The 182,396-nt window shown below is 55.1% G+C and carries 165 protein-coding genes, 2 tRNA genes and 1 riboswitch; of the genes, 99 read left to right on the top strand and 68 right to left on the bottom strand.

Annotated elements, in window-relative coordinates:
- Positions 1–176: 176 nt before the first annotated feature.
- On the bottom strand, positions 177–1,208 hold the full coding sequence (gene rsmC / locus RT120_RS08560) for a 16S rRNA (guanine(1207)-N(2))-methyltransferase RsmC (protein ID WP_312981818.1): 1,032 nt from the start codon (positions 1,206–1,208) through the stop codon (positions 177–179).
- A gap of 126 nt (positions 1,209–1,334) precedes the next feature.
- Between rsmC and RT120_RS08555 the strand changes: the two genes are divergently transcribed.
- The 8 genes from RT120_RS08555 (at position 1,335) to RT120_RS08520 (ending at position 7,932) form a co-directional block, all read left to right on the top strand.
- Positions 1,335–1,748 (top strand): DNA polymerase III subunit psi, encoded by a 414-nt coding sequence (locus RT120_RS08555; protein ID WP_312981816.1) that lies wholly within the window; start codon positions 1,335–1,337, stop codon positions 1,746–1,748.
- On the top strand, positions 1,717–2,160 hold the full coding sequence (gene rimI, locus RT120_RS08550) for a ribosomal protein S18-alanine N-acetyltransferase (protein WP_312981815.1): 444 nt from the start codon (positions 1,717–1,719) through the stop codon (positions 2,158–2,160). The genes RT120_RS08555 and rimI overlap by 32 nt, the downstream gene beginning before the upstream one ends.
- 24 nt (positions 2,161–2,184) lie before the next feature.
- Positions 2,185–2,862, top strand: coding sequence for a pyrimidine 5'-nucleotidase (gene yjjG, locus RT120_RS08545; protein WP_312981813.1), 678 nt, complete (start codon positions 2,185–2,187; stop codon positions 2,860–2,862).
- 97 nt (positions 2,863–2,959) lie between these two features.
- Entirely contained in the window at positions 2,960–4,549 is a 1,590-nt protein-coding gene (prfC, locus tag RT120_RS08540; RefSeq protein ID WP_312981811.1) for a peptide chain release factor 3, read from the top strand.
- Between the two features lie 416 nt (positions 4,550–4,965).
- Positions 4,966–5,589 carry a molecular chaperone OsmY gene (osmY, locus tag RT120_RS08535; protein WP_312981809.1) on the top strand — a complete coding sequence of 208 codons (624 nt, stop codon included), beginning with the start codon at positions 4,966–4,968 and terminating at the stop codon, positions 5,587–5,589.
- 130 nt (positions 5,590–5,719) lie between these two features.
- Positions 5,720–5,881 (top strand): DUF1328 domain-containing protein, encoded by a 162-nt coding sequence (locus tag RT120_RS08530; protein ID WP_002437547.1) that lies wholly within the window; start codon positions 5,720–5,722, stop codon positions 5,879–5,881.
- Between the two features lie 201 nt (positions 5,882–6,082).
- Positions 6,083–7,159, top strand: a complete 1,077-nt coding sequence (locus tag RT120_RS08525; protein ID WP_312981808.1) for a patatin family protein — start codon at positions 6,083–6,085, stop codon at positions 7,157–7,159.
- On the top strand, positions 7,156–7,932 hold the full coding sequence (locus RT120_RS08520) for a TatD family hydrolase (RefSeq protein WP_312981806.1): 777 nt from the start codon (positions 7,156–7,158) through the stop codon (positions 7,930–7,932). The genes RT120_RS08525 and RT120_RS08520 overlap by 4 nt, the downstream gene beginning before the upstream one ends.
- Here RT120_RS08520 and RT120_RS08515 read toward each other — a convergent pair.
- Positions 7,927–8,790 carry a YjjW family glycine radical enzyme activase gene (locus RT120_RS08515; RefSeq protein WP_312981805.1) on the bottom strand — a complete coding sequence of 288 codons (864 nt, stop codon included), beginning with the start codon at positions 8,788–8,790 and terminating at the stop codon, positions 7,927–7,929. The genes RT120_RS08520 and RT120_RS08515 overlap by 6 nt on opposite strands.
- Complete coding sequence (locus RT120_RS08510; protein ID WP_312981803.1) at positions 8,762–10,312, bottom strand: YjjI family glycine radical enzyme; 1,551 nt, start codon at positions 10,310–10,312, stop codon at positions 8,762–8,764. Before RT120_RS08510 ends, RT120_RS08515 begins: the two co-directional genes overlap by 29 nt.
- A 265-nt stretch (positions 10,313–10,577) precedes the next feature.
- On the opposite strand from RT120_RS08510, the gene deoC reads away from it, so the two are divergent.
- The 5 genes from deoC to kch all read left to right on the top strand — a co-directional run bounded on the left by deoC (position 10,578) and on the right by kch (position 16,146).
- Positions 10,578–11,357, top strand: coding sequence for a deoxyribose-phosphate aldolase (gene deoC, locus RT120_RS08505; RefSeq protein ID WP_312981801.1), 780 nt, complete (start codon positions 10,578–10,580; stop codon positions 11,355–11,357).
- Positions 11,358–11,413: 56 nt separating this feature from the next.
- Positions 11,414–12,736 carry a thymidine phosphorylase gene (gene deoA, locus RT120_RS08500; RefSeq protein WP_312981800.1) on the top strand — a complete coding sequence of 441 codons (1,323 nt, stop codon included), beginning with the start codon at positions 11,414–11,416 and terminating at the stop codon, positions 12,734–12,736.
- A 99-nt stretch (positions 12,737–12,835) separates the two neighbouring features.
- Entirely contained in the window at positions 12,836–14,059 is a 1,224-nt protein-coding gene (deoB, locus tag RT120_RS08495) for a phosphopentomutase (RefSeq protein ID WP_312981798.1), read from the top strand.
- A gap of 53 nt (positions 14,060–14,112) precedes the next feature.
- On the top strand, positions 14,113–14,832 hold the full coding sequence (gene deoD, locus RT120_RS08490) for a purine-nucleoside phosphorylase (RefSeq protein WP_125293779.1): 720 nt from the start codon (positions 14,113–14,115) through the stop codon (positions 14,830–14,832).
- 129 nt (positions 14,833–14,961) lie between these two features.
- A complete protein-coding gene (kch, locus tag RT120_RS08485; protein WP_312981797.1) occupies positions 14,962–16,146 on the top strand; it encodes a voltage-gated potassium channel protein in 1,185 nt (394 codons plus the stop codon).
- Positions 16,147–16,173: 27 nt separating this feature from the next.
- On the opposite strand, the gene lplA is transcribed toward kch, so the two are convergent.
- Complete coding sequence (lplA, locus tag RT120_RS08480; RefSeq protein WP_312981795.1) at positions 16,174–17,190, bottom strand: lipoate--protein ligase LplA; 1,017 nt, start codon at positions 17,188–17,190, stop codon at positions 16,174–16,176.
- 24 nt (positions 17,191–17,214) lie between these two features.
- A complete protein-coding gene (locus tag RT120_RS08475; protein WP_312981794.1) occupies positions 17,215–17,856 on the bottom strand; it encodes a YtjB family periplasmic protein in 642 nt (213 codons plus the stop codon).
- A 104-nt stretch (positions 17,857–17,960) separates the two neighbouring features.
- Here RT120_RS08475 and serB point away from each other — a divergent pair, with 104 nt between their 5' ends.
- From serB to nadR, 3 genes are all read left to right on the top strand, one after another.
- Positions 17,961–18,932, top strand: a complete 972-nt coding sequence (gene serB, locus RT120_RS08470) for a phosphoserine phosphatase (RefSeq protein WP_312981792.1) — start codon at positions 17,961–17,963, stop codon at positions 18,930–18,932.
- Positions 18,933–18,944: 12 nt separating this feature from the next.
- On the top strand, positions 18,945–20,327 hold the full coding sequence (radA, locus tag RT120_RS08465) for a DNA repair protein RadA (protein WP_312981791.1): 1,383 nt from the start codon (positions 18,945–18,947) through the stop codon (positions 20,325–20,327).
- Between the two features lie 155 nt (positions 20,328–20,482).
- Positions 20,483–21,715 carry a multifunctional transcriptional regulator/nicotinamide-nucleotide adenylyltransferase/ribosylnicotinamide kinase NadR gene (gene nadR / locus RT120_RS08460; RefSeq protein WP_312981790.1) on the top strand — a complete coding sequence of 411 codons (1,233 nt, stop codon included), beginning with the start codon at positions 20,483–20,485 and terminating at the stop codon, positions 21,713–21,715.
- A gap of 143 nt (positions 21,716–21,858) precedes the next feature.
- Here nadR and ygjG read toward each other — a convergent pair whose 3' ends face one another.
- Together ygjG and RT120_RS08450 are read right to left on the bottom strand one after the other, a co-directional pair.
- Positions 21,859–23,256: a putrescine aminotransferase gene (gene ygjG, locus RT120_RS08455; protein ID WP_312981789.1), complete on the bottom strand. Its 1,398-nt coding sequence runs from the start codon at positions 23,254–23,256 to the stop codon at positions 21,859–21,861.
- Positions 23,192–23,542, bottom strand: coding sequence for a hypothetical protein (locus RT120_RS08450; RefSeq protein WP_312981787.1), 351 nt, complete (start codon positions 23,540–23,542; stop codon positions 23,192–23,194). Before RT120_RS08450 ends, ygjG begins: the two co-directional genes overlap by 65 nt.
- A gap of 164 nt (positions 23,543–23,706) precedes the next feature.
- Between RT120_RS08450 and RT120_RS08445 the strand changes: the two genes are divergently transcribed.
- Entirely contained in the window at positions 23,707–25,227 is a 1,521-nt protein-coding gene (locus RT120_RS08445; protein WP_312981786.1) for a methyl-accepting chemotaxis protein, read from the top strand.
- 115 nt (positions 25,228–25,342) lie between these two features.
- Complete coding sequence (locus RT120_RS08440) at positions 25,343–26,074, top strand: FadR/GntR family transcriptional regulator (RefSeq protein ID WP_312981784.1); 732 nt, start codon at positions 25,343–25,345, stop codon at positions 26,072–26,074.
- Between the two features lie 103 nt (positions 26,075–26,177).
- On the opposite strand, the gene RT120_RS08435 is transcribed toward RT120_RS08440, so the two are convergent.
- A complete protein-coding gene (locus RT120_RS08435) occupies positions 26,178–26,369 on the bottom strand; it encodes a hypothetical protein (RefSeq protein ID WP_312981782.1) in 192 nt (63 codons plus the stop codon).
- Positions 26,332–26,808 carry a hypothetical protein gene (locus tag RT120_RS08430; protein ID WP_312981781.1) on the bottom strand — a complete coding sequence of 159 codons (477 nt, stop codon included), beginning with the start codon at positions 26,806–26,808 and terminating at the stop codon, positions 26,332–26,334. The genes RT120_RS08435 and RT120_RS08430 overlap by 38 nt, the downstream gene beginning before the upstream one ends.
- 232 nt (positions 26,809–27,040) lie before the next feature.
- Between RT120_RS08430 and RT120_RS08425 the strand changes: the two genes are divergently transcribed.
- From RT120_RS08425 to RT120_RS08405, 5 genes are read left to right on the top strand one after another with little or no spacing between them, the layout of a single operon-like run.
- Complete coding sequence (locus RT120_RS08425) at positions 27,041–27,937, top strand: 2-dehydro-3-deoxygalactonokinase (protein WP_312981780.1); 897 nt, start codon at positions 27,041–27,043, stop codon at positions 27,935–27,937.
- Positions 27,937–28,584, top strand: coding sequence for a 2-dehydro-3-deoxy-6-phosphogalactonate aldolase (locus tag RT120_RS08420; protein ID WP_312981779.1), 648 nt, complete (start codon positions 27,937–27,939; stop codon positions 28,582–28,584). Before RT120_RS08425 ends, RT120_RS08420 begins: the two co-directional genes overlap by 1 nt.
- Positions 28,585–28,615: 31 nt before the next feature.
- Positions 28,616–29,992 carry an MFS transporter gene (locus RT120_RS08415; protein ID WP_312981778.1) on the top strand — a complete coding sequence of 459 codons (1,377 nt, stop codon included), beginning with the start codon at positions 28,616–28,618 and terminating at the stop codon, positions 29,990–29,992.
- On the top strand, positions 29,989–31,704 hold the full coding sequence (ilvD, locus tag RT120_RS08410; RefSeq protein ID WP_312981776.1) for a dihydroxy-acid dehydratase: 1,716 nt from the start codon (positions 29,989–29,991) through the stop codon (positions 31,702–31,704). Before RT120_RS08415 ends, ilvD begins: the two co-directional genes overlap by 4 nt.
- Positions 31,701–32,594 (top strand): dihydrodipicolinate synthase family protein, encoded by an 894-nt coding sequence (locus RT120_RS08405; RefSeq protein ID WP_312981775.1) that lies wholly within the window; start codon positions 31,701–31,703, stop codon positions 32,592–32,594. The genes ilvD and RT120_RS08405 overlap by 4 nt, the downstream gene beginning before the upstream one ends.
- Before the next feature lie 26 nt (positions 32,595–32,620).
- On the opposite strand, the gene RT120_RS08400 is transcribed toward RT120_RS08405, so the two are convergent.
- A complete protein-coding gene (locus tag RT120_RS08400; RefSeq protein WP_312981774.1) occupies positions 32,621–33,187 on the bottom strand; it encodes a PadR family transcriptional regulator in 567 nt (188 codons plus the stop codon).
- A 229-nt stretch (positions 33,188–33,416) separates the two neighbouring features.
- Here RT120_RS08400 and RT120_RS08395 point away from each other — a divergent pair, with 229 nt between their 5' ends.
- The 22 genes from RT120_RS08395 to grpO all read left to right on the top strand — a co-directional run bounded on the left by RT120_RS08395 (position 33,417) and on the right by grpO (position 56,632).
- Positions 33,417–34,169, top strand: coding sequence for a siderophore-interacting protein (locus RT120_RS08395; RefSeq protein ID WP_312981772.1), 753 nt, complete (start codon positions 33,417–33,419; stop codon positions 34,167–34,169).
- Positions 34,170–34,301: 132 nt separating this feature from the next.
- Positions 34,302–34,931: a response regulator transcription factor gene (locus tag RT120_RS08390; protein WP_312981770.1), complete on the top strand. Its 630-nt coding sequence runs from the start codon at positions 34,302–34,304 to the stop codon at positions 34,929–34,931.
- Positions 34,931–36,472, top strand: coding sequence for an MASE1 domain-containing protein (locus tag RT120_RS08385; RefSeq protein ID WP_312981768.1), 1,542 nt, complete (start codon positions 34,931–34,933; stop codon positions 36,470–36,472). The genes RT120_RS08390 and RT120_RS08385 overlap by 1 nt, the downstream gene beginning before the upstream one ends.
- 99 nt (positions 36,473–36,571) lie before the next feature.
- Positions 36,572–37,894: an MFS transporter family glucose-6-phosphate receptor UhpC gene (uhpC, locus tag RT120_RS08380; RefSeq protein WP_312981837.1), complete on the top strand. Its 1,323-nt coding sequence runs from the start codon at positions 36,572–36,574 to the stop codon at positions 37,892–37,894.
- 15 nt (positions 37,895–37,909) lie between these two features.
- Positions 37,910–38,941, top strand: coding sequence for an ABC transporter substrate-binding protein (locus tag RT120_RS08375; protein ID WP_125293760.1), 1,032 nt, complete (start codon positions 37,910–37,912; stop codon positions 38,939–38,941).
- A 53-nt stretch (positions 38,942–38,994) separates the two neighbouring features.
- Positions 38,995–41,073 carry an iron ABC transporter permease gene (locus RT120_RS08370; protein ID WP_312981766.1) on the top strand — a complete coding sequence of 693 codons (2,079 nt, stop codon included), beginning with the start codon at positions 38,995–38,997 and terminating at the stop codon, positions 41,071–41,073.
- A 15-nt stretch (positions 41,074–41,088) separates the two neighbouring features.
- Complete coding sequence (gene fbpC, locus RT120_RS08365) at positions 41,089–42,132, top strand: ferric ABC transporter ATP-binding protein (protein WP_312981764.1); 1,044 nt, start codon at positions 41,089–41,091, stop codon at positions 42,130–42,132.
- Between the two features lie 416 nt (positions 42,133–42,548).
- The gene (locus RT120_RS08360; RefSeq protein ID WP_312981762.1) at positions 42,549–43,667 is read left to right on the top strand and encodes a 1-propanol dehydrogenase PduQ; all 1,119 of its coding nucleotides are present in this window, start codon (positions 42,549–42,551) and stop codon (positions 43,665–43,667) included.
- 139 nt (positions 43,668–43,806) lie between these two features.
- Entirely contained in the window at positions 43,807–44,499 is a 693-nt protein-coding gene (locus RT120_RS08355) for a phosphate propanoyltransferase (protein WP_312981754.1), read from the top strand.
- The gene (gene eutJ, locus RT120_RS08350; RefSeq protein ID WP_312981750.1) at positions 44,492–45,316 is read left to right on the top strand and encodes an ethanolamine utilization protein EutJ; all 825 of its coding nucleotides are present in this window, start codon (positions 44,492–44,494) and stop codon (positions 45,314–45,316) included. The genes RT120_RS08355 and eutJ overlap by 8 nt, the downstream gene beginning before the upstream one ends.
- A 4-nt stretch (positions 45,317–45,320) precedes the next feature.
- Positions 45,321–46,037, top strand: coding sequence for a flavoprotein (locus RT120_RS08345; protein WP_312981744.1), 717 nt, complete (start codon positions 45,321–45,323; stop codon positions 46,035–46,037).
- An 11-nt stretch (positions 46,038–46,048) separates the two neighbouring features.
- Positions 46,049–46,321: a propanediol utilization microcompartment vertex protein GrpE gene (grpE, locus tag RT120_RS08340; protein ID WP_312981742.1), complete on the top strand. Its 273-nt coding sequence runs from the start codon at positions 46,049–46,051 to the stop codon at positions 46,319–46,321.
- 24 nt (positions 46,322–46,345) lie between these two features.
- Positions 46,346–46,843: a heme-binding protein gene (locus RT120_RS08335; protein WP_312981741.1), complete on the top strand. Its 498-nt coding sequence runs from the start codon at positions 46,346–46,348 to the stop codon at positions 46,841–46,843.
- A gap of 44 nt (positions 46,844–46,887) precedes the next feature.
- Entirely contained in the window at positions 46,888–48,084 is a 1,197-nt protein-coding gene (gene tdcD / locus RT120_RS08330; RefSeq protein WP_312981739.1) for a propionate kinase, read from the top strand.
- Positions 48,085–48,370: 286 nt separating this feature from the next.
- Positions 48,371–48,652 carry a propanediol utilization system shell hexameric protein GrpH gene (gene grpH, locus RT120_RS08325; RefSeq protein ID WP_002438304.1) on the top strand — a complete coding sequence of 94 codons (282 nt, stop codon included), beginning with the start codon at positions 48,371–48,373 and terminating at the stop codon, positions 48,650–48,652.
- A gap of 21 nt (positions 48,653–48,673) precedes the next feature.
- Entirely contained in the window at positions 48,674–49,459 is a 786-nt protein-coding gene (gene grpI, locus RT120_RS08320; RefSeq protein ID WP_312981738.1) for a propanediol utilization microcompartment protein GrpI, read from the top strand.
- Between the two features lie 61 nt (positions 49,460–49,520).
- On the top strand, positions 49,521–51,041 hold the full coding sequence (grpJ, locus tag RT120_RS08315; protein ID WP_312981737.1) for a propanediol utilization system aldehyde dehydrogenase GrpJ: 1,521 nt from the start codon (positions 49,521–49,523) through the stop codon (positions 51,039–51,041).
- A gap of 23 nt (positions 51,042–51,064) precedes the next feature.
- Positions 51,065–51,364 carry a propanediol utilization system shell hexameric protein GrpK gene (gene grpK, locus RT120_RS08310; protein ID WP_122927243.1) on the top strand — a complete coding sequence of 100 codons (300 nt, stop codon included), beginning with the start codon at positions 51,065–51,067 and terminating at the stop codon, positions 51,362–51,364.
- 10 nt (positions 51,365–51,374) lie between these two features.
- Complete coding sequence (locus RT120_RS08305) at positions 51,375–51,950, top strand: DJ-1/PfpI family protein (protein ID WP_312981735.1); 576 nt, start codon at positions 51,375–51,377, stop codon at positions 51,948–51,950.
- Between the two features lie 48 nt (positions 51,951–51,998).
- Positions 51,999–54,551, top strand: a complete 2,553-nt coding sequence (gene grpM, locus RT120_RS08300) for a glycyl radical diol dehydratase GrpM (protein WP_312981734.1) — start codon at positions 51,999–52,001, stop codon at positions 54,549–54,551.
- Between the two features lie 111 nt (positions 54,552–54,662).
- Positions 54,663–55,580 carry a glycyl radical diol dehydratase-activating enzyme GrpN gene (gene grpN, locus RT120_RS08295; RefSeq protein ID WP_312981733.1) on the top strand — a complete coding sequence of 306 codons (918 nt, stop codon included), beginning with the start codon at positions 54,663–54,665 and terminating at the stop codon, positions 55,578–55,580.
- 146 nt (positions 55,581–55,726) lie between these two features.
- The gene (gene grpO, locus RT120_RS08290) at positions 55,727–56,632 is read left to right on the top strand and encodes a propanediol utilization system permease GrpO (protein ID WP_312981731.1); all 906 of its coding nucleotides are present in this window, start codon (positions 55,727–55,729) and stop codon (positions 56,630–56,632) included.
- A 112-nt stretch (positions 56,633–56,744) separates the two neighbouring features.
- On the opposite strand, the gene RT120_RS08285 is transcribed toward grpO, so the two are convergent.
- The 4 genes from RT120_RS08285 to RT120_RS08270 all read right to left on the bottom strand — a co-directional run bounded on the left by RT120_RS08285 (position 56,745) and on the right by RT120_RS08270 (position 60,918).
- On the bottom strand, positions 56,745–57,290 hold the full coding sequence (locus RT120_RS08285) for a BMC domain-containing protein (RefSeq protein ID WP_312981729.1): 546 nt from the start codon (positions 57,288–57,290) through the stop codon (positions 56,745–56,747).
- Positions 57,291–57,335: 45 nt separating this feature from the next.
- Positions 57,336–58,487, bottom strand: a complete 1,152-nt coding sequence (gene grpR, locus RT120_RS08280) for a propanediol utilization system methionine adenosyltransferase GrpR (RefSeq protein ID WP_312981727.1) — start codon at positions 58,485–58,487, stop codon at positions 57,336–57,338.
- 119 nt (positions 58,488–58,606) lie between these two features.
- Complete coding sequence (locus tag RT120_RS08275) at positions 58,607–59,671, bottom strand: AraC family transcriptional regulator (RefSeq protein ID WP_312981726.1); 1,065 nt, start codon at positions 59,669–59,671, stop codon at positions 58,607–58,609.
- Positions 59,672–59,688: 17 nt separating this feature from the next.
- Positions 59,689–60,918, bottom strand: a complete 1,230-nt coding sequence (locus RT120_RS08270) for a PocR ligand-binding domain-containing protein (protein ID WP_312981725.1) — start codon at positions 60,916–60,918, stop codon at positions 59,689–59,691.
- A 409-nt stretch (positions 60,919–61,327) separates the two neighbouring features.
- Here RT120_RS08270 and RT120_RS08265 point away from each other — a divergent pair, with 409 nt between their 5' ends.
- Positions 61,328–61,540 carry a hypothetical protein gene (locus tag RT120_RS08265; RefSeq protein WP_312981724.1) on the top strand — a complete coding sequence of 71 codons (213 nt, stop codon included), beginning with the start codon at positions 61,328–61,330 and terminating at the stop codon, positions 61,538–61,540.
- Positions 61,541–61,552: 12 nt separating this feature from the next.
- Here RT120_RS08265 and RT120_RS08260 read toward each other — a convergent pair whose 3' ends face one another.
- Positions 61,553–61,852 (bottom strand): hypothetical protein, encoded by a 300-nt coding sequence (locus tag RT120_RS08260; RefSeq protein ID WP_312981722.1) that lies wholly within the window; start codon positions 61,850–61,852, stop codon positions 61,553–61,555.
- Between the two features lie 301 nt (positions 61,853–62,153).
- Between RT120_RS08260 and RT120_RS08255 the strand changes: the two genes are divergently transcribed.
- The 6 genes from RT120_RS08255 (at position 62,154) to RT120_RS08230 (ending at position 69,685) form a co-directional block, all read left to right on the top strand.
- Positions 62,154–62,465 (top strand): hypothetical protein, encoded by a 312-nt coding sequence (locus tag RT120_RS08255; protein ID WP_312981720.1) that lies wholly within the window; start codon positions 62,154–62,156, stop codon positions 62,463–62,465.
- Between the two features lie 169 nt (positions 62,466–62,634).
- Positions 62,635–63,624, top strand: a complete 990-nt coding sequence (locus RT120_RS08250; protein WP_312981718.1) for an AraC family transcriptional regulator — start codon at positions 62,635–62,637, stop codon at positions 63,622–63,624.
- 140 nt (positions 63,625–63,764) lie between these two features.
- Positions 63,765–65,855 carry a ferrioxamine B receptor FoxA gene (gene foxA, locus RT120_RS08245; RefSeq protein ID WP_312981716.1) on the top strand — a complete coding sequence of 697 codons (2,091 nt, stop codon included), beginning with the start codon at positions 63,765–63,767 and terminating at the stop codon, positions 65,853–65,855.
- Positions 65,856–66,058: 203 nt separating this feature from the next.
- Positions 66,059–67,117, top strand: a complete 1,059-nt coding sequence (locus RT120_RS08240; RefSeq protein ID WP_312981712.1) for a YncE family protein — start codon at positions 66,059–66,061, stop codon at positions 67,115–67,117.
- 10 nt (positions 67,118–67,127) lie between these two features.
- Positions 67,128–69,125, top strand: a complete 1,998-nt coding sequence (locus tag RT120_RS08235) for a TonB-dependent receptor domain-containing protein (protein ID WP_312981708.1) — start codon at positions 67,128–67,130, stop codon at positions 69,123–69,125.
- A gap of 260 nt (positions 69,126–69,385) precedes the next feature.
- Complete coding sequence (locus RT120_RS08230) at positions 69,386–69,685, top strand: DUF1889 family protein (protein ID WP_312981835.1); 300 nt, start codon at positions 69,386–69,388, stop codon at positions 69,683–69,685.
- A gap of 96 nt (positions 69,686–69,781) precedes the next feature.
- Here the strand turns inward: RT120_RS08230 and RT120_RS08225 are convergent.
- A tRNA-Ile gene (locus RT120_RS08225) sits at positions 69,782–69,857 on the bottom strand.
- A gap of 125 nt (positions 69,858–69,982) precedes the next feature.
- Here RT120_RS08225 and mug point away from each other — a divergent pair.
- Positions 69,983–70,489: a G/U mismatch-specific DNA glycosylase gene (gene mug, locus RT120_RS08220; protein ID WP_312981703.1), complete on the top strand. Its 507-nt coding sequence runs from the start codon at positions 69,983–69,985 to the stop codon at positions 70,487–70,489.
- 29 nt (positions 70,490–70,518) lie between these two features.
- Here mug and RT120_RS08215 read toward each other — a convergent pair whose 3' ends face one another.
- From RT120_RS08215 to rpsU, 4 genes are all read right to left on the bottom strand, one after another.
- The gene (locus RT120_RS08215) at positions 70,519–70,932 is read right to left on the bottom strand and encodes a hypothetical protein (protein WP_312981702.1); all 414 of its coding nucleotides are present in this window, start codon (positions 70,930–70,932) and stop codon (positions 70,519–70,521) included.
- Positions 70,933–71,135: 203 nt separating this feature from the next.
- Positions 71,136–72,980 (bottom strand): RNA polymerase sigma factor RpoD, encoded by a 1,845-nt coding sequence (gene rpoD / locus RT120_RS08210; protein ID WP_312981701.1) that lies wholly within the window; start codon positions 72,978–72,980, stop codon positions 71,136–71,138.
- Between the two features lie 153 nt (positions 72,981–73,133).
- Entirely contained in the window at positions 73,134–74,876 is a 1,743-nt protein-coding gene (gene dnaG / locus RT120_RS08205; protein ID WP_312981699.1) for a DNA primase, read from the bottom strand.
- 178 nt (positions 74,877–75,054) lie between these two features.
- Positions 75,055–75,270, bottom strand: a complete 216-nt coding sequence (gene rpsU / locus RT120_RS08200) for a 30S ribosomal protein S21 (RefSeq protein ID WP_001144069.1) — start codon at positions 75,268–75,270, stop codon at positions 75,055–75,057.
- A gap of 245 nt (positions 75,271–75,515) precedes the next feature.
- Between rpsU and tsaD the strand changes: the two genes are divergently transcribed.
- Positions 75,516–76,529: a tRNA (adenosine(37)-N6)-threonylcarbamoyltransferase complex transferase subunit TsaD gene (gene tsaD, locus RT120_RS08195; RefSeq protein WP_312981698.1), complete on the top strand. Its 1,014-nt coding sequence runs from the start codon at positions 75,516–75,518 to the stop codon at positions 76,527–76,529.
- A 16-nt stretch (positions 76,530–76,545) separates the two neighbouring features.
- Here tsaD and plsY read toward each other — a convergent pair whose 3' ends face one another.
- The gene (plsY, locus tag RT120_RS08190; RefSeq protein ID WP_312981697.1) at positions 76,546–77,163 is read right to left on the bottom strand and encodes a glycerol-3-phosphate 1-O-acyltransferase PlsY; all 618 of its coding nucleotides are present in this window, start codon (positions 77,161–77,163) and stop codon (positions 76,546–76,548) included.
- 106 nt (positions 77,164–77,269) lie between these two features.
- On the opposite strand from plsY, the gene folB reads away from it, so the two are divergent.
- Together folB and bacA are read left to right on the top strand one after the other, a co-directional pair.
- Positions 77,270–77,638: a bifunctional dihydroneopterin aldolase/7,8-dihydroneopterin epimerase gene (folB, locus tag RT120_RS08185; RefSeq protein WP_312981834.1), complete on the top strand. Its 369-nt coding sequence runs from the start codon at positions 77,270–77,272 to the stop codon at positions 77,636–77,638.
- 114 nt (positions 77,639–77,752) lie between these two features.
- Positions 77,753–78,571: an undecaprenyl-diphosphate phosphatase gene (gene bacA / locus RT120_RS08180; RefSeq protein ID WP_312981696.1), complete on the top strand. Its 819-nt coding sequence runs from the start codon at positions 77,753–77,755 to the stop codon at positions 78,569–78,571.
- A 16-nt stretch (positions 78,572–78,587) separates the two neighbouring features.
- Here bacA and RT120_RS08175 read toward each other — a convergent pair whose 3' ends face one another.
- Positions 78,588–79,823 carry a multifunctional CCA addition/repair protein gene (locus RT120_RS08175; protein ID WP_312981695.1) on the bottom strand — a complete coding sequence of 412 codons (1,236 nt, stop codon included), beginning with the start codon at positions 79,821–79,823 and terminating at the stop codon, positions 78,588–78,590.
- 494 nt (positions 79,824–80,317) lie between these two features.
- Between RT120_RS08175 and sinH the strand changes: the two genes are divergently transcribed.
- From sinH to RT120_RS08160, 3 genes are read left to right on the top strand one after another with little or no spacing between them, the layout of a single operon-like run.
- Positions 80,318–82,540, top strand: a complete 2,223-nt coding sequence (sinH, locus tag RT120_RS08170; RefSeq protein ID WP_312981829.1) for an intimin-like inverse autotransporter SinH — start codon at positions 80,318–80,320, stop codon at positions 82,538–82,540.
- Positions 82,541–82,580: 40 nt separating this feature from the next.
- Entirely contained in the window at positions 82,581–83,582 is a 1,002-nt protein-coding gene (locus tag RT120_RS08165) for a SinI family autotransporter-associated protein (RefSeq protein ID WP_312981694.1), read from the top strand.
- A 44-nt stretch (positions 83,583–83,626) separates the two neighbouring features.
- Positions 83,627–88,393, top strand: a complete 4,767-nt coding sequence (locus RT120_RS08160; RefSeq protein ID WP_312981693.1) for an adhesion domain-containing protein — start codon at positions 83,627–83,629, stop codon at positions 88,391–88,393.
- A 56-nt stretch (positions 88,394–88,449) separates the two neighbouring features.
- On the opposite strand, the gene RT120_RS08155 is transcribed toward RT120_RS08160, so the two are convergent.
- Positions 88,450–89,070, bottom strand: coding sequence for a TIGR04211 family SH3 domain-containing protein (locus RT120_RS08155; RefSeq protein ID WP_312981692.1), 621 nt, complete (start codon positions 89,068–89,070; stop codon positions 88,450–88,452).
- A gap of 245 nt (positions 89,071–89,315) precedes the next feature.
- Between RT120_RS08155 and RT120_RS08150 the strand changes: the two genes are divergently transcribed.
- From RT120_RS08150 to hldE, 3 genes are all read left to right on the top strand, one after another.
- Positions 89,316–90,617 carry an inorganic triphosphatase gene (locus RT120_RS08150; protein WP_312981690.1) on the top strand — a complete coding sequence of 434 codons (1,302 nt, stop codon included), beginning with the start codon at positions 89,316–89,318 and terminating at the stop codon, positions 90,615–90,617.
- A gap of 12 nt (positions 90,618–90,629) precedes the next feature.
- Complete coding sequence (gene glnE / locus RT120_RS08145) at positions 90,630–93,470, top strand: bifunctional [glutamate--ammonia ligase]-adenylyl-L-tyrosine phosphorylase/[glutamate--ammonia-ligase] adenylyltransferase (protein WP_312981689.1); 2,841 nt, start codon at positions 90,630–90,632, stop codon at positions 93,468–93,470.
- Between the two features lie 66 nt (positions 93,471–93,536).
- Positions 93,537–94,970 (top strand): bifunctional D-glycero-beta-D-manno-heptose-7-phosphate kinase/D-glycero-beta-D-manno-heptose 1-phosphate adenylyltransferase HldE, encoded by a 1,434-nt coding sequence (gene hldE, locus RT120_RS08140; RefSeq protein ID WP_312981688.1) that lies wholly within the window; start codon positions 93,537–93,539, stop codon positions 94,968–94,970.
- Between the two features lie 33 nt (positions 94,971–95,003).
- Here hldE and ubiK read toward each other — a convergent pair whose 3' ends face one another.
- Entirely contained in the window at positions 95,004–95,345 is a 342-nt protein-coding gene (gene ubiK, locus RT120_RS08135) for a ubiquinone biosynthesis accessory factor UbiK (RefSeq protein WP_312981687.1), read from the bottom strand.
- Between the two features lie 158 nt (positions 95,346–95,503).
- Positions 95,504–95,660, top strand: a riboswitch (FMN riboswitch).
- A 109-nt stretch (positions 95,661–95,769) separates the two neighbouring features.
- Here ubiK and ribB point away from each other — a divergent pair.
- Positions 95,770–96,423 carry a 3,4-dihydroxy-2-butanone-4-phosphate synthase gene (gene ribB, locus RT120_RS08130; protein ID WP_312981685.1) on the top strand — a complete coding sequence of 218 codons (654 nt, stop codon included), beginning with the start codon at positions 95,770–95,772 and terminating at the stop codon, positions 96,421–96,423.
- A gap of 63 nt (positions 96,424–96,486) precedes the next feature.
- Here ribB and zupT read toward each other — a convergent pair whose 3' ends face one another.
- Positions 96,487–97,260, bottom strand: coding sequence for a zinc transporter ZupT (gene zupT / locus RT120_RS08125; protein ID WP_312981683.1), 774 nt, complete (start codon positions 97,258–97,260; stop codon positions 96,487–96,489).
- 196 nt (positions 97,261–97,456) lie between these two features.
- On the opposite strand from zupT, the gene ygiD reads away from it, so the two are divergent.
- Positions 97,457–98,245: a 4,5-DOPA dioxygenase extradiol gene (ygiD, locus tag RT120_RS08120; RefSeq protein WP_312981681.1), complete on the top strand. Its 789-nt coding sequence runs from the start codon at positions 97,457–97,459 to the stop codon at positions 98,243–98,245.
- Positions 98,246–98,277: 32 nt separating this feature from the next.
- On the opposite strand, the gene RT120_RS08115 is transcribed toward ygiD, so the two are convergent.
- From RT120_RS08115 to tolC, 3 genes are all read right to left on the bottom strand, one after another.
- Positions 98,278–99,438, bottom strand: a complete 1,161-nt coding sequence (locus tag RT120_RS08115) for a glutathionylspermidine synthase family protein (protein WP_312981677.1) — start codon at positions 99,436–99,438, stop codon at positions 98,278–98,280.
- Positions 99,439–99,441: 3 nt separating this feature from the next.
- Positions 99,442–100,113 carry a DUF1190 family protein gene (locus tag RT120_RS08110; protein ID WP_312981669.1) on the bottom strand — a complete coding sequence of 224 codons (672 nt, stop codon included), beginning with the start codon at positions 100,111–100,113 and terminating at the stop codon, positions 99,442–99,444.
- 151 nt (positions 100,114–100,264) lie between these two features.
- Positions 100,265–101,755, bottom strand: a complete 1,491-nt coding sequence (gene tolC / locus RT120_RS08105) for an outer membrane channel protein TolC (protein WP_312981661.1) — start codon at positions 101,753–101,755, stop codon at positions 100,265–100,267.
- 212 nt (positions 101,756–101,967) lie between these two features.
- Here tolC and nudF point away from each other — a divergent pair, with 212 nt between their 5' ends.
- Genes nudF through parE form a run of 5 tightly spaced genes read left to right on the top strand, consistent with a single transcriptional unit; the run spans position 101,968 to position 106,388 of the window.
- On the top strand, positions 101,968–102,600 hold the full coding sequence (gene nudF / locus RT120_RS08100) for an ADP-ribose diphosphatase (RefSeq protein ID WP_312981659.1): 633 nt from the start codon (positions 101,968–101,970) through the stop codon (positions 102,598–102,600).
- Positions 102,601–102,602: 2 nt separating this feature from the next.
- The gene (locus tag RT120_RS08095) at positions 102,603–103,025 is read left to right on the top strand and encodes a DUF1249 family protein (RefSeq protein WP_125293715.1); all 423 of its coding nucleotides are present in this window, start codon (positions 102,603–102,605) and stop codon (positions 103,023–103,025) included.
- 24 nt (positions 103,026–103,049) lie between these two features.
- Positions 103,050–103,877, top strand: coding sequence for a 3',5'-cyclic-AMP phosphodiesterase (gene cpdA / locus RT120_RS08090; protein WP_312981657.1), 828 nt, complete (start codon positions 103,050–103,052; stop codon positions 103,875–103,877).
- The gene (gene yqiA, locus RT120_RS08085; RefSeq protein ID WP_312981655.1) at positions 103,877–104,452 is read left to right on the top strand and encodes an esterase YqiA; all 576 of its coding nucleotides are present in this window, start codon (positions 103,877–103,879) and stop codon (positions 104,450–104,452) included. Before cpdA ends, yqiA begins: the two co-directional genes overlap by 1 nt.
- Positions 104,453–104,495: 43 nt before the next feature.
- Positions 104,496–106,388: a DNA topoisomerase IV subunit B gene (parE, locus tag RT120_RS08080; protein WP_312981653.1), complete on the top strand. Its 1,893-nt coding sequence runs from the start codon at positions 104,496–104,498 to the stop codon at positions 106,386–106,388.
- 63 nt (positions 106,389–106,451) lie between these two features.
- Here the strand turns inward: parE and RT120_RS08075 are convergent, their stop codons facing one another.
- Positions 106,452–106,766, bottom strand: a complete 315-nt coding sequence (locus tag RT120_RS08075) for a putative quinol monooxygenase (RefSeq protein ID WP_183169578.1) — start codon at positions 106,764–106,766, stop codon at positions 106,452–106,454.
- Between the two features lie 108 nt (positions 106,767–106,874).
- A complete protein-coding gene (locus RT120_RS08070) occupies positions 106,875–107,456 on the bottom strand; it encodes an NAD(P)H-dependent oxidoreductase (protein ID WP_312981652.1) in 582 nt (193 codons plus the stop codon).
- 249 nt (positions 107,457–107,705) lie between these two features.
- Between RT120_RS08070 and parC the strand changes: the two genes are divergently transcribed.
- The 4 genes from parC (at position 107,706) to RT120_RS08050 (ending at position 114,735) form a co-directional block, all read left to right on the top strand.
- On the top strand, positions 107,706–109,976 hold the full coding sequence (gene parC, locus RT120_RS08065) for a DNA topoisomerase IV subunit A (RefSeq protein WP_312981651.1): 2,271 nt from the start codon (positions 107,706–107,708) through the stop codon (positions 109,974–109,976).
- A gap of 225 nt (positions 109,977–110,201) precedes the next feature.
- Entirely contained in the window at positions 110,202–110,939 is a 738-nt protein-coding gene (locus RT120_RS08060; RefSeq protein ID WP_312981649.1) for a 1-acylglycerol-3-phosphate O-acyltransferase, read from the top strand.
- A gap of 57 nt (positions 110,940–110,996) precedes the next feature.
- On the top strand, positions 110,997–112,409 hold the full coding sequence (ftsP, locus tag RT120_RS08055) for a cell division protein FtsP (RefSeq protein ID WP_312981648.1): 1,413 nt from the start codon (positions 110,997–110,999) through the stop codon (positions 112,407–112,409).
- A 127-nt stretch (positions 112,410–112,536) separates the two neighbouring features.
- Complete coding sequence (locus RT120_RS08050; protein WP_312981647.1) at positions 112,537–114,735, top strand: YgiQ family radical SAM protein; 2,199 nt, start codon at positions 112,537–112,539, stop codon at positions 114,733–114,735.
- Between the two features lie 44 nt (positions 114,736–114,779).
- Here the strand turns inward: RT120_RS08050 and RT120_RS08045 are convergent, their stop codons facing one another.
- The 3 genes from RT120_RS08045 to yqhD all read right to left on the bottom strand — a co-directional run bounded on the left by RT120_RS08045 (position 114,780) and on the right by yqhD (position 118,501).
- Positions 114,780–116,237 carry a DASS family sodium-coupled anion symporter gene (locus RT120_RS08045; RefSeq protein WP_409515034.1) on the bottom strand — a complete coding sequence of 486 codons (1,458 nt, stop codon included), beginning with the start codon at positions 116,235–116,237 and terminating at the stop codon, positions 114,780–114,782.
- Between the two features lie 170 nt (positions 116,238–116,407).
- Entirely contained in the window at positions 116,408–117,235 is an 828-nt protein-coding gene (gene dkgA / locus RT120_RS08040) for a 2,5-didehydrogluconate reductase DkgA (protein WP_312981645.1), read from the bottom strand.
- 102 nt (positions 117,236–117,337) lie between these two features.
- Entirely contained in the window at positions 117,338–118,501 is a 1,164-nt protein-coding gene (gene yqhD / locus RT120_RS08035) for an alcohol dehydrogenase (protein WP_312981643.1), read from the bottom strand.
- 187 nt (positions 118,502–118,688) lie between these two features.
- Here yqhD and RT120_RS08030 point away from each other — a divergent pair, with 187 nt between their 5' ends.
- Positions 118,689–119,588, top strand: coding sequence for an AraC family transcriptional regulator (locus tag RT120_RS08030; protein WP_312981642.1), 900 nt, complete (start codon positions 118,689–118,691; stop codon positions 119,586–119,588).
- A gap of 28 nt (positions 119,589–119,616) precedes the next feature.
- On the opposite strand, the gene RT120_RS08025 is transcribed toward RT120_RS08030, so the two are convergent.
- Both RT120_RS08025 and metC (RT120_RS08020) read right to left on the bottom strand, forming a co-directional pair.
- On the bottom strand, positions 119,617–120,270 hold the full coding sequence (locus RT120_RS08025) for a DedA family protein (protein ID WP_312981641.1): 654 nt from the start codon (positions 120,268–120,270) through the stop codon (positions 119,617–119,619).
- Between the two features lie 122 nt (positions 120,271–120,392).
- A complete protein-coding gene (metC, locus tag RT120_RS08020; protein ID WP_312981640.1) occupies positions 120,393–121,580 on the bottom strand; it encodes a cystathionine beta-lyase in 1,188 nt (395 codons plus the stop codon).
- A gap of 241 nt (positions 121,581–121,821) precedes the next feature.
- Between metC (RT120_RS08020) and exbB the strand changes: the two genes are divergently transcribed.
- Both exbB and exbD read left to right on the top strand, forming a co-directional pair.
- Positions 121,822–122,553 (top strand): tol-pal system-associated acyl-CoA thioesterase, encoded by a 732-nt coding sequence (gene exbB / locus RT120_RS08015; protein ID WP_312981638.1) that lies wholly within the window; start codon positions 121,822–121,824, stop codon positions 122,551–122,553.
- A gap of 6 nt (positions 122,554–122,559) precedes the next feature.
- Positions 122,560–122,985, top strand: a complete 426-nt coding sequence (gene exbD, locus RT120_RS08010) for a TonB system transport protein ExbD (protein ID WP_312981636.1) — start codon at positions 122,560–122,562, stop codon at positions 122,983–122,985.
- A 55-nt stretch (positions 122,986–123,040) separates the two neighbouring features.
- On the opposite strand, the gene RT120_RS08005 is transcribed toward exbD, so the two are convergent.
- The 3 genes from RT120_RS08005 to RT120_RS07995 all read right to left on the bottom strand — a co-directional run bounded on the left by RT120_RS08005 (position 123,041) and on the right by RT120_RS07995 (position 124,983).
- Positions 123,041–123,937: an SDR family oxidoreductase gene (locus tag RT120_RS08005; RefSeq protein WP_312981634.1), complete on the bottom strand. Its 897-nt coding sequence runs from the start codon at positions 123,935–123,937 to the stop codon at positions 123,041–123,043.
- A gap of 191 nt (positions 123,938–124,128) precedes the next feature.
- The gene (locus tag RT120_RS08000; RefSeq protein WP_312981633.1) at positions 124,129–124,575 is read right to left on the bottom strand and encodes a cytoplasmic protein; all 447 of its coding nucleotides are present in this window, start codon (positions 124,573–124,575) and stop codon (positions 124,129–124,131) included.
- Between the two features lie 3 nt (positions 124,576–124,578).
- Complete coding sequence (locus tag RT120_RS07995) at positions 124,579–124,983, bottom strand: hypothetical protein (RefSeq protein WP_312981631.1); 405 nt, start codon at positions 124,981–124,983, stop codon at positions 124,579–124,581.
- A gap of 103 nt (positions 124,984–125,086) precedes the next feature.
- Between RT120_RS07995 and RT120_RS07990 the strand changes: the two genes are divergently transcribed.
- The 4 genes from RT120_RS07990 to RT120_RS07975 all read left to right on the top strand — a co-directional run bounded on the left by RT120_RS07990 (position 125,087) and on the right by RT120_RS07975 (position 131,013).
- The gene (locus tag RT120_RS07990) at positions 125,087–125,584 is read left to right on the top strand and encodes an ESA_00282 family adhesion-associated protein (RefSeq protein WP_312981629.1); all 498 of its coding nucleotides are present in this window, start codon (positions 125,087–125,089) and stop codon (positions 125,582–125,584) included.
- A gap of 89 nt (positions 125,585–125,673) precedes the next feature.
- The gene (locus RT120_RS07985) at positions 125,674–126,171 is read left to right on the top strand and encodes a TIGR00645 family protein (protein ID WP_312981627.1); all 498 of its coding nucleotides are present in this window, start codon (positions 125,674–125,676) and stop codon (positions 126,169–126,171) included.
- 97 nt (positions 126,172–126,268) lie between these two features.
- Positions 126,269–127,156: a YghX family hydrolase gene (gene yghX, locus RT120_RS07980; protein WP_312981622.1), complete on the top strand. Its 888-nt coding sequence runs from the start codon at positions 126,269–126,271 to the stop codon at positions 127,154–127,156.
- Positions 127,157–127,641: 485 nt separating this feature from the next.
- The gene (locus RT120_RS07975; protein ID WP_312981620.1) at positions 127,642–131,013 is read left to right on the top strand and encodes an autotransporter domain-containing protein; all 3,372 of its coding nucleotides are present in this window, start codon (positions 127,642–127,644) and stop codon (positions 131,011–131,013) included.
- 50 nt (positions 131,014–131,063) lie between these two features.
- On the opposite strand, the gene yghU is transcribed toward RT120_RS07975, so the two are convergent.
- Positions 131,064–131,915: a glutathione-dependent disulfide-bond oxidoreductase gene (yghU, locus tag RT120_RS07970; RefSeq protein ID WP_312981619.1), complete on the bottom strand. Its 852-nt coding sequence runs from the start codon at positions 131,913–131,915 to the stop codon at positions 131,064–131,066.
- Between the two features lie 140 nt (positions 131,916–132,055).
- Here yghU and RT120_RS07965 point away from each other — a divergent pair, with 140 nt between their 5' ends.
- A complete protein-coding gene (locus RT120_RS07965; RefSeq protein ID WP_312981618.1) occupies positions 132,056–133,261 on the top strand; it encodes a serine hydrolase domain-containing protein in 1,206 nt (401 codons plus the stop codon).
- Here the strand turns inward: RT120_RS07965 and RT120_RS07960 are convergent.
- A complete protein-coding gene (locus RT120_RS07960) occupies positions 133,258–134,571 on the bottom strand; it encodes an FAD-binding oxidoreductase (RefSeq protein ID WP_312981617.1) in 1,314 nt (437 codons plus the stop codon). The genes RT120_RS07965 and RT120_RS07960 overlap by 4 nt on opposite strands.
- Before the next feature lie 111 nt (positions 134,572–134,682).
- Between RT120_RS07960 and RT120_RS07955 the strand changes: the two genes are divergently transcribed.
- On the top strand, positions 134,683–136,194 hold the full coding sequence (locus RT120_RS07955) for a cobyric acid synthase (protein ID WP_312981616.1): 1,512 nt from the start codon (positions 134,683–134,685) through the stop codon (positions 136,192–136,194).
- A complete protein-coding gene (gene cobU, locus RT120_RS07950; RefSeq protein ID WP_312981827.1) occupies positions 136,191–136,742 on the top strand; it encodes a bifunctional adenosylcobinamide kinase/adenosylcobinamide-phosphate guanylyltransferase in 552 nt (183 codons plus the stop codon). Before RT120_RS07955 ends, cobU begins: the two co-directional genes overlap by 4 nt.
- A 34-nt stretch (positions 136,743–136,776) precedes the next feature.
- Here cobU and RT120_RS07945 read toward each other — a convergent pair whose 3' ends face one another.
- Positions 136,777–139,518 carry an autotransporter domain-containing protein gene (locus RT120_RS07945; RefSeq protein ID WP_312981615.1) on the bottom strand — a complete coding sequence of 914 codons (2,742 nt, stop codon included), beginning with the start codon at positions 139,516–139,518 and terminating at the stop codon, positions 136,777–136,779.
- Positions 139,519–139,709: 191 nt separating this feature from the next.
- Between RT120_RS07945 and RT120_RS07940 the strand changes: the two genes are divergently transcribed.
- Positions 139,710–140,549: an alpha/beta hydrolase gene (locus RT120_RS07940; RefSeq protein ID WP_312981614.1), complete on the top strand. Its 840-nt coding sequence runs from the start codon at positions 139,710–139,712 to the stop codon at positions 140,547–140,549.
- 2 nt (positions 140,550–140,551) lie between these two features.
- On the opposite strand, the gene metC (RT120_RS07935) is transcribed toward RT120_RS07940, so the two are convergent.
- Both metC (RT120_RS07935) and RT120_RS07930 read right to left on the bottom strand, forming a co-directional pair.
- Positions 140,552–141,733 (bottom strand): cystathionine beta-lyase, encoded by a 1,182-nt coding sequence (metC, locus tag RT120_RS07935; protein ID WP_312981612.1) that lies wholly within the window; start codon positions 141,731–141,733, stop codon positions 140,552–140,554.
- Positions 141,734–141,754: 21 nt separating this feature from the next.
- Positions 141,755–143,041 (bottom strand): amino acid permease, encoded by a 1,287-nt coding sequence (locus RT120_RS07930; RefSeq protein ID WP_312981611.1) that lies wholly within the window; start codon positions 143,039–143,041, stop codon positions 141,755–141,757.
- Between the two features lie 250 nt (positions 143,042–143,291).
- On the opposite strand from RT120_RS07930, the gene RT120_RS07925 reads away from it, so the two are divergent.
- Positions 143,292–144,251, top strand: a complete 960-nt coding sequence (locus RT120_RS07925) for a LysR family transcriptional regulator (RefSeq protein WP_312981610.1) — start codon at positions 143,292–143,294, stop codon at positions 144,249–144,251.
- 41 nt (positions 144,252–144,292) lie between these two features.
- Here RT120_RS07925 and RT120_RS07920 read toward each other — a convergent pair whose 3' ends face one another.
- The 9 genes from RT120_RS07920 to RT120_RS07880 all read right to left on the bottom strand — a co-directional run bounded on the left by RT120_RS07920 (position 144,293) and on the right by RT120_RS07880 (position 150,893).
- Positions 144,293–144,904 (bottom strand): DUF2238 domain-containing protein, encoded by a 612-nt coding sequence (locus tag RT120_RS07920; RefSeq protein WP_312981609.1) that lies wholly within the window; start codon positions 144,902–144,904, stop codon positions 144,293–144,295.
- A gap of 108 nt (positions 144,905–145,012) precedes the next feature.
- Positions 145,013–145,810: a transporter substrate-binding domain-containing protein gene (locus RT120_RS07915; RefSeq protein ID WP_312981608.1), complete on the bottom strand. Its 798-nt coding sequence runs from the start codon at positions 145,808–145,810 to the stop codon at positions 145,013–145,015.
- Positions 145,811–145,850: 40 nt separating this feature from the next.
- Positions 145,851–146,576 carry an amino acid ABC transporter ATP-binding protein gene (locus tag RT120_RS07910; RefSeq protein ID WP_312981606.1) on the bottom strand — a complete coding sequence of 242 codons (726 nt, stop codon included), beginning with the start codon at positions 146,574–146,576 and terminating at the stop codon, positions 145,851–145,853.
- 18 nt (positions 146,577–146,594) lie between these two features.
- Positions 146,595–147,281: an amino acid ABC transporter permease gene (locus RT120_RS07905; RefSeq protein ID WP_312981603.1), complete on the bottom strand. Its 687-nt coding sequence runs from the start codon at positions 147,279–147,281 to the stop codon at positions 146,595–146,597.
- Between the two features lie 12 nt (positions 147,282–147,293).
- Positions 147,294–147,971, bottom strand: coding sequence for an amino acid ABC transporter permease (locus RT120_RS07900; protein WP_312981600.1), 678 nt, complete (start codon positions 147,969–147,971; stop codon positions 147,294–147,296).
- A gap of 14 nt (positions 147,972–147,985) precedes the next feature.
- Positions 147,986–148,894: an NAD(P)-dependent oxidoreductase gene (locus RT120_RS07895; RefSeq protein ID WP_312981598.1), complete on the bottom strand. Its 909-nt coding sequence runs from the start codon at positions 148,892–148,894 to the stop codon at positions 147,986–147,988.
- Positions 148,895–148,912: 18 nt separating this feature from the next.
- On the bottom strand, positions 148,913–149,359 hold the full coding sequence (rpiB, locus tag RT120_RS07890; RefSeq protein WP_312981596.1) for a ribose 5-phosphate isomerase B: 447 nt from the start codon (positions 149,357–149,359) through the stop codon (positions 148,913–148,915).
- Between the two features lie 22 nt (positions 149,360–149,381).
- Positions 149,382–150,125, bottom strand: coding sequence for a FadR/GntR family transcriptional regulator (locus RT120_RS07885; RefSeq protein WP_312981594.1), 744 nt, complete (start codon positions 150,123–150,125; stop codon positions 149,382–149,384).
- Positions 150,126–150,269: 144 nt separating this feature from the next.
- Entirely contained in the window at positions 150,270–150,893 is a 624-nt protein-coding gene (locus RT120_RS07880; RefSeq protein ID WP_312981591.1) for a DUF2238 domain-containing protein, read from the bottom strand.
- A 361-nt stretch (positions 150,894–151,254) separates the two neighbouring features.
- Here RT120_RS07880 and RT120_RS07875 point away from each other — a divergent pair, with 361 nt between their 5' ends.
- Positions 151,255–151,590, top strand: a complete 336-nt coding sequence (locus RT120_RS07875) for a SymE family type I addiction module toxin (RefSeq protein ID WP_312981588.1) — start codon at positions 151,255–151,257, stop codon at positions 151,588–151,590.
- 56 nt (positions 151,591–151,646) lie between these two features.
- Here the strand turns inward: RT120_RS07875 and RT120_RS07870 are convergent.
- Positions 151,647–151,722, bottom strand: a tRNA-Phe gene (locus RT120_RS07870).
- A gap of 104 nt (positions 151,723–151,826) precedes the next feature.
- Positions 151,827–152,537: a DUF554 domain-containing protein gene (locus RT120_RS07865; RefSeq protein WP_312981585.1), complete on the bottom strand. Its 711-nt coding sequence runs from the start codon at positions 152,535–152,537 to the stop codon at positions 151,827–151,829.
- A 542-nt stretch (positions 152,538–153,079) separates the two neighbouring features.
- On the opposite strand from RT120_RS07865, the gene RT120_RS07860 reads away from it, so the two are divergent.
- Positions 153,080–155,215 (top strand): ornithine decarboxylase, encoded by a 2,136-nt coding sequence (locus RT120_RS07860; RefSeq protein WP_312981582.1) that lies wholly within the window; start codon positions 153,080–153,082, stop codon positions 155,213–155,215.
- A 46-nt stretch (positions 155,216–155,261) separates the two neighbouring features.
- Here RT120_RS07860 and RT120_RS07855 read toward each other — a convergent pair whose 3' ends face one another.
- From RT120_RS07855 to mutY, 4 genes are all read right to left on the bottom strand, one after another.
- A complete protein-coding gene (locus RT120_RS07855) occupies positions 155,262–156,518 on the bottom strand; it encodes a nucleoside permease (protein WP_312981579.1) in 1,257 nt (418 codons plus the stop codon).
- 254 nt (positions 156,519–156,772) lie between these two features.
- Complete coding sequence (gene mltC / locus RT120_RS07850; protein WP_312981826.1) at positions 156,773–157,849, bottom strand: membrane-bound lytic murein transglycosylase MltC; 1,077 nt, start codon at positions 157,847–157,849, stop codon at positions 156,773–156,775.
- Positions 157,850–157,907: 58 nt separating this feature from the next.
- Positions 157,908–158,183, bottom strand: a complete 276-nt coding sequence (locus RT120_RS07845; protein WP_002436827.1) for an oxidative damage protection protein — start codon at positions 158,181–158,183, stop codon at positions 157,908–157,910.
- A 2-nt stretch (positions 158,184–158,185) separates the two neighbouring features.
- On the bottom strand, positions 158,186–159,268 hold the full coding sequence (mutY, locus tag RT120_RS07840) for an A/G-specific adenine glycosylase (protein WP_312981825.1): 1,083 nt from the start codon (positions 159,266–159,268) through the stop codon (positions 158,186–158,188).
- Positions 159,269–159,421: 153 nt separating this feature from the next.
- Here mutY and trmB point away from each other — a divergent pair, with 153 nt between their 5' ends.
- The 4 genes from trmB to mutT are packed head-to-tail and all read left to right on the top strand — an operon-like array spanning position 159,422 to position 161,650.
- Positions 159,422–160,141: a tRNA (guanosine(46)-N7)-methyltransferase TrmB gene (gene trmB / locus RT120_RS07835; protein ID WP_312981576.1), complete on the top strand. Its 720-nt coding sequence runs from the start codon at positions 159,422–159,424 to the stop codon at positions 160,139–160,141.
- On the top strand, positions 160,141–160,467 hold the full coding sequence (locus RT120_RS07830) for a YggL family protein (protein WP_312981573.1): 327 nt from the start codon (positions 160,141–160,143) through the stop codon (positions 160,465–160,467). Before trmB ends, RT120_RS07830 begins: the two co-directional genes overlap by 1 nt.
- 52 nt (positions 160,468–160,519) lie before the next feature.
- Positions 160,520–161,236, top strand: coding sequence for a DUF2884 domain-containing protein (locus RT120_RS07825; protein WP_312981562.1), 717 nt, complete (start codon positions 160,520–160,522; stop codon positions 161,234–161,236).
- Between the two features lie 12 nt (positions 161,237–161,248).
- Positions 161,249–161,650: an 8-oxo-dGTP diphosphatase MutT gene (mutT, locus tag RT120_RS07820; protein ID WP_312981550.1), complete on the top strand. Its 402-nt coding sequence runs from the start codon at positions 161,249–161,251 to the stop codon at positions 161,648–161,650.
- Between the two features lie 57 nt (positions 161,651–161,707).
- On the opposite strand, the gene yacG is transcribed toward mutT, so the two are convergent.
- The 3 genes from yacG to coaE are packed head-to-tail and all read right to left on the bottom strand — an operon-like array spanning position 161,708 to position 163,278.
- A complete protein-coding gene (yacG, locus tag RT120_RS07815; protein WP_312981548.1) occupies positions 161,708–161,905 on the bottom strand; it encodes a DNA gyrase inhibitor YacG in 198 nt (65 codons plus the stop codon).
- 9 nt (positions 161,906–161,914) lie between these two features.
- Complete coding sequence (gene zapD, locus RT120_RS07810; RefSeq protein WP_312981546.1) at positions 161,915–162,658, bottom strand: cell division protein ZapD; 744 nt, start codon at positions 162,656–162,658, stop codon at positions 161,915–161,917.
- Complete coding sequence (gene coaE / locus RT120_RS07805) at positions 162,658–163,278, bottom strand: dephospho-CoA kinase (protein ID WP_312981544.1); 621 nt, start codon at positions 163,276–163,278, stop codon at positions 162,658–162,660. The genes zapD and coaE overlap by 1 nt, the downstream gene beginning before the upstream one ends.
- 266 nt (positions 163,279–163,544) lie before the next feature.
- Between coaE and RT120_RS07800 the strand changes: the two genes are divergently transcribed.
- Positions 163,545–164,588 (top strand): GMP reductase, encoded by a 1,044-nt coding sequence (locus tag RT120_RS07800; RefSeq protein ID WP_312981543.1) that lies wholly within the window; start codon positions 163,545–163,547, stop codon positions 164,586–164,588.
- A 55-nt stretch (positions 164,589–164,643) separates the two neighbouring features.
- Here the strand turns inward: RT120_RS07800 and hofC are convergent, their stop codons facing one another.
- From hofC to nadC, 4 genes are all read right to left on the bottom strand, one after another.
- Positions 164,644–165,846, bottom strand: coding sequence for a protein transport protein HofC (hofC, locus tag RT120_RS07795; protein WP_312981542.1), 1,203 nt, complete (start codon positions 165,844–165,846; stop codon positions 164,644–164,646).
- Positions 165,839–167,209: a type II secretion system protein GspE gene (gene gspE / locus RT120_RS07790; RefSeq protein WP_312981541.1), complete on the bottom strand. Its 1,371-nt coding sequence runs from the start codon at positions 167,207–167,209 to the stop codon at positions 165,839–165,841. The genes hofC and gspE overlap by 8 nt, the downstream gene beginning before the upstream one ends.
- A gap of 9 nt (positions 167,210–167,218) precedes the next feature.
- A complete protein-coding gene (gene ppdD, locus RT120_RS07785) occupies positions 167,219–167,656 on the bottom strand; it encodes a prepilin peptidase-dependent pilin (protein WP_312981823.1) in 438 nt (145 codons plus the stop codon).
- A 178-nt stretch (positions 167,657–167,834) separates the two neighbouring features.
- Complete coding sequence (gene nadC / locus RT120_RS07780; RefSeq protein ID WP_312981821.1) at positions 167,835–168,725, bottom strand: carboxylating nicotinate-nucleotide diphosphorylase; 891 nt, start codon at positions 168,723–168,725, stop codon at positions 167,835–167,837.
- Between the two features lie 87 nt (positions 168,726–168,812).
- Between nadC and ampD the strand changes: the two genes are divergently transcribed.
- Both ampD and ampE read left to right on the top strand, forming a co-directional pair.
- A complete protein-coding gene (gene ampD, locus RT120_RS07775) occupies positions 168,813–169,376 on the top strand; it encodes a 1,6-anhydro-N-acetylmuramyl-L-alanine amidase AmpD (RefSeq protein ID WP_312981538.1) in 564 nt (187 codons plus the stop codon).
- Positions 169,373–170,227: a beta-lactamase regulator AmpE gene (ampE, locus tag RT120_RS07770; protein ID WP_312981536.1), complete on the top strand. Its 855-nt coding sequence runs from the start codon at positions 169,373–169,375 to the stop codon at positions 170,225–170,227. Before ampD ends, ampE begins: the two co-directional genes overlap by 4 nt.
- 18 nt (positions 170,228–170,245) lie before the next feature.
- Here ampE and RT120_RS07765 read toward each other — a convergent pair whose 3' ends face one another.
- The 3 genes from RT120_RS07765 to aroP form a co-directional block, all read right to left on the bottom strand.
- Positions 170,246–171,196, bottom strand: a complete 951-nt coding sequence (locus tag RT120_RS07765) for a family 43 glycosylhydrolase (RefSeq protein ID WP_312981820.1) — start codon at positions 171,194–171,196, stop codon at positions 170,246–170,248.
- Positions 171,193–172,599, bottom strand: a complete 1,407-nt coding sequence (locus RT120_RS07760) for an MFS transporter (RefSeq protein WP_312981534.1) — start codon at positions 172,597–172,599, stop codon at positions 171,193–171,195. The genes RT120_RS07765 and RT120_RS07760 overlap by 4 nt, the downstream gene beginning before the upstream one ends.
- Positions 172,600–172,767: 168 nt before the next feature.
- The gene (aroP, locus tag RT120_RS07755; RefSeq protein WP_312981532.1) at positions 172,768–174,135 is read right to left on the bottom strand and encodes an aromatic amino acid transporter AroP; all 1,368 of its coding nucleotides are present in this window, start codon (positions 174,133–174,135) and stop codon (positions 172,768–172,770) included.
- Between the two features lie 536 nt (positions 174,136–174,671).
- Between aroP and pdhR the strand changes: the two genes are divergently transcribed.
- From pdhR to RT120_RS07730, 5 genes are all read left to right on the top strand, one after another.
- Positions 174,672–175,436, top strand: coding sequence for a pyruvate dehydrogenase complex transcriptional repressor PdhR (gene pdhR, locus RT120_RS07750; RefSeq protein ID WP_125293654.1), 765 nt, complete (start codon positions 174,672–174,674; stop codon positions 175,434–175,436).
- Between the two features lie 178 nt (positions 175,437–175,614).
- Complete coding sequence (gene aceE, locus RT120_RS07745; protein ID WP_312981529.1) at positions 175,615–178,278, top strand: pyruvate dehydrogenase (acetyl-transferring), homodimeric type; 2,664 nt, start codon at positions 175,615–175,617, stop codon at positions 178,276–178,278.
- A 14-nt stretch (positions 178,279–178,292) separates the two neighbouring features.
- The gene (gene aceF / locus RT120_RS07740) at positions 178,293–180,191 is read left to right on the top strand and encodes a pyruvate dehydrogenase complex dihydrolipoyllysine-residue acetyltransferase (protein ID WP_312981527.1); all 1,899 of its coding nucleotides are present in this window, start codon (positions 178,293–178,295) and stop codon (positions 180,189–180,191) included.
- Positions 180,192–180,401: 210 nt separating this feature from the next.
- Positions 180,402–181,826: a dihydrolipoyl dehydrogenase gene (gene lpdA, locus RT120_RS07735; protein ID WP_125293651.1), complete on the top strand. Its 1,425-nt coding sequence runs from the start codon at positions 180,402–180,404 to the stop codon at positions 181,824–181,826.
- Positions 181,827–182,028: 202 nt separating this feature from the next.
- Positions 182,029–182,313: a hypothetical protein gene (locus RT120_RS07730; RefSeq protein WP_312981524.1), complete on the top strand. Its 285-nt coding sequence runs from the start codon at positions 182,029–182,031 to the stop codon at positions 182,311–182,313.
- Positions 182,314–182,396: the final 83 nt, after the last annotated feature.

The following is a 182,396-nucleotide window of genomic DNA, read 5'->3' as shown; positions in this document are numbered from 1 at the left end:
CGTTAAGACACTAACACCTGAAGCTAGCGCGTCTACCAATTCCGCCACCTTCGCGTACCAGCAATACCAGGAAGTATTGCAACCACGGAGGCGCATTCTAGATGTTTTCTGAGCGTCGTCAACAGTTAATTTGGTATCGCTTTCCTGATTGGCTTAAAAAGCGACACCCGTCAGGTTTAACGCTTCTTCGCGCCGCGGCCCATCACGGCGCGATAGACCTTAAAGCGCCCGGTTTGCGCCAGCACTTCATGGTTGCCGAAGGCTTCATCCAGCACATTTGGATAGGGCAGGAAGGCGTTAGCGACGATGCGCAGTTCGCCGCCGATATTAAGATGGCGCACCGCCCCACGGATCAGCTGTTGCGCCGCGTCCAGGCTAGTTTGCATCCCATCATGGAACGGCGGATTGGAGATAATCATATCGAAGCGGCCATTCACATCGGAATAGACGTTGCTGGCAAAGACCTGGCCTTCCAGCTCGTTAGCCGCCAGGGTTGCTTTTGCCGCTTCTACCGCCGAAGCGCCCACATCGGTCAGCGTTAAACGAACTTTCGGCGAATGGCTGGCCAGCATCACGGACAGCACGCCCGTGCCGCAGCCCACATCCAGCACTTTACCTTTGGTGTGTGGCGTAAAGGTGGATAACAGTAGTTGGCTGCCCACATCCAGCCCATCGCGGCTAAACACGCCCGGCAGTGTTTTGATGGTCCGCCCGTCAAACTGATAGTCGCCCCACCATGCGTCAGCGTCGAATTCCGGCTGTTTTTCTAGCTGGCCGTGGTACAGCCCGCAACGGCGTGCGCTGTCGATTTTATTCAGCGGACAAAAGGCCTCAAGGATTTGCTCGGCGCTGCGCACGCCGCTGCGGTTCTCGCCCACCACAAACACATCGCAGCCAATCGGCATCAGCGACAGCAGATTCATCAACTGGAACTGGGCTTCCGGCTTGTTCTTCGGCCAGTAGTAAATCAGGGTATCGCTGTCGGCGATAAAGTCGGCGTCCACGGTCAGGCCGTACTGCGCCCTGTCGCCCATCGTCTGAGAGAGCGTCTGCCAGTGGTGATAAAATTGCGTGAAAGCGCGACTGGCTGCGGTTTCAAACCGGGCGGGCAGGTCATCCTGAAGATCTCCGGCGAACAGCACGCGGCTTTCGGCAAAATCATCACTGTGGCGCAGCAAGACTTCGCTTGCCGGGGTAAAAGCAGACATGAAACTCTCCTGTATAAACGTAGGCGGCGATTATAACCCTGACCCGCTTGCGGCTGCACCTTTGTTGGCGCAGGCGGCGTGGATTTGCTATATTTGCGCCCTTCCGGCAATAAGGCAGGCTTTGCGATGACATCCCGACGCGACTGGCAATTACAGCAACTGGGCATCACCCAGTGGGTGCTGCGTCGCCCGACGGCGTTGCAGGGCGAAATCGCCATCTCGCTGCCCGCCCATATTCGCCTGGTAATGGTGGCAGACGCGCTGCCAGCGTTAACTGCGCCGCTCATCCGCGATCTGCTGCTCACGCTTGGCGTTAGCCCCGATCAGGTGCTGGCGCTGACACCTGACCGGGTGGAAATGCTGCCCGCAGACAGCCGCTGCGTAAGCCTGTGGTTAGGTGTGGAGCCGCTGCCCTCGCTGGACGGCACGGCATTACGCACCCAGACGCTGGATCAATTGCGCCAGGACCCCGCGGCGCGCGCCGCATTATGGCAACACATTTGCGAACATGAACACGATCTCTTTACTCACGAGCAGTGACCTCGACCGGGCATTTGCCATTGAACAGCGCGCCCACGCGTTCCCCTGGAGTCAAAAAACTTTTGCCAGCAACCAGGGCGAACGTTATCTCAATTTCCGGCTGGATGTGGCGAACGAGATGGCCGCTTTCGCCATCACTCAGGTGGTGCTGGATGAAGCGACGCTGTTCAATATTGCCGTCGATCCGGCATATCAGCGCCGGGGATTGGGTCGCCAGTTGTTGGAACATTTAATTAGCGAGTTAGAACAACGCGACGTGTTTACGCTCTGGCTGGAAGTCCGCGCTTCCAATACAGCCGCCATCGCGCTCTATGAGAGCCTCGGTTTTAACGAAGCGACAATACGCCGTAATTACTACCCCACTGCGGATGGCCATGAAGATGCCATTATCATGGCCCTGCCATTGGGTTGATAACACAACAAGATAGGTGAAGTGATGAACTGGGACTGGATACTGTTTGATGCTGACGAAACGCTGTTTACTTTTGACTCGTTCGGCGGTTTACAGCGGATGTTTCTCGACTACAGCGTGACCTTTACCGCTGAAGATTTCCAGGATTACCAGGCCATCAACAAGCCGTTGTGGGTCGATTACCAGAACGGTGCCATTACCGCGCTGCAACTGCAACATAACCGCTTTCAAAGCTGGTCAGAACGTTTAAATGTCGCCCCAGGCGCGCTGAATGACGCATTTCTGAACGCGATGGCGGAAATCTGCGTCCCGCTGCCGGGCGCGGTATCGCTGCTTAACGCGCTAAAAGGAAAAGTGAAACTGGGTATCATCACCAACGGTTTTACCGCGTTGCAGGAAATTCGTCTGGAGCGCACCGGTCTGCGTGACTACTTTGATTTATTAGTGATCTCCGAGCAGGTTGGCGTAGCCAAACCCGATGCGCGGATCTTCGATTATGCTTTTGAGAAAATGGGCAACCCGCCGCGCTCGCGCGTACTGATGGTGGGCGATACGCCGGAATCCGATATTCTGGGCGGCATCAATGCCGGGCTGGCGACCTGCTGGCTGAGCTCAAGCGGACGCACCTTGCCGCCCGAGATCAAGCCCACCTGGCAGGTTTCGTCGTTAAGTGAACTGGAGCAGCTGTTGTGTAAACACTAAACACTGATTGTCTGAGATTACCAGCCAGGTAAAATAGCCGCATTTTTCGATTTCCAGTCGCATGGCCTGCCCATGCCCTTATGAAGAAGATTTGATTATGACCTTGTCTCCTTATTTGCAAGAGGTGGCCAAGCGCCGCACTTTTGCCATCATCTCTCACCCGGATGCCGGTAAAACCACCATTACCGAAAAGGTGCTGTTGTTCGGACAGGCGATCCAGACCGCCGGTACGGTAAAAGGCCGTGGCTCCAACCAGCACGCCAAATCCGACTGGATGGAGATGGAAAAGCAGCGTGGTATTTCTATTACCACCTCCGTAATGCAGTTCCCGTATCACGATTGCCTGGTGAACCTGCTGGACACCCCGGGCCACGAAGACTTCTCTGAAGATACCTACCGTACCCTGACGGCGGTGGACTGCTGCCTGATGGTGATCGATGCCGCGAAGGGTGTTGAAGATCGTACCCGCAAGCTGATGGAAGTGACCCGTCTGCGCGACACGCCGATCCTGACGTTTATGAACAAACTGGACCGCGATATTCGCGATCCGATGGAACTGCTGGATGAAGTCGAGCACGAACTGAAAATCGCCTGCTCACCGATCACCTGGCCGATCGGCTGCGGAAAACTGTTTAAAGGCGTCTACCACCTTTATAAAGACGAAACCTACCTCTACCAGACCGGTAAAGGCCACACCATCCAGGAAGTGCGCATCGTTAAAGGGTTGAACAACCCGGAACTCGATGCGGCGGTGGGTGAGGATCTGGCGGCGCAGCTGCGCGACGAACTGGAACTGGTGCAGGGCGCTTCCCATGAATTCGATCGGGAACTGTTCCTGAGCGGCGAAATCACGCCGGTCTTCTTCGGTACTGCACTGGGCAACTTCGGCGTGGATCATATGCTGGATGGCCTGGTGGAATGGGCACCTGCCCCGATGCCGCGTAAAACCGACACCCGCGAAGTGGAAGCCTGGGAAGAGAAGTTCTCCGGCTTCGTATTTAAGATTCAGGCCAATATGGACCCGAAACACCGCGACCGCGTGGCGTTTATGCGTGTGGTGTCTGGCAAATACGAAAAGGGCATGAAACTGCGCCAGGTGCGTATCGGCAAAGACGTGGTGATTTCCGACGCGCTGACCTTTATGGCGGGCGACCGTTCACACGTAGAAGAAGCCTATCCTGGGGACATCATCGGTCTGCATAACCACGGCACTATCCAGATTGGCGATACCTTTACTCAGGGCGAAATGATGAAGTTCACCGGTATCCCGAACTTCGCGCCGGAACTGTTCCGCCGCATTCGTCTGCGCGATCCGCTTAAGCAAAAACAGCTGCTTAAAGGGCTGGTTCAGCTATCCGAAGAAGGGGCGGTACAGGTGTTCCGTCCTATCGCCAACAACGATCTGATCGTCGGCGCGGTAGGTGTACTACAGTTTGACGTAGTCGTGGCGCGCCTGAAAAGCGAGTACAACGTTGAAGCGATTTACGAATCAGTTAACGTAGCGACCGCGCGTTGGGTGGAAAGCGATGACGTGAAGAAGTTCGAGGAGTTCAAGCGTAAAAACGAAATTCAGCTGGCGCTGGACGGCGGCGATAATCTCACTTACATCGCACCAACCATGGTTAACCTCAATCTGACCCAGGAACGTTACCCTGACGTGACGTTCCGTAAAACCCGCGAGCATTAATCCTCTCCCAGGGCGCGGCACACGCCGCGTCCCGTCACTTTCCCTGTCTTTTTAGTCCCTTGCGGATTGTTCTTAATTTCCTTCGTTTGTTGCCGGTTTGCTCATTTTTCGCGCAGTCAACCAGGCGTTTTCAAGATTGTGATCTATATTTAACAAAGTGAAGAACAAATTGCCGGGTTAATGTGTCATCTAACTTAGGTTTTTTGACGGTTAATCCTGATATTGGTTTCGATCACGATATTAACAGCTAAGAATGTCAATGTGATGTAAAAAAGTAGTGAACAGGATTGTTTCTGCTGTAATCCATTGATTCTTGGTGATTTAGCAACTGCCGTGATGGCGTTGCTGCTTAAGGAGAGGCTACTCGGTAAGTAGCTCAAGGCTCAAATTCTGGGCAAACCTACAGGAATGAATCGATGAACAAGACTAAGATTTCAAAAACTCTGATGGCTGTTTTGTTGGGCTCTGCACTGGCTTCCGGTTCCGCGCTGGCTGAATCCGAAACCATGAACAAAGTCGAATCAACGGCGGATAGCGCAGGGCAAAAAATCGATAACTCTATGAATAAAGTCGGTAATTTCATGGATGACAGTGCTATCACAGCGAAAGTAAAAGCGGCTCTTGTGGACGATGAAAACATCAAGAGCACCGATATTTCGGTAGAAACCGATAAGAAAGTGGTCACTCTGAGCGGCTTCGTAGAAAGCCAGGCGCAGGCTGAACAGGCCGTGAAAATCGCCAAAGGCGTTGAAGGTGTCGACTCAGTAAGCGACAAGCTCCATGTGCGTGATGGCAAATCCGGCTCCAAAACCGACTCTGCAAAAGGTTATGCAGGTGATGCCGCTACCACCAGTGAAATCAAAGCCAAGTTCCTGGCCGATGACATCGTTCCTTCACGTAAAGTGAAGGTTGAGACCACCGATGGCGTGGTACAGCTTTCAGGTACGGTCGAGTCCAAAGCACAGTCCGAACGTGCTGAGAGCATCGCCAAAGCCATTGATGGTGTGAAAAGCGTTAAAAACGATTTGAAAGTTGAGTAATTCACACCACGAAACCCCCTCTCCTGGTGAGAACCGGGAGAGATGGTAAGCATCACCACCAGATAACACCGCCGGTAAGCCGGGCTTGCTCAGAAGCGGTAGCAATTAAACTATGGTAAAGGAGAGTCTTATGTTTCGTTGGGGCATTATTTTTCTCGTGATTGCGTTGATTGCCGCGGCGTTAGGCTTTGGTGGCCTGGCCGGCACAGCGGCTGGCGCAGCTAAAATTGTCTTCGTAGTCGGTATCATTCTGTTCCTGGTCAGCCTTTTCATGGGCCGCAGACGTCCATAGTGTGATACAACTGCAACAGGTAACCGGAAAGCCAGTCACTGCGACTGGCTTTCACGGTTTTACCGTTGCGCCCCACGCGGCAAGGTTGTTGCGGTAGCGCTTAGCGTGGTATCTTTTTTGTTTATGGCGAAAGAAAAACTAACATGTTGATTGCTGGCGGATTATTCCGTTTACCGGCACAACAACAATCAGGAAAGCAGGGTGGGACAACGTATACCCGTTACGCTCGGCAACATCGCGCCGCTTGCGTTAAAACCGTTTCGTCCCGGAAAGCTTGCCCTCGTTTGTGAAGGGGGTGGGCAGCGTGGGATCTTCACTGCCGGCGTGCTGGACGAATTCATGCGCGCAAATTTCAACCCGTTCGACACTTTCCTTGGCACTTCCGCCGGTGCGCAAAATCTCTCTGCCTACGTCTGTAACCAACCGGGCTACGCGCGTCGTGTGATCACCCGCTATACCACCAGCCGCGAATTTTTTAATCCGGTGCGTTTTGTGCGCGGTGGCAACCTTATCGATCTCGACTGGCTGACCGAAGCCACGGCAAGCAAAATGCCGTTGGCGATGGACAACGCCAGCCGACTGTTTGACGGCGGCAAAGCGTTTTATATGTGCGCCTGTCGTAGCGACGACTATTCGCCGGGTTATTTCTCGCCAACCAATACCACCTGGCTGGATATACTGCGCGCCTCCAGCGCCATTCCCGGCTTCTACCGGACCGGCGTAGAGCTGGACGGCATCAGTTATCAGGATGGCGGCATCAGCGACGCGGTCCCGGTACGTGAAGCGGCGCGGCTGGGTGCCAACACCCTGGTGGTGATCCGCACCGTGCCGTCGCAGATGTATTACACGCCGCAGTGGTTCAAGCGCATGGAGCGCTGGATGACCGACAGCAGCCTGCAACCGCTGTTGAACCTGGTACAGCATCACGAAAAAACCTACCGGGAAATCCAGCAATTTATTGAAAAGCCGCCAGGTAAACTGCGCATTTTCGAAATCTACCCGCCGAAGCCGCTACAGAGTATGGCGCTGGGCAGCCGCGTCCCGACATTGCTGGAAGACTACAAAATTGGCCGTTTATGTGGACGCTATTTCCTGGCGACGGTAGGCAAACTGTTAGTGCCGACCCCGCCGGTCATGCGCCATGTGCCGCGTATCGTTACCCCTGCGCCAGTGGTGGTGGTACCGCCAGCCACCGTCGCCAACGACGCCGTTGCCGCCACGCTGGTCAACGCGCCACAGGCCAACGATCCGGCGTTTGAAAATGAGGATCTGGCGTGACCCGCCGTTTTATCGATACCCATTGCCACTTTGATTTCCCACCGTTTACCGGCGATGAAAACTCAGCCCTGGCGCGCGCCGCGCAGGCAGGCGTAGAAAAAATCGTCCTGCCTGCTATTGATGAAACGCGTTTCGATACCGTTCTCGATCTTGCGCATCAGCATCCGGCAATCTTTGCCGCGCTGGGCCTGCATCCGATTGTGATTGAAAACCACACCGAAGCGGCGCTTGAAAAGCTTGACCGTCGGCTGGCGCAGCGCCCGGAGAAACTGGTGGCGGTGGGGGAGATCGGGCTGGATCTGTATCGCGACAATCCGCAGTTCGAACGCCAGGAATGGTATCTCGACAGACAGCTCCAGCTTGCCAAACGCTACGATCTGCCGGTGATCCTCCATTCGCGCCGCACCCATGACAAACTGGCGATGCACCTTATGCGCCACGATCTGCCGCGTACCGGCGTAGTGCACGGTTATGCCGGCAGCCTGCAACAGGCGGAGCGCTTTATTGGTCTCGGTTATAAAATCGGCGTGGGGGGCACCATTACCTATCCGCGCGCCAGTAAAACCCGGGATGTAATAGCGCAACTGCCGCTGGACGCATTACTGCTGGAAACCGATGCCCCGGATATGCCGCTTAACGGCTGGCAGGGCCAACCCAATCGCCCTGAGCGCATCGCGCTGGTGTTTGAAACGCTATGTGAACTGCGCAGTGAAGCACCGGATGAGATTGCCGCCGCCATCCTGGCAAATACCCATCAGGTGTTTGATCTATAGATAGAGTGCGGGCAAAACGATATCGCGAATGCCGCGCTGGCGTAGCGCGCTGGCTAACTGCTCCACGTCCTGTCTGGTGGCTGTCCGCCACTCCCGCGCCATACCGTAGGTTCCATGATGATGAAACGCGTTAATCCGCAGCGTAATCGGCCCCAGTTCCCGCAGAAAAGCGCTTAATGGGTCGATATGATGAAGATAATCGCTGTGCTCTGGGATCAGTAACAGCCGCAGTTCCGCCAGCTTTTCCTGTTCAGCCAGAAAGCGGATACTCTCAATGATCCGTAGGTTACTGCGCCCGGTGAGGAACTGATGTCGCTCGGGGTGCCAGGCCTTGAGATCCAGCATCGCGCCGTCCATGACCGGCAATAGCTTTTCCCATCCCGACTGGCCCAGCTCGCCGTTACTGTCTACCAGGCAACTCAGATGGTGCAGCGCGGCGCGGCCTTTAATCGCCGCAAACAGATCGCGCACAAACGGCAGTTGGGTCGTCGCTTCGCCGCCACTCACGGTAATGCCTTCGATAAACGGCGCTGCGCGTTCCACCTGCGTTAAGACCTCGTCCACGCTTAGCGTTTGCGCCATTGGGCTGGCCTGCGACGGGCAGCCCTTCAGGCAGGTATCGCACTGGGCGCAGCGCGTTTCATCCCAGATAACCTGCCCGTCGCGCAGCGTTAACGCCTGCTCCGGGCAGCCGGGAACACACTCGCCGCAGTGGTCGCACAGCGCGATGGTGTATGGGTTATGGCAGCTTTTGCAACGCAGATTACAGCCCTGTAGAAAAAGAGCCAGGCGGCTGCCCGGCCCATCCACGCAGGAGAACGGCAGGAGCTTATTGATCGAAGCGCATCTGCTGTTCATTGCTTACCACGCGCGGTTTACGTTGCAGGATCCCGGTATTGCGGGCGGCTTCTTCACCCAGCCAGGTGGTATTGGTGCGTGACCCTTCCGCGCGGAATTTCTCCAGATCCGATAACCGCACCATATAACCGGTTACCCGAACCAGATCGTTGCCGCTGACGTTAGCGGTAAATTCGCGCATCCCGGCGTTAAACGCGCCCAGACAGAGCTGTACCACCGCCTGCGGATTGCGCTTCACCGTTTCGTCGAGCGTTAAAATATCGCTGATGCCTGACGGGTAGTAGCGATGATGTGGCGCAACGGCCAGCAGATGGGTGACCGGATCGGGCTCATCGCCGTAAGGCAGACGCGCGCCCGGCGTGGTGCCCGCGTCGCTGCTGATACCGGACTGGGCATGCAGCAGGGCGCGTTGATTCCAGCCAAAGTCCACCGGGGTGTTTTCCACATAATCGGCCAGCGCGGCGCTGATGCGGTAACCCAGTTCGTTGGCCTCGGCGTCTTTCCCGTAGCGGCCCGCGATCCCGGATTTATCGCACAGTACGTTCACCGCCTCGGCCAGCGCGTAGATACCAAACATCGGCGCAAAGCGTTGCGGATCGATCAAGCCTTCGCGCACCAGGAAACTTTCTGTGAAGAAATTCGACTCCTGATACAGAAATGCGCAGCGCGCGTTGATGATAGCCCGTTGTTGTTCACAATAATAAGGGAGCGCGCGCGCAAAGAAGTCGTCGACGCTATGGCTGCGCGCCGCCACTTCGCTGAGATTAATACGCACCAGCGTACTGCCGCCGCCGCCCATTGGCAGCGAGTTATAGCAGCTGACGATGCCGTAATTCCCCGGTGTGAAAATTTTATCATGCACCGGGCCGTTGGCGATGTGGGGTTTAGAACATTCACAAATGTTATTAGCGACGGTGAGTAGCAAATCGTCCGGCGTAATCTGCGGGTCATAAATAAAGGTCAGATTAGGCGCAACCTGCTTGAGTTCTGCGTCGGCACGTAAGATTGCGCGCGCCACCATCGAATCCTGCGGGCCAATATTGGTATGCATAAACGCATCCGGCAGGACGCGATCGAGGTAGCGCCAGAAACGTTTTATGCGCAGATCGATTTCATCTTGTGTTAGAATTCTAACATAAGGCGACAGCAATGCATCCAGATGCCCCAGGAACACCGGCATCGACGTTACCGACGGAACGTGATGGTAAAGGATGGTGAGCATCGACAGCGCATCGTCGAAATCTTCGGCGGGCGGCAGCTCCAGCCATTCGCTGCCCTGAGCGAGAAATTTAGCGTAATCAGGCAGCACATAGCGAGGCTTATATGGAGCGTGGCCTTCGAACATATCGCAAATAACGCCGTCCGCCAGCGCCTGGCGCGCGGTATCCGGCAAAGCCGGATAGGGCAGCGCATTCTCGGCTTCCAGCGCCAGAAAATGGCGTTTCTGAGCCGGTGAAAGCCCCGCCGACGTAACGATATTTTGGCAGCGTTCCAGCAAGCCGGCTTCGTGAAGTTCAGACATGATGTGTCCCTTACATGTTGTCAGTGGTGCCAATGTAAAACGATTCACGCGATGCGCTTTTGATCCTGTCACCCACATTGCGTACTGAACGGCCAGTCTGCCCTAAAAATTTTGAGTTACATCACATATGCAGTGTATGACGAGTCGTATCGATTTCCATAACTGTGATGTCTGTCTAAGAGTAAGCGTGAGCAGATGTTAGAATACTAACATTCCGCGCGGTGATTAATGAACCGGCGAACCCGGCTTCCATCTGGAGAAACACATGACCGATTTAACCAAAAGCAGCCTTCGCGCATTGCAATTAATGGATTTAACCACCCTGAACGATGACGACACCAACGAGAAAGTCATCGCGCTGTGCCATCAGGCCAAAACCCCGGTGGGCAATACGGCGGCGATCTGCATTTATCCGCGCTTTATCCCGATTGCCCGTAAGACACTGAAAGAACAGGGCACCCCGGATATCCGTATTGCGACGGTGACTAACTTCCCGCATGGCAATGACGATATCGAGATCGCGCTGGCGGAAACCCGTGCGGCTATCGCGTACGGCGCAGATGAGGTAGACGTAGTATTCCCGTACCGCGCGCTGATCGCGGGTAACGAGCAGGTTGGCTTTGAACTGGTGAAAGCCTGTAAAGATGCCTGCGCCGCAGCCAATGTGCTGCTGAAAGTGATCATCGAAACCGGCGAACTGAAAGAAGAAGCGCTGATTCGTAAGGCCTCTGAAATCGCCATCAAAGCGGGTGCGGATTTCATCAAAACCTCTACCGGTAAAGTGCCGGTAAACGCCACGCCGGAAAGCGCGCGCATCATGCTGGAAGTGATCCGCGATATGGGCGTGCAGAAAACTGTGGGCTTCAAGCCTGCCGGCGGCGTACGTAGCGCCGAAGACGCGCAGAAATTCCTGGCGATTGCCGATGACCTGTTCGGCGCTGACTGGGCCGATTCCCGTCACTATCGCTTCGGCGCATCCAGCCTGTTAGCCAGCCTACTGAAAGCGCTCGGCCACGGCGACGGCAAAAGCGCCAGCAGCTACTGATTCCTTTCCTGCGGCGGGCAACCGCCGCCTAAAATCTGCTATCTCTGGGGGTTACCTTGTTCCTCGCTCAAGAAATTATCCGCAAAAAACGTGATGGTCACGCGCTCAGCGACGAAGAAATTCGTTTTTTCATCAACGGCATTCGCGATAACACTGTCTCAGAAGGGCAAATTGCCGCGCTGGCAATGACCATCTTTTTCCATGATATGACGATGCCAGAACGGGTTTCGCTGACCATGGCGATGCGCGATTCCGGCAGCGTACTGGACTGGAAAAGCCTGAACCTCAACGGCCCGATTGTGGATAAACACTCCACCGGTGGCGTGGGCGATGTCACCTCCCTGATGCTTGGCCCAATGGTGGCGGCGTGCGGCGGCTACGTGCCGATGATCTCCGGTCGTGGCCTCGGCCATACCGGCGGCACGCTGGATAAACTGGAAGCCATTCCGGGTTTTGATATTTTCCCTGATGACGCGCGCTTTCGCGCCATCATTAAAGACGTCGGTGTAGCGATTATCGGCCAGACCAGCTCGCTGGCCCCGGCGGATAAACGCTTCTACGCGACCCGCGATATCACCGCGACCGTGGATTCTATCCCGCTGATCACCGCCTCGATCCTCGCCAAAAAACTGGCAGAAGGGCTGGATGCGCTGGTGATGGACGTAAAAGTAGGCAGCGGCGCGTTTATGCCGACGTATGAACTTTCCGAAGCGCTGGCGGAAGCGATCGTCGGCGTGTCCAACGGCGCAGGGGTGCGTACCACCGCGCTGCTGACCGATATGAACCAGGTGCTGGCCTCAAGCGCGGGTAACGCCGTAGAAGTACGCGAAGCCGTACAGTTCCTGACGGGCGATTACCGTAACCCGCGTCTGCTTGATGTGACCATGGCGCTGTGTGTGGAAATGCTGATCTCCGGCCGCCTGGCCCGCGATGAAGCCGACGCCCGTCAACAGCTACAGGCAGTACTGGATAACGGCAAAGCCGCAGAGGTGTTTGGCCGCATGGTCAGCGCCCAGAAAGGCCCGGCGGATTTCGTTGAAAATTATGATAAATACCTACCTGCCGCGACCCTGAGCAAAGCGGTGTACGCCGATCGCAGCGGCGTGGTCTCTGCGATGGATACCCGCGCATTAGGTATGGCGGTGGTATCGATGGGCGGTGGACGTCGTCAGGCTTCCGATCCGATTGACTATAGCGTGGGCTTTACCGATATGGCGCGTCTGGGTGACAGCGTTGACAGCCAACGCCCGCTGGCGATTATCCACGCCAAAAATGAAGCCTCGTGGCAGGAAGCAGCTAACGCTGTTAAAGCGGCGATTGTTTTAAGCGACACCGCGGCTGAAGCCACGCCGGTAGTTTATCGCAGAATCAGCCAGTAACCGTCTTCGCTTCCTGGGCGAGCCGCATTTAGGTATACTGATCTGATCGCATTTTTTTAACGCCACAAGGCGTTAGATAGCGCAACGTACGGAGAAAATATGAAACGTGCATTCATTATGGTACTGGATTCATTCGGTATTGGCGCGACTGAAGATGCAGAGCGTTTTGGCGACGTGGGTTCTGATACCCTCGGTCACATTGCTGAAGCCTGCGCAAAAGGTGACGCGGATCATGGCCGTAAAGGCCCGCTGAACCTACCGAATTTGACCCGTCTTGGTCTGGTGAAAGCCCACGAAGGCTCCACCGGTAAAATTGCCGCCGGTATGGACGGCAATGCCGAAGTCATTGGCGCTTACGCCTGGGCGCACGAACTGTCGTCCGGTAAAGATACTCCGTCAGGCCACTGGGAAATCGCCGGTGTGCCGGTTCTGTTCGACTGGGGTTACTTCAGCGATCACACCAACAGCTTCCCGCAGGAATTGCTGGGTAAGCTGGTGGAGCGCGCAAACCTGCCGGGCTATCTCGGTAACTGCCACTCATCCGGCACCGTGATCCTGGATGAGCTGGGCGAAGAGCACATGAAAACCGGCAAGCCGATTTTCTACACCTCTGCCGACTCGGTATTCCAGATTGCTTGCCACGAAGAAACCTTTGGGCTGGATCGTCTGTATGAGCTGTGTGAAATCGCCCGTGAAGAGCTGACCGAAGGCGGTTACAACATTGGCCGTGTGATCGCGCGTCCGTTCATCGGCGACAAAGCGGGGAACTTCCAGCGCACCGGCAACCGCCACGACCTGGCCGTTGAACCGCCAGCGCCGACCGTGCTCCAGAAGCTGGTGGACGAGAAGGGCGGCAACGTGGTGTCGGTGGGTAAAATCGCCGATATCTATGCCAACTGCGGCATCACCAAAAAAGTGAAAGCCACGGGTCTGGATGCGCTGTTTGACGCCACGGTAAAAGAAATGAAAGCCGCAGGCGACAACACTATCGTGTTCACCAACTTCGTGGACTTTGACTCCTCCTGGGGGCACCGTCGCGATGTGGCGGGCTACGCGGGCGGCCTGGAACTGTTTGACCGCCGTCTGCCGGAGCTGATGGAGCTGGTCGGCGAGGATGACATCCTGATCCTGACCGCCGACCACGGCTGCGACCCGACCTGGAAAGGCACCGATCACACCCGCGAGCATATCCCGGTGCTGATCTACGGCCCGAAAGTCAAACCGGGCTCGCTGGGCCACCGCGAGACCTTCGCGGATATCGGCCAGACCGTCGCCAAATACTTCGGCACGTCCGACATGGACTACGGCAAAAACATGTTGTGATTGACGGGGCGGCCTGTCCGCCCTGATTAACCATTTTAAAAAGGGATACATTCATGGCTACGCCACACATTAATGCAGAGATGGGTGATTTCGCTGACGTTGTTCTGATGCCTGGCGACCCGCTGCGTGCGAAACATATTGCTGAAACCTTCCTGGAAGACGTGCGTGAAGTTAACAACGTGCGCGGGATGCTGGGTTTCACCGGCACCTACAAAGGCCGCAAAATCTCTGTGATGGGCCACGGCATGGGCATTCCGTCCTGCTCCATCTACACCAAAGAGCTGATCACCGATTTCGGCGTGAAGAAAATCATTCGCGTGGGCTCCTGCGGCGCGGTACGTGCTGACGTGAAACTGCGTGACGTGGTGATCGGTATGGGTGCCTGTACCGATTCCAAAGTAAACCGTCTGCGTTTTAAAGATCACGATTTCGCGGCGATTGCCGACTACGGCATGGTGCGCGACGCGGTTGACGCGGCGAAAGCGCTGGGCGTAGAAGCGCGTGTGGGCAACATCTTCTCGGCGGACCTGTTCTACTCGCCGGACCCGCAGATGTTCGACGTGATGGAAAAATACGGCATCCTGGGCGTGGAAATGGAAGCGGCGGGCATCTACGGCGTCGCGGCGGAATTTGGCGCGAAAGCCCTGACCATCTGCACCGTATCTGACCACATTCGTACCCACGAGCAGACTACCGCAGCAGAACGCCAGACCACCTTTAACGATATGATTAAAATCGCGCTGGAATCCGTGCTGTTAGGCGACAAAGCGTAATTTTTGCCTCTTAATGCCAGCCATCCCCGGCTGGCATTTTTGTTTCTCGCGCCCGGCTGTTTCAAACCTCTCGCCGCACGGCTATCATTCATGCATTCACACCACGGATACATGGAATAACCATTTGTTGTGAAAAAAATAATCCACCGCTGCCTGGCCCTGTTTACACCCCACGGACTGCTCGCCATTCTGGTGGCGGCCTGCGGTTATTTGTTCCTGCACCCGGTCCTGATGAGAACCGTGGATGTGCTGCCCCAGATGCACAGTTTCAGCACCTGGAAAGAGGCGCTGTCGGTGCTGGGCTTGCTTGATATTCCGCAGTTTGTGCTGGGGCTGGGGCTGATTCTGATGGCCTTCGGGCTGCTGCTGCGCGCCCGCACCGCCTGGGTGTTCTCGCTGCTGTTGCTGCTGGTCACCAGCGCGTTTAACTTTCTATCCCCACAGGGAAACCCGGCGCTCAGCCTCGGCGCGCTGGCGCTGATGCTGCTGTTGATGGGCTTCTGGCGGCAGTTCGATCGCGCCAGCCTGGCGGCGGGCGGGTTGTTCGCGCTGGTGAGCTTTGTCTCGCTGCTGATGTATGCGGTGATGGGGGCGCTGTATCTGGGCGAGGAGTTTGCGCCCGCGATCGTGGATATGCCGACGGCGTTTTACTTCGCAATCGTCGGTATGTCGACGGTGGGGTTTGGCGACATTGTCCCGGTCACCTCCACGGCGCGGCTATTTACCGTCTCGGTGATCGTCATGGGCATCACCGTCTTTGCGACGTCAATCAGCGCCATTATCGGGCCGGTGATTGGCGGTAATTTAAAACGAATCGTCACAGGGCGGATTTCACACGTGATGCGTAAAAACCACTTTATTATTGCCGGCGCATCGCCGCTGGCGCTCAGCGTTTACCACGGCCTAAAAGCGCGCGGCGAAGCGGTCACCGTGATTGTTCCGCCGCATGTCGCCCACGAATATCCGCCGGATGCCGACCTGATTTCCGGCGATCCGTCTAACGCCGATGAACTGGTTAAAGCCGGGGCGGCGAAATCAAAATACATTCTGGCGCTACGCGACGACGACGCTGAAAATGCGTTTATCGTACTGGCCGCCAAAGACGTGGCGGGGGCGGGCACCAAAACCATTTCCGTGGTCAACGCCAGTAAAAACCTGCAAAAAATCAAACGTGTTCAGCCGGATATGGTGTTTTCACTGCAAACCCTGGGCAGCGAGTTGCTGGTGCGCACTCTGAACGGCGAACCTATCGACAACAAGCTGATCACCGCGCTGTTCTTTGGCGATATTACCGAGAGTAAAGAAGACGAGTGACAACGCCCGGCAGGGCGTTGTCGGTGATTAGCGCACCACGTCCGCCATCCATTGCGCCACGTCGCGTAACGCTTTTTCCTGTTCGGGGAAGTCAATAATCAGCGTTTCGCACGCCTGTTTTAACGCGCTGGCCTGATACACGCAGCCCTGAAGCCGTTTGGCGAGCGCTTCCAGCGGAGCCGGATTCAGGCTGTCGGTAAATACCTGGGTGCGGGTGATATAGCCTCTCTCGACGTCAAAATGCAGCTCCACGCCGCCCCAGCCAAAGCGTTCGTCCAGGGTGTGGGTAAATGCTGGTGCCTGGCCGAAGTTCCATTCCCAACTGCTCTGACGGGCAAAGGTCTCCGCAAAGCCGGGCAGATCGGGCGCCGCGTCCGGGGAAATCACCTCCGGCGCAACCCGCTCGCCATAATAGGCAAAGAACGCTTCACTGACGGCGTCGCAGATTTGCTGGTGAGTGATCCCCGGCAATAAATCATTCAGGTTCGTCACGCGTCCGCGCACCGAGGTAATGCCTTTGGCCTTCAGCTTCTTCTCATCGGGGTTCAGGTAGTTCGCCAGACGGCTGAGATCGGCATTCAGAAGCAGCGTGCCGTGGTGGAACCCGCGATCTTTGGTTTCCCGGTAGGCGGAGCCCGACACTTTACGCGGGCCGTCCGGCGTGGCGACTTCCAGATCGTTACGCCCGGAGGCCGAAGCCTGTACGCCCAGCGTGTTTAACGCCGCCAGCACGATACCAGTGGAGATGCTTTTATCGTATTCCGGCTTACCCGCCATAAAGGTAAAACAGCTATTGCCCAAATCGTGGAACACCGCGCCGCCGCCGCTGCTGCGTCGGGCTAAACGGATGTTGTCCTGTTCCATGCGCCGGGTGTTGCACTCTTTCCACGGATTCTGGGCGCGGCCAATTACCACGGTATCGGCATTGCGCCACAGGAACAGCACCCGCTGGGTGGCGGGCATCTGGCGGAAAATACACTCTTCCACCGCCAGGTTAAACCAGGGGTCATACGAGTCTGAAATCAGTAGCCGTAGCGTACTCATAAACGATATCCCTTCATCGGTAAGTTATTCTTTTTTGCTCACGTCTTCTTCCGGTACATCTTTACTGGCCGTTAGTAAGAAGGGCGATTGCTGCCAGCGCGTGCGTTTACCCTGCAACAGGGTGCGCGTCAGCACAATGCCGATCGCCAGCGCTAACAGCAGCATCAGGCGTAAAATATTGGTGGTGTTATCCACCTGTTTGGCTTCGGTGGGCAGCGAATGGGTGTCGAGCGTAATGCGCAGATAGCCGAGCGGGCCGCTTTTATCTTCAATGGGCTCAACGATTTGCTGGCTGAAGTAGCTCCCCGCGCGTTTGCCGTCCAGCGCCAGCCGGTCGCGCACTTCAATGCTTTCCCCGGCGCGCGCCACCATCTCGCCTTTATCGTCATACACGCTGGCGTCGAGAATGCGGCTCTCATCGGTCAGTTGCCTCAGGATCGCGCCGACGCGTTTTTCGTCCGGGTTCTCGCTTTTCATGAGCGGCAGCAGGGTATAGTTCACCTGACGCGCCAGCGTCCTGGCCAGCTCTTCAAGCTGGATATTGCGCGACTGTTGATGGCTCTGGCTAAACCAGCTTGCCCCCTGCATCAGCGCCACCAGCAGCGCGAGACAGATAAGCACAATAACCGCGCGGTGCAGTCTAAATTTGAAGCGGGTACGGGCCATAATCCACCTGCTGAAAAAATGAATCTTAATGTTGCCAGAAGCGCTGGACTCAAGGTAGCCTCATGCGTTGTTTTCTCCAGTCCTTACCGATTTCAGGAGCGTTAATGCCTAACAGTCTGACCTGGTGCGACCTGCCGAACGATGTTTCTCTCTGGCCGGGGTTACCGCTTTCATTAAGTGGCGATGAAGTGATGCCGCTGGATTATCACGCCGGACGCAGCGGTTGGCTTCTGTATGGCAGAGATCTGGATAAAAGCCGTTTAACCGAATACCAGCGCAAGCTGGGCGCGGCGATGGTGATCGTCACCGCCTGGTGCGTTGAAGATTATCAGGTGATCCGCCTGGCGGGATCGTTAACCCCGCGCGCCACGCGTCTGGCGCATGATAATGGCCTGGACGTTGCGCCGCTCGGCAAGATCCCCCATTTAAAAACCCCTGGCCTGCTGGTCATGGACATGGATTCGACCGCCATCCAGATCGAGTGCATTGATGAGATCGCCAAACTGGCGGGTACCGGTGAGCTGGTGTCGGAAGTGACCGAACGCGCCATGCGCGGCGAGCTGGACTTTACCGCCAGCCTGCGGTTACGCGTCGGCACCCTCGAAGGCGCAGATGCGGAAATCCTGCGCCAGGTGCGCGATGTACTGCCGCTGATGCCGGGCCTGACCTCACTGGTGCTGAAACTGCAATCCCTGAACTGGAAAGTGGCGATTGCCTCCGGCGGGTTCACCTTCTTCGCTGACTATTTGCGCGAAAAATTGCACTTAACCGCCACGGTGGCCAACGAACTTGAGATCCGTGATGGTAAACTAACCGGTCAGGTGATCGGCCAGATCGTCGACGCGCAGTTCAAAGCGCAGACCCTGAAAAACCTGGCGGAAAAATACGAAGTGCCGATTGCCCAGTGCGTGGCGATCGGCGACGGCGCTAACGATCTGCCGATGATCCAGGCGGCCGGGTTGGGCATTGCGTACCATGCCAAACCCAAAGTGAATGAAAAAACCGAAGTGACCATCCGCCATGCGGACCTGATGGGCGTATTCTGTATTCTGTCAGGCAGTCTGAACAAGAAATAAACGAGGTAAAAGGTGGCTAAAGCGCCAAAACGCGCGTTTGTGTGTAATGAGTGTGGTGCGGATTATCCGCGCTGGCAGGGGCAATGCAGCGCCTGCCACGCCTGGAATACCATCACCGAAGTGCGTCTGGCGGCGTCGCCCACGGTTGCGCGTAATGAACGGCTTTCCGGCTATGCGGGCAGCGCGGGCGTGTCTAAAGTCCAGAAGCTTTCCGAGATTAGCCTGGAAGCGCTGCCGCGCTTTTCCACCGGCTTCAAAGAGTTTGACCGGGTGCTGGGCGGTGGCGTCGTACCGGGCAGTGCGATTCTGATCGGCGGTAACCCCGGTGCGGGCAAATCCACCCTGCTGCTGCAAACCCTGTGTAAACTCGCCCAGAACATGAAAACGCTGTACGTCACCGGCGAGGAGTCGCTCCAGCAGGTGGCGATGCGGGCGCACCGTCTCGGGTTACCGACCGCCAACCTGAATATGCTCTCAGAAACCAGCATTGAGCAGATCTGCCTGATTGCCGAGCAGGAACAGCCGCGCCTGATGGTGATCGACTCCATCCAGGTGATGCATATGGCGGATATCCAGTCGTCGCCGGGCAGCGTGGCGCAGGTGCGTGAAACCGCCGCCTATCTGACGCGTTTCGCTAAAACCCGCGACGTGGCGATTATTATGGTCGGCCATGTGACCAAAGACGGTTCGCTGGCCGGCCCGAAAGTGCTGGAACATTGCATCGACTGCTCGGTACTGCTCGACGGCGATGCCGACTCACGGTTCCGCACCCTGCGCAGCCATAAAAACCGCTTCGGCGCGGTAAACGAGCTGGGTGTATTCGCCATGACCGAGCAGGGCCTGCGCGAAGTCAGCAACCCGTCCGCTATCTTCCTGAGCCGGGGCGATGAAGTCACCTCCGGCAGTTCGGTCATGGTGGTATGGGAAGGCACGCGCCCGCTGCTGGTAGAAATCCAGGCGCTGGTGGATCAGTCGATGATGGCTAACCCACGCCGCGTGGCGGTGGGCCTTGAGCAAAACCGCCTGGCGATTTTACTGGCGGTACTGCATCGCCACGGCGGGTTGCAGATGTCCGATCAGGACGTGTTCGTGAACGTGGTCGGCGGCGTGAAAGTCACCGAAACCAGTGCCGACCTGGCGCTGCTGCTGGCGATGGTGTCGAGTTTACGCGACCGCCCGCTGCCGCAGGATTTAGTGGTGTTCGGCGAAGTCGGCCTGGCGGGAGAAATCCGTCCGGTGCCCAGCGGCCAGGAGCGCATCTCCGAGGCGGCGAAACACGGCTTCCGTCGCGCTATCGTTCCGGCTGCCAATGTTCCGAAAAAACCGCCGGAAGGCATGCAGGTGTTTGGTGTCAAAAAACTCGCCGACGCGCTGGATATCTTCAACGACCTGTAGTTTTCCCACTGTAAATCAGGCGGTGCGTGCGCCGCCTGGAAATATTTGCCATTCACCTCAGCCGTTTACTCAAGTATCCTCCTGGCATTGATTCGTTTGCCGCTAGACTTAACAGGGCTGAACGATCGCGGCACACGTAAGGGAGGCAGCGCACTTTGTCATCATTCGACTATATAAAAACCGCCATTCGCCAGAAGGGCTGCACCCTGCAACAGGTCGCGGACGCCAGCGGGATGACCAAAGGCTATCTCAGCCAACTGCTGAACGCCAAAATCAAAAGCCCCAGCGCACAGAAACTGGAAGCCTTGCACCGCTTTCTCGGTCTGGAATTCCCCCGCCGCCAGAAAAGCGTCGGGGTGGTGTTCGGTAAGTTTTACCCGCTGCATACCGGCCATATTTATCTGATCCAGCGCGCCTGTAGCCAGGTGGATGAGTTGCATATCATCATGGGCTACGATGAAACCCGCGACCGGGCGCTGTTTGAAGACAGCGCCATGTCCCAGCAGCCGACGGTGCCGGATCGGCTGCGCTGGCTGTTACAGACCTTCAAATATCAGAAAAACATCCGCATCCATGCGTTTAACGAAGAGGGCATGGAGCCTTACCCGCACGGCTGGGACGTCTGGAGCGACGGGATTTCCGCGTTTATGGCGGAAAAAGGCATCGAGCCGGACTGGATTTATACCTCTGAAGAGGCCGATGCCTCGCAGTATCTCCAGCATCTGGGCATCGAAACGGTGCTGATTGACCCGAAACGCACCTTTATGAACATCAGCGGTGGGCAGATCCGCGAAAACCCGTTCCGCTACTGGGAATACATTCCTACCGAAGTGAAGCCGTTTTTCGTGCGCACCGTGGCGATTTTAGGCGGCGAATCAAGCGGGAAATCAATGCTGGTCAACAAGCTCGCCAACATCTTCAATACCACCAGCGCCTGGGAATATGGCCGCGATTACGTGTTTTCACATTTGGGTGGCGATGAGATGGCGTTGCAGTATTCCGACTACGATAAAATCGCCCTGGGACATGCCCAGTACATTGATTTTGCGGTGAAATACGCCAATAAAGTGACGTTTATCGACACCGATTTCGTCACTACCCAGGCGTTTTGCAAAAAGTATGAAGGCCGCGAGCATCCGTTCGTGCAGGCGCTGATCGACGAATACCGCTTCGACCTGGTAATTTTGCTGGAGAACAACACCCCGTGGGTGGCCGATGGGCTGCGTAGTCTCGGCAGTTCGGTTGATCGCCATACCTTCCAGGCGCTGCTGGTGGAGATGCTCAACGAGAACAACATCAGCTATGTGCACGTTCAGGAACCGGATTACGACACCCGTTTTCTGCGCTGCGTCGAACTGGTGAAGGATTTGATGGGCGAGGCGGGGTAAGGGAATCAGGGAAACTGTCTCACTGCGGTTTCCCTGAATCAACGTAAGTGACTGGGGTAAGCGAGCGTAGCCAACGCATCTGTAGCTCGAAGTATGACGGGAATCAGGGAAACCGTCTCACTGCGGTTTCCCTGAATCACCGATTAGTGGGTTGCTACGGCTGCCGGCGCAGCCAGCGTCTGTCGCAGCGCCGTCAGCGCGCGGCGGGCCGCCGCAAGCACCTGTTCGCACTGCTCAATGGTCAGTGTCAAAGGCGGTTCAACCCGTACCGTTTTGGCGTTGATCAAGGTGCCTGCCACCAGTACCTGCTGGCGGAACATCTCGCTGGAGAACTGGTAGCCGATTTCGTTATCCACGAACTCAATCGCCATCAGCATCCCCTGGCCGCGCGCCTCAATCACCAGGTCCGGATACTGCTGCGCCAGCTCTTTAAAGCCATCCAGCAGCAGATTGCCTTTCTGCTGCGCCTGTGCCGGAAGGTTTTCCTCCAGCAGCACATGGATGGTTGCCAGCGCCGCCGCGCAGGACAGCGGGTTGCCGCCAAACGTGGTGGTATGCAGAAACGGGTTATCAAACAGCACCGAGAACACCTCTTCCGTGGCCACAGTGGCGCCAATCGGCATCACGCCACCGCCCAACGCTTTAGCAAGACACAAAATGTCCGGCTGCACGTTTTCGTGCTCGCAGGCGAACATTTTGCCGGTGCGCCCCATGCCGGTTTGCACTTCATCAAAAATCAACAGCGCGCCAAACTCATCGCACAGCTTACGCACCGCGGGCAGATAGCCTGGCGGCGGCAGGATCACGCCGCCTTCGCCCTGAATCGGCTCAAGGATCACCGCCGCCACATCGTCACCGGTTTTTTTGCAATCCGTGAACAGTGCGCGCATGGCTTCGATATTCCCGAACGCCACGTGGCGGAACCCCGGCAGCAGCGGCATAAACGGCTTACGGAAATCCGCTTTGGCAGTGGCAGACAGTGAGCCCAGCGATTTACCGTGGAACGCGCCGCTGGTGGCGACGAAAGTCAATTTCCCGCGCGGGGACTGATAGGCTTTAGCAAGTTTCAACGCCGCTTCCACCGATTCGGTACCGCTGTTGCTGAAGAAGCTGTATTTAAGTTTGCCAGGCGTCAGGGTGGCTAAGGTTTTCGCCAGCATCGCCCGTAGCGGGTCGAGGAGTTCCTGGCTGTGCAGAGGTTGTTTTTCGAGTTGATGCTGTACGGCGGAAACCACTTTTGGATTACGGTGCCCCACGTTAAAAATGCCGAAACCACCCAGGCAATCGAGAAACTCGTGTCCCTGAGTGTCGACAAGCGTATTCAACCCTCCCGCTTGCCATTCTACGGCTCCGTAATCCCCGCCGGCGGTAACAGACTTTCTGTACTCTAAAAAACCTGGATTAACATGCTGCTGGAAATAGTCGATCACCTCTTTGTTCAGTGTTTTCATCTCCTCATGAGTCAACGTTCGCTTCTCAATGAGATTCAATGCGTGCGCCGTGCAGGCGAGTGCCGAGGCGCTGTTCGGTAACCTGTTCAAAATGTGCTCCTGGGAATGGCGTATCACGCGATACACAGATTAAGTATTGCAGCATTTGCGCCACTTCGTCATAGAGGCTGATAAACGGAATAAACGCCAGGGAGAACGCCTGCCGCTTACGATTAAATCTCATCGCAAACGGGGTTATGGCGGTTTGTGCTATCCACAGCGGCAGCGGGAGAAGAAACGAACAGCGGACATGCACAATGATGGTGCGGATTGTTGCAAATTTGTGCAATGGCTCCCAAATTGACTTTTTTACCCCGTAATCAATCGGGATATTCAAATAGTTGATCGGGTTGATTATTTTGCATTAGCACTACTTCTTTGGGGTTATCCTGAGATTTGCGATCTGTATCATATTTAACTCTTAAAGTTATTATTTTTAGCGCCGACATAACATGGCAAAGAAATAGTTAACAAGAAGATAACCTGCAAAATGGAGCAGCCATGTCATCGCATCCCCGCGTTACCCAGCGCGAAAAAGTGCTGGATGAAAACACCACGTTAATGTCCACCACCGATCTGCAAAGCTTCATTACCCACGCCAATGATACTTTCGTTCAGGTGAGCGGTTATTCACTTCAGGAACTCACCGGCCAGCCGCATAACCTGGTGCGCCATCCGGATATGCCAAAGGCGGCGTTTGCCGATATGTGGTACACCCTGAAACAGGGCGAGCCCTGGACCGGTATTGTCAAAAACCGCTGTAAAAACGGCGACCATTACTGGGTGCGTGCCAACGCGGTGCCGATGGTGCGCAACGGTAAAACCACTGGCTATATGTCAATCCGCACCCGCGCCACGCCACAGGAAATTGCCGCCGTGGAGCCGCTGTATCAGGCGTTGCGTGAAGGCAAAGCGAAGCGCCGCATTTATAAAGGGCTGGTGCTACGCAAACATGTTCTCGGCAAACTGCCCGCCATGCCGCTGCGCTGGCGTATCCGCAGCATTATGAGCATTGCCGCGCTGATGTGGCTGGCGCTGAGCGCATATGCCATGCCGGGATGGCTGATGGCTATTGCACCGGTAGTGATTATGGCGCTTAGCTGCATGGCGCTGGAATGGCAGGTATCTCGTCCGATTGAGAACGTTGCGCGTCAGGCGCTGAAAGTGGCGACGGGGGAGCATAACAGCATTGAGCACATGAACCGCACCGACGAAGTGGGGCTGACGCTGCGGGCCATCGGCCAACTGGGCCTGATGTGCCGCTGGCTGATTAATGACGTCACCAGTCAGGTGGAAAACGTGCGCAGCGGCAGCGAAACGTTAGCGCGTGGTAATGAAGACCTCAATGAACGCACCCGCCAGACGGTGGTGAACGTCCAGCAGACCGTCACCACCATGAACCAGATGGCGACCTCGGTGCAGAACAACTCCCAGACTGCCGTAGACGCCAATAAGCTGTCCAGCGAGGCCAGCGATGCGGCGCGTCAGGGCGGGCAGGCGATGGAAACCGTGGTGAATACCATGGACGATATTGCCGACAGCACTCAGCGTATCGGGTCGATCACCTCGTTGATTAACGATATCGCGTTCCAGACTAACATCCTGGCGCTGAATGCCGCTGTAGAAGCCGCACGTGCGGGCGAGCAGGGCAAAGGCTTCGCGGTCGTGGCCGGAGAAGTGCGCCATCTGGCAAGCCGCAGCGCCAGCGCCGCCAACGATATCCGAAAACTGATCGACGCCAGCGCCAGCAAAGTGCAGTCCGGCGCGGTGCAGGTTCATGAAGCGGGGCGCACCATGCAAAACATCGTTGACCAGGTGCAGAACGTGACCCAGCTTATCAGCCAAATCAGCAGCGCCACCTCCGAGCAGGCGCAGGGGCTGTCGGAACTGACGCGCGCGGTGGCGGAACTGGATGACATCACCAAAAAGAACGCGGTACTGGTCGAAGAAAGCGCGCACGTCTCATCGATGGTCAAGCATCGCGCGGCGCGGCTGGAGGATGCGGTTACGGTCCTCCAGTAACTTTCATAACAGATGCCCTGTTCGCAGGGCATCATCCCCCACAGACCCGCGAAAATTCCATCTCATATCAACCTGATATAAACTACCCCCTTATTGTCTCTCCAACCGGATCCCCATGAAAAGCGTGACCGCGTCTGTAGCTGAAACACTGACCCAGGACCTCGCCCTGCGCATCATGCGCGGCGAACTGCAACCGGGCATGTCTATTCCCGGCGAAAACGAGCTGGCGGTGCAGTACAACGTCTCGCGTACCTCGGTGCGCAACGCGCTTCAGGTGTTAGGCGCGAAAGGGATGCTGACCATCCAGGCCAAGCGCCGCAGCACCGTGGCACCCCGCGAACAGTGGAGTTTCCTTGATGCCGATGTGCTGAGCTGGCTGGAGGAGATCGGCATTGATGACACGCTGATCGAACAACTGATGATCACGCGGTTAATCTTCGAGCCCAACGCGGCGGCAATGGCGGCGATCAATGCTAACGGGCGCGATCTGGCCGATCTGGAAGACGCCTGGGAAATCATGTCCCAGGGCCAGCAGCAGGATTCCGCCGACCTGTTTAAGCAGGGCGATCTGGCGTTTCATACCGCGATCCTTAAAGCAGGGCATAATCCGTTTCTGTTCTCGGTGGGCAACGCCCTGTCTGCCGCCATGCTGTTTTCCTTTAAGCGCACCCTGGAGCCGGACGTGACGCTGACGCTGGAAGCGGTCAATGCTCACCGTGAATTGATGGAGTGCATACGCCTGAAACAGCCGGAGCAGGCGCGCCAGCAGATGCGCCATATTTTGCTCAGCGCGGCGAAGAAACACCTCGGGGATCCGCTGCCGGACCGCCTTCAGCATTTTTTATAAGCCCGTTGATTTCGTCCTCTTTAAATGAAAAAGCCCTTTTTGGGGCTTTTTAGCAATAACCTTTACCCTCAACGGTAAACGCTGTTGTTCGCCTCAGGCGGAATCATCCGTCCTGTTTTGGCGTCGGTGCCGTAGGGTTGTTTTGCCAGGATGAGGTTGCTTCAGCGTCTTCACCCGCAACCACAACATGCGTCCTGCCTTCTTCAATAGCGCGAAAAAGTTCTTCTGCCCGGGCAGCCTGGCGAGCGCGATATTGTTCAAGCCAGTCCCCAGAATTTGGGTGTTCGTAAGACATTTGCCCTCCCGTTAGGCTCCAGCCCAACTTCAATAGTTAATCCTTTATGTTTCTTTTTAATTATAAATCGGCAGTAAATATTTAATAATTTAATATCTGCTGGAACGAAGGTATAAAATCCAACGTTGAAGCGAGTATAGTGGTCAATAATTGCTCTTTCAACACATTTAAGAACCCGGGTACCCGCACCTGGTGGTAATTCTTCTGACCGTCGAAAAGGGGTTTTATTTATTCTGTTAGCTTTAGTATCAAAGGCAACGTCATAATGATGCCCATAAAGTGGAAAAATAAATCCCTCGGGGAAAACAGCTGCGCAATCAAAGGGGTTGATCTTTGTTATTTGCGTAAAACGCACCTCATAATCAACACCTGACACCGTAAACCGCGCTACCTGTTGCCGCGGAAGTCCATATTCAGCACATTCATCGAAATAAGTCATGATTATTCATCATTCCTCCCTTTTCGATATATTAATGCTTCCCCTAACAGACTAAAAAAATAACCGTAAAATTTGTTCTCATTTTACGAGATATCTTCCGTAACTGAATTCACTTTTTAAAAATCGATCTTTTATAACCCTTAACGCCAGCTTTAGATCCCGATCACAGATCGCTGTCGCGCTTTTGATCTACATTTCTTGTCATACAAGAATTATGATTTTGGATTACAAGATGAGCAAGAACTGGCTGGCGGTTGACTGGGGTACGACAAATTTCCGTGCCTGGCTGATGCACAATGCGGAAGTGGTTTTCGTCATCAATGCACCCTGCGGCTTATTGCAGGTTGAAAACGGGCAGTTTGAAGCGGCGTTGCAAACTCCTATCGCGCCGTGGACTGCTGAATACGGCGCGCTACCGGTATTGATGGCGGGCATGGTCGGGTCGCAGCAGGGGTGGGTCAATGTGCCCTATTGCGAAGGGCGCGCGGATGCACAGCAACTGGCGAAGGGTGCCCATACGCTGCGCACTCATTGGGGCAGCCAGGGTTGGATATTACCTGGCGTGGCCGGACACAGCGCCGTGGGTTTGCCGGAGGTGATGCGCGGGGAAGAGATTCAGCTTATCGGCCTGATGGCGCTCGCTCCGGCGGAAAATCACCTTGTCATTTTGCCGGGCACGCACAGCAAGCACGCCACGGTTGAACACAACGCCATTCACCACTTTTCCACCTTTATGACCGGCGAGCTGTTTCAGTTGTTGATGGCTCACTCCCTGCTGGGCCGCGATTTACCGCCTCAGCAACCTGATAGCCGCGCCTTCGCGCTTGGCGTACAGCACAGCGGTTTAAACGCTCCGCTGAGCCAGTTGCTCTTTTCAGTACGCACCCTGCGCCTGCGTGGCGATATTGCACTCACCGGCGTCGGCGACTATCTGTCCGGACTGTTAATCGGCCAGGAATTGCGCCAGTGCCCCTCAACCCCTCATTGGATCATCGGCAGCGATGCATTGAACGCCCGCTATCAGCAGGCCGCGTCACAGCTGGGGTTAGTGACGGAAGCGCTGTCCGGCGAGCGCTGTTTTATCGCCGGGATGAACCAGATTCGTCTTCATCTACAAGGAATGCACTGATGGATTACCGCACGTTTTCAGAACACTGGCAGCAAACCAACCTGCCGCTAATCGCGATTTTACGTGGACTGACGCCTGAAGAAGCGCCCGCAGTTGCACAAGGTTTGCTGGCGGAAGGTTTTACCTGGCTTGAGGTCCCGCTCAACAGCCCGGATGCGCTGACCTCAATCACGCTGCTGCGCGAACTCGTGGGTAGCCGGGGGTACGTCGGCGCGGGCACGGTATTAACCGCCGAGCAGGTGGATGCGGTAGCGGACGCGGGTGGGCAGATCATCATTTCGCCCAACATGAGCGTGGAGGTGATTCGCCGCAGCCGCGAGCGCGGGTTAATCAGCATGCCCGGCGTGATCACGCCTTCGGAAGCCTTTACCGCGCTCCAGGCGGGTGCCAGCGCGCTCAAACTGTTCCCGGCGGAAACCGTAGAACCTGGCACCCTGAGCGCCTGGCGCGCGGTGTTACCCGCCGAGGTGGTGTGCCTGCCAGTGGGCGGCATTCAGCCTGACGCCGCGCAAATGCGCACCTGGCGTAACGCTGGCGCGCAAGGATTTGGTCTGGGCGGCGGGCTGTACCGCCGCGCGGACGATGCTCAGAAAGTACAACAAAAAGCCCGCGAATATCGCGAGGCGTGGCGCAACAGCCACAGATAACAACACACCCTACAACATTACTGAGGTCCGTATGATTACAGACGCCACACACAGCGAAAGCTGCAAAAACGAGGTCTACCGTAAAGTCACCCGGCGGCTGATCCCCTTTTTGATCTTATGTTATTTCTTCGCCTATCTGGACAGGGTGAACGTCGGTTTTGCCAAGCTCCATATGCAGGATGCGCTTAACCTGAGCGATACGGTTTACGGCATCGGTGCCGGAATTTTCTTTATCGGCTATTTCATTTTCGAACTGCCCAGCAACCTGCTGATGCAGCGCTTCGGGCCGCGCTTTTGGATCGCCCGCATTATGGTGAGCTGGGCGGTGCTGTCGTGCCTGACCATGTTTGTCACCACCCCGACTCAGTTTTACATCGTGCGCTTTTTGCTGGGCGTGGCGGAGGCGGGCTTCTTCCCGGGCATCGTGTTCTATCTCACCCTGTGGTTTCCGTCATGGCGTTCGGCGCGCACCCTCGGCCTGTTTATTCTGGTGACACCGCTTTCCACGATTATCGGCAGCCCGCTTTCCGGGTTGATCCTGAAAATGTTTGAAGGCGTGGGCCACCTGCATAACTGGCAGTGGCTGTTCCTGGTCGAGGCCATTCCGTCATTCCTGCTGGCGTTTGTGGTGCTTCGCTACCTCGATAACAACGTGGAATCGGCCCACTGGCTAACAGCAGAAGAGAAGGGGGTTATCGCGCGCGATCTGGAGCAGGATCGGCTCAACAAGATCGCCGCCAACGCCGGGAAAGCGCCCACCAGCCTGAGCGCCATGTTCCGCAATAAATTCGTCTGGCTGCTGGCGCTGATCTTCTTCAGCTTCAACATCGGCTATTACGGGATCAACTTCTGGCTGCCGTCGATCATTAAATCCTCCGGCGTAAAAGATGACTTCGCCATCGGCCTGCTGGCCGCACTACCGTATATCTTCGGGGCGGCGTTTATGGTCTGGAACAGCCGCCATTCGGATCTCACTCAGGAACGCCGCTGGCATATCGCCATTCCGGCATTGATCGGCGCGGTGGGGCTGACGCTCAGCGCCTCCAGCAGCGGTTCCACCTTCTGGATGATGGCGTGGATCTGCCTGGCGATGTCCGGCACCCTGGCGCTAATTCCTACCTATATGAGCCTGCCCGGCACGCTGCTTTCCGGCACCGCCGCCGCCGCGGGTATTGCCCTGGTGAACTCCATCGGCAACCTGGCGGGCTTCTTTGGCCCCACCGTGTTGGGCTATCTCAAAGACACCACCGGCAGCGCCAACGCCGGGCTGTATATCCTGGCAGGCTTCCTGGTGCTGTGCGCGCCACTGATGTTCCTGCTGCCCGCCAGGCTGGTAAACCCTAAAGCAAAAGCCGAAACCCCGGCGCAGTTTACAGAATCAGATTCGATTAAGAGAGGTCATATATGAGCAGTTGTGGCGCGGGATGCGGTGGCGGTTGTAGCAGCCACTTTAACCCGGTTCTCAGTGGTGATGACGGCGCGCTGAAGCGCGCCCTGTATAAATCGATGGGCCATACCGATGAGCAATTGCGTCGGCCCGTGATCGCCGTGGTCAACAGCTACACCAACGCCACGGCAGGCCACGCCAACCTTAATGAGCTGACGGCGGAAGTGCTGAAGGGCATCGATGAAGCTGGCGGCGTCGGCATGGTGTTCGGCACCATCGCGCCCTGCGACGGCATTGCCGAAGGGCATCTCGGGATGCGCTACATCCTGGCGGCCCGGGAAGTGATCGTCAGTTCTATCGAAGTGATGATGCGCGCCCACCGTTTCGACGGCATGGTATTGCTCGGCTCGTGCGACAAAATCGTTCCGGCGATGCTGATGGCCGCTGCGCGTCTCGATGTCCCAGCCATTCTGGTCAACGGCGGGCCGATGTATCCGGCGGAATATAAAGGCAAACACTGGGACGGCAATATCGTCACCGAGGCCATCGGCTGGAAGCGGCGCGGCGAAATCGATGAGGCGGAATTCCGCCATATCGAGGATATCGCCGAGCCGGGTCCGGGCTCCTGCACCATGTACGGCACCGCCAACACCATGTGCTGTATTTCTGAAGTGCTGGGCATGAGCCTGCCAGGCAGCAGTACCTTGCCTGCTATTTCCCGCGAGCGGCGCGACTGCGCTTATGCCACCGGGCTAAGAGCGGTGGATTTGGTGAAAAACGGTGTTAATGCTCGCCAGATCATCACCCGGGAATCGATCCATAACGCCATGGTGTACCTGCTGGCGACGGGCGGTTCGACGAATGCGATCCTGCATCTACAGGCGATCTATTACGAAGCCGAACTTGGCGAACTGCCCCTCGCCGCGTTTGACAAGCTGAGCTACAACGTGCCGCTGGTGGCCTCGCTCTATCCGGCGTCTGAGCACGATATGATCGATTTTTGGGAAGCGGGCGGCGTGGCGGCAGTAGAAAAAGAGATCGCCTCGCTGCTGCATACCGATTGCCTGACGGTGAACGGCCAGACCAAAGGCGAGTGGCTGGCGCAGGTGCCGCGCTCACGCCGCCCGGAGGTGATCCACACGCTGGCGATCCCGGTGCGTAATGAAGCGGGCGTGGCGGTGCTGCACGGCAATCTGTCGCCGCTGGGCTGCGTAGTGAAACCGGCGGCGGTGCCGGAACATCTGATGGTGTTTTCCGGGCCTGCGGTGGTGTTCAATAGTGAAGACGAATCGGTCGAGGCGATCCTCTCCGGCGATATTCAACCGGGCAGCGTACTGGTACTGCGCTACGAAGGGCCGAAAGGCGGACCGGGGATGCCGGAAATGTATAAGCCAATGAAATGCCTGGAAGGGATGGGCTTGTCTGACAGCTGCGCGTTAATCACCGATGGCCGTTTCTCCGGCTCCAATCGGGGGCTGTTCGTCGGCCATATTTCGCCAGAAGCCAGCGACGGCGGCGTGCTGGCGCTAGTGGAGCAGGGCGACATCATCACCATCAATATTCCCGAACGAACCCTGACTTTACAGGCTGATGAGGCCGAGCTGGCGGCGCGTCAGGCCCGCTGGCAACCGGTTGAGAAACAGGTGCCGCGCGGCTTTTTGCGATTATATCGCCGCTGGGCCGCCCCTGCTGCACAGGGCGCGGTACTGGCCGACCGGGAGGAGAATTTATGAGCCTTGTTGCCGCGATTAAAGGCGTTAACCCGATTGCCGCCGTGCCGTTTCGCCGCGACGGCGAGCTGGATGAAACCAGCTTCAGCAACATGCTGGCGCATCTGGCGGGGACCGGCATCGACGGCCTCACGCTGTTCGGCATCGCCAGTGAGTTTCCAAAACTGTCGGATGACGAGCGCGAGCGGCTGGCGACGCGGTTTATCAGCGATCTCGCCGGTAGCGGGGTGTTTCGCGCCATGTCAGTTACCGATCATTCGACGGAACTGGCGGTGAAGCGCGCACGCCGCTATCAGCAAATGGGGGCCGATGCGCTGATGCTGCTGCCGCCGTTTTTCCTGAAACCCAGCCCGCAAGCGGTGGCGAGCCATATCGCCCAGGTGCTGGAGGCGGTCACGATCCCGGTGATGGTGCAGTACGCTCCCGGCGAAACCGGCCTGCCGATACCGCCGGAAGAACTGGCTCAGGTGGCGCAGCGTTATCCACACGCGGTGTTCAAAATCGAATGCAATCCGCCGGTGGAGTACACCCGTGAGTTTTTGCAGCAGGCGCCCGGCGCCCATGTGCTGAACGGCTACGCCGGGCTGTACATGCTGCAAATGATGGACGCGGGCGGCAAGGGCGTGATGCCGGGCTGCTCGTTCAGCGAAGTCTATGTGCAAATCTACCGCGCCTGGCGTGAAGGGCGTATCGCGCAGGCAGAGGAACTGCATCGGCGTTTGCTGCCCTGGATCACTCGCTGGATGAGCCACTGCGAATACATCATTCAGGTGGAGAAAACCATTCTTCACCAGCGGGGCATTATCGCCAGTGACTACTGCCGTCACCCCGGCTGGGCGCTAACGCCTGAAGATCGTCAGGATATCGAGACGTTTTTGGCGATGTTTTTATAACCATTGAAGGCCGCCGTCCGGCGGCCTTACATCTGGGCAATCTCCAGCGCGGCTCTGTCGATCACGCCGACAATTCGCTTCAGCGTCTGGGCGTCGATCTCCGACTGATTAACCCGCAAATCCAGCACCGCTTTCATATTATCCAGCGCGCGTTTTAAATCCGGATTTTTACGCAGCTCGTGCCCAATAGCGCGCGCCGTCATGCGGGCGCGGATATGTTCAAGGTGCTCACGGTTGTCGTTAAGCCAGGCTTCGCCATCCGGCGTAATAGCGATTTTTTTACGGCCCGCATCGTCATCGCTGAATGCGATAAACGCATGTTCTTCGAGGAAATCCAGGGTCGGGTAGATCACGCCAGGGCTGGGCGTGTAGTGGCCACCGGTCAGGGCTTCGATCTCTTTAATCAATTCATAACCGTGGCTCGCGCCGCGCGTCAAAATATCTAACAGCACCACGCGCAGTTCGCCATGTCCAAAAAAGCGCGCGCGGCGCTTACGCCCTTCGCCGCCGTGGCCGCGTTTCTCGCAAGGCTCATGATGGCGTTCGTCGTCGTGAGCGTGACAGTGATGGGTATGCCGGTGTTGAGGTCTCATGGCTAGCTCCTTAATTAGATATATCTAATTTATATCTAAAAAGAAGAGATAACACAACAATGAAGACGAGGAAAATAATTAACTTTATGTTTTATAATGTTATTTAATGGTGGTTTAACGATCCGTGCCCAATGACTTATCCACTCTAAAAAAAGCTTGCCAGCCGCTAAGATAACAATCATTATCATTTGAAATTCGATATATCTAAACTTAGCGATCTGGACTGACTATGACAACTTCTTACCCTCAGCGCGTGCGCAACGAGCTGCATTTTCGCGAAATTACCGTTTTAAGCAGCAGCTATGTCAGCGGTTTTCAGCGTATCGTCTTCGGCGGCGAAGCGCTGGCGGGCTTTACCTCACAGGGCTTTGACGATCACATCAAACTGTTTTTCCCCGAGCCGGGCCAGCCGTTTACTCCGCCGGAAATCACGGAGTCCGGGATTGTCTGGCCCGGCGATGCCCGTCCGCAATCCCGCGATTACACGCCGCTGTTTGATGAGCACACTCAGCAACTGACGATTGATTTCTGGGTGCATGACGGCGGTGTGGCTAGCGCCTGGGCCGTGGCGGCGCGTCCTGGCGATACGCTGTGCATCGGCGGGCCGCGCGGTTCGCTGGTGGTGCCGCTGGAATATTCATGGCAGCTCTACGTGTGCGATGAATCAGGCTTGCCGGCGCTGCGTCGTCGCCTCGAAGCGCTGCGTGACGCGGGCGTACAGGTGCAATGCCGGGCGATCGTCAGCATCACCGATGACGTCTGCAAAGGCTATCTGGCCCATTTGCCCGAGGCCAATATCGACTGGGTAATCGGCCATGACGTGGCGGCGCTGGAACAGCATCTTCAGGCCATCACCTGGCCGACGGAAGATTATTTCGTCTGGATCACTGGCGAAGGCAAACTGGCGAAAAGCCTGGCGGATCGCTTTACCCGCCAGCTCGACCAACAATTAGTGCGCGCCGTCGCGTACTGGCACGCCTGATCGTCTGCGTTAACGCACGGCAAGCTGGACCATAGCTTGCCGTTTTGTTACATCCGTTACATATTACCAACATGAATATTGCCACCTGAACCTGATGGCGCATTATGGCGCGGTTCAGTAAGGGGAACCGTCATGATTGGTGTGGTATTAGTGGATGACCATGTGGTCGTTCGGTCCGGTTTCGTCCAGCTACTCAGCCTGGAAGAAGACATTACGGTGCTGGGCCAGTACAGCAGCGCTGCCGAGGCATGGCCTGCGCTTTCGCGCCAGCCGGTGGATGTGGCGGTACTGGATGTGGCCATGCCCGATGAAAACGGATTAAGTTTGCTTAAGCGTCTGCGCGCCCGCCAGCCGGGTTTCCGCGCCATTATCCTTAGCATCTACGACACCCCGGCATTTGTGCAAAGCGCGCTGGACGCGGGCGCGTGCGGCTATTTGACCAAACGCTGCGGCCCGGAAGAGCTGGTGCATGCGGTACGTTCAGTGGGGCTGGGCGGGCACTACCTGTGCGCCGATGCGTTAAAAGCGCTGCGCGGCGGTGCGGAACCGGCCCGCGTATTGCAGGTGTTAACGCCCCGCGAGCGCGAAGTTTTCGATCTGCTGGTGCGCGGCGAGAGCGTTAAATCCATCGCGCTACAGCTCGATCTCAGCCATAAAACGGTCCACGTCCACCGGGCCAACGTGTTGGGCAAATTGCAGTGCGCCACGACCATTGAACTGGTGCATTTCGCCCTGGAACACCAGTTGCTGACGGGGCATTGATGCGCCGCTCCCTCCGCCAGGTTGTGCTGTCGCTGTTTATCATGCTCGCCTGGGGCCCAGGCTGGCTGATGCTCTGGACCATCAGCTTTTATCTCACCCGCAACGGCCAACAGGCGGCGTTGCTGCTGCCTCACGGCGTCCAGTTGGCGCTGCTGATTTTGCTGGCGCGCCGCTACTGGCCTGCGCTGTTTATCCCGCAAATCGGCCTGTCGTTGTGGCTGTGGCACGAGCAGTTAATCAACGGTGGCGCGATGGCGTTCGCGCCGTTTATCACCGCCGTTCCGGCATTGCTGACCCAGCATTTCTGGCACCGCTTCCCGCTTTACTGGCAGCGCCTGTCGTTATTGTTGAGCGCGGTGGCGGGTGCGGCGTTGCTCAATACCCTGCTATTGACGCCGTTTATCGAAAGCCGCGCCACGCTGATTTTACTGGCGTCGTTCACCGGCGGCGTGCTGCTGACACCGTTTGTCTATTTGATATTCGACTATCTCCGCCAGCAGCATCGCTACCAACTGCTGGGGCTGGAAACCCGCAACCCACCGCTGCGCGCCTCGCTACTGCTCTGGTGCAGCCTGTTTTTTATCATCGGTATCGGCACGCAAATGGTGCTGTCGCCGGAAATCGAACGGCTGCTGCTGATTGTGGTGTTTTTACCCAACGTGGTGATGGCCTGGAAATTTGGCTGGCAGGGCGGGGTGCTGGCGGCGCTGATCGGCAGCATGATGATCACCACCGCGCGCCAGGTGGGCAGCGGTTTCAGCGATTTGATGGAGCTGGAAATTTTCCTTTCCACCCAGGCGCTGCTGGGTATCGGCCTCGGCATCGCCATCAGCCGTCAGGAACAGCTCGCCAGCAATCTCGATCACTACCGCCAGCGGTTGGAAGTGGAGCTGGACGCGCGGCGGGCGCTGACCGAAAAACTGATCCATGCCGAAGAAGATACCCGCAAGCAGCTGGCCCGCGAGCTGCACGATGAGATCGGCCAAAACATCACGGCAATCCAAATCCAGTCGCAACTGGTGAAGCGGGTGAGCGATAACCGCACCGCGCTGATGGCAGGGGAACAAATCAGCGAGCTGGCCCAGCGCATTCATCACTCCACGCGCCAGCTGTTGCGCCAGCTGCGCCCGCCGGTGCTCGATCAAATGGCGCTGGATGAAGCCCTGCACCATCTGGTGCGTGAATTTGCGTTCCCCGAGCGCGGCATTCGCTGCCGTTTCCACTATCAACTCGCCGCGCCGCCGGACAACGAAACCGTGGTGTTTACCCTGTATCGCCTGTTGCAGGAACTGCTGAACAACGTGGCGAAACACGCCCAGGCCACGGAAGTTGACATCACCCTCAGCCAGTCGCCCGGCTTCGTGCATCTGGTGGTGAGCGATAACGGCGTCGGCGTCCCACCTGGCCGCGCGCCGGGGTTTGGCATTCAGGGCATGAGCGAACGGGTGCAGGCGCTGGGCGGCGAACTGCTGCTGGAAAGCCAGTCAGGCGTACGGGTAACTGTTAACTTGCCCACACTTTTGCCACAAAACCCGCTCTAACCAGGAAAAAGTCTTAGTCACCCTGGAACGACTCTCATCCCTTTTAGCGGGCCATTTCCTACATTCAACGGGTCGGAGACAGCCATGGACCACCTGACTATGTCCAACGCAGAAACTGCAAAACGCTATCGCGCCGTCAGGCCGCGGCTGCTGTTGGTGATGATTGTCGGCTATGCGGCGTTTTACCTGACGCGCAAAAGCCTGAATTTCATCCTGCCCGCGCTCCAGCTCGATTTAGGGCTGAGCAAAAGCGATATCGGCCTGTTGGGTTCGCTGTTTTATCTCTCCTACGGGCTGTCTAAATTCGCGGCGGGGTTGTGGCATGACGCCCACGGTCAGCGCGCGTTTATGGGCATCGGCCTGTTCGCCACCGGCCTGTTGAACGTGCTGTTCGCGTTTGGCGACAGCCTGACGCTGTTGCTGATTATCTGGACGTTGAACGGCTTTTTTCAGGGCTGGGGCTGGCCGCCTTGCGCAAGATTATTAACTCACTGGTATTCGCGTAATGAGCGCGGCTTCTGGTGGGGATGCTGGAACACCTCTATCAATATCGGCGGGGCGATTATCCCGCTGATCAGCGCGCTGGCCGCGCACTGGTGGGGGTGGCAGGCCGCGATGCTGACACCGGGGATCATCAGCATGGCGTTAGGCGTTTGGCTGTACCGACAATTGCCCGGCACGCCAAACGAAGAGGGGTTGCCCGGCGTGGGGGAATGGCGTCACGACCCGCTGGAACTGCGCCAGCAAGAGCGCAGTCCACCGATGTCGTTGTGGGCCATGTTACGCACCACCATGCTGCAAAACCCGATGATCTGGCTATTGGCCGGGTCGTATGTGCTGGTGTACCTGATTCGTATCGCGCTGAACGACTGGGGCAACATCTGGCTTTCTGAAACCCACGGCGTCAATTTACTCAGCGCCAACGCCACGGTGATGCTGTTTGAAGTGGGCGGGTTGCTGGGGGCGCTGTTTGCCGGATGGGGATCGGATTTGCTGTTCAGCGGGCAACGCGCGCCGATGATTTTGCTGTTTACCCTCGGGTTGATGGTCTCGGTCACCGCGCTGTGGCTCGCGCCGGTACATCACTATGCGTTACTGGCGATGTGTTTTTTCGCCATCGGTTTTTTTGTTTTCGGCCCGCAGATGCTGATTGGTCTTGCGGCCGTGGAATGCGGTCATAAAGGGGCCGCGGGCTCGATTACCGGTTTTCTCGGCCTATTTGCCTACTTAGGGGCGGCGCTGGCCGGTTGGCCGCTGTCGAAACTCACCGAAGTGTACGGCTGGTCCGGCATGTTTGTGCTGTTGTCGGTGGCCGCCGTGTTGATTGGTTTATTGCTGATGCCGCTACTGATGGCGGGCATCAACGCACAGGACCGCCAGTACCACGCCACGGACCCGGCGAGCTTACCTCCAGACACCTGACAGAAGGATAACAACATGAAATTGACAGCCCTCTCTGCTCTGATTGCCGCAGGCGTGACGCTGGCGACATTCAGCCACGCGGCGGATGCTAAAGGACGTTTAGTGGTGTATTGCAGCGCCACCAATGAAATGTGTGAAGTGGAAACCAAAGCGTTCGGCGAGAAATATGACGTGAAAACGTCGTTTATCCGCAACGGCTCGGGCAGTACGCTGGCGAAAGTGGATGCCGAGAAGAAGAACCCGCAGGCGGATGTGTGGTACGGCGGCACCCTGGATCCGCAATCTCAGGCGGGTGAAATGGGCCTGCTGGAAGCCTACAAGTCGCCGAACCTGGAGCAGATCATGGAGAAATTCCGCGATCCCGCCAAAGTGAAAGGCAACCTGTCGTCGGCGGTTTACGTGGGCATACTCGGCTTTGGGGTCAACACCCAGCGCCTGAAAGAGAAAAACCTGCCGGTGCCGAAGTGCTGGAAAGATCTGACCAAACCAGAATACAAAGGCGAAATCCAGATTGCCGATCCGCAAAGCTCCGGCACGGCGTACACCGCTCTTGCTACCTTTGTCCAGCTATGGGGCGAAGATCAGGCGTTTGATTACCTGAAGCAGCTCAACGGCAACATCTCCCAGTACACCAAATCCGGCATTGCCCCGGCGCGTAACGCCGCCCGCGGTGAAACCGCCATCGGCATCGGCTTCCTGCATGACTATTCGCTGGAAAAAGAGCAGGGCGCACCGCTGGAACTGATTTCCCCGTGCGAAGGTACCGGCTATGAAATCGGCGGCGTCAGCATCCTGAAAGGCGCGCGTAACATCGACAACGCCAAACTGTTCGTGGACTGGGTATTGTCGAAAGAAGCCCAGGAGCTGGCGTGGAAAAAAGGCAAGTCTTACCAAATCCTGACCAACACCACGGCGGAAACCTCGCCGCTGTCCCTGAAGCTCGACGATCTGAAACTGATCAACTACGACATGGACAAATACGGCTCCACGGATACGCGCAAAGCGCTGATCAACAAGTGGGTCAACGACGTGAAGATGGGCAAGTAACCGTACGCGGGTGAGCTCCTCACCCGCCTTTTCCCCCTGCCGACGAGGCGTGTATGTCTGAAACATTACTTTTGCGTCCCGCGCAGAAGCGGGAGGCTATTTTCGCCTGGGTGCTGCTGGGGCTGCTGGCGTTCGCGCTGCTGCCGAGCTGGAGCCTGGACTATGGCCTGATGGAATCCACCGCTGACGAGATCCTGGATGCCTATGGCTGGTCACACTGGAACGTCAGTGTGCTGTGGTATTTATTGCCGTGTGTGCTGTTGTTGCGGCCTTTGCATGAATCGCGCCGCGAACAGCGCTCGCGCCACTGGTTTGATGCGCTATGGGCGCTGGGCTGCATGGCGTTTGTGGTGATCAGCGCCACGCTGGTCGGGCGCGGCATGGGCTACGCCACCATCGTGCTGTTTATCGCCTTAGGCGCTATCGCCACGCTGGCGCTGACCCGACTGGAATTCCTCGGCGGCGACCAGTTTGTTATCGGCTCGCTGATTGCCATTATCGCGCTGATCGGCGTGTTCATCGTCTGGCCGAGCATTGCGATCTTTATCCCGATGTTCACCAACGACGTGGGTGAGTTCGCTCCGCTGGCGTTTATGGCGGTGCTGGGGCAGGCGCATATCCTGCAAGTTATCGCCAACTCGATCATGCTCTCTATGGCGGTGGGCGTGGGCTGTACTTTCTTCGGGCTGGTGCTGGCGATTTACACCACCCGCATCGCCAAACGCAGCGCCATTATCGGGCGCATCTTCTCCATTCTGCCCATCGTCACGCCGCCGTTCGTGGTGGGGCTGGGCGTGACGCTGATGATGGGCCGTTCGGGCTACGTCACCGAATTAATGGTCGACTGGTTCGGGCTGACCAACACCAACTGGCTGTACGGCTTCACCGGGATTTGGCTGGCGCAGGTGCTGGCGTTCACCCCGATGGCGTTTATGATCCTCGACGGCGCGATTAAAACCATTCATCCATCGCTGGAAGAGGCGTCCTACACGCTGCGCGCCAACCGCTGGCAGACCTTTATGTCGGTATTCATACCGCTGCTGAAACCGGCCATGGCCAACGCCTTTCTGATCGTGGTGGTGCAATCGCTGGCGGACTTCAGTAACCCGCTGGTGCTCGGCGGCAACTTCGACGTGCTGGCGACGCAAATTTACTTCTACATTACCGGCTCGCAGCTCGACTATCAGGCGGCCAGTACTCTCGGCGTGTTCCTGCTGCTGTTCTCCCTGCTGGTGTTCTGCATCCAGTACATGTGGATTGGCAAGCGTTCTTACGTCACCGTCTCCGGTAAATCCTATCGCGGCGACGTACAGCCGCTGCCGGTGGCGCTGGTGTGGAGCGTGATCGGCCTGTTGGCGGTGTGGATCGCCTTCAACGCTCTGCTGTACGGCAGCATTTTCTACGGCAGCTTCACCGTTAACTGGGGCGTGGATTACACCCTGACGCTGGACAACTTTATCAAACTGTTCGGCCAGGGCATGGACGACGGCGCATGGCCTTCGCTGCTCGACACGCTGCTTTACGCCGGGATCGCTGCGCCGATCACCGCCATCTTCGGTTTGCTGATCGCCTGGATCGTGGTGCGCCAACAGTTCAAAGGCAAAAAGACCATCGAGTTCACCACCATGCTGTGCTTCGCGGTGCCGGGCACCGTGGCGGGGGTTTCCTACATCCTGGCGTTTAACAGCGCCCCGGTGTACCTGACCGGCACGGCGGCGATTGTGATTATTTCCATGGTGATGCGTAACGTGCCGGTGGGGATCCGCGCCGGGATTGCGGGCCTGGGGCAGATCGACAAATCGCTGGATGAAGCCTCGCTGAGCCTGCGCGCAGGGTCGCTGCGTACCATCGTCAACATCCTGCTGCCGCTGCTGCGCCCGGCGATCCTGTCGGCGCTGATTTACAGCTTTGTGCGCGCCATTACCACCGTCAGCGCCATCGTGTTCCTGGTCACGCCGGACACCCGCGTGGCGACGGCCTATATCCTGAACCGCGTGGAAGACGGCGAATACGGCGTGGCGATTGCCTACGGTTCGATTTTGATTGTGGTGATGCTGGCCATCATCTTCCTTTTTGACTGGCTGATTGGCGAAGCGCGTATTTCGCGTTCCAAAGCCAAAAACCAGGCGTAATCACGGAGCTTAACCATGACGCATCATTTTGTTGAATTACGTAATGTCACCAAACGGTTTGGCAATAACACCGTGATCGACAACATCAACCTGGCGATCCCGCGCGGCGAGATGGTCACGCTGCTGGGCCCGTCGGGCTGCGGCAAAACCACGGTGCTGCGCCTGGTGGCCGGGCTGGAAAAGCCCAGCGAAGGGCAGATCTTTATCGACGGCGAGGACGTGACCCATCGTTCCATTCAGCAGCGCGATATCTGTATGGTGTTTCAGTCGTATGCGCTGTTCCCGCATATGTCGCTGGGCGAAAACGTCGGCTATGGCCTGAAAATGCTCGGCGTGGCGCGCGCCGAGATCAAACAGCGCGTGAAAGAGGCGCTGGCGATGGTCGATCTCGATGGGTTTGAAGATCGCTATGTGGATCAGATCTCCGGTGGCCAGCAGCAGCGCGTGGCGCTAGCCCGCGCCCTGATCCTCAAGCCGAAAGTGCTCCTGTTCGACGAACCGCTGAGTAACCTCGACGCCAACCTGCGCCGCAGCATGCGCGATAAAATCCGCGAGCTGCAAAAGCAGTTCAATATCACCTCGCTGTACGTGACCCACGACCAGAGCGAAGCCTTTGCGGTGTCGGATACGGTACTGGTGATGAACAAAGGCCACATCATGCAGATCGGTTCGCCGCAGTCGCTGTATCGCCAGCCCGCCTCGCGCTTTATGGCGAGCTTTATGGGCGATGCCAACCTGTTCCCGGCCCAGTTCGGCGCGGACTATGTTGATATTTACGGCTACCGCCTGCCACGCCCGGAGAACATTGCGCCGATGGGCGAGGGCACCGTGGGTGTGCGTCCGGAGGCGATTACCCTCGGCACGCACGGCGAAGAGAGCCAGCGCTGCGTGATTCGCCACGTTGCCTATATGGGGCCGCAGTATGAAGTGATTGTCGACTGGCACGGGCAGCAGATCCTGTTGCAGGTTAACGCCACGCGTTTACAGCCGGATGTGGGCGAGCACTACTATCTGCAAATCCATCCTTACGGCATGTTTGCCCTGGCGGAGAGTCACTGAAGCCTGGAACGCATGCCTGAAGCAGTGCAGCGGCAAAAAAATACCCCGCTATGATGGCGGGGTTAAACGAGGCCTGTTGCGTCCTTTAACAGACGTCTTAATACCGGTTACTCTATTCCAGAATGCCGGTAATAATGAGAGATAACGGGGTCTTTGTGCGGATTCGGAATTTATTGGGAATAAGAAAAACGCATGAATAAGACGCCGATTCTATTCATACTCTGGCGATAAATATCGCGTTTTAGCGTATCAGATTTTAGGTATTTATTTAGAAAAGGACTTTTTTGCCCAAGGCGAAACAATACCGCAAAATAATCCTTCACCTGCACAAACATCCTCAGTCTCTTCAAAATCGCGCCATGTTAGGTTAACGACATCGTATTTGGTCGTTTATACCCGTATTAAGGTAGTTGCACATGGCCCGCTATTATTTTTCCTGTCCTGAAGTTTATTTTGGCGAAGAGGCAATGACCTCTCTGAGCCAGTTTAATGATAAACGCGTCGGCATCGTGACCGATGATTTTATGGTGTCATCGGGTAAAACCCGTTATTTGATCAACCACATGCCTCAGGCATCAGTGTGTATTTTCGGCGAGGTCAAACCCGACCCGGATATCGATATTTTGACCGCCGGCGCGGCGCGCTTTAAAGCGTTTAAACCCGATGTGATTATCGCTCTCGGCGGCGGCTCGTCGCTGGACGCGGCGAAGGGGATTAAGGTCACGCTGGAGGAGTATTTTGCCGATCATCCCATTGATTTGATCGCCATTCCCACCACCAGCGGATCCGGATCGGAAGTGACCGCCTATGCGATCATTTCCGATCCGCAAAATGGCCGCAAATACCCGCTGATCTCCGAACACCTGGTGCCGGATATCGCCATTCTCGATCCTAATCTGGTGTTAACCGTGCCGCGCCATGTGGCGGTAGATACCGGACTGGACGTGCTGACCCATGCCATTGAAGCCTTTGTCTCCACCGGCGCCAACGACTTCAGCGACGCGCTGGCGGAAAAAGCCATTGCGCTGACCTGGCGCTATCTGCCGCAGGTGTTTAACGACGAAAAAGACATTGCGGCGCGCACCCATATGCATAACGCCTCCTGTATGGCGGGCATGGCGTTTAACTCCGCCGGGCTGGGGTTGGTTCACGGCATGGCCCACGCTATCGGCGGGATGCTGCATATTCCGCACGGCAAAATCAACGCCATGCTGCTGCCGATGGTTATCGACTTCAACAGCAAACAGGCGAGCGCGGAAACCCGCGACCGCTATCACCGCTGCGCGCAGATTATGGGCATTGACCATGCAATACCGGAGCAGGCCATTGCGTTAATGACCCAGGCGATCCGCCAGATCAACCGCTATTTTGGCATCCCCGCTACGCTCAGCGAACTGGGCACTGACCGGGCGAAAATTACCGCGTTGCGTACCGCGCTGGTGAACTCGGCGTTGGCCGACGGCTGCACCGCATCGAATCCGCGCCGGGCAACGGCGCAGGACGTTGAGGCGCTTATCGATCAGATCGCGGGCTAACAGGACAAGTTTGTCCGGCCTGTAAGAAGCGGTCAAAAAAGTCCTGCTGATAAACAAAAACCGGGCGTCATTACTCCTTATTCTGATCAACAGACGCCCCGTACCCATGAAATAACCCAATAACCAGGTCGTTCCCGTTATGAATTACACCGAACAACAAGCTGAATGGATCACCCAACAAATCCTACAGGAACTCGCCGCCAGGAAAAGCCCGGCAGTCTCAGCGCTTGCCGCCGCGCCCGTCGCGCTGGATATCCCGGTGGGCGTGTCCAACCGCCATGTACATCTGTGCCGTGAAGATATGGACATCCTGTTCGGCTACGGCTCCACGCTGACCCGCTTTAAAGCGGTTAAACAGCCTGGTCAGTATGCAGCGGAAGAAATGGTGACGCTGCGCGGGCCGAAAGGCGAACTCAGCAAAGTACGCGTGTTGGGGCCGCTGCGCAGTACCACGCAGGTGGAAATTTCCGTCGCCGATGGTTTCGCACTGGGTGCCAAAGCGCCGGTACGTATGTCGGGGGATCTGCTGGATTCGCCGGGCATTGAAATCATCGGCCCGAAAGGACGGGTAGTGAAACACAACGGCACGATCGTCGCCTGGCGTCATATCCATATTTCGCCCGAGGAAGCTGAACTGCACGGCCTGCGCGACGGGATGGAAATTGATGTGCAAACCAATGGCCCGCGCGGCGGCGTGCTCAGTCACGTGGTGGTGCGCGTCACGGCGGATGCGGTGCTGGAACTGCATATCGATGTGGAAGAGGCCAACGGTTTCGGCCTGCGCAACGGCGACACCGTACGCGGCATCAAACAGGACGCGCGTCATGGCTGACACCCCCGAAAACCGCCGTTTGCACGAACTGGCTGCGCTGATTGACAGCGGAGAATGCCGGCCCTGCACCGGTGCGTTGAAAGTGGGTGTGGATCTCGGCACCGCCAATATCGCAATTGTGGTGGTAGATGAAGATAACCAGCCGGTAGCGGGGGTCACGTATCCCTCCAGCGTAGTGAAAGACGGCGTGGTGGTGGATTACCTGACCGCCAGCCGGGTTGTAACGCGTCTTAAGCATATTCTTGAAGAGAAACTGGGCCGCACCCTGGAACGCGCGGCCACCGCCATCCCGCCGGGGATCTCCGAAGGCAATACTAAAGTGATCGTCAACGTGGTGGAGTCGGCGGGTTTTACCGTGACCAACGTGCTCGATGAACCGGTCGCTGCCGCCAGCGCGCTGAATATTAAAAACGGCGCGGTGGTGGACGTAGGGGGCGGTACGACCGGCATGAGCATTTTGAAAAGCGGCAAAGTGACCTTCAGCGCCGATGAACCCACCGGCGGCAGCCATATGACGCTGGTGATTGCTGGCGCGCTGGGTTTGCCCTATGGCGAAGCAGAAGAGATGAAAAAGAACCCTGAGCAGGAAGCGCAGGTCTTTGCCCTGGTGCTGCCCGTGGCCCAAAAGATGGCCAGTCTGGTGTCGGGGTGGCTCGCCACGCAGCGGGTAAAAAATATCTACCTGGTAGGCGGCGCGAGCAGCTTTAGCCAGTTTGCCGCCGCGTTCAGCAAAGAAACCGGCAAAAACGTGGTTCCTTCGGTGGAGCCGCTGTTAGTGACGCCGTTAGGCATCGCCATGAATGCAGGGAAGGGATAACCAGATGGACAGCCAGACTTTATCGCAACTGCTTGACCGCGTGATTGCAGAATTACTGGCGCAATCCGCCGCGCATAAAAGTGTCTGCGTGGTGGTAACGGGCGACGATATCTCTTCGCTGCCGGAAACGCTGAACTGCCTCGCGGCGCTTGAGCAGGCGGGCTATCAGCTGTGGGTGAGTTTTTCCCATAGCGCCAGCCAGTCAGCGCTCAAATCCGCCTGTATGGATGCGCTGCGCCAGTGTGGCTCCCACGCCGGGTTCGATATGTCGCCGTCCCTCTATGAGGCGCTCTATTTGCCTGCGCTCTCGGTTAACAGTATGAGCAAAATTGCGCTGGGGATCCGCGATAACCTGGCCTGCGAAGCGGTATTTCAGGCGTTGCATCATCGCAAACAGGTGATCGCCACCTTGCACCCGCAATGCATCGACAGCGCGTTGCCGCTGCCGCTACTGGCCCGGCTGGAAGGGTATGCGCAGACGCTGGAAAGCTATGGCGTGACGATCTCCGGTAAAAAAATGGCCCACGCCAGCCTTGGGTTGCCTGGCCAGCCACCGCACTCCGCCAGCCTGCCGAGTGCCGGTAAAAAACGCTTAATCACTTTGCGCGATGTTCGCCTGCTTGCGCCTGGCGAAGGGCTGCGCGTAGAGAGCAACACCCTGATCACGCCTGCCGCCAGAGATGAAATCAAGCGGCGCAATCTCACCGTTATCCACGGATAGCCGGAGGAAATATGTATCTCGCGAAAGTCACTGGCGCACTGGTTTCCACCACCAAACACGCCTCGCTGAATGGCTCGAAACTGCTGATGGTGGCGCGGCTGGATGAAAACTATCAGCCGACCGGCCATGCCCAGGTGGCGGTCGATACCGTCGGTGCGGGCAATGGCGAGATTGTTATCGTCACCACCGGCAGTTCGGCGCGCATGAGCAACAGCAAAGAGCACTCGGTGATTGATGCCGCCGTGGTGGGCATCGTCGATTCGCTCGAACTTAACGGCAAATAGCGGCCCGAGCGCTGAGGAATATTTATGTCTGCGAATGAAGCTTCACTCGACGGCTGGATCAACGAGGCTATCGCCACGCAGTTGCCGGAGCGGCGGATGTCGCTAAGCCTGGATGACAGCGAGCTGCTGGCGAAGCTGGCTCGGGAAGTGGCTCAGGCCTGCGATGTGCCCATTGTCTTTAGCCTGGTGGATGCCTGTGGCCAGCAGCGGTTTTTCTTCAGCATGGATAACGCACTGCTGGTCAGCCATACCCTGGCACCGCAAAAGGCCTGGACCGCGGTGGCGCTAAAAATGGCGACCCATGAACTGGCGGCGCTGGTGCAGCCCGGCGGCGATTTATACGGCCTTGAGAAAGAAAAAGATATCTGCTGCTTCGGCGGTGGGTTTCCCTGCTGGTCGGGCGGGCGTTTGCTCGGCGGCATAGGCATCAGCGGCGGCAGCGTTGAGGAAGATATGCTCATCGCCCGCCAGGCGCTGGCGCGCTTTAGCGCGCTGCGTTATCCCCTCGCAACAACACGTTAAAACAACACGTTAATTTTTCATCGCAGTCCATTTCAGGGGTCATCATGTCCTTAGCTTGTGTATTAGTCATTAACTGTGGTTCCTCATCAATGAAGTTTTCGGTCATTCCTCAGGATGCCGACCAGCCGTTGCTGTCGGGGCTGGCGGAACGGCTGGGCATTGATAACGCCGTCATGACGTTTAAAGACCGCGACGGCAATAAATCCACCGTTGCGCTGGACGACGCCAGCCATCAGCATGCGCTCAAAGTGTTATTCGCGAAGCTCGGCGAGCAACAACTGCTGGAAACCATCAGCGCTATCGGGCATCGCGTGGCGCACGGCGGCAGCGATTTCAAACATTCGGTGCTGGTCACTGATGACGTCATGGAAAAAATCCGCGCACTGTCGGTGCTGGCCCCGCTGCATAACCCTGCCAATCTCATCGGCATTGAAGCGGCCCGGGCTCTGTTGCCTGCGCTGCCGCAGATTGCGGTGTTCGATACCGCGTTCCACCAGACGCTATCCCCGGCGGCTTACACCTATGCGATCCCGCTCGAATATCAACAGGAGTACCAGGTTCGTCGTTACGGTTTCCACGGGACGTCTCACCGCTATATCGCCGCCGAGGCGTTGGACGTGCTGGATCTCGACCCGGCGGATCACGGCATCGTGATTGCCCACCTGGGAAACGGTTCTTCACTGTGCGCGGTGCAAAACGGCGCGAGCGTTGACACGTCGATGGGCATGACGCCGCTGGAAGGGCTGGTGATGGGCACACGCTGCGGCGATCTCGACTTTGGTGCCGCTGCCTACCTGGCGAAATGCACCGGGCAAACCCTCGACGGACTGTACAAAATGGTTAATAACCAGTCCGGCTTAATGGGGATCTCAGGTTTATCCAGCGATTGCCGCTCCCTCCAGCAGGCGCGGGATGAAGGCCACGAGCGGGCAACGCTAGCCATTGATGTGATGGTGCATCGCCTCGCCCGGCATATCGGCGGCCATGTCACTTCCCTCAAACGCTTCGACGCGCTGATTTTCACCGGCGGCATTGGCGAAAATTCGGCGCTAATTCGCGAACTCACGGTGCAACGTCTTCAGGCATTGGGGTTAGCGCTGGACGAAGAGCGTAACCCGCAGCTGTTCGGTGGGCGTAGCGGACTCATTTCTCAAGCAGGCACCACAAAGGTTGCGGTCATCCCCACCAATGAAGAAAAAATGATTGCGATGGATGCCGCAGAAATTGCCCGCACGGCGTAATGAATGGGTAAAAATGCGATCGCTTTAACAGTAATTATTATTGTTATTCAGTTCGGGATTATTTTGCGCAAGGTAATCCAAACGCGGGTCTTTTATTGCCGATCTCAGGTGGATTTTATTGTCGATTGCGGGAATGCAAAAACAAGATAGTCCCGCTGACGCGCAAAACATTTTGTCTGAATAACCTTAGCATCATGATGAGTCAATAATTAACGCACATGGGTAAATCCGTGGATTGCTATTCCTCTGTGCACGTTTTCTTTCTATCGGAAATATCGAGGTTGTTATGCAACAAGAAGCATTAGGAATGGTTGAAACGAAAGGCCTGGTTTCTGCAATTGAAGCCGCAGACACCATGGTGAAATCCGCCAACGTGACCCTGGTGGGTTATGAAAAAATCGGTTCCGGCCTGGTGACTGTAATGGTTCGCGGCGACGTGGGCGCAGTAAAAGCCGCGACTGACGCGGGTTCTGCCGCTGCGGGTAAAGTGGGCGAGCTGGTCTCCGTACACGTTATTCCGCGCCCGCATATTGAGGTGGAAAAAATTCTGCCAAAGGCCGTCGGTTAATAACAATAAAGGATACTGATCATGAGAGATAATCTTGTTGAGCAGATTATATCTGACGTAATGAATAAACAAACCGGCGCACAACCGAAAGCCAAAACCGCCGCGAATTTTGCTGGTTGTGGTATTACGGAATTTGTCGGCACTGCGTTGGGTCATACTATCGGCCTGGTGATTGCCAATGTCGATAATCAATTGCATGAAGTCATGAATATCGACAAGAAATATCGCTCTATCGGTATTCTGGGCGCGCGCACCGGCGCAGGCCCGCAAATTTTTGCGGCTGATGAAGCAATCAAAGCAACCAACAGCGAAATTATTTCAATTGAGCTGGCCCGCGATACTGAAGGCGGTGGCGGACACGGTTGCTTAATTATTTTTGGCGCGTCTGATGTGTCTGACGTCAGACGTGCGGTTGAAGTCGCGCTGTCTGAAATTGAACGCACTATGGGCGACGTATACGGCTCACCGGCCGGTCACCTCGAATTCCAGTACACCGCACGCGCCAGCTACGCGCTGAACAAAGCGCTGGGTGCGCCGGTTGGCAAATCCTTCGGGATGACCTGCGCGTCGCCTGCGGCGATTGGTCTGGTGATTGCCGACGCAGCGGCAAAATCCGCCGTGATTGACCCGGTTGGCTATGCCAGCCCGTCGAAAGGCACCAGTTTCAGTAACGAAGTGATCTTTACCTTTTCCGGTGATTCCGGTGCGGTACGCCAGGCGGTGATTGCCGCGCGTGAAGTGGGCCTGCAACTGCTCTCCACGTTAGATCCGGCGGAAATTAAATCCACCACGACGCCGTATATCTAAGCATCGGGTGACGACGCGCGCGACGCGGTCGGTATCAGGAAGAGTAGTAAGGAATTTAAAGATGAATGATATTGAAATCGCTCAGGCTGTCTCGACCATTCTGAGCAAATTCACCAAAGCAACACCGGATGCGGCTCCGGCAGCGGCTCCCGCCACGTCAGAAGCGGCGCGGGTCGAAGGCCTGGATGAAATCGTCGCTAAGGCGCTGGCGCAGCAGTCCTCCGGGCGCGCCGCCTGTGCATCGTCCCAGGTCGCGAACGCCGGAACCGGCGCATTCGAGACCATGGATGAGGCGATTTCCGCCGCTGTCCTGGCGCAGGTGCAGTATCGCCACTGTTCTATGCAGGACCGCGCCTCGTTTATCAATGGCATCCGCGACGTTTTCCTGCAGGAAGATGTGCTGTGCGCCATTTCCCGTATGGCGGTGGAAGAGACCGGCATGGGGAATTACGAAGACAAACTGATCAAAAACCGCGTCGCAGCGCTGAAAACGCCAGGTCTTGAAGATCTGGCCACCAGCGCGATTACCGGAGACGGGGGGTTAACGCTGATCGAGTACTCCGCGTTCGGGGTGATTGGGTCGATTACACCCACCACCAACCCAACCGAAACCATCATTAACAACAGCATCGGCATGCTGGCGGCAGGCAACACCGTGGTGTTTAGCCCACATCCGCGTTCGCGCAAAGTCTCTCTTTACACGGTCGAGCTGATTAATAACAAACTGGCTCAGTTGGGCGCGCCAGCGAACATGGTGGTGACGGTGACTAAACCGTCCATCGATAACACCAATGCCCTGATCAACGACCCGCGCATCAACATGCTGGTGGCGACCGGCGGGCCGGCTATCGTGAAAACCGTGATGTCATCCGGTAAGAAAGCGATTGGCGCAGGCGCAGGCAACCCGCCAGCGGTGGTGGATGAAACAGCGGATATCGAAAAAGCGGCCCGCGACATTATTAAAGGCTGCAGCTTCGACAATAACCTGCCGTGCGTGGCGGAAAAAGAAGTGATCGTGGTGAACCAGGTCGCGGACTATCTGATCCACTGCATGAAGAAAAGTGGTGCCTACCTGCTGTGCGACAAGAAGCTGATTCAGCAGTTGCAGACGTTGGTGCTGAACGAAAAAGGCACCGGGCCGAACACCGCGTTTGTCGGCAAAGATGCGCGCTATATCCTGCAACAGTTGGGGATTACGGTTGGCGACGATATTAAAGTCATCTTAATCGAGACCGAGAAAACTCATCCGTTCGTGGTGCATGAACTGATGATGCCGGTCCTGCCAGTGGTGCGCGTCGACAACGTTGATGAAGCCATCGAACTGGCGGTGAAAGTGGAGCACGGCAATCGCCATACCGCGATTATGCACTCCACCAACGTCGAGAAGCTGACCAAAATGGCGCGCCTGATCCAGACCACCATCTTTGTAAAAAACGGTCCCTCCTATGCGGGACTTGGGGTGGGTGGTGAAGGGCATGCCACCTTTACGATTGCCGGGCCGACCGGTGAAGGGCTTACGTCAGCGCGCGCGTTTGCACGCCATCGTCGCTGCGTAATGGTTGAAGCGCTGAATATTCGCTAACCATCGCGAAGGGTAACTCAAAGATGAAAAAACGAATCATAAACGCGCCGACCCCGGATATTCTTGCCATGTTGAAACGGCGTATGCCAGGGGAGTTTCGTTCGCGTCTGGATTTGATTCGCATCGACGCCATTGGTTTGTTAATGCTGCCGGTCCCGGATCTCTATTTTTATGCCGACGTGGCCAGCAAAAGCGCCAATGTGGTGGTATCGGAAATCTTTGGCAGTTGCCCTCAGCACATCACCACCCTGGCCATTTTCGGCGAAGTCGCGGCGGTGCATGAAGCCATGCGAATAATTGAGGAAGACGACAACCAGTTTTGAGAGTTCGCTTATGAAGAAGGTATTACTTATCGCAGGCGATTTCTCTGAAGACTATGAAGTCATGGTGCCATGGCAGGCATTAAGCATGTTAGGTTTCAGAGTGGATGTAGTATGTCCGGGAAAACGAACCGGCGAGTTTATTAAAACCGCGATTCATGATTTTGAAGGTGATCAGACTTACACCGAAAAATCCGGACACCTTTTTAGATTAACCGCATCATTTGATGAAATAAGGTTACAGGAATATTGCGGCATTTATATTTCAGGCGGGCGTTCATCGGAATATCTGCGATTAAATAAATCGGTACTGAATATTGTGCATTACGCGATGAACTTTGCATTACCCGTTGCTGCAATTTGTCATGGTCCACAAATTCTGGCCGCTGCGGGGGTATTAAAAGGCAGAAAACTGACGGGGTATTTTACGGTAAAACCGGAAGTGGAAATGGCGGGCGGCCTGTGGGTCACTGCCGCAGATGATGAAGCCGTCGTGGATGGCAATTTAATCACTGCGACCACCTGGATGGGGCATCCGGCAATATTACGTCACTTTATTACTCAAATGGGCACCAGCATTATTCATTAATACCCCGGCATCGCCGCAAGGTTAACAAAATATATTCGGGAGTTTTATATGTTAGAGAAAGGCTTTTCTAATCCGACTGACCGTGTTGTAAGACTGAAAAATATGATCCTGACGGCGAAGCCGTATGTGGAATCAGAGCGCGCAGTACTGGCAACCGAAGCATATAAAGAAACAGAGCAACTGCCGGCGATTATGCGCCGCGCAAAAGTGGTTGAAAAAATCTTCAATGAATTACCGGTGACAATTCGCCCGGACGAATTAATTGTTGGCGCAGTGACTATTAATCCTCGCTCGACCGAAATCTGCCCTGAATTCTCTTATGACTGGGTGGAAAAAGAGTTTGAGACCATGGAGCACCGTGTCGCCGACCCGTTTATCATCCCGAAAAAGACCGCTCAGGATCTGCACGAAGCATTCAAATACTGGCCGGGCAAAACCACCAGTTCTCTGGCGGCGTCTTATATGTCTGAAGGCACCAAAGAGAGTATGGCGAGCGGCGTCTTCACCGTTGGCAACTACTTCTATGGCGGCGTCGGCCACGTTAGCGTCGACTACGGCAAGGTGCTGAAAATCGGTTTCCGCGGCATCATTAACGAAGTCACCCGCGCGCTGGAAGCGTTAGATCGCACTGAGCCAGGCTATATCAAAAAAGAGCAGTTCTATCACTCAGTGCTGATCAGCTATAACGCGGCGATCCGTTTTGCCCATCGTTACGCTGAAGAAGCGTCCCGTCTGGCGCAGCAGGAGAGCAACCCAACCCGTAAACGCGAACTGGAGCAAATCGCCCAGAACTGTACTCGCGTACCGGAATACGGTGCGACCACATTCTGGGAAGCGTGCCAGACCTTCTGGTTCATCCAGAGCATGCTGCAAATTGAATCCAGCGGCCACTCTATCTCTCCGGGCCGTTTCGACCAGTACATGTATCCGTACCTGGAGGCAGACAAATCTATCTCTCGCGAATTCGCGCAGGAGCTGGTGGATTGCTGCTGGATCAAGCTTAACGACATCAACAAAACCCGTGACGAAGTCTCTGCCCAGGCGTTTGCCGGTTATGCGGTATTCCAGAACCTGTGCTGCGGCGGACAAACTGAAGATGGACGCGACGCCACCAACGACCTGAGCTACATGTGCATGGAAGCAACGGCGCACGTGCGTCTGCCGCAGCCGTCCTTCTCCATCCGCGTATGGCAGGGAACTCCAGATGCATTCCTGTATCGCGCTTGCGAACTGGTGCGTATGGGCCTGGGCGTTCCGGCGATGTACAACGATGAAGTGATTATCCCGGCACTGCAAAACCGTGGCGTTTCGCTGCGTGACGCGCGTGATTATTGCATTATCGGTTGCGTAGAGCCGCAAGCGCCGCACCGTACCGAAGGCTGGCATGACGCCGCGTTCTTTAACGTCGCTAAAGTGCTGGAAATTACCCTGAACAATGGTCGCGTCGGCAACAAACAGCTGGGCCCGGTAACGGGTGAATTGACCCAGTACACCAGCATGGATAATTTCTACACCGCGTTCCAGAAACAGATGGCGCACTTTGTTCATCAGCTGGTTGAAGCCTGTAACAGCGTGGATATCGCCCACGGCGAACGCTGCCCGCTGCCGTTCCTGTCTGCACTGGTCGACGACTGCATCGGTCGCGGTAAATCCCTTCAGGAAGGCGGCGCGATTTACAACTTTACGGGCCCGCAGGCGTTTGGCGTGGCTGATACCGGCGACTCCGTCTACGCGATTCAGAAACAGGTGTTCGAAGACCGTAAACTGTCTCTGAGCGAGCTGAAAAGTGCGCTGGATGCCAACTTTGGTTACCCGGTCGGCGCGAATCCGCATACCCCGGCGGCAAAATCCTCGCTCAACGAGCAGGATATTTACGATGTGGTAAAACGCATTATCGAGCAGCACGGTGCGCTGGACCCGGCGGCGATTAAAAACGAAGTGTATCGTCAGCTGACTTCCGGCAACGCGGCACCGGTGCAATCGGGCACTATGTCCCGTCACGAAGAGATCCGCCGTATCCTGGAAAATACGCCGTGCTTCGGTAACGACATCGACGACGTGGATTTAGTTGCACGTAAATGTGCGCTGATCTACTGCCAGGAAGTCGAGAAATACACCAACCCGCGCGGCGGTCAGTTCCAGGCCGGTATTTATCCGGTGTCTGCTAACGTGCTGTTTGGTAAAGACGTTGCCGCACTGCCGGATGGCCGTCTGGCGAAAGAGCCGCTGGCAGATGGCGTGTCTCCGCGTCAGGGTAAAGATACCCTTGGGCCAACCGCCGCAGCCAACTCGGTTGCCAAGCTGGACCACTTTATCGCGTCTAACGGTACGCTCTACAACCAGAAATTCTTGCCGTCTTCACTGGCTGGCGAGAACGGTCTGCGTAACTTTAGCGGCCTGGTGCGTAACTACTTTGATAAGAAAGGGATGCACGTCCAGTTTAACGTTATCGACCGCAACACCCTGATCGAAGCGCAGAAAAACCCTGAGCAGCATCAGGATCTGGTAGTACGCGTGGCGGGCTATAGTGCCCAGTGGGTGGTTCTGGCGAAAGAAGTTCAGGACGACATCATCAGCCGTACCGAACAGCAACTGTCGTAAATAATCAGCGGGCTATGTAGCAATACATAGCCCGTTATTATCCGCTTCACAACGTCTGGTTTTTATTTTTACCTGAAAGGGTAATTCATCTGGCAAATATAGAGTGATGTTATGAATAAAGTTGAGTACGAAACCGAAGGCGTCATATTTAATATTCAACGCTATTCTTTGCACGATGGCCCAGGCATTCGCACTATTCCTTTTTTTAAGGGGTGCCCGCTATCCTGCAAATGGTGTAGTAATCCTGAATCACAACGTCCACAGCCAGAGTTATTATTTAAAAAGAATGATTGTATCCGCTGTGGAAAATGTATTGATGTTTGCCCGCAACAGGCGCTTTCCACCACCAATGCCTGGTTTATCGACCGCGACCGCTGTATTCAGTGCGGCAAATGTACTGAAGTCTGTCCGACCCGCGCACTGGAAATGAAAGGCAAACGTATGTCCGTAACAGCGGTGATGCGTGAGCTGGAAAAAGAAGAGAATTTATACCGTCGCTCAGGCGGCGGGATTACCCTGTCTGGCGGCGAACCGCTGGCGCAGCCGGAATTCGCGCGCGAGTTGCTTAAAGCCTGTAAAGCCAAAGGCTGGCACACCGCCATCGAAACTACCGGGTTTACCACCAAAGCGGTGATTGATGAGGTGTTTCCCTATGTCGACCTGGCGCTAACCGATATCAAAGCCATCGATCCGGAGATCCATGAGCGCAACACCGGTGTGAATAACAGCGTGATTTTAGAGAACCTGCTGCGCATCTCTTTTTTAACCAAAGTGGTGGTGCGTATTCCGGTGATCCCCGGCGTGAATGACAATCCGCAAGAAATTCATAATATCGCTGAGTTTGCCCGACTAATGCAAAATGTCGATACCATTCATTTATTGCCATATCACAGCTTTGGTGAAAATAAATATAATTTGCTGGGCCGTCAGTATCCGATGGGCAATGCAAAAAGTATTGAAGAAGCTAAAATGACCACCTTAAAAGCAACGGTTGAGTCATTAGGCTTTAACTGCCATATCGGTGGTTAATAAATGTATCAATAAGAGCGCGGCAATACACTGCTGCGCTCTTTTGTTTTTTACGCACGAATATTATTTTAATTATAAAAATACCTGGAGCCAGTCTGCGTTTTTCTCTTGTCATTTAATTTAATCCAATTACAGAGGTAAGCTAGATGAATAGCTTAGATATTTTAGTTGCCTTCGGCGGCGGCATATTTGGCGCAGCTATCGGCGCGCTGGCGGCGTTTGAATTCGTAGGACTTCTGGTGATCGCCATGGCGGTGGTGCAAATTATTACCGGCGCGCCATCAGACTTTATTACCTTTCCGTTCGGGCTGTTTGGTCCGCATACCGGCGGCTTTGCTGCGGGCGTTGCGGCGACGGCGTATGCAGCGAAGAAAGGGAAGTTAGGCTCCGGACGTGATATCACCGCCGGATTGAGTGGGCTGGCAGCCTATGACGTATTGTTGATAGGCGGCATTTTCGGTGCGGGCGGTTACATCATCGCCTGGGGGCTGAATCAGATCCCGGCGTTTCCGTCCGGTAATGCCTGGACCGATACCGTGGCGCTGACCGTCGTGATTTCTGGGGTAATCACCCGTCTGGTTTTTGGTAAAACCGGCCTGTTTGGCAAGCCGGAACAGGGGATCCGCCACTGCTATCCGCCGCAGGATAAGTGCTGGATGCCTTACCATAGCCGTATTCCGCAGCTTTCCGTGCTGGGCCTGGGCATTGGCCTGATGGCTGGGTTTTTAGGGCTTAAATTCGGCGGCAACGGTGCGTTGCTGGCGTTCGGTATCTCTGCGTTCTCGTTGATTTTCTTACATTTCAATACCCAAGTGCCGGTGTCACACCATATCGCGCTGCCTGCTGCGCTGGTGGCGGTACTGTCGGGGAGCCTGATCTGGGCTGCCATCGTCGGTATTATTTGCGCCCTGTTGGGTGAACTAATGTCGCGTATTTTCCTGATCCACGGCGACACCCATATTGACCCGCCGGCAATGGCCATTGCGATAATGACGACAGCGATCAACGTGTTGGCGACTATTGGGTTATTTACCCTGGTTCCACTGTTTTAATCCCTCGTTGTAATAAGCCAGCAGGTTATGCCTGCTGGCTTTTTGTTATATTTCAGACATAAAAAAAGCCGCGATAAATTGGATTTATCGCGGCGGTGTCGTAGCGGTTTAGTTATCTTTTCTTGCCACCGGGACGGGGGCTTTTCTTTGTTACTTCCTGCGGCGCGTCAGGTTTTGCCGGTTCAATGTTTTCCGCACTGGGATTAGGTTGTTGTTCATGCTCTGTGGACTGGGGGGCGTCATCGACGACATCCATACAGGATGCGTGGGTTGACGTGTCAAGGTTCACCACCGGAATGGTCTGTGAAGGCGCTTCTTCAGACTGTGGCTCCGGGGACGCAGTTGGCGCTTCAGATTCAGGTTGCGCGATGCCAACCGTCTCGCTGGAGTGAATGATATGCTCAATATGCTGTGCGGTACGGGCGATCACTTTATGTGCGTACACACGACCAACACGGCTCGCTGCACTAATGGCCGCCGCTACCGCCGCGTTAACCGCGCCCACTTCGCCTTCCAGTTTCACGGTCACCATGCCACCGCCTTTGGTTAATTCATAACCCACCAGACTGACGTTGGCGGATTTCATGGCGGCATCGGCGGCTTCCACCGCCGCAGCCATTCCGACGGTTTCGATTAAGCCTAAACTTTGCCCGGACATACACTTCTCCTGTAGATAAATTCTAATATGCTGCGCGTCGTCGGCTTAACGCCCAACGTCTTCGCGTAATAGCGCCGCTTTGTCCGTGGCTTCCCACGGAAAGCTGTCGCGACCAAAGTGGCCATAGCAGGCCGTTTGACGATAGCGGGGGACCAGCAGGTCGAGCAGGGTAATAATGCCGAACACGCTAAGGTCGAAATGGCGGTTTACGCCTTGCTGCAACGCCTCAGTGGGCACGGTTTGCGTGCCAAAGGTGTTGATCCTGACGGAAACAGGGCGGGGAAGGCCGATGGCCCATCCCAACTGAACTTCACAGCGTGAGGCAAGCCCGGCGGCGACGATGTTTTTCGCCACATAGCGAGCGGCATAGGCGGCGGACCGGTCAACCTTTGAGGGGTCTTTACCGGAAAACGCGCCGCCGCCGTGGCATGCCGCGCCGCCATAGGTATCGACGATAATTTTGCGGCCGGTTAGCCCACAGTCGCCCACTGGCCCGCCAATCACAAAGCTACCCGCCGGATTCACCAGAAAGCGGGTTTGCGGCGTGAGCCAGCGCGACGGCATCACCGGTTTGACGATCTCTTCAATGACCGCTTCACGTAATACTTTCAGAGAGATGTCAGGGCTGTGCTGGGTAGAGACCACAACGGTATCCACCGAATGAACACGGTTATCCTGATAGCGCAGGGTGACCTGGCTTTTGGCATCAGGGAGTAAAAACGGCAGCCGTTGAGATTTGCGCAGTTGCGCCTGGCGCGCCATCAGTCGATGGGCGTAAACCAGCGTGGCGGGCATCAGCTCCGGCGTTTCGTCGCAGGCATAGCCGAAAGTAATACCCTGATCGCCTGCGCCCAACTCTTCCTGCGAATGGCCGCGAATGCCGTCGGCAATATTGGCGGATTGCTTGCCGAGAATATTCAATACGCCGCAGGTGTTGCCATCAAAGCCGAGCCGGGAATGGTCATAGCCAATCTCTTTAATGGTGCTACGCACAATCTGCTCAATATCCACGGCGGCATGGGTAGAAATTTCTCCAGCGACAATGGCGACGCCGGTTTTCACCAGGCATTCGCAGGCCACCTTGCCCCACGGGTCTTGCAGGAGGATCGCATCCAGAATGGCATCGGAGATTTGATCTGCCATTTTATCGGGATGCCCTTCGGCAACGGATTCGGAGGTAAACAGGTAATCGTTCAAAGCGAGGCCACTTGTCTGGAAGGTTTATTCCTATCTTAGGGGGCAACCAGACAAGTGGGCGTAAACTATCTTGCGGGTATATTGGACTATTTTGTTTTCATTACCGTGCCAGCGCAAAATCACGCCATCGCCGCGTAATCCCCCGGCGCCACGATTTTCCGGTAGTCCGACGGAGCCATTCCGGTTTCTTTTTTGAAGATTCGGCAGAAATAGTTGGAATCCTGATAGGCCAGTTCCAGCGCAATGGTATTCACTTTTAAGTCGCTGAACTGCAATAGCGATTTGGCGATAGTGATTTTGCGCGTGGCGATATAATTCGAAAACCCGATGCCGGTTATTTTCTTAAAGGCGCGGCTCAGATAGCAGGAACTCACAAACGATTTTGCCGCCACGTCATCAAGGGTCAGGTTTCTGAGAACATTCTTCTCGATATGGAATTTCGCCCGTTCAATGAAGTCGATATTGCCGGTATAGCTCTTAAAGGCGTAATCAAACAGCTCTTCGCTGATGGTCAGCAGGCTGATCATGATGCGAAAATAACGGCTCTGCATGACGCCATATTGACTGATATCTTTAATCAGCGCGGCGACTTTACGGTTAGTCGGCGTTAACTTTTCCCCTTTGGCGGTCATATACTGGCTAACGATTTCCAGAAAGTCAGTCACGTCTTTGCGCTTATCTTCTTCCATCATATCCACCGGACAGGCGCCGTTTATGATGTCAAAAATAAAGCTGTGCCACTGGGCGTAATCGCAGTTGTCTATCATGGCGAACACTTTCTGTTTCAGCGCACGGGATTTTTCGTTATCCCCTTCATCAAACGCCAGCGTTCTTTTAATGGTGTCGGTCAGGATGCTTTTTTTCACTGGCTTCAGCAGGTAATCGTCCACTTTGAGATTATACATGCTGCGCACGATATCAAAATCATCATTGGCCGTGGTGACAATGACTTTGGTATCGGTGTTGTTTTTCTTAAGATATTCAATAACCTGATTGCCGTTCGGCAATGGAATATTGATATCCACGAAGATCATGTCGATTTGGCTCAGTTGATCGATCAACTGAATCGCTTTTTTGCCGGTGGAGGCTTCGTGTATCACGGCGTTTTCCACGCACTGGGAAATAATCCGCCGCAGGGATTCTAATTCGATAGGCTCATCTTCAACGATAACAATGTTAAACATATGTCCTCTTCCTGATATCAGGCTTCCAGCATTGGGAACCGAAGTTTAATGGTTGTACCCATCCTGGGTTTGTTAGGGCTCATGATTTCCAGGCCGTAGCTCTCGCCGAATAACAGCTTCAATCTATTTTTTATGTTGTTAATGCCAATACTGCCTTTCTGCAAATTTTGATCGCCCGATAAAATATGGCTGATCGCGTCTGGTGCAATGCCGTCGCCATTGTCGGTGACTTCAATAATTACGTCCTGGCCGTCGTCCGTGGCGCGGATTAACAGATGGCTGCTACTGTCACGTGGTTCCACCACATAGTTAAAGAAGTTTTCCACCAGGGGTTGCAGGATCAAGAACGGGCAGACCACGTCCAGATATTTTTCGGGGATATCGCACAAATAATCGAAGCGATCGCTCATGCGCACTTTCTGAATCGACATATAGCTGTTGACGTAATTCATTTCGTTACGCAGCGTAATCAGACCGTGATTATTTTTACGAAGCAGATAGCGCATCATGTCAGAAAAATCATGCACCATGGTTTCGGTGCGCTGCGCGTCCTCCAGAAAGGCTAAACGACCAATGGTATTTAATACGTTAAATAAAAAGTGCGGGTTAATCTGGTACGATAGCGCTTTAAATTCTGCTTCATGTAATGAACGCTCAATTTCTACACGTTTTCTTAATTCATTGGTGAGCTCGAGATCTTTTTTGCGTAATTCTCGTTGGATATTATTGGCGTGCGCCTGCTCAACCAGATAAGAAGAAACATGTAATAACGTTGAAGCCGTGGACTCAAAACGCTCATAGGGCATACGGCGGGTGTTCTGATGCAAATTAATTAACCACGGATTTTCTTCCCAAACTTCATTGTTATTCAGAATATAGGGAATGCTGCGCTCTTTCTCTTCTTCAACTTTTACCTGGCCGGAAATAAACGCGCCAAGATAATGGTCGTTAATCATGATCGGTACGGCAAATTCTACAAAGCCGCAGTAGCAGCGATACACTACGGGTTCACGGGCATGCATTGCAGCGCGCCCGCCTGCGTTGTCGCTTTCGTAGCAGTGGTGCGCCAGCGTTGGGTTGAGGCGCGAACGCGCGCAGAAGTCTGAGAAACCGCTGGGCTTAGTCACCGGGACGCCGTTTTCATCCACCACCACCAGTGCGATCATCATCGATTTAGAGAAGTTGTCCTGCAGGGTCTGAAGGCGTTTTACATCCAAAAACTCGTGTAATTTGTATTTATTCATCATCCTTTCAGCCTGCATCTTTAAAGCATTAGCGCATATTTAAAAATAAACGATCTGGCGCAAAAAAATATTGAAATGGGTCACGGCAATAAAAATAGCCTTTAAAAACCATGTTAATGGCGTATCTCTGATGTTGTTTGAATGTAACGAAAAAAGGTAATTATTTGTCGATTAGATTAATCTTAATAACAATCAAAAAAGTTTAGGTTAGGGATTATTATAAAGCGAATCACTAACGCAACAGAATAAAGGCTTGCAATTTTTTGTTTAGGATTAATTTCATATAGAAGGTGCAAGGCAATATATTAGCAGGCAGGAATAAGACGGCAATATTTTATCAGGGCGTAAATGGGAATACAGCTCGCAATATTGAGATAATAACGTTAAAAAAGGCGCTTCACGCGCCCAGTTAATGTGTATTCAACTTCCTTGTACTACCCGGGTGCGCCTGCGCGGCGGCAATACGGCGCGACGTGGCCCACCGGGCCAGAATTTCCACGGCGGCAGCGAAGCCCTGGCGGCGTGCAACCCCGCCAGAAGACGAACCGTTCCCGATGATGTCCTGGCATGTGAGCTGGCGGCGTTGATAAAAACCACGGTGCCGATGATCAATGCAAGTCCCTGAGATTTCATCGCGTTACTCGTCGTTGCGAAACGCTGTCAGAATTTGACGAGCAAAGCAGATAACAGCATAAACGACAGCCATCAGCAGCGCGGAAAAGAGTAATGCGGCACAGGCTGTTTCTGGAAACTCACTGGCTGAAAGCGCAGCCAGAATAAGCTCACTATTTCCAGGTGTAATGATGACCATATAAAGCAAAAATAATGCGCCGATCATGAGCGGATGGCGTGCGACAGCGGCCAGCAGTATACCGATGCGTTTGCCCAGCACGCGAGAAATCAAAGCGGGTTTGCCGCTTTGTTTAGGATGAAACATGGAACCTCTCCAAAACAACACAGAGCTACGGATAAATCCGCAATAAAAACAGATTATAATGGCGGCAAGAATGCGCTACCCAACGCCAATAAAATACGCTGAATCTGGAAATATTCGAGTAAATACTACCAAAGAATAAATCGTGTAAAAAAGGGGTAGTGCAGTCTTCAAATCCTGGAGACGTTGCGCCTATAAAGGCAGCAGTAACGATGATATTACCCCTACAGATTCAAGAAATTTGACCGATGATCGTATGGCGTTCCCGCATGGCGTGAATGACACACTACATCAGGAGAAAATAATGGAATCATTTGAAGGTAAAGCCGTTTTTTATGAAAAAAGCGATGAGGGAAAATTTACCGATCTGGTTATCAGGCAAGAGAGCCTTTCATTCGATTTGGTACATTACGGCGAAAAATACACGGTATCGCTGAATAGAAAATCAGGCAGTTTGTATAAAGGCAAAGCGATTCACCACATTTCTCGCGAAGACATCCCCTTAACGGCGCGTGTGGTTGAAGATCCCGAAACAGGGTTGATGATTATTTCCGGCACCGAGTGGGGAGAAGGGGGCGCGAACTGGATGTGGTTTGCGGAAATTTCGCCGGTTTAAAGCTGCAAACGGCCTTTATCGCGCTGCAAAAAACACGCATAAGCTGCCTGGCGATGGCAGCTTATACTGGCTCCTTCTCAATCTGCTACTGAGAATAATTATCACTTAAATTGCCGCGCGTTGCCGGGAATGATAAGGTTCCTGTTCCACTGTTACTGTAGATCCAGCCATGAACGACGCAACGCTACCCCGGCAATATTTACTTCAGCCACCCCAGAAGAAAGTGTTTTTTGTCAGCGACTTTCAGGGGTTTGGCGAGCGCTATGGCATTGATTACCGCTTCCCGCTGCTGGCTTCTTCCCATCAGGCTGACGCGCCGGTTTTGCAGGGCGATGTGGAAGAGATTGCGCTCGCGCCAGGTATTTCCCTTACGCATTCTGATGTGCAAGTGCTTCAGCCTTATGAAACCTTTTCTCGCTACAGTAGCCCGCTGTATACGCTGGTGGTGCTGGAGGGTTGCGTCGTTTTAATCCTTAACGGTAAAGAGTATGTGGTGCGCGCCGGGATGGCGTTCAGCTCCAGCCTGTATGAGCATCAGACAATGAATGCGCGGCATACGGCGGAAAGCAAGCTGAAAACCCTGTCGCTGGGTGTTTACCCGGGCGATGCCTGGCGCAACGGTATGCTGGATTCATTATTGCGCGAATGGGAAATGCGCGGGCCCTCAACGTTTGTCTGGCAGGTGCCGGGTTTCCTGCTTTCCGGGCTCGCGCATATTCGCCAGAGCCGGGTTTACGGCGTAGCGCGGCAATTAATGCTGGAGGGTTTAATGCTCCAGTTACTGGGGCAGGGACTGAGCGCACGCCAGGAAAGCGCGCAAACCTGCGGCGCACCGGTTCGTTGTGAACAACACCGTCTGGAGCGGGTGCGGCAACGGCTTGAGAGCGCACCGGAGCGCGATTACTCGCTGGCGGAGCTGGCTGCGCAAGCGGCGATGAGCCCCAGCAGCTTACGCAGTAAATTCCGCCAGGCTTATGGCTGTACGGTGTTTGATTATTTGCGCGATTGTCGTCTGGAGCTGGCGCGACGCTATCTGCTGGAAGGCCACAGCGTCCAGCACGCTGCCTGGGTATCGGGCTATCAGCACGCCACCAATTTCTCCACCGCTTTTCGCCGCCGCTATGGCGTTTCGCCGGGCCATATCCGCCCCGGTAGCTAACCCATTTCCCCCATCTTTGCGAACACAACCTATGCAGTTTGGCAGCGCGCATACGCAATCTGGCGGCGCGCATAGCTGTTTACGTCTTAAAAAAGGTAATAATTCTTATTAACAATTAGAAATGCTTTCTGGAGATATTCATGTTCGCTAAATCGCGGCTGGCGTTGCTGGTGGGATGGGTTTCTGGCAGTCTCGCTTTACCTTTAATGGCACAGGATACGCAAAAAACCGATACCGTAGTGGTCACTTCACAATTGCTGAGCGGTGCCACCAAGTTGGCCACGCCGGATATTGAAACGCCACAGGCGGTGTCCATCGTCACGCGCGGGCAGTTTGAAGAGCAAGGCGCGACCAGCGTGCGACAGGCGGTGAGTTACACGCCGGGCGTCTACAGCAACCAGATCGGTGCATCGAATCGCTTTGACTATATCGTGCTGCGCGGTTTCTCTGACGGTAGCCTCGACAACGTCTATCTTGATGGCCTGAAGATGATGGGTGATACCAACTCGCACAGCTCGCTGGTGGTCGACCCGTGGTTCCTGGAAAATATTGAAGTGGTGCGCGGCCCGGCATCAGTGCTGTACGGGCGTTCATCGCCGGGCGGCATTGTGGCGCTGACTTCGCGTAAACCCTCGTTCGATCCGGGTGGGGAAGTTAAACTTTTTGCGGGTAATAACCAGCAGCGCGGGGCGATGTTTGATGTCACCGGCCCGCTGGATGATAACGATCGGGTGGCGGTACGCCTGAGCGGCATGACCCGATATGCCGATTCCCAGTTCGATCCGCTGAAAGAAGAGCGTTATGCGCTGATGCCCAGCCTGACCTGGCGCATCACGGACAATACGCGCCTCGATCTGATGGCCTATTTACATCGCGATCCAGAAGGCGGCAGCCACTCTGGTTTGCCTTATGATGGGACCGTGGTTCCGCATGACGGCAACAAAATTTCCAACACCTTCTTTGAAGGCGAGGACGATTACGATAAATACGACCGCCGGGAGAATATGGTTGGCTACAACATCGAACATACGTTCGATAGCGGTTGGTCGGTGCGCCAGAAGCTGCGTTATCTGCATACCAAAGTGGAGCTAAATCAGGTTTATGCGGCGGACTGGTTCAACGAAACCGAACTGAATCGCGGCTATTCCGGTTCGGACGAGAAGATGAATGCCATCACGATGGATAACCAGATCGACGGCAGCTTCGATACCGGGGCGATTAACCACCGCGTATTGATCGGCATGGATTATCAGGATCGCAGCAACCACACCACCGGATACTATGGCGCGTTCCCGCCGATTAATGCATTCCACCCGGTTTACGGCGCGCAGCCGGATTACATCACTCTGTACAGCAAAGAGAAGCACAAGCTGCGCCAGACGGGTTACTACCTACAGGATCAGATGTCGCTTGACCGCTGGCGCCTGACGCTCGGTGGCCGCTACGACCAGGTGAGCGTGTCGAATATTGATAATTACAACAGTACCCGCAGCGATCTGGATAAAAACAACGTCAGCAGCCGCGCGGCGTTGTTGTATCTGTTCGACAGCGGCGTGGCACCTTATGTGAGCTACTCCACCGCCTTTACGCCGACCAGCTTTGCTGATGAGAGCGGCAATATCCTGGAGCCGATAAAAGGCAAACAGTGGGAAGCGGGCGTGAAGTATGAGCCAGAAGGGTGGAATAGCCAGTTTAGCGCGTCGGTGTTCCGCATCAATCAGGAAAACATTGCCACCAAAGAGGAGCCAACCGACCCGTACCGCTCTATCGGCGAAATTGAATCTGAGGGCGTGGAGCTGGAAGCGGTAGGGCAGTTAACCGACAGCCTGCGTATGCAGGCGGCGTATACCTACACAGATATCCGTTACAAAAAGAGTAGCCCGGAAGAGCAGGGCAAACGCGCCGTTTACGCGCCGCGCAACATGGCCAGCGCCTGGCTGAGTTATGACGTGCAAACCGGCCCGCTGGACGGATTAACCGTCGGCTCCGGCGTGCGTTATGTTAACGGCGTGACCAGCGATCGCCAGAATACCCATACGCTGCCGTCCTATACCCTGGTGGATATGATGGTGGGTTACGACCTGTCAAAACTGGGCGTAAAAGGCCTAAGCGCCCAACTTAACGTCAATAACCTGACGGACAAGAGCTACGTAGCGGCCTGTAACTCGCTCTCGTATTGCTACTTTGGTGCAGAGCGCAGCATTGTAGGCAGCGTGTCCTGGAAATTTTGATACGGCACTGAACGTATTTGCTTAGAAAATGAGCCAGCTGTGGTAACGCGGCTGGCTCAGCCTGTAATAAACCCGCATAAACACTCCGCCTTAACGTAAATGAATCAAAGACCTGCATAAACGCCCTACCATAATTGATATTGCAAATGATATTGATTTTCATTAGCATTAAAAAAGTAAATTAATGTAAGGGAATAATTACAATGGTCAATAATCAGTTCAAATTATCGGCAATATTTGCTTTATCCGTTGCGCTTACCTTTGGATCAATCTCCGTCCTGGCGAAAGAATTTACCGATAACGCGTTTGTTTCCTCGTCTTTAGGGCATGGCGTTTATGAACTTTCTCAGGACACGTTGCAGCAGGCGATTTTCGCTGCGTCTGCGCCTTCGTTTGATAAAGACAAAACCAGCGGCCTTGTGTTTAAGCTCGATCCGCAAACGCTGGCGATCGGCGAGAAAATCGCTACTACGCGCCGTACGTTCGCGACCGCTATCGATCAGCAAAACCATATTTTGTACTTAGGGAATGCGCTTGAAGGCTCTTTGACGCTGCTGGATACCCGCACCGGTAAAGAGCTTAAAATCATCCCGTTAAGCGATGACGCCGATGCCAATAAAAAGGCGCATGTGCGCGAAGTGGTTTTGGATGCCAAACATCAGCGTCTGTATGTTTCCGGCATTGGCGAGAAGGGTAAGGGCCTGCTTTGGGTGGTGGATACCGGTAAACAGCAACTGATAAACACGCTTGAGAAGTTAGAGCCTGTCGGTTTTGCTGTGGATACGGCGGGCGATCGGGTTTACGTCGTCACCGGCGGTGGCGAACTGGTTACCCTGGATGCTAAAACCTCGCAGCCTCTCTCCAGCGTCAAAGTCGATCCCGCAGATCCCCATCACTACTTCCTCAATATCGCGCTGAATACCAAAGCAGGGCTGGGTTATATCGCCGATACCAATACGCAGGATGTGCTGGTGGTGAAACTGGCAAACGGCGAACTGGTTCACCGCATTCCAACCCCCAATTCTATTGCAGTGCTGTATAACGCCGCGCGTGATGAAATTTATGTGACGCACCGTAATGCGCGCCAGATCGGCGTGATCGACGCCAGCAGTTACGCGATCAAGCACACCATTAAAACCGCCGCGATGCCTAACAGTTTGCTGCTGTCGCAAGATGCCAGAACGCTTTACGTCAGCGTTAAGCAAGATGAAAAAGCAAAAACCGCTGATTACGTTCTGAAAATCGACCTGAATATGCTCTAAGGTAACCCGAATGATCCTTCAAACACGCCTGGCCGTGGCGATTTCGCTCGCCCTGACAACGATGCCAGCTGCACTCTATGCAGCTGAAGAGAGTAATGAAGATGTTATGGTGGTAACGGCTTCTGGCTTCTCACAGGAAAAACGAGAAGCGCCCGCCACCATTTCGGTCATTGACCAGAAGGAGCTACATGTTCGATCAAACCAGAACATCACCGAAGCCTTCCAGGATATTCCTGGCGTTCTGGTAGGCAACGGCCACGGCAGTTTAGCCACCGGTAATGTGCAGATGCGCGGCCTGGATTCCGATTACACGTCGTACCTGGTCGATGGTGTGAAGCAGAACACCGCGGAATCACGTCCCTATGGTCATCACATCGGAACGGAAGCCTACTTTATGCCACCGATGGCCGCGATTGAGCGCATTGAAGTCATTCGCGGGCCGATGTCATCACTCTATGGTTCGGATGCGATGGGCGGCGTGGTTAACGTGATCACCAGAAAGCCCTATGCACAGGGGAGCTGGACCGGCGCGCTGGAGGATAATTACTTCCTTCAGGAGCAAAGCGAGTATGGCAATACCAATCAAATGAATGCGTTTGTCATGGGGCCGCTGATCCCCGGTAAGCTGGGGATCAGCGTGGGAGCTGACTGGCTCGATCGCCGTGATGACGACAGCCCGACAAAGCAGCGTTTTGTTAAGCATGATTCGAAGAACGTCAACGCGACGCTGGGCCTGGCGGCGACCGATACCCAGCTATGGGATCTCAATATCGTTGGCGGGACACAGGAGAAGAGCCATAACAAGAGCAACCCGTGGTACTGGGATTTTAACCGCCAGGCTTTTACGCTTTCACAGCACGCCTGGTATGGCGACGATTTGCTGGAAGCGAAGAACTATATCAGCTATGAGAAAGCCGATACCCAATACCGTTCTGGCGGTCTCTCTCCTCAGTACATCAAGCAAAACAATTTTACGGCTAACACCCAGAATACCTTCAGCCTGGACGATCATAAGCTGACGCTGGGCGCAAATTTCATCCGCGAAGAGCTCAACGATACCTTCGATATTGAGCATAAAGAGGCACCCGGCGTTACGCCGGTCAGCAAGATCTCGCGTGATGGCTGGGCGGTATTTGCTGAAGATGCGTGGATGATCGTTCCTGATTTTACCCTGACGACGTCAGCACGCCTCGATCACGATAGCTACTTCGGTTATCACGTGACGCCAAAAATTTATGGTAACTGGACGATTGATGAAGCCTGGGCGCTGAAAGGCGGCGTCTCATCGGGGTACAGAAAACCGGAACTGCGGCAGACCAGCGAAGGTTTCACCAGCGTGTACGGCTCCAGCCCGCCGTATCCCGGTATCGTCATTGGCAACGCCGATCTTAAACCTGAAAAGAGCATTAACACCGAGTTGGGCCTTTACTGGCAGGGAGAGGGCCTGGCGCTGGATAGCACCGTGTTCTACACCCAGTTCAAAGACAAGATTAGCGATTACAACATCTGCACCGAAACCGCCACCCAGCCGTGTATCTATAATGGCTATTCGGCGGAAACTGTGGATAAGTACTTTAATGTTAGCGATGCCGATGTGTACGGACTTGAGCTAAACGGCGACTGGCAGATCACTGCGACGCTGAAGGCCAACGCCAACTATACCTGGACGCGCAGCGAGCAAAACAGCGGCCCGCAAAAGGGTTATGCACTTAACGACTTCCCGAAACATATGGCGAATGTCTCGCTGAACTGGTCGGCGGCCAACGATTTGGTGCTGTGGACCAAAGCGAATTATCGCAGCGATTCACCGGATGTCGGGAAATCCACCGCTACCGAGAGCTACATTATGGTAGACCTGGGCGCGCGTTATCAGCTCAATAAAAATACCCAAGTGATGGCAGGCGTTTATAACGTGTTTGATGTGGATCCGCTTTATACCACCCGCTACAACGAAACGTCGATGGTTGAAGGGCGTCGCTATAACCTGGGGGCGCGGGTGGAGTTTTAATTTTAGCGATCAGGTTAAAAAACAGTTACAACAAGGGGTTAGATGAGAAATCGTCTATCCCCTTTTTTATCCTCAGCATGAAATGATGATGCAATATCTCAAATCGGGAGCTGACGAGTGGGTTTGCGCAGGGGGGATTTGCTATGGTGAAAGGGGCTTGAGCTTTTGGCCAATCAGGGGCACTCCCTTTGATGTTGCCGTTTGTTTTTGTTCGTCTTAAAGGCTCATTTATTACATTGGTTAATTTTAAGGATAAGAGTATGCCAGCAGTAATCGATAAAGCATTGGACTTCATTAACGGTATGAATACTTCTGTCTCAGTTCCACATCCTATGGATGAAAGCACAACCAAGGGATTACTGAAGTACTTAAACGAATTGGGTGTTCCGGCCAGCGCGGCTGATGTTACGGCACGCGGGTTCCAGGAGGGGTGGAATACTGGTTTCACAGAGAAAGTAGCCGGATGGGCTGAAAAAATTGCCACTGGTAACCGGGTGATTATCAAAGATCCTGAATACTTTTCTTCATATATGCGGGAACAGCTCCGGGAGCTGGTGTGAGTAAGTGATTGGCATATTAATCTGTCAAGACTGGGTTTCTGACATATTGTTAAAATAACAAAGGGCTTACGGTTTATCGTAAGCCCTTGTTTTATCTGGTGGCCCCTGTTGGGTTTGAACCAACGACCAAGCGATTATGAGTCGCCTGCTCTAACCACTGAGCTAAGGGGCCGTGGCGCTGGATTATAATGGATGTGCTGCGCTCAATCCAGCCATTACCGCGCGGCTGCTGCTTTTATCAGCATTTTAAAAACGGTCTTTTATACTTTACGAATCCGAAGGTTATCAGGGGTTATCATGATCAACGACATATTAGCGCCGGGGTTAAGAGTCGTGTTTTGCGGGATTAACCCGGGCAAATCCTCCGCTCATACCGGATTCCATTTTGCTCATCCGGGAAACCGCTTCTGGAAAGTCATTCATCAGGCCGGGTTTACCGATAAGCAGTTGCTTCCTGAAGAAGAACAGCAGTTGCTCGATACCCGTTGCGGTATCACCATGCTGGTGGAACGCCCAACGGTGCAGGCGAGTGAAGTGGGGCTGCATGAACTGCGTACCGGCGGACGCGAGCTTATCCGCAAAATTAACGATTATCAGCCAGCTGCGCTGGCGGTATTAGGTAAAAAGGCCTTTGAGCAGGCATTCAGCCAGCGTGGCGTAAAATGGGGCAAGCAGTCGATAACCATTGGCGAGACAGAGGTGTGGGTGTTGCCCAATCCCAGCGGATTGAATCGCGCATCGCTTGAAAAGCTGGTGGAAGCTTACCGGGAACTGGACGAAGCATTAATGACCCGGGGCTTATAGACCGGCAGTCCAGGCTGCCGGCCTGAAAATCAATTTCCCAGCCGTGCTGCCTGCTCAATCATCGCCTGGCCTAATGCACTTTCGATGCGGTAGCACAACGTCGCTGTTCGGGACGCGTAAACGTTCATCACCAGCTGATTCGTTTGTGGGTTAAGATCTTCTTTAACAGAAAGGAACTGGCTGGTTTTACTTGTTAATTCGCTCATTTCCTGGCTGTATTTATTCCAGCTGCGCGGATTATAGGTTTGCAGCGCCGCCAGGGATTTCGTACAGGTTTCATTGGCGGTCAGGTTGGTGCCGTTTTCCGGGGCAGGCGACGGCTGCGGCTCGATAATATCAGTCTGAATCGGAGCGGGCGTAACCAGCGATTTGGGTGCGGTTTGGGTTGTGGTAGCGCAGCCAGCCAGCATCAGGCTGAATATCAAAAGGCCGGTTTTTTTCATTTAAAGGTGATTCCTAAAGTGATGAATCTTAACTGTATGGAGAAAAAATATATCCGGCTACGTTACATTACGTCATATTCATCTGACAACTGGTTTTCCTTCAAAAAGCGGTCTCTGGTCAATGATTTCCTTGCAGCGTGAAGGCAAAAAAAAAGCCGCACCGAAGTGCAGCTTTTGACGAAAATACTGGAAGCGCAGAACGATTAATCGTCCAGGAAGCTACGCAACACTTCAGAACGGCTCGGGTGGCGCAGTTTACGCAGCGCCTTCGCTTCGATCTGACGAATACGTTCGCGGGTAACGTCGAACTGTTTACCCACTTCTTCCAGCGTATGGTCGGTGTTCATATCGATACCAAAACGCATACGCAACACTTTCGCTTCACGGGCGGTCAGGCCAGCCAGCACGTCGTGCGTGGCGGCGCGGAGGCTTTCGGTGGTGGCAGAATCCAGCGGCAACTCGAGGGTGGTATCCTCGATGAAATCCCCTAAATGCGAATCTTCATCGTCGCCAATCGGCGTTTCCATGGAAATTGGCTCTTTAGCGATTTTCAGCACTTTACGGATTTTGTCTTCCGGCATCAGCATGCGCTCGGCCAGCTCTTCCGGCGTTGGTTCGCGGCCCATCTCCTGCAGCATCTGGCGAGAAATACGGTTGAGCTTGTTGATGGTCTCAATCATATGCACCGGAATACGGATGGTGCGAGCCTGATCCGCGATAGAGCGGGTAATTGCCTGACGGATCCACCAGGTGGCGTAGGTCGAGAACTTATAACCGCGGCGGTATTCGAACTTATCTACCGCTTTCATCAGGCCAATGTTGCCTTCCTGAATCAGGTCGAGGAACTGCAGACCACGGTTGGTGTATTTCTTGGCGATAGAAATCACCAGACGCAAGTTCGCTTCAACCATCTCTTTCTTCGCACGGCGGGCTTTTGCTTCACCGATGGACATACGACGGTTGATATCTTTAACCTGCTCAATGGTCAGGCCGGTTTCTTCTTCGATCTGCTGCAATTTTTGCAGGCTGCGATGCACATCTTCAGCCACGTCTTTCAGCTTTTCGGACCACGGTTTATTCATGGCCAGCGCTGCATTGAACCAGGTTTCGCTGGTTTCATTGCCGGTAAACAGCGTGATGAAGTTTTTCTTCGGCATTTTGCACTGTTCAACGCACATCTTCATGATGATACGTTCCTGGGTACGCACGCGGTCCATCATGATACGCATGCTGTTGACCAGGTAATCAAACTGCTTCGGCACCAGGCGGAACTGTTTGAACACTTCAGACAGCTTCAGGATCTCTTCCTGAGCGGCTTTGTCGCTGCGGCCTTTCGCCTTGATAACTACGCGAGCGGCTTCGTACTGGGTGCGAAGTTCGCTGAACTTCTCACGGGCCAGTTCTGGATCGATGCTGTTGTCATCATCGCTGCTGTCGTCGTCTTCGTCTTCATCTTCGTCTTCGTCATCTGCCAGCTCTTCGGTGGACAGTTCGGAACCCACATGCGTTGCGGTTGGCGCGAGATCTTCTTCCGCGTTCGGGTCGACAAAGCCGGTGATCAGGTCGGACAGGCGCGCTTCGCCCGCTTCAACGCGATCATATTGTTCCAACAGATAGGTGATAGCTTCCGGGTACTCGGCAACAGAACACTGAACCTGGTTGATCCCGTCCTCGATGCGTTTCGCGATGTCGATTTCGCCTTCGCGGGTCAACAGTTCAACGGTACCCATTTCACGCATGTACATACGAACCGGGTCAGTGGTACGCCCGATTTCAGACTCAACGCTGGACAACACCTGAGCAGCAGCTTCTTCTGCATCTTCATCAGTGTTGTTTGAGTTTTCAGCAAGCAACAGATCATCGGCGTCCGGTGCTTCTTCCATCACCTGGATGCCCATGTCATTAATCATTTGGATGATGTCTTCGATCTGATCGGAGTCGACGATATCTTCCGGCAGATGGTCATTGACCTCGGCATAGGTCAGATAGCCTTGCTCCTTACCACGAGTGACGAGAAGCTTCAGCTGTGACTGCGGGTTTTGCTCCATAAGACGGTATCCACACTTATTTCATGAGGGTTGTGTCGGCAGGCGTGACCGCCAACAATAACGAGCGAGGGCTGATTTATTTTCATGCCGCAGCGCCTCTTTGCGGCCTTCGGGGGTTCACCCGAACGATAATCGGCAGTTAAGCCGCGGAATTCATTTTTTTGCCAGTTCCTGGTTCAGTCTCCAGAGCTCCCGGCGTTCTTCGCTGCTTAAACCGTGCGTGCGCTCGCGAGCGATGAGCTCTTCCTGGCGCTGTTCAAGCATCGAATCAAACATATGGTTGAGTGAGTCGGTGAACGTTTTTTCTGCAATGTCCTTATCTGCTATATCGTCCCACATCGACAGTTTTTCAAGGGTGGCGGCCTCTTTAGTGCCGCGATACTGCTCTAAAAGCTGGCCGGTGGTCAGGCCTGGCTGAGACAAACAAGTGTTGACCAGTTCTGCAAATAAACCAAGTCCAGGCAGTTTGTCTTTGTCCAGCGCATCCAGCGGCGGCACCTGCGGCGCCAGTTCTGGATTCTGCAACAGCAGTCCTATCAGTATACGCATGGTTGTGCGTTTTAGCGTCGGCGCGGTACGTACCGCAGCGTCGGCCTGCTTCGGCATCAGGCGCTCCAGCGCGCTGTCATCGAGGATACCGAGCTTTTTTCCTAATTCCTGGCGCAGATAGATTCGCAGCGTCTCACCCGGCACCTGAGTGATCAGCGGCAGCGCCAGGGTGCTTAGCTGCGCACGGCCATCCGGCGTACTCAAATCGACCTGCGGCATCAGGCTGTTAAACAAGAAGGTCGAGAGCGGCTGGGCCTGCTCCATACGCGCTTCAAACGCGTCTTTGCCTTCTTTACGCACCAGCGTATCCGGGTCTTCGCCGTCGGGCAGAAACATAAAGCGCAGCTGCCGACCGTCGGTCATATAAGGCAGCGCCGTTTCCAGTGCGCGCCATGCCGCATCCCGGCCAGCACGGTCGCCGTCATAACAACAAATCACATTGTTGGTGACCCGAAACAGCAGCTGAATATGGTCAGCCGTGGTTGAGGTCCCTAATGACGCTACCGCGTAGTTGATGTCGTATTGCGCCAGCGCAACCACATCCATATAGCCTTCGACCACCAGCAGGCGAGCCGGTTCAGGGCTGCTCTGCTGCGCTTCATAAAGGCCATACAGCTGGCGGCCCTTATGGAAAATATCGGTTTCCGGCGAGTTTAAATATTTAGGCTGGCCGTCGCCCAATACGCGACCGCCAAAACCAATCACCCGGCCCCGTTTATCGCGGATCGGGAACATCACCCGTTCGCGGAAACGGTCGTAACTGCGCCCGCGATCGTTGGTGACCAACATGCCAGCATCAATCAGCGACTGACGATTTTCATCGTTGCCGCCGAAGCGCTTGAGCACATTGTCCCAACCGGCAGGCGCATAACCGATAGCGAAGCGCGAAATAACGTCGGCGCTTAAACCGCGTCGGGAAAGATATTCACGCGCGTCGCTGGCATTCGGTTGCGTCAGGGATTGTTGATAAAACGCACTCAGGCCATCCAACAACTGGTACAAATTCTGCCGCTGGTGGCGTTCTATCTGGCTCGGCCCGGAACCCGCCTCATAAGGCACGTCCAGGTTATGCATGGCCGCCAGTTCTTCAACGGTTTCAACGAACTCGAGCTTGTCGTAATTCATCAAAAAGTCGATGGCGTTACCGTGCGCACCGCAGCCAAAGCAATGGTAGAACTGCTTTTCGCCGTTTACGGTAAATGAAGGTGTTTTCTCATTATGGAACGGACAGCACGCGTGATAATTTTTGCCCTGTTTCTTGAGCTTTACCCGAGCGTCAACGAGGTCGACAATATCGGTGCGAGCCAGCAGGTCATTAATAAAGACACGTGGGATTCGTCCAGCCATAAGCCCCATTTACCCGTTAACTTTCTGCTAAATATTCAATGCGATCGCGTTCTGGCGATGCGGGGCAAAAAGCGTAGGGATGTCAGTTCATAAACGAAAATAAGCCGCGCATTCCTTTCGGAAGCACGGCCTTTACAACTACAACTCGGTCTGAAAGGAGGGGAATCCCCCCCAGAGATTAGTACAGACGAGTACGGCGTGCGTTTTCGCGAGCCAGTTTCTTCGCGTGACGTTTCACAGCAGAAGCTTTGGCGCGTTTACGTTCGGTAGTCGGTTTTTCATAGAACTCACGACGACGAACTTCCGCCAGAACACCTGCTTTTTCACAGGAACGTTTGAAGCGACGCAGTGCTACGTCGAACGGCTCGTTTTCACGTACTTTAATTACCGGCATGTGCCTCTCACCTTTGATTAAATCGGTTTGCTGCTGGCATCAACGCCAGCTTAATTCAAAATGGTGCGGAATTTTACTGCAACTGCTGATGCTTTGTAAAGCAACAGGAGGAACAAAAACCGCTTTTCGGTGGCATTCTTACAGGGGCGGGGATTATACACTATCCCGCGGGCCGATGAGCAATGTTTTACAATGACGACCTCAGCGCATACACTGCGGCGCAGGCAAAAGAGGTAAAAATAAGCATGCGTGTACTGGGTATTGAAACATCCTGCGATGAAACCGGCATCGCCATTTATGACGATGAAAAAGGGCTGTTGGCTAACGAACTGTATAGCCAGGTGAAACTGCACGCAGATTACGGCGGCGTGGTACCGGAACTGGCGTCCCGCGACCATGTGCGTAAAACCGTGCCCTTGATTCAGGAAGCGATGAAAAACGCCGGACTTACCGCCAGCGATATCGATGCGGTGGCCTATACCGCAGGTCCTGGTCTGGTGGGCGCATTGCTGGTCGGTGCGACCGTCGGACGCGCGCTGGCGTTTGCCTGGGGTGTTCCTGCGGTGCCGGTGCACCACATGGAGGGGCATCTGCTGGCGCCGATGCTGGAAGACAATCCCCCGGAATTTCCGTTCGTCGCGCTGCTGGTGTCCGGCGGCCATACCCAGCTGATTTCCGTTACCGGGATCGGTGAATATCAACTGCTGGGCGAGTCCATTGATGACGCCGCAGGTGAAGCCTTTGATAAGACAGCAAAACTGCTGGGCCTGGATTATCCCGGCGGCCCGATGCTGTCGAAACTGGCCGCTAACGGCAATCCCGATCGCTTTACTTTCCCGCGCCCAATGACCGATCGCCCTGGGCTGGACTTCAGCTTCTCGGGGCTTAAAACGTTTGCCGCCAATACTATTCGTGATAACGCGCCCGATCCGCAAACCCATGCGGACATCGCCCGCGCGTTTGAAGATGCGGTGGTGGATACGCTGATGATCAAATGCCGCCGCGCGCTTGAGCAAACCGGCTTTAAGCGGCTGGTAATGGCGGGGGGCGTCAGCGCTAACCGCACCCTGCGCGCCAGGCTGGCTGAGATGATGAAAAAACGCGGCGGTGAAGTGTTCTACGCCCGCCCGGAGTTTTGCACCGATAACGGCGCCATGATCGCCTATGCGGGCATGGTGCGTTTAAAAGCGGGTGGCAACGCGGATTTAAGCGTGTCGGTACGACCGCGCTGGCCGCTGGCGGAATTGCCTGCCGCGTAAATGAAAAAAGAAGAGCTTACTGCTCTTCTTTTTTTTGCTTTCTTTTCAGCTTTTGCCAGATTTTGGTTTCCTGGCCGCGCCACAGCCGCTGAATATTGTCGTGATGACGCAGTAAAATCAGGCAGGAGAGCATAGAAACCGGGAAGGTGAACTGGGGTTTAAACCACCAGACATAAAACGGCGCAATCAGCGCGCTGACAATGGCGCCTAAAGAAGAGTAACCGCTGAGTAACACACTGAGCAGCCAGGTACCTGCCATCACACCGGTGAGATCCCAGCCGATAGGCGCAATCGCGCCAAACGCCGTGGCGACGCCTTTGCCACCGCGAAAACCAAAAAACACCGGCCAGATGTGGCCCAGACAGGCGGCGATAGCGACTAACCCTAACCAGAACGGGGAAAGACCGAGCGCATAAGCTCCCCAGACGGGCAGCATGCCTTTCAGCACGTCAAAAATCAGTACCGCTACGGCTGCTCCCTTGCCACCTATGCGTAATACGTTGGTCGCGCCGGGATTCCCGGAGCCGCTATCGCGCGGATCGGGCAAACCTGCGATACGGCAGACCAAAATGGCGCTGGAAATTGAGCCGCAAAGGTACGCAAGGAGGATCATTCCAGGCGCGATTGCACTCATAACGCTGTTCCGTTTTGAAAATGTCGTTTTATTCTCTGCATCTGTGGATAATACGCATAATTTGCCGGAAGTGGTATCCGGGCGCGCTAAAAACAGGCAGGTCATGATGGATATAGTATTTATAGAGCAACTTTCGATAATCACCACTATTGGTGTTTACGACTGGGAGCAAACTATCGAACAGAAGTTAATGTTCGATATCGAAATGGCCTGGGACAATCGTCCGGCGGGCAAAAGCGACGACGTGGCGGATTGTCTGAGCTATGCCGATGTGAGCGAGGCGATCATCAACCACGTTCAGGGCGGTAAATTTGCGTTAGTGGAACGTGTGGCGGAAGACGTCGCCGAACTGTTGCTCACCCGCTTCAACACGCCGTGGGTGAAGATCAAAATCAGTAAACCTGGCGCGGTCGCGCAGGCGGCTAACGTGGGCGTAATCATTCAGCGTGGCGTTAATCCTAATCAAATCATTTAAGTTAATAATTATTAAACCTAACGCGGCTATATTGGTCTTATAGCTCGAGCATTTACGGCAAGCGCACTGCGCCCGCCGTTTTTTTTGATTTTTTTTGGGGTACGAGGACATTTCATGGGCGATCTGCATTCGCTAGTAATCGCGGCGATTCTCGGCGTAGTTGAAGGTTTAACCGAGTTTCTGCCGGTTTCCAGCACCGGGCATATGATTATCGTGGGCCACCTGCTGGGCTTTGAAGGGGAAACGGCCAAGACGTTTGAAGTGGTGATTCAGTTGGGTTCGATCCTGGCAGTGGTCGTGATGTTCTGGCGCCGCCTGTTCAGTTTGATCGGCATTCATTTTGGCCGCTCACCGCATGAGGGCGTGGGCAGCCGCCGCCTGTCATTGGTCCACATTTTGCTGGGCATGGTGCCAGCCGTGGTGCTGGGCCTGGTGTTCCATGACCTGATTAAATCGCTGTTTAACCCGATTAACGTGATGTATGCGCTGGTCGTCGGCGGGATGCTGCTGATCGTGGCGGAGGTCTTTAAACCTAAAGAGCCACGTGCGCTGGGGCTGGATGATATGACTTACCGCCAGGCGTTCACTATCGGCTGCTTCCAGTGCCTGGCGCTGTGGCCGGGCTTTTCGCGTTCTGGTGCGACCATTTCCGGCGGGATGCTGGTGGGCGTCAGCCGTTACGCCGCATCAGAGTTTTCGTTCCTGTTGGCGGTGCCGATGATGATGGGCGCGACGGCGCTCGATCTGTATAAAAGCTTCCACTTCCTGACGGCGGCAGATATTCCCATGTTCGCTGTGGGTTTTGTCACCGCGTTTCTGGTGGCGCTGGTGGCGATCAAAACCTTCCTGCACATCATCAAACGGATTTCGTTTATCCCGTTCGCGATTTACCGCTTTATCGTGGCGGCGGCGGTCTACGTGGTCTTTATGTGATGAATTGCCCCTGGCTTCAGGGCTGGGGGCAACGCTCGGCTTTCCATTGCGCGACCACTCTCACGCGCCGTTTGGTTAACTCTTCCCGTACCTCAATGCCTTTAAATCCATCCGCGACCACCTCTTTCGGCGAGACCGCTTTCGCCACTTCCCAGGCTTCACGCAACAGCCGTCCTTGCGGATAATCGCAGCCCTCAAAGCCCTGGCGTCCGCGCACATCCGCTTCGCTGGTTAACGCAATTTGTTCTACCCGCTGGGGCTTGCGCCAGGCGTCGATAGAGTCGAACAGCTTCACAATGGTTTTTGGCTGCAAAATCGGCAGGGTATGGATGAGATCGTGGAATTCCGCCACCAGTTTGGCAAGGTCGCGGATGTCGTTCGGCACCCGTAACCGCTGGCAGATATTTTCGACCAGCGGAACGCCAGCCGGGCCATGTCCGTGATGGCGCGGCCAGAGTCGCGGCGGCGTTAGACCTTTGCCGACATCGTGCGTCAGGGTGGCAAAGCGCACGTCCACCTCCGGGCTCAGCATCGCCGCCATCGACAGCGTCATCAGCACGTGTACGCCGGTATCGATTTCCGGATGCCATTTTTCCGGCGCAGGCACGCCGAACAGCGCATCCAGCTCCGGGAACAATACCTTCAGCGCCCCGCAATCGCGCAGCACTTTGAAAAAGATATGTGGATTATGGGAGCGCAGCGCGTTTTCGGTCTCTTTCCAGACCCGCTCCGGGGTGAGATGGGCCAGTTCGCCTGCCTCGGTCATCTCACGCATCAGCGTCTGTGTTTCTTCGGCGATGGTGAAATTCAGATGGGCAAAGCGGGCAGCGAAACGCGCCACCCGTAAAACACGCAGCGGATCTTCATTGAATGCGCCGGAAACATGGCGCAGCAGGCGCTTTTTGATATCCGCGCGTCCGTTATACGGGTCGATAAACTCGCCGTTTTCGTCCAGCGCAATGGCGTTAATCGTCAAATCGCGGCGCAGTAAATCTTGCTCCAGGGTGACGTCGGGCGCGGCGTAGCAAACAAAGCCGGTATAGCCGTAGCCGTTTTTCCGTTCGGTACGCGCCAGTGCATATTCTTCACGCGTTTGCGGGTGCAGAAACACCGGGAAATCGCGCCCAACCTGTTGATAGCCCAGCTCAAGCATCTGCGCAGGCGTTGCGCCTACCACAACCCAGTCTCTGTCTTTAACCGGTAGCCCTAACAACCCATCACGCACTGCACCACCGACCAAATAGCTCTTCACCCACACCTCTCTTGTTCACGTTAGCGTTGAGATAATACGTAAGTGTAGAGGAGAAGGCCAAGGTGAAAAGCATGGCAGCCTCGTCTGCGGAAAACGCGGCAGGACTAGCTAAAGAATGTATTCGTTATTTTATATATAAATTTTCAATGATTAACTTCGGTTACATTCATTTAAATTAACTAAAATCATATTTAATGGCACTTAATTGCGATTGATCCAAAAATGGACATAATGATACTGAGTTTCAGAGTGAAGGGAATTGTGTCTGTATATCACAAACTGTAAAAACAACTTTTCAGGAATTCATAACGCAAATGGAACTGTTGTATTTGGCACAGTGATATCGACATCGGGTGGAGAATGCTACGTATGCGGTTTTATTTGAACTATGGATTCCATGGAGTTCATTGGTTTTCAGATAATAACTATTGTGCATTCCTTTTTAGCAATTGATGCGCAACCGTTCGGGTATTTTTCGGATAAAAAGTAGAAAAATGAATTGCGGTAATTGGACTGTCCTAATAATTATTTGTCTCTGGATAAATTGTGCGTATTCGCAAGCGAATCCGGCGTCAAAAATTATCTCAGACGAATCCGCTATGAATTCTTTACCTGAGCTGGGTGGTGGAAATACGGAACAACAGTCGCAAAAGAGTGATTCGCAGAATACGTCAATACAGAAAAAGGCATCAGATTATTTTGTTAATTCCGCTACTCAGGGATTTGAGAACCTGACGCCAGATGCGCTGGAATCACAAGCGCGCGGGTATGTGCATAACCAGATAATATCATCAGCCCAGTCCTATATTGAAAGCGCAATGTCGCCGTGGGGGAATATCCGCGCCAGCCTGGCAGTAAGTGATGAAGGCGATCTGGAAGGCAGCTCTTTGGACTATTTTATCCCCTGGTACGATAACAATAAGTCGCTATTTTTTAGTCAGTTTTCAGCAATGCGCAAAGAAGAGCGCACCATTGGCAATGCGGGAATAGGCATTCGCCAGAACGTAGGGGATTGGTTACTGGGTGGCAACGTATTCTATGACTATGATTTTAGCCGCCGTCATCAACGTCTGGGCTTTGGTGGTGAAGCATGGACAAACTATCTGAAATTGTCAGGAAATTATTACCACCCGCTGTCAGACTGGCAGGATTCAGAAGATTTTGATTTTTATGAAGAAAGGCCAGCCCGTGGATGGGATGTCCGTATGGAAGGGTGGTTGCCTGCCTGGCCGCAGTTTGGGGGTAAGCTGATATATGAACGCTATTACGGTGACGAAGTTGCGTTATTTGGCAAAGACAATTTACAGAAAGATCCTCATGCCACAACGGTTGGATTAACGTACACGCCCGTTCCTCTTCTGACGTTAGGGGCCGACTATAAAGCCGATGGCGGCGATAATTCTGAGTTGAGTATTAATGCTGCCATTAATTATCGCTTTGGCACTGCCTTAAAGGATCAGCTCAATTCGGATAATGTTGAGGCGATGCATTCAATAATTGCTAGCCGCCATGATTTTGTCGAGCGTAATAATTTTATCGTACTTGAATATCGCGAGAAAGATCCGCTGGAAGTCAGTTTATGGTTAAAAGCGGATGCGGCAAATGAGCATCCGGAATGCGTTATTAAAGATACACCCGAGGCGGCAATAGGCCTTGAGAAATGCCGCTGGACGATTAATGCGCTCATTAAACATCATTACAAAATTATTGCAGCATCATGGCAATCAAAAAATAACGCCAATCAAACGTTAGTTATGCCGGTTATTAAAGCTCATACCCTGGCCGAGGGGAATAACAATCGCTGGAATCTTGTTTTGCCTGCCTGGCATAACGCGCCGACAGATGCTGAACGTAACGCGCTAAACACATGGCGGGTACGTATTGCGCTGGAAGATGAAAAGGGCAATCGTCAGAACTCCGGTGTGGTGGAAATCAGCATTAAGCAAAACCGCCATATTGAGCTGATTGCGGATAACAGCACGGATACCGATCGTACCGACCACAGCCATGAAGCCAGCGTACAGGCTGACGGCAAACAAGGCATCACCCTGGCGCTGCTGCTGACGGATGCTTTTGGCGATACCACGGATAACAAAGGCAATACGCTGAAAGATGAAGTCATGGCTCCAGAGCTTTATGACAGCAACGATCAAAAAGTGACGCTACGCGATACGCCATGCGCCACGGAGTCTCCCTGCGTGTTTATTGCGGCGCGAGATAAAGAAGCGGGTACGGTCACATTGTCCAGTACGTTGCCGGGGACATTTCACTGGAAAGCGAAAACCGATGCCTACGGCGACAGCAATTTTATTGATGTCTCATTCATTGGCGATCCGTTAGGGCCGGTTAACCCGCTGATTTATCAGGTTGATGAGAGCAATCCATTGAATCTTATCGGTAAAAAAGACCGCCTTCTCGCGATGGATAAGCGCTATCGGTTTGTACTGTGGCGCGACAAAAACAACGACGGCGTTTTTCAACGTGCAGAGCAACTCAGCGAAGAAGAAATGGCGTCGTATGACTACCGCTGGGTATTTACCGGACAGAACGCACAGGGACATACCGGAGCACAAACCCATACCGAGAATCAGGACCTGATTATCCCCGCGACCAACCGGGAAGCGGCGGAGAAATTCGGCGCGATTGAACAGGGTGGTATTCAGGGATACGGATTACGTGTCGCTTACAGGTTTAAAGAAAGTCAGGGCGGAAACTGATCTTATCAGCCGCTAAAAGAATCATTCCAGGAGAACAGATATGCAGACTAAATTAACGCGACCACTGACTAAAGTCGCGATGGCGCTGGCAATTGCTGGCTATTGCACGCTTCCTTCAGCAATGGCTGCGCCACGAAGTGCCGCACTCAATCAGAACGCTCTGCAAAGCGCGACGCCGTTGCAAAGTGCGTCAGGCTGGCAGGTAAGCGGCTCAACGGGCACGATTATCGGTACCCTACCAAAAATCAAGCTGCCCGGTGCAGCGGCCACCGATGATGGTCAACATGTCAAAGTTGAAATCGATCGTTCCGGGCGTACCGGTGGGACAACGGCTTCTACGGATGGTGAAAAACAGCTCCATGTCGGGGATAAAATTACCGTCACTTGGGACATCAACGATATAGAAGGCGATACGGATACCACCGGCCTGACAAAGAAAACCATCAAGTGGATGTGTTATTCCGATCAAAGTAAGACCAACGGACGCGTATTGCAGGGCGATGGCACGGACGGCTCAGCCTCGTACTCTATCGGTGATGGCGATGCGGATTGCTACATCGGTCTGCAAATTACGCCTACTACGGAAACCGGCGATCCACGCGTGGGGACATTAGTCGACCTGGCCGATCTCTCCAGCGCGACGGGCGGCGGTTCCGACAGTGATGATATTCCTGAAGGCCCGGTCGTTGACGCTAACGTTAACGTCACCATTTACGACGCCGCTGACACCACGGTCAACCTGTTGAAAGACGCCACCGTTAAACTGCATACCGGACATACCTATAAGGTCAAACTGTGGAAAGACACCAACGCCAACAACAAATATGACGATGGCGTTGATACCGATCTTACCAGCAAATATGACTATATGTGGGTGTTCTCGGGCCAGAGCGCGACAGCCGCCACCTCCGGTGACTCCTCGGTACAGAACCAGGATCTGGTTATTCCTGCAACCAACACGGAAGCGAAGAGCGTCCTTAGCAGCGCAGGCGCCGACGGTGTTCAGGGCAACAGCCTGTCCATCAAATATAAACGTAAATAATCTTCATCAGCGCCATTCCCGCAAGGGAATGGCGTCTCTGGCGAGTGAATTTTGCGAAGCCCACCGTTTGGCAAAATTTATTTTTATCGATATGTCGCAGTCACAATAAAACAGCCGAGTTTTTTATGTTTCAACACACAACATTAAAAAAGAACCTTCACTTTTTAATGCTGGCAATCATGACTTGCCTGACACTTTTTTCTGCACGCGCGAGCTCGGAAGAGGGAACCTGGCAGCGGCTTCGCGCTGAAACTGGCACCATTGACGGGACGCGTCCGAGTGCCGATGGCGCGATCCTTCCTGTCTACCAGGGGAGTATTCAACTCGACCCCGCAAAAAACTACGCTGTACCCTATACCGCCAAACCCGGGAGTTTCACCACTGATGCGACTGCCAATCGTTTAATTGTTGTCAATCCACGTGATACGGAAGGCGATTTGTTTTCCGCGCCGCCAAAAGTGCAGTGGCAGGATCAGCAGGTTCCGGGCACCAAAGTAGTATGGGCAGATGCCGCATCGCCTGATATCCCGCTTGCCCCCCAGCCCATAAACAACCAAACCTTTTGTGCTCAGAATCTTGCCGGACGTCATTTAGTGGTTTGGTCTCAGACAGACTCCACTTCAACGATCCCCTCGCTGTTTCTTTTTACCCTGACCGGTTCGCCGATAAGCGGATTACTGGAACTGCAAGAGAAAAAGGTGGCTGTTGATGTCGCGACGGCGACCGGCGACCCGCTGAGCTTGTCCGCCAGCCATTTTGACAGTGTTCTGAATGCCGCCAGGGTCAAAGCGGGAGAAACCATCACCTTAACCATCAACACCAAAGACTGTGCGGGCGAGCCGTTGGGTAACGCACCGTTCACGATTACCCGTAGCGATGCGTTTAACCGTCAGGGTGAAGTCAACAATGCCGCGCCAGTTCGCGTCGGAAATATGGAGTTAACAACCGCAGAGACGGTATTTCGTGGCGTAACGGATGAGAACGGTACGGCAACGGTAACGGTGTCTCAGGATAAGGGACCGGGCGTCAAAACTACGCTTAAAGTGGCCTCTGAGCACGTGCCGACTCAGGCAGAAAATATTGATGTCATTTTTACCACGCTGACCAGCCCGGATAGCGCAAAAGCCGCCATGTGGGGCCATATGGCGGAAAATACCCTTGTGAAGGGATACACGTTTACTCGCCCCCGGCTTGCTGCGGAAACCAGTGGCGCTAACAGTACCGTGACCGATGCTAACGAGGTCTGGGCGCTATTTGATTGGTCAGGCGCTGATGAGCACTGTAAACAGAAGCTGCCTGACGTACGGCAACTCAGCGGCCTGGCGCTTGCGCAGATGGGCTCAACGGTCCAGAACACCCTGGGTTGGCCACTTGGCAATAATGATTACTGGTCCGACTCTGAAGGCGGCGCAGGGCTGCACCTGGCCATAGATATGCGTAACCACGATGTCCGTGTGGGTAGCGATGCGGGCAATATGTTGGCTAGCTGCGTTGATAGACAGGCACCAGCCATTGCGCCCAACATCACCCTGGCGCTGGATAAATTTAATGATGATCTGAACGCCGGGGTGGCACCGACCGACGAATCTATGGTGTTGAAAGTCAGTATCACCGACAGTGAGACTGGCGAAAAGCTGCCTTATTTTTACTACACCCTGACGTCTGGCCAACCGCATAACCGTAAAAATGAAACCAGTGACGACTGGCAAAACAACCCGGTACTCATGGCGGGTGAGCATCTGAAGCAGAAAGAGGCTCACTATTATCAGGGCGTCACCAATGCAAACGGCGAGGCCACCATCACACTGACGCAACCGAAAGGTGCCGGCGTACGGACAACGATTACCGCCCGCTTGCGAGAGGGGTATACCGCGACAGACACAAAGGATGTGATTTTTACTGTCGGTACCAGCCCGGACAGCGATAAGGCCAGGATGTGGGGCCATATGAAGGGTGGCGTCATGGTTGATAACCAGCTGCTTTCGCGTCCTTTGCTGGCGGATGAGACAGAAAAAGAAACCGGCTCGATGCCAGAAAACAATGAAGTTTGGGCCACCTACAATACGCTCAGCGCGGGGACTGATCAGTGCGGGCACGGGCAGGTGGCTCCCGCTGCGCTCCTTAGTCGCCTCTACCTGGCGAATCCTGATAACCAGATGGCGTTAACGCAGGGTTGGCCAACTGGCAAAAATCTCTATCTCGCCATTGATAGCAATAATGGGAGCGCGCAGAGCGTTAATCTGGCGACGGGAATAAGCCAGACGTTTACCCCTCCGATGCCGAGCTATTTAACCTGTAACGCAACGGGGTTGGTAACGCAGCTTCAGGTACTGACTGGCGACGATGCCGCCCTGCGTAAAGCAAAGGCTAAAGTTGGCGAAACCATTAAACTCACCGTAAAAACGGTGAATGCCTTTAACGGCAAGCCCATACCTAATAGCGCATTTACTGTGACCCCGGCACATGGCCTAAACCGTCAGGGTTTGGCGGAGTACACGGACAACACCCAGGGCGACTTGATGATTAATGGACAGCACCTGAGCTTTTTGAACCCGTCATCGAAAACCTATCGGGGCACCACGGATAGCTCAGGGGTAGCGCAGTTGGACATTACCCAGCCAAATGGGGCCGGGGTTGATACGCCGCTGGCAATCGCGCTTGTGGACTCAACTATCGCCAATGCCATTAAATATGATGTGATATTTACCGTGCTGACCAGCCCTGACAGCGATAAGGCCAACATGTGGGGGCATATGAGCGATACGCTCACGGCATACGGTAACGTCTTCGAACGCCCGAAACTGAAAAGTGAAGTCACGTCGGCCACGACCTTCATGAACGAAAATAACGAACTCTGGACGCAGCCCACCAGAGCCAGCGTCAACAACCCTGATGCGGGTGGATGCGCGGCCGGTCATCTGCCACGCAGCGACCAACTCCTCTCGCTGTACAATGCTTATGGCCGTAACGTTATTCCCTCTGCCGAAGGGTGGCCGATAAACGGGTATTACTGGTCCTCGACCTCCTCCGATCCTTCCGGCAACGACTGGTATGTGCAATCTCTGGCGAATGGCAGCCAGATCCAAGCGTCCAGCTATACCGCTCAATATGTTACCTGCCTTAAAGAGGCGATTCCTGAAGTCGCGCAGATCGAACTTGAGCCTGTGAATAGCGAGCAATGGTCACAAACGCTTAACGCTGCGAAAGTCAAAAAAGGTGACACGCTGAAGCTTAAAGTGACCACCAAAGACAGCGCGGGCAATCCTTTCCCGAACGCACCGGTGGTGGTGTCGCGCGGTAATGATTTTGATCGCCAGGGCAATGAAATTTTTGGCTCTTACGCCCGCCCAGTTGACGTTAACGGGATGTCGCTTGCAAACGCAAATTCAGTCGCAAACCTGGTCACTGGTGAGGACGGGACGCTTGAACTTACGGTGACACGCCCGGATACGCAGGGAAGCAGAACCGCGATCCATGTCAAATCGAGCTACGACAACACCATCTCCGCCAGCCTTGATACGATCTTTACTGTAGTGACCAGCCCTGATTCGCCCAAAGCGCTCTGGTGGGGGCATATGGCGGAAACCGTCACAACAGAGGGATACGTATTCCAGCGGCCACGTTTGTACAGTGAATTATCCCAACCCAGCCAATACACATGGCAAACGGAGAACAATGAAAAATGGGCTCTGTTCACCTACAGCCAGGCGCAGGATAGCAGCCATGAGGGGTGCGGTACGAACTACATTCCTGAAGTGGCCATGCTGCAAGCGCTGTACAACGCCAACCCGCGAAACGCAATGCCATTCAGCCAGGGATGGCCGGTATATATAGGTTACTGGAGCAGTACGGTGGACAGCTCCTCGGTTTACAACCAGAGCTATAAAGCCATGTTGCTCGATGTTGGCATCACCTACAGTAGCGTGCCCACACAGCGTAATTACCTGACCTGCACCAACCAGGAACGCACCAAAGCTAGCCAGATCGTCCTCTCTTCTGAACAATATGTCGCTGAACTGGGCGCAGCCAAAGTGCATGCCGGACAGAAAATCGTGATCAAGGTCCAGACCCAAGATGTGCAGGGAAATAGCGCGCCGGGGACGTCGTTCATCCTAACGCGTGGTCCAGGCAAGAGCCGGGATAACGTCGTCTATCATTATACGCTGGAGATAGGGTACGCAGGTGGGTATCCGCAGTCGCTTGATAGCGGAGAAAAATTTTTTGGTGTGACTGATTCCAATGGCCAGGCGTTGATCGAAGTTGAGCAGGATAACTCACCGGGCTTAAAAACGCCGTTGACCGCGGCATTGTCTGACGACCCAACCATAGCTCAAACGATGCCGGTAATTTTCACCACACTCAGCAGTCCGGATACGCCAAAAGCCCGATTGTGGGGGCATATGACAGAAACAGTTAAGACTGCTGACGGTCTGGCGTTCCATCGTCCGCTGCTGGCAGCAGAAATCTCCAGCACGACACCGAGCTTTAACTATCGGGGCGAAGACTGGGCTAGCTTGACGTCACAGGAAGCCAAAGCGTTAACCCTTCAGGGTTGCACAGCCGCTTATCAACCAGTCATGAGCGAACTGCTCAAGCTATATCAGGAAAATAGCGGCGGAAAGCTTGAGGAAAACAATGGGTGGCCGGTGAGATTCACAAGAGGCAATGGCAACTGGTGGGCATCGGATAAAGCGCCAGCGAATGGGTTTGATCAGTACATTAACCTGAGTTCAGGTTTGGTAGCCTCAACCAGTTCAATCGTCCGTGAAGGCTTGATCTGTTTATCAGCGCCACATCCCCGCGCAAAATAGCAATGAAAAAAAACAACCGCAGCCCGACGTGGCTGCGGTTGGGATACGTATCAGGATTAATTCATCCAGCGGTCTTTCTTCTTGCGGCGCGGGATCATATGCGGAAGCAGCAGGCCCAGCAGCAGGCCGACGCCTAACACGCCGCCGCCGTACATAAACCACTGCATAATAATGGTGCGCTGCTTGTCGTCGAGTTGCAGATTAGCGGCGTTGACTTTTTTGCTCGCCACAATCAGCTCGTTTTTCAGCTTCTGATTTTCTTCTTTCAGACCATTAATGGTGCTGTCGCTGGCAGAGACCTTCTTCTGCATGTCCGACGTGCGCTCGTTCCAGGTCGCATCAATGTTGTTCAGCTTGTCGGTCAGCGTCTTGACCTGATTTTCCAGTTCCGGCACGCGGGTGCGCAGGCTCGGTTCGGTATTCAGTTCTTTAAGGGGGATCCATGCGGTACGCCCGTTGCTGTCACGTACCTGACCATAATTCGTTGACTCATTAGTCTGTAACAAGGTGACGGCTTCACCCGCGTTCAATGAACCCACCAGACGATAGTTGTCGCCGGGGCCACTGCGAACCCAGGTGGTCAATTCATCGGAGACGTAGCGTTTCTCTTCGCTATGGGCCACAGTTGAAACGCTAAGCGCGAATAAAGTCAGGCAAATCAGGCGTAATTTAGGCATCAGGTCTTCATTAATCGTTATTCGTGGGAGGATAGTAGTGCAACAGTTTGACGATGCGAAGCGCAAACCTGAATGAGAATCATCCTGGTACATCAGTGACTGGCGCACTGCCAAAGGGTTTGTCGCTCGTCTAAAACGCCTTCGGCGTGGCATTTTAGCGGAAAATACTATCTACTGACAAAAAACAGGCCCGTAAGTTCGCCGGACATTCACGCCGGTGTGACGCAACCGTAAGTAAAAAGGCTATGGCACAAGAAATCGAACTCAAATTTATTGTAATTCCCGACGCCCTTGAGGCCGTGCGCAACGTTCTCAACGGACTTTCCGGCGAGCATCACGCTCCCCGTCAGCTACTCAACGTGTATTACGAAACGCCCGACAACCAGCTGCGCCGCCACGATATGGGGCTGCGTATTCGTGGCGTGGATGGTCGCTATGAAATGACCATTAAAACCGCGGGTCGCGTGACCGGCGGCGTACACCAGCGCCCGGAATATAATGTCGCTCTGGACAGTGCCGAGCTGGATTTAGCGCGTTTCCCGGCAGATATCTGGCCCGAAGGGCTGACGGCTGATGCGCTGCAAAGCCAGGTAACACCGCTGTTTAGCACCGATTTCCATCGTGAGAAGTGGGTAGTTACTCATGGGGAAAGCCGTATTGAGCTTGCGCTCGATCGGGGTGAAGTCAAAGCGGGAGAGCACAACGAGCCGCTGTGCGAGCTGGAAATAGAACTGCTCGACGGGCAGCTTGCCGATCTCTTAAAGCTGGCGCGTCAGCTGGTGGCGGTTCCCGGTCTGCGCCAGGGTAACCTGAGCAAGGCCGCGCGCGGTTATCATCTGTCACAGGGCAATGTCGTACGGGCTATCCGTCCGCTGACGGTAATTAAAATGCCGCCGAAAGCCACTGTTGAAGAGGGGCTGCAAACGGCACTTGAGGCTGCGCTGTCCCACTGGCAATACCATGAAGAGCTGTGGGTACGCGGAAATGCGCTGGCGAAAGCGCAAGTCCAGCAGGCAATCGGCTTGATTCGCCATATTCTGGCGCTGTTCGGCGGCGTTATCCCTCGCAAAGCGAGTACTCGCTTACGTGATTTACTGACCCAGTGCGAAGTATCGCTGGTCTCGGAAGCCTCGGCGGAAACCCTGGTGTTTAGTGGCGAAATCAGCACCGCTAAGCTGGCGTTGACCGAGTGGCTGTTAACCCAAGGCTGGCAGCCGTTTGTTGATGAGAAAGACCGCCGCAAGCTGGACGACTCCTTTAAGCGCTACGCCGATATTCACCTGTCACGCCACGCCGCCGAACTGAAACAGGCGTTTTTGCAATCCTGCGGTGAGCGCTACCGCGATCAGCTGCCGCGTTTATACCGCGAGCTGGACGCTATCCGCACTCTGGCGGGCGTTTACGATACCGAAGTGGCTTTGGACTGGATCGATACCTGGGACGCGCTGCGCCATGCCATCGAAAACGGCTTACGCGGCGATATCGAATCCCTGCGCCATGAAGCCATCGCGCAATCGCCGTTCTGGCTGCACAGCGGAAAAAAATAAAAGGACCCCACCATGACGCCGCTCTCACCCTTACTGCAGCAACACGCTGAAAAAGTGCTGGCTAATCTGCCTGAGCCGTTGTCGGGCCCTGTGCTGGACGACGATGCGCAGGCGATGCTGGCCTTCAGCGATTTCGTGCGCGACGGCCTGGCCGCGCACCCGGAATGGCTGGACGAGCTACTCGGCAGGCCGCCGGAAGCCAACGAAGAACGCCATTACGCGGTCTGGCTTCAGGAGGCATTGCAGGCGGTGAGCGATGAGGCGCAACTTATGCGCGCGCTGCGTCTGTTCCGGCGGCGGATCATGGTGCGTATCGCCTGGGCGCAAACCCTGAATCGGGTCACCACGCAAAGTACCCTGTCGCAACTCAGCGTGCTGGCCGAGACACTGATCGTCGCCGCGCGCGACTGGCTGTGGGCGTCCTGCTGCCGTGAGTGGGGCACGCCGTGCAATGCCCAGGGCGAGCCGCAGCCGTTGATGATCCTCGGGATGGGGAAACTCGGCGGTGGCGAACTCAACTTTTCTTCTGATATCGACCTGATCTTCGCCTGGCCGGAAAACGGCGTCACCCAGGGCGGACGGCGCGAGCTGGACAACGCGCAGTTTTTTACCCGCATGGGCCAGCGGCTGATCAAAGTGCTCGACCAGCCGACCCAGGACGGTTTCGTTTACCGGGTGGATATGCGTTTGCGCCCGTTCGGCGACAGCGGCCCGCTGGTGCTGAGCTTCGCGGCGCTGGAAGATTATTACCAGGAACAGGGGCGCGACTGGGAGCGCTATGCCATGGTAAAAGCGCGCATTATGGGCGACAACAACGACCGCTGGAGCCAGGAACTGCGCGCCATGCTGCGCCCGTTCGTGTTCCGCCGCTATATCGATTTCAGCGTGATCCAGTCGCTGCGTAATATGAAAGGGATGATCGCCCGTGAAGTGCGGCGGCGCGGCCTGACCGATAACATCAAACTGGGCGCGGGCGGCATTCGGGAAACCGAGTTTATCGTCCAGGTATTCCAGTTGATCCGCGGCGGACGCGAGCCGTCGCTGCAATCGCGCGCGCTGTTGCCAACGCTGGAAGCCATCGACACGCTCCATCTGCTGCCGCAGGGCGATGCGGAACACTTACGCGATGCCTACCTGTTTCTACGCCGTCTCGAAAACCTGCTGCAAAGCATTAACGACGAACAAACCCAGACGCTGCCGGGGGACGAACTAAACCGCGCGCGGCTGGCCTGGGCGATGAGCGAGCCCGACTGGACGGCGCTACAGGCCACCTTAGCCAGCCATATGACGGCGGTACGGCGCATATTCAACGAGCTTATCGGCGATGACGAACCCGATGCCAGTGAAGACAAACTGGCTGAAGGCTGGCGCGAATTGTGGCAAGACGCCCATGATGCTGACGTTTCCAGTCCGGTGTTAAGTCACCTGGATAGCGACAGCCAGCGTCAGGTCGCGGCGCTGGCGGCTGAATTCCGCAAAGAGGCGGATAAACGCACCATCGGCCCGCGTGGAAGGCACGTGCTGGATCTGCTGATGCCGCGCCTGTTAAGCGAAGTGTGCGCCATGCCGATGCCTGCCGTTCCGCTGGGGCGCATCACGCCGCTGCTGTTGGGTATCGTGACCCGTACCACGTATCTGGAACTGCTCACCGAATTCCCCGGCGCGCTGAAGCATCTTATCCGGCTATGCGCCGCCTCGCCGATGATTGCCGGGCAACTGGCGCGTTATCCGCTGCTGCTTGATGAACTGCTTGATCCGAACACCTTGTACCAACCTACGGCCACCAACGCCTATCGCGATGAACTGCGTCAGTATTTACTGCGCGTCCCGGAAGATGATGAAGAGCAACAGCTTGAAGCGATGCGCCAGTTCAAACAGGCGCAACTGCTGCGCGTGGCGGCGGCTGATATCGCAGAAACCTTGCCGGTAATGAAAGTGAGCGATCACTTAACCTGGCTGGCGGAAGCGATGATCGACGCCGTGGTGCAGCAGGCCTGGGCGCTTATGGTCTCGCGCTATGGCGCGCCCACGCATCTTCAGGGCCGTGATGGGCGCGGTTTCGCCGTGGTGGGCTATGGCAAATTAGGCGGCTGGGAGCTGGGATACAGTTCCGATCTCGACCTGGTGTTTTTACACGATTGCCCGGCGGACGTGATGACTGACGGCGAGCGGGAGATCGATGGCCGCCAGTTCTATCTGCGGCTGGCCCAGCGCATCATGCACCTGTTCAGCACCCGCACCTCGTCGGGCATTTTGTATGAAGTGGATGCCCGTCTGCGCCCGTCCGGCGCGGCTGGAATGCTGGTGACCACTGTCGACGCCTTTGCCGATTATCAGCAAAACGAGGCGTGGACCTGGGAGCATCAGGCGCTGGTGCGCGCCCGCGTGGTCTATGGCGATCCGAAACTGTGCCAGGATTTTGACGCCATCCGCCGGGAGATTTTGTGTAAAGCCCGTGACGGTGCCGCGCTGCAAACCGAAGTGCGCGAGATGCGCGAGAAGATGCGCGCCCATCTTGGTAACAAACATAAAGCTCGCTTCGATATTAAAGCCGATGAAGGCGGAATTACCGATATTGAGTTTATTACCCAGTATCTGGTGCTGCGTTTCTCTCACGATGCGCCGAAGCTGACGCGCTGGTCTGATAACGTGCGCATCCTCGAGTTGCTGGCCCAGAACGACATCATGCCGGAAGAGGAAGCACGCGCGTTGACCCATGCTTACGTCACGCTGCGCGATGAATTGCACCATCTGGCGCTCCAGGAACTGCCCGGCCATGTAGAGCCTGATGCCTTCCAGGCGGAGCGGCAGCAGGTGACCCAAAGCTGGGCGGCATGGCTGGGTAAGGCATAAAAATGTGTGCGCAGGGAATTGTGATATTATCCCGCGCAAATTTGGTATCTCTCAGGAGAGTCTGGAATGAAAGTAACGCTGCCCGAGTTTGAACGCGCAGGCGTCATGGTGGTGGGCGATGTCATGCTCGATCGCTACTGGTATGGCCCCACCAGCCGTATTTCCCCGGAAGCCCCGGTCCCGGTGGTGAAAGTCGATAATATCGAAGAACGGCCCGGCGGCGCGGCAAACGTGGCGATGAACATCGCCTCGCTGGGCGCGCACTCCCGTCTGGTCGGCCTGACCGGCATTGACGATGCGGCGCGGGCGCTGAGCCAGGCGCTGGCTAACGTCAACGTGAAATGTGATTTTGTGTCGGTGCCGACTCACCCGACCATCACCAAATTGCGGGTACTTTCCCGTAACCAGCAGCTGATCCGCCTCGATTTTGAAGAGGGTTTTGAGGGCGTTGACCCGGAGCCGCTGCACGAGCGCATCAACCAGGCGCTGGGCAATATCGGCGCGCTGGTGCTGTCTGACTACGCCAAAGGCGCGCTGGCCAGCGTCCAGCAGATGATCCAACTGGCGCGCAAAGCGGGCGTTCCGGTGCTGATCGACCCGAAAGGCACCGATTTCGAACGTTATCGCGGTGCGACGCTGCTGACGCCGAACCTGTCGGAATTCGAAGCCGTGGTCGGCAAATGCAAAACTGACGCGGAAATCGTTGAGCGCGGCATGAAGCTGGTGGCCGATTATGACCTCAGCGCGCTGCTGATCACCCGCTCCGAGCAGGGCATGAGCCTGCTGCAACCGGGTAAAGATCCGCTGCATCTGCCGACCCAGGCTCAGGAAGTGTATGACGTGACCGGTGCGGGCGATACCGTGATTGGCGTGCTGGCGGCCACCCTTGCGGCGGGCAACTCGCTGGAAGAAGCCTGTTTCTTCGCTAACGCGGCGGCGGGTGTGGTAGTAGGCAAACTCGGGACCTCTACCGTGTCGCCAATTGAGCTGGAAAATGCGGTACGCGGTCGCGCCGATTCTGGTTTTGGCGTGATGGACGAAGAAGCGCTGAAACTGGCGGTAGCCGCGGCGCGTAAGCGTGGTGAGAAAGTGGTGATGACCAACGGCGTGTTTGACATCCTGCACGCCGGGCATGTGTCCTATCTGGCTAACGCCCGCAAACTGGGCGACCGGCTGATTGTGGCGGTGAACAGCGATGCGTCCACCAAACGCCTTAAGGGGGAGACCCGTCCGGTTAACCCGCTGGAACAGCGCATGATCGTGCTGGGCGCGCTGGAAGCCGTAGACTGGGTGGTATCGTTTGAAGAAGATACCCCGCAGCGCCTGATCGCAGGAATTCTGCCAGACCTGCTGGTCAAAGGTGGCGATTACAAACCAGAGGATATCGCGGGTAGCGAAGAGGTTTGGGCCAACGGCGGCGAGGTGCTGGTATTGAACTTCGAAGACGGGTGTTCAACCACCAACATCATCAAAAAGATCCAGAAAGACAGCGGTAAATAAAATAAATTGGGCCTTCAGTGAAGGCCCAATTTTTTACAGCGGTTTTTCGTCGTCAACCGGCGGGACTGCCGGCGCAGGCTGGATCACATCCACCGGCGGGATAGCCGGTGCTGGCGCAGCGGGTTGTGCAGACGTATTACTGCTTTCCAGCGCGCTGATACGCTGCTCCAGCGCCGCCAGCTTCTCGCGGGTGCGCAGCAAGACCTGCGTCTGTACATCAAATTCTTCGCGGCTGACAAGGTCGAGACGCGTCAACTGCGACTGTAAAACCTGGCGGATTTTCTTTTCAACATCATCCCCGAATTCACGAATGCCTTTTGGCATGGATTCATGAACCTGGCGGGCAATCTGCTCAATTTTTTTCGGGTCAATCATGGCGGTTTCCCAGTGCGTGAGTTACATAACCTCTTATTGTAATGCCTGTTTCCGGGAGGAGAAACCGGAAATGTATGAATCTAAGTAATAGCACAAACCGATTTATTTAGGTGGCTGAATACATTGCCGACAATAATCATTGGCGTTATAGTAATCCCGCTTATTCTCAGGGCGGGGCGAAATTCCCCACCGGCGGTAAATCAGCTTACGCTGAAAGCCCGCGAGCGCTTCAGATGTTTTTAAAAACGCTGAAGGTCAGCAGATCCGGTGTAATTCCGGGGCCGACGGTTAAAGTCCGGATGGGAGAGAGTAACGATCAAGTTGGGCATACGGCCCACTCACGTTATTTTTTTGCCGTTTTGCGACGGCACTCCTAAGACCGCCCTGATTCTGGTAACCATAATTTTAATGAGGTTTTTTTACCATGAATCAGACGCTTCTTTCCTCTTTCGGTACCGCATTTGAACGCGTTGAACTCGCTCTGACCGCTTTGCGCGAAGGCCGTGGCGTGATGGTGCTCGATGATGAAGACCGTGAAAACGAAGGCGATATGATTTTCGCCGCCGAAACCATGACCGTTGAACAAATGGCGCTGACTATTCGCCACGGCAGCGGCATTGTGTGCCTGTGCATCACTGAAGATCGCCGTCAGCAGCTCGATCTGCCGATGATGGTCGAAAACAACACCAGCGCTTACGGTACAGGTTTTACCGTTACCATTGAAGCCGCGCACGGTGTGAGCACCGGGGTCTCCGCTGCGGACCGCGTGACCACCATCCGCGCCGCTATCGCCGATGACGCTAAGCCTTCCGATCTGAACCGTCCGGGCCACGTGTTCCCGCTGCGCGCCCAGAACGGCGGCGTGTTAACCCGTGGTGGTCACACTGAAGCCACTATCGATTTGGTGACGCTGGCGGGTTTCAAACCGGCGGGTGTACTGTGCGAACTGACCAACGACGACGGCTCAATGGCGCGCGCGCCGGAGTGCATCGACTTCGCCGTGAAGCATCAGATGGCAGTCGTGACCATTGAAGATCTGGTGGCTTACCGTCAGAAGCACGAGCGTAAAGCCAGCTAATCTTGTCAGATAATAAAAAGCCCGGTGACATCAACCGGGCTTTTTTACATCCAGAGAAAACGATCAGCCAATTCCGCTGGTTTGCAGCAGCGTCAGGCTTAAACCCATCACCGACATCCCGCACAGCACGCCGTAGCTGGGGTTGTTATTCGGATCGATCTCTTTCGCCAGCGGCATCAACTCATCCACCGAAAGCGCCACCATAATTCCCGCCACCGCTGCCATAATCGACGCCATCAGCACTGGCGACACCAGTGAACCGAGGATCAGCCAGGCCAGCACGCCGCCTAAAATTTCCGCCATCCCGGAAATACCCGCCCAGAATATCGCTTTGTATTTGGAGCCTGTCGCGGCGTATACCGGCCCGGCAACCGCCAGTCCTTCAGGAATATTGTGCAAGGCGACGGCAAGGGCAATACCAAACCCTAATTCGAGGTTGTTGCTGGCCGTCACGAAGGTGGCGATACCTTCAGGGAAGTTATGCAGGCTGATGCCGAGCGTCAGCAACAGCGCAGTACGTTTAAGGTTACGCGGCGCGCGCTGGAGATCGTTATCCAGCAGATCCTGAGCATGGGCGTGCGGCAAAATCCGGTCCAGGGCGTAGTAACCCAGCAGGCCGACAATAAACATGCCGTAGCCCAGCATCGGCGACATCCCTTCTTCGCGCAGCGCGGCAGGCAGCATTTCCATCAGGGAAATCAGCAGCATAATGCCTGCGGCAAAACCCAGCGAAAACGCCAGCAGCCGGTTCGACGGCTTCTGGCCGATAACGCCCAGCAGCGCGCCGATAAACGTGGCTCCGCCAGCCAGTAAAGTCAATATAAGAGGGACCGACATCAACAGCTCCTTGGGTTTATGATGCTCAAAGCTTAAAGAACCCGCCGATGAAAATCGACGCGTGGTCAGCGGATTTACATCACACTTACATTCAAATTTCCTGATGATCTCCATCATGGTTATCTGAGTTCTTCTTTTCCCGAATCGGCGTAAGGTTACTCCATCAACATTACCCCGAAGACCAAAGGATAACACCATGAACGTTTCGCGTATGCCTGCACTGTTTCTCGGCCACGGTAGCCCGATGAACGTGCTGGAAGACAACCAGTATACTCAGGCCTGGCGGCTTTTGGGCACAACGTTGCCGCGTCCAAAAGCGATCGTCGTGGTGTCTGCCCACTGGTTCACCCGAGGGACCGGCGTGACGGCCATGGAACAGCCCAAAACCATCCATGATTTTGGTGGATTCCCGCAGGCGCTGTATGACACTCACTACCCGGCGCCGGGTTCACCGGAACTGGCGCAGAGACTGGTCGATCTGCTCGCACCGGTGCCTGTCGCGCTCGACAGGGAGGCCTGGGGGTTTGACCACGGCTCATGGGGCGTGCTGATTAAGATGTACCCGGATGCCGACATTCCAATGGTGCAATTGAGTATAGACAGCACTAAACCTGCCGCCTGGCATTTCGAAATGGGCCGAAAACTCGCGGCGCTGCGTGATGAAGGCATTATGCTGGTGGCGAGCGGCAACGTCGTTCACAACTTGCGTACCGCCCGCTGGCATGGTGAAAATACGCCATATCCGTGGGCGACCGCGTTTAACGATGTGGTAAAAGCGAATCTCACCTGGCAAGGGCCGATAGAGCAGCATCCGCTGGTGAACTTTCTCCAGCAGGAAGGAGGCAACCTGTCCAACCCGACGCCGGAGCATTTTTTACCGTTGCTGTATGTGCTGGGCGCGTGGGATGGCAGCGAGCCGGTCACGGTGCCGGTGGACGGTATCGAGATGGGATCGTTGAGTATGCTGTCAGTGCAGGTCGGTTAAAAAAAGGCGCGATGTCATTCGCGCCCTTGGTATTACTCGATAAAGATATGCGGATAAAAGCGCGAGAGATCCTGTGTGATTAATGCCCGATCTTCACGGATGCCGATCCCGGCAGGTTGATCGTTGATGAGCCAACTGCCGATCAGCGTATAGCTGTCACCAAACTTCGGCAGCGGATAAAATTGCTGCACGATCATGCCTTCCTCGCCATACGGCCCCTCGACTTTTTCCAGCGTTTGACCGTTTTCAATAATGGTGATGTTGGCACCCTCGCGGGAGAAAATCGGTTTCACGACGTATTTGTCCATTGGCGGGTGATCGTCTTCGGCGAAATAAGCGGGCAGCAGGTTAGGGTGGTCAGGGAACATTTTCCACAGCATCGGCAGCAGCGCTTTGTTGGAGAGAATGCTTTTCCAGGCTGGTTCCAGCCAGCGTACGCCCGCGTCTTCCACCTTGGTGGAGAAGATCTCGCGCAGCATGTATTCCCACGGGTACAGCTTGAACAAGTTACTGATCACCTGATCCTGCGGATCGGTAAACTGGCCTTTCTCGCCCAGACCGATGTCGTCAATATATAAGAACTCACTCGCCACGCCTGCTTCTGCGGCGCAGTCCTGCAAATATTGCACCGTACCGCGATCTTCTACCGTGTCACGGCAGCAGGCGAAATGTACCAGGTTGAAGCCGTGCTGCTCTTTCAGCTCCGCGAAACGCGCGATCACCTTTTCTTGCAGACTGTTGAACTGATCGCTGTTGGCCGGGAGCTTGCCTGCATTGATTTGATCTTCCAGCCAGATCCACTGGAAAAACGCCGCTTCATACAGCGAGGTGGGCGTATCGGCATTGTTCTCTAACAGCTTTGGATCGCCGACACCATCCCAGGCCAGATCGAGACGCGAGTAGAGCGACGGCTGCTGGCTGCGCCAGGACTGACGCACAAATTCCCAGGTGTGTTTCGGGATGCGGAATTTGGTCAGCAGGGCATCGCTGGCAACAACTTTCTCCACCACCTGCAAACACATCTGGTGAAGTTCGGCGGTAACGGCTTCCAGGCGTTCCACCTGGCCGAGCGTCAGCTGGTAATAAGCGTCCTCACACCAGTACGGCTCGCCGTACATGGTGTGGAAGTTGAAACCGTATTCGGTGGCTTTTTCGCGCCAGTCCGGGCGCTCGCTAATGGCAATCCGCTCCATCGATCAACCACCCATTGAACGGCTGGAGGTGCCGGTTGCCGAGCTACGCTGCATCGTGGACTGTTTCGCCACTGACTCGCCAAAGCCGCCACGGGTCACGGTGGTGGTGGTCGCCGGTTTCGGTGTCATCGCCGTTTTTGGAACCGTCATGGTACGGCCCGGCTGCGCTGCGCCATAGCTCTTGCCGCTGGCATCGTTGTACTGACCGTACGCCGGGCTTGCCGGGTTGCGCGAGCTGAACAGCGGCTGCTGCGCGAAGCCCGCGCCGCCGCCCATCATGCGGCCCATCATGTAGCCCGCCATTAACGGCATCCAGAAACTGCCGCCGCTGTGGGCCTGCGCCTGGTTTTCACCCGCAACGCCCGCCTGAGCAGGGGCCTGTTGGCACTGGTTTTCACCGAATTCCGCCACGCAGTCTTCGCGGGTGGCGTATTTTGGCGCGGTGCGCTCGGCTTCTTTCAGGGCATTATTGTAAGCCGTAGTACATTCGGCGCTTTTGCCCGGATTAGCGGCCGAACAGTCGTCGGCGTTCTGATAAAGCGAGACAGTCTCATCGCTCTTTTCACAACCCGCGAGCATAAACACGGCAGAGACCGCCAATGCAACCGGAGTTAAGTGGCGCGCGCTAAAGCTTTTGCGAAACGTCGCATGATTGATGGATTTTGTCCGTTTCATTTTATCTTCCTGAACCCAGTGATAATGCAAAGAATTAACTTCAAAGGATAGAGGATGAACGGTCGAAATTAAAGCGGCGGGCGCGCCGGGCGCGGATCTTTACGTTGCCTTACGAAGTTTCGGGGGGTGATTCACACCCCCCGTCGCAGGCTTAATTGCGGAACGGATTTTTACTGTTGCTCTGCGTTGCGGAGGCAGGTTGCAACGCGCTCGCTGGCTGAGCGGCTGGCTGGGTCTGCGCGCTGGTGGTGGCGTAGCCATCCGCAGCGGCATCCTGTCGGGAGTTTTCCGGTGCCACGATTTCAGGCGTGGTAGAAACCGGTTTGCCCAGGTTGCTGTTGAGGATCTGCAGATCCTGCTCGTTCAACGTTCCCAGCGCGGATTTAATATTCAGCTGGTTAATCAGGTAGTTGTAACGGGCACTGGAGAGCTGCTGCTTCGCGTTGTACAGCGTAGTGGTGGCATCCAGCACATCGACGATGGTACGGGTACCCACTTCGTAACCGGCTTCTGTCGCATCTAATGAACTCTGGGCAGAAACCACCGCCTGTTTATAGGCGTTGATGCTGCTGATAGAGGCATTGATGTTATTGAAAGACGAACGCACGGTTTGCACCACGTTGCGGTGTGCGCTTTCAAGCTGCTCGCTGGCACCCACAAAGTTGTACTGCGCTTGTTTAACCTGGGACGTCACCGCGCCGCCGCTGTAGATCGGCAGGGAGAAATTGATGCCCACTTTATTCTGACCAACGTTGCTGTCGTTATACTGGGCGGTATTGGTCGCGGAACCGCTGTAAGAGCTGTCGGAAATGCCGGTCGATGCAGTCAAACCCACTGTCGGCATATGGCCAGTTTCCGCCAGGCGGATTTGCTCGCGGGCCAAATCCTGACTCAGGCGCGCCTGCAACAGCGCCAGGTTGCGGTTTTCCGCTTCTTTCAACAGATTGTTGACTGAATCCGGTTTCGCGGTTTTGAACGCGTCCACGTTCAGCGAAGCCAACTGCGGATAATAGTTGCCGGTCACCTGGCGCAGCTGTTCCAGCGCGTTATCCAGGTTGTTACGGGCGGTGACTTCGTTCGCCAACACGTTATCGTACTGAGAACGGGCGTTCTGCACGTCGGTGATCGCCACCAGGCCCACGTTAAAACGCTGGGTGGTCTGGTCTAACTGGCGATAAATCGCCTGTTTCTGCGCTTCGGTAAAGGAGAGCGCATCGATCGCGCTGAGCACGTTAAAATACGCGGTCGCGGTGTTCAGGATCAGGGTTTGCTGATCGGTCTGGAAAGTGACGTCCTGAATCCCGGCGCTTTTTTCCTGAAGCGTTAGCTGACGCCATTTCGACATATCGAAAATGGTCTGGGTCAACGACAGCGATGCGCTGGTGGTGTTGGAGTTAACGCCATTCGCATCGCGGTAACCGTTACTGTAAGAGTAGTCTGCGCCAAGGCCGAGCTGCGGTAATAAAGGACTGCGAGCTTCGTTGATTTTTTCGAATGCGGCATCACGATCGGCGGCGGATCTACGCAGGTCCGGGTTGCTCAAACGTGCTTGCTGATAAACCTGTAACAGGTTTTCTGCCTGGCTCATGGCGCTGAATCCGGTAAGGCTCAGGCCGATAAGAATGGGGAGCAGTTTCTTCATTTGCATTCCTTGTTGTGAAGCAGAATTTGTTTATTAGCGCTGACAGAAGTCGAAAATTGTCGCCGATTTTAGCAGAATCCGCGATATGTGAAGATTGGCCTTCTGTGCCTTATGCCATTAAATTTCATCAATCTACCATATTGGCGTTATAACGACAGGTAAACTGAGTTGAATACGTTCACCACCATCCTCATTTATAACAGGCTTTGATCATGAGTAAACCAGACGATCGTGCAGTGACTTTTACAAAAAACGATGTAGAAATTATTGCACGGGAAAAACTGTACCGCGGCTTTTTTTCGTTAGATCTGTATCGTTTTCGACACCGCCTTTTTAATGGTGAAATGAGCGGCGAAGTGCGGCGTGAAATTTTTGAGCGCGGTCATGCTTCAGTCCTGCTACCCTTTGACCCTGTGCGCGATGAAGTGGTGCTGATCGAGCAGATCCGTATCGCCGCGTATGACACCAGCGACACCCCATGGTTGCTGGAGCTGGTCGCCGGGATGATTGAACCTGGCGAAAGCGTGGAGGAAGTGGCGCGTCGCGAAGCCATGGAAGAAGCAGGATTGGTGGTGGGACGCACGAAGCCAGTATTGAACTATCTCGCAAGCCCTGGCGGCACCAGCGAGCGGTTATCGATTCTGGTGGGTGAAGTGGATGCCACGCAGGCCGAAGGTATACACGGCCTGGTGGAAGAAAACGAAGATATTCGTGTTCATGTGGTAAGCCGGGAACAGGCATACCAGTGGGTTAAAGAGGGGAAAATCGATAACGCAGCCTCAGTCATCGCACTGCTCTGGCTGCAACTGCACTATCAAGAAATACGTCAAGAGTGGAACACCTGAATATGAAGCGCTATACCCCCGACTTTCCAGAAATGATGCGCCTTTGCGAAACAAATTTTGCAATTTTGCGCCGCTTACTGCCGCGAACGGATGCAGTGGGCGAAACAGTGAGCTATCAAGTCGGCAGCGCGCAATACCGATTAACGATTCTCGAATCCACCCGCTACACTACGCTCGTGGAAATCAAACAGACCGTGCCCGCTATTAGCTACTGGAGCCTGCCGTCAATGTCGGTGCGGCTCTATCATGACGCGATGGTGGCGGAAGTGTGTTCAAGCCAGCAGATCTTTCGCTTCAAAGCACGTTATGATTACCCGAATAAAAAGTTGCATCAACGCGATGAAAAGCATCAGATTAACCAGTTTCTTGCTGATTGGTTGCGCTACTGCCTGGCGCATGGAGCGATGGCGGTTCCGGTTTGTTAGCGTCGTGAAACCTAAGGACACCCTTTGGAACGTTTGTTGAATCTTCCTGTTGCGGATGGGGCGAGCGTCAGGATTTTACAAATTACCGATACCCACCTGTTCGCGCAAAAAAGCGAAACGCTGTTGGGCGTCAATACCTGGAGTAGTTATCAGGCTGTGCTGGAGGCTATCACGGCACAGCAGCGCCCGTGCGACCTGATCGTTGCGACCGGCGATTTAGCGCAGGATCATACGCCGGAGGCTTATCAGCACTTCGCGCAGGGTATCGCCGTCTTTTCTGCGCCCTGCGTCTGGCTGCCAGGCAACCATGATTTCCAGCCCGCCATGTTCAGCGCGCTTCAGGATGCGGGCATCTCCCCGGCGAAGCAGGTGCTGTGCGGCGACAACTGGCAGATCCTGCTGTTGGACAGCCAGGTGTTCGGCGTTCCGCACGGTGAGTTAAGCGAATATCAACTGGATTGGCTGGAAACGAAGCTGGCGGAAAACGCCGAGCGGTTCACCTTGTTACTGCTTCATCACCATCCGTTACCGGCAGGATGCAGTTGGCTGGATCAACACAGCTTGCGTAACGCGGGTGAGCTGGACGCGGTGCTACGCCGTTTTCCGAATGTGCGCCACCTGCTGTGCGGGCATATCCACCAGGAACAGGATCTCGACTGGAATGGCCGCCGTCTGCTGGCGACACCGTCCACCTGCGTCCAGTTCAAACCCCATTGCGCGAACTTTACCCTGGATACCATCGCCCCCGGTTGGCGCTGGCTGGAGCTGTATGCCGACGGTACGCTGACCACCCAGGTCGAACGCCTTGAGGGGACGCAGTTCAATCCTGATACCGCGTCTGAAGGCTACTGATGTCCACGCTTCTCTACCTGCACGGGTTCAACAGTTCGCCACGCTCTGCGAAAGCAACCCTGTTTAAAGCCTGGCTTGAACACCACCACCCGGCGATTAAGATGATCGTGCCGCAACTGCCGCCGTTTCCCTCCGATGCGGCGGAACTGCTGGAGTCGCTGGTGCTGGAGCACGGCGGCGAAGAACTGGCGGTGGTGGGCTCGTCTCTCGGTGGGTATTACGCCACCTGGCTCTCCCAATGCTTTATGCTGCCAGCGGTGGTGGTTAACCCGGCGGTGCGCCCCTTCGAACTGCTGGTCGACTATTTAGGCCAAAACGAGAACCCCTACACCGGGCAGCAATATGTGCTAGAGTCACGCCATATTTACGATCTCAAAGTCATGCAAATCGACCCGCTGGAAGCGCCGGATTTGATCTGGCTGCTCCAGCAGACCGGGGACGAGGTGCTTGATTATCGCCAGGCAGTGGCTTACTACGCTTCCTGCCGGCAGACCGTGATTGACGGGGGTAATCATGCCTTTGTGGGCTTTGAAGATTATTTCTCACAGATTGTCGATTTTCTGGGTATTGAGTAATTCTGCCCGGATTCGATGCCGTTTCTCTCTGAACGAATAAACCATGACGCAATCCTATAACGCTGATGCCATTGAGGTACTCACCGGGCTTGAGCCGGTTCGCCGCCGTCCGGGGATGTATACCGATACCACTCGTCCCAACCACCTTGGGCAGGAAGTTATTGATAACAGCGTGGACGAAGCGCTGGCGGGCCATGCCAAACGCGTAGACGTGATCCTCCACGAAGATCAGTCGCTTGAGGTGATTGACGACGGGCGCGGTATGCCTGTCGATATCCATCCGGAAGAGGGTGTACCTGCCGTTGAGCTGATCCTGTGCCGTCTGCACGCCGGGGGTAAGTTCTCTAATAAAAACTACCAGTTCTCAGGCGGCCTGCACGGCGTGGGGATCTCGGTGGTCAACGCCCTGTCGAAGCGGGTTGAAGTGAACGTTCGTCGTGACGGGCAGATTTACAACATCGCGTTCGCTAACGGCGATAAAGTGAAAGATCTGGACGTGGTCGGCACCTGCGGTAAACGCAATACCGGTACCAGCGTTCATTTCTGGCCGGATGAATCCTTCTTCGATTCCCCGCGTTTTTCAGTTTCGCGCTTAAGCCATTTGCTGAAAGCCAAAGCGGTGCTGTGCCCCGGCGTGGAAATCACCTTTAAAGACAAGGTGAACAACACCGAACAGCGCTGGTGCTATCTCGACGGGCTGAATGATTACCTGAGCGAAGCGGTCAACGGGCTGCCGACGCTGCCGGAAAAACCGTTTATCGGTAATTTCTCCAGCGATACGGAAGCGGTTGACTGGGCGCTGCTGTGGCTGCCGGAAGGCGGCGAATTGCTGACCGAAAGCTACGTTAACCTGATCCCCACCATGCAGGGCGGGACTCACGTTAACGGCCTGCGTCAGGGCCTGCTGGACGCGATGCGCGAATTCTGCGAGTACCGCAATATCCTGCCGCGCGGCGTCAAACTGTCGGCGGAAGATATCTGGGAACGCTGCGCCTATGTGCTGTCGGTGAAAATGCAGGACCCGCAGTTTGCGGGGCAGACCAAAGAGCGACTCTCGTCGCGCCAGTGCGCGGCGTTTGTTTCAGGCGTGGTTAAAGACGCCTTCAGCCTGTGGCTGAACCAGAACGTTCAGGCCGCAGAAATGCTGGCGGAACTGGCAATCTCCAGCGCTCAGCGCCGGATGCGCGCCGCCAAAAAAGTGGTGCGTAAAAAACTCACCAGTGGACCGGCGCTGCCGGGCAAACTGGCAGACTGCACCGCACAGGATTTAGCCCGTACCGAGCTGTTCCTCGTAGAAGGGGATTCGGCGGGCGGTTCCGCCAAACAGGCGCGTGACCGTGAATATCAGGCGATCATGCCGCTGAAGGGTAAGATCCTTAATACCTGGGAAGTGTCGTCAGATGAAGTGCTGGCGTCTCAGGAAGTGCACGATATTTCGGTGGCGATCGGCATCGATCCCGACAGCGAAGATCTCAGCCAGTTGCGCTACGGTAAGATTTGCATTCTGGCGGATGCCGACTCGGACGGTCTACATATCGCTACGCTGCTGTGCGCGCTGTTTGTGAAGCACTTCCGCACCCTGGTGAAAAACGGCCACGTCTACGTTGCGCTGCCGCCGCTGTACCGCATCGATTTGGGTAAAGAGGTTTACTACGCGCTGACGGAAGAAGAAAAAGCCGGCGTGCTGGATCAGTTGAAGCGCAAGAAGGGCAAACCGAACGTGCAGCGCTTTAAAGGGCTGGGCGAAATGAACCCGCTGCAACTGCGTGAAACCACGCTGGACCCGAACACCCGCCGTCTGGTGCAGTTGACCATCAGCGACGATGACGATGCGCGCACCACGGCGATGATGGATATGCTACTGGCGAAAAAGCGTTCGGAAGATCGTCGCAACTGGTTGCAGGAGAAGGGCGATCTCGCCGATCTGGACGTGTAACCGGCGCGAAAACGTAAAAAAGGCGATGAATCTTCATCGCCTTTTTTGATCCTGAAGGCGCGGTTAAACGCCCTGTTCCAGAATACGGATATGGGTTTCCAGCACGTCGCCTTTCACCGCTTCGCTCCACGCTTTCATGTGCGGTGTCTGAAGATGGGCCTCAAGGTGCGGCACGCTTTCCCACTGTTCCAGCATCACGATGGAATCTGGCGCGGTGGACTGGAAGCTTACCTGGGCATTCACATCCACCAGCGGCGCATAGCCGTGGCAACCTTCTTCGGCCAGCACAGCAGGAATAATTTTGGCGAACTGATCCAGTACCGCCTGGCGATGATGTGCGCCCGGACGCGTGCGGATCTCTGCAATAACTGTCAGCATGAAAAACTCCTTGTGATAAATCCGTAAAACAGGAGTCGCAGGCGCGCGCTATTAACACGGCGCACAAACCGCGACTCTTTTAATCAGGATAGAGTAACAGGCATTCAGTTAAGCAAAAATCGCCGCCAGATGCTCGCGATATTCTTGAATATAACGCGGCACGTCAGGCATTTTGATCACGTCATTGGTGATAAAGGTCGGCAGCGGGTCCATGCCCAGGAACTGATTGGCCTTATGGAACGGCAGATACACGCCATCGACACCCACGCCGTGGAAGAACTGATCTTCGTCGGTGAACGCATCAAGCGGGGCGTTCCACGTCAGAGAGAGCATATATTTGGTGCCCTGGATCAGACCGCCGGAGCCGTATTTTTTGCTGGCGTCAGAGCGGGTACGGCCATCGCTGGCGTACAGGGTGCCGTGACCTTCAGTGAACACATCGTCGATATATTTTTTCACCGTCCAGGGCGCGCCCATCCACCAGCCTGGCATCTGATAAATCACCACGTCGGCCCAGACGTATTTCTGCACTTCCGCCTGGATATCGTAATCGCTGTCGGCGCGGGTCACCTGAACATCGTGTCCGAGGTCGCGCAAAAAGCTTTGTGCGACGTCGGTCAGGGTGTCGTTAAGCTGGCCTTTAGAGTGCGCAAATTCTTTAGCGCCGTTGATGATAAGCACGTTGCTCATTATTTATCCTCGAATAATTACATTTGGCATGAATCATAGCGGATTGGGCGAGACGGTAAAATTAGCAAAAAGAGCAAAGACTTTTGCCAGATGAGCAATAATCAACGTGTACAGCGGTAGTCTGATTACTGTTGTTAAATACAGGAAAGATGCCATCCCACGCTGGGACTCGCTCCTCAGATAAGGTACTATCTGCGGCAATATTGCCGCTACTTCACCCTGCGGCCCCTGTTCGAGGTATAACGATTAATGAGTGACATTACTCAGGATGGTGCAGAGCGTCTTGCGCTGCATGAGTTCACGGAAAACGCCTATCTGAACTACTCCATGTACGTCATCATGGACAGGGCGTTACCCTTTATCGGCGACGGTTTAAAACCCGTGCAGCGCCGCATCGTGTATGCGATGTCCGAGCTGGGCCTCAGCGCCAGCGCCAAGTTTAAAAAGTCGGCCCGTACCGTGGGCGACGTGTTGGGTAAATACCATCCGCACGGCGACAGCGCCTGCTATGAGGCGATGGTGTTAATGGCCCAGCCGTTCTCCTATCGTTATCCGCTGGTGGATGGCCAGGGGAACTGGGGGGCACCGGACGATCCGAAATCTTTCGCGGCGATGCGTTATACCGAATCGCGCCTGTCAAAATATGCCGAGCTGTTGCTCAGCGAACTCGGCCAGGGCACGGTAGATTTTGTGCCTAACTTTGACGGCACCCTGGACGAGCCGAAAACGCTGCCAGCGCGGGTGCCGAATATTCTGTTAAACGGCACCACCGGTATCGCGGTCGGGATGGCGACGGATATCCCGCCGCACAACCTGCGCGAAGTGGTGAAAGCCACCATCAGCCTGATCGATAACCCGAAAACTACCCTGGACGATGTGCTGGATATCGTGCAGGGCCCGGATTACCCGACCGAAGCGGAAATCATCACTCCACGCGCCGAGATCCGCAAAATCTACCAGAGCGGGCGCGGTTCCGTGCGTATGCGCGCGGTGTGGAAGAAAGAGGACGGCGCGGTGGTGATCACAGCGCTGCCGCACCAGGTTTCCGGCGCCCGCGTGCTGGAGCAAATCGCCGCTCAGATGCGCAATAAAAAGCTGCCGATGGTGGACGATTTACGCGACGAGTCGGACCATGAAAACCCGACGCGTCTGGTGATTGTGCCGCGCTCCAACCGCGTGGATATGGAGCAGGTGATGAACCACCTGTTCGCCACCACCGACTTGGAAAAGAGCTACCGCGTTAACCTGAACATGATCGGCCTGGATAACCGTCCGGCGGTGAAAAACCTGCTGGAGATCCTGACCGAATGGCTGGCTTACCGTCGCGATACCGTGCGCCGCCGTCTGAACTATCGTCTGGAAAAAGTGCTCAAGCGCCTGCATATCCTGCAAGGCTTGCTGGTGGCGTTCCTCAATATCGACGAAGTGATTCATATCATCCGCACTGAAGATGAGCCGAAGCCGGTACTGATGGCCCGTTTCGAACTGAGCGAAACCCAGGCTGAAGCCATCCTTGAGCTGAAACTGCGCCACCTGGCGAAGCTCGAAGAAGTTAAAATTCGCGGTGAGCAGGACGCGCTGGAAAAAGAACGCGATCAGATCCAGTCGATTCTGGCCTCTGAACGCAAAATGAATACCCTGCTGAAGAAAGAACTACAGGCCGACGCCGACGCCTTTGGCGACGATCGCCGCTCGCCGCTGCATGAGCGTAGCGAAGCAAAAGCCATGAGCGAGCACGACATGCTGCCGTCTGAGCCGATCACCATCGTGCTGTCGCAGATGGGCTGGGTGCGCAGCGCCAAAGGCCACGACATTGACGCGCAGGGTCTGAGCTACAAAGCGGGGGATAGCTGGCTGGCGTCTGCGAAAGGTAAGAGTAACCAGCCGGTGGTGTTTATCGATTCCACCGGGCGCAGCTACGCCATTGACCCCATCACGCTGCCGTCGGCGCGCGGGCAGGGCGAACCGATCACCGGTAAGCTGACGCTGCCGCCAGGCGCGGTAGTTGAGCAGATGCTGATGGCTAATGAAGATCAGAAGCTTTTGATGGCTTCGGATTCCGGCTACGGTTTCGTCTGCACCTTCAACGATTTGATTGCCCGCAACCGGGCAGGCAAAGCGGTGATCTCGCTGCCGGAAAACGCCCATGCGCTGCCGCCGCTCGAGATCGTCAGTGACCAGGATATGCTGCTGGCGATCACCGCCGCCGGCCGTATGCTGATGTTCCCGGTGTCCGATTTACCGCAGCTGTCCAAAGGCAAGGGGAACAAAATCATCTCCATTCCGGCGGCGGATGCGGCGAAGGGCGACGACAAGCTGGCGCACCTGCTGCTGCTGCCGCCGCAAAGCACGCTGACCTTCCTCGTTGGTAAACGCAAAATCAAAATGCGCCCGGAAGAGCTGCAAAAAGTGAACGGTGAACGCGGGCGTCGCGGCACCTTAATGCGCGGCCTGCAACGCATTGACCGTATCGAGGTGGATTCGCCGTTGCGTCCTGTCGCGGGAAATAGCGAAGAGTAAATTTGCCGACCGTCGCGGCAGCGGGAGCACGTCTCTCGCTGCCGTTTTCCCGCAGTGCGTCAGCGATAACTTTTTTATAACTCAGCCATTGTGTGTTGATGCGTCGCGCATAAGAATACGCGTTTGGGAAATCATCCGTATTGTGCCGTGGTCATCCTCGACCGGAGCGGTGTTTTTGCGACAAAGCCAGTATACTTGTCTGCGACAAGGGCTTCAGAGGTAGTTATGTTACTTATTCTTCGTATTATTTTTGTCGTGATTTACTGTATTTTGGTTTGCATTCTGGGTTGTATCTGGTGCTTGTTCAGCCCGCGTAACCCGCGCCACGTCGCTACCTTTGGCCATATGTTTGGCCGCCTCTCTACCGTTTTTGGATTAAAAGTCGAAAAGCGCTACCCGCAAGGTGTTGAGCAGTTCGGCAATGCCATTTTCATCGCCAACCACCAGAACAACTACGACATGGTGACGGCTGCAAACGTCGTGATCCCGCCAACGGTGACGGTGGGTAAGAAAAGCCTGCTGTGGATCCCGTTCTTCGGGCAGCTTTACTGGCTGACTGGCAACCTGCTGATCGACCGCGACAACCGCGCCAAAGCGCACGGCACCATCGCGCAGGTTGTAAACCAGTTTAAAAAGCGCCGCATCTCTATCTGGATGTTCCCGGAAGGCACCCGCAGCCGTGGCCGTGGTTTAATGCCGTTCAAAACCGGCGCGTTCCATGCGGCACTGGCAGCAGGCGTGCCAATCATTCCGGTTTGCGTGTCTAACACCCACGGCAAAATCAAACTTAACCGCTGGAAAAACGGCCTGGTGATTGTTGAAGTGATGCCGCCGATTGATACCTCTGCCTGGCAAAAGGATCAGGTGCGTGCGCTGGCGACCCATTGCCGTGAAGTGATGGAAGCCAAAATCAAAGAGCTGGACCAGGAAGTGGCCGAGCGCGAAGCATCAGGCAATATTTAAGTTTTACATCAAGAGGATACCTTCCTCGCGATTTTGACAGTTTACACGGAGCAAAGTATGTCACTCAGTCGGCGTCAGTTTATTCAGGCATCGGGAATGGTTCTCTGTGCAGGCGCAGCGCCACTGACGGCACACGCGGCAGGGCAGCAGCAACCGCTGCCGATCCCGCCGCTCCTCGAATCACGTCGCGGCCAGCCGCTGTTCCTTACCCTGCAACGCACCCACTGGTCGTTCACGCCCGGCACCCGCGCGCAGGTATGGGGCGTGAATGGTCGCTATCTCGGGCCGACCATCCGCGTCTGGAACGGCGATGACGTGAAGCTGATTTACAGCAACCGGCTGGCTGAAAACGTGGCGATGACGGTGAGCGGTTTGCAGGTTCCCGGCCCGCTGATTGGCGGCGCATCGCGCATGATGTCCGCCAGCGCCGACTGGGCACCGGTGCTGCCGATTCGCCAGCCAGCGGCCACGCTCTGGTATCACGCTAATACTCCCAATCGCAGCGCCGAGCAGGTTTATAACGGCCTGGCGGGAATGTGGCTGGTGGAGGATGAAGTTAGCAAAGCGCTGCCGATACCCAACCATTACGGCGTGGACGATTTCCCGGTGATCATTCAGGACAAGCGGCTGGATAACTTCGGCACGCCGGAGTACAGCGAGCCGGGCAGCGGCGGGTTTGTTGGCGATACGCTACTGGTTAACGGCGCGCAAAGCCCGTATGTGGATGTGTCCCGCGGCTGGGTGCGCCTGCGGCTGCTGAATGCCTCCAACGCCCGCCGCTATCTGTTGCAGATGAGCGACGGACGCCCGCTGCACGTGATTTCCAGCGATCAGGGCTTTCTGCCCGCGCCGGTTTCCGTGAAGCAGCTTTCCCTCGCGCCGGGTGAACGCCGCGAAATCCTGGTGGATATGACCAATGGTGATGAAGTTTCCGTCACCTGCGGTGAAGCGGCGAGCATTATGGATCGCCTGCGCGGCTTCTTTGAGCCTTCGAGCATTTTGATCTCCACGCTGGTGCTGACGCTGCGTCCCACTGGCCTGTTACCGCTGGTGACCGATACCCTGCCGATGCGTTTATTGCCGAATAACATTCTGGACGGCAGCCCGGTACGCAGCCGCGATATCACCCTGGGCGACGATCCGGGCATTAACGGCCAACTGTGGGATATCAAGCGTCTGGATGTCACCACCCAGCAGGGCACCTGGGAGCGCTGGACGGTGCGTTCTGATTCGCCGCAGTCGTTCCACATTGAGGGTGTCCAGTTCCTGGTGCGCCATGTCAACGGCGCTGCGCCGTTCCCGGAAGATCGCGGCTGGAAAGACACCGTATGGGTCGACGGGCAGGTCGAACTGCTGGTTTATTTCTCGCAACCGTCCTGGGAACACTTCCCGTTCCTGTACGGTAGCCAGACCCTGGAGATGGCGGATCGCGGTTCAATCGGCCAGATTCTGGTGAACCCGGCGCCGTAAACTTTTCGTTCCCTTTTCCACGGCGGAAAAGGGACGTAAACGTTTTGTTATTACCTCTTCTTTTCTGGCGGCGATACAACGTATAATCGCCGCCCTTTGTCTATTTTTTTACCACCCCGGAAGCATTATGAGCGCTATAAGTCTGATCCAACCCGATCGCGACCTTTTTTCCTGGCCCCAGTATTGGGCTGCCTGTTTCGGCCCCGCGCCGTTCTTGCCGATGTCCCGTGAGGAAATGGATCAACTTGGCTGGGATAGCTGCGACATCATTTTGGTTACCGGGGATGCCTACGTCGACCACCCGAGCTTTGGGATGGCGATTTGCGGGCGCATGCTGGAAGCCCAGGGCTTCCGCGTCGGCATCATCGCCCAGCCGGACTGGAACACCAAAGACGACTTTATGCGTCTGGGCAAACCGAACCTGTTCTTCGGCGTGACCGCAGGCAACATGGACTCGATGATCAACCGTTACACCGCCGACCGTAAACTGCGCCATGATGATGCCTATACGCCGGATAACGTGGCGGGTAAACGTCCTGACCGCGCGACCCTTGTCTACACCCAACGCTGTAAAGAAGCGTGGAAAGACGTGCCGGTGATCCTCGGCGGCATCGAAGCCAGCCTGCGCCGTACCGCGCATTATGATTACTGGTCTGATACCGTGCGCCGTTCAGTGCTGGTGGATTCCAAAGCCGATATGCTGATTTTCGGCAACGGCGAGCGCCCGCTGGTGGAAGTGGCACACCGCCTGGCACAGGGTGAACCGGTGGGCCAGATCCGCGATGTACGTAACACGGCGATTATGGTGAAAGAGGCGCTGCCGGGCTGGAGCGGGGTGGATTCCCGTATCATTGATATGCCAGGCAAAATCGACCCGATCCCGCATCCTTACGGCGACGATCTGCCGTGTGCGGATAACAAACCTGTCGAACCGAAGAAAGCCGAAGCGAAAGCCGTGGTGGTTCAGCCGCCGCGTCCCAAGCCGTGGGAAAAGACCTATGTGCTGCTGCCGTCGTTTGAAAAAGTCAAAGGCGACAAAGTGCTCTACGCACATGCATCGCGTATTTTGCACCACGAAACTAACCCAGGCTGCGCGCGTGCATTGATGCAAAAACACGGCGAGCGTTACATCTGGGTCAACCCGCCGGCGATACCTTTGTCGACTGAAGAGATGGACAGCGTATTTGCGCTGCCGTACAAACGCGTGCCACACCCCGCGTACGGCAATAGCCGTATTCCGGCGTATGAGATGATCCGTTTCTCGATCAATATCATGCGCGGCTGCTTTGGCGGCTGCTCATTCTGCTCAATTACCGAGCACGAAGGCCGCATTATTCAGAGCCGTTCTGAAGATTCTATCGTTAATGAAATCGAAGCGATTCGCGACACGGTTCCCGGCTTTACTGGCGTGATCTCGGATTTGGGTGGACCAACCGCCAATATGTACATGCTGCGCTGCAAGTCGCCGCGCGCTGAGCAAACCTGCCGTCGCCTGTCGTGCGTTTATCCGGACATTTGCCAGCACATGGATACCAACCACCAGCCGACCATCGATCTGTATCGCCGTGCGCGCGATCTGAAAGGCATCAAGAAGATCCTGATCGCCTCCGGTGTGCGTTACGACATCGCTGTGGAAGACCCGCGTTACATCAAAGAACTGGCGACGCACCACGTTGGCGGCTATCTGAAGATTGCGCCGGAGCACACTGAGGAAGGCCCGCTGTCGAAAATGATGAAGCCGGGCATGGGCAGCTACGATCGTTTTAAAGAGCTGTTCGATACCTATTCTAAGCAAGCCGGTAAAGAGCAGTATCTGATCCCCTACTTTATCTCCGCCCACCCCGGTACGCGCGATGAAGACATGGTGAACCTGGCGCTGTGGCTGAAACAGCGCCGTTTCCGTCTGGATCAGGTGCAGAACTTCTATCCGTCACCGCTCGCTAACTCGACCACCATGTATTACACCGGCAAAAACCCGCTGAGTAAGATTGGTTACAAGAGTGAAGATGTGGTGGTGCCGAAAGGGGATAAACAACGCCGCCTGCATAAAGCGCTGCTGCGTTATCACGACCCTGCCAACTGGCCGCTGATCCGTCAGGCGCTGGAGGCGATGGGTAAAAAGCACCTGATTGGCTCACGCCGCGATTGCCTGGTGCCTGCGCCGACGCTGGATGAGATGCGCGAAGCGCGCCGTCAGAATCGCCATACGCGTCCGGCATTAACCAAACATACGCCGGTGGAACATCAGCGTCAGACGCCCGCTGCGGGCCCACGTCGCAGTGGGAAAACGCCCGGGAAAGCGCCGCTAAAAGCGCGTCAGCGCTAATGAAAAAGGGGGAATGATTTCCCCCTTTTTTGTGCCGCAATGGCTCAATACAGCCCCAACACCTTCCACCACGCCAGGCCAACGCTCATAAAAATGGCCTGGTTCACCAGGCTGACCACAAACCCGGTGCGCCACCACACGCCTGTCGGCACATAGCCTGCGCCGAACAGGATCGGGCCGCGCGCGTGGGTGTACTGGGTTAATGAGCAATACAGACTGCTGCTGAACGCCAGCATAAAGGCCAGCGGGACGATCGGCAGGCCGATATGGCTACCAACGCCCAGGAACACGGCATACAGCGCGGCGATTTGCGCGTTGCCGCTGGCGAAGAAGTAGTGGGTATAGAAATAGGCGGCGTTAAGCAGTAAAAGCACCACCACCCAACTGGTTCCCTGCAACGAGCTTGCCAGGCTTTCGCCAATCACGTTGCCAAACCAACTGGTAAAGCCGAGTTTCTTAAGCTGGTTAGCCATCATCAGCAGGGCCGCAAACCAAATCAGCGTATCCCATGCGCCTTTCTCGCTTTTGACGTCTTCCCAGGATAACACGCCGCTTAACAGCAGCACCGACAGCCCAACAAAAGAGGCGGTAGTGGGGTCAACGCCCAGGGTATCGCCGAAAATCCACAGCACCAACAGCAGCACGATGGTGCCAAGCATCAGCCATTCACCTTTGGCGATCGGCCCCATTTTCTCCAGTTCGCTCATCGCCAGTTTTGGCGCATCGGGCGTGTGCGTGATGGTCGGGCGTACCAGCACATATACCAGCAGCGGCACCACGATCAGCGATACCAGGCAGGGCAGCAGGGCAGCCAAAAACCAGCCGCCCCAGGTGATGGTCACGCCCGCATTGGCCGCCAGTTTCACCGCCAGCAGGTTGCCGGTGTAACCGGTCATAAACAGCGCGGCGGTGACGTCATTGACGTTACCAATGCAGGCAATCAGGAAGGTGCCAATTTTGCTGCGCGACTCATCTTCCGGTCGGGAATCGAAGCTGCGGGAAAGCGCATCGGCAATAGGGTAGATCACGCCGCCGCAGCGCGCGGTGTTGCTGGGCATCGCTGGCGAAAGAATCAAATCGGCACATGCCAGGCCCCACGCCAGCCCAAGCGTGCGTTTACCCAGTAAGCGGATCATCTGGAGCGCAATACGCCGCCCAAGGCCGGTTTTGATAAACCCGCGGGCAATCATAAACGCCACGACGATCAGCCAGATCAGCGAGCTGTTAAGTTCACTCAACGCCGTGGTGATGGCATCGCTGGCTTTTACATCGCCCGCCGCACGGACCAGGGCAAACACAGTAATGCCGATAATCCCTACCGCGCCAATAGGCAGCACGTTCGCCACGATGCAGACGATGGTCGTGACGAAGATAACCGCGCTGTGCCAGGCGGGGAGGGTTAATCCGCTGGGCGGTGTTAATTGCCATAACAGCGCCGCCGGTATCAGAATCAAAATCAGTTTGAGCCAGTTAACGGCTCTTGAAGGAGACGTGCCCACGATGAAATCCTTATCAAAAAATTATTGGAAAAAACGAATCATTCATGTTGCGAATAATTCATTGATAGATAAGGATTTTATCGGTGTGGCGAAAGGGGCTTACTGTTTAAGCGCAGAAATGAGGATTAAAAAATTCTGAAAAAAACCGGCGCCGGGCGCCGGGTTGATAAAGATTATCCGCCGAACTGGTCCGGGTCCGGCCCCAGCCGTTTACCCTGATCGAGTTTAGCGATATCGCCGAGTTCGTCTTTATCAAGACGGAAGTCCCAGACGTCAAAGTTTTCTACGATACGTGAAAGCGTGACCGATTTCGGGATCACCACCAGGCCGGAATCCAGATGCCAGCGGATCACGATTTGTGCCGGAGTTTTGCCATATTTATCCGCCAGCTCGCGGATCACTTTCTGGTCAAATACCCCTTCGCCGCCCTGAGCGAGCGGGCTCCAGGATTCAGTCTGGATCTTGTGCGTGGCGTTCCAGGCATGGAGTTGGCGCTGTTGCAGCAGAGGATGCAACTCGATCTGGTTGATCACCGGCGTGACGCCCGTTTCATCAATCAGCCGTTGCAGGTGGTTAATCTGGAAGTTGCACACCCCGATACTTTTGGCGAGCCCCTGCTTTTGCAGCTCAATCATCCCTTTCCAGGCATCAACAAAGTGATCGATGGCCGGGACCGGCCAGTGCATCAAATAGAGATCGACATGATCGAGCTTAAGCTTCTCAAGACTCTCTTCCAGAGCCTGCTGGGGGCGCTGCTGATCGTCATTCCAGAGTTTAGTGGTGATAAACAATTCATCACGCGGGATGCCCGCGCTTTGAAGAGCTTGCCCCACGCCCTGTTCGTTTTTGTATGCCGCAGCGGTATCAATGGAGCGATACCCCACCTCAAGCGCTTTATGAATGGCGGGAACCACTTCGTCATTCCCTGCCTTCCATACGCCAAGGCCAAGCTGTGGCATAACATTACCGTCCTGAAGCTTAATTACGGTCGGATTTGCCATAAATTCCTCCTTTTGGAATACCCCGCAAGGTGCTGCGGGGTAAGTCGAGTGACTTAATTCTGGACGAAAAAGCCGAAAACGAAAGGTCGGGCGGTAAAAAGCTTAGCGTGCGGCTTCGTAAATTTTACGGCTCACATCCAGGGTAATGTCTTTGTGTTCGCCGAGTTTGGTCATGCCATGTTCTTCCAGTTTCGCCAGCAAACCGGGGATGGAGCTGCCGTCGAGACCGTAGCCGGAAAGGGTGGTCGGCACGCCCATTTGCTCGAAGAAATGGCGGGTTGCGGCGATGGCGGCATCAATACGCGCGTCTTCGCTGCCTTCGGTGATATTCCAGACGCGCTCCGCGTACTGAAGCAGCTTGGCGCGTTTTTCATTGCGCTTGATGTTCAGCAGCGATGGCAGCACTACCGCCAGGGTCTGCGCATGGTCGAGGCCGTGCATCGCAGTCAGTTCGTGGCCCAGCATATGGGTCGCCCAGTCCTGCGGCACGCCTGCGCCGATCAGACCGTTCAGCGCCATGGTCGCTGCCCACATCACATTGGCGCGCACGTCATAGTTTTCCGGTTCTGACAGCGCTTTCGGGCCATCTTCCACCAGCGTCAGCAAAATGCCTTCTGCGAAACGGTCCTGCACTTTGGCGTTAACCGGGTAAGTGATGTACTGCTCAACGGTATGAACGAAGGCATCCACTACGCCGTTCGCTACCTGGCGCGGCGGCAGGGTGTAGGTATAAACCGGATCGAGAACCGCGAAAACCGGCTGTACGAACGGGGAATGGAACGCCTGTTTGTCACCGGTAGTACGGCGGGAAATCACCGCGCCTTTGTTGGATTCAGAACCGGTTGCCGGCAGGGTTAATACCGAGCCCATCGGGATGGCGCGGGTGATTTTGCTACCGGAGGTTTGCAGGATTTCCCACGGGTCGACGCCGTCCGGGTAGTGCGCGGCGGCGGCGATAAATTTAGTGCCATCCAGTACGGAACCGCCGCCGACGGCCAGCAGGAACGTCACATTCTCTTTACGGGCTACTTCAACCGCTTTCATCAGCGTTTCGTAGGACGGGTTCGGCTCAATGCCGCCGAACTCCAGCACGTCCAGGCCTTTCAGTGCGTCATACACCTGGTCCAGCACGCCGGTTTTCTTGACGCTGCCGCCGCCGTAAGTGATCAATACGCGGCTGCCTTCCGGGATTTGCGCCCGCAACTGGGCGATAGAATTTTTACCAAACAGGATTCGGGTAGGGGTATGCAGATCGAAATTATTCATGGGAACTCCCGTTAAGTGGGTGAACAGAGGGCCACAGCGTGGCGATGGGATATATTGTGGGCGCGGCTGTCGGTATGCTCAATGCTCATTTCTGCCGGTGTCTTGCCTGTTTCTCCAGGACGCTGGAGGATCCGCAATTTTTTGCGCACAATGTGAAGCGTGAATAATGGCCACAGCGTAGCGAATCATGAACCGTCAGCAAATCTGCCAGCATCTGGCAAAAAAAGTTAACATCCTGAAAAATAATGAAGATGAAATTAGCGCCTTGCTGCCGGAGATCCGCTTGCTGTACGGCACCCAGCCGCACCCGCGCACGCCGGTAATGTACCAGCCTGGCATCATATTTCTCTTTTCCGGCAATAAGACCGGTTATCTTAACGATAGGGTGTTTCGCTACGATGCGAACGAATACCTGCTACTGACCGTGCCGCTGCCGTTTGAATGCGAAACCTTCGCCACGCCGGAAACGCCGCTGGCGGGCATCCGCATCAACGTGGATGTGCAACAACTGCAAACCCTGCTGATGGATATCGGCGAAGACGACGCGTTTCGCCCGGCGCAGTGCGCCAGCGGCATCAACTCCGCCGTGCTGTCTGATGAGATCCTCTGCGCCATTGAGCGGCTGATTGACGTACTGGATAAGCCGCTGGACGCGCGGATCCTCGGCAAATCAATTATTCGCGAGATCCTGTACCACGTACTGATGGGGCCGCGCGGCGGGGCGCTGCTGGCGCTGGTCAGCCGCCAGACGCATTTCAGCCTGATAAGCCGCGTGTTGAAACGCATTGAAAACCAGTACACCGAAAACCTGACCGTGGACCAGCTGGCGCTGGACGCCAATATGAGCGTGTCGGCGTTTCACCATAACTTCAAATCGGTGACCAGCACATCGCCGTTGCAGTACATCAAAACCTTCCGCCTGCATAAGGCCAGAATGTTGATTGTTCATGACGGGATGAAAGCCAGCGCGGCGGCGATGCGTGTCGGTTATGAGAGCGCATCGCAGTTTAGCCGGGAGTTTAAACGCTATTTCGGCGTGACGCCGGGAGAGGACGCGGCGCGGATGCGCACCTTGCAGGGAATGTAGTCACCCCGCCTTGCAGCGAGGTGACGTATCAGGCGAATTTCTTCTTCAGCACTACCGTCAGCGCGCCGATAAAGCCCGCCACCAGCAGCACGATAGGCAGCACCATCAGGAAAGTCATCACCTGGTCTTCATGGCGCTTCACGAACGGGATCATGCTGAGCGCATAGCCGAAGCTGGTCACCACACCGACCCACAAAAACGCGCTGAGCCAGTTAAAGAACTGGAAGCGGCGGTTAGACAGGCCGGAAATGCCCGCCATGGTCGGCAGCAGGGTGCGGATAAACGCGAGGAAGCGCCCCGCCAGCAGCGCCAGCAGGCCGTGCTGATCGAACATGCAGGTGGCGCGCTGGTGATATTTTTGCGGCAACTGCTTCAGCCAGCCTTTTACCGTTCGGGTATTGCCGAGCCAGCGGCCCTGCACGTAGCTCAGCCAACAGCCGAGGCTGGCTGCGGACGTCAAAATCACCATCGTCGGGACAAAATCCATCACGCCTTTCGCCACCAGCGCCCCTGCCAGCAGTAATAAACTATCGCCGGGTAAAAATGAGGCGGGTAACAGCCCATTTTCCAGAAACAGCGTGGCGAACATCACGCCGTAAACAATGCCGACCACATGCGGATCTGCCAGCGCGGCGAAATCATGCTGCCAGAGCGCGGAAACAATATTCTGAATAACAACCATGGGTAATCCTGACGAACAGCGTGTATAGGGTTATTGTAATCGCAAAACGCCCCGAGCGGTTTGATCCGGGGCCCAATAAATACAGACTATTCTGTCCTTATCGCTGTCCAGCGCTGGCAACTTCAGGCTATGCGCCCGAAACCGGCTTCCAGATCGGCAATCAAATCTTCGACATTCTCAAGGCCGATATGAACGCGAACCAGCGTACCGTCGAAATCGACACGGCTGTCCGGGCGGATGGCGGCGATCTCTTCAGGTTGGTTGGCAAGAATAAGCGATTCGAAGCCGCCCCAGGAATAGGCCATCCCGAAATAATTAAAATTATCGAGATACGCCGCAAACTCAGTCTCGTTAAGGCGTTTTTTCAGGATAAAAGAGAATAAACCGCTGCTGCCGAGAAAATCGCGTTTCCAGAACTCATGGCCTTTACTGCCGGGCAATGCCGGGTGATTCACGCGCGCCACCTGCGGATGCGCCGCCAGCCATTCAGCGACTTTTAAGCTGCTTTCATGGTGCTGACGCAAACGTACCGCCAGGGTACGCAAACCACGGCTGGTCATATAAGCGGTATCGGCATCCAGCATCTGGCCCATCAAATAGGCGTTTTCGCGCAGTTGCGCCCAGCAGCGTTCATTGGCGACCGCCGTGCCCACCATGCCGTCAGAATGGCCGATCAGGTATTTGGTGCCCGCCTGAATAGAAATATCAATGCCGAAATCCAGCGCTTTAAACAGCACGCCCGCCGCCCAGGTGTTGTCGATCATAATGATCGCCTCAGGCGCGACGCGGCGTACCGCAGCGACAATCGCCGGAACATCGTGCACTTCCATGGTGATAGAACCGGGTGACTCCAGAAACACGACTTTGGTGTTCGACTGGATATGCTCTGCGATACCCGCGCCGATCAGCGGGTCGAACCAACTGGTGGTCACGCCAAGTTTGGCGAGAATTTTGGTACAGAAATCCTGCGTCGGTTCATAGGCGGAGTGGGTCACCAGCACATGATCGCCTTGTTCGACAAACGCCAGAATGGTATTCGCCACCGCCGCTGCGCCGCAGGGGAACAGGGCACAACCCGCGCCGCCTTCCAGTTCGCACATCGCTTCCTGAAGCGAGAAGTGGGTTAGCGTGCCACGCCGCCCGTAAAACAGCTCGCCGGACGCACGCCCGGCAGTCGCCGCTTTTTTGGCAGCCACGCTGTCAAACACCAGTGATGACGCGCGTTGGATCACGCTATTCACTGAGCCCTGGGTATAACGTTTGCTGCGTCCGGCATTCACCAGCGCGGTTTCGATGTGCGGTTTTGTCATCTCGGCGAAATCCTGTTTATACGTCTGGATGTCCATACGTTACCACGGTTAAGGGTCAGGTCTTCTTCAACGAAGGTTAAAAAGTTAAAAAATAGTCGGCTGACTCGATTTACTGCGTAAGCGCAAGGAAAATTGCGGCTTTTTCCGACACTATGCAAATACTAATGAGAACTACTATCAATTCGGCGATGTTTTGATATTATTAGCGACAGTTTTGTGATTTTTGTCCTGGAGATACAGAGTGGGTAATGAGTTGATGCAGACGGATCTCTCCGTCTGGGGTATGTATCAGCACGCTGATATCGTGGTGAAGATGGTGATGATTGGCCTGATTCTGGCCTCCATCGTGACCTGGGCGATTTTCTTTAGCAAAAGCGCTGAACTGCTGAGCCAGAAGCGCCGTCTTAAGCGCGAGCAGCAGCTGTTGGCTAAAGCCCGTTCCCTGAACGACGCCAGCGAAATTTCCGCCTCCTTCCACGGCAAAAGTCTCAGCACCGCGTTGATTAACGAAGCCCAGGATGAGCTTGAGCTCTCCGAAGGCAGCGAGGACAACGAAGGGATTAAAGAGCGTACCGGTTTCCGCCTTGAGCGCCGTGTTGCGGCGATTGGCCGCCATATGGGCCGCGGCAACGGTTATCTCGCCACTATCGGCGCGATCTCCCCGTTCGTGGGCCTGTTCGGCACCGTGTGGGGCATCATGAACAGCTTTATCGGTATCGCCCAGACCCAAACCACTAACCTCGCGGTTGTCGCGCCAGGCATCGCAGAAGCGCTGCTGGCGACGGCGATTGGCCTGGTGGCGGCGATCCCGGCGGTCGTTATTTACAACATTTTTGCGCGGATGATCGGCAGCTATAAAGCGACGCTGGGCGATGTCGCTGCGCAGGTTCTGTTGCTGCAAAGCCGCGATCTGGATTTGAATGCTTCTTCTGCGCGCCCGGTGCGTACCGCTCAGAAATTACGTGTAGGTTAATGCCCTATGGCAATGCGTCTTAACGAGAATCTCGACGACAACGGCGAAATGCATGAAATCAACGTGACGCCGTTTATCGACGTGATGTTGGTTCTGCTGATTATCTTTATGGTGGCCGCGCCGCTGGCGACGGTTGACGTCAAAGTGAACTTGCCGGCCTCTACCAGCCAGCCGCAGCCGCGCCCGGAAAAACCGATTTACGTATCGGTGAAAGCGGACAAATCGATGTTCCTCGGTAATGAGCCGATTACTGAGGAAACGATGATCGCGCAGCTGGACACGCTGACGGAAGGCAAGAAAGACACCACGGTGTTCTTCCGCGCGGACAAAACCGTTGATTACGAAACCATGATGAACGTGATGGATACCCTGCATCAGGCGGGCTATCTGAAGATTGGTTTAGTCGGCCAGGAAACCGCGAAAGCGAAGTAATTTCCGGGCGTTAAAAAAGGCGTGGTGAAGACCACGCCTTTTTTGTTGCCTGGATTTAGCCTAAATGCTCGCCCCCGGTCACGCCATGCACTTCCGCCGTGACATAGCTCGATTCCTGGCTCGCCAGATAAACATAAATTGGTGCCAGTTCGGCAGGTTGGCCTGCGCGTTTCATCGGCGTTTGTTTACCGAATTCCGGCAGTTTTTCCTGCGGCTGCCCGCCGCAAATCTGTAACGCCGTCCAGATGGGACCTGGCGCCACGCAATTCACGCGGATCCCTTTCTCGGCAATTTGCTTCGCCAGACCGCGCGTGAAGTTGAGTATTGCGGCCTTGGTAGAAGCATAGTCCAGCAAATGCGGGCTCGGCTGATACGCCTGAATCGACGACGTTGTGATAATGCTGGCACCGGGTTTCAGGTGCGGTAGCGCCTGCTGGGTGATCCAGAACAGCGCGAACACGTTGACCGCATAGGTTTTAGTGAACTGTTCACTGGTGATCTCCGCGATATCCTGCACGGCGACCTGTTTACCGGCCACCAGCGCCAGAATATCCAGCCCGCCGAGTTCCTGCACCGCCTGGTCCACCAGGCTGCGGGCAAATTGCTCATCGCTCAAATCCCCGGGGATCAGCACGGCTTTACGCCCGGCTTCTTCGATAAGCTTTTTCACCGCTTCGGCATCTTCCTGCTCAGCAGGCAGATAGTTCAATACCACATCAGCGCCTTCACGCGCGTAAGCGATGGCCGCCGCGCGCCCGATGCCCGAGTCGCCGCCGGTAACCAGCGCTTTACGATCCTTAAGGCGGCCCGAACCGACATAGCTTTGCTCGCCGCAGTCGGGGACCGGATCCATCTTCGCCTGGATACCCGGAACAGGCTGCAACTGCTTCGGGTATTCTCCGGTGTAGTACTGGGTGGTTGGGTCCTGAACCTGGGATTGATCGTTAGCCATAAGGGATCTCCATCAGTTAAAAATTCCCTTTAAGGATAGTGCCCGGGCGTGAGTTTTCAGGCGGATTCAGGATATTCCTGAATAAAAATCCTTTCTAATGCGCTTTTTACGGCTTCGTTTGAAAGCCATGCGCGAAGCGCTTATGGTTAAAATTCAGTGGATTATCTTGATATAAGAAACGGGCGGGCCGGTTAGCTGTCGGCGGGAGGAGGAGAGACTGTCGTGTCGGGGTTGGCAGGCGTGAGCGTTTCAGGAGGCAGTGTCGCCACGGTTATCGTTTTGTACTGTTTCTCAGCCAGCTTGCGGCTCATCAGCAGCGTGGCGGCTTCTTGCGCTTTTACCTGCTGGTACTGGGCTTCTATCTGCGCTTCCAGCTCGTTTTTCAGCGTTGGATTTTTAGTCATTATGGCGCAAAGCACGGCCCCGTAGATCTCTTCTTTAACCTTAAGCGCGTAAATTTCCCGGCGGTTTTGCCACTTCAACTGCACCAGCGCAGCGGGAATAGCCACTTCCTGGGTGTAATACGCAATATCGTCATTGCGAATATCAATCAACGCCTGTCTGTTCTGACTTAATATAAATTTTTGTTCTTCCTGCTTATCCAAAGTAAAATATTTTTCGGTTTCCTGTTTTTCCATTGTTTATTTATCTCCTAATTGATAAAAAACAGGCTCCGTTGATTCGCGGGTAATAAGATTAAGCCAAATTTTTTTACCCTGATCGTTTATCAACGTTGTTTGCTCATGAATTAATTGGCTGATCTCTTCGGGGCTTATTTTCTGTTGTTCGAGAAGCGTATTAAGCACTTGCGCATAACTATCAATTTTAACCGCACAGAACAGGCGCTCTTTTATGTGGCGGTCGCGCTCCTCAAGTAAAGCATGACTCCGTTGCCCCGCCAGTGAAGTCCGGCTTAAAATATCTTTCTCATGCTCTCTGATATCGGGTATTCCTTGAGTGAAATTTTCATCTGCGCTGTCGGGCTGCGGTGGGTTAGCAGGCGTAGAAATAACGTAACGCGCCGCCACGAGATAATCGGGCAACATGATATAATTTCCTTATACTTCAGTTTGTTACGGTTATGGCTTTGATGTATTGCGTTGACGATACCATGTGCTAATTTTAAAATCAAAAAAATGGGTTCGGTGCATGAACACAGTTGTTTATTTAATTCTTACCGTATTACTGCTGATGGTCGGCATATTGATATTAATGCGCCAGGACGGTGACAATAAATCGCCAGTGGTTGAACCTGATGCGCGCGGGCCCGCCACCAAAGAGCAGGGCGAAGATCATTTTTCCGCGCTGCTTAACTCCATTACGCCGGTGTGGTATTGGCGCGTAAATCATGAATACATGGACTTTATCAATGCCACCGTAAAGCGGATGCGTTTTGACGAACTGAACGCCACGCCGGGTTTATTTGAGGCGCAACGGCGCTGTAGCGATCTCAATTCCGCCGTTTATAAATATTACGAGAATATAAAAAAACGCTGCCTTAACGGGGAATTAGTGCTGCTGTCTGACATTGAAGTGCTCAATATGCGCCACTGTTTCCATGAGTTCAGCCTGGAGGCCTATCCGGCGCTGGTGGCGCTGGTCTGGCCGGAGTTTGCGCGCCCGGAAATCGACCCTGCCGATGTTTAACAACTTGCTTGCAATCAGCATCTGGCTGTTGCAAGCGGTTAACATTTCTGCGTTATACTGATTTCCCTTTCGTCATTTTGCAGGACCTTATGGAACGCTTTTTTGAGAACGCCATGTATGCCTCTCGCTGGCTGCTGGCGCCCGTCTACTTTGGTTTGTCTTTGGGGCTGCTGGCCCTGACGTTAAAATTTTTCCAGGAGATGTACCACGTTCTTCCGAACATTTATCAGATAGCAGAAGCCGATCTGATCCTGGTGCTGCTGTCGCTGGTGGATATGACGCTGGTCGGCGGTTTACTGGTAATGGTGATGTTTTCCGGCTACGAAAATTTTGTTTCTCAGCTCGATATCGACGAGCATAAAGAGAAGCTCAACTGGCTGGGGAAAATGGATGCCAGCTCGCTGAAAAACAAAGTCGCCGCGTCGATTGTCGCTATCTCGTCTATCCACCTGCTGCGGGTGTTTATGGATGCGCGTAACGTGCCGGATAATAAGCTCATGTGGTACGTGATCATCCATCTGACGTTTGTTCTCTCCGCGTTTGTGATGGGGTATCTCGATAAGCTTACCCGCCACGACCACAAATAATCCTTCGCCACGGCCAGCCCGTGGCGAAATTCTGTGCAAACCCGCCGTGTTGTGCTTCGCTTAAATGACGTTTGTCTGCGACACGCCGGAGCCCGTTATGACGCGTTTAACCGCCAAAGACTTCCCACAGCAACTGCTCGACTACTACGACTATTACGCCCACGGCAAAATCACCAAACGCGAATTCCTGCACCTGGCGGCTAAATACACCGTCGGCGGAATGACCGCGCTGGCGCTGTTCGATCTGCTCAAACCCAACTATGCGCTGGCGGAACAGGTACTGTTTACCGACCCGGATATCCTGCCGGAGTACATCACCTATCCTTCGCCAAACGGCCACGGCGAAGTGCGCGGCTATCTGGTCAAACCCGCGAAAGCCACCGGCAAAGTGCCTGCTGTGGTAGTGGTGCATGAGAATCGTGGCTTAAACCCCTATATTGAAGACGTGGCGCGGCGGGTAGCGAAAGCCGGGTATATCGCGCTGGCGCCGGACGGGTTGAGTTCTGTCGGCGGCTATCCAGGTAATGATGATGAAGGGCGCGAACTTCAGCAAAAGGTTGACCCGACAAAGCTAATGAATGATTTCTTCGCTGCCATTGAGTTTTTAATGCATCACAAAGACGCCACCGGCAAAGTGGGTATGACGGGCTTCTGTTACGGCGGCGGGGTATCTAACGCGGCGGCGGTCGCGTACCCGGAGCTGGCGGCCGCAGTGCCGTTTTATGGCCGCCAGCCGCCTGCGGAAGACGCAATAAAAGTGAACGCGCCGTTGCTGCTGCATTTTGCGGAACTGGATACGCGCATTAACGAGGGCTGGCCAGCCTGGGAAGCCGCGCTTAAAAAAGCCGGGAAAACCTACGAGGCGCATATCTATCCCGGCGTGAACCACGGCTTTCATAACGATTCCACTCCCCGCTATGACAAAGCCGCCGCCGAACTTGCCTGGCAGCGCACGCTGGCGTGGTTTGAAAAATACCTGCACTAATTGGTACCGGGCATCCGGAAGTCATTATCCGGGTGCCAAATCGCCAGTCTCATCACAATTTACTGCCTGCGAATTTGCACCTGGGGTTAGGGATAATTAATCTGCCAGGGCAAAGGGACTTTTATTAAATTCATCTGTTCGCCGTAAAAAAACGCTATTCATAAAGAGGTAGAAAATATATTCGCTCATTAAAGATATAGTAATTACAACATACTTAATTTTCTAATTTGTGGAAGCTTTTTTTAATTACAATGGGTTAGGTGGTTTTTCCTGATGCAGTGACCCGGCGGGCTCTGTTGTTCTCAAGAATTGTTTTACTTTGCCGTTAATCATGTATAAGGGACGGGTGATATTAAAACCGTCAATGGATAAGAATATATTTTGTATTCAAGCGCAAAACACCCGTGCTCCTGTTTTTAAAGTAAATTGCGATGCGGAATGGCTGCATCTCATCCTTAATATTGTCAGGTAAGGACAAGGAAATAATGAAGAAAGTTGCACTTGCTGCTGCTATTTCGTTGGCGCTGGGGCTCTCCAGCCTGCAAGCAAACGCTTTAGAAAGCCATCTGGTTTATAACCCTCAGGGCGTCGCGGTCTTTGAAGCGCGTTTCTTTGATACCACTGACGGGCCGTTCATGCCGGGCGACGACGACGACGAGGATAATGTGGATGAGAACGGTAATGTTTTACCGATGGTCTCCACCTGGAACATGAATTCGCTGCAAAAAGCGAAAATCCTTAATGCGCTCGACTACTGGGCCGCAATAATCACCCCGCAGGCTGGACAGCCACCCGCCATCGTCAATGTAGGAACCTTTGAGAGGGTGAATGCCGCTGGAGTGAGCGAAATGGTCTCGGAGACAACACCGTTAAGCCTGACAAAACTTCAGGCATTATTAACCGGGCAGCCCACCGGTGAAATGGTCTATGGCTCCCACGCCCAGTTCGTTCTGGGGAAAATGGCTTTTGATAATCTGCCGTATGTGCCTTCCCAGTTGCCCCGCTCATCTGACGTCGATCTGACCGGCATCGCCCTTCATGAACTGGCCCATGGTCTCGGTATTGACAGCAAAACTGACGACGCAGGCGAAGATTCTTACCAGCCTTATTTCCTTGATTCGTTTGGCACCTGGTCCGAGCATCTGCGTGACGACAACGGGAACCCGGCCCGGCCGGGACAGATAATACTGTGTACAGGATGTGATAACGAATACGCTGCTGATGCTTTTGATGTGCGTCTCGATCAGGGTTACTTCACCGGCGACCACGTGAACGAGGTGCTGGCTGGCGCGATGCGCGGCCTGCCGGTCAAAACGCTGGGTGTGGATGGCTCTGTTGATGACGACTACATGAGCCACTCAGAACTCAAAAACAGCCTGATGAGCCACCAGGACTACCGCAACTACACCACCTTTATGGAAGCGGAACTGGCGATGCTTCAGGACATGGGATACCCGATCGATCGCCGCAATTTCTTTGGTTTCTCGGTGTATGGCGACGGACAGACGCTGGTGAACCAGAACGGTTACTCGCTGCGCAATGCCGAAGGTACCGGCTACATTGCAGGCGCTTATAACACCGCACCGTTAGGGCTGGGCCTGCATATCTACGGCAGCAATAACCAGATTTCCCAGGCAGCAGACCTGCTGACGGCGGGCGCAGGCGGCGCGGGGGTACGTGTGGATGGTGAAGGCAACACCCTGACGGTATTGCCGGGCACCCGTATTTATGCCGATGGTCTGAACGGCCAGGGCGTGATGTTTACCTACGGGAAAGACCATAATTTTATCCAGCGTGGCGATATTCAGGCGCTGGGCGAAAACGGCGTCGCCGCCCGGTTTGACTTCGGCAATAACCTGCTTGGCAATATTGCCGAATACCGGGGCTCTTATATCCGCACAGTCCAGATAAATTACGATGATGGTACTTCTGAGATCGTTGATGAACCGCTCCCGGAACTCGAAGGCGCGCTGGTAGACAACGTTGACATCACCGGGCGTCTCGCCGGTAATCTGGCGGCGATATCTATCTCCCCCAACGCGCTGGTCAACAACATCAATGTCATGAACGGCGCGCAGCTACAGGGCGATATTCTCTCGGGATACGACCAGCAGGACGACGACGGCAATCAGCGCCTGACGCAATTGACCTTCGGCCTGTTAGCTGACGATCGGGGCCGTGCCACCGACCAGGCCGATGACAATTTCCAGATGCGTTACGATGACGACATCTCGGGCATCAACAACCTGGCGTTAAACGCGGCGGGCGGCATCACGTCGCTTAACGGCAACTACAGCGTCTACAGCGTAGACGTGTTTGAGGACGCCACCTTAGCCGGTAACGGCCAGTACACCCTGAATACCGACGGAGTGTTTAATAACGACGGTATCGTCTCGCCGGGTAACTCCATCGGGCAAATCGTCATCAACGGCGATTTCCAGCAGGGGCCAACCGGACAATTGCTGATGGAAGTGGACGGTGCAGGCAATCACGATACGTTAATCGTGAACGGTAATGCCGCGCTGGACGGGCAATTGACCCTGGCACCACAGCCGGACTGGTATGCCGCCGACTGGCAGCTCAGTTCGACACAACTGCTGCAATCCGCCTCTTACAGCGGGGACTTCAGCGATGTGAACAGCCTGCTGTTCTCGCCAACCCTGGCGCTGGAAGCCACGCCACAGGGCGACGGCGTTTACCAACTGGCTATCCGCCGCGCGGACAACGCTTATAGCCAGTACGGACAGGATGATAACGCCCGCCGCGTCGGTGATGCCCTGGGGCAAATCGTGACGAATGCAGGCACCGGTATGCAGCCGATGTTCACCGCGCTGGACTTCTCCTCTGAAGACGGCAGCGATATCACCAGGGCGTTAAGCCAGCTATCTCCGGCTGGCTACAGCGCCATGTTCGCCAGCTCGCTGAAACGCGAACACCAGATTGCCGATATGATTGGCGCGCGCCAGTTCGCGACGGCTCCGTCGCACCTGGCGGAAGATGAATGGCGCAGCTTCGCCGTACCGTTTGGCGGCGGCGCGTGGCAGAACCGTCAGGATAACCATGTCGGTTATGACGCCACCAGTTACGGCATTCTGTTCGGCGCAGAGAAGCAAAGCGCGGCGGCACCGAACTGGATTGTGGGTTTCCACGGTGCGGTGAGCGGCCAGACGGTAAAAGTGAAAGCGCCTGAAAACGGCACCGGCAAAACCACAGCGTTTGATGTGGGGATGCAGGCGCGCTACGCCGTCGATCCGCAGGCGGGCGTCTGGCTGTTCGGTAATGGCCGCGTGGGCGTGGAAGACGGGAAAATGGATCGCAGCGTCAGCTTCCTGGATTACTCGTCGCGCAACCACGCTGACTGGACCGGCTATAACGGTTCACTGGCGGCAGGCGGCGGTTACAACTGGGCACTTAGCGATACGCTGTCTGCCGGTCCGCTGGCGGCGCTGAACTACACCGTGCTGTCCCGTGAAGGCTTCACCGAAAGCGGCAGCGAAGGCAGCCGTATCCATCTGGATTCGAAAACCTTCCATTCGCTGCAATCGCGTATCGGGGTAGGGGCGAACTGGGATATGCCGCTGTCGGCGGGAAGCGCGGTAAAAGCCAACCTGCAACTGACCTGGGATCATGAGCTGCTGGATACCGACCTGGTGCAGGATGCCAGCTTCGCAGGCTACCAAAGCGTCGGCTTCACCACCAAAAATCAGGTGGTCGGGCGTGATGGTATGGGTGTTCAGGCGGGCATGAGCTATGCGATCAATAAAGACGTCGAGATCGGCGCCAGCGTCAACAGCGACCTGTTCCGTACCGGCTATGACTCAGTAGCTGGAAACCTGTCAGCGACCTGGCGTTTCTGATCGATAACTGAGTGAGTAAGGCGCCTGCCGGACGCAGGCGCCTTTTTTACTTACTTGCCTTCCAGCGCGTCGAAATCCGATGCGTCATGGCGTTCCGGCAATTGCTCCGACGCATCGCCCCAGGTGCGGTTGACCTTACGGCCCCGCTGTACCGCCGGGCGGGCATTCACTTCCTGCACCCAGCGCTGGAAGTTTTTATACGAAGCGACATCGAGGAATTCCGCCGCGTCATACATGCCGCCCAGCCCCAGCGCGCCGTACCATGGCCAGATGGCGATATCGGCGATGGTGTATTCATCCCCCGCGATATAGCGATGGTCGGCCAACTGGCGATCCAGCACATCAAGCTGACGCTTGGTTTCCATGGCGAAACGGTTGATGGCGTATTCGATTTTCTCCGGCGCGTAATGAAAGAAGTGCCCGAAGCCGCCGCCGAGATACGGGGCAGAGCCTTGCAGCCAGAACAGCCAGTTCAGGGTTTCGGTGCGCCCGGCGTGGTCTTTCGGCAGGAAATGGCCGAATTTCTCTGCCAGGTAAAGCAGGATTGCGCCGGATTCAAACACGCGCACCGGCGGGTTAACGCTGTGATCCATCAGCGCGGGGATTTTTGAGTTCGGGTTGACGTCCACGAAGCCGCTGGAGAACTGGTCGCCTTCGCCGATGCGGATCAGGTGTGCGTCATACTCCGCGCCGCTTTCGCCCAGCGCCAACAGCTCTTCCAGCAGGATAGTGACCTTCTGGCCGTTGGGCGTGCCCAGCGAATAAAGCTGAAGCGGATGTTTACCAACCGGAAGGGTACGTTCGTGAGTCGGGCCAGCGATGGGGCGATTGATGCTGCCCCAGGTACCGCCTTGTTTTTGCCAGGTCCAGACTTTTGGGGGTTGCCAGGATTGCTCGGACATCGTTTTCTCCGCCTTTACTCTGAAATGTTTAGCGAAGATAGCCGACCTGGCGGCCAATGTGTAGCAAGCCGTGCGCTTAAACGGCGGGAGTATGATACATTTCCCGCGCTTATAAATGACCACAACACATAACAACGGGTATGCAGTACATTACTAAACGATTTCGCTGGCTTCTGCTCGTTGTCCCGTTACTCAGCGGCTGCGGCACGCTTTCGCAGATGTCATCCCCGGCAGGTACTCAGGAACTGCTGACCCATGAATCGCTGGATGGCGACGTGGATAGCGTGGTACGCCATTATATGGCGCAAAAAGCGGTTTCCGGGATGACGGTGGCGGTGATCCATAACCACGGCGAGCCGCAGTATTACAGCTGGGGCGTCACTGATGAGACCCATCGCTATCCGGTAAAGCCAGATACCCTGTTTGCCCTCGGCTCGCTCAGTAAAGGGGTGACGGCGGAAGTGGTGACGTGCCTGGTGAATGAAGGGCGGCTCAGTTGGGACGACAAACTGGCGACGCTGTTGCCGCCGGGCACGCCGCTCAGCGCGGATGCGCAAAATATTACCCTGCTGGAACTGGTCACCCATACTTCCGGGTTGCCGCGCCAGAATATGGATCTGCCGATGCTGAAAAAATTCATCGGTTATTTAGGCAGTGGCGAAAACTTTTATGGCGAGCTGGATAGCGATGACGTTGTGCGTTATTTAGCGGGCTGGCAGGCACCGCAAAGCAAAGTGCCGGAATATTCCAACCTCGGCTACGCGTTAATCGGCTATATCCTGAAATATAAAACCGGCGACGATATTCAGACGCTGGCGTCGCGCTATATTTTTCAGCCATTAAATATGGCCAACACCAGCTTTACCCCGGAACAATTAAAAGGCTTCCCGCAGCGCGCGCTGGGCCATGCCGGGGATCAGCCGAAATTTATTCGGCGCGGTCAGTTAACCCCGGACTGGCACTTTGATAACAATATGGTGGCAGCGGCGAGCTTATACAGCAATGCTGAAGACCTGATCGCCTATGCCCGCTACCACGTGTCGAAAACCGATAACAGCGTGCTGGATGTGGTCTTCGCCGAAGTCAGCAATATCTATTTCCAGCGCCCTGAAGGATCGCAGGAAATCGCCTGGGCCACCGACTTTATTGGCCGGGAAAAAATTACCTATCAGGTGGGCTATATCGGCGGCTACTCCAGCTTTATCGGCTTCGATAAAGAAAAAGGCAATGCGGTAGTGGTACTGCAAAATGCCTTTAACTGGAGCAACTATATTGGCATGACGCTGTTGCTGGATATGGCGAAAAACGATCGCCAGATCTCCAGCAACCGTTTCGCGAATAATTAAGCTTCTTTACGCCCCAGCCAGCGCTCTTTCAGCAGCGCCCCGGCAATCCCGATATCCAGAATGGGCGACGGCGGCAGGAAATTAGCCTCGCCCAGCGACCGCATATCGGCAATCAGCGGGTTGTCCTGTTTGAGCATCACATCCGCCAGCAGGCTACCCGCCACCGTCTGTTTAGAGACCCCTGCGCCATTGCAGCCGCCTGCGGTACAAACAAACGGATTCAGCGCCCCCCACACCGGCGCGCCGTTGCGCGTGACGCTGATGGTGCCGGACCAGGTATGCTCCAGATTCACCTCGCGCAGCGTCGGGTAAACCTTATTAAACAAGCGGCGGTGCAGTTGAGTGGCGTGCCAGGTTTGCTCCACGCTGACCTGGCCTTTCAGGGCAGGCGTCACGTGCTGGCGGATCAGGAAGCGGCGATCGGCGGTGAAGCGGAACGTCGCCCCCGCGATAGCATTCACTGGCGTCAGCCCCCAGCTTTGCATCGGCGGCAGCGTCGCCAGCTGTTCATCGGTCAACGGCTCGGTGATGCTGGCGAAGGTCGCCATCGACGCCTGGCGAGTCATGCCGGGTAATAGCGCGGAAGAGAGCGCGTTGGTCGCCAGCATCACTTTCGGAGTTTTAATGACACCATGCGGGGTGACAACTTCCGCCACGTTGGTGTAGCGAATGCCCAACACCGGTGTGTTATCGAAACTCTGCACGTTATCCGGCAGGCAGTGGGTCAGCCCGGAAATGAGCTGTGCCGGGTTCACCAGTACGCAGCTCGGGGTATAAATCCCTTTGCTGTAAAACCGGGTGCCGAGTTTTTCATACAGCGCATCGCTTTCTAACGCCTGATACGGCTCCTGCATTAAATCGAGATGGCTGGCGTACTCGTTTAAAATACGATCGTTGCCGCGCTCCACCTGGCAGTGGTATTTCCCGGCATTTTCCCAGTCGCAGGCAATACCGTGATGATCAATCAGACGTTCTAATTGACGAATACCTTCCTGGAGCAGTTTACGATAAGCGTTGGCTTTTTTTAATTCGGCGGTGGAACTGCCGATATTATGCGGCAGGCCGATCACGAAACCGGAATTGCGCGCCGATGAGCTTTCCCGCGCGCTATGGGCATCGACGATGACAATATTCAGGCTGGGGTTAATTTCCGCCAGGCGGCGGGCGAACGCCACCCCTGCGAACCCCGCGCCGACGACAACCCAGTCGGCGGTCATCTCGCCATTTAGCGTAGGATGCGGGGCGAAATGTTGCTCGCCTTCCGGCCAGCCCACCTGGTTGTGATTAAACGGTATTGATGCGTAGCGCACGGCCCTGAGTCCTTTTAGGAAAGAAACCAATTTTATAAAGTAAAGATTGCTATTCACGCCAGTGATAATCTGAGGGTTATTGATTTCAGACAAGTACAATCAGGAGAGGGCATGAGCCTGTCGATTATGTTGCAGGGAACCGCCTCGGACGTTGGGAAAAGTACCCTGGTGGCCGGGCTGTGCCGCATTTTTTCCCAGGAGGGTTATCGCACCGCGCCGTTTAAATCGCAAAATATGGCGCTGAACTCCGGCATCACGCCCGATGGCAAAGAGATGGGTCGTGCTCAGGTGTTCCAGGCTGAAGCCGCGGGGATCGCCCCCGATGTACGCATGAACCCAATCCTGCTGAAGCCTACCAGCGATCGCAAAGCGCAAATTGTGTTAATGGGCAAAGTCGCCAGCGACATGGACGCCGTGAGCTATCACGACTACAAACCGACACTGCGCGAGACGGTGCGCGAGGTCTACCACAGCCTTGCCGCTGAGCATGACGTGATGGTGCTGGAAGGGGCGGGCAGCCCGGCGGAAATCAATCTGCGCGACCGCGATATCGTCAATATGGGTATGGCGGAACTGGCGCAATGCCCGGTGGTGTTGGTGGCGGATATCGACCGGGGCGGGGTGTTTGCCGCTATTTACGGCACCCTGGCGCTGCTTCAGGAACACGAGCGCTGGCGGGTAAAGGGCGTGATCATCAATAAATTTCGCGGCGATGTGGCGCTGCTGACTTCCGGGCTGGAACAAATCGAAGCCCTGACCGGCGTGCCGGTGATTGGCGTGATGCCGTGGCTGGACGTCAGCCTGGAAGATGAAGACGGCGTGGCGCTCCAGCGCGGTAAATATCGTGATGTCACCGAACGCCCGCTGGAGATCGCCGTGATCCAGCTACCGCATATTTCCAACTTTACCGATTTTAATCCGCTGGCGGCCCAGCCCGATGTGCGGGTGCGCTATGTCACCTCTGCCCATCAACTGACTGACGCCGATCTGCTGTTGCTTCCCGGCAGTAAAAATACCCTTGGCGATTTACAGTGGCTGCGGGAAAGCGGGCTGGCAGATGCGCTGCTGGCGCGGCATCGGGCGGGCACGCCGGTCATGGGCATCTGCGGCGGTTACCAGATGCTTGGCAGGACGATTATTGATGAAGTCGAATCGGGGCTTGGCGAGCGTGAAGGGCTGGGCTTGCTGGACGTGGCCACGCAGTTCGCCCCGGAAAAGGTCACTACGTTGGTAAGCGGCGCGATGGCGGATACCTTCAGCGGCGTGTTACAACGGTGCGGTCAACTGCCGGTAACCGGCTATGAGATCCATATGGGCGAAACCACGCGCGGCGAGGGCGTCCAGCCGATGTTAACCTTCAACGATCGCGTTGACGGGGCCGTTAGCCGGGATGGGCTGGTGGCGGGGTGCTATCTGCACGGGCTGTTTGATAACGGCGGCTTTACCCGCGCGCTGCTGGACACCCTGCGCCAGCGTAAAGGGCTGGCACCCTGGGACGGCGACGTGCTGGACTACGCGGCTCATAAAGCCCGGCAGTTCGATTTGCTGGCGCAACAGATGCGTGAACATATTGATATTGCGCGTGTTTACCAGATTATGCGCGAGCACAAGGAGCCTTGCTGATGATCCTGATTACCGGTGGAGCGCGCAGCGGCAAAAGCCGCCACGGCGAGCGGCTCGTGCAGGGGATGGCGGATCGCGTGCTGTATATCGCCACTTCGATGATTTTCGATGACGAGATGGCTGAGCGGATTAAACATCACCAGCTCAGCCGTCCGGCCCACTGGCGCACCGTAGAAGCGTGGCGCGATCTCCCCGCCGTCATCACCCCGGACAACGACCCGCAGGAAGCTATCTTGCTGGAGTGCATCACCACGCTCATCAGCAACCTGCTGTTTGATGTTGTCGGCGATACGCCGGAAGAACGCTGGGATTACGTGGCGATTGAGGCGCATATCGACGCGCAGATTGCACGGTTGCTGGCGGCCTGCGCGGCGTGCCCGTCTCCGGTGGTGTTAGTCACCAATGAAGTGGGCATGGGGATCGTGCCGGAAAACCGTTTAGCGCGTCATTTCCGCGATATTGCCGGGCGCGTCAATCAGCGGCTGGCGGAGCAGGCGGAACAGGTGTGGCTGGTGGTGTCGGGAATTGGCGTGAAGATTAAAGGATAAGGCGATGGGCTTTGGGCCCATCGCCGGGTCTGACTTAGAACGTTTTGCGTAAGCGCAGGCTGAAGTTGTGCGCCTGATAATCTTCACCCGCTTGCAGATCGTAACGCGCATCCAGGCTCAGCGAGTTCACATCATACAGGGTGCTACCAATAGCCACGCCGGCCATATCTTCAACCGGTGCCGCACCTTTAGTGATAAAGCTGGTTTCACCAATGCTGTCTGCGGCGTAGGTCGCGGTATTGCTCATCTGCTTGTTATCGTACTGGTGGATCCAGGACAGTTGAACAAACGGCGTCAGGTTACCCAGACCGGTTTCAAACGTCTTGTCCAGACGCGCGCCGATATCGCTCACCACGGACTGGTTGTGGGACGAATCCACGTCCAGCGCCATGCCGTTGCCGCCGGTTTCCGAATAGCCATCAATATGCTGATAGCTGTAAGAGAGGCCCGCCAGCGGCGTCAGCGTGACGTCTGCGCCCAGCGCGAACGGATAACCAAACTCACCCTGTACCGTCACAGACTGGCCGTTGAACTTGCCGCGCGCGTGGCCGGAGAAGCCGGTGAAATCAACGTGGCGCGAGGTGTCGTAGTTCTGGCGGTTAACCCCTGCGGACAGGTTCATAAACCACGGTGCGCCGGTGTAACTGGCGTAGCCGATCAGGCCGTAGTTATCTGCCGTTGAGGTGTTGCCGTTCAGGTTGTCTTTACCGTGAACCGAGGTGTTGCTGTAGTTCACTGCCGCACCCAGACGCCATGCGTCATTCAGCGCACGGTCGGCACCGATCAGCAGGCCGCCGAATTTCGCGCTGTAGCCGCTGATTTGGTCAGTGCTGTCACGACGCGCATAGCCGCCGAACGGCTGCGCCCACATCAGCCAGTCGCTGTAAGCATCACCGGTAGAGACGCCGCTCATGCCCGCGGTTTGCGGGTTGCGCAGGTTATCCATATGGTTGCCAATCACCGAGTAGGCCGAGGCCGTGGCGGTTTGCGTCGCCTGGCCGGCGCTGATGCTCTGGCCCGGAGACAGGCGCTCGCCCACGCGGTTAGCTTCCTGGGTGTTATCAATCGCCAGCGAGGCGTTGTACAGTTCCAGCAGCTGCGGAGAAATACCGGAATAGCTGCTCAGGCCGCTCAGCGCGGAGGTCGCGTTTTGCGTGGTGGCGTAGCCAGGCTGCGGCTGTGCCGGGGTTTCCGGTTCGGCTGGCGTGACTGGCGTTTGTGGGATAACCGGGACTTCTGGGGTGACGGGTACTTCAGGCGTCACCGGAACTTCAGGCGTCACCGGAACTTCCGGGATAACCGGTACTTCAGGCTCAACCGGCGCGTCTGTCAGGCTGACAACCAGCGCGCTGCGCGAACCGTCGAGCAGGGTTTTACCCGAGACGGCGCCTTCGTAACCCGATACTTTATATTTCAGCTGGTTGGCGTTGTACTGGGTGCCGCTGGCATCCGCATCAATTACCACATAGCGCTGTCCACGCGCAAAGGCATAGCTATTTTCTTTTTGCACCAGGTTAACGCGCGAACCCGCGTCAACAATTGCCGAGCCGGTCACGTTCAGACGGCCATAGCCGCTGTCCTGGCTATCGCCGTTAGCGATGGCGCTGTCGGCTACGCCGATAATCAGCGTGGCATCGCGCTTCTGGTGATAGTTGCCGTTGATGGCGATTGGGTTATTGATCTGAATTTTCGCCGCGTTGTTAAACACGGTGCCGCCGGTGATCACATTGTCGTTCAGCAGAACCGATCCGACATTAAAGTTGATGTCGCCGCCCGCGCTCAGCGTGCCGACGGTATCTTCAATGATTGGTGCTGGACCTATAGCGAATACGCTAAAGATAGGCATCTGGGCTGCGCCAGTGAACTTACCCTGCGTGCCGCTACCGCCAGTGATATTCAGCGGCGCATTACCACGCACATAAATATCACCGATGATCTCGCCTTCGTTGTGAAGATGATTAATGATGCCTGAAGAATCGATGGCAACACGGGCGCTGCTGATCTTGCCATAGTTATTCAGGGCAGAAATCGTTCCGGAGTTAAGGATTGCCGTCGAATCATTGCCATCAAAGTAGTTATAGCTATTGATTGAACCGGTATTATTAAGGGTGTTAATTACCCCTTCATTAATAATTGTACTGTTAGCAACCGGTAATTCTGACGAGATGAAACCAATAGGATTGCTATTCATCGTGCCGTCATTTTGCAGCAGATCGATAACGCCACTATTTTGAAGTGCGATATTGCTGCTGACCCATGCATTCTCAGTGTTGGTGAGTGTGCCTACATTTCCTTTGTTATAGATGGCAGCATTATTAACAACGACAGGGTTGCTCATATTCCAGGAAGCCTGGCTGTTAATCGAACCGCTGTTAATGAGGTTATCGGTCTGGCTGTCCGCACCTAGATAGATACCGCTAAAGGCCGTGGAACTGTTGTTATTCTGTGCGCTAATGTAATTCTTGTTTTCCAGGGTGCCGATATATCCTTCGTTCTGGATACCGTGACCGTTTATGCCATAAATTCTGCCTTGGTTAGTAAACAGATCCACACTACCCTGCGAGCCCACAAGGACCGCTGAACCTGACGACGGTTCGATCCAGCCTTGCTCAGTCACGGTAAAATCAGGGTATGTGGTATTAATCGTGACGTTTCCGTAATACTGCTCGTCAATAATATTTCCCAGGTCGGCGTATGCGGCAGGCGCAAAAAAACCTGGCGCAGTCGTCAATGCCACCAGCATAGCGCCACGCTGGCTAAAATGATTTTTTTTCATAATGTCCGTTGCGATGTCTAATTGTTATCGATAAAAGCAGGTTTAAATAATTCAGGAGTTATCCGATGTTATTTATCGGCAGAATATCGATTTACATGACAAGATCAATCACAATTTCTTAACTGTCCCACCGTGAAATCATGACTTAACTTAAATTTTGAAATGATATTTCACTTAGTCAGGATGCCGCTATGCCGCTGCGTTTGTTAACGCCACGTTATTATTTATTGATAAGCCTGATGTTTTTATTGGCTGGCTGTGTAAACAGCGGCAGCCGTGACCGTGCGGCGTTGCTCGCAAAAAAATCTGGTCTGAACACCAGGGATTTACAAACCACAAGCTTCAAACTGCGATCCTGGCAGCGAATTAGCGACCCTACGCAGCCGGTGCAGGTGTATATCGAAGGCGATGGTTTCGCCTGGGTGAGCCGTTCACGTCCGTCCGATGACCCCACGCCACGCCAGCCCACCGGATTAATGCTGGCGGCGGCGGATACTTCAGCCAACGTACTGTATCTGGCACGACCCTGTCAGTTTATCGGTCCGCCCCTTCCGGCAAACTGTCGCGCGACGTGGTGGACCGATAACCGCTTTTCGCCGCAGGTGGTGCAGGCGATGAACGAGGCGCTAAGCCAGGCGCTGCGCCCCTGGCCGGACGTGCGCATTGAGCTGGTAGGTTACTCCGGCGGGGGCGCTATCGCGGCGCTGATTGCCGCCCGGCGTGATGACGTCATTTCGCTGCGCACCGTGGCGGGCAACCTGGATGTGGCTTACGTTAACGCCGCGCATAACGTCTCTGCGATGCCCGACGCGCTTAGCGCCCTGGACGTGGCGCGGCAATTGGCGAATCTGCCGCAGATCCATTTTACCGGCAGCGATGACACCACCGTCCCGCCTGAGGCGGCGAGGCGTTTTCAGCAGGCGGCAGGGGGGCGTTGCGTACATATTGAAGACGTGAAGGGGATGGCGCACGGTTCAGACTGGGCGGCAGTCTGGCCGTCGCTTTTGCAGCAACAGCCAGACTGCCGTTGATATCAGACGAACATTTTTAATCGCTCCAGCCCGGCGGCGAGGTCGGCTTTTAAATCGTCCATATCTTCCAGGCCGATTTGCAGACGCAGCGCTCTACCGCCGGGCTGCCATGTGGTCACCGTGCGGTATTCCGCGCAGTTAAACGGAATAATCAGGCTCTCGAAACCGCCCCAGGAGTAGCCCATCGCGAAGATCGACATGTTATCCAGCATGTGATCGACGCTGGCTTTGCTGTATTCCGGTTGCAGGATGACTGAGAACAGCCCGGACGAGCCGGTAAAATCGCGCTTCCAGATCTCATGGCCTGGGCAGTCCGGGAATGCCGGATGCAGTACTTTCAGCACTTCCGGGCGGGATTGTAGCCACTGCGCCATCTCCAGCCCGCGTTTTTCCGCCTCTTTCAGCCGCAGATACATCGTGCGCATCCCGCGTAGCGCCAGGAAACAGTCTTCCGCGCCGGGCAGCATCGCCATCAAATCGTAGGTTTTCCGCAGTTCCGGCCACCAGGCCTTGTTAGCGGAGACCATGCCCATCAGCAGATCGGAATGACCGCCGAGGTATTTGGTCCCGGCTTCTACCGATAAATCACAGCCGTGCTCGTGGGCGCGGAAAAATACCGGCGTCGCCCAGGTATTATCGATAATGGTGGCGATACCGTGCGCGTTGGCCTGCGCCGTCATGGCGGGCACGTCCTGGATCTCAAAGCTCTGCGAACCGGGGGACTCCAGGAATAGTGTGGTGGTATTCGGGCGGAACAGCGCCTCAATCCCCGCGCCGATCAGCGGGTCATAATACTCGGTTTCAATGCCCATTTTCGCCAGCAAACCGGCGCAGAACAGGCGTGTGGGTTTGTAAACACAGTCCGGCATCAGCAGGTGATCGCCCGCTTTGAGGGTGGTGAGCAGCGCCAGGGCGATAGCGCCGAGGCCGGAAGGGGAGAGCACGGTGCCTGCCGCGCCCGCCAGCTCGCTCCACGCGTTCTCCAGATTGGCGATGGTGGGCGTACCCATCGTGCCGTAATTAAACTCAGCGCGATTGTTTTCAATATCGCTGACGGTGGGGAAAATCACCGTCGAGCCGCGATACACCGGGCTGTTCACGAAACCTTTTTGCTGCGCCGGGTTTCTGCCAATTTGCGTCATCCGTGTGCCGATACTGAAATTTGAAGGGGATTCTTTACTCATCAGGTACCTCTTTAACCAGCGTTATTCGAAAAACTTAAAGAATGGGGACAGACATAGCAAGATGCCAAAAAAGGTGATGAACCAAACGCCCGGACCTTTAAACTGATGCAGCGTTTTGACTTTATAAACTAAATAACAGGGAATTAAGCAGGAGACTAACCCGAATAATGGACTGCCGAGCTGCATAAAAAACAGAATCGAAAAGCGAGTAGAAATCCACGCCCACAGCCCGAGCACCACGCCAGCGTGAATCGCCAGGTTCAGCGTTTTGTGGTTAATTTTTTCTTCCGGGATAAAGCGGCTGATAATATTCACCACTATCCCTTTAATTGCCTCCTGAAACCCCAGGTAAATGCCGAGGAATGCCGTTAATATCGCAAAGATATTTAATAATGCGCTCATCACTTTCACGACAGAGCCGGGGATGACCTGGGCAGCAATCGCCAGCGCGGAGATATTCTGCTCAAATGCAGAGACGGCCTGGTCATGGCTAATGGCGAAAGTAAACGAGAACGCGAAGAATAAAACCGCCACCGCCAGGATGACATACGCCACCCGATTAGCGCGGATCGCGCGGTACGTGGCGATGCGGCGGTCCGGCTCAACTTTGCGATAAGCGATATTCATCGGGCTGAGGATCTGGACAAACAGAATTGAAAACAGGGTAAACGGCAGCGTTAAAAACACATCGCGCAAAAAGGAACCCAACGGTGGAAACGCGCTGATATTATTGAAATTCCAGTGTGGAACCATCACCAGGCCCAGCGCCACGATAATGCCGAACTTCACGCAGACCATCGGCCCGGAGACCTTAAACAGCAACCGTTCGCCCTGTGACGCGATACTGACCAGCGCCACCAGAATCACCAGCCCGTACCAGACAGAATCCGACAGTAATCCGTCTGTAACTCCAAACGTCTGTATATAGGAGGCGCTATCGAAGGTGACCGCCAGCGAGTAGGAAAACATGCCGTGCAGCAGCATTAAAAAATAGGCGATGCCCAGCCAGAACCCCCAGTTTTTACCTAAATACTGGGTAATAACGTTAGAGTAATCTTCGCAGTTTTCACTTTCCGAGAGGGTTTTTAAATATAAGCTTTGCAATAAATAGATGGCGGGATAAGCAATAATTACCGAGGCGATAAATACCCAGATCCCTTTTATGCCGATTTGCACCGGCATAAAGACAATGCCGGAACCGATCGCCATGCCAATACATAATACGACCCATCCGGCATCATATTTGGTAAAAGGAATCGATTGATGAAGCTTTTCAGAGCGGGGTACGGAGTGAGAAATGTCATTCATAATAGTTTCCTGTCGCAATTTATTAAAATAATGGTGACGCATGACTGCAACGGCGGTGATAGTTATTATTGAGTTCATTCATTTTCTGACTGCAATATCATGGTACGTAACGATTAGCGAAACGGAAAGGCGTCGGCAGTGCTAAGTATCAACAAGACTTGTGCGTAAAACGCAAAAGTTGATGGGTATCGCTGTTTGAGTAACAGCACGATATGCTGTGGAACAGGCATTGCCAGGGCGAGGGAGAGAGATGAGTAAGATTTTTATGCCATTTAAAGCAAAAATTGATAACCATGCGATATTTCGCCAGTTGGAAATCTTTATTAAGGTGGTTGAATGCAACAGTTTCTCCGTCGCCGCGCAAAAACTGAGCCTGACGCCATCCTCTGTGAGCCGTAGTATTTCGCAACTGGAAGAAAGTCTTGGCGTCGTGCTGCTAAAAAGAACCACCCGCACTTTTATCCTCACCGAGCCGGGTAAATATTTGTTGATCCGCGCGCAACGGCTGTTGGGCGATCTTGATGATTCCCTGATTAATACCTCCAGCTTTCATCAGCATCCGCAGGGCCAGCTCAGGATCACCTGTTCCATCGCGTTTGGCGTATCACATCTGATGCGCCTTTACAGCGAGTACCGGGAGTCGTACCCGGATGTACGGCTGTCGGTCGATCTCAACGATCAGAACGTCAATCTCAACGAAGAGAATTTCGATATTGCTTTGCGCATTACCGCACGGCCGCCGAATAATTTCGCCCTGCGGGAAATATGCAAAATCAACTGGGTGTACTGCGGCAGCAAAACCTATTTCGAACGGCGCGGTATCCCGCAATCGCTGGCCGATCTCGAACAGCATGACTGCTTAATTAACCCGAATGTCTCGGATAACTGGTATTACATCGACGAGCATCACCAGCCCAGGGCGTTAAAGGTCAATAACATTATTGAGGTGAACAGCACGCTGGGGCTACTGAATGCTGCATTGCATCATCAGGGGATTGTCAGCCTGCCGACCTATTTGCTGGGTGATTATATTGCCCGTGGCGAACTGGTCCCGGTGCTGCTGGACCATGAAGTCAAAGAGCATGAATACAACCTGTATGCGCTGTACCATCCCGGCTATCACCAGGACCCCAAGATACGGAGCTTCATCGACTTTATGGTGGAAAAGATCACCGCCACGCCGGAGTGGGATCAATGGCTGGAGGCGTAAACTGCGCCAGTAAAATAAAACCCGCCAGGCGGCGGGTCGCACTACAGCTTTTCAATTTGCCGCGAATGCCACGGACCAAGAATAAACACGGTGATCATCGAACCCAGCAGGGCACACAGCATATCGGATTGGGTATCCCACGGATCGCCCTGCGTGCCTAAAAACTCATCTGCGCCCTGGCCGAGGATCAGCGCCACCCACCATTCTATCAACTCATAGAACGCGCTGATTGCCAGCGCAATGCAGCACACCAGGAAACCCAGCATTTTGCGCCCGTTGATAAAGCCGCCGCGAATCAACACTTCCCGCGCCGCCAGCGCCGGGACTAAGCCCTGAAACAGATGTCCGAGTTTGTCGTAGGGGTTGCGGCTGAGATTAAACCATTCCTGGACCTCAAACCCGAGAGGGACTTTGGCATACGAGTACATCCCGCCGACGATCAAAATAATCGCGTGGAAGAAAATCAGTACATAAAGCAGAGGCGTCAGCGGGTAGCGCCGGGCGGTTGCCCACAGCATCGGCACCACGATCAGAACCGGGAGGACTTCCATCATCCAGGTGAGTGTGCTGGCGGTAGCGATGCCAGTGACGATAAGCAATACGGCCAGGAGCAGCACGCCGACGGGTAGATAAACAGGACGGGCAGAGTTCATTAGCGATCCTTCACTCAGGGAAAGGGCATACTATCCGACTGAAAGCGAAGAAAAACAACGCAGAAAATAGCAGGGGAAAAGGCGCGACATTGATGTCGCGCCTGTAACTCAGGGGCGGTTAAGGATCTCAGCGGGAATAGGCTCGCCATGATATTTCTGGTAAATGGCGTTCAATTTTCCATTTTTGAGGTTTGCGGCAATCCATTCGTCGAGTTTTGCTTTCAGCTCTGGCTCGTTCTTTTTCACGCCAATGGCTAAATCAAACACGGTCAGCGTCATTTTCGGTTCAAACGCCAGTTTAGGGTTTTGCTTTTTAATCTGATTAACCAGCGTGGCTGATGTCGCGACGGCGTATGCCTGCCCGCTCACGGCAGCCGTTACCATGGTGGCATCGTCATCGTATCGTTGAATGGTTACGCCATTTTTCGCGGCGTCTTTGGTCAACATCGAATCCTGGGTTGTGCCCCGTGTTACCGTAATGGCATGGCCTTTCAGGTCGGCCCAGTCGCTGATTTTGGTTGCCGCCGGCGCGCCAATTACCGAGCGTAAGCCTGCATAGGCGCGGCTAAAATCAATCACCTCCGCCCGCTGCGGCGTGACAGAAAGGGTTGATATCACGATATCCGCCTTGCCCGTTTGCAGGTTAGGAATACGCGTCGCGCCGGTGGTTTCAATGAACTTCAGTTTCAGCCCCCAGTCTTTAGCCAACAGCTCGGCGGTTTCAACGTCGGAGCCAACCGGTTTCATCGACGCATCCAGCATCCCGGAAGGGGGAATGGAGAGATCGGTTGCAACGCGTATCTCGCCCCGTTTTTGGATCTCCTCTAAAGCATTGGCCGAGGCAGGGAGCGTAACGACGGCGGACAACAGTGTGGCGAGCATTAAGATGTGTTTTGCAGGGCTCATTATTATTCTCCTTCTTGGGGATGTCGTAGGGTTGAGTGACTCACAAATCGTTGGAAATAAATTCCTGTAACGCCGCTGTGGCAGGCGTTTTCAGGATCTCGACCGTGCCGCTTTCATGGACGGTTCCCTGGTGCATAAAAATAATTTTATCGGCGACCTTACGGGCGAAATTCATTTCGTGGGTCACCATAATCATGGTCATGCCGCTTCCCGCCAGGCGCTCAATCACGCGCAGCACTTCGCCGGTGAGTTTGGGATCTAATGCCGATGTCACTTCATCAAACAGCATCACTTTCGGTTTCATCGCCAGCGAACGCGCGATGGCCGCGCGCTGCTGCTGCCCGCCGGAAAGCTGCTCTGGATAGCTGTCGGCTTTATCCGCCAGGCCGACTTGTTCCAGCACCGACAGCGCCAGCCGTCTGGCTTCTGCCTTCGCCATTTTTTTGACCGATACCGGGCCGAGCGTGATGTTTTGCTCAATCGTCAGATGGGGAAACAGGTTGTAACTCTGGAACACAATCCCGACGTCCTGGCGCAGTTTGCGCAGGTCGACGTGAGGATCTTCAACTTTGTGGCCGCAGACCTCAATGCTGCCGCTATTAATGGTTTCCAGCCGATCAATACAGCGCAGCGCCGTACTTTTGCCTGAACCGCTGGCGCCAATCAGTGCCACGACCTGTCCCTGATTCACTGAAAAAGAGACGTCTTTCAGTACCGGGTTATTGCCAAAGCTTTTTTGTACATTTCTCAGGGTAATGATGGACATAGTATTAACCTTCAGCACTTAATTGATTCGTGGGCTAACTGTTTCCAGAGCCTTAGCTTTCTTCTCTGGCGCGCCCCGCTCAAGCCGGCGGCTTAACACGGACACGGGAAAACAGAGGCAAAAATAGATCGTTGCAACAGTGAGATAGATAATGAATGGCTCAAAGATGGAGTTGTTGATCAACTGTCCGGCGCGCGCCAGCTCGACAAACCCCACCACAGACGCCAGCGACGTGTTTTTGATGATCTGAACTGAAAACCCTACCGTAGGCGGCGTAGCAAGTTTGATGGCCTGCGGGAGGATGACTTTAAACATGCGCTGCACACGGGACAGCGCCAGGCACTCAGCCGCTTCCCACTGCGCGCGGGGAACCGCCTGAATACAACCCCGCCAGATCTCACCGAGATAGGCGCTGGCGTAAATCGTCAGCGACACGCCTGCGGCCAGCAGCGGGGAGATCGAATAGCCCAACTGCGGCAATCCGAAATAGACCATAAACATGATAATCAGCAGCGGCGTGCCCTGAATTAACTGCACCCAGGACGCCACCACAACACGGACTATCCGCACCGGCGCAATGCGGCCCAGCGCAATCAGGAAGCCCACCAGGCCGCCGCCGCCGAAGGCCATCAGCGACAGGATTGCGGTCCAGAGGGTGCCTTCCAGCAGAAACTGAATATGCGCGAAGTTAAGGGAAATATTCATCGTCATTACTCCCTAAATCATGGTGCCAAGCCGGCGACGGCGAGGGAAAATGGCCAGGCCAAACAACCAGAACACCAGGCGCATCAACAGCGAGATGGCGATGTAAATGCCCGCCACAATCACAAACGTTTCAAACGGGCGGTAGGTTTCTGACTGAATAAAGTTGGCGGTCGCGGTCAGTTCTTCGGTGGAGATCTGCGAGGTCACCGAGGAGGCCAGCATCAGTAAAATAAACTGGCTGGTCAGCGACGGGTAAACGCGCTCGATCGCGGGCCGGAGCGCCACGTGCCAGTACTGCTGCCATTTGGTTAACCCGAGGGTTTCTGCGGCTTCCCATTGCCCTTTATGCACCGACTCAAATCCGGCACGCATGATTTCTGCGGTATAGGCACCCACGTTAATCGTCAGTGCAATGACCGAGACGGTGAAAGCGGTAAACGAAAATCCCAGGCTGGAAAGGCCAAAGTAAACCAGAAAGATCTGCACCAGAAACGGCGTGTTGCGAATGGATTCGACATAAATTGCCGCGATTCTCGCAAACACTTTGGAGTGAGAGCGTCGGGCCACGGCACAGAGCGTGCCGATAAGAAAACCCGTCACCGTCGTCACGATGGCCAGTTGGGCGGTTAATGTCGCACCGTCCAGTAACAACTGCCATTGTGAAAGTATTGCTGTGAAATCGAGCATCATGACTTTCGCCCCGGTTAATTGTTTTTTGCGGTCTGCTGGCCGGTCAACCGGTCATAGACTTTGAAAAGTGCCTGGTTGCCGTTGGCTCCTTCACCGTATGCCTGCGCATTCTGGTATTGGGTGGCAACCAGGGCCGTGGCAGGGAGGGGGACCGGATGTTTCTGTGCCGCTTCTAAAACCAGACGCAGATCTTTCATCATCAAATCAATGCGAAAACCGGCGGAGTCATCGCCTTCGATCATCGCAGGGCCCAGTTTGTCGAGCATCCACGATGCGGCGGAACCACCCAGCAGCACCTCACGCATTTGCGGCAAATTGATATCCCAGGCGCGAGCCAGCGCTAATGCTTCGCAAATCGCCTGAATATTGATGCCGCAAATCAGCTGGTTACATAGCTTCACGGTTTGCCCGGCACCGGATGCGCCAACGTGATTTAACGTGGTGCCCATGGCGCGCAGATAAGGCGTTGCCTGCTCAAAGCCGTGGGCTTCACCGCCTGCCATGATGGTCAGAGTGCCGTTTTTAGCGCCAATCGGTCCGCCGGAGACCGGCGCATCCAGCATGGTCACGCCCGCAGCCGCCAGCTCCTGGCTCAGCTTGCGTGTGGCTTCCGGCGCGATGGTACTCATATCGACATACAGTTTTCCACGTGGCGGGACAGCTAACAGCCCCTGAGGACCACGCACGATCTCTTCAACCTGCGGGGTGTCCGGCAGCATGGAAATGACGATATCCGCATCGCTGACCGCAGAGGGGATATCATTAACGATTTCAACACCGAACTGGCGCAACGCATCGCCCGCGCCGCTGACAATATCAAACGCGCGCACGGTGTAGCCCGCCTGAGCGAGATTGCGCGCCATCTCGCGCCCCATCACGCCTAAGCCAAGAAAGCCAACGATGCCGGAAGTAGCAGTCTTCATCAGGAGTCTCCTTGCTGATTAGTTATGTTGCTCGAGTTGCGCCAGCTTCTCGACGCGGCGGATGAAGTCGGCATCCTGAACGAAGGTTGCCTGCAAAAAGGCGTCAATCAGATCGCGCGCCAGCCAGGGGCCAACGATCTGCGCACCGATACACAACACATTGACGTCATCGTGCTCCACGGACTGATGGGCTGAATGCACGTCATGCCCCACCGCAGCGCGGATGCCTTTGATTTTGTTGGCGGCAATCACCGCGCCCACGCCGGTACCGCATACCAGAATTCCGCGCAGGCCATGGCTTTCGCGGACTTTGCTACACACCGCGAACGCAATATCGGGAAAATCCACAGGCTCAGGGTCATAACTGCCCACATCGTCAATCTGGTGGCCCGCTTGCGCCAGCCACTGGATGAGTTCCTGCTTAAGGTGAAATCCTGCGTGGTCACTGCCAATTACGATCTGCATCTGCGTTTCCTTATTAAGGGGGTTAGTCAGCAAAAGGTTGAGAACCCACCATGCGAATGGTGGCGCGACGACGGAAATCGGCGCCAATTTCAAAATGGCGGCTCAGTAAGTCATCGGCTTTGTCTTCGTCTCGTTCGACGATGGCGGCAAAAATGGCGCGGTGGTGATCGATGAGGAACGCTTCAATGCCTTCCACCTGAATAATTTGTTCACGTCTGTCGAGGTGGGAGCGCTGCATCAGCACGCCGATCGACTGATAAATATTGATAAGCGTTGGCGAGCCCGATGCGTTGACGATGGTTTCATGAAAACGAAAGTCGGCTCGTCCGCCTAATTCCGGTTCATGGATGGTATCGCTGATGTCGCGCAGGCAGGCGGCCAGACGATCGTAATCACTTTGCGTTGCCCGGCGGCAGGCGAGGCGCACAGCCTGTCGTTCAATGGCGATTCGTGCCTGCATCACGTCATCCACCACATTCGGCTGGTGGGCCAGCACGAAGGTAAAGAATTCACCGAAAACCGACACGTCAGGTTTTGTCACCACCGTGCCGATGCCGTGACGGATCTCGACGGCACCAATCATCGCCAGCGCTCTTAGCGCTTCCCGCAATACCGGGCGGCTGACGCCTAATCTGGCAGAAAGCTCGCGCTCAGGAAGCAAACTGTCGCCCGCGCGCAACGCCCCGCTTAACAACTGCTCGCGTAAAAATTTAACGACGCGGTCATGGCCGCTGCTGCTTTCCGTCTTTTCGCGTTTGATATCCATATGATTTTACCGGTGGTCTTAAGTGGTAATACCAATGGTAGATATGTTAAGAAATTATTAATGTGATGTTGATCGATAATTAATCTGGTGGTTTTGTGAGCGGGATTGCAATTATTGATTTGACTGGCTGGGGGAGGAAGATCTTCAGGATCGTGAGATCAACTTTTTAAGCTGTCGCGAATGCCAGCGGCCAAGAATAAACACCGAGAACATCGCGCCCATCAGGGCGCATAGCATATCGGCCTGGGTATCCCATTCATAACCCTGGGTACCGAGGAAATCATCCGCGTCCTTGCCGAGGATCAGCGCCACCCACCACTCGATCAGTTCATAAAAGGCGCTGATGGCAAGCGTGACGCAGCATACTAAAAAGCCCAACATCTTAGCGCCGAGCCGATAGCCGCCGCGTAGCAAAACTTCCCGCGCCGACAGCGACACCACCAGCCCCTGGAGGACGTGACCGATACGGTCATAGGGGTTGCGATCGACGCCCAGCAAATCCTGAAGATAAAAACCGACGGGAACGCGGGCGTAGGAATACATCCCGCCAACGATAAGAGAAACGCAGCCGATAAAAATGAGTGAATAGAGCAGGGGCGTGAGCGGGTAGCGTTTTGCGGTTATCCAGAGGATCGGCACGATGATAAAAAGCGGCATGACTTCGAGCAGCCAGGTGAGTTTGCGCTCGGTGTGGAAGGCGGTGAAAATCATCAGCAATGCCAGCAGTATGATACCTGCGGTGAGAAAGAGCGGACGGGAGGATTTCATCAGCGTTCCTTTATGATGGTGAAAGTAGGGTTTAGTTGAAAAAGGGGGAAGTGCAAGGTGGGGAATTTGCGAGATATATTCTGGATTCGTAAGATACTGCGCCAGCCCTGGTTTAAACCCCTTGCTGTGAGTTTCGGGTAGCAGTATCGTTCACCCGCACCTGCAAGATCAGGTACCGGGATTGACCTCCTGAAATACTGTTACAGGCGACATGTGACGCGCCAGCGTCGTTTTTATGTCGTGCGCACGGCTACACCTCAATGGCGGGCCGGGCGGGGGCGTCGCGAGACGCGCCGGTTTCCTGTAACGCCGGTAAGGTCAACCCCGCCTGGTTCCGCCACCCGTGAGATTGACCTCTCCAGTGGCGGAAATATCAAACGTTACAGGAGGCTGCCCTTATGGCTGCTATCCCTACCCAGACTCAATATCATCTGAAAAAACCGCGAAAACCCAACGTCGCTACACTGTCGGCTATATGCCTAATCGGGGTGATACCAGCACGCCAGCGCTGCATCTGAGCGGAAAATGGTTAAGAGACGCAGGATTTGATACTGGAATGAATGTCACCGTTAAAATTGCTGACGGTTGCATTGTATTGGTTCCTGATACCAATGAAACGCAGGCGTTGCGTGAAGAGCTAATACTGGCAAAGGCGGCAGTGAAAGAGATGAAGCAGAGGGTATTAAGTTCGCTTTGAAAATATTATTAAAATACAAAGCAAAAACCCGCCTTGTGGGCGGGTTCTTTGAATAGTGGTGCCCGGACTCGGAATCGAACCAAGGACACGGGGATTTTCAATCCCCTGCTCTACCGACTGAGCTATCCGGGCAACGGGGCGCATTAAACCCGATTCACCGTACCGCGTCAACGAAATTTCCGTGTATTCCGTTCAGATGCGCATTATGCCGCCAGGTTGACGACAATCCCATCACTTTACCCACCGAAAAAGTGCATCCACAGGGCTGATATCGGCATGCCGATCACCAGCGCAGGCAGCATATTCACCACCGGGAACATCTTGATACCGCAAATCCGCAGCCCGGTTGCCAGTAGCAGCACGCCGCCGACGGCGGTGAAATCGGCCATCATCGCAGGCGTGGTAAGCGGCAGGATAATCGCCGCGCACCAGGCGAGGGTTAACTGGATCGCCATCAATGGAAATGCGATAAACGCCACTGCCACACCGAGCGTGGTGGCGAAAATCATCGCGGTAAAGAAATCGAGAAACGATTTGGCGATCAGGATGGTCGGGTCGCCAGTCATGCCTTCCTGCATCGCGCCAAACACCCCGGTGCCGCTGGCGCAAAATAGAATCAGGATGGCGACGAAGTTCTGAATAAACGCGTCGTGGCCACCGTTTTTACCGCCTTTGTCCAGCAGCGAACGCGCTTTGCCTGCGGCGGCGTTAATGCCGCGCTCCATATAGCACAGCTCGCCGATAATGGTGCCGAGCAGGGTGGAAAGCACCATCACCGGCAGGTTGGCGCATTTAACGATCAGCAGCACCCCAATGCCGAGGGAAGCCAGACCGAATATCGATGGCATTGTCACCCGCAGCCGCTCCGGTAATTTTGAACCCAGCAGTGCGCCTAATAATCCGCCAATCAGTACGGCGGCACCATTGATAAAAGGACCAGTAACCATGTGTTCTCCCGATGCGTCTTTTTTACCGCCAGACGCGCTAAAAAATCGTATTTTTATTGATGTTACGAATGCGTTTTCATGCGCTTAATGTGCGTTTTAATGCCTTGCGGTTCGTCAAGGTTCCCCCGCTGTGCATGGCATTGCCTGATAGTATCAATAATTTACCTGAATAATCTTTGCCGAGTTATGCAGTTTATCGATTGCGCCTTGCACGGGCCGGGCAAAGCTGCCATGATTGCGCGAATTTTCCGCTTCCCTGACACGAGGCTTGTATGATGAGGTCGTTTTCCACGCCTGTCACTTACAGACTGCGTTCTGCCATGCAGCCGCTTGCCCGTGCTCTCAGTCCGTTATTGCCTACACTCACCATGCGGTGAGGCCAACGCACGCCCACTCCAGGACATCAGTAAGACCAGATACATTCTGTTTTTACTGATGTCAGGCGGTCGGAGCTGTTTCCAGTTTCACCAAAGACGCCATACCGGGATGAACTCCCTGTGCTTGCCTGTTGGCACTTACTCCCTTTAAGGCTTTTGTTGCTTATGAAATCGTTAAAAATTGCAGCCAGTCACGACATTGCCTGTGCGCTCTCCACCCACCGCGAGGTGGTCACGCTGGATAATACTGACTTTACCGATGTCGCCGCCGTGGTGCTGACCGTTGCCGATACCCGCAGCGGCATTCTGGCGTTGTTGAAACGCACCGGATTTAATCTGCCGGTGTTCGTGCTGAGTGAAACCCCGCTGGAGCTGGACGCGATTACCGGCGTGATTGACGGCAAGGCACAGTCGTTTCTCGAACTGGAAGCCGCTGCCACGCGCTATGAAGAAAACCTGCTGCCGCCGTTTTTCGATACTCTTTATCAGTACGTCGAAATGCAAAACAGTACCTTTGCCTGTCCAGGGCATCAGCACGGCGAATTTTTCAAAAAGCATCCGGCAGGGCGTCAGTTTTACGATTTCTTCGGCGAGAACGTGTTCCGCGCCGATATGTGCAACGCCGATGTGAAGCTGGGCGATTTGCTGATCCACGAAGGCTCGGCCAAACACGCGCAGAAGTTTGCCGCTAAGGTGTTTAACGCCGATAAAACCTATTTCGTGCTCAACGGCACCTCCGCCGCCAACAAAGTGGTAACCAACGCGCTGCTGACCCGTGGCGACCTGGTGCTGTTCGACCGCAACAACCATAAATCCAACCATCACGGCGCGTTGATCCAGGCGGGCGCAACGCCGGTGTACCTGGAAGCGGCGCGCAATCCGTTCGGCTTTATTGGCGGGATTGATGAGCACTGCTTCGACGAGGCGTATCTGCGCGAGTTAATCCGCGAAGCCGCGCCGGAGCGTGCCGATGAGCCGCGTCCGTTCCGTCTGGCGGTGATCCAGCTCGGCACCTATGATGGCACCATTTACAACGCCCGCCAGGTGATCGACAAAATCGGCTGTCTGTGCGACTACATCCTGTTTGACTCCGCCTGGGTGGGCTACGAGCAGTTTATCCCGATGATGGCCGACTGCTCGCCGTTGCTGCTGGAGCTGAACGAAAACGATCCGGGGATTTTTGTCACCCAGTCGGTGCACAAACAGCAGGCCGGTTTTTCTCAGACCTCGCAAATCCACAAAAAGGATAACCACGTGCGTGGTCAGGCGCGGTTTTGCCCGCATAAGCGCCTGAATAACGCGTTTATGCTGCATGCTTCCACCAGCCCCTTTTACCCGCTGTTTGCCGCGCTGGACGTTAACGCCAAAATCCATGAGGGCGAGAGTGGCCGCCGCCTGTGGGCCGAGTGCGTGGAACTGGGTATCGAAGCGCGTAAAGCCATTCTCAGCCAGTGTTCGATGATTACACCTTTTGTGCCGCCGAAGGTGGACGGTAAACTCTGGCAGGAGCATCCCACATCGCTTATCGCCAGTGAACGCCGCTTCTTCAGCTTTATCCCCGGCGAACGCTGGCACGGTTTTGACGGCTATGCCGATGAGCAATATTTTGTTGATCCCTGCAAGTTACTGCTCACCACGCCGGGTATCGACGCACAAACCGGCGAATATGCCGCTTTCGGTGTGCCGGCGACCATTCTGGCGAACTACCTGCGTGAAAACGGCCTGGTGCCGGAGAAAGCCGACCTCAACTCGATCCTGTTCCTGCTGACCCCGGCGGAAAGCCCGCAGAAAATGGCTCATCTGGTGGCGCTGCTGGCGCAGTTCGAACGCCACATCGAGCAGGATTCGCCGCTCTCGGACGTGCTACCGACCATCTGGCAAAAATACGCCGTGCGCTATAAAGGCTATACGTTGCGCCAGCTATGCCAGGAGATGCACGACCTGTACGTCAGCTTTAACGTCAAAGACCTGCAAAAAGCGATGTTCCGCAAAGCCGAACTGCCGCAGGTGATGATGAACCCGCAGGACGCCAACCGCGAGTTTATCCGTGGCAACGTCGAGCTGGTGCGCATTAGCGAATCCGCCGGGCGCATCGCGGCGGAGGGTGCATTGCCGTACCCGCCGGGTGTGCTGTGCGTAGTGCCGGGCGAGGTGTGGGGCGGGGCGGTGCAGCGCTACTTCCTGGCGCTGGAAGAGGGCGTGAATTTGCTGCCGGGCTTCTCGCCGGAGCTACAGGGCGTGTACAGTGAAACCGATGCCGACGGGATCAAGCGGCTGTATGGAAACGTGCTGAAAGGCTAAAAAAATGCCGACCCTGTGGTCGGCATTTTTACTTTAAGAAACGCGATCAGGCGCTGTGCGGAACGCTCGCAACGGGCGCTTTCACATGTTTATATTTGAACAGCGCCACGAACGCGAAGGCCAGAACCAGCGAGTAGCCCGCGAAAATCAGCCACACGGTTTGCCAGTCGGTAATGCCGTTCAGGGTGTAATGCTCAACCACTTTGCCGCTCACCACGCCGCCGAGGATACAGCCGAAGCCGTTGGTCATCATCAGGAACATGCCCTGGGCGCTGGCGCGGATAGCCGGTTTCACTTCCTGCTCAACAAACATCGAACCGGAAACGTTGAAGAAGTCGAAGGCGCAGCCGTAGACGATCATCGACAGAACCAGCAGCACGGTGCCCATTGGTGACGGATCGCCGTAGGCGAACAGGCCGAAGCGCAGCATCCAGGCGATGATACTGATCAGCATCACTTTCTTGATGCCGTAACGGCTCAGGAAGAACGGAATAGTCAGGATGAACACGGTCTCGGAAATCTGCGAAATCGACATCAGCACCGAGGCGTGTTGCACGATAAAGCTGCCAGAGAACAGTGGATCCTGATCGAAGCTGTGCAGGAAGGTGTTGCCAAACATATTGGTAATTTGCAGTTCCGCGCCCAGCAGCATGGAGAAGATAAAGAAAATCGCCATACGCTTGTTTTTCAGCAGCGCAAACGCATCGAGGCCCAGCATGGTAGACCAGCTCTGGTTTTTCTGCTGGTTGGATACCGGCACGTGCGGCAGGGTCAGGGTAAACAGCACCAGCACCAGAGACAGCGCCGCGCCGATGTACAGCTGCATATGGCTCAGTTCGAAGCCAGAGAAGCTCACCGCCCACATCGCCAGAATAAAGCCGATAGTGCCCCAGATACGGATAGGCGGGAAGTCGGTGACGATATCGCGCCCGGCCTGCTGCAAACGGTAGTAAGAGATGGTGTTTACCAGACCCAGCGTTGGCATATAGGCCAGCGAGTTAATGAGGATCACCACAAACATCTCGGTTGGCGTGGTGACGTTCGCCGCCATAAACAGCGTCGCGGCACCGACCAGATGACAGAACGCATACACCCATTTGGCGCTGATCCACTTATCCGCCACGATCCCCAGCAGCGTCGGCATAAATACCGCCGCGATCCCGAGTGAGCTATACACTGCGCCGATGGACGCGCCATCGAACTTCAGGGTGACGAACATGTAGGAACCCAGCGTTGTCAGCCAGCTTCCCCACAAGCAGAACTGCAGAAACGAGAGCACTTTCAGCTGCAGCTTATAATTCATGTTATTTTCCTCACACGAGAAACCAAAATTATGTTGAATTAAAAACATTGAAGGTTGTGAATTGTGCGGATTTTAGCACTGCAACCCCTATGCTTTTTGTTATCTACGACATAATTCTGCAAAAAACTCCGCTTTGCAGATGCAAAATGTGATGTGGGCGGGGGTTTCGAATGAAGAAATGCCACTTCAAGCCAAACGCGGTACAAAAAAATATCCCTCACAGTGAATGTGAGGGATATAACATTTAACAGGAATTACTTACGGCGATAGCTTTTTTGTGCCGTGTCTACTTTATACAAATAACGGCGTGATTCGGCGGACGGATGGCGTGTGGTCAGGGTTTCATACACATCGCCCGGCTGCATGCTGTTAATAATGCTGGCCGCCTTAATTTTGTCGTTAGAGAACACCCGCAGCACGCTGCCCGCGCCGCCGTTATAAGCGGTAATTACCGCATAACGGCGCGAGGTGGGGTTCTCAATCCCGCCGAGATAGACATTGTTCAATATCGCCAGGTAAGCCGTGCCGGTATCGATATTGCTTTGCGGATCGAACAGGTAGCTACGGCTTGGCGTGCCCGATTTACCCTGCGAGCGGAATACATCTTTGCCCGCGGTATGCTGTACCACCTGCATCAGGCCCAGCGCGTCGGAACGGCTGACCGCATACGGGTTAAAGGAAGATTCAGTCTGCATAATCGCCAGGATCAGCGACTCATCTACACCATATTTACGCGAGGCCTGGCGCACCATTCCCACGTATTTATGGGCACGCTTGTCAAGGTGGTTCGGCACCAGGTTAATGGTGATGCTGTAGATAACGCGCAGACCGTTGCTGCGGCTCTTCATGCGGGTTTGCAGCAAGTAATCAGCAAAGCGTGCCGCACGCCACTGCCAGCGGATAGGCTCGCCGGTGTTGTCCACCACCTGCCCATACAGGAACGGCTGTTTGGAGATCGGAATGTCGTTCACATCCGAATAAAGATCGATAGACCCCGGATCGTCGCCCATCAGTAAAGTGGTGATGATCGCCTGGCGCAGCCGCGCGGCAGGATCGGTGCCGGCAATGGTTTCAACCGTGATGGTGCCTTGATCAAAGTTGATATGGCTGCGGGTCTGGTAGCCGTCGGTATACTTAACGTAGTCCTTCGGCCCGGCAATCAGGACTTCATTAAATCCCCAGATGTTCTCAATATTATGGGCGAACTGCCCCATCAGGATGTCAAAACCGTTGGTATCTTTTTCCAGTTCCGGATTATACGTTTCCGATTTTTTACTGGAACACGAGATGAGTAACGGCGCAATCAAAGCCAGCGCGAGTAATTTTTTCATCATTAAGGGCGTGCGTTGTGTTATTGATGTTGTGTTGTCAAAAAAGGGCCAAAGGCCCTTATTGTTGCTCTGGCGGCGTATAGCCTTCGATGTGAACGTCTTTCCCTTCAAACAGGAAGTTAACCATTTCCTGCTCCAGCAGTTTGCGGTGCTCGGGGTTCATCATGTTGAGTTTCTTTTCGTTAATCAGCATGGTTTGCTTGGTCTGCCACAGCTTCCACGCCTCTTTGGAAATCTCGTTATAGATGCGCTTGCCCAAATCGCCCGGATAGAGTTGGAAATCCTGGCCTTCGGCGTCGCGCTGCAGGTAGGTACAAAAAATCGTTCTGCTCATAGTTAGTCCTCACTATCATGGCGAAGTGGTTGAGTTACAATCGGCTCCGCGTGTAATTGTTGCAACAAACGCTCCACCGGGGCGGCAAGCCCAACGGATGGCGGCTGTGCCAGGTTATACCAGAGTGCGCTCTCTTCCTCCACGCAAGACGCCTGCGAGGACACAGAAAGCCACATGGGTACGATATCCAGATGGAAGTGGCTGAAAGTATGGCGGAACGCGTTAAGTTGCGTCAGATTATCGGCCTTAATGTTACGTTTCGCCAGCCAGTCGCGCAGACTCTCTTCGCTGTCAAACTGCGGGAAACAAAACAGCCCACCCCATAACCCCACCGGCGGGCGTTGGGTCAGGCGTACGGTGTTGTCCTGCTGCATCAGCAGAAAATAGCCGACCTTTTCCGGCAGCACCTGCTTCGGTTTTTTACCCGGATAACGGGCCCAGGTTTGCGTGGCGAACGCAATGCAGCCGAACTGTAACGGGCACAGTTCACACTTCGGGCGCGAGCGGGTACACACCATCGCGCCTAAATCCATCATCGCCTGGTTAAAGCGCTCCACGCCTTGTGCTGGGGTAACGGCTTCACTCAGCGACCAAAGTTTTTTCTCTACCTCTTTCTTACCCGGCCAGCCTTCTACGGCGTAGCAGCGCGCCAGCACCCGTTTTACGTTGCCATCAAGAATAGGAAAGTGTTGGCCGAGCGACAGCGACAAAATTGCGCCTGCGGTGGAACGGCCCACGCCGGGTAGCGCGGCCACTTCATCAAAGGTCTGCGGGAACGTCCCGCCGTACTGTTCGGCGACCCTTTTCGCCGCTTTATGTAGATTGCGGGCGCGGGCGTAATAACCGAGCCCGGTCCACAGGTGCAGCACTTCATCCAGCGGCGCGTTCGCCAGGTCGGTAACGGTGGGGAAGCGCGCCATAAAGCGGGTAAAATAAGGAATAACCGTGGCGACTTGCGTTTGTTGCAGCATCACTTCGGACAGCCATACTTTATAAGGCGTTTTTTCGATCTGCCAGGGGAGGGTTTTACGCCCATATTTGTCGTACCAGTCGAGCACCTGGCGAGAAAATTGCTGCGCTTGCATCATGAACGCGTGGCATCCGGCTTAGAGTTTCAGGGCCCAGATTGCAGCACAGAGCGAAAAGGCTGTAAACCGGAACTTTCCTGTGCTTGCATCCCATGACTATCTTTGGATAATGCCGGTTTGCTTTTCCATTCACTGACACAGATTGAAACCATGAATAACGACGTCATTTCACCGGAATTTGATGAAAGCGGCCGCCCGCTGCGCCGTATCCGCAGCTTTGTCCGCCGTCAGGGGCGCCTGACCAAAGGGCAACAGCACGCGCTGGATAACTACTGGCCGGTGATGGGCGTTGAGTTCACTCCCGCGCCGCTCGATTTTACCGCGCTGTTTGGCCGCACCGCGCCGGTCACCCTGGAAATCGGCTTTGGCATGGGTGCCTCGCTGGTGGCGATGGCAAAAGCCAACCCGCACCAGGATTTCTTAGGGATTGAAGTGCATTCGCCGGGCGTGGGCGCCTGCCTGAGCCTGGCCCATGAAGAGGGCGTGGAAAACCTGCGCGTGATGTGCCATGACGCGGTTGAAGTGCTGCAAACCATGATCCCGGATAATTCCCTGAATATGGTGCAGTTGTTCTTCCCGGATCCGTGGCACAAAGCGCGCCATAACAAGCGCCGCATCGTCCAGGCCCTGTTTGCGGAGCTGGTGAAGAGCAAATTAACGCTCGGCGGCGTGTTCCATATGGCGACCGACTGGGAACCTTATGCCGAACATATGCTCGAAGTGATGTCGTCTGTTGAAGGTTATAAGAACCAGTCTGAAAACAACGACTACGTACCGCGCCCGGAATCGCGTCCGGTAACCAAATTTGAACAGCGTGGCCATCGTCTTGGTCACGGCGTATGGGACTTAATGTTCGAGAGGGTGAAATAATGGCAAAGAACCGCAGCCGTCGTTTACGTAAAAAGATGCATATCGAAGAGTTTCAGGAGTTGGGATTCTCGGTAGCCTGGCGTTTCCCGGAAGGCACCCGCGAAGAGGTAGTGGATAAAACCGTTGATGACCTGATCAATGAAGTGATCGAGCCGAACGGTTTGGCCTTTGACGGCAGTGGTTATCTTGCCTGGGAAGGTCTGGTCTGCAAGCAGGAAATCGGTAAGTGTACCGAAGAAGATCAGGCGCTGGTGCGCAAATGGCTTGAAGATCGCAAGCTCGAAGAGATCCGCTTAAGCGATCTGTTCGATGTGTGGTGGGATTGATTACACTGACTAACGGGCCGGTTTGGCCCGTTTTGCTTTATAGGGAGTCGATATGATGCGTAAAGCGCTTCTGGGCGCATTGCTGGTAACGGCGATGCAGGCTCAGGCCGAATACAAATGCAGCGTCACGCCGCGTGACGATGTCGTGCTCAGCCCGCAAACCGTGCAGGTGGTTGGCGAAAACGGCAACCTGGTGATTGGCCCTGACGGCAGCGTACAGTTTAACGGCCAGCAGAAAAACCTGACCGCCGCGCAGCGTCAGCAGGCGTTGAACTATCAAAAAGCCTTACGGACCGATCTGCCGTGGATCCAGCAGGGCGCATTAAGCCGCGTTGAAAAAGGGCGGGTGGCGCTGGACCGGGTGATCACCCAGGAAGTCGGCGCGAGCAGCAATATGCGCACTCGCCTGACCAGCCTTGATGCCCAGCTTAAAGCGCAGATGAACCGCATTATCGAACAGCGCAGCGACGGGCTGACGTTCCACTATAAAGCCATTGAGCAAGTGAGGGCCGACGGTCAACAACTGGTGAACCAGGCGATGGGCGGCATTCTGCAGGACAGCATTAACGAGATGGGTGCCAAAGCGGTGCTGAAAGGCGGCGGCAATCCGTTGCAGGGCGTGCTGGGTAGCCTGGGCGGATTACAAACGGCGATCCAGAACGAATGGAAAACCCAGGAGCAGGATTTCCAGCAGTTTGGCCGTGATGTTTGCCAGCGCGTGATTTCACTGGAAGATCAGCGCACTAAGCTGGTTTCCACCCTGAAATAAAGCGAAAGTGCCATGAAAAAGTTACAGATTGCCGTGGGCATTATCCGCAACGCTGATAACGCGATTTTTATTACCCGTCGCGCGGCTGATGCCCATATGGCTAACAAATGGGAGTTTCCCGGCGGTAAGATTGAAGCGAACGAAACTCCGGAGCAGGCGCTGATCCGCGAACTTCAGGAAGAAGTGGGGATTAACGCTCAACAACCGTCGCTGTATGAAACCCTGGAATATACTTTCCCGGACCGGCACATCACCTTGTGGTTTTATCTGGTCGAAGCGTGGCAGGGAGAACCCTGGGGTAAAGAGGGGCAGCCTGGAGAATGGGTTGCGGCGAGCACGCTGGACGCGGCGGCGTTCCCACCTGCCAATGAGCCAGTGGTGGCACGGCTGATTGCGGATGCGAACGTGCGTTAACGTGCCCAGACGATAAAAAAATAATTGGGGTGGTATTGCTGAATACCACCCCGTTTTTTATTCGCGATCTAGCTCGCTCCAGTCGTCGCTGTCGTTTAAATCGCTCTGGCTGGGGATACGTTTTTCTTCTGCCGCCCATTCACCTAAATCAATCAACTGACAGCGTTTCGAGCAAAACGGGCGAAACGGGCTGGATTCATTCCAGATAACCGGTTTGCCGCAGGTGGGGCAGTTTACCGTAGTGGTTTCCGTCATTTTGCCTCCTTAGCAACAGGCCAGTTCAAAATCCAGACGCTCAGGTACGCGGCCATTTTCGCTGTCAATCGGCATAAAGCGGATGGCAAAACGGCTTTTATGCCCGGAAATCTGCGGATACAGTTCGTCGCTCATGTTCAGCGTCAGGCGCAGTAAATCCGCGTCGTCGCCGTTATCCTGGAAGAAGCCGTTCAGGCTGGTTTGCTTACGGAACGGCGCGGAATGGCGAATGAGATCGAGCACCTTTTCCAGCGCGAAACGCAGTGGGTCGAGACTGCTGAACCAGCGGTTGACCTGGGCGTCGCGCGCTTCCTGTGGCATGTGCAGCCAGAAATGCAGGCTCGGTAAATCAAAACTACAGCAACCACCGGGGATGCTGAGACGCTGGCGCACCAGGCCGATGAGGCGATCTTCACGCAGCGCCTGGCCCAGACGGGGCGCGGCCATCAGCGTGACGCTGTGTTCTTTAAGTTCCTTACGCAACGCATGAATGCGATCGTTGTCGACGCCCGGCACTTCGGCCCAGTTTTGTAATTTGCGTTGTTGGCGTTCCAGTTCTTTAAGCATTTCGGTGCGGACATCGCCGCGCTCAAACACATCCATTAATTCGCCCATATTGCGGAAAAAATGCAGTGCTGAAGCATGATCGGTCACGGTCAGGCGTGACATCACCTGCTGAATAAGAAATTCGATACGCAGCCAGGTGCGCATTTTTTCATTCAGCGGATGTTCGAAGAGAATGTGGTTGTGCATTACTGATTTTCCTGTTGCACGGCTTGTGCGGCCAACTGCATATAACGTTGATGCAAGCGCTTCACCTCGGCATCAACGGCGTCTGGCCTGCCGCTATTGTCTATTACATCATCGGCGACGGCTAAGCGCGCTTCCTGGCTTACCTGGGCGGCGATGATTTGCTCGGCATGTATACGTGACACATTATCACGTTGCATAGTGCGTATTATCTGAGTTTCAGGATCGACATCGACCACCAGCACCCGGTCAGCTTTTTTATGCAGTTGATTTTCCACTAACAGCGGAACCACCCACAGCACGTAGTTGGATGTGGCGCGCGCCATTTCATCCTGGGTTTCCTGATGGATAAGGGGGTGCAATAACGCATTGAGCCAGGCTTTTTCCTGCGGGTTGGCGAAAATGCGCTCGCGCAGTTCCCGGCGATTCAGCGTGCCGTCGGGCAGCAGCATGGCCGGGCCAAAATGTTGGACGATGGCTTTTAACGCGGGTTTTTCTGGTTCAACGACATTTCGGGCGATGATATCGGCATCAATAACGGTAATTCCCAGTTGCGCGAACTTGTTGGCTACGGTGGTTTTCCCACTTCCGATGCCGCCCGTTATCGCTACTGTGTAAACCATAAACCAATCCCAATTGTCGTGTTCTGATGTGATCGCCAGTCTTTTCATGGCCTTGCGAAGGCCTGCGAAACAGGAAAAATTTTCTGTATTCGCAAGACGGTGATTTCTGCCTGGCGGCAGGTAAATTTATAGGATTGTAGCGTAAAAAAGAGCGTTTTCGCAGTCTTGCGGAGCCACAATTAGTGCGTATGATAGCGTCACTGGAGTTGGTAGTTGTACCGCCGCTTATATTTACGCGTTCATCGCCATTTACCAGGAATTCGCTCATGCGTATTGAAGAAGATCTGAAGTTAGGTTTCAAAGACGTTCTTATCCGCCCTAAACGTTCCACCCTCAAAAGCCGTTCCGATGTCGAACTGGCTCGTGAATTTACCTTCAAGCACTCTGGTATCCAATGGTCTGGCGTACCTGTTATTGCCGCAAACATGGACACGGTCGGCACGTTCGGCATGGCGAAAGCCCTGGCGGGGTTCGATATTCTGACGGCGGTGCATAAGCATTACTCCGTTGAAGAGTGGCAAGCGTTTATCGATAGCGTGGATGCTAACGTTCTCAAGCACGCCATCGTCTCTACCGGCACGTCCGACGCTGATTTCGAAAAAACCAAACAGATCCTGGCGCTTAATCTGGGCCTGAATTTTATTTGCATCGATGTCGCGAACGGCTATTCCGAACACTTCGTACAGTTTGTCACCAAAGCGCGTGAAGCGTGGCCAAACAAAGTGATCATCGCGGGTAACGTGGTGACTGGCGAAATGTGCGAAGAGCTGATCCTCTCCGGTGCGGATATCGTTAAAGTCGGTATCGGCCCAGGCTCCGTGTGCACTACCCGCGTGAAAACCGGTGTGGGTTATCCGCAGCTTTCCGCTGTGATTGAATGCGCTGACGCGGCACACGGTCTTGGCGGCCAGATCATCAGCGACGGGGGCTGCACCACGCCGGGCGATGTAGCCAAAGCTTTCGGCGGCGGCGCGGACTTTGTGATGCTCGGCGGTATGCTGGCCGGTCACGATGAAAGCGGTGGCACTGTGGTTGAAGAGAACGGCGAAAAATTTATGCTGTTCTACGGCATGAGCTCGGAATCTGCCATGAACCGCCACGTTGGCGGCGTTGCCAAATACCGTGCCGCTGAAGGCAAAACCGTGAAGCTGCCGCTGCGTGGCCCGGTAGAATACACCGCGCTGGATATCCTGGGCGGTCTGCGCTCAGCCTGCACCTACGTGGGTGCCTCTCGCCTGAAAGAGCTGACTAAACGCACTACTTTTATCCGCGTTCAGGAACAAGAGAACCGCGTATTCAATAGCCTGTAATTTTGGGCTTGCTGTAGCGAAGAGCAGGAGGGTGACCTTCTGCTTTTTTATACGGTTAATTCGCCCCGCTCATGGCGTCTCCCATCTGAAAGACCGGCAGATACATGGCGATCACCAGCGTCCCGACAATCAGCCCAATTACCACCATCATCAGCGGTTCTAGCGTGGACGACAGCGAATCGGCGCGCTCGTGGGTTTGCCCGGTATGCCAGTGTGCCAGCCGCGCCAGGATTAAATCCATCGATCCGGTTTCCTCGGCGGTGTAAATCAGTTGCCGACACAGCGGCGTAAAGCCTTTTTCCTCTTCCAGCGTTTTCCAGAACGGCACGCCGTCGCCTATTTTCTGCATAATGCGCGCCAGCATTTGCCGCCAGAACGGGGAGGTAAGCGTTTGCATCACCGCCTCAAGCCCCTGTAATAACGGTAAACCCGCCTGCTGGGTCATGGCGAGAATGGTATAGATCTGGCTCAATCGCTGGCCGCGAACCAGCTCGCCCACCAGCGGAAGCCGCAGTAAGAGGTTTTGTTCCTGCCACTGCCAGTTCGGGTTGCGGCGGCACCTGAGAACACCCGCGATAAGCGCGCCAGCGGCCAGCGCCAGCCAGTGTCCACTGCCGGTAATAAAGGCCGAAAACGCCATCACGCCCTGGGTTAACGCCGGTAGTGGGGCGTTAAACGCGCGATAGATTGCCGCGAATTCCGGCAGTACAAATCCTGCCATGCCGAGGGTAACGGCGAGCGCCATCACAAAGATAATCACTGGGTAGCGCAGCGCTTTGACAACTTTTTTCCGTAGCGCCTGCTGTTCCTCCTGCTGAACCGCCAGACGTAGGCAGCATTCATCGAGCTTGCCGGTGATCTCCCCGGTGCGGATCAGCGCGATAAACAGCGGTGGAAACACCCAGGGCCATGCCTTAAGGGCATCGGAAAACGGCACACCCTCGGTCACCTGTTGGGTCAGTGCCTGTAACAGCGCCCGCCACTGTGGTCGGGAATGCTGCTCCGCCAGCATCGATAACCCCTGGGGTAGGGCAATCCCGGCCTGCAACAGCGTAGCTAACTGGCGAATAAAGTGAATTTTATAGGTCAGGTTCCAGTACTGGCGTGAGACAGCCTGGCGCTTCACCTTCAGAGGCCAGATATTGCGATCGTATAAATGTTGCAGCGCCGTGGTGCGCTCCGCCCCCCAAACTAAACCGCTGCATGGCGTGCCTTGATCGTCCAGGCCGCTCCACTGCCATAACCGGCGTTCACTCATAAGGTATCCCCAGAACCCGATATACCTCCTGTAATGTGGTCAAGCCCTGGTCCACCGCCTGTAAGCCGTGCTCGAACAGCGTCACCATGCCCAGCTCGCGTGCCTGCTGTTCAATCTGCTGCGCCGATGCGCCATCGACGATTGCCTGGCGCAACCCAGGCTCCAGCGTCAGCACTTCGAACAGCGCCACGCGCCCGTAAAAGCCGGAATAGCACTGCGCGCAGCCTTTCGCTTCCCATGCGTAAAGTGGGCTTGACCAGAATGCGGCGGGCAGCGCGGCAGGTTGTGCTAAACGTACCCGGCAATGCGGGCACAAACGGCGCACCAGCCGCTGGGCAATAATGATTTCTAACGCCGATGCCAGCATCCAGCGGGCGATACCCATTTGCTCCAGCCGCGTAATCGTCTCCACGGTGGAGTTGGTATGCAGGGTCGATAACACCAGATGACCAGTCTGTGCGGCTTTGATGGCGATTTCTGCGGTTTCGCCATCGCGGATTTCTCCGACCATCACTACATCCGGGTCCTGGCGCAGCAGGGCGCGCAGGACGTTCTGGAAATTAAGCCCCGCTTTAATGTTTACCTGGGTTTGGTTCAGGCCGGACAGCGGGATTTCGATGGGGTCTTCAACGCTGCACAGATTACTCTCCGGGCTATTTAACGCCCCCAGCGCGCTGTACAGGGTAATGGTCTTGCCGCTCCCCGTCGGGCCCGTTACCAGAATCAGCCCCTGTGGCGCGCGGATGGCCCGGTAAAAATCAGCCTGCTGAACCGGCAACATGCCCAGCGTCTCTACCGCGAGCGGGCGATCGTTTTGCTCCAGCAGCCGCAGTACCGCTTTTTCACCGCTCCGGCAGGGCAGGGTCGAAAGGCGAAATGAAACCGATTTTCCCTGAAGCGGCAGCGAAAATTGCCCGTCCTGCGGTAGCCTGCGTTCGGCAATATCCAGTTCGCCCAGCACTTTCAGGCGCGCCATCACCGCCAGCGCCAGCTCCGCCGTCAACGTGGCAAAAACATGCAGTACGCCATCAACGCGTAGCCGCACCCGCCAGTGGGCGTCGCCGGGCTCAATATGAATATCTGAGGCACGCCGTTTTAACGCATGCAGCAGGGCTTCATCAAGCCAGGCGACGGCGGAGGTGTTGTCATCAGGCAGCGCGGGCTGCGTCTGGTGCTGGTGTTTTTCCAGTTGTTCGGCGCTCCAGCACTCAATTTTGATTTGCCGCTGCGTGGCAAAGCGCAGCGCATCCAGCAGCTCTATGCTCGGCCCTTCGCTGAGGGCGATGCGCACCTCTGCGTCAGTGATATCCAGTAGCTGCGCATGATGGCGCTTGCACAGCGCCACCAGAAATTCCTGATCCATGACGAGCCCTTACTCAGCATTAAACCGGAAGGTGTCTTCGCAGGCTTGTTTCAGCGCGCCATCGCTGCCGCTGTCGCAGATGCGCTGCCAGCCAGTAACGCCTTCGCTGTTGCTCCAGGCGGGCGTGAGCGTGACGGTTAACCCGTTGAGGCTTTCCTGGCCAGTGAGCGTGACTTTGCCTGCCGCGATGCTCATAGCCGAAACGTAGCGTGTGGTTTTTGGCGAGGGGATGCCTTTGCTACCGGCATCGCAACTGCCGATGCCGCCGCTTTCAATGGCGCACAGCTCTACGGCGGTGCGGTACGGCACAAAGGTTTGCAGCATATCCGTCAGCGCGGCTTTGCGCAGGTAGTTCTGGTAGGCGGGAATACCGATGGCGCTCAGAATGGCGATTATGCCAATGACCACCATAAGTTCGATCAGGGTGAAACCGTGTTGTCTGTTCATCATTCGCTCCTTGATGTGGGGATGCCACTTTCTCAGAGCACGAGAGCGCAAACGAGTGGGAAATGACCACTTTTGACGCTGCTTTCCAGGCTATTTCAGCCGTTGCAGGGGGGAGACATTTTGCAGGAATACAGATCGCATATGTGGATAGCGCCGGAAGCGAACCTCCGGCTCTTTATCAGCGAAAACGCATAGACAGGTCGAGCGCCTGAACGTGTTTGGTCAACGCGCCGACGGAAATAAAGTCCACGCCGGTTTCCGCGAAGCTGCGCAGCGTCTCTGTAGTGACGTTGCCGGAAACCTCCAGGCGCGCCTGGCCGTTGGTGCGTTTAACCGCTTCGCGCATATCGTCAACGGTGAAGTTATCCAGCATCACGATGTCCGCGCCCGCTTTCAGGGCATCGTCCAGTTCATCCAGCGATTCCACTTCCACTTCCACCGGGACATCCGGGTGCAGCCAGAAAGCTTTTTCCACGGCGTTGCGCACCGATCCTGATGCGATAATGTGGTTTTCTTTAATCAGAAACGCGTCGCTCAGGCCGAGGCGATGATTATTACCGCCGCCGCACAGCACCGCGTATTTCAGCGCGGTGCGCAGGCCAGGAAGGGTTTTACGGGTGTCCAGCAGTTGGGTTTTGGTGCCGTCGAGCAGATCGACATAGCTGCGCACCAGGCTGGCGACGCCGGAAAGGGTTTGCACGAAATTAAGCGCGGTACGCTCGCCGGTCAGCAGGATGCGCGACGGGCCTTTCAGTTCAAACAATGGCTGGTTGGGCACCAGGCGGTCGCCGTCATTGACGTGCCAGAGGACCTCCACGTCGCCGCCCAACTGGATAAATACCTCTTCAACCCAACGCTTGCCGCAAAACACCCCGGCTTCACGGGTAATCACTACCGCGTGGGATTGCTGGTCTTCCGGCAACAGTTGCGCCGTAATATCGTTGTTGGCGTCAACTTCACCGCCCAGGTCTTCACGCAGCGCGGCGGCGATAATTTGTGGGATATCGTGATTGATGCGATCGAGCAGCGCGTCACGTCGATGGTCGGGATTATAACGGCGAGGCGACATCATAAAACTCCAAATTGGTGGCTAATCCTGAGAGGTAAACATGCTACTCTGAAGCGTGTTTCTGCACCATAGAAAGGAGGTCGCCGCATGCAGGTTAACGGGGGCTGGCTACAGGGAGTGAGGCATCTGTGCTCGCCTCATCAGGATAGTCGGCCAGATGATGAACAGCCTGGGTTACTGGTGGTACACAATATCAGTTTGCCGCCGGGTGAATTCGGCGGGCCGTGGATTGACGCGCTGTTCGCCGGAACGTTAGATCCCGACGCCCATCCTTACTTTGCTGATATCGCCCATTTGCGCGTGTCCGCACATTGTCTGATTCGCCGCGATGGCGAAATCGTTCAGTATGTCCCCTTCGATAAACGCGCCTGGCATGCGGGAGTCTCGTTGTATCAGGGCCGTGAGCGCTGCAACGATTTTTCTATCGGTATCGAGCTGGAAGGCACCGATATTTTGCCCTATACCGATGTGCAATATCAGCAGCTTGCCGCGCTGACGCGCACGCTTATCGCACAGTATCCGAAAATTGCCCGGCATATGACCGGGCATAGCGATATCGCGCCGACGCGCAAAACCGATCCCGGCCCGGCGTTTGACTGGCAGCGTTTTCGCGCGCTGGTCGCCAGCCCGACAAATAAGGAGGTGTCATGACGTTATTCACCCTGCTGCTGGTGCTTATCGCCGAGCGCTTATTTAAGCTTGGCGAGCACTGGCAGCTGGACAGCCGTCTGGAAGGCGTATTCCGCCGGATCCACCATTTTTCCTGGTGGCGCACTCTCGGCATGGCGCTGCTCGCGATGCTAATTGTCTGGCTCTGCCTGCGCGCACTGTACGGGCTGTTTTTCAATGTGCCGCTGCTGGTGTTCTGGATATTGCTGGGGCTGTTGTGTATCGGGGCAGGGCAGGTTCGTCTGCACTACCACGCCTATTTAAAAGCGGCGAGCCAGGGCGACAGCCATGCCAGAGAGGCGATGTCGGCGGAGCTGACGCTGATCCATGGCGTTCCGCACGAGTGTGACGAGCGCGAGTATCTGCGCGAGCTGCAAAACGCGCTACTGTGGATTAACTTCCGTTTTTATCTGGCACCGCTGTTTTGGTTTATTGTCGGTGGGATCTGGGGACCAGTATTGTTGACCGGCTACGCGTTCCTGCGCGCCTGGCAGGCCTGGCTGGCGCGCCATCACTCGCCGCAGCAACGTCTCTATTCCGGCGTGGACAGCATTTTGCACGTGCTGGACTGGGTGCCGGTACGTCTGGCGGGCGTGGTGTATGCCCTGTTGGGCCACGGCGAACGGGCGCTGCCGGCGTGGTTCGCGTCGCTGGCCGATCGCCATACGTCGCAATATCAGGTGCTGACGCGTCTGGCGCAGTTCTCGTTAGCGCGCGAGCCGCACCTGGATAAAATCGAAACGCCGAAAGCGGCGGTATCCATGGCGAAGAAAACAACATTCGTGATTGTGGTGGTCGTTGCGCTGCTGACGATTTACGGCACGCTGGTATAACCCAGCGCGCCGTAGCGCTTAGCACGTCTCCGCAGGCGGGATGCCGAAATCGGGCATCCCGTTTTCGTCCCAACGGATAATTTTCAGACGGGTGTGACGGTTGGGATCGTACAGCGGGTCGCCTTCGATTTCCGTATAGTTGCGCGCGTGGTAAACCAGCACGTCGTCACCTTCTTCGGTTTGGGTGAAGCTGTTATGGCCGGGGCCGTACTGGCGGTTTTCATAGCTGGTGCGGAACACGGGCTGCGGGGATTTGTGCCAGTTCGCCGGATCCAGCGGATTGGCGTGGATGTCGATCCACAGCAGGCCCATGCAGTAGTTTTCATCGGTGGCGCTGGCGGAGTAGCTGATAAACAGCCGGTCACCATGAAACAGTACCGCCGGGCCTTCGTTCACCAGAAAACCCCGGCATTCCCAGTCATATTCCGGTTTGCTGAGCATCACCGGTTCGCCTTTCAGCATCCACGGCGTTTCCATTTCTGCCAGATACAGGTTCGAGTTGCCGGGAATATGCGGCGATTTCTGCGCCCATAGATACCAGCGTTTGCCCTGATGCACAAACGTGGTGGCATCCAGCGCGAAGGTATCAAACGGCGTTTTAACCTGGCCTTTCTCATGCCACTTTCCGGTCAGCGGATCGGCATCTTCGCATTCCAGTACAAACATGCGGTGCTGGAACATATTCAGCGCGTCCAGCGCTTTGGTCCAGGTCGCCGCGAAGTAGAGGTACCATTTCCCGTCGATAGGGTGCAGTTCCGGCGCCCAGATCAGTTCGCTCATCGGCCCGGAGGCAGGTTTGCGCCACACCACAACCGGTTCGGCACTGCGCAACCCATCCAGAGTGCTGGCCCGGCGCAGTTCCAGCCTGTCGTATTCCGGTACGGAGGCAACGAAATAGTAGCCGCTCTGGTGGCGCAAAATATACGGGTCGGCGCGTTGCTCAATAAAAGGATTCGACCAGTTCATTATGCTTTCCTTACCTGTTCGCTGACGGGAACGCCCACGTTCTCGCCCAGTTCATGATAATTGACGCGGCGCTTCGCCAGATCCGCCTGAATGGTTTTCATCAGTTCACGATCCACTTTCAGCAGACGCACCACGCCTGCGGTGATGAGGTAGCCAACCCCAGGGATCACCGAGAATAACAGCACGATGCCGTTGATGGCGCTGGCGCTTTGAGATTTGGCCCCCGCGTCGTAGCCATACCAGGAGAGCAGGAAGCCCACCATCGCCCCGGCCACCGCCAGGCCCACCTTCAGGAAGAACAGGTTGCCGGAGAAGCTGATACCGGTGATGCGCTTGCCGGTTTTCCATTCGCCGTAATCGTCGACGTCCGCCATTAATGACCAGTGCAGCGGGGAAGGGATCTGGTGCAGGATATTCAGCAGGAAGTAGAGAACGACAATCATGACTGTTGCCTGCGGGTCAAAGAAATAGAACGCGCAGGAGAAGATGGCCAGCACGATGTTAGTCCAGAAGAAAACTTTCAGTTTGCACCAGCGGTCGGTCAGCACTTTCGCCAGCATACTGCCGATCATCATACCGACCACGCCGAGGCTGATGAAAATCGTGGCGAAGTGGGTGCTTTGCCCCATTACCCAGGTAACGTAATACATGGTGGCCGCCATGCGGATAAAGCCCGGACAAACGTTGCACAGGGTGAGCAGTAATATTCGCACCCACTGGTCGTTTTTCCAGACATCCTTCATGTCTTTTTTCATGTCGTCGTGAGTGGGTACTGCCGGGCGGATACGCTCGCGCACCGTGGCAAAGCAGAACAGGAACATGCACATGCCGATAAATGCCAGTACGGTCATCGCCATCTGATAGCCTTTGGCTTTGTCCTCGCCGCCAAACCATTCCGCCATCGGCAGCAGGGTCAGCGACAGCAACAGCGTGGCGATACCCACCATGACAAAACGATACGACTGGCAGGCCACGCGCTCTTTCGGGTCGCTGGTGATCACGCCGCCCAGCGAGCAGTAGGGGATATTAATCGCCGTATAGGTTAACGACAGCAGGAAGTAGGTGACAAACGCATAGACAACTTTGCTACTGTAGCTCCAGTCCGGCGTGGTAAACATCAGGATGCTGAACAGGGCGTAAGGTACTGCAATCCACAAAAGCCAGGGGCGGAAGCGCCCGTATTTGCTTTGGGTGCGGTCGGCGAGGGCGCCCATAATGGGGTCCGTTACGGCATCAATGACCCGGATAGAGAGCAGTAGCACCCCAACCAGCGCAGGGGCAAGGCCAAAAATATCCGTATAAAAATAGTTCACAAACAACATGATGGCACCGAAGATGATGTTACATCCCGCGTCGCCCATGCCGTAGCCGATTTTTTCTTTAACAGACAGTTTGCTGTTATCCATGTTGGTTTCTCCCACTGAGATGTGGGAATAATTATTCGCCTGCTAAAGATTTATTGCGTTGCAGGAAGTTGGTAGAGACATGGATAAAAATGCTGTGAAAAGGAAAGTGTGAGCCAGGTAGCATTTAAGGAACCACCCTCTCCGCAAGGAGAGGGTGAAAAGAGAGGATTAGTGCGCTTTCGCGACCTTAGCGCTTTTCTGTTTGAACATATAACCTACGCCCAGAATCACCAACCATACCGGGATAAGGTATACAGAGATCGCCATACCCGGGGTCATCAGCATGATGATCAGCACTGCCGCCATAAAGGCCAGGCACAGCCAGTTGCCCATCGGGTAGAAAATTGCCGGGAAGCGAGTTTTCACGCCCTGCAACTGTTTGGCACGGCGGAATTTCATGTGCGCGAGGCTAATCATCGCCCAGTTGATCACCAGTGCGGAAACCACTAACGCCATCAGCAGGCCGAAAGCTTCTTCCGGTGCGAAATAGTTAATTAGCACGCACAGCGCGGTGAACAGCGAGGAGATCAGGATGGTGTTAACCGGTACGCCGCGCTTATCCACTTTTTGCAGCATTTTCGGCGCATTACCCTGTTGCGCCAGGCCAAACAGCATACGGCTGTTGCAGTAGACGCAGCTGTTATAAACCGACAGCGCCGCCGTCAGTACCACGATGTTAAGCGCATTCGCGACCAGCGCATCGCCCAGCTCATGGAAGATAAACACGAACGGGCTGGTATCTGCGGTCACGCGCGACCACGGCATCAGCGAAAGCAGCACCGCCAGGGAGCCCACATAGAAAATCAGGATGCGGTAGATAACCTGGTTAGTGGCTTTCGGGATGCTTTCTTGCGGGTTATCGGCTTCAGCGGCGGTAATACCCACCAGCTCCAGCCCGCCGAAAGAAAACATAATGATCGCCATCATCATTACCAGCCCCGACATACCGTGCGGCAGAAAACCGCCCTGTTCCCACAGGTTGCGAACGGTGGCCTGCGGGCCCGCCGTACCGCTAAACAGCAGCCAGCCGCCGAACAGGATCATCCCGATAACCGCGATAACTTTGATAATCGCGAACCAGAATTCCATTTCACCAAACACTTTCACGTTGGTCAGGTTGATGGCGTTGATCAGCACGAAGAATACGGCGGCTGAGACCCAGGTCGGGATTTCCGGCCACCAGAATTGAATGTATTTACCAACGGCGGTCAGTTCCGCCATCGCGACCAGCACATACAGTACCCAATAGTTCCACCCGGAAGCGAAGCCAGCAAATCCGCCCCAGTATTTATAAGCGAAGTGGCTGAATGACCCTGCAACAGGTTCTTCTACTACCATTTCGCCTAACTGACGCATAATCAAAAAGGCAATAAAACCCGCGATAGCGTAGCCGAGAATAATACCTGGCCCTGCGGACTGGATAACAGAAGCGCTGCCCAGAAACAGGCCCGTGCCAATTGCTCCTCCCAGCGCGATAAGCTGAATATGGCGGTTTTTTAGGCCGCGCTTCAGCGTGTCGTGTTGACCTTCCATCATAGAACCTCGTGTGCGGTTATAATCGGTGTGAAATATCACCGTTGTAAGTTGTATATTCCGATAGGTGTATTTTTTTATTTACGAAGTGGAAGGCTTAATTTTCCCTATTCCTCTACCACAGCGCCAAGAATAGTGGTAAGCGCAGTTGATTGCACCTGGTTTTATCGCGGTTGCAGATGAAGTGAATAAAAAGAAACCATTTGTAAATCGCCCCGTTATTAATCCTTCCCGAATGCATTTTCAATTTATACGACTATTACGCATTTATATTCATACTTTACTCTGATGAATCGGTTCAGATCGCAAATATCCACGTTTCATTAAGGTTAAAACTACTTCTTTGGTGGTAATCAACTCATTTGTGCAAAGTTACATTAATGAAACGTTATTTCTGTAGGGTTGTTAAAATGTGCCTGCTTTACTGATTTCAATCAAAACCGGGATGGACAGAAGGTGAATACTTTGTTACTTTAGCGTCACGAATGTGAAATTGGTCATACCAATTGACTCCGGGCTAATGGCAGAGACAGGGAATAATGGCCTACAGCAAAATCCGCCAACCAAAACTATCCGATGTGATTGAGCAGCAACTGGAGTTTCTCATCCTGGAAGGGACCTTGCGTCCTGGCGAAAAACTCCCACCGGAACGCGAACTGGCAAAACAGTTCGACGTATCGCGTCCTTCACTCCGAGAGGCGATTCAGCGTCTCGAAGCCAAAGGATTACTGCTTCGTCGCCAGGGAGGCGGGACATTTGTTCAAAGCACACTATGGCAGAGCTTCAGCGACCCGCTGGTCGAGCTGCTGACCGATCACCCTGAATCTCAATTTGATCTGCTGGAAACCCGTCATGCCCTTGAGGGCATCGCCGCGTATTACGCCGCGCTTCGCAGCACTGACGAAGACCTTGAGCGTATCCGTGAACTCCATCAGGCCATTGAGCTTGCCCAGCAATCCGGCGACCTGGATGCCGAATCCGACGCCGTCATGCAGTATCAAATTGCAGTCACCGAAGCTGCACACAACGTTGTGCTACTACACTTACTGCGCTGCATGGAGCCTATGCTGGCCCAAAACGTTCGACAGAATTTTGAATTGCTGTACGCCCGCCGGGAGATGCTCCCGCTGGTAAGCAACCATCGTTCTCGTATATTCGAGGCGATTATGGCGAGAGAGCCGGAGCAGGCGCGAGAAGCGTCGCATCGCCATCTCGCTTTTATTGAGGAGATATTGCTGGACCGCAGCCGTGAGCACAGTCGTCGTGAACGTTCACTGCGCCGCCTACAGCAACGAAAGGACTAAGCGCTTTTTCCGGCTCGTCAGAGTAAGAAAACAGTGCGAATTGAGCGCCAACTTTTAGAGCGCGGCAACTAAACGCAGAACCTGTCTTATTGTGTTTTTGTGAGCAGTCACTTCATGAAAATACAATGGGACAGGTTCCAGCTAAATCAACGTATTAGATAGATAAGGAATACCCCCCATGTCAGAACGTTTACAAAATGACGTGGATCCGATTGAAACTCGCGACTGGCTACAGGCGATCGAATCGGTAATCCGTGAAGAAGGTGTTGAGCGTGCTCAGTATCTGATTGACCAGCTCCTGAGCGAAGCCCGTAAAGGCGGCGTACAGGTTGCCGCTGGTACCGGAGCTGGCAACTACATCAACACTATTGCCGTTGAAGATGAACCGGAATACCCGGGGAATCTGGAGCTGGAACGTCGTATTCGCTCGGCTATTCGCTGGAACGCCATCATGACCGTGCTGCGCGCGTCTAAAAAAGACCTGGAGCTTGGCGGCCACATGGCGTCCTTCCAGTCTTCCGCGACCGTGTATGATGTGTGCTTCAACCACTTCTTCCGTGCGCGCAACGACAAAGACGGCGGCGACCTGGTGTACTTCCAGGGCCACATCTCTCCGGGCGTATACGCACGTGCTTTCCTGGAAGGCCGTCTGACCGAAGAGCAGATGAACAACTTCCGTCAGGAAGTGCATGGCAATGGTCTGTCCTCTTACCCGCACCCGAAACTGATGCCGGAATTCTGGCAGTTCCCGACCGTATCTATGGGTCTGGGCCCTATCGGTGCGATCTACCAGGCTAAATTCCTGAAGTATCTGGAACACCGTGGCCTGAAAGACACCTCCCAGCAAACCGTTTACGCCTTCCTGGGCGACGGCGAGATGGATGAGCCGGAATCCAAAGGCGCCATCACCATCGCGACCCGTGAAAAACTGGATAACCTGGTGTTCGTGATCAACTGTAACCTGCAACGTCTGGATGGCCCGGTAACCGGTAACGGCAAAATCGTTAACGAACTGGAAGGTATCTTCGCAGGCGCTGGCTGGAACGTGATCAAGGTGATGTGGGGTTCCCGTTGGGACGAGCTGCTGCGTAAAGACACCAGCGGTAAACTGATCCAGCTGATGAACGAAACCGTTGACGGCGACTATCAGACCTTCAAATCCAAAAACGGCGCGTACGTTCGCGAGCACTTCTTCGGTAAATACCCGGAAACTGCCGCACTGGTTGCCGACTGGACTGACGATCAGATTTGGGCCCTGAACCGTGGCGGCCACGATCCGAAGAAAATCTACGCTGCATTCAAAAAAGCGCAGGAAACCAAAGGCAAAGCGACCGTTATCCTGGCCCATACCGTTAAAGGCTATGGCATGGGTGACACCGCCGAAGGTAAGAACATCGCTCACCAGGTGAAGAAAATGAACATGGACGGCGTGCGTTATATCCGCGACCGTTTCAATGTTCCCGTCACCGATGAGCAGGTTGAAAAGCTGTCTTACATTACCTTCCCGGAAGGTTCTGAAGAGCACAAATACCTGCACGGCCAGCGTGAAAAACTGCACGGCTACCTGCCGAGCCGCATTCCGAACTTCACTGAGAAGCTGGAACTGCCGAAGCTGGAAGACTTCCAACAGCTGCTGGAAGAACAGAACAAAGAGATCTCCACCACTATCGCTTTCGTTCGTGCCCTGAACGTGATGCTGAAGAACCCGTCTATCAAAGACCGTCTGGTTCCGATCATCGCTGACGAAGCGCGTACCTTTGGTATGGAAGGTCTGTTCCGTCAGATTGGTATCTACAGCCCGAACGGCCAGCAGTACACCCCACAGGACCGTGAGCAGGTTGCGTACTACAAAGAAGACGAGAAAGGCCAGATTCTGCAGGAAGGCATCAACGAGCTGGGCGCAGGTTCTTCCTGGCTGGCGGCGGCGACCTCCTACAGCACCAACGATCTGCCGATGATCCCGTTCTACATCTACTACTCCATGTTCGGTTTCCAGCGTATCGGCGACCTGTGCTGGGCAGCAGGTGACCAACAGGCGCGCGGCTTCCTGATCGGCGGGACGTCTGGTCGTACGACTCTGAACGGTGAAGGTTTGCAGCACGAAGATGGCCACAGCCATATTCAGTCTCTGACTATCCCGAACTGTATCTCTTACGATCCGTCTTACGCCTACGAAGTTGCTGTGATCATGCACGATGGTCTGCAACGCATGTACGGTGAAGCGCAGGAGAACATTTACTACTACATCACCACCCTGAACGAAAACTACCACATGCCGGCGATGCCGGAAGGTGCCGAGGAAGGTATCCGTAAAGGTATCTACAAACTCGAAACTATCGAAGGTAGTAAAGGTAAAGTTCAGCTGCTGGGCTCCGGTTCTATCCTGCGTCACGTGCGTGAAGCGGCAGAGATCCTGGCGAAAGACTACGGCGTGGGTTCTGATGTGTACAGCGTGACCTCCTTCACTGAACTGGCGCGTGATGGCCAGGATTGTGAGCGCTGGAACATGCTGCACCCGATGGAAACTCCGCGTGTTCCGTACATCGCTCAGGTGATGAACGACGCGCCGGCAGTCGCATCTACTGACTATATGAAACTGTTTGCTGAACAGGTTCGTACTTATGTACCGGCTGATGATTACCGCGTACTGGGTACCGACGGTTTCGGTCGCTCTGACAGCCGTGAAAACCTGCGTCACCACTTCGAAGTTGATGCTTCCTACGTGGTTGTAGCGGCCCTGGGCGAACTGGCTAAACGTGGCGAAATCGATAAGAAAGTGGTTGCCGATGCAATCACTAAATTCAACATCGATGCAGAAAAAGTTAACCCGCGTCTGGCGTAAGAGGTAAAAGAATAATGGCTATCGAAATCAACGTACCGGACATCGGGGCTGATGAAGTTGAAATCACCGAGATCCTGGTCAAAGTGGGCGACAAAGTTGAAGCTGAACAGTCGCTGATCACCGTAGAAGGCGACAAAGCCTCTATGGAAGTGCCGTCTCCGCAGGCTGGCGTCGTGAAAGAGATCAAAGTCTCTGTTGGCGACAAAACCGAGACCGGCAAACTGATTATGATTTTCGATTCCGCCGACGGTGCAGCTGACGCTGCACCTGCCAAGGCAGAAGAGAAGAAAGAAGCGGCTCCGGCGGCAGCACCTGCTGCAGCGGGCGGCGTGAAAGACGTTAACGTACCGGATATCGGCAGTGACGAAGTTGAAGTCACCGAAATCATGGTTAAAGTCGGCGACAGCGTGACCGCTGAGCAGTCTCTGATCACCGTGGAAGGCGATAAAGCCTCTATGGAAGTCCCTTCTCCGTTCGCGGGCAAGGTTAAAGAGATCAAAATCAACACCGGCGACAAAGTCTCCACTGGCTCCCTGATCATGGTATTCGAAGTGGCGGGCGAGGCGACTGCGGCTCAGGCTAAGCCTGAAGTGAAAGAGCAGGCGGCTTCCGCACCGGCAGCGGCTTCCGGTTCTAAAGAAGTTAACGTTCCGGACATCGGCGGCGACGAAGTCGAAGTGACCGAAGTGATGGTGAAAGTGGGCGATAAAGTGGCCGCTGAACAATCACTGATCACCGTAGAAGGCGACAAAGCTTCTATGGAAGTTCCGGCACCGTTCGCGGGCACCGTATCCGAGATCAAAATCAACACCGGCGACAAAGTGTCTACCGGTTCTCTGATCATGATCTTCGAAGTGGAAGGCGCTGCGCCTGCTGCTGCTCCGGCGGCTAAGCAAGAAGCGGCTGCACCGGCTCCGGCTGCGAAAGCAGAAAAACCGGCCGCTGCACCGGCTAAAGCGGAAGGCAAAACTGAATTCGCTGAAAACGACGCTTACGTTCACGCGACTCCGCTGATCCGCCGCCTGGCGCGCGAATTCGGCGTTAACCTGGCGAAAGTGAAAGGCACCGGTCGTAAAGGCCGTATCCTGCGCGAAGACGTTCAGGCTTACGTGAAAGACGCAGTGAAACGCGCTGAATCCGCACCTGCTGCTGCCACCGGCGGCGGTATCCCAGGCATGCTGCCATGGCCGAAAGTGGACTTCAGCAAGTTTGGTGAAATCGAAGAAGTGGAACTGGGCCGCATCCAGAAAATCTCTGGTGCCAACCTGAGCCGTAACTGGGTGATGATCCCGCACGTTACTCACTTCGACAAAACCGATATCACCGATCTGGAAGCGTTCCGTAAACAGCAGAACGCCGAAGCTGAGAAGCGCAAACTGGACGTGAAATTCACCCCGGTTGTCTTCATCATGAAAGCCGTTGCCGCTGCCCTGGAGCAGATGCCGCGCTTCAACAGCTCCCTGTCCGAAGATGGCCAGAAGCTGACGCTGAAGAAATACATCAACATCGGTGTTGCGGTAGATACCCCGAATGGTCTGGTTGTTCCGGTCTTCAAAGACGTGAACAAGAAGAGCATTACCGAGCTGTCCCGCGAACTGACCGTGATTTCTAAGAAAGCGCGTGATGGCAAGCTGACTGCTGGCGAAATGCAGGGCGGTTGCTTCACTATCTCCAGCATCGGTGGCCTGGGTACGACCCATTTCGCGCCGATTGTTAACGCGCCGGAAGTGGCAATTCTCGGTGTGTCCAAGTCTGCGATGGAACCGGTGTGGAATGGTAAAGAGTTTACTCCGCGTCTGATGATGCCGATTTCTCTGTCCTTCGACCACCGCGTCATCGACGGTGCTGATGGTGCGCGTTTCATCACCATCATCAACAACATGCTGAGCGACATTCGCCGCCTGGTGATGTAATCGAAAAAGCCGGCCTGACGGCCGGCTTTTTTCTGATAATCTCATGAGGCTTTATGCGGTTATCAGGAACAAAGGACAAATCGTTTACCGTTTTGTTGTTTCAAAATTGTTAACAATTTTGTAAAATACGGGCGGATAGAACGTCCCGGTGGATGATGGGCGTAACAACAATAGCGTCAGACCCGCCGGATATAAATTACAGAGGTCATGATGAGTACTGAAATCAAAACTCAGGTCGTGGTACTTGGGGCAGGCCCGGCAGGTTATTCTGCGGCCTTCCGTTGCGCTGATTTAGGTCTGGAGACCGTCATCGTAGAACGTTACAACACCCTGGGCGGTGTTTGTCTGAACGTCGGCTGTATCCCTTCTAAAGCGCTGCTGCACGTCGCTAAAGTTATCGAAGAAGCCAAAGCGCTGGCTGAACACGGTATCGTCTTCGGCGAGCCGAAAACCGATATCGACAAGATTCGTACCTGGAAAGAAAAAGTCATCAATCAGCTGACCGGTGGTCTGGCTGGCATGGCGAAAGGCCGCAAAGTAAAAGTGGTCAACGGTCTGGGTAAATTTACCGGGGCGAACACCCTGGAAGTGGAAGGCGAAAACGGCAAAACCGTCATCAACTTCGACAACGCGATCATCGCGGCGGGTTCCCGTCCGATTGAACTGCCGTTTATTCCGCACGAAGATCCTCGCGTGTGGGACTCCACCGATGCGCTGGAACTGAAAACCGTTCCGAAACGCCTGCTGGTTATGGGCGGCGGTATCATCGGCCTGGAAATGGGTACCGTGTACCATGCACTGGGTTCAGAGATTGACGTGGTTGAAATGTTCGACCAGGTGATCCCGGCTGCTGATAAAGACATCGTTAAAGTCTTCACTAAACGCATCAGCAAGAAATTCAACCTGATGCTGGAAACCAAAGTGACTGCCGTTGAAGCCAAAGAAGACGGTATTTACGTTTCCATGGAAGGCAAAAAAGCGCCTGCCGAAGCGCAGCGTTACGATGCCGTACTGGTTGCTATCGGCCGTGTGCCGAACGGTAAAAACCTCGACGCCGGTAAAGCGGGCGTGGAAGTGGACGACCGTGGCTTCATCCGCGTTGACAAGCAGCTGCGCACCAACGTGCCGCACATCTTCGCGATCGGCGATATCGTCGGTCAGCCGATGCTGGCGCACAAAGGCGTGCATGAAGGCCATGTTGCCGCTGAAGTTATCGCCGGTAAGAAACACTACTTCGATCCGAAAGTGATCCCGTCAATCGCTTACACCGAGCCAGAAGTGGCATGGGTTGGCCTGACTGAGAAAGAAGCGAAAGAGAAAGGTATCAGCTACGAAACCGCCACCTTCCCGTGGGCTGCTTCTGGCCGTGCTATCGCTTCCGACTGCGCAGACGGTATGACCAAACTGATTTTCGACAAAGAAACTCACCGCGTTATCGGTGGTGCGATTGTCGGTACCAACGGCGGCGAGCTGCTGGGTGAAATTGGTCTGGCGATCGAAATGGGTTGTGACGCAGAAGACATTGCGCTGACCATCCACGCTCACCCGACTCTACACGAGTCTGTTGGCCTGGCGGCAGAAGTGTTCGAAGGTAGCATCACCGACCTGCCGAACCCGAAAGCGAAGAAGAAGTAACCCTTCGTTTCAAATGATAAAAGCGGCTGAATGGCCGCTTTTTTTTGCCCGCTTCCTGTATCGCACCGCACCTGAATTCCCTCCCGCTGAAAAACATTTCCCAAACAATATTTCCATACATCTTGTCGCGCAATGCAAACTAATAACGCATTAAATTAATAGTGTGATAACTAATAATTAATGAACTCATTAGAGGTGCAAGATGAAAACGCTTTTGATTACCACAGCCTTCGCCGCCACGTTATTTTCTGGCCTGACATTTGCCGCCGATCAGCAGATCCCCTGGGCTGATAACAGCGGCGGTACCGAATCGAATCACATCGCCGCCATGGGCGAAGATTTAAATGCCCAGCACCAGCAAATCACTCAAACCCAGGAAGGCGTCTGGGCCACCGGCTCCGGCAGCATTCGTGCCGATGAAGCCGATCTTTCCAGTAACAAACCGCCGGTGGTGGCTCATCCTGGCCTGATGCCGCATCAGGGATAAGTTTTTCATTATTAAAAAGCGGCGCAAGGGCCTAATGCCGATCAGTTAAGGATCGGTTGACCGATCCGGCAGTTGTGCAAAAA

The sequence above is a fragment of the Atlantibacter sp. genome (assembly GCF_032062175.1).
In the GTDB taxonomy this organism is placed as follows: domain Bacteria; phylum Pseudomonadota; class Gammaproteobacteria; order Enterobacterales; family Enterobacteriaceae; genus Atlantibacter.
The sequence above is the reverse complement of the archived record's forward strand: the minus strand, read 5'-3'. Positions and strand labels throughout refer to the sequence as shown.

Excerpts from the sequence above, each read along its gene's own strand:
- RT120_RS08230 (WP_312981835.1), top strand. The coding sequence starts at position 69,386 with ATGCCAGCAGTAATCGATAAAGCATTGGACTTCATTAACGGTATGAAT.
- RT120_RS08510 (WP_312981803.1), bottom strand. The coding sequence starts at position 10,312 with ATGTCTGAACTTCACGAAGCCGGCTTGCTGGAACGCTGCCAAAATATC.
- RT120_RS08255 (WP_312981720.1), top strand. The coding sequence starts at position 62,154 with ATGGAATCATTTGAAGGTAAAGCCGTTTTTTATGAAAAAAGCGATGAG.
- grpI (WP_312981738.1), top strand. The coding sequence starts at position 48,674 with ATGAGAGATAATCTTGTTGAGCAGATTATATCTGACGTAATGAATAAA.
- osmY (WP_312981809.1), top strand. The coding sequence starts at position 4,966 with ATGAACAAGACTAAGATTTCAAAAACTCTGATGGCTGTTTTGTTGGGC.
- RT120_RS08395 (WP_312981772.1), top strand. The coding sequence starts at position 33,417 with ATGACAACTTCTTACCCTCAGCGCGTGCGCAACGAGCTGCATTTTCGC.
- mutY (WP_312981825.1), bottom strand. The coding sequence starts at position 159,268 with ATGCAAGCGCAGCAATTTTCTCGCCAGGTGCTCGACTGGTACGACAAA.
- RT120_RS08420 (WP_312981779.1), top strand. The coding sequence starts at position 27,937 with ATGGATTACCGCACGTTTTCAGAACACTGGCAGCAAACCAACCTGCCG.
- RT120_RS08050 (WP_312981647.1), top strand. The coding sequence starts at position 112,537 with ATGAGCGCTATAAGTCTGATCCAACCCGATCGCGACCTTTTTTCCTGG.
- RT120_RS08515 (WP_312981805.1), bottom strand. The coding sequence starts at position 8,790 with ATGAACAGCAGATGCGCTTCGATCAATAAGCTCCTGCCGTTCTCCTGC.
- RT120_RS07905 (WP_312981603.1), bottom strand. The coding sequence starts at position 147,281 with ATGAATATTTCCCTTAACTTCGCGCATATTCAGTTTCTGCTGGAAGGC.
- mug (WP_312981703.1), top strand. The coding sequence starts at position 69,983 with ATGATCAACGACATATTAGCGCCGGGGTTAAGAGTCGTGTTTTGCGGG.
- RT120_RS08440 (WP_312981784.1), top strand. The coding sequence starts at position 25,343 with ATGAAAAGCGTGACCGCGTCTGTAGCTGAAACACTGACCCAGGACCTC.
- RT120_RS08150 (WP_312981690.1), top strand. The coding sequence starts at position 89,316 with ATGGCACAAGAAATCGAACTCAAATTTATTGTAATTCCCGACGCCCTT.
- aroP (WP_312981532.1), bottom strand. The coding sequence starts at position 174,135 with ATGATGGAAGGTCAACACGACACGCTGAAGCGCGGCCTAAAAAACCGC.
- grpK (WP_122927243.1), top strand. The coding sequence starts at position 51,065 with ATGAAAAAACGAATCATAAACGCGCCGACCCCGGATATTCTTGCCATG.
- ribB (WP_312981685.1), top strand. The coding sequence starts at position 95,770 with ATGAATCAGACGCTTCTTTCCTCTTTCGGTACCGCATTTGAACGCGTT.
- RT120_RS07845 (WP_002436827.1), bottom strand. The coding sequence starts at position 158,183 with ATGAGCAGAACGATTTTTTGTACCTACCTGCAGCGCGACGCCGAAGGC.
- coaE (WP_312981544.1), bottom strand. The coding sequence starts at position 163,278 with ATGGTTTACACAGTAGCGATAACGGGCGGCATCGGAAGTGGGAAAACC.
- bacA (WP_312981696.1), top strand. The coding sequence starts at position 77,753 with ATGGGCGATCTGCATTCGCTAGTAATCGCGGCGATTCTCGGCGTAGTT.
- RT120_RS07880 (WP_312981591.1), bottom strand. The coding sequence starts at position 150,893 with ATGAAATCCTCCCGTCCGCTCTTTCTCACCGCAGGTATCATACTGCTG.
- RT120_RS08555 (WP_312981816.1), top strand. The coding sequence starts at position 1,335 with ATGACATCCCGACGCGACTGGCAATTACAGCAACTGGGCATCACCCAG.
- RT120_RS08430 (WP_312981781.1), bottom strand. The coding sequence starts at position 26,808 with ATGACTTATTTCGATGAATGTGCTGAATATGGACTTCCGCGGCAACAG.
- deoC (WP_312981801.1), top strand. The coding sequence starts at position 10,578 with ATGACCGATTTAACCAAAAGCAGCCTTCGCGCATTGCAATTAATGGAT.
- RT120_RS07990 (WP_312981629.1), top strand. The coding sequence starts at position 125,087 with ATGAACACAGTTGTTTATTTAATTCTTACCGTATTACTGCTGATGGTC.
- RT120_RS08115 (WP_312981677.1), bottom strand. The coding sequence starts at position 99,438 with ATGGAGCGGATTGCCATTAGCGAGCGCCCGGACTGGCGCGAAAAAGCC.
- RT120_RS07995 (WP_312981631.1), bottom strand. The coding sequence starts at position 124,983 with ATGTTGCCCGATTATCTCGTGGCGGCGCGTTACGTTATTTCTACGCCT.
- rpsU (WP_001144069.1), bottom strand. The coding sequence starts at position 75,270 with ATGCCGGTAATTAAAGTACGTGAAAACGAGCCGTTCGACGTAGCACTG.
- RT120_RS08260 (WP_312981722.1), bottom strand. The coding sequence starts at position 61,852 with ATGTTTCATCCTAAACAAAGCGGCAAACCCGCTTTGATTTCTCGCGTG.
- RT120_RS08415 (WP_312981778.1), top strand. The coding sequence starts at position 28,616 with ATGATTACAGACGCCACACACAGCGAAAGCTGCAAAAACGAGGTCTAC.
- RT120_RS08530 (WP_002437547.1), top strand. The coding sequence starts at position 5,720 with ATGTTTCGTTGGGGCATTATTTTTCTCGTGATTGCGTTGATTGCCGCG.
- RT120_RS07925 (WP_312981610.1), top strand. The coding sequence starts at position 143,292 with ATGAGTAAGATTTTTATGCCATTTAAAGCAAAAATTGATAACCATGCG.
- RT120_RS08370 (WP_312981766.1), top strand. The coding sequence starts at position 38,995 with ATGTCTGAAACATTACTTTTGCGTCCCGCGCAGAAGCGGGAGGCTATT.
- deoB (WP_312981798.1), top strand. The coding sequence starts at position 12,836 with ATGAAACGTGCATTCATTATGGTACTGGATTCATTCGGTATTGGCGCG.
- yjjG (WP_312981813.1), top strand. The coding sequence starts at position 2,185 with ATGAACTGGGACTGGATACTGTTTGATGCTGACGAAACGCTGTTTACT.
- yacG (WP_312981548.1), bottom strand. The coding sequence starts at position 161,905 with ATGACGGAAACCACTACGGTAAACTGCCCCACCTGCGGCAAACCGGTT.
- parE (WP_312981653.1), top strand. The coding sequence starts at position 104,496 with ATGACGCAATCCTATAACGCTGATGCCATTGAGGTACTCACCGGGCTT.
- RT120_RS08005 (WP_312981634.1), bottom strand. The coding sequence starts at position 123,937 with ATGGCTAACGATCAATCCCAGGTTCAGGACCCAACCACCCAGTACTAC.
- RT120_RS08075 (WP_183169578.1), bottom strand. The coding sequence starts at position 106,766 with ATGCTGACAGTTATTGCAGAGATCCGCACGCGTCCGGGCGCACATCAT.
- dkgA (WP_312981645.1), bottom strand. The coding sequence starts at position 117,235 with ATGGCAAATCCGACCGTAATTAAGCTTCAGGACGGTAATGTTATGCCA.
- RT120_RS07885 (WP_312981594.1), bottom strand. The coding sequence starts at position 150,125 with ATGGATATCAAACGCGAAAAGACGGAAAGCAGCAGCGGCCATGACCGC.
- rimI (WP_312981815.1), top strand. The coding sequence starts at position 1,717 with ATGAACACGATCTCTTTACTCACGAGCAGTGACCTCGACCGGGCATTT.
- ampE (WP_312981536.1), top strand. The coding sequence starts at position 169,373 with ATGACGTTATTCACCCTGCTGCTGGTGCTTATCGCCGAGCGCTTATTT.
- yghU (WP_312981619.1), bottom strand. The coding sequence starts at position 131,915 with ATGTCCGAGCAATCCTGGCAACCCCCAAAAGTCTGGACCTGGCAAAAA.
- glnE (WP_312981689.1), top strand. The coding sequence starts at position 90,630 with ATGACGCCGCTCTCACCCTTACTGCAGCAACACGCTGAAAAAGTGCTG.
- grpE (WP_312981742.1), top strand. The coding sequence starts at position 46,049 with ATGTATCTCGCGAAAGTCACTGGCGCACTGGTTTCCACCACCAAACAC.
- RT120_RS08305 (WP_312981735.1), top strand. The coding sequence starts at position 51,375 with ATGAAGAAGGTATTACTTATCGCAGGCGATTTCTCTGAAGACTATGAA.
- RT120_RS08030 (WP_312981642.1), top strand. The coding sequence starts at position 118,689 with ATGAACCGTCAGCAAATCTGCCAGCATCTGGCAAAAAAAGTTAACATC.
- RT120_RS08265 (WP_312981724.1), top strand. The coding sequence starts at position 61,328 with ATGTGTATTCAACTTCCTTGTACTACCCGGGTGCGCCTGCGCGGCGGC.
- foxA (WP_312981716.1), top strand. The coding sequence starts at position 63,765 with ATGTTCGCTAAATCGCGGCTGGCGTTGCTGGTGGGATGGGTTTCTGGC.
- grpO (WP_312981731.1), top strand. The coding sequence starts at position 55,727 with ATGAATAGCTTAGATATTTTAGTTGCCTTCGGCGGCGGCATATTTGGC.
- serB (WP_312981792.1), top strand. The coding sequence starts at position 17,961 with ATGCCTAACAGTCTGACCTGGTGCGACCTGCCGAACGATGTTTCTCTC.
- RT120_RS08400 (WP_312981774.1), bottom strand. The coding sequence starts at position 33,187 with ATGAGACCTCAACACCGGCATACCCATCACTGTCACGCTCACGACGAC.
- plsY (WP_312981697.1), bottom strand. The coding sequence starts at position 77,163 with ATGAGTGCAATCGCGCCTGGAATGATCCTCCTTGCGTACCTTTGCGGC.
- rsmC (WP_312981818.1), bottom strand. The coding sequence starts at position 1,208 with ATGTCTGCTTTTACCCCGGCAAGCGAAGTCTTGCTGCGCCACAGTGAT.
- RT120_RS07860 (WP_312981582.1), top strand. The coding sequence starts at position 153,080 with ATGAAATCGTTAAAAATTGCAGCCAGTCACGACATTGCCTGTGCGCTC.
- hldE (WP_312981688.1), top strand. The coding sequence starts at position 93,537 with ATGAAAGTAACGCTGCCCGAGTTTGAACGCGCAGGCGTCATGGTGGTG.
- RT120_RS08000 (WP_312981633.1), bottom strand. The coding sequence starts at position 124,575 with ATGGAAAAACAGGAAACCGAAAAATATTTTACTTTGGATAAGCAGGAA.
- RT120_RS08060 (WP_312981649.1), top strand. The coding sequence starts at position 110,202 with ATGTTACTTATTCTTCGTATTATTTTTGTCGTGATTTACTGTATTTTG.
- RT120_RS07830 (WP_312981573.1), top strand. The coding sequence starts at position 160,141 with ATGGCAAAGAACCGCAGCCGTCGTTTACGTAAAAAGATGCATATCGAA.
- RT120_RS07920 (WP_312981609.1), bottom strand. The coding sequence starts at position 144,904 with ATGAACTCTGCCCGTCCTGTTTATCTACCCGTCGGCGTGCTGCTCCTG.
- RT120_RS08095 (WP_125293715.1), top strand. The coding sequence starts at position 102,603 with ATGAAGCGCTATACCCCCGACTTTCCAGAAATGATGCGCCTTTGCGAA.
- RT120_RS07895 (WP_312981598.1), bottom strand. The coding sequence starts at position 148,894 with ATGAAGACTGCTACTTCCGGCATCGTTGGCTTTCTTGGCTTAGGCGTG.
- exbD (WP_312981636.1), top strand. The coding sequence starts at position 122,560 with ATGGCAATGCGTCTTAACGAGAATCTCGACGACAACGGCGAAATGCAT.
- RT120_RS08165 (WP_312981694.1), top strand. The coding sequence starts at position 82,581 with ATGCAGACTAAATTAACGCGACCACTGACTAAAGTCGCGATGGCGCTG.
- RT120_RS07955 (WP_312981616.1), top strand. The coding sequence starts at position 134,683 with ATGAGCCTGTCGATTATGTTGCAGGGAACCGCCTCGGACGTTGGGAAA.
- aceE (WP_312981529.1), top strand. The coding sequence starts at position 175,615 with ATGTCAGAACGTTTACAAAATGACGTGGATCCGATTGAAACTCGCGAC.
- prfC (WP_312981811.1), top strand. The coding sequence starts at position 2,960 with ATGACCTTGTCTCCTTATTTGCAAGAGGTGGCCAAGCGCCGCACTTTT.
- RT120_RS08070 (WP_312981652.1), bottom strand. The coding sequence starts at position 107,456 with ATGAGCAACGTGCTTATCATCAACGGCGCTAAAGAATTTGCGCACTCT.
- RT120_RS08155 (WP_312981692.1), bottom strand. The coding sequence starts at position 89,070 with ATGCCTAAATTACGCCTGATTTGCCTGACTTTATTCGCGCTTAGCGTT.
- RT120_RS07900 (WP_312981600.1), bottom strand. The coding sequence starts at position 147,971 with ATGATGCTCGATTTCACAGCAATACTTTCACAATGGCAGTTGTTACTG.
- RT120_RS08250 (WP_312981718.1), top strand. The coding sequence starts at position 62,635 with ATGAACGACGCAACGCTACCCCGGCAATATTTACTTCAGCCACCCCAG.
- tolC (WP_312981661.1), bottom strand. The coding sequence starts at position 101,755 with ATGAAGAAACTGCTCCCCATTCTTATCGGCCTGAGCCTTACCGGATTC.
- folB (WP_312981834.1), top strand. The coding sequence starts at position 77,270 with ATGGATATAGTATTTATAGAGCAACTTTCGATAATCACCACTATTGGT.
- RT120_RS07760 (WP_312981534.1), bottom strand. The coding sequence starts at position 172,599 with ATGGATAACAGCAAACTGTCTGTTAAAGAAAAAATCGGCTACGGCATG.
- deoD (WP_125293779.1), top strand. The coding sequence starts at position 14,113 with ATGGCTACGCCACACATTAATGCAGAGATGGGTGATTTCGCTGACGTT.
- grpN (WP_312981733.1), top strand. The coding sequence starts at position 54,663 with ATGAATAAAGTTGAGTACGAAACCGAAGGCGTCATATTTAATATTCAA.
- RT120_RS08475 (WP_312981794.1), bottom strand. The coding sequence starts at position 17,856 with ATGGCCCGTACCCGCTTCAAATTTAGACTGCACCGCGCGGTTATTGTG.
- nudF (WP_312981659.1), top strand. The coding sequence starts at position 101,968 with ATGAGTAAACCAGACGATCGTGCAGTGACTTTTACAAAAAACGATGTA.
- RT120_RS08435 (WP_312981782.1), bottom strand. The coding sequence starts at position 26,369 with ATGTCTTACGAACACCCAAATTCTGGGGACTGGCTTGAACAATATCGC.
- ppdD (WP_312981823.1), bottom strand. The coding sequence starts at position 167,656 with ATGAACAGACAACACGGTTTCACCCTGATCGAACTTATGGTGGTCATT.
- fbpC (WP_312981764.1), top strand. The coding sequence starts at position 41,089 with ATGACGCATCATTTTGTTGAATTACGTAATGTCACCAAACGGTTTGGC.
- ftsP (WP_312981648.1), top strand. The coding sequence starts at position 110,997 with ATGTCACTCAGTCGGCGTCAGTTTATTCAGGCATCGGGAATGGTTCTC.
- RT120_RS08390 (WP_312981770.1), top strand. The coding sequence starts at position 34,302 with ATGATTGGTGTGGTATTAGTGGATGACCATGTGGTCGTTCGGTCCGGT.
- metC (WP_312981612.1), bottom strand. The coding sequence starts at position 141,733 with ATGAGTAAAGAATCCCCTTCAAATTTCAGTATCGGCACACGGATGACG.
- nadC (WP_312981821.1), bottom strand. The coding sequence starts at position 168,725 with ATGTCGCCTCGCCGTTATAATCCCGACCATCGACGTGACGCGCTGCTC.
- RT120_RS07825 (WP_312981562.1), top strand. The coding sequence starts at position 160,520 with ATGATGCGTAAAGCGCTTCTGGGCGCATTGCTGGTAACGGCGATGCAG.
- mltC (WP_312981826.1), bottom strand. The coding sequence starts at position 157,849 with ATGAAAAAATTACTCGCGCTGGCTTTGATTGCGCCGTTACTCATCTCG.
- trmB (WP_312981576.1), top strand. The coding sequence starts at position 159,422 with ATGAATAACGACGTCATTTCACCGGAATTTGATGAAAGCGGCCGCCCG.
- dnaG (WP_312981699.1), bottom strand. The coding sequence starts at position 74,876 with ATGGCTGGACGAATCCCACGTGTCTTTATTAATGACCTGCTGGCTCGC.
- hofC (WP_312981542.1), bottom strand. The coding sequence starts at position 165,846 with ATGAGTGAACGCCGGTTATGGCAGTGGAGCGGCCTGGACGATCAAGGC.
- lplA (WP_312981795.1), bottom strand. The coding sequence starts at position 17,190 with ATGAGTACGCTACGGCTACTGATTTCAGACTCGTATGACCCCTGGTTT.
- grpM (WP_312981734.1), top strand. The coding sequence starts at position 51,999 with ATGTTAGAGAAAGGCTTTTCTAATCCGACTGACCGTGTTGTAAGACTG.
- ilvD (WP_312981776.1), top strand. The coding sequence starts at position 29,989 with ATGAGCAGTTGTGGCGCGGGATGCGGTGGCGGTTGTAGCAGCCACTTT.
- RT120_RS08275 (WP_312981726.1), bottom strand. The coding sequence starts at position 59,671 with ATGTTTAACATTGTTATCGTTGAAGATGAGCCTATCGAATTAGAATCC.
- RT120_RS07800 (WP_312981543.1), top strand. The coding sequence starts at position 163,545 with ATGCGTATTGAAGAAGATCTGAAGTTAGGTTTCAAAGACGTTCTTATC.
- RT120_RS08405 (WP_312981775.1), top strand. The coding sequence starts at position 31,701 with ATGAGCCTTGTTGCCGCGATTAAAGGCGTTAACCCGATTGCCGCCGTG.
- RT120_RS07985 (WP_312981627.1), top strand. The coding sequence starts at position 125,674 with ATGGAACGCTTTTTTGAGAACGCCATGTATGCCTCTCGCTGGCTGCTG.
- RT120_RS08355 (WP_312981754.1), top strand. The coding sequence starts at position 43,807 with ATGAATTACACCGAACAACAAGCTGAATGGATCACCCAACAAATCCTA.
- RT120_RS07930 (WP_312981611.1), bottom strand. The coding sequence starts at position 143,041 with ATGAATGACATTTCTCACTCCGTACCCCGCTCTGAAAAGCTTCATCAA.
- yqiA (WP_312981655.1), top strand. The coding sequence starts at position 103,877 with ATGTCCACGCTTCTCTACCTGCACGGGTTCAACAGTTCGCCACGCTCT.
- mutT (WP_312981550.1), top strand. The coding sequence starts at position 161,249 with ATGAAAAAGTTACAGATTGCCGTGGGCATTATCCGCAACGCTGATAAC.
- tsaD (WP_312981698.1), top strand. The coding sequence starts at position 75,516 with ATGCGTGTACTGGGTATTGAAACATCCTGCGATGAAACCGGCATCGCC.
- rpoD (WP_312981701.1), bottom strand. The coding sequence starts at position 72,980 with ATGGAGCAAAACCCGCAGTCACAGCTGAAGCTTCTCGTCACTCGTGGT.
- RT120_RS08235 (WP_312981708.1), top strand. The coding sequence starts at position 67,128 with ATGATCCTTCAAACACGCCTGGCCGTGGCGATTTCGCTCGCCCTGACA.
- ampD (WP_312981538.1), top strand. The coding sequence starts at position 168,813 with ATGCAGGTTAACGGGGGCTGGCTACAGGGAGTGAGGCATCTGTGCTCG.
- ygiD (WP_312981681.1), top strand. The coding sequence starts at position 97,457 with ATGAACGTTTCGCGTATGCCTGCACTGTTTCTCGGCCACGGTAGCCCG.
- lpdA (WP_125293651.1), top strand. The coding sequence starts at position 180,402 with ATGAGTACTGAAATCAAAACTCAGGTCGTGGTACTTGGGGCAGGCCCG.
- grpJ (WP_312981737.1), top strand. The coding sequence starts at position 49,521 with ATGAATGATATTGAAATCGCTCAGGCTGTCTCGACCATTCTGAGCAAA.
- metC (WP_312981640.1), bottom strand. The coding sequence starts at position 121,580 with ATGACAAAACCGCACATCGAAACCGCGCTGGTGAATGCCGGACGCAGC.
- RT120_RS08240 (WP_312981712.1), top strand. The coding sequence starts at position 66,059 with ATGGTCAATAATCAGTTCAAATTATCGGCAATATTTGCTTTATCCGTT.
- RT120_RS08025 (WP_312981641.1), bottom strand. The coding sequence starts at position 120,270 with ATGGTTGTTATTCAGAATATTGTTTCCGCGCTCTGGCAGCATGATTTC.
- uhpC (WP_312981837.1), top strand. The coding sequence starts at position 36,572 with ATGTCCAACGCAGAAACTGCAAAACGCTATCGCGCCGTCAGGCCGCGG.
- aceF (WP_312981527.1), top strand. The coding sequence starts at position 178,293 with ATGGCTATCGAAATCAACGTACCGGACATCGGGGCTGATGAAGTTGAA.
- RT120_RS08215 (WP_312981702.1), bottom strand. The coding sequence starts at position 70,932 with ATGAAAAAAACCGGCCTTTTGATATTCAGCCTGATGCTGGCTGGCTGC.
- RT120_RS07910 (WP_312981606.1), bottom strand. The coding sequence starts at position 146,576 with ATGTCCATCATTACCCTGAGAAATGTACAAAAAAGCTTTGGCAATAAC.
- grpH (WP_002438304.1), top strand. The coding sequence starts at position 48,371 with ATGCAACAAGAAGCATTAGGAATGGTTGAAACGAAAGGCCTGGTTTCT.
- RT120_RS08335 (WP_312981741.1), top strand. The coding sequence starts at position 46,346 with ATGTCTGCGAATGAAGCTTCACTCGACGGCTGGATCAACGAGGCTATC.
- RT120_RS08445 (WP_312981786.1), top strand. The coding sequence starts at position 23,707 with ATGTCATCGCATCCCCGCGTTACCCAGCGCGAAAAAGTGCTGGATGAA.
- RT120_RS08360 (WP_312981762.1), top strand. The coding sequence starts at position 42,549 with ATGGCCCGCTATTATTTTTCCTGTCCTGAAGTTTATTTTGGCGAAGAG.
- zupT (WP_312981683.1), bottom strand. The coding sequence starts at position 97,260 with ATGTCGGTCCCTCTTATATTGACTTTACTGGCTGGCGGAGCCACGTTT.
- RT120_RS08270 (WP_312981725.1), bottom strand. The coding sequence starts at position 60,918 with ATGATGAATAAATACAAATTACACGAGTTTTTGGATGTAAAACGCCTT.
- pdhR (WP_125293654.1), top strand. The coding sequence starts at position 174,672 with ATGGCCTACAGCAAAATCCGCCAACCAAAACTATCCGATGTGATTGAG.
- parC (WP_312981651.1), top strand. The coding sequence starts at position 107,706 with ATGAGTGACATTACTCAGGATGGTGCAGAGCGTCTTGCGCTGCATGAG.
- RT120_RS07965 (WP_312981618.1), top strand. The coding sequence starts at position 132,056 with ATGCAGTACATTACTAAACGATTTCGCTGGCTTCTGCTCGTTGTCCCG.
- RT120_RS07730 (WP_312981524.1), top strand. The coding sequence starts at position 182,029 with ATGAAAACGCTTTTGATTACCACAGCCTTCGCCGCCACGTTATTTTCT.
- RT120_RS08285 (WP_312981729.1), bottom strand. The coding sequence starts at position 57,290 with ATGTCCGGGCAAAGTTTAGGCTTAATCGAAACCGTCGGAATGGCTGCG.
- RT120_RS07945 (WP_312981615.1), bottom strand. The coding sequence starts at position 139,518 with ATGAAAAAAAATCATTTTAGCCAGCGTGGCGCTATGCTGGTGGCATTG.
- yghX (WP_312981622.1), top strand. The coding sequence starts at position 126,269 with ATGACGCGTTTAACCGCCAAAGACTTCCCACAGCAACTGCTCGACTAC.
- RT120_RS08425 (WP_312981780.1), top strand. The coding sequence starts at position 27,041 with ATGAGCAAGAACTGGCTGGCGGTTGACTGGGGTACGACAAATTTCCGT.
- tdcD (WP_312981739.1), top strand. The coding sequence starts at position 46,888 with ATGTCCTTAGCTTGTGTATTAGTCATTAACTGTGGTTCCTCATCAATG.
- yqhD (WP_312981643.1), bottom strand. The coding sequence starts at position 118,501 with ATGAATAATTTCGATCTGCATACCCCTACCCGAATCCTGTTTGGTAAA.
- RT120_RS07855 (WP_312981579.1), bottom strand. The coding sequence starts at position 156,518 with ATGAATTATAAGCTGCAGCTGAAAGTGCTCTCGTTTCTGCAGTTCTGC.
- rpiB (WP_312981596.1), bottom strand. The coding sequence starts at position 149,359 with ATGCAGATCGTAATTGGCAGTGACCACGCAGGATTTCACCTTAAGCAG.
- gspE (WP_312981541.1), bottom strand. The coding sequence starts at position 167,209 with ATGGATCAGGAATTTCTGGTGGCGCTGTGCAAGCGCCATCATGCGCAG.
- RT120_RS07975 (WP_312981620.1), top strand. The coding sequence starts at position 127,642 with ATGAAGAAAGTTGCACTTGCTGCTGCTATTTCGTTGGCGCTGGGGCTC.
- ubiK (WP_312981687.1), bottom strand. The coding sequence starts at position 95,345 with ATGATTGACCCGAAAAAAATTGAGCAGATTGCCCGCCAGGTTCATGAA.
- RT120_RS08345 (WP_312981744.1), top strand. The coding sequence starts at position 45,321 with ATGGACAGCCAGACTTTATCGCAACTGCTTGACCGCGTGATTGCAGAA.
- RT120_RS07940 (WP_312981614.1), top strand. The coding sequence starts at position 139,710 with ATGCCGCTGCGTTTGTTAACGCCACGTTATTATTTATTGATAAGCCTG.
- RT120_RS07865 (WP_312981585.1), bottom strand. The coding sequence starts at position 152,537 with ATGGTTACTGGTCCTTTTATCAATGGTGCCGCCGTACTGATTGGCGGA.
- RT120_RS07915 (WP_312981608.1), bottom strand. The coding sequence starts at position 145,810 with ATGAGCCCTGCAAAACACATCTTAATGCTCGCCACACTGTTGTCCGCC.
- RT120_RS08385 (WP_312981768.1), top strand. The coding sequence starts at position 34,931 with ATGCGCCGCTCCCTCCGCCAGGTTGTGCTGTCGCTGTTTATCATGCTC.
- RT120_RS08375 (WP_125293760.1), top strand. The coding sequence starts at position 37,910 with ATGAAATTGACAGCCCTCTCTGCTCTGATTGCCGCAGGCGTGACGCTG.
- sinH (WP_312981829.1), top strand. The coding sequence starts at position 80,318 with ATGAATTGCGGTAATTGGACTGTCCTAATAATTATTTGTCTCTGGATA.
- zapD (WP_312981546.1), bottom strand. The coding sequence starts at position 162,658 with ATGCACAACCACATTCTCTTCGAACATCCGCTGAATGAAAAAATGCGC.
- eutJ (WP_312981750.1), top strand. The coding sequence starts at position 44,492 with ATGGCTGACACCCCCGAAAACCGCCGTTTGCACGAACTGGCTGCGCTG.
- RT120_RS08110 (WP_312981669.1), bottom strand. The coding sequence starts at position 100,113 with ATGAAACGGACAAAATCCATCAATCATGCGACGTTTCGCAAAAGCTTT.